Annotated in this window: 197 protein-coding genes, 8 tRNA genes and 2 pseudogenes (2 of these 207 only partly in view); 118 read left to right on the top strand and 89 right to left on the bottom strand. The window is 51.9% G+C overall.

From position 1 onward, the window contains the following. The 3 genes from chiP to nagE form a co-directional block, all read right to left on the bottom strand. Positions 1-700, bottom strand: partial view of a chitoporin ChiP gene (gene chiP / locus OGY06_RS07615; RefSeq protein WP_003831346.1) — the 5' end (the start) only. Its footprint begins 707 nt before the window's first position; 700 of the gene's 1,407 nt are visible here — the first part of the coding sequence; the start codon lies at positions 698-700; the stop codon falls past the left edge of the window. Between the two features lie 436 nt (positions 701-1,136). Further along, positions 1,137-2,804: a glutamine--tRNA ligase gene (glnS, locus tag OGY06_RS07620; protein ID WP_003831344.1), complete on the bottom strand. Its 1,668-nt coding sequence runs from the start codon at positions 2,802-2,804 to the stop codon at positions 1,137-1,139. Between the two features lie 187 nt (positions 2,805-2,991). After that, positions 2,992-4,941 (bottom strand): PTS N-acetyl glucosamine transporter subunit IIABC, encoded by a 1,950-nt coding sequence (gene nagE / locus OGY06_RS07625; RefSeq protein WP_003831342.1) that lies wholly within the window; start codon positions 4,939-4,941, stop codon positions 2,992-2,994. 342 nt (positions 4,942-5,283) lie between these two features. Here nagE and nagB point away from each other — a divergent pair, with 342 nt between their 5' ends. The 12 genes from nagB to OGY06_RS07685 all read left to right on the top strand — a co-directional run bounded on the left by nagB (position 5,284) and on the right by OGY06_RS07685 (position 12,288). Then, positions 5,284-6,084 carry a glucosamine-6-phosphate deaminase gene (nagB, locus tag OGY06_RS07630; RefSeq protein WP_003022803.1) on the top strand — a complete coding sequence of 267 codons (801 nt, stop codon included), beginning with the start codon at positions 5,284-5,286 and terminating at the stop codon, positions 6,082-6,084. Positions 6,085-6,145: 61 nt separating this feature from the next. Next, complete coding sequence (gene nagA, locus OGY06_RS07635; protein WP_286605021.1) at positions 6,146-7,294, top strand: N-acetylglucosamine-6-phosphate deacetylase; 1,149 nt, start codon at positions 6,146-6,148, stop codon at positions 7,292-7,294. Positions 7,295-7,302: 8 nt separating this feature from the next. Further along, positions 7,303-8,523, top strand: a complete 1,221-nt coding sequence (nagC, locus tag OGY06_RS07640) for a DNA-binding transcriptional regulator NagC (RefSeq protein ID WP_003831335.1) — start codon at positions 7,303-7,305, stop codon at positions 8,521-8,523. A gap of 166 nt (positions 8,524-8,689) precedes the next feature. Next, positions 8,690-9,442, top strand: a complete 753-nt coding sequence (gene nagD / locus OGY06_RS07645) for a ribonucleotide monophosphatase NagD (RefSeq protein ID WP_003022792.1) — start codon at positions 8,690-8,692, stop codon at positions 9,440-9,442. 251 nt (positions 9,443-9,693) lie between these two features. After that, positions 9,694-11,358 carry an asparagine synthase B gene (gene asnB / locus OGY06_RS07650; RefSeq protein ID WP_003831332.1) on the top strand — a complete coding sequence of 555 codons (1,665 nt, stop codon included), beginning with the start codon at positions 9,694-9,696 and terminating at the stop codon, positions 11,356-11,358. Positions 11,359-11,581: 223 nt separating this feature from the next. Continuing rightward, a tRNA-Met gene (locus tag OGY06_RS07655) sits at positions 11,582-11,658 on the top strand. Positions 11,659-11,666: 8 nt separating this feature from the next. Beyond that, positions 11,667-11,751, top strand: a tRNA-Leu gene (locus tag OGY06_RS07660). A gap of 23 nt (positions 11,752-11,774) precedes the next feature. Then, positions 11,775-11,849, top strand: a tRNA-Gln gene (locus OGY06_RS07665). A gap of 37 nt (positions 11,850-11,886) precedes the next feature. Next, positions 11,887-11,961, top strand: a tRNA-Gln gene (locus tag OGY06_RS07670). A 21-nt stretch (positions 11,962-11,982) separates the two neighbouring features. Further along, positions 11,983-12,059, top strand: a tRNA-Met gene (locus tag OGY06_RS07675). A 43-nt stretch (positions 12,060-12,102) separates the two neighbouring features. Then, positions 12,103-12,177, top strand: a tRNA-Gln gene (locus OGY06_RS07680). 36 nt (positions 12,178-12,213) lie between these two features. Continuing rightward, positions 12,214-12,288, top strand: a tRNA-Gln gene (locus OGY06_RS07685). 120 nt (positions 12,289-12,408) lie between these two features. On the opposite strand, the gene ubiF is transcribed toward OGY06_RS07685, so the two are convergent. Then, positions 12,409-13,584, bottom strand: a complete 1,176-nt coding sequence (gene ubiF, locus OGY06_RS07690; protein ID WP_200920669.1) for a 3-demethoxyubiquinol 3-hydroxylase — start codon at positions 13,582-13,584, stop codon at positions 12,409-12,411. Positions 13,585-13,729: 145 nt separating this feature from the next. On the opposite strand from ubiF, the gene miaB reads away from it, so the two are divergent. The 10 genes from miaB to rihA all read left to right on the top strand — a co-directional run bounded on the left by miaB (position 13,730) and on the right by rihA (position 24,127). Beyond that, a complete protein-coding gene (gene miaB, locus OGY06_RS07695; RefSeq protein ID WP_003831327.1) occupies positions 13,730-15,160 on the top strand; it encodes a tRNA (N6-isopentenyl adenosine(37)-C2)-methylthiotransferase MiaB in 1,431 nt (476 codons plus the stop codon). 206 nt (positions 15,161-15,366) lie between these two features. Then, positions 15,367-16,413 carry a PhoH family protein gene (locus OGY06_RS07700; RefSeq protein ID WP_003022776.1) on the top strand — a complete coding sequence of 349 codons (1,047 nt, stop codon included), beginning with the start codon at positions 15,367-15,369 and terminating at the stop codon, positions 16,411-16,413. Then, positions 16,410-16,877: an rRNA maturation RNase YbeY gene (gene ybeY / locus OGY06_RS07705; RefSeq protein WP_003831323.1), complete on the top strand. Its 468-nt coding sequence runs from the start codon at positions 16,410-16,412 to the stop codon at positions 16,875-16,877. Before OGY06_RS07700 ends, ybeY begins: the two co-directional genes overlap by 4 nt. 129 nt (positions 16,878-17,006) lie before the next feature. Further along, the gene (corC, locus tag OGY06_RS07710) at positions 17,007-17,885 is read left to right on the top strand and encodes a CNNM family magnesium/cobalt transport protein CorC (protein WP_003022770.1); all 879 of its coding nucleotides are present in this window, start codon (positions 17,007-17,009) and stop codon (positions 17,883-17,885) included. Between the two features lie 24 nt (positions 17,886-17,909). Further along, positions 17,910-19,448 (top strand): apolipoprotein N-acyltransferase, encoded by a 1,539-nt coding sequence (gene lnt / locus OGY06_RS07715; RefSeq protein WP_286605025.1) that lies wholly within the window; start codon positions 17,910-17,912, stop codon positions 19,446-19,448. 419 nt (positions 19,449-19,867) lie between these two features. Continuing rightward, positions 19,868-20,776 (top strand): glutamate/aspartate ABC transporter substrate-binding protein GltI, encoded by a 909-nt coding sequence (gltI, locus tag OGY06_RS07720; RefSeq protein WP_003831318.1) that lies wholly within the window; start codon positions 19,868-19,870, stop codon positions 20,774-20,776. 159 nt (positions 20,777-20,935) lie between these two features. Next, on the top strand, positions 20,936-21,676 hold the full coding sequence (gene gltJ, locus OGY06_RS07725) for a glutamate/aspartate ABC transporter permease GltJ (protein ID WP_003831316.1): 741 nt from the start codon (positions 20,936-20,938) through the stop codon (positions 21,674-21,676). Next, a complete protein-coding gene (gltK, locus tag OGY06_RS07730; protein WP_003831315.1) occupies positions 21,676-22,350 on the top strand; it encodes a glutamate/aspartate ABC transporter permease GltK in 675 nt (224 codons plus the stop codon). Before gltJ ends, gltK begins: the two co-directional genes overlap by 1 nt. Next, the gene (gene gltL, locus OGY06_RS07735) at positions 22,350-23,075 is read left to right on the top strand and encodes a glutamate/aspartate ABC transporter ATP-binding protein GltL (RefSeq protein WP_003022754.1); all 726 of its coding nucleotides are present in this window, start codon (positions 22,350-22,352) and stop codon (positions 23,073-23,075) included. Before gltK ends, gltL begins: the two co-directional genes overlap by 1 nt. A 116-nt stretch (positions 23,076-23,191) precedes the next feature. After that, complete coding sequence (rihA, locus tag OGY06_RS07740) at positions 23,192-24,127, top strand: pyrimidine-specific ribonucleoside hydrolase RihA (RefSeq protein WP_286605026.1); 936 nt, start codon at positions 23,192-23,194, stop codon at positions 24,125-24,127. 95 nt (positions 24,128-24,222) lie between these two features. On the opposite strand, the gene OGY06_RS07745 is transcribed toward rihA, so the two are convergent. Continuing rightward, the gene (locus OGY06_RS07745) at positions 24,223-24,705 is read right to left on the bottom strand and encodes a zinc ribbon-containing protein (protein ID WP_003022748.1); all 483 of its coding nucleotides are present in this window, start codon (positions 24,703-24,705) and stop codon (positions 24,223-24,225) included. Positions 24,706-24,940: 235 nt separating this feature from the next. On the opposite strand from OGY06_RS07745, the gene leuS reads away from it, so the two are divergent. The 4 genes from leuS to nadD are packed head-to-tail and all read left to right on the top strand — an operon-like array spanning position 24,941 to position 29,811. After that, the gene (leuS, locus tag OGY06_RS07750) at positions 24,941-27,523 is read left to right on the top strand and encodes a leucine--tRNA ligase (protein WP_286605028.1); all 2,583 of its coding nucleotides are present in this window, start codon (positions 24,941-24,943) and stop codon (positions 27,521-27,523) included. A gap of 14 nt (positions 27,524-27,537) precedes the next feature. Beyond that, entirely contained in the window at positions 27,538-28,137 is a 600-nt protein-coding gene (gene lptE / locus OGY06_RS07755) for an LPS assembly lipoprotein LptE (RefSeq protein ID WP_063940708.1), read from the top strand. Beyond that, positions 28,137-29,168 carry a DNA polymerase III subunit delta gene (gene holA, locus OGY06_RS07760; RefSeq protein ID WP_193135156.1) on the top strand — a complete coding sequence of 344 codons (1,032 nt, stop codon included), beginning with the start codon at positions 28,137-28,139 and terminating at the stop codon, positions 29,166-29,168. The genes lptE and holA overlap by 1 nt, the downstream gene beginning before the upstream one ends. Position 29,169: 1 nt before the next feature. Continuing rightward, positions 29,170-29,811, top strand: a complete 642-nt coding sequence (nadD, locus tag OGY06_RS07765) for a nicotinate-nucleotide adenylyltransferase (RefSeq protein WP_191221717.1) — start codon at positions 29,170-29,172, stop codon at positions 29,809-29,811. On the opposite strand, the gene cobD is transcribed toward nadD, so the two are convergent. Continuing rightward, positions 29,786-30,880 (bottom strand): threonine-phosphate decarboxylase CobD, encoded by a 1,095-nt coding sequence (gene cobD, locus OGY06_RS07770; RefSeq protein WP_193135155.1) that lies wholly within the window; start codon positions 30,878-30,880, stop codon positions 29,786-29,788. The genes nadD and cobD overlap by 26 nt on opposite strands. A gap of 96 nt (positions 30,881-30,976) precedes the next feature. Here cobD and OGY06_RS07775 point away from each other — a divergent pair, with 96 nt between their 5' ends. The 10 genes from OGY06_RS07775 (at position 30,977) to lipA (ending at position 40,450) form a co-directional block, all read left to right on the top strand. Then, positions 30,977-31,588 carry an adenosylcobalamin/alpha-ribazole phosphatase gene (locus OGY06_RS07775; RefSeq protein WP_286605031.1) on the top strand — a complete coding sequence of 204 codons (612 nt, stop codon included), beginning with the start codon at positions 30,977-30,979 and terminating at the stop codon, positions 31,586-31,588. A gap of 254 nt (positions 31,589-31,842) precedes the next feature. Continuing rightward, on the top strand, positions 31,843-32,160 hold the full coding sequence (gene rsfS / locus OGY06_RS07780; protein ID WP_003022728.1) for a ribosome silencing factor: 318 nt from the start codon (positions 31,843-31,845) through the stop codon (positions 32,158-32,160). 3 nt (positions 32,161-32,163) lie between these two features. Further along, complete coding sequence (gene rlmH / locus OGY06_RS07785) at positions 32,164-32,631, top strand: 23S rRNA (pseudouridine(1915)-N(3))-methyltransferase RlmH (RefSeq protein WP_003022725.1); 468 nt, start codon at positions 32,164-32,166, stop codon at positions 32,629-32,631. A 30-nt stretch (positions 32,632-32,661) separates the two neighbouring features. Continuing rightward, positions 32,662-34,563: a peptidoglycan DD-transpeptidase MrdA gene (mrdA, locus tag OGY06_RS07790; protein ID WP_003831292.1), complete on the top strand. Its 1,902-nt coding sequence runs from the start codon at positions 32,662-32,664 to the stop codon at positions 34,561-34,563. A gap of 2 nt (positions 34,564-34,565) precedes the next feature. Next, positions 34,566-35,678, top strand: a complete 1,113-nt coding sequence (mrdB, locus tag OGY06_RS07795; RefSeq protein ID WP_003022718.1) for a peptidoglycan glycosyltransferase MrdB — start codon at positions 34,566-34,568, stop codon at positions 35,676-35,678. Between the two features lie 10 nt (positions 35,679-35,688). Next, positions 35,689-36,798, top strand: a complete 1,110-nt coding sequence (gene rlpA / locus OGY06_RS07800; RefSeq protein WP_003831289.1) for an endolytic peptidoglycan transglycosylase RlpA — start codon at positions 35,689-35,691, stop codon at positions 36,796-36,798. A 142-nt stretch (positions 36,799-36,940) separates the two neighbouring features. Further along, positions 36,941-38,152, top strand: coding sequence for a D-alanyl-D-alanine carboxypeptidase DacA (gene dacA, locus OGY06_RS07805; protein ID WP_003022711.1), 1,212 nt, complete (start codon positions 36,941-36,943; stop codon positions 38,150-38,152). A gap of 106 nt (positions 38,153-38,258) precedes the next feature. Further along, positions 38,259-38,522: a DUF493 family protein YbeD gene (ybeD, locus tag OGY06_RS07810; protein ID WP_003022706.1), complete on the top strand. Its 264-nt coding sequence runs from the start codon at positions 38,259-38,261 to the stop codon at positions 38,520-38,522. A gap of 114 nt (positions 38,523-38,636) precedes the next feature. Continuing rightward, positions 38,637-39,278 (top strand): lipoyl(octanoyl) transferase LipB, encoded by a 642-nt coding sequence (gene lipB, locus OGY06_RS07815; RefSeq protein ID WP_218667561.1) that lies wholly within the window; start codon positions 38,637-38,639, stop codon positions 39,276-39,278. Between the two features lie 206 nt (positions 39,279-39,484). Then, the gene (gene lipA, locus OGY06_RS07820; protein WP_003022702.1) at positions 39,485-40,450 is read left to right on the top strand and encodes a lipoyl synthase; all 966 of its coding nucleotides are present in this window, start codon (positions 39,485-39,487) and stop codon (positions 40,448-40,450) included. Between the two features lie 99 nt (positions 40,451-40,549). On the opposite strand, the gene tatE is transcribed toward lipA, so the two are convergent. Together tatE and OGY06_RS07830 are read right to left on the bottom strand one after the other, a co-directional pair. Next, positions 40,550-40,753: a twin-arginine translocase subunit TatE gene (gene tatE / locus OGY06_RS07825; protein ID WP_003022699.1), complete on the bottom strand. Its 204-nt coding sequence runs from the start codon at positions 40,751-40,753 to the stop codon at positions 40,550-40,552. A 128-nt stretch (positions 40,754-40,881) separates the two neighbouring features. Then, complete coding sequence (locus OGY06_RS07830; protein ID WP_048214698.1) at positions 40,882-41,670, bottom strand: deaminated glutathione amidase; 789 nt, start codon at positions 41,668-41,670, stop codon at positions 40,882-40,884. A gap of 90 nt (positions 41,671-41,760) precedes the next feature. Here OGY06_RS07830 and crcB point away from each other — a divergent pair, with 90 nt between their 5' ends. Continuing rightward, positions 41,761-42,144 carry a fluoride efflux transporter CrcB gene (gene crcB / locus OGY06_RS07835; RefSeq protein WP_003831281.1) on the top strand — a complete coding sequence of 128 codons (384 nt, stop codon included), beginning with the start codon at positions 41,761-41,763 and terminating at the stop codon, positions 42,142-42,144. 52 nt (positions 42,145-42,196) lie between these two features. Here the strand turns inward: crcB and cspE are convergent, their stop codons facing one another. Together cspE and pagP are read right to left on the bottom strand one after the other, a co-directional pair. After that, positions 42,197-42,406 (bottom strand): transcription antiterminator/RNA stability regulator CspE, encoded by a 210-nt coding sequence (cspE, locus tag OGY06_RS07840; RefSeq protein ID WP_000034825.1) that lies wholly within the window; start codon positions 42,404-42,406, stop codon positions 42,197-42,199. 189 nt (positions 42,407-42,595) lie between these two features. Continuing rightward, on the bottom strand, positions 42,596-43,159 hold the full coding sequence (gene pagP, locus OGY06_RS07845) for a lipid IV(A) palmitoyltransferase PagP (protein WP_003831280.1): 564 nt from the start codon (positions 43,157-43,159) through the stop codon (positions 42,596-42,598). A 462-nt stretch (positions 43,160-43,621) separates the two neighbouring features. Here pagP and dcuC point away from each other — a divergent pair, with 462 nt between their 5' ends. After that, positions 43,622-45,007: an anaerobic C4-dicarboxylate transporter DcuC gene (gene dcuC, locus OGY06_RS07850; protein WP_003022136.1), complete on the top strand. Its 1,386-nt coding sequence runs from the start codon at positions 43,622-43,624 to the stop codon at positions 45,005-45,007. A gap of 116 nt (positions 45,008-45,123) precedes the next feature. Here dcuC and dpiA read toward each other — a convergent pair whose 3' ends face one another. Then, positions 45,124-45,804, bottom strand: coding sequence for a two-component response regulator DpiA (gene dpiA / locus OGY06_RS07855; protein WP_003831279.1), 681 nt, complete (start codon positions 45,802-45,804; stop codon positions 45,124-45,126). Further along, positions 45,773-47,434, bottom strand: a complete 1,662-nt coding sequence (gene dpiB / locus OGY06_RS07860; protein ID WP_003831278.1) for a sensor histidine kinase DpiB — start codon at positions 47,432-47,434, stop codon at positions 45,773-45,775. The genes dpiA and dpiB overlap by 32 nt, the downstream gene beginning before the upstream one ends. Positions 47,435-47,825: 391 nt before the next feature. Between dpiB and citC the strand changes: the two genes are divergently transcribed. From citC to rna, 8 genes are all read left to right on the top strand, one after another. Continuing rightward, positions 47,826-48,902 carry a [citrate (pro-3S)-lyase] ligase gene (gene citC, locus OGY06_RS07865; protein WP_003831277.1) on the top strand — a complete coding sequence of 359 codons (1,077 nt, stop codon included), beginning with the start codon at positions 47,826-47,828 and terminating at the stop codon, positions 48,900-48,902. Continuing rightward, positions 48,899-49,195, top strand: coding sequence for a citrate lyase acyl carrier protein (gene citD, locus OGY06_RS07870; protein ID WP_003831276.1), 297 nt, complete (start codon positions 48,899-48,901; stop codon positions 49,193-49,195). The genes citC and citD overlap by 4 nt, the downstream gene beginning before the upstream one ends. After that, complete coding sequence (locus tag OGY06_RS07875) at positions 49,192-50,100, top strand: aldolase/citrate lyase family protein (protein WP_003831275.1); 909 nt, start codon at positions 49,192-49,194, stop codon at positions 50,098-50,100. The genes citD and OGY06_RS07875 overlap by 4 nt, the downstream gene beginning before the upstream one ends. A gap of 9 nt (positions 50,101-50,109) precedes the next feature. Then, the gene (gene citF / locus OGY06_RS07880) at positions 50,110-51,642 is read left to right on the top strand and encodes a citrate lyase subunit alpha (RefSeq protein WP_063940714.1); all 1,533 of its coding nucleotides are present in this window, start codon (positions 50,110-50,112) and stop codon (positions 51,640-51,642) included. 3 nt (positions 51,643-51,645) lie between these two features. Then, positions 51,646-52,200, top strand: coding sequence for a citrate lyase holo-[acyl-carrier protein] synthase (gene citX, locus OGY06_RS07885; RefSeq protein WP_063940715.1), 555 nt, complete (start codon positions 51,646-51,648; stop codon positions 52,198-52,200). Then, on the top strand, positions 52,169-53,074 hold the full coding sequence (gene citG, locus OGY06_RS07890) for a triphosphoribosyl-dephospho-CoA synthase CitG (RefSeq protein WP_003831272.1): 906 nt from the start codon (positions 52,169-52,171) through the stop codon (positions 53,072-53,074). Before citX ends, citG begins: the two co-directional genes overlap by 32 nt. A 25-nt stretch (positions 53,075-53,099) precedes the next feature. Continuing rightward, the gene (gene citT / locus OGY06_RS07895; protein WP_003831271.1) at positions 53,100-54,563 is read left to right on the top strand and encodes a citrate/succinate antiporter CitT; all 1,464 of its coding nucleotides are present in this window, start codon (positions 53,100-53,102) and stop codon (positions 54,561-54,563) included. Positions 54,564-54,673: 110 nt separating this feature from the next. After that, on the top strand, positions 54,674-55,480 hold the full coding sequence (rna, locus tag OGY06_RS07900; protein WP_063940750.1) for a ribonuclease I: 807 nt from the start codon (positions 54,674-54,676) through the stop codon (positions 55,478-55,480). A gap of 41 nt (positions 55,481-55,521) precedes the next feature. Here the strand turns inward: rna and OGY06_RS07905 are convergent, their stop codons facing one another. Both OGY06_RS07905 and OGY06_RS07910 read right to left on the bottom strand, forming a co-directional pair. Then, positions 55,522-56,145 (bottom strand): flavin reductase family protein, encoded by a 624-nt coding sequence (locus OGY06_RS07905; RefSeq protein ID WP_063940716.1) that lies wholly within the window; start codon positions 56,143-56,145, stop codon positions 55,522-55,524. 96 nt (positions 56,146-56,241) lie between these two features. Then, complete coding sequence (locus tag OGY06_RS07910; RefSeq protein WP_063940717.1) at positions 56,242-57,072, bottom strand: alpha/beta fold hydrolase; 831 nt, start codon at positions 57,070-57,072, stop codon at positions 56,242-56,244. Positions 57,073-57,347: 275 nt separating this feature from the next. On the opposite strand from OGY06_RS07910, the gene rnk reads away from it, so the two are divergent. Both rnk and uspG read left to right on the top strand, forming a co-directional pair. Further along, entirely contained in the window at positions 57,348-57,758 is a 411-nt protein-coding gene (gene rnk, locus OGY06_RS07915; RefSeq protein WP_003831264.1) for a nucleoside diphosphate kinase regulator, read from the top strand. A gap of 183 nt (positions 57,759-57,941) precedes the next feature. Further along, a complete protein-coding gene (gene uspG / locus OGY06_RS07920; protein ID WP_003022101.1) occupies positions 57,942-58,370 on the top strand; it encodes a universal stress protein UspG in 429 nt (142 codons plus the stop codon). Between the two features lie 82 nt (positions 58,371-58,452). On the opposite strand, the gene ahpF is transcribed toward uspG, so the two are convergent. Further along, positions 58,453-60,018, bottom strand: coding sequence for an alkyl hydroperoxide reductase subunit F (gene ahpF, locus OGY06_RS07925; RefSeq protein ID WP_286605035.1), 1,566 nt, complete (start codon positions 60,016-60,018; stop codon positions 58,453-58,455). Between the two features lie 154 nt (positions 60,019-60,172). Continuing rightward, entirely contained in the window at positions 60,173-60,736 is a 564-nt protein-coding gene (gene ahpC, locus OGY06_RS07930; RefSeq protein WP_002894394.1) for an alkyl hydroperoxide reductase subunit C, read from the bottom strand. A 374-nt stretch (positions 60,737-61,110) separates the two neighbouring features. On the opposite strand from ahpC, the gene dsbG reads away from it, so the two are divergent. The 4 genes from dsbG (at position 61,111) to OGY06_RS07950 (ending at position 64,952) form a co-directional block, all read left to right on the top strand. Continuing rightward, complete coding sequence (gene dsbG, locus OGY06_RS07935; RefSeq protein ID WP_003831214.1) at positions 61,111-61,857, top strand: thiol:disulfide interchange protein DsbG; 747 nt, start codon at positions 61,111-61,113, stop codon at positions 61,855-61,857. Positions 61,858-62,060: 203 nt separating this feature from the next. Then, the gene (citR, locus tag OGY06_RS07940) at positions 62,061-62,987 is read left to right on the top strand and encodes a DNA-binding transcriptional repressor CitR (RefSeq protein WP_003831212.1); all 927 of its coding nucleotides are present in this window, start codon (positions 62,061-62,063) and stop codon (positions 62,985-62,987) included. Positions 62,988-63,126: 139 nt separating this feature from the next. Then, complete coding sequence (locus OGY06_RS07945) at positions 63,127-64,350, top strand: phosphoadenosine phosphosulfate reductase (RefSeq protein ID WP_063940720.1); 1,224 nt, start codon at positions 63,127-63,129, stop codon at positions 64,348-64,350. Beyond that, on the top strand, positions 64,335-64,952 hold the full coding sequence (locus tag OGY06_RS07950) for an IbrB-like domain-containing protein (RefSeq protein WP_193135151.1): 618 nt from the start codon (positions 64,335-64,337) through the stop codon (positions 64,950-64,952). Before OGY06_RS07945 ends, OGY06_RS07950 begins: the two co-directional genes overlap by 16 nt. On the opposite strand, the gene OGY06_RS07955 is transcribed toward OGY06_RS07950, so the two are convergent. Then, the gene (locus tag OGY06_RS07955; RefSeq protein ID WP_126955866.1) at positions 64,953-66,113 is read right to left on the bottom strand and encodes a pyridoxal phosphate-dependent aminotransferase; all 1,161 of its coding nucleotides are present in this window, start codon (positions 66,111-66,113) and stop codon (positions 64,953-64,955) included. It lies immediately after the preceding gene. Between the two features lie 132 nt (positions 66,114-66,245). On the opposite strand from OGY06_RS07955, the gene OGY06_RS07960 reads away from it, so the two are divergent. Next, on the top strand, positions 66,246-67,334 hold the full coding sequence (locus tag OGY06_RS07960) for an oxidoreductase (protein WP_003831202.1): 1,089 nt from the start codon (positions 66,246-66,248) through the stop codon (positions 67,332-67,334). A gap of 110 nt (positions 67,335-67,444) precedes the next feature. Here OGY06_RS07960 and OGY06_RS07965 read toward each other — a convergent pair whose 3' ends face one another. Together OGY06_RS07965 and cstA are read right to left on the bottom strand one after the other, a co-directional pair. After that, positions 67,445-67,642 carry a YbdD/YjiX family protein gene (locus OGY06_RS07965; protein ID WP_003022064.1) on the bottom strand — a complete coding sequence of 66 codons (198 nt, stop codon included), beginning with the start codon at positions 67,640-67,642 and terminating at the stop codon, positions 67,445-67,447. Between the two features lie 63 nt (positions 67,643-67,705). Next, on the bottom strand, positions 67,706-69,811 hold the full coding sequence (gene cstA, locus OGY06_RS07970; RefSeq protein ID WP_008784063.1) for a pyruvate/proton symporter CstA: 2,106 nt from the start codon (positions 69,809-69,811) through the stop codon (positions 67,706-67,708). Between the two features lie 499 nt (positions 69,812-70,310). Between cstA and OGY06_RS23210 the strand changes: the two genes are divergently transcribed. Together OGY06_RS23210 and OGY06_RS23215 are read left to right on the top strand one after the other, a co-directional pair. Then, positions 70,311-71,990, top strand: a complete 1,680-nt coding sequence (locus OGY06_RS23210; RefSeq protein WP_353622739.1) for an ESPR-type extended signal peptide-containing protein — start codon at positions 70,311-70,313, stop codon at positions 71,988-71,990. A 720-nt stretch (positions 71,991-72,710) separates the two neighbouring features. Beyond that, positions 72,711-74,582: pseudogene (locus tag OGY06_RS23215) on the top strand (autotransporter outer membrane beta-barrel domain-containing protein); the annotation flags it as partial. 38 nt (positions 74,583-74,620) lie between these two features. Here OGY06_RS23215 and entH read toward each other — a convergent pair. The 5 genes from entH to entC are packed head-to-tail and all read right to left on the bottom strand — an operon-like array spanning position 74,621 to position 79,480. After that, entirely contained in the window at positions 74,621-75,034 is a 414-nt protein-coding gene (gene entH / locus OGY06_RS07980; RefSeq protein WP_003022055.1) for a proofreading thioesterase EntH, read from the bottom strand. A 2-nt stretch (positions 75,035-75,036) separates the two neighbouring features. After that, positions 75,037-75,792, bottom strand: a complete 756-nt coding sequence (entA, locus tag OGY06_RS07985; RefSeq protein ID WP_063940724.1) for a 2,3-dihydro-2,3-dihydroxybenzoate dehydrogenase EntA — start codon at positions 75,790-75,792, stop codon at positions 75,037-75,039. Further along, complete coding sequence (locus tag OGY06_RS07990; protein ID WP_003831197.1) at positions 75,792-76,649, bottom strand: isochorismatase; 858 nt, start codon at positions 76,647-76,649, stop codon at positions 75,792-75,794. The genes entA and OGY06_RS07990 overlap by 1 nt, the downstream gene beginning before the upstream one ends. Before the next feature lie 13 nt (positions 76,650-76,662). Then, positions 76,663-78,273 carry a (2,3-dihydroxybenzoyl)adenylate synthase EntE gene (gene entE, locus OGY06_RS07995; protein ID WP_003831196.1) on the bottom strand — a complete coding sequence of 537 codons (1,611 nt, stop codon included), beginning with the start codon at positions 78,271-78,273 and terminating at the stop codon, positions 76,663-76,665. 31 nt (positions 78,274-78,304) lie between these two features. After that, on the bottom strand, positions 78,305-79,480 hold the full coding sequence (entC, locus tag OGY06_RS08000; protein WP_048235908.1) for an isochorismate synthase EntC: 1,176 nt from the start codon (positions 79,478-79,480) through the stop codon (positions 78,305-78,307). A gap of 187 nt (positions 79,481-79,667) precedes the next feature. Between entC and fepB the strand changes: the two genes are divergently transcribed. Then, on the top strand, positions 79,668-80,624 hold the full coding sequence (gene fepB / locus OGY06_RS08005) for a Fe2+-enterobactin ABC transporter substrate-binding protein (RefSeq protein ID WP_003831194.1): 957 nt from the start codon (positions 79,668-79,670) through the stop codon (positions 80,622-80,624). A gap of 60 nt (positions 80,625-80,684) precedes the next feature. Here fepB and entS read toward each other — a convergent pair whose 3' ends face one another. After that, entirely contained in the window at positions 80,685-81,920 is a 1,236-nt protein-coding gene (gene entS / locus OGY06_RS08010; RefSeq protein ID WP_003831193.1) for an enterobactin transporter EntS, read from the bottom strand. Positions 81,921-82,029: 109 nt separating this feature from the next. Here entS and fepD point away from each other — a divergent pair, with 109 nt between their 5' ends. From fepD to fepC, 3 genes are read left to right on the top strand one after another with little or no spacing between them, the layout of a single operon-like run. Then, positions 82,030-83,037 carry a Fe(3+)-siderophore ABC transporter permease gene (fepD, locus tag OGY06_RS08015; protein ID WP_003831192.1) on the top strand — a complete coding sequence of 336 codons (1,008 nt, stop codon included), beginning with the start codon at positions 82,030-82,032 and terminating at the stop codon, positions 83,035-83,037. Beyond that, positions 83,034-84,026 carry an iron-enterobactin ABC transporter permease gene (fepG, locus tag OGY06_RS08020; protein ID WP_003831191.1) on the top strand — a complete coding sequence of 331 codons (993 nt, stop codon included), beginning with the start codon at positions 83,034-83,036 and terminating at the stop codon, positions 84,024-84,026. Before fepD ends, fepG begins: the two co-directional genes overlap by 4 nt. Next, the gene (gene fepC / locus OGY06_RS08025) at positions 84,023-84,820 is read left to right on the top strand and encodes an iron-enterobactin ABC transporter ATP-binding protein (RefSeq protein WP_003831189.1); all 798 of its coding nucleotides are present in this window, start codon (positions 84,023-84,025) and stop codon (positions 84,818-84,820) included. The genes fepG and fepC overlap by 4 nt, the downstream gene beginning before the upstream one ends. Before the next feature lie 46 nt (positions 84,821-84,866). Here fepC and wzz(fepE) read toward each other — a convergent pair whose 3' ends face one another. The 4 genes from wzz(fepE) to fes all read right to left on the bottom strand — a co-directional run bounded on the left by wzz(fepE) (position 84,867) and on the right by fes (position 91,583). Beyond that, complete coding sequence (wzz(fepE), locus tag OGY06_RS08030; protein WP_048226145.1) at positions 84,867-86,000, bottom strand: LPS O-antigen length regulator Wzz(fepE); 1,134 nt, start codon at positions 85,998-86,000, stop codon at positions 84,867-84,869. A 229-nt stretch (positions 86,001-86,229) separates the two neighbouring features. Continuing rightward, positions 86,230-90,120 (bottom strand): enterobactin non-ribosomal peptide synthetase EntF, encoded by a 3,891-nt coding sequence (gene entF, locus OGY06_RS08035; protein ID WP_286605038.1) that lies wholly within the window; start codon positions 90,118-90,120, stop codon positions 86,230-86,232. Then, positions 90,117-90,335, bottom strand: coding sequence for an MbtH family protein (locus OGY06_RS08040; protein WP_286605040.1), 219 nt, complete (start codon positions 90,333-90,335; stop codon positions 90,117-90,119). Before OGY06_RS08040 ends, entF begins: the two co-directional genes overlap by 4 nt. Before the next feature lie 30 nt (positions 90,336-90,365). Then, positions 90,366-91,583 (bottom strand): enterochelin esterase, encoded by a 1,218-nt coding sequence (gene fes, locus OGY06_RS08045; protein WP_286605042.1) that lies wholly within the window; start codon positions 91,581-91,583, stop codon positions 90,366-90,368. Between the two features lie 253 nt (positions 91,584-91,836). Between fes and OGY06_RS08050 the strand changes: the two genes are divergently transcribed. Both OGY06_RS08050 and entD read left to right on the top strand, forming a co-directional pair. After that, entirely contained in the window at positions 91,837-94,131 is a 2,295-nt protein-coding gene (locus tag OGY06_RS08050) for a TonB-dependent siderophore receptor (protein ID WP_003831180.1), read from the top strand. A gap of 50 nt (positions 94,132-94,181) precedes the next feature. Continuing rightward, entirely contained in the window at positions 94,182-94,805 is a 624-nt protein-coding gene (gene entD, locus OGY06_RS08055; protein WP_286605044.1) for an enterobactin synthase subunit EntD, read from the top strand. 3 nt (positions 94,806-94,808) lie between these two features. Here the strand turns inward: entD and OGY06_RS08060 are convergent, their stop codons facing one another. Next, the gene (locus tag OGY06_RS08060; RefSeq protein ID WP_003831178.1) at positions 94,809-95,744 is read right to left on the bottom strand and encodes a transketolase family protein; all 936 of its coding nucleotides are present in this window, start codon (positions 95,742-95,744) and stop codon (positions 94,809-94,811) included. Then, on the bottom strand, positions 95,737-96,567 hold the full coding sequence (locus tag OGY06_RS08065) for a transketolase (protein ID WP_003831177.1): 831 nt from the start codon (positions 96,565-96,567) through the stop codon (positions 95,737-95,739). The genes OGY06_RS08060 and OGY06_RS08065 overlap by 8 nt, the downstream gene beginning before the upstream one ends. A gap of 361 nt (positions 96,568-96,928) precedes the next feature. Between OGY06_RS08065 and OGY06_RS08070 the strand changes: the two genes are divergently transcribed. From OGY06_RS08070 to OGY06_RS08105, 8 genes are all read left to right on the top strand, one after another. Beyond that, positions 96,929-97,879 (top strand): sugar-binding transcriptional regulator, encoded by a 951-nt coding sequence (locus OGY06_RS08070; protein ID WP_003831176.1) that lies wholly within the window; start codon positions 96,929-96,931, stop codon positions 97,877-97,879. 338 nt (positions 97,880-98,217) lie between these two features. Further along, positions 98,218-99,738 (top strand): FGGY family carbohydrate kinase, encoded by a 1,521-nt coding sequence (locus tag OGY06_RS08075; RefSeq protein WP_003831175.1) that lies wholly within the window; start codon positions 98,218-98,220, stop codon positions 99,736-99,738. A gap of 125 nt (positions 99,739-99,863) precedes the next feature. Then, complete coding sequence (locus OGY06_RS08080) at positions 99,864-100,799, top strand: D-ribose ABC transporter substrate-binding protein (protein WP_286605046.1); 936 nt, start codon at positions 99,864-99,866, stop codon at positions 100,797-100,799. 43 nt (positions 100,800-100,842) lie between these two features. Further along, positions 100,843-101,463 carry a DUF2291 family protein gene (locus OGY06_RS08085; protein ID WP_286605048.1) on the top strand — a complete coding sequence of 207 codons (621 nt, stop codon included), beginning with the start codon at positions 100,843-100,845 and terminating at the stop codon, positions 101,461-101,463. A 1-nt stretch (position 101,464) separates the two neighbouring features. Beyond that, complete coding sequence (locus OGY06_RS08090) at positions 101,465-103,009, top strand: sugar ABC transporter ATP-binding protein (RefSeq protein WP_286605050.1); 1,545 nt, start codon at positions 101,465-101,467, stop codon at positions 103,007-103,009. A 17-nt stretch (positions 103,010-103,026) separates the two neighbouring features. Next, positions 103,027-104,094: an ABC transporter permease gene (locus tag OGY06_RS08095; RefSeq protein WP_286605052.1), complete on the top strand. Its 1,068-nt coding sequence runs from the start codon at positions 103,027-103,029 to the stop codon at positions 104,092-104,094. 53 nt (positions 104,095-104,147) lie between these two features. Further along, the gene (locus tag OGY06_RS08100) at positions 104,148-104,945 is read left to right on the top strand and encodes an SDR family oxidoreductase (RefSeq protein WP_003831170.1); all 798 of its coding nucleotides are present in this window, start codon (positions 104,148-104,150) and stop codon (positions 104,943-104,945) included. A gap of 35 nt (positions 104,946-104,980) precedes the next feature. Continuing rightward, positions 104,981-105,766 carry an SDR family oxidoreductase gene (locus tag OGY06_RS08105; protein WP_003831169.1) on the top strand — a complete coding sequence of 262 codons (786 nt, stop codon included), beginning with the start codon at positions 104,981-104,983 and terminating at the stop codon, positions 105,764-105,766. A gap of 42 nt (positions 105,767-105,808) precedes the next feature. Here the strand turns inward: OGY06_RS08105 and OGY06_RS08110 are convergent, their stop codons facing one another. Then, a complete protein-coding gene (locus tag OGY06_RS08110; RefSeq protein ID WP_003831168.1) occupies positions 105,809-106,513 on the bottom strand; it encodes a GNAT family N-acetyltransferase in 705 nt (234 codons plus the stop codon). Positions 106,514-106,655: 142 nt separating this feature from the next. Between OGY06_RS08110 and OGY06_RS08115 the strand changes: the two genes are divergently transcribed. Beyond that, positions 106,656-107,774 carry a YbdK family carboxylate-amine ligase gene (locus tag OGY06_RS08115; protein ID WP_193135141.1) on the top strand — a complete coding sequence of 373 codons (1,119 nt, stop codon included), beginning with the start codon at positions 106,656-106,658 and terminating at the stop codon, positions 107,772-107,774. Between the two features lie 67 nt (positions 107,775-107,841). Further along, the gene (locus tag OGY06_RS08120; RefSeq protein WP_008784044.1) at positions 107,842-108,090 is read left to right on the top strand and encodes a DUF1158 domain-containing protein; all 249 of its coding nucleotides are present in this window, start codon (positions 107,842-107,844) and stop codon (positions 108,088-108,090) included. A 22-nt stretch (positions 108,091-108,112) separates the two neighbouring features. Here the strand turns inward: OGY06_RS08120 and OGY06_RS08125 are convergent, their stop codons facing one another. Together OGY06_RS08125 and OGY06_RS08130 are read right to left on the bottom strand one after the other, a co-directional pair. Beyond that, positions 108,113-108,454: a RamA family antibiotic efflux transcriptional regulator gene (locus tag OGY06_RS08125; RefSeq protein WP_003021996.1), complete on the bottom strand. Its 342-nt coding sequence runs from the start codon at positions 108,452-108,454 to the stop codon at positions 108,113-108,115. 17 nt (positions 108,455-108,471) lie between these two features. Continuing rightward, a complete protein-coding gene (locus tag OGY06_RS08130) occupies positions 108,472-109,584 on the bottom strand; it encodes an MBL fold metallo-hydrolase (protein ID WP_003831165.1) in 1,113 nt (370 codons plus the stop codon). A gap of 190 nt (positions 109,585-109,774) precedes the next feature. Here OGY06_RS08130 and OGY06_RS08135 point away from each other — a divergent pair, with 190 nt between their 5' ends. The 4 genes from OGY06_RS08135 (at position 109,775) to OGY06_RS08150 (ending at position 112,807) form a co-directional block, all read left to right on the top strand. Continuing rightward, positions 109,775-110,356, top strand: coding sequence for a TetR/AcrR family transcriptional regulator (locus OGY06_RS08135; RefSeq protein WP_267387805.1), 582 nt, complete (start codon positions 109,775-109,777; stop codon positions 110,354-110,356). After that, positions 110,356-110,724, top strand: coding sequence for an MmcQ/YjbR family DNA-binding protein (locus OGY06_RS08140; protein WP_008784040.1), 369 nt, complete (start codon positions 110,356-110,358; stop codon positions 110,722-110,724). Before OGY06_RS08135 ends, OGY06_RS08140 begins: the two co-directional genes overlap by 1 nt. A 119-nt stretch (positions 110,725-110,843) precedes the next feature. Then, positions 110,844-111,497, top strand: a complete 654-nt coding sequence (gene nfsB, locus OGY06_RS08145; RefSeq protein ID WP_003831162.1) for an oxygen-insensitive NAD(P)H nitroreductase — start codon at positions 110,844-110,846, stop codon at positions 111,495-111,497. Positions 111,498-111,562: 65 nt separating this feature from the next. Then, positions 111,563-112,807: a mechanosensitive ion channel family protein gene (locus OGY06_RS08150; protein WP_003831160.1), complete on the top strand. Its 1,245-nt coding sequence runs from the start codon at positions 111,563-111,565 to the stop codon at positions 112,805-112,807. A 3-nt stretch (positions 112,808-112,810) separates the two neighbouring features. On the opposite strand, the gene OGY06_RS08155 is transcribed toward OGY06_RS08150, so the two are convergent. From OGY06_RS08155 to OGY06_RS08185, 7 genes and pseudogenes are all read right to left on the bottom strand, one after another. Further along, complete coding sequence (locus OGY06_RS08155; protein WP_003831159.1) at positions 112,811-113,791, bottom strand: LacI family DNA-binding transcriptional regulator; 981 nt, start codon at positions 113,789-113,791, stop codon at positions 112,811-112,813. Between the two features lie 77 nt (positions 113,792-113,868). Next, positions 113,869-115,020 (bottom strand): Gfo/Idh/MocA family protein, encoded by a 1,152-nt coding sequence (locus tag OGY06_RS08160; protein ID WP_126955876.1) that lies wholly within the window; start codon positions 115,018-115,020, stop codon positions 113,869-113,871. Then, a complete protein-coding gene (locus OGY06_RS08165) occupies positions 115,017-116,045 on the bottom strand; it encodes a sugar phosphate isomerase/epimerase family protein (RefSeq protein ID WP_063940739.1) in 1,029 nt (342 codons plus the stop codon). The genes OGY06_RS08160 and OGY06_RS08165 overlap by 4 nt, the downstream gene beginning before the upstream one ends. Before the next feature lie 15 nt (positions 116,046-116,060). Beyond that, the gene (locus OGY06_RS08170) at positions 116,061-117,302 is read right to left on the bottom strand and encodes an MFS transporter (protein WP_286605055.1); all 1,242 of its coding nucleotides are present in this window, start codon (positions 117,300-117,302) and stop codon (positions 116,061-116,063) included. A 180-nt stretch (positions 117,303-117,482) separates the two neighbouring features. Beyond that, positions 117,483-118,877, bottom strand: a complete 1,395-nt coding sequence (pheP, locus tag OGY06_RS08175) for a phenylalanine transporter (protein WP_008784036.1) — start codon at positions 118,875-118,877, stop codon at positions 117,483-117,485. 128 nt (positions 118,878-119,005) lie between these two features. Next, positions 119,006-121,203: pseudogene (locus OGY06_RS08180) on the bottom strand (TonB-dependent receptor). 58 nt (positions 121,204-121,261) lie between these two features. Then, a complete protein-coding gene (locus OGY06_RS08185) occupies positions 121,262-122,344 on the bottom strand; it encodes a YncE family protein (RefSeq protein ID WP_218667576.1) in 1,083 nt (360 codons plus the stop codon). Positions 122,345-122,643: 299 nt separating this feature from the next. Between OGY06_RS08185 and OGY06_RS08190 the strand changes: the two genes are divergently transcribed. From OGY06_RS08190 to OGY06_RS08200, 3 genes are all read left to right on the top strand, one after another. Next, positions 122,644-123,819: a coiled-coil domain-containing protein gene (locus OGY06_RS08190; RefSeq protein ID WP_063940743.1), complete on the top strand. Its 1,176-nt coding sequence runs from the start codon at positions 122,644-122,646 to the stop codon at positions 123,817-123,819. 617 nt (positions 123,820-124,436) lie between these two features. Then, positions 124,437-125,015 carry a LuxR C-terminal-related transcriptional regulator gene (locus tag OGY06_RS08195; protein ID WP_286605057.1) on the top strand — a complete coding sequence of 193 codons (579 nt, stop codon included), beginning with the start codon at positions 124,437-124,439 and terminating at the stop codon, positions 125,013-125,015. A 196-nt stretch (positions 125,016-125,211) separates the two neighbouring features. Next, entirely contained in the window at positions 125,212-134,532 is a 9,321-nt protein-coding gene (locus OGY06_RS08200; RefSeq protein ID WP_286605058.1) for an autotransporter outer membrane beta-barrel domain-containing protein, read from the top strand. A 145-nt stretch (positions 134,533-134,677) separates the two neighbouring features. Here the strand turns inward: OGY06_RS08200 and OGY06_RS08205 are convergent, their stop codons facing one another. The 6 genes from OGY06_RS08205 to rclA form a co-directional block, all read right to left on the bottom strand. Continuing rightward, on the bottom strand, positions 134,678-135,445 hold the full coding sequence (locus OGY06_RS08205) for a putative bifunctional diguanylate cyclase/phosphodiesterase (RefSeq protein WP_003831149.1): 768 nt from the start codon (positions 135,443-135,445) through the stop codon (positions 134,678-134,680). A 100-nt stretch (positions 135,446-135,545) separates the two neighbouring features. After that, entirely contained in the window at positions 135,546-136,127 is a 582-nt protein-coding gene (locus OGY06_RS08210) for a helix-turn-helix transcriptional regulator (protein WP_185879271.1), read from the bottom strand. Positions 136,128-136,148: 21 nt separating this feature from the next. Next, on the bottom strand, positions 136,149-136,844 hold the full coding sequence (locus OGY06_RS08215) for a flagellar brake protein (protein ID WP_003831147.1): 696 nt from the start codon (positions 136,842-136,844) through the stop codon (positions 136,149-136,151). Between the two features lie 570 nt (positions 136,845-137,414). Then, the gene (gene rclC / locus OGY06_RS08220; RefSeq protein ID WP_003831145.1) at positions 137,415-137,975 is read right to left on the bottom strand and encodes a reactive chlorine resistance membrane protein RclC; all 561 of its coding nucleotides are present in this window, start codon (positions 137,973-137,975) and stop codon (positions 137,415-137,417) included. Positions 137,976-137,986: 11 nt separating this feature from the next. Then, positions 137,987-138,217, bottom strand: a complete 231-nt coding sequence (gene rclB / locus OGY06_RS08225; RefSeq protein ID WP_032934543.1) for a reactive chlorine resistance periplasmic protein RclB — start codon at positions 138,215-138,217, stop codon at positions 137,987-137,989. A gap of 171 nt (positions 138,218-138,388) precedes the next feature. After that, positions 138,389-139,714, bottom strand: a complete 1,326-nt coding sequence (gene rclA, locus OGY06_RS08230; protein ID WP_286605060.1) for a reactive chlorine resistance oxidoreductase RclA — start codon at positions 139,712-139,714, stop codon at positions 138,389-138,391. 238 nt (positions 139,715-139,952) lie between these two features. On the opposite strand from rclA, the gene rclR reads away from it, so the two are divergent. Then, positions 139,953-140,807, top strand: coding sequence for a reactive chlorine-specific transcriptional regulator RclR (gene rclR, locus OGY06_RS08235; protein WP_286605062.1), 855 nt, complete (start codon positions 139,953-139,955; stop codon positions 140,805-140,807). A 51-nt stretch (positions 140,808-140,858) separates the two neighbouring features. Here rclR and OGY06_RS08240 read toward each other — a convergent pair whose 3' ends face one another. The 4 genes from OGY06_RS08240 to OGY06_RS08255 all read right to left on the bottom strand — a co-directional run bounded on the left by OGY06_RS08240 (position 140,859) and on the right by OGY06_RS08255 (position 147,145). Then, positions 140,859-144,002, bottom strand: coding sequence for a CusA/CzcA family heavy metal efflux RND transporter (locus OGY06_RS08240; RefSeq protein ID WP_003831141.1), 3,144 nt, complete (start codon positions 144,000-144,002; stop codon positions 140,859-140,861). 11 nt (positions 144,003-144,013) lie between these two features. Then, entirely contained in the window at positions 144,014-145,306 is a 1,293-nt protein-coding gene (locus OGY06_RS08245; protein ID WP_286605064.1) for an efflux RND transporter periplasmic adaptor subunit, read from the bottom strand. A gap of 76 nt (positions 145,307-145,382) precedes the next feature. Beyond that, positions 145,383-145,730, bottom strand: a complete 348-nt coding sequence (cusF, locus tag OGY06_RS08250; RefSeq protein WP_063941364.1) for a cation efflux system protein CusF — start codon at positions 145,728-145,730, stop codon at positions 145,383-145,385. A gap of 32 nt (positions 145,731-145,762) precedes the next feature. Next, a complete protein-coding gene (locus OGY06_RS08255; protein ID WP_286605066.1) occupies positions 145,763-147,145 on the bottom strand; it encodes an efflux transporter outer membrane subunit in 1,383 nt (460 codons plus the stop codon). Between the two features lie 195 nt (positions 147,146-147,340). On the opposite strand from OGY06_RS08255, the gene cusR reads away from it, so the two are divergent. The 5 genes from cusR (at position 147,341) to OGY06_RS08280 (ending at position 151,681) form a co-directional block, all read left to right on the top strand. Then, on the top strand, positions 147,341-148,024 hold the full coding sequence (cusR, locus tag OGY06_RS08260) for a copper response regulator transcription factor CusR (protein ID WP_286605068.1): 684 nt from the start codon (positions 147,341-147,343) through the stop codon (positions 148,022-148,024). After that, positions 148,014-149,465, top strand: coding sequence for a Cu(+)/Ag(+) sensor histidine kinase (locus OGY06_RS08265; RefSeq protein WP_063941362.1), 1,452 nt, complete (start codon positions 148,014-148,016; stop codon positions 149,463-149,465). Before cusR ends, OGY06_RS08265 begins: the two co-directional genes overlap by 11 nt. Positions 149,466-149,590: 125 nt before the next feature. Then, entirely contained in the window at positions 149,591-149,917 is a 327-nt protein-coding gene (locus tag OGY06_RS08270) for a PcoE/SilE family metal-binding protein (protein WP_020996562.1), read from the top strand. 373 nt (positions 149,918-150,290) lie between these two features. Next, positions 150,291-150,794: a hypothetical protein gene (locus OGY06_RS08275; RefSeq protein WP_003831134.1), complete on the top strand. Its 504-nt coding sequence runs from the start codon at positions 150,291-150,293 to the stop codon at positions 150,792-150,794. Positions 150,795-150,877: 83 nt separating this feature from the next. Further along, entirely contained in the window at positions 150,878-151,681 is an 804-nt protein-coding gene (locus tag OGY06_RS08280; protein ID WP_286605070.1) for an MBL fold metallo-hydrolase, read from the top strand. Positions 151,682-151,750: 69 nt separating this feature from the next. On the opposite strand, the gene OGY06_RS08285 is transcribed toward OGY06_RS08280, so the two are convergent. Together OGY06_RS08285 and OGY06_RS08290 are read right to left on the bottom strand one after the other, a co-directional pair. After that, positions 151,751-154,195: a trimethylamine-N-oxide reductase 2 gene (locus tag OGY06_RS08285; protein ID WP_286605072.1), complete on the bottom strand. Its 2,445-nt coding sequence runs from the start codon at positions 154,193-154,195 to the stop codon at positions 151,751-151,753. 20 nt (positions 154,196-154,215) lie between these two features. Continuing rightward, positions 154,216-155,310, bottom strand: a complete 1,095-nt coding sequence (locus OGY06_RS08290) for a NapC/NirT family cytochrome c (protein ID WP_286605073.1) — start codon at positions 155,308-155,310, stop codon at positions 154,216-154,218. A gap of 529 nt (positions 155,311-155,839) precedes the next feature. On the opposite strand from OGY06_RS08290, the gene uspF reads away from it, so the two are divergent. Continuing rightward, positions 155,840-156,268: a universal stress protein UspF gene (gene uspF / locus OGY06_RS08295; RefSeq protein ID WP_003831130.1), complete on the top strand. Its 429-nt coding sequence runs from the start codon at positions 155,840-155,842 to the stop codon at positions 156,266-156,268. A gap of 55 nt (positions 156,269-156,323) precedes the next feature. Here uspF and torD read toward each other — a convergent pair whose 3' ends face one another. From torD to torC, 3 genes are read right to left on the bottom strand one after another with little or no spacing between them, the layout of a single operon-like run. Further along, positions 156,324-156,938, bottom strand: a complete 615-nt coding sequence (torD, locus tag OGY06_RS08300; protein ID WP_003831129.1) for a molecular chaperone TorD — start codon at positions 156,936-156,938, stop codon at positions 156,324-156,326. After that, on the bottom strand, positions 156,935-159,475 hold the full coding sequence (gene torA / locus OGY06_RS08305) for a trimethylamine-N-oxide reductase TorA (protein ID WP_063941357.1): 2,541 nt from the start codon (positions 159,473-159,475) through the stop codon (positions 156,935-156,937). The genes torD and torA overlap by 4 nt, the downstream gene beginning before the upstream one ends. Then, on the bottom strand, positions 159,465-160,643 hold the full coding sequence (torC, locus tag OGY06_RS08310) for a pentaheme c-type cytochrome TorC (protein ID WP_149335016.1): 1,179 nt from the start codon (positions 160,641-160,643) through the stop codon (positions 159,465-159,467). The genes torA and torC overlap by 11 nt, the downstream gene beginning before the upstream one ends. A 131-nt stretch (positions 160,644-160,774) precedes the next feature. Here torC and torR point away from each other — a divergent pair, with 131 nt between their 5' ends. After that, positions 160,775-161,467, top strand: a complete 693-nt coding sequence (gene torR / locus OGY06_RS08315) for a two-component system response regulator TorR (RefSeq protein WP_020996565.1) — start codon at positions 160,775-160,777, stop codon at positions 161,465-161,467. On the opposite strand, the gene torT is transcribed toward torR, so the two are convergent. Continuing rightward, positions 161,440-162,471, bottom strand: a complete 1,032-nt coding sequence (gene torT / locus OGY06_RS08320) for a TMAO reductase system periplasmic protein TorT (RefSeq protein ID WP_286605076.1) — start codon at positions 162,469-162,471, stop codon at positions 161,440-161,442. The two genes, torR and torT, sit on opposite strands and share 28 nt — an antisense overlap. Positions 162,472-162,553: 82 nt before the next feature. Between torT and torS the strand changes: the two genes are divergently transcribed. Next, positions 162,554-165,319, top strand: coding sequence for a TMAO reductase system sensor histidine kinase/response regulator TorS (gene torS / locus OGY06_RS08325; RefSeq protein WP_286605078.1), 2,766 nt, complete (start codon positions 162,554-162,556; stop codon positions 165,317-165,319). A 37-nt stretch (positions 165,320-165,356) separates the two neighbouring features. On the opposite strand, the gene OGY06_RS08330 is transcribed toward torS, so the two are convergent. Together OGY06_RS08330 and OGY06_RS08335 are read right to left on the bottom strand one after the other, a co-directional pair. Next, a tRNA-Arg gene (locus OGY06_RS08330) sits at positions 165,357-165,433 on the bottom strand. A gap of 39 nt (positions 165,434-165,472) precedes the next feature. Then, positions 165,473-165,652, bottom strand: coding sequence for a hypothetical protein (locus OGY06_RS08335; RefSeq protein ID WP_003831122.1), 180 nt, complete (start codon positions 165,650-165,652; stop codon positions 165,473-165,475). Positions 165,653-165,686: 34 nt separating this feature from the next. On the opposite strand from OGY06_RS08335, the gene fimW reads away from it, so the two are divergent. The 3 genes from fimW (at position 165,687) to fimZ (ending at position 168,608) form a co-directional block, all read left to right on the top strand. Next, positions 165,687-166,280 (top strand): fimbria biosynthesis transcriptional regulator FimW, encoded by a 594-nt coding sequence (fimW, locus tag OGY06_RS08340; RefSeq protein WP_008784010.1) that lies wholly within the window; start codon positions 165,687-165,689, stop codon positions 166,278-166,280. A 386-nt stretch (positions 166,281-166,666) separates the two neighbouring features. Further along, positions 166,667-167,389, top strand: a complete 723-nt coding sequence (gene fimY / locus OGY06_RS08345; RefSeq protein WP_063941355.1) for a fimbria biosynthesis regulator FimY — start codon at positions 166,667-166,669, stop codon at positions 167,387-167,389. 586 nt (positions 167,390-167,975) lie between these two features. Continuing rightward, positions 167,976-168,608, top strand: coding sequence for a fimbria biosynthesis transcriptional regulator FimZ (gene fimZ / locus OGY06_RS08350; RefSeq protein ID WP_003831119.1), 633 nt, complete (start codon positions 167,976-167,978; stop codon positions 168,606-168,608). A 49-nt stretch (positions 168,609-168,657) separates the two neighbouring features. Here the strand turns inward: fimZ and sfmF are convergent, their stop codons facing one another. The 6 genes from sfmF to fimA all read right to left on the bottom strand — a co-directional run bounded on the left by sfmF (position 168,658) and on the right by fimA (position 174,727). Beyond that, entirely contained in the window at positions 168,658-169,152 is a 495-nt protein-coding gene (gene sfmF / locus OGY06_RS08355; RefSeq protein WP_174785122.1) for a fimbria assembly protein, read from the bottom strand. A gap of 34 nt (positions 169,153-169,186) precedes the next feature. After that, the gene (gene fimH / locus OGY06_RS08360; RefSeq protein ID WP_003831117.1) at positions 169,187-170,194 is read right to left on the bottom strand and encodes a type 1 fimbria D-mannose specific adhesin FimH; all 1,008 of its coding nucleotides are present in this window, start codon (positions 170,192-170,194) and stop codon (positions 169,187-169,189) included. Between the two features lie 4 nt (positions 170,195-170,198). Further along, on the bottom strand, positions 170,199-172,820 hold the full coding sequence (locus OGY06_RS08365) for a fimbrial biogenesis usher protein (protein ID WP_286605080.1): 2,622 nt from the start codon (positions 172,818-172,820) through the stop codon (positions 170,199-170,201). A gap of 7 nt (positions 172,821-172,827) precedes the next feature. After that, positions 172,828-173,520: a type 1 fimbria chaperone FimC gene (fimC, locus tag OGY06_RS08370; RefSeq protein ID WP_063941353.1), complete on the bottom strand. Its 693-nt coding sequence runs from the start codon at positions 173,518-173,520 to the stop codon at positions 172,828-172,830. Positions 173,521-173,561: 41 nt separating this feature from the next. Further along, on the bottom strand, positions 173,562-174,095 hold the full coding sequence (gene fimI / locus OGY06_RS08375; RefSeq protein WP_003831114.1) for a type 1 fimbrial protein subunit FimI: 534 nt from the start codon (positions 174,093-174,095) through the stop codon (positions 173,562-173,564). A gap of 77 nt (positions 174,096-174,172) precedes the next feature. Further along, positions 174,173-174,727: a type 1 fimbrial major subunit FimA gene (fimA, locus tag OGY06_RS08380; protein ID WP_032934356.1), complete on the bottom strand. Its 555-nt coding sequence runs from the start codon at positions 174,725-174,727 to the stop codon at positions 174,173-174,175. A gap of 575 nt (positions 174,728-175,302) precedes the next feature. Here fimA and folD point away from each other — a divergent pair. From folD to OGY06_RS08395, 3 genes are all read left to right on the top strand, one after another. Further along, the gene (folD, locus tag OGY06_RS08385; protein WP_003831112.1) at positions 175,303-176,169 is read left to right on the top strand and encodes a bifunctional methylenetetrahydrofolate dehydrogenase/methenyltetrahydrofolate cyclohydrolase FolD; all 867 of its coding nucleotides are present in this window, start codon (positions 175,303-175,305) and stop codon (positions 176,167-176,169) included. A gap of 1 nt (position 176,170) precedes the next feature. Further along, positions 176,171-176,383, top strand: coding sequence for a ribosome-associated protein YbcJ (gene ybcJ, locus OGY06_RS08390; RefSeq protein ID WP_003831111.1), 213 nt, complete (start codon positions 176,171-176,173; stop codon positions 176,381-176,383). A gap of 125 nt (positions 176,384-176,508) precedes the next feature. Beyond that, positions 176,509-177,033 (top strand): metal-dependent hydrolase, encoded by a 525-nt coding sequence (locus tag OGY06_RS08395; RefSeq protein WP_063941352.1) that lies wholly within the window; start codon positions 176,509-176,511, stop codon positions 177,031-177,033. Positions 177,034-177,110: 77 nt separating this feature from the next. Here OGY06_RS08395 and cysS read toward each other — a convergent pair whose 3' ends face one another. Continuing rightward, positions 177,111-178,496 carry a cysteine--tRNA ligase gene (cysS, locus tag OGY06_RS08400; RefSeq protein WP_003831109.1) on the bottom strand — a complete coding sequence of 462 codons (1,386 nt, stop codon included), beginning with the start codon at positions 178,494-178,496 and terminating at the stop codon, positions 177,111-177,113. Between the two features lie 173 nt (positions 178,497-178,669). Between cysS and ppiB the strand changes: the two genes are divergently transcribed. From ppiB to purK, 4 genes are all read left to right on the top strand, one after another. Next, positions 178,670-179,164 (top strand): peptidylprolyl isomerase B, encoded by a 495-nt coding sequence (gene ppiB / locus OGY06_RS08405; RefSeq protein WP_003021875.1) that lies wholly within the window; start codon positions 178,670-178,672, stop codon positions 179,162-179,164. Positions 179,165-179,166: 2 nt separating this feature from the next. Next, positions 179,167-179,889, top strand: coding sequence for a UDP-2,3-diacylglucosamine diphosphatase (gene lpxH, locus OGY06_RS08410; protein WP_003831108.1), 723 nt, complete (start codon positions 179,167-179,169; stop codon positions 179,887-179,889). Between the two features lie 238 nt (positions 179,890-180,127). Beyond that, entirely contained in the window at positions 180,128-180,637 is a 510-nt protein-coding gene (gene purE / locus OGY06_RS08415; RefSeq protein ID WP_003831107.1) for a 5-(carboxyamino)imidazole ribonucleotide mutase, read from the top strand. Beyond that, a complete protein-coding gene (purK, locus tag OGY06_RS08420) occupies positions 180,634-181,701 on the top strand; it encodes a 5-(carboxyamino)imidazole ribonucleotide synthase (RefSeq protein WP_008783999.1) in 1,068 nt (355 codons plus the stop codon). The genes purE and purK overlap by 4 nt, the downstream gene beginning before the upstream one ends. Positions 181,702-181,736: 35 nt before the next feature. On the opposite strand, the gene OGY06_RS08425 is transcribed toward purK, so the two are convergent. Genes OGY06_RS08425 through OGY06_RS08440 form a run of 4 tightly spaced genes read right to left on the bottom strand, consistent with a single transcriptional unit; the run spans position 181,737 to position 186,391 of the window. Next, entirely contained in the window at positions 181,737-182,630 is an 894-nt protein-coding gene (locus tag OGY06_RS08425; RefSeq protein ID WP_063941349.1) for a carbamate kinase, read from the bottom strand. A 3-nt stretch (positions 182,631-182,633) separates the two neighbouring features. Next, entirely contained in the window at positions 182,634-183,443 is an 810-nt protein-coding gene (locus OGY06_RS08430) for an oxamate carbamoyltransferase subunit AllH family protein (RefSeq protein ID WP_032934355.1), read from the bottom strand. 11 nt (positions 183,444-183,454) lie between these two features. Then, on the bottom strand, positions 183,455-184,714 hold the full coding sequence (locus tag OGY06_RS08435) for a YlbE family protein (RefSeq protein ID WP_003831103.1): 1,260 nt from the start codon (positions 184,712-184,714) through the stop codon (positions 183,455-183,457). Positions 184,715-184,723: 9 nt separating this feature from the next. Beyond that, a complete protein-coding gene (locus tag OGY06_RS08440; protein ID WP_286605082.1) occupies positions 184,724-186,391 on the bottom strand; it encodes an acyl-CoA synthetase FdrA in 1,668 nt (555 codons plus the stop codon). Positions 186,392-186,707: 316 nt separating this feature from the next. On the opposite strand from OGY06_RS08440, the gene allD reads away from it, so the two are divergent. The 3 genes from allD to allE are packed head-to-tail and all read left to right on the top strand — an operon-like array spanning position 186,708 to position 189,810. Next, positions 186,708-187,757 (top strand): ureidoglycolate dehydrogenase, encoded by a 1,050-nt coding sequence (gene allD, locus OGY06_RS08445; RefSeq protein ID WP_286605084.1) that lies wholly within the window; start codon positions 186,708-186,710, stop codon positions 187,755-187,757. 21 nt (positions 187,758-187,778) lie between these two features. Beyond that, on the top strand, positions 187,779-189,014 hold the full coding sequence (allC, locus tag OGY06_RS08450) for an allantoate deiminase (protein WP_003831100.1): 1,236 nt from the start codon (positions 187,779-187,781) through the stop codon (positions 189,012-189,014). A 10-nt stretch (positions 189,015-189,024) separates the two neighbouring features. Then, the gene (allE, locus tag OGY06_RS08455; protein ID WP_048226232.1) at positions 189,025-189,810 is read left to right on the top strand and encodes a (S)-ureidoglycine aminohydrolase; all 786 of its coding nucleotides are present in this window, start codon (positions 189,025-189,027) and stop codon (positions 189,808-189,810) included. Positions 189,811-189,889: 79 nt separating this feature from the next. On the opposite strand, the gene glxK is transcribed toward allE, so the two are convergent. The 10 genes from glxK to allA all read right to left on the bottom strand — a co-directional run bounded on the left by glxK (position 189,890) and on the right by allA (position 201,741). Beyond that, on the bottom strand, positions 189,890-191,038 hold the full coding sequence (glxK, locus tag OGY06_RS08460; protein ID WP_063941346.1) for a glycerate 3-kinase: 1,149 nt from the start codon (positions 191,036-191,038) through the stop codon (positions 189,890-189,892). Between the two features lie 20 nt (positions 191,039-191,058). Then, complete coding sequence (locus tag OGY06_RS08465) at positions 191,059-192,357, bottom strand: uracil/xanthine transporter (RefSeq protein WP_126955896.1); 1,299 nt, start codon at positions 192,355-192,357, stop codon at positions 191,059-191,061. 58 nt (positions 192,358-192,415) lie between these two features. Beyond that, a complete protein-coding gene (allB, locus tag OGY06_RS08470) occupies positions 192,416-193,777 on the bottom strand; it encodes an allantoinase AllB (protein WP_286605086.1) in 1,362 nt (453 codons plus the stop codon). 74 nt (positions 193,778-193,851) lie between these two features. Then, positions 193,852-195,312 (bottom strand): allantoin transporter, encoded by a 1,461-nt coding sequence (locus tag OGY06_RS08475; RefSeq protein ID WP_003831095.1) that lies wholly within the window; start codon positions 195,310-195,312, stop codon positions 193,852-193,854. Between the two features lie 97 nt (positions 195,313-195,409). Next, a complete protein-coding gene (locus OGY06_RS08480; RefSeq protein ID WP_164563032.1) occupies positions 195,410-196,660 on the bottom strand; it encodes an MFS transporter in 1,251 nt (416 codons plus the stop codon). A gap of 68 nt (positions 196,661-196,728) precedes the next feature. Then, positions 196,729-197,607, bottom strand: a complete 879-nt coding sequence (gene glxR, locus OGY06_RS08485) for a 2-hydroxy-3-oxopropionate reductase (RefSeq protein ID WP_063941342.1) — start codon at positions 197,605-197,607, stop codon at positions 196,729-196,731. A gap of 99 nt (positions 197,608-197,706) precedes the next feature. Further along, positions 197,707-198,483, bottom strand: coding sequence for a hydroxypyruvate isomerase (hyi, locus tag OGY06_RS08490; protein WP_003831092.1), 777 nt, complete (start codon positions 198,481-198,483; stop codon positions 197,707-197,709). Positions 198,484-198,495: 12 nt separating this feature from the next. Beyond that, complete coding sequence (gcl, locus tag OGY06_RS08495; RefSeq protein ID WP_063941341.1) at positions 198,496-200,277, bottom strand: glyoxylate carboligase; 1,782 nt, start codon at positions 200,275-200,277, stop codon at positions 198,496-198,498. Between the two features lie 84 nt (positions 200,278-200,361). Beyond that, positions 200,362-201,180: an HTH-type transcriptional repressor AllR gene (allR, locus tag OGY06_RS08500; protein ID WP_032934542.1), complete on the bottom strand. Its 819-nt coding sequence runs from the start codon at positions 201,178-201,180 to the stop codon at positions 200,362-200,364. Positions 201,181-201,258: 78 nt separating this feature from the next. Further along, positions 201,259-201,741 carry an ureidoglycolate lyase gene (gene allA / locus OGY06_RS08505; RefSeq protein WP_048226465.1) on the bottom strand — a complete coding sequence of 161 codons (483 nt, stop codon included), beginning with the start codon at positions 201,739-201,741 and terminating at the stop codon, positions 201,259-201,261. Between the two features lie 227 nt (positions 201,742-201,968). Here allA and allS point away from each other — a divergent pair, with 227 nt between their 5' ends. Further along, positions 201,969-202,895, top strand: a complete 927-nt coding sequence (gene allS / locus OGY06_RS08510; RefSeq protein ID WP_063941340.1) for an HTH-type transcriptional activator AllS — start codon at positions 201,969-201,971, stop codon at positions 202,893-202,895. A gap of 69 nt (positions 202,896-202,964) precedes the next feature. Continuing rightward, on the top strand, positions 202,965-204,059 hold the full coding sequence (gene mnmH / locus OGY06_RS08515; protein ID WP_164563033.1) for a tRNA 2-selenouridine(34) synthase MnmH: 1,095 nt from the start codon (positions 202,965-202,967) through the stop codon (positions 204,057-204,059). Here the strand turns inward: mnmH and OGY06_RS08520 are convergent, their stop codons facing one another. The 6 genes from OGY06_RS08520 to ybbA all read right to left on the bottom strand — a co-directional run bounded on the left by OGY06_RS08520 (position 204,060) and on the right by ybbA (position 211,300). Next, the gene (locus OGY06_RS08520; RefSeq protein ID WP_003831085.1) at positions 204,060-204,719 is read right to left on the bottom strand and encodes a methionine ABC transporter permease; all 660 of its coding nucleotides are present in this window, start codon (positions 204,717-204,719) and stop codon (positions 204,060-204,062) included. Further along, positions 204,712-205,728 carry a virulence-associated ABC transporter ATP-binding protein SfbB gene (gene sfbB / locus OGY06_RS08525; RefSeq protein ID WP_003831084.1) on the bottom strand — a complete coding sequence of 339 codons (1,017 nt, stop codon included), beginning with the start codon at positions 205,726-205,728 and terminating at the stop codon, positions 204,712-204,714. Before sfbB ends, OGY06_RS08520 begins: the two co-directional genes overlap by 8 nt. Before the next feature lie 63 nt (positions 205,729-205,791). Beyond that, positions 205,792-206,622 (bottom strand): MetQ/NlpA family ABC transporter substrate-binding protein, encoded by an 831-nt coding sequence (locus tag OGY06_RS08530; protein ID WP_063941337.1) that lies wholly within the window; start codon positions 206,620-206,622, stop codon positions 205,792-205,794. Positions 206,623-206,882: 260 nt separating this feature from the next. Further along, the gene (locus OGY06_RS08535) at positions 206,883-208,016 is read right to left on the bottom strand and encodes a porin (RefSeq protein WP_123268429.1); all 1,134 of its coding nucleotides are present in this window, start codon (positions 208,014-208,016) and stop codon (positions 206,883-206,885) included. 186 nt (positions 208,017-208,202) lie between these two features. Then, the gene (ybbP, locus tag OGY06_RS08540) at positions 208,203-210,617 is read right to left on the bottom strand and encodes a putative ABC transporter permease subunit YbbP (protein WP_164563034.1); all 2,415 of its coding nucleotides are present in this window, start codon (positions 210,615-210,617) and stop codon (positions 208,203-208,205) included. Beyond that, positions 210,614-211,300 carry a putative ABC transporter ATP-binding protein YbbA gene (gene ybbA / locus OGY06_RS08545; protein WP_008783992.1) on the bottom strand — a complete coding sequence of 229 codons (687 nt, stop codon included), beginning with the start codon at positions 211,298-211,300 and terminating at the stop codon, positions 210,614-210,616. The genes ybbP and ybbA overlap by 4 nt, the downstream gene beginning before the upstream one ends. On the opposite strand from ybbA, the gene tesA reads away from it, so the two are divergent. The 3 genes from tesA (at position 211,271) to OGY06_RS08560 (ending at position 213,732) form a co-directional block, all read left to right on the top strand. Beyond that, complete coding sequence (tesA, locus tag OGY06_RS08550; protein WP_032934351.1) at positions 211,271-211,885, top strand: multifunctional acyl-CoA thioesterase I/protease I/lysophospholipase L1; 615 nt, start codon at positions 211,271-211,273, stop codon at positions 211,883-211,885. The two genes, ybbA and tesA, sit on opposite strands and share 30 nt — an antisense overlap. A gap of 163 nt (positions 211,886-212,048) precedes the next feature. Further along, positions 212,049-212,819 carry an SDR family oxidoreductase gene (locus OGY06_RS08555; RefSeq protein ID WP_003831077.1) on the top strand — a complete coding sequence of 257 codons (771 nt, stop codon included), beginning with the start codon at positions 212,049-212,051 and terminating at the stop codon, positions 212,817-212,819. Between the two features lie 58 nt (positions 212,820-212,877). Beyond that, positions 212,878-213,732 (top strand): co-chaperone YbbN, encoded by an 855-nt coding sequence (locus tag OGY06_RS08560; protein ID WP_003831076.1) that lies wholly within the window; start codon positions 212,878-212,880, stop codon positions 213,730-213,732. 80 nt (positions 213,733-213,812) lie between these two features. On the opposite strand, the gene fetB is transcribed toward OGY06_RS08560, so the two are convergent. Both fetB and fetA read right to left on the bottom strand, forming a co-directional pair. After that, positions 213,813-214,592 (bottom strand): iron efflux ABC transporter permease subunit FetB, encoded by a 780-nt coding sequence (fetB, locus tag OGY06_RS08565; RefSeq protein WP_003831075.1) that lies wholly within the window; start codon positions 214,590-214,592, stop codon positions 213,813-213,815. Beyond that, complete coding sequence (gene fetA / locus OGY06_RS08570; protein ID WP_286605092.1) at positions 214,579-215,256, bottom strand: iron efflux ABC transporter ATP-binding subunit FetA; 678 nt, start codon at positions 215,254-215,256, stop codon at positions 214,579-214,581. The genes fetB and fetA overlap by 14 nt, the downstream gene beginning before the upstream one ends. A 333-nt stretch (positions 215,257-215,589) precedes the next feature. Between fetA and OGY06_RS08575 the strand changes: the two genes are divergently transcribed. The 4 genes from OGY06_RS08575 to OGY06_RS08590 are packed head-to-tail and all read left to right on the top strand — an operon-like array spanning position 215,590 to position 219,812. Beyond that, the gene (locus OGY06_RS08575; protein ID WP_003831073.1) at positions 215,590-216,507 is read left to right on the top strand and encodes an SPFH domain-containing protein; all 918 of its coding nucleotides are present in this window, start codon (positions 215,590-215,592) and stop codon (positions 216,505-216,507) included. Next, the gene (locus tag OGY06_RS08580) at positions 216,504-216,962 is read left to right on the top strand and encodes an NfeD family protein (RefSeq protein ID WP_126955905.1); all 459 of its coding nucleotides are present in this window, start codon (positions 216,504-216,506) and stop codon (positions 216,960-216,962) included. Before OGY06_RS08575 ends, OGY06_RS08580 begins: the two co-directional genes overlap by 4 nt. Positions 216,963-216,981: 19 nt before the next feature. Beyond that, positions 216,982-219,126 (top strand): PA5441 family protein, encoded by a 2,145-nt coding sequence (locus OGY06_RS08585; protein WP_191221751.1) that lies wholly within the window; start codon positions 216,982-216,984, stop codon positions 219,124-219,126. Further along, positions 219,096-219,812 carry a DUF3142 domain-containing protein gene (locus OGY06_RS08590; protein WP_164563038.1) on the top strand — a complete coding sequence of 239 codons (717 nt, stop codon included), beginning with the start codon at positions 219,096-219,098 and terminating at the stop codon, positions 219,810-219,812. Before OGY06_RS08585 ends, OGY06_RS08590 begins: the two co-directional genes overlap by 31 nt. Here the strand turns inward: OGY06_RS08590 and cueR are convergent. Then, complete coding sequence (gene cueR / locus OGY06_RS08595; protein ID WP_008783984.1) at positions 219,809-220,219, bottom strand: Cu(I)-responsive transcriptional regulator; 411 nt, start codon at positions 220,217-220,219, stop codon at positions 219,809-219,811. The two genes, OGY06_RS08590 and cueR, sit on opposite strands and share 4 nt — an antisense overlap. A gap of 290 nt (positions 220,220-220,509) precedes the next feature. Between cueR and OGY06_RS08600 the strand changes: the two genes are divergently transcribed. The 9 genes from OGY06_RS08600 to OGY06_RS08640 all read left to right on the top strand — a co-directional run. Further along, positions 220,510-222,654, top strand: coding sequence for a TonB-dependent receptor plug domain-containing protein (locus OGY06_RS08600; protein ID WP_286605095.1), 2,145 nt, complete (start codon positions 220,510-220,512; stop codon positions 222,652-222,654). 2 nt (positions 222,655-222,656) lie between these two features. Further along, positions 222,657-223,481 (top strand): heme/hemin ABC transporter substrate-binding protein, encoded by an 825-nt coding sequence (locus OGY06_RS08605; RefSeq protein WP_164563040.1) that lies wholly within the window; start codon positions 222,657-222,659, stop codon positions 223,479-223,481. Positions 223,482-223,499: 18 nt separating this feature from the next. Continuing rightward, positions 223,500-224,837: a heme anaerobic degradation radical SAM methyltransferase ChuW/HutW gene (gene hutW / locus OGY06_RS08610; protein WP_003831065.1), complete on the top strand. Its 1,338-nt coding sequence runs from the start codon at positions 223,500-223,502 to the stop codon at positions 224,835-224,837. 12 nt (positions 224,838-224,849) lie between these two features. Further along, positions 224,850-225,344 carry a heme utilization cystosolic carrier protein HutX gene (gene hutX, locus OGY06_RS08615; RefSeq protein ID WP_063941329.1) on the top strand — a complete coding sequence of 165 codons (495 nt, stop codon included), beginning with the start codon at positions 224,850-224,852 and terminating at the stop codon, positions 225,342-225,344. Further along, positions 225,344-225,967, top strand: coding sequence for an anaerobilin reductase (gene chuY / locus OGY06_RS08620; RefSeq protein WP_063941328.1), 624 nt, complete (start codon positions 225,344-225,346; stop codon positions 225,965-225,967). The genes hutX and chuY overlap by 1 nt, the downstream gene beginning before the upstream one ends. 51 nt (positions 225,968-226,018) lie before the next feature. After that, positions 226,019-227,011: a FecCD family ABC transporter permease gene (locus tag OGY06_RS08625; protein ID WP_063941327.1), complete on the top strand. Its 993-nt coding sequence runs from the start codon at positions 226,019-226,021 to the stop codon at positions 227,009-227,011. Next, on the top strand, positions 227,008-227,778 hold the full coding sequence (locus OGY06_RS08630) for a heme ABC transporter ATP-binding protein (RefSeq protein WP_063941326.1): 771 nt from the start codon (positions 227,008-227,010) through the stop codon (positions 227,776-227,778). The genes OGY06_RS08625 and OGY06_RS08630 overlap by 4 nt, the downstream gene beginning before the upstream one ends. A 147-nt stretch (positions 227,779-227,925) precedes the next feature. After that, positions 227,926-230,427 (top strand): copper-exporting P-type ATPase CopA, encoded by a 2,502-nt coding sequence (gene copA / locus OGY06_RS08635; RefSeq protein WP_032942557.1) that lies wholly within the window; start codon positions 227,926-227,928, stop codon positions 230,425-230,427. A gap of 153 nt (positions 230,428-230,580) precedes the next feature. After that, positions 230,581-230,686 carry the start of a TraB/GumN family protein gene (locus OGY06_RS08640; protein WP_286605098.1) on the top strand. It continues 689 nt past the right edge of the window, so 106 of the gene's 795 nt are visible here — the first part of the coding sequence; its start codon is at positions 230,581-230,583; its stop codon lies beyond the right edge, outside the window.

A 230,686-nucleotide genomic window follows, 5' to 3' on the forward strand; every position in this document is an offset into this window, starting at 1 on the left:
GGTTATTTTTGAAGTCATATTTCGCGCCAATTGAGTGCAGGTAATCAACGCTGGTCTTTTTATCAGCCTGATAGAATTTATCGACTTCGGTGTGCCACGGTGCTTTATATTCGTTAGCCCACATATAGGAGAAGCTCAGCGCGCCAGCATCACCATAGTCGAAGTTGGCACCGGCTTCAGCACCCTGATAGGTACCTGGCATAAAGCTCCAATGCGGTGCCAGCAGAGTCTGCCCGGTTGGTTGAATGTAACCGGCGCGCGCCCAGGTTGGGCCGTATTTAAATTTGGCTGCTGCTTTATAAAGGCTAATCCCGCTCTTATCTCCGGAGTAATCCTCGTCATAGCCTTTATTTTTGGAAGAGAATGCGATTTCGTTTGGATGGCCGCTTTCGCTACTTTCGTTCATTTCAATAGCGGTAAATGCTGCGATATCAATACCAAACATATCGGCCGCATAACCGGACTGGAAGTCGAGGTTAGCGTTCCAGGTGGAGTGAGAAAGGTTGGTTTTGTATTTGTCATGATCGGTCACATCTTTACGGTCACGCTCACGCTGCCAGTAATAGATGCCGCCGGTTAAGGTTGAGTCATCAATAAATCCTTCGGCGTGTACCTGGGGAGCAACAACAAAACCCGACATTGCTGTGATACCGGCGATAGCCAGCGCCAGCGTACTACGTTTGCCACTAAACGTACGCATATGTTAATCCTCTTTGACGTATAAAATGCTGCCGACAAAAGCGGACAGCGAAAAAACAAAAAATAAAAAAAGTAGCGCTAAGAAAACCTCAGTGACTACAATGAATAGACTATTTTTCGCGACGCGAATTATCAATCTCTTTCTGTAACGAGTATGTAATAGTATGAGCAACCGCACATATTTCATTGCTTTCTGTTACATTTTCATTGGGAGATAAAAAAGCGTTGAAAAATGAAGAAAGCGCTTGTTTTCCATGGAGATGAAATCGGTTTCAGCCCATTTCACATTGAGGTAAGTTATTTAAACGCAAAAACATTCAGCTAAGCCATTATTACAAGCATGTAATTAATTCGCTCCGCAAATGGAGCTCGTTACACGTTTTTTTTGCGAAAAAAAACGCCGCATGAAGCGGCGTTTAGAGAGGATGTGTTGCGGCTTATTCGCCCGCTTTAGCCCACGTATCACGCAGACCAACGGTACGGTTAAACACCAGCTTTTCAGCCGTTGCATAACGGCTGTCCAGGCAGAAGTAACCTTCACGCTCGAACTGGAACGCTTTACCTGCAACCGCTGCCTGCAGCGACGGCTCACCGTAACCCTGCTTAATGACCAGCGATTCAGGGTTAATAACAGACAAGAAGTCTTCCGCCGCACCTGGATTTGGCACGCTAAACAGACGGTCGTACAGACGGATTTCAATCGGTAGCGCATGGGACGCGCTCACCCAGTGAATAACGCCTTTGACTTTACGACCATCGGCCGGGTCTTTGCTCAGGGTGTCGGCATCGTAGGTGCAGAAAATGGTGGTGATATTTCCTTCCGCATCTTTCTCAACACGTTCGGCTTTGATCACATAAGCATTACGCAGGCGTACTTCTTTGCCCATCACCAGACGCTTGTACTGCTTGTTCGCTTCTTCACGGAAGTCTGCGCGATCGATCCAAATTTCACCGCTAAATGGCACTTCACGGCTGCCCATTTCCGGTTTGTTCGGATGGTTAGGCATGGTGACCAATTCGCTTTCGCCCTGCGGATAGTTTTCGATAACCAGTTTAACCGGATCGATAACCGCCATCGCGCGCGGGGCGTTTTCGTTCAGATCTTCGCGGATACAGGATTCCAGAGAAGCGATCTCAATGGTGTTGTCTTGCTTGGTCACGCCAATGCGTTTGCAGAACTCACGGATCGCGGCAGCGGTGTAACCGCGACGACGCAGGCCAGAAATCGTCGGCATACGCGGATCGTCCCAGCCTTCAACGTGCTTGTCGGTCACCAGCAGGTTCAGCTTGCGCTTGGACATCACGGTATATTCCAGATTCAGGCGCGAGAATTCGTACTGACGCGGATGAACCGGAATGGTGATGTTGTCCAGCACCCAGTCGTACAGACGACGGTTATCCTGGAACTCAAGCGTGCACAGGGAATGCGTAATGCCTTCCAGCGCATCGCTGATGCAGTGGGTAAAGTCGTACATCGGGTAGATGCACCAATTGTTGCCGGTCTGGTGGTGTTCGGCGAACTTAATGCGGTACAGCACCGGATCGCGCATCACAATAAACGGCGACGCCATGTCGATTTTCGCACGCAGGCACGCTTTACCTTCTTCAAAACCACCGGCACGCATTTTTTCGAACAGCGCCAGGTTCTCTTCGACGCTACGATCGCGGTACGGGCTGTTTTTGCCTGGCTGAGTCAGCGTGCCGCGGTATTCGCGGATTTCGTCCGCTGACAGTTCGTCAACGTACGCCAGTCCTTTATTAATAAGCTCTACCGCATAGGCGTGAAGCTGATCGAAGTAATCCGAAGAGTAGCGAATATCGCCAGTCCAGTGGAAACCTAACCATTCAACGTCGTTTTTAATCGACTCAACGTACTCGATATCTTCTTTAACCGGGTTCGTATCATCAAAACGCAGGTTGCACTGGCCCTGGTAATCTTGCGCAATGCCAAAGTTCAGACAAATGGATTTCGCGTGGCCAATGTGCAGATAGCCATTTGGCTCCGGCGGAAAACGGGTATGGATAGTGGTGTGCTTACCACTGGCCAGATCTTCATCGATGATCTGACGAATAAAGTTACTCGGGCGGGCTTCAGCCTCACTCATCGTGGATTCCTCAAAGCGTAAACAACGTATAACGGAGTATGATCTTATAAGCGACGTCAGGAGACAACTATTAGTTGCACAAAAAAGGTGTTTCAACAGGATATATGAGGGCATTTGCTGCAAAAAAAAGCGGCGGAGGAATATCCCCCGCCGCTTAAGGCACTTAACTCACTTTACTCAGGAGCAGTTATTTACCTTTAATCTCATATAGTGGTGTTTGACCGGCAACCACATGACCTTCGGCTTTAATAACCAGAGCGCCGAAATCATCGCTGTTGCTGCACACAACCGGGCTTATCATGGAACGTGCGTTAGCGTTCAGGAACTCCAGATCCATTTCCAGAATCGGTTGGCCTGCAGTAACTTCCGCACCTTCTTCGACCAGACGCTTGAAGCCTTTACCTTCCAGCGCTACGGTATCGATGCCCATATGGACCACGATTTCCGCGCCTTTAACCGTTTCCAGGCAGAACGCATGGTTAGTGTTGAAGATTTTCACGATGGTGCCCGCAGCCGGAGCAACCACGATTTTATCCGTTGGTTTCACTGCCACGCCGTCGCCTACAGCTTTACTGGCGAAGGCTTCATCAGGAACCTGTTCCAGCGCAACTACGTCACCAGTAATCGGAGAAACCAGCGCTTCAACGGTGACTGCATTCGCTACAGCCTGCGGTTTTGCTACTGGGGCCGCTGCTGCTGGCGCACTTTCACCAGATGCTGCTGCCACTGGGCCACGCGCGACAACTTTCTTCATTTCGTCGCCGATGGATTCGGCTTTCGCACCCACGATGACCTGGATAGTTTGCTTGTTCAGCTTGACTACTCCAGATGCACCTAAACGCTTACACATCGCATCGTTTACGCGACCGGAGTCGGCAACAGTCAGACGCAGACGAGTGATACAGGCATCAATCGCTTTCAGGTTATCAGTACCGCCAACCGCTGCAATGTAGTTGGTTGCCAGTTGAGCCAAACCTTCTTCAGTGTTGCTGTTGGCTTCTTCAGTAACGATATCGTCTTCTTTATCTTCGCGGCCCGGCGTTTTCAGGTTAAACATACGAATAACCGCGCTGAACAGCACAAAGTAGATAACGAAGAACACCAGCCCCATCACCACCAGCATCCAGACGTTCTGGCTTGCTGCCGGCAGGTTGTACATCAACACGTAGTCGATAGCACCTGCGGAGAAGGAGAAGCCTGCGTGGATCCCCAGCAGTGTTGCAACGAACAGGCTGATACCCGTTAACAGTGCGTGCAGGAGGTACAGCAGTGGAGCCAGGAACATGAACAGGAATTCCAGCGGCTCGGTAACACCGGTCAGGAACGCGGTGATCGCAACGGACAGCAGCATACCGCCAACCATCGGACGACGAGCTTTAGGAGCCGCGAAGTACATCGCCAGCGCCGCACCCGGCAGACCAAACATCATGATTGGGAAGAAGCCAGACATGAACATACCCGCAGTGCCGTCACCCGCGTAGAAGCGGTTGATGTCACCGTGGAATACGGTACCTGCAGCGTTAGTAAATTCGCCAATCTGGAACCATGCGATGGTGTTCAGCACCTGATGCAGACCGGTTGGGATCAGCAGACGGTTGATGAAACCAAAGATACCGGAACCCAGCGCACCAGCGCCCACGATCCACTCACCACCCGCATGGATGGCATTCTGTACCGGCGGCCATACGTAACCGAAGATAGCAGCCAGCACCAGACAGAAGAAACCAGTGGCGATCGGCACAAAGCGTTTGCCGCCAAAGAAGCTCAGGAAGTCAGGCAGTTTGATACCAGACCAGCGGTTATACACGGCACCGCCGACCAGACCGGTGATGATACCAGCCAGCACGCCCATATTGATTGCAGGGTTAATGGTAACCATTGCTTTGGTCAATATGAAATAACCGACCGCACCTGCCAGCGCTGCCGCACCTGCGCTGTCTTTTGACCAGCTGGAAGCAACACCGATCGCAAAAATTAACGCGAGGTTATCAAAGATGGCCCCACCCGCTTGCGCGATGAAGGGTACGTTAAGTAAATCTGGTTGGCCGAATCGCAGCAGCAGTGCCGCGACTGGCAGCACAGCGATGGGGAGCTGTAACGCCCTACCCAGCCGCTGGAAAAAACCTAAAATATTCATTTTATTCCCCCTACGAGACCCCGATTAGGCTTCTTTGAAGCCATATTTTTATTGTGCGACCATTCCTGACAGCAAGATTCTGGAACAACGATATTAACCATTCATCTACATTCAGAGTGTGTGAAAAATTAATTCGTATCGCAAATTAAACGCGTGTTTTTTGTGATTCCAGTCACCAAATATCGTTATTAACCCTCCCTTTCACTGGCTAACTACGAAAACTTATTTTATCATTCAAAAAATCGAAACGGATTGATCCTTACCGATGCAAAACCAGGTTACGCTTATTACTGCACAGAGACTCAATCCGCCAATTGCTTACATTTACTTTTGAGGTGAAGAATGAGACTGATCCCCCTGAATACCGCTGAACAAGTCGGCAAATGGGCTGCTCGCCATATCGTTAACCGTATTAACGCGTTCAAACCAACGGCAGATCGTCCGTTCGTTCTGGGCCTGCCGACTGGCGGTACTCCGCTGACAGCTTATAAAGCATTGGTTGAAATGCACAAAGCGGGCCAGGTGAGCTTCAAGCATGTTGTTACTTTCAACATGGACGAATATGTTGGCCTGCCGAAAGAGCATCCGGAAAGCTACCACAGCTTTATGCACCGCAATTTCTTTGATCACGTTGATATTCCAGCAGAAAACATCAACCTCCTCAATGGTAACGCGCCGGATATTGATGCAGAATGCCGTCAGTATGAAGAAAAAATCCGTTCTTACGGTAAAATCCACCTGTTTATGGGCGGTGTTGGTAACGATGGTCACATCGCGTTCAACGAACCAGCTTCCTCTTTGGCTTCCCGTACCCGCATCAAAACGCTGACTCACGACACACGTGTTGCTAACTCACGCTTCTTTGACGGCGACGTAAGCCAGGTGCCTAAATATGCGCTGACCGTTGGCGTGGGTACCCTGCTGGATGCTGAAGAAGTGATGATCCTGGTTCTGGGCCACCAGAAAGCACAGGCGCTGCAAGCCGCCGTTGAAGGCAACGTTAACCACATGTGGACCATCAGCTGCCTGCAGTTGCATCCAAAAGCCGTTGTGGTCTGCGATGAGCCTTCCACCATGGAACTGAAAGTGAAGACGCTGAAATACTTCAACGAGTTAGAAGCGGAAAATATTAAAGGTCTGTAATTGATGTCTCCGCCCTGTCGATAAGTTGCAGGGCGGCATTTTTTTGAAATCGGGGGTCGGAATGTATGCTTTAACCCAGGGCCGGATCTTTACCGGTCACGAAATTCTTGATGACCATGCGATTGTTGTCGCCAATGGCCTGATCGACAGCGTTTGCCCACTGGCTGAATTACCGTCAGGGATTGAACAGCGCTCACTGAATGGGGCCATTGTTTCCCCCGGTTTTATTGATGTACAGCTGAACGGCTGCGGCGGTGTGCAGTTTAATGATACGGCAGAAGCCGTGACCGTTGAAACGCTGGAAATCATGCAGAAAGCCAATGAAAAATCTGGCTGCACCAACTATCTGCCAACGCTTATCACCACCAGCGATGACCTGATGAAACAGGGTGTTCGCGTGATGCGTGAATACCTGGCGAAACACCCGAATCAGGCATTAGGACTTCATCTTGAAGGACCGTGGCTGAACCTGGTGAAAAAAGGTACCCATAATCCGGGATTTGTCCGTCAGCCGGACGCTGCACTGGTTGATTTCCTGTGCGATAATGCGGATGTGATCACCAAAGTCACACTGGCACCAGAAATGGTCCCGGTAGAAATCATCACCAAACTGGTGAATGCGGGTATCGTGGTTTCTGCGGGTCACTCCAATGCAACGGTAAAAGAAGCAAAAATCGGATTCCGTGCAGGTATTACCTTTGCAACGCACCTGTTCAACGCGATGCCGTACATTACCGGCCGCGAACCCGGTCTGGCGGGCGCTATTTTGGATGAAGCCGATATCTACTGCGGTATCATCGCCGATGGCCTGCACGTTGACTACGTTAACATCCGTAATGCTAAGCGCCTGAAAGGCGACAAGCTGTGCCTGGTCACTGACGCAACCGCGCCAGCAGGTGCAAACATTGAACAGTTCATTTTCGCTGGTAAAACAATATACTACCGCAATGGACTGTGTGTTGATGAGAACGGCACGTTGAGCGGTTCATCATTAACCATGATTGAAGGCGTACGCAATCTGGTCGAGCATGCAAATATCGCCCTCGACGAAGTCTTACGCATGGCAACGCTCTACCCTGCTCGCGCCATCGGCGTCGACAAACAACTCGGCAGCATCGCGCCAGGCAAAGTAGCCAACCTGACTGCGTTCACGCACGACTTTAAAATCATCAAGACCATCGTTAATGGCAACGAGGTCGTTACTGAGTAAGAGAAAGAATGACACCAGGCGGACAAGCTCAAATAGGTAATGTTGATCTCGTAAAACAGCTTAACAGCGCGGCGGTTTATCGCCTGATTGACCAGCATGGGCCAATCTCGCGAATTCAAATTGCCGAGCAAAGCCAGCTTGCCCCCGCCAGCGTAACCAAAATTACGCGTCAGTTGATCGAACGCGGGCTGATCAAAGAAGTCGATCAGCAGGCCTCCACCGGGGGCCGCCGCGCTATCTCTATCGTCACAGAAACCCGCAATTTCCACGCCATCGGCGTACGCCTGGGTCGCCACGACACAACGCTCACGCTCTATGATATGAGCAGTAAAGTGGTTGCTGAAGAGCATTACCCTCTCCCGGAGCGCACCCAGGAAACGCTGGAATATGCGCTGCTCAACACCATTGCCATCTTTATTGAGAACTGCCAGCGGAAAATCCGTGAGCTGATCGCAATTTCTGTCATCTTGCCAGGCCTTGTCGATCCTGAAAGCGGCGTCATCCGCTATATGCCACACATTCAGGTCGAAAACTGGGGACTGGTCGAAGCGCTCGAAAAACGCTTCAAGGTTACCTGCTTTGTCGGTCACGATATCCGCAGTCTGGCGCTGGCTGAGCACTATTTCGGGGCTAGTCAGGATTGCGAAGACTCCATTTTGGTGCGAGTGCACCGCGGAACCGGCGCGGGTATCATCTCCAATGGCCGAATTTTCATCGGTCGCAATGGCAACGTCGGCGAGATTGGTCATATTCAGGTAGAGCCGCTGGGTGAGCGCTGTCACTGCGGTAACTTCGGCTGTCTGGAAACCATTGCCGCCAATGCCTCTATCGAACACCGCGTGCAGAACTTATTGAAACAGGGTTATCCAAGCCGGCTCACGCTGGATGATTGCAGCATCAAAGCTATCTGTAAGGCGGCAAATAAAGGCGATAACCTGGCAGCAGAAGTCATTGAGCACGTTGGTCGCCACCTGGGTAAAACCATCGCCATCGCCATCAACCTGTTTAACCCACAAAAAATCGTCATTGCGGGCGAAATTACCGAGGCTGATAAAGTGCTGCTGCCTGCAATAGAAAGCTGTATCAACACGCAGGCGTTGAAAGCGTTTCGCCACAATTTACCGGTGGTTCGTTCCACGCTGGATCACCGCTCTGCCATTGGCGCCTTTGCGTTGGTGAAGCGCGCGATGCTCAACGGTACACTGCTGCAACGTTTGCTGGAAAACTAATACACGTCATCCTTCGAGCTGCCTCTGCGTTAGCTGCATCTGCTCACCCCGGTCACTTACTTCAGTAAGCTCCAGGGGTTCGCAGACTTGCCGCCTTGATGCAACTCGAATGATGTAGTGTATTTTGTGTATAGTAATGCCTTCTTTTTTTAATGTCGGATTGTCCATGGCCATTAAGAATGTAATTTGTGATATCGACGGCGTGCTGATGCACGACAATGTTGCCGTACCAGGTGCGGCAGAATTTCTGACTGGGATCCTGGAAAAAGGCCTGCCGTTAGTCTTGCTGACTAACTACCCTTCGCAGACCGGGCAAGATCTGGCAAACCGCTTCGCCACCGCGGGTGTGAATGTCCCTGATAGCGTCTTTTATACTTCCGCGATGGCTACCGCTGATTTCCTTCGTCGCCAGGAAGGAAAAAAGGCCTATGTGGTGGGTGAAGGCGCGTTAATTCACGAACTGTACAAAGCTGGATTTACCATTACCGACGTGAACCCCGATTTTGTGATTGTTGGCGAGACACGTTCCTATAACTGGGACATGATGCATAAAGCAGCATATTTTGTCGCCAACGGCGCGCGTTTTATCGCCACTAACCCGGATACCCACGGTCGCGGCTTTTATCCCGCCTGTGGAGCACTCTGTGCCGGTATTGAGAAGATCTCAGGTCGTAAACCGTTTTATGTCGGCAAACCCAGCCCGTGGATTATTCGCGCGGCTCTCAACAAAATGCAGGCGCACTCGGAAGAAACCGTTATCGTTGGTGACAACCTGCGTACCGATATTCTGGCAGGTTTTCAGGCGGGTCTGGAAACTATCCTGGTACTGTCTGGCGTATCCAAGCTTGATGATATTGACAACATGCCGTTCAGACCAAGCTGGATTTACCCGTCCGTTGCTGAAATAGACGTCATTTAATCTCTTTAGCCGGATAACAACATCTGCAAGTTATCCGGCCTGAAAAATACATCCATTCAATAAAATCACCACTTCACTGTTGATTCATCAATAATAGCGTTCATTACATAATCTTTTTTCATCAATCAGCAATGACCATTGCGTTTTTTATTTTCTGACCCGTAATTCTCTTGCGCCCTCTCCAGCTTTGCGGCATTTTCTTTATCAAGCAAACATAAAAAGCATCACGCAACAGGTTAACGGAGAAGGTTATGTGTTCTATTTTTGGCGTATTCGATATTAAAACTGACGCAGTTGAACTGCGTAAAAAAGCCCTGGAACTGTCTCGTCTGATGCGCCACCGCGGCCCGGACTGGTCAGGTATTTACGCCTGTGATAACGCCATTCTGGCGCACGAACGTCTGTCCATCGTCGACGTCAATGCCGGTGCTCAGCCGCTGTACAACATGAAGAAGACACATATCCTGGCGGTTAACGGTGAAATTTATAACCACCAGACACTGCGTGCTGAATACGGCGATCGCTACCAGTTCCAGACCGGTTCCGACTGCGAAGTTATCCTCGCGCTGTATCAGGAAAAAGGACCCGCTTTCCTCGATGACCTGCAAGGGATGTTCGCTTTTGCCCTGTACGACAGCGAGCAGGACGCCTACCTGATCGGTCGTGATCATATCGGGATCATCCCGCTGTATATGGGTTACGACGAGCACGGTAACTTCTACGTTGCGTCTGAAATGAAAGCGCTGGTTCCTGTCTGCCGCACAATCAAAGAATTCCCGGCCGGTAGCTATTTGTGGAGTAAAGACGGTGAAATTCGTCAGTACTACCAGCGCGACTGGTTTGAATACGATGCAGTCAAAGACAACGTTACCGATAAAAACGAGCTGCGCCAGGCGCTGGAAGATGCGGTGAAAAGTCACCTGATGTCAGATGTTCCTTATGGAGTTCTGTTGTCCGGCGGTCTGGATTCATCCGTAATTTCCGCGATAACTAAAAAATACGCGGCACGCCGTGTTGAAGATCAGGAACGTAGCGAAGCCTGGTGGCCACAGCTGCACTCCTTCGCCGTCGGCCTGGAAGGCGCTCCGGATCTGAAAGCTGCGCAAGAGGTGGCGAACCATCTGGGGACCGTGCACCATGAGATCCACTTCACCGTCCAGGAAGGTCTGGATGCGATCCGCGACGTGATTTACCACATCGAAACTTACGATGTCACGACGATTCGCGCCTCGACGCCAATGTACTTAATGTCGCGTAAAATTAAAGCGATGGGCATTAAAATGGTGTTGTCGGGTGAAGGTTCGGACGAAGTGTTTGGCGGCTATCTCTATTTCCACAAAGCGCCAGATGCAAAAGAACTGCACGAAGAAACCGTGCGCAAGCTGCAAGCGCTGCATATGTTCGACTGCGCCCGTGCCAACAAAGCCATGTCGGCCTGGGGTGTAGAAGCTCGCGTGCCCTTCCTGGATAAGAAATTCCTTGATGTGGCGATGCGCATCAACCCGCAGGACAAAATGTGCGGCAACGGCAAAATGGAAAAACACGTTCTGCGCGAATGTTTTGAGTCCTACCTGCCGGCAAGCGTCGCATGGCGTCAGAAAGAACAGTTCTCTGACGGTGTCGGTTACAGCTGGATTGACACTCTGAAAGAGGTGGCTGCAGAACAAGTTTCTGACCAACAACTGGAAACTGCCAGCTTCCGTTTCCCGTACAACACGCCATCGTCAAAAGAAGCGTATTTGTACCGTGAGATTTTCGAAGAGCTGTTCCCGGTAGCAAGCGCTGCCGAATGTGTGCCGGGCGGGCCGTCGGTTGCCTGTTCTTCTGCTAAGGCGATCGAATGGGATGAGGCGTTTAAAACCATGAACGATCCGTCTGGCCGTGCCGTTGGCGTACATCAGTCCGCTTATAAATAAGTTAATCCTTAGATAAGAGCCCTGCGGGGCTCTTTTTTTATGTTTGTTTTCTGTGCAAAAAAACAATTAATAACTAATAATTGCCGAATATTGCGTCATGCTGTTCGCAACCTAACCAAACAGTCACATTCCAGCTATTTTCAATGAAAAAGGGGTTGACGCTTCAAGGCTCAATACGCATAATGCGCCCCGCAACGCCGATAAGGTTACGCGAAAAAAAGATGGCTACGTAGCTCAGCTGGTTAGAGCACATCACTCATAATGATGGGGTCACAGGTTCGAATCCCGTCGTAGCCACCATCTTTTTTGCGGGAGTGGCGAAATTGGTAGACGCACCAGATTTAGGTTCTGGCGCCGCAAGGTGTGCGAGTTCAAGTCTCGCCTCCCGCACCATTCACCCGTAAGCGTTGCACGGATGGGGTATCGCCAAGCGGTAAGGCACCGGTTTTTGATACCGGCATTCCCTGGTTCGAATCCAGGTACCCCAGCCATTTTTTCTTCGATATAGCGGTTCACCGCAACGGTCATTGGGGTATCGCCAAGCGGTAAGGCACCGGTTTTTGATACCGGCATTCCCTGGTTCGAATCCAGGTACCCCAGCCATCGAAGAAAATGTTAGTATTTGGCTACGTAGCTCAGCTGGTTAGAGCACATCACTCATAATGATGGGGTCACAGGTTCGAATCCCGTCGTAGCCACCATATTAAGGACGTATCGACTCGTTCGGTAAATCCAAAAAATTGTTGGGGTATCGCCAAGCGGTAAGGCTCTGGTTTCTGATACCAGCATTCCGAGGTTCGAATCCTCGTACCCCAGCCAATTTCAAAAAGTCGTCCACTCTGTGGGTGCACCCGTTGGGGTATCGCCAAGCGGTAAGGCTCTGGTTTCTGATACCAGCATTCCGAGGTTCGAATCCTCGTACCCCAGCCATATTAAAAAAGCTCGCTTCGGCGAGCTTTTTGCTTTTCTGACGCCGGATGACGGCAAGCTTTACCCGGCCTACATGAGCTGTAGGCCTGATAAACGTAGCGCCATCAGGCATCACTCGAGCTACAACCCTAACGCATACTTCAGTGCCTGACGTTTCAGTACGCCAGCGCGCTCTGCGGCCATGAGCCCGAGATTACGCATGATGCGCAGCGGCTGCAGGTTATTGCTAAATCCAGCATAGAACAGATCCATACCGCTTTGCATGATGAAATTGTCAGTCATACGGCGATTCTGATAGCGCTTGAGCACCGGCTGACTGGCCCAGGATTCACCGTAGCTGCGCGCGTTCACCAGCACATCAATCAACGCATCAACATCACGAAAGCCCAGATTGACGCCCTGCCCCGCCAGCGGATGAATGGTATGCGCGGCATCACCTACCAGCGCCAGCCCCGGTTGCACATATTGCAGCGCATGACGACGCGTAAGCGGGAACGCCCCCGCAGCCACTGGCATCACCTTACCGAGTCGCGATGGAAAATGTTTAGCAATCTCCGTCTGCAATTGCGGCATATTCAGCGCTTGCAATTGGCGGATGCGAGCCGGTGAGTCGTACCACACCAACGAGGCCCAGTTATCAAACAGCGGTAAAAACGCGCGCGGGCCGTCAGGCGTAAATTGCTGCCAGGTGCTGTCTCCCGGTGAATTTTCGCATTGCACGGTTATCAACATACAGGACTGCGCGTACTGCCAGGCATGGATACCAATCCCGGCCATTTTTCGCACCTGAGAGTTGGCACCATCGGCGCCGATAACCAGCTTCGCGCTGATGGTTTCGCCGCCTGCCAGCTCAAGCTCATGTCGATCGTTATGTTGATGCAAAGAAATCAGGGACGCCGGTACGCGCAGCGTGACTTTAGGGTGAGCTTCCAGAGCCTGCCAGAGCGCATGTTGCAGGACCGTGTTTTCCACCATATAGCCCAACAGAGGCAGCTTAAGCTCGGCGGCATCAAACATCACATGGGCATTTTCCCACTCCCACGTTTCCAGTCGACGATAAGGATGGCTGCGCATCCCCTGCACCGTATCCCAGACGCCCAGCCCTTTTAGCAACGACACCGATGCGGAACTTATGGCAGAAATTCTGACATCAGGCTGTCCGTCAGCCACAAACGGCGTGGGAACGGCATGCTCAATGACCGTTACCGTAAATCCATGCTGCGCCAGTCCAAGCGCCAGCGCGCCGCCGACCATCCCCCCGCCGACAATGGCAATTTCCGTTGGTTGATTTGTCATGGTCAATTATCCAGTTACATGTATTGTGTAAGTTTACAGGATTTTTTACCCCTTGAGGCTGACATCCGTCATACTGGTCACAACCGCGCCAAAGCAGTACACTATGCGCCCTGCATTTCAGCCACAATTTCGCAAGAGCAAGTCGATGACCAAAAAACTCCATATTAAAACCTGGGGCTGTCAGATGAACGAATACGATTCATCGAAGATGGCCGATCTGCTGGATGCCACTCATGGGTATCAACTGACTGACGTGGCGGAAGAAGCGGATGTGCTGCTGCTGAATACCTGCTCAATCCGTGAGAAGGCTCAGGAAAAAGTGTTCCATCAACTGGGCCGCTGGAAACTGTTAAAAGAGAAAAATCCCAAGCTCATCATTGGGGTCGGTGGCTGTGTTGCGTCTCAGGAAGGCGATCATATTCGCCAGCGCGCGCATTACGTCGATATTATTTTTGGGCCGCAAACGCTGCACCGCCTGCCTGAAATGATCAACAAAGTGCGTGGAAGCACGACCCGTAGCCCGGTGGTTGATATCAGTTTCCCGGAGATCGAAAAGTTCGACCGCCTGCCGGAACCGCGTGCTGAAGGTCCAAGCGCGTTTGTGTCCATCATGGAAGGTTGTAATAAATATTGTACTTACTGCGTGGTGCCCTACACCCGCGGTGAGGAAGTCAGCCGTCCGGCGGATGATATTCTGTTTGAAATCGCCCAGCTTGCAGCCCAAGGCGTGCGTGAAGTGAACCTGCTGGGGCAAAACGTGAACGCCTGGCGTGGTGAGAACTACGACGGCACGATCGGATCTTTTGCCGATCTGTTACGTCTGGTCGCAGCGATCGACGGTATTGATCGTATCCGCTTCACCACCAGCCATCCGATCGAATTCACCGATGATATCGTTGAAGTTTATCGCGATACGCCAGAGCTGGTGAGCTTCCTGCATCTGCCGGTACAGAGCGGTTCAGACCGCGTACTGAACCTGATGGGGCGTACCCATACCGCGCTGGAATACAAAGCGATCATCCGCAAACTGCGCGCTGCGCGTCCGGATATCCAGATCAGCTCCGACTTCATCGTTGGCTTCCCGGGTGAGACCACGCAGGATTTCGAGCAGACCATGAAGCTGATTGCTGACGTCAATTTTGACATGAGCTACAGCTTTATTTTCTCTGCGCGTCCTGGCACCCCTGCCGCCGATATGGTTGACGACGTACCGGAAGAAGAGAAGAAACAGCGTCTGTACATTCTACAGGAGCGTATCAACCAGCAAGCTATGGCCTGGAGCCGCCGTATGGTCGGCACGACCCAGCGCATTCTGGTTGAAGGCACATCGCGTAAGAGCATCATGGAACTGTCAGGCCGTACCGAAAATAACCGTGTGGTGAACTTTGAAGGCAACCCGGATATGGTCGGTAAGTTCGTGGACGTAGAAATTACCGATGTCTGGACTAACTCCCTGCGCGGTAAAGTGGTGCGTACCGAGGACGAAATGGGCCTGCGCATCGCAGAATCCCCTGAGTCGGTTATTGCGCGTACGCGCAAAGAAAACGATCTGGGCGTCGGTATTTATCAGCCTTAATCCTGCTGAAAAACGTAAACAAGGCCCGATGGCACTATGCTTATCGGGCCAACACTCCCAGGCTCGCTGCTCCAGCGGGCCTTGTAATCTGCCCTATCATCCCCATATTTGCTGCAATGCTTGCGCCTTTCCCCCATGGCGTGAATAATTTCCTTAGATGCCGGTAAATGTTCAGCGTCCGGCGAGACATGCATAAGAGGAACAGTTTGAACATAGACACTCGCGAAATAACCCTTGAACCCGCAGACAACGCCCGCCTGTTGAGCCTTTGCGGCCCATTTGATGACAACATCAAACAGCTGGAACGTCGCCTCGGCATCGAAATTAACCGCCGTGATAACCACTTTAAACTGACCGGTCGTCCAATTTGCGTCACCGCTGCGGCAGATATTTTACGTAGCCTGTACGTCGATACCGCCCCAATGCGCGGTCAGACGCAGGACATCGAGCCTGAACAAATTCATCTGGCGATCAAAGAAGCGCGTGTGCTTGAGCAAAGCGCAGACAGCGTGCCTGAATTTGGCAAAGCGGTGAACATCAAAACCAAGCGTGGAGTAATTAAGCCGCGCACGCCGAACCAGGCACAGTACATTGCGAATATCCTCGACCACGACATTACATTTGGCGTTGGCCCTGCGGGTACGGGTAAAACGTATCTCGCGGTTGCCGCTGCGGTTGATGCGCTTGAGCGTCAGGAGATCCGTCGCATTCTGCTGACCCGTCCGGCAGTGGAAGCGGGCGAAAAACTGGGATTCCTGCCAGGAGATCTCAGCCAGAAAGTCGATCCGTATTTACGACCGCTGTATGACGCGCTTTTCGAAATGCTTGGCTTTGAAAAGGTTGAAAAGCTGATTGAGCGTAACGTCATTGAAGTTGCGCCCCTAGCCTACATGCGCGGTCGTACGTTGAACGATGCGTTCATCATTCTTGATGAAAGCCAGAACACTACCATCGAACAGATGAAAATGTTCCTGACCCGTATCGGCTTTAACTCTAAAGCGGTCATCACAGGTGATATCACCCAGATTGACCTGCCGCGTAGCACCAAATCTGGTCTGCGTCATGCCATTGAAGTACTGGCTGAAGTCGACGAAATTAGTTTTAATTTCTTCCATAGCGAAGACGTGGTGCGCCACCCGGTGGTCGCCCGTATCGTCACGGCGTATGAAGCCTGGGAAGAAGCAGAACAGAAACGCAAAGCCGAGCAGGCTGCAGAACGCAAGCGCGAAGCTCAGGAGCAGGAACAAAAATGAGTCAGGTTATCCTCGATTTACAGCTGGCATGTGAAGACGAATCCGGTTTACCAACAGAAAGTCAGTTTCAGGGCTGGCTGGATGCGGTGATCCCGCAGTTTCAGGAAGAATCAGAGGTGACCATTCGTCTGGTCGATGACGCGGAAAGCCACGACCTGAACCTGACCTATCGCGGGAAAGACAAATCCACCAACGTGCTCTCTTTCCCGTTTGAGGCTCCGCCGGGCATCGAGATGCCGCTGCTGGGCGATTTGATCATCTGCCGTCAGGTGGTTGAGAAAGAAGCGCAGGAGCAAGGCAAACCGCTTGAGGCCCACTGGGCGCACATGGTGGTGCACGGTAGCCTACATTTACTCGGCTACGACCATATTGAAGACGATGAAGCGGAAGAGATGGAATCCCTCGAAACAGAGATTATGCTTGCTCTGGGCTATGAGGATCCGTACATTGCCGAGAAAGAGTAAGCATTTCGACATCTTGTAGGCCTGATAAGGCCTACCTGGTTTGAAGTACAATGAAGAGATATGCCGTCAACAGCTGAGTAAACGCATGACGCGCTTTGTATTAACTAACATGAGAACCCATACGACGCCATGAGCGACGACAATTCACACAGTAGTGACACCTTAAACAGCAAAAAGGGATTTTTTTCCCTGTTACTGAGCCAACTTTTCCACGGTGAACCGAAAAACCGCGACGAACTGTTGGAGCTGATCCGTGATTCCGGGCAAAACGACCTTATCGATGAAGATACGCGCGATATGCTCGAAGGGGTAATGGATATTGCGGACCAACGTGTTCGCGACATCATGATCCCTCGCTCCCAGATGATTACCCTGAAACGCAACCAAACTCTGGACGAATGCCTCGATGTCATTATCGAGTCTGCCCACTCGCGTTTCCCGGTAATTAGCGAAGACAAGGATCACATTGAAGGGATTCTGATGGCCAAAGATCTGCTGCCGTTTATGCGTAGCGATGCCGAAGCCTTCAGCATGGAGAAAGTGTTACGCCAGGCGGTTGTCGTCCCTGAAAGCAAGCGGGTTGACCGCATGCTGAAAGAGTTCCGCTCCCAGCGTTATCATATGGCTATCGTCATCGACGAGTTTGGCGGTGTCTCAGGTCTGGTGACCATTGAGGACATCCTTGAACTGATTGTCGGTGAAATTGAAGACGAGTACGACGAAGAAGACGATATTGATTTCCGTCAGCTCAGTCGCCACACCTGGACTATTCGTGCGCTGGCGCCGATTGAAGACTTCAACGAAGCTTTCGGCACGCATTTCAGCGATGAAGAAGTGGATACCATTGGCGGGTTGGTCATGCAGGCCTTCGGTCATCTGCCCGCGCGTGGAGAGACCATCGACATTGATGGTTACCAGTTCAAAGTGGCAATGGCCGACAGCCGTCGTATTATTCAGGTTCATGTCAGAATTCCGGACGACTCACCCCAGCCCAAACTGGACGAATAAACCCGAAACTGGATCTAAGACTACATGGCATTTGCCCCTTTAATTGAACGCCAGCGCATTCGCCTGCTGCTGGCGTTATTATTCGGTGCCTGCGGGACACTGGCTTTCTCACCGTATGACATCTGGCCCGCTGCGATTGTTTCGCTGATGGGTCTGCAGGCTCTCACCTTCAACCGCCGTCCGCTCCAGTCTGCCGCTATCGGCTACTTCTGGGGACTGGGACTGTTTGGCTCAGGCATCAACTGGGTTTACGTCAGTATCGCGCAGTTTGGCGGTATGCCGGGCCCCGTTAACGTCTTCCTCGTGGTTCTGCTTGCTGCTTACCTTTCCCTCTACACCGGCCTGTTTGCCGGCTTTTTGGCGCGTCTGTGGCCGAAAACTACCTGGACACGCGTAGCGATTGCCGCGCCGGTAGTCTGGCAAATCACTGAATTTCTACGCGGCTGGGTACTGACCGGTTTTCCGTGGCTGCAGTTCGGCTACAGCCAGATCGACGGTCCGTTAAAAGGGCTGGCGCCGGTAATGGGCGTTGAGGCGATTAACTTCCTGCTGATGATGGTTAGTGGCCTGCTGGCACTTGCGCTGGTAACGCGTAACTGGAAGCCGCTGGCTGCCGCCGCAGTTCTTTTCGCTCTGCCCTTTCCGCTACGTTATATTCAGTGGTACACGCTGGAGCCGGAAAAAACCACCCAGGTCTCGATGGTGCAGGGTGACATCCCGCAGTCGCTCAAATGGGATGAAGGCCAGTTACTCAACACCCTGAAGATTTATCTCGACGCCACCCAGCCTGAGATGGGCAAATCACAGCTCATCATCTGGCCAGAATCCGCTATTCCTGACCTGGAAATTAACCAGCAGCGTTTTCTGAGTATGATGGATGACCTGCTGAAATCGAAAAACAGCACGCTGATTACCGGTATTGTAGATGCGCGTCTGAACAAGCAGAATCGTTACGACACTTACAACACCATCATCACACTGGGTAAAGACAGCCCATACAGCTACGACTCCAGCAACCGCTACAACAAAAACCATCTGGTACCGTTTGGTGAGTTTGTCCCGCTGGAATCTATCCTGCGCCCGCTAGCGCCATTCTTTGACCTGCCAATGTCTTCGTTCAGCCGCGGTCCTTATGTACAGCCACAGTTGCATGCACACGGGTTTAAGCTGACCGCTGCCATCTGCTACGAAATCATTCTTGGCGAACAGGTACGGGATAACTTCCGCCCGGATACGGACTACCTGCTGACTATCTCCAACGATGCATGGTTTGGTAAATCTATTGGCCCGTGGCAGCACTTCCAGATGGCGCGTATGCGTTCCCTGGAGCTGGCGCGACCTCTGCTGCGTAGCACCAACAACGGTATTACGGCGGTGATTGGTCCGCAGGGCGAAGTGCAGGCGATGATCCCGCAGTTTACCCGCCAGGTGCTGACCACCAGCGTGACGCCAACGACGGGCTTAACCCCTTATGCCCGTACCGGAAACTGGCCGCTCTGGCTGCTAACCGCGCTGTTTGGCTTTGGCGCAGTGGTAATGAGTCTGCGCCAACGTCGTAAATAAACCAGTACCCCATCAAATGTAGGCCGGATAAGGCGGTACGCCGCCATCCGGCAGTTGTGCCGCATCGTGCCTGATGGCGCTACGCTTATCAGGCCTACTCCCCCCTTCCTCTCTTCCAATGCCCATTCTGGCACGTCTATTGCTTTGTTCTACAAGGCAAACGCTGTTTTGGCTGAATGTGCAACCTGGTCGCACCAAAGTTGAGCGCCGGTAGCACCTGAAAAGTGCAACAAGATATTTTTGCCCCCAAATGGTGCGGCGCACTTCGCAAAAATAAACAATAACACAGCAAATTCTTTACATTCATCCAAACTAAATGTTAACAAACACATACAAGACTGCACGTTTTAGTAGCAAACAATAACAACATCACAATGGGTATCAATGCGTCCCTGGCGCAGACGATAAAGGAGTTGGATATGCAATTACGTAAGCTCGCCACTGCCATGCTGGTCATGGGAATGTCCGCCGGTCTGGCGCACGCAGAAGACGCAGCACCAGCGGCAGGCAGCACGCTGGATAAGATCGCCAAAAATGGCGTGATCGTTGTCGGCCACCGTGAATCATCAGTACCGTTTTCTTACTACGATAATCAGCAAAAAGTGGTCGGTTATTCACAGGATTACTCCAACGCGATCGTTGACGCCGTGAAGAAAAAGCTGAACAAGCCTGATCTGCAGGTGAAACTGATCCCGATTACTTCTCAAAACCGTATCCCGCTGCTGCAAAACGGCACCTTCGATTTTGAATGTGGATCCACCACCAACAACGTCGAGCGCCAAAAACAAGCGGCTTTCTCTGACACCATTTTCGTTGTCGGCACCCGTCTGCTGGCGAAAAAAGGCGGCGACGTCAAAGATTTCGCCGATCTGAAAGGTAAAGCCGTAGTCGTGACTTCGGGTACCACCTCCGAAGTTCTGCTGCACAAGCTGAATGAAGAACAAAAAATGGATATGCGCATCATCAGCGCGAAAGACCACGGTGACTCTTTCCGTACTCTGGAAAGCGGTCGCGCCGTTGCCTTTATGATGGATGACGCCCTGCTGGCTGGCGAGCGCGCGAAAGCGAAGAAACCAGACAACTGGGAGATCGTCGGCAAGCCACAGTCTCAGGAAGCCTACGGCTGTATGTTGCGCAAAGATGATCCTGAGTTCAAAAAGCTGATGGACGACACTATCGCCAAGGCACAAACCTCAGGCGAAGCTGAGAAATGGTTTGATAAGTGGTTTAAAAATCCAATTCCACCGAAGAACCTGAACATGAATTTCGAACTGTCAGACGAGATGAAAGCTCTGTTCAAAGAACCAAATGATAAAGCGCTTAACTAACTAAAATAAATGGGAGGCTTCCCCTCCCTCTCGATTGTTACTCGGCACGGACAGACTATAAGCCTGATGGTCGTTCCCCATCAGGCCTGAAAACCGCAAAACGCCGAATAACAATCTTCGAGGGTAGCGCTGCTACCCTTTTTTTTCTGGAGTAGATTTATGTCTATAGACTGGAACTGGGGTATTTTTTTACAACAAGCCCCGTTCGGCAACACCACCTATCTCGGCTGGCTCTGGAGTGGTTTCCAGGTCACTGTCGCGTTATCCATCACCGCCTGGATTATCGCTTTCCTCATAGGCTCTTTATTCGGCATCTTACGTACCGTTCCAAATCGTTTCCTTTCTGGGATCGGCACACTGTACGTTGAGCTGTTTCGTAACGTTCCGCTCATCGTCCAGTTTTTTACCTGGTATCTGGTTATTCCGGAACTGCTGCCGGAAAACATTGGGATGTGGTTCAAGGCTGAGTTGGATCCCAACATCCAGTTCTTCCTCTCATCGATGCTTTGTCTGGGGCTGTTTACCGCCGCGCGCGTCTGCGAACAGGTTCGCGCCGCAATTCAGTCTCTGCCTCGTGGGCAGAAAAACGCCGCACTGGCGATGGGGCTAACGTTGCCGCAGGCCTACCGCTATGTTCTGTTGCCAAACGCCTACCGCGTGATTGTTCCGCCAATGACCTCAGAGATGATGAACCTGGTGAAGAACTCCGCTATCGCCTCCACCATCGGCCTGGTCGATATGGCGGCACAGGCGGGCAAACTGCTGGATTACTCCGCCCACGCATGGGAATCGTTTACCGCTATCACTCTGGCTTACGTCCTGATTAACGCCGTCATCATGCTGGTGATGAATCTCGTTGAACGTAAAATCCGCCTGCCTGGCAATTTGGGAGGCAAATAATGTACGAATTTGACTGGAGTTCTATCATCCCTTCCCTGCCGTATCTGCTGGATGGGTTAATCATCACGCTGAAAATCACCGTTACGGCGGTAGTCATTGGTATTGTCTGGGGAACCATCCTTGCAGTAATGCGTCTGTCCAGCTTCGCGCCGATTGCCTGGTTTGCGAAAGGCTACGTCAACGTATTTCGTTCTATTCCGCTGGTCATGGTGCTGCTGTGGTTCTACCTGATTGTGCCCGGCTTCCTGCAAAACGTACTGGGTCTGTCGCCAAAAACCGATATTCGCCTGATCTCAGCAATGGTCGCGTTTTCGATGTTTGAAGCCGCGTACTATTCCGAGATTATCCGTGCCGGTATCCAGAGTATTTCTCGTGGGCAATCCAGCGCCGCGCTGGCTCTGGGGATGACCCACTGGCAGTCGATGAAGCTCATTATTCTGCCGCAGGCATTCCGCGCGATGGTACCGCTGCTGCTAACCCAGGGCATCGTACTCTTCCAGGATACCTCGCTGGTCTATGTATTAAGTCTGGCAGACTTCTTCCGTACCGCCTCTACCATTGGCGAGCGTGACGGCACACAGGTTGAAATGATCCTGTTTGCTGGCGCCGTTTATTTTGTATTCAGTCTGAGCGCATCGTTGTTGGTCAGCTATTTGAAGAAAAGGACAGTTTAATGATTACCCTGAAAAATGTTTCTAAATGGTATGGTCACTTTCAGGTGCTGACCGACTGCTCCACGGAAGTGAAAAAAGGTGAAGTGGTGGTGGTCTGCGGCCCGTCAGGTTCAGGTAAATCAACGCTTATCAAAACGGTGAACGGGCTGGAGCCGGTACAGCAGGGCGTCATCACCGTTGATGGTACCGTGGTGAATGATAAAAAAACTGATCTGGCCAAACTGCGCTCTCGCGTTGGTATGGTGTTCCAGCACTTTGAACTGTTCCCTCACCTGTCGATCATTGAGAACCTGACTCTGGCGCAGGTAAAAGTGCTCAAGCGCGATAAAAAGCCGGCCCGCGACAAAGCGCAAAAGTTACTGGAACGCGTTGGTCTGTCAGCACATGCCGAAAAGTTTCCAGCTCAGCTCTCAGGGGGCCAGCAACAGCGTGTCGCTATCGCCCGGGCGCTGTGCATGGATCCTATCGCCATGCTGTTTGACGAGCCGACGTCGGCGCTTGATCCTGAAATGATCAACGAAGTACTGGACGTTATGGTTGAACTGGCCAATGAAGGGATGACCATGATGGTGGTAACCCACGAAATGGGCTTTGCGCGTAAAGTGGCGAACCGGGTGATCTTCATGGATGAAGGGAAAATTGTTGAAGACTCACCGAAAGAAGAGTTCTTCGCTAATCCGAAATCGGACCGCGCCAAAGACTTCCTCGCGAAAATACTGCACTAATCTTGCTGGCGCGCACCTCCATGTGCGCGCCACCTCACGCTTTATATCTTCGCCTCTCGAAACACATACAGCCCAGCGTTAACCTTGTCACAAAGTCCCACTTACAAGGAGCAACAATGGCACTTCCTATCCTGTTTGATTGCGATCCGGGTCATGACGACGCTATCGCAATTGTTCTCGCCCTCGCCTCACCAGAACTGGATGTGAAAGCGATAACCTCATCAGCCGGTAACCAGACACCAGACAAAACACTGCGTAACGTGTTGCGCATGTTAACGTTGCTCAACCGTACGGATATACCAGTAGCTGGTGGCGCAGTGAAACCACTAATGCGCGATCTGATTATCGCCGATAACGTTCACGGCGAGAGTGGGCTGGATGGCCCGGCGCTGCCGGAACCCGCTTTTGCGCCACAAGACTGTACCGCCATGGAACTGATGGCGAAAACCCTGCGTGAAAGCCCGGAACCGATGACGATTGTCTCCACCGGGCCGCAAACTAACGTCGCATTGCTCCTGAATAGCCATCCTGAGCTGCACGCCAAAATCGCCCGTATCGTGATTATGGGTGGTGCGATGGGCCTCGGAAACTGGACGCCCGCAGCCGAGTTCAACATCTTCGTGGATCCCGAAGCCGCCGAAATCGTATTCCAGTCGGGTATTCCGGTGGTAATGGCAGGGCTTGACGTCACGCATAAAGCGCAAATACATCGGGAAGATACCGAACGATTCCGCGCTATCGGCAATCCTATTTCGACGATCGTGGCTGAACTACTCGACTTCTTCTTTGAGTATCACAAAGATGAAAAATGGGGATTCATCGGCGCACCGCTGCATGATCCATGCACCATTGCCTGGCTGCTGAAACCTGAACTGTTTACCACCGTTGAACGCTGGGTCGGCGTGGAAACTCAGGGTAAATATACCCAGGGAATGACCGTGGTGGATTACTATTTCCTGAGCGGCAGGAAGCCAAACGCCACCGTAATGTTAGACGTTGATCGTCAAGGGTTTGTCGATTTGCTGGCAGAACGGCTGAAGTTTTACGCCTAATACACGCCGGATGGCGCTAACGCTTATCCGGCCTACAAAATCGTGCAATTTGTAGGCCGGATAAGACGCTTTGCGTCGCCATCCGGCAAAAGCGATCACGGCTCAAACGGTCGGCGCTGGAACTGATCGTGTCCGCATTTTGGACACAGCGGCAGCACATCCGGGGTGTAAACCGCTAAATGGAAGTGGCACTTCTCGCAGACCAGATTACCTAATCCGACCACCTCACCGCTGTGATAAACCCCGTGATGACTGAGATCCTGGAACACTTCTCGCCATTCGAGCTGCGTTTTATCGGTAATATCGGCCAGTTCCTGCCAGATACTCTCCTTGATAACCCGCATAAAGACGCTGTCTGTCTCCTCATCGAGACTTTCTTCATAGCTCAGAGCAAACTCTTCCAGGTCACGTCTGACGGCCCGGGTGAGCTCTTCCACCTCGGTTCGCGTTAACTCCCCGGTCTGCATAACTCGTTGACGCGCTTGCTCCACCAACGCATCAATATCGCGTTCGCCATTACGCAGACGTTCGCTCAGTGAAGCCACCAGTTCACGGTAATATTGAGCAACCTTGTTCATCGCTTCGCCTCCTGGGTCGTTAACTGTCTATAATAATAGACGTTATTTACGCTACGCTTTGCAAGACTGTCCACAGAGTGTGTAAATTCGTGCAAGAATTATCCTTGCGGGAATTCAACGCTGAATGCGCGAAAGGCTGTTTTGGCGCGGGCGTTTGGGCTATGCTATGCGGATCTGAAACACCACATCTAGAGCTACGTTTGTAGCTGTATTGAAAACAGGACCACTGGCTGCCATGCAAGAGCAATACCGCCCGGAAGAGATAGAATCCAAAGTACAGCTTCACTGGGATGAGAAGCGCACATTTGAAGTTACCGAAGACGAGAGCAAAGAGAAGTATTACTGCCTGTCTATGCTTCCCTATCCTTCTGGTCGACTACACATGGGCCACGTACGTAACTACACCATCGGTGACGTGATCGCCCGCTACCAGCGCATGCTGGGCAAAAACGTACTGCAGCCAATTGGCTGGGATGCGTTCGGTCTGCCTGCAGAAGGCGCTGCGGTTAAAAACAATACCGCGCCAGCACCATGGACGTACGACAACATCGCATACATGAAAAACCAGCTCAAAATGCTGGGTTTCGGTTACGACTGGAGCCGTGAGCTGGCGACCTGCACCCCAGAATACTACCGTTGGGAACAGAAATTTTTCACCGAGCTGTACAAAAAAGGCCTGGTGTATAAGAAAACGTCTGCGGTCAACTGGTGCCCGAACGACCAGACCGTACTGGCGAACGAACAGGTTATCGACGGCTGCTGCTGGCGTTGCGATACCAAAGTCGAGCGTAAAGAGATCCCACAGTGGTTCATCAAAATCACCGCTTACGCTGACGAACTGCTGCGTGACCTGGATAACCTGGATCACTGGCCTGACACCGTGAAAACGATGCAGCGCAACTGGATTGGCCGTTCTGAAGGCGTGGAAATCACCTTCAATGTGAACGGTTACGACAACACGCTAACCGTTTACACCACCCGCCCGGACACCTTTATGGGTGCGACCTATCTGGCCGTTGCCGCAGGTCACCCGCTGGCGCAGAAAGCTGCTGCAAATAATCCAGAACTGGCCGCCTTCATTGACGAATGCCGCAACACCAAGGTTGCTGAAGCCGAAATGGCAACCATGGAGAAGAAAGGCGTCGACACGGGCTTTAAAGCCGTTCACCCGCTGACTGGCGAAGAAATCCCCGTTTGGGCGGCAAACTTCGTCCTGATGGAATACGGTACGGGCGCAGTCATGGCCGTTCCGGGCCACGATCAGCGCGATTACGAGTTTGCGACAAAATATGGCCTGACCATCAAGCCAGTAATTCTGACCGCTGAAGGAGCAGAGCCGGATCTGTCCGAACAAGCTCTGACCGAAAAAGGCGTGCTGTTTAACTCCGGCGAGTTTGACGGCCTCGGCTTCGAAGCTGCCTTCAACGCCATTGCTGACAAGCTGGTAGCGAAAGGCGTGGGTGAACGTAAAGTGAACTACCGTCTGCGTGACTGGGGTGTTTCCCGTCAGCGTTACTGGGGGGCGCCAATTCCGATGGTGACGCTGGAAGACGGTACCGTACTGCCGACGCCAGAAGATCAGTTGCCGGTTATTCTGCCGGAAGACGTGGTTATGGACGGCATCACCAGCCCAATAAAAGCCGATCCGGAGTGGGCAAAAACCACCGTTAACGGCATGCCTGCGCTGCGCGAAACCGACACCTTCGATACCTTTATGGAATCCTCCTGGTACTACGCGCGCTATACCTGCCCGCAGTACAACGAAGGGATGCTGGATCCAGAAGCCGCAAACTACTGGCTGCCAGTTGATATCTACATTGGTGGTATTGAACACGCCATCATGCACCTGCTCTACTTCCGCTTCTTCCACAAGCTGATGCGCGATGCGGGCATGGTCAACTCTGACGAACCGGCCAAACAGCTGCTGTGCCAGGGTATGGTGCTGGCTGATGCGTTCTATTACGTTGGTGCAAACGGCGAGCGTAACTGGGTTTCTCCGGTTGATGCCATCGTTGAGCGCGACGAAAAAGGTCGTATCGTCAAAGCTCAGGACGCAGAAGGCCATGAACTGGTCTATACCGGCATGAGCAAAATGTCCAAGTCGAAAAATAACGGTATCGACCCGCAGGTCATGGTTGAACGTTACGGCGCTGACACGGTACGTCTGTTCATGATGTTCGCTTCTCCGGCTGATATGACGCTGGAATGGCAGGAATCCGGCGTTGAAGGGGCGAACCGCTTCCTGAAACGTGTATGGAAGCTGGTTTACGAACATACTTCCAAAGGCGATGTTGCTGCCCTGAACGTTGATGCGTTGAGCGAAGACCAAAAAGCGCTGCGTCGCGACGTACATAAAACCATTGCTAAAGTTACCGATGATATCGGTCGTCGTCAGACCTTTAACACTGCAATTGCGGCGATTATGGAGCTGATGAACAAGCTGGCGAAAGCACCGCAGGAAGACGAACAAGACAGAGCCCTGATGCAAGAAGCGTTACTGGCCGTCGTTCGCATGCTGAACCCGTTCACCCCACACGTTTGCTTCACGATGTGGGAAGCACTGAAAGGCGAAGGCGATATCGACAACGCACCGTGGCCGGTGGCAGACGAAACCGCAATGGTTGAAGACTCGAAGCTGGTTGTTGTTCAGGTGAACGGTAAAGTCCGTGGCAAAATTACCGTTCCGGTAAATGCGACAGAAGAACAGGTTCGTGAACGTGCTGGCCAGGAGCATCTGGTGGCAAAATATCTTGATGGCGTTACCGTACGTAAAGTGATTTATGTACCGGGTAAACTCCTCAATCTGGTCGTTGGCTAAGCGCGGGAGGAAGCGTGCGACTTCTGACAACATTGTTGTTATCTCTGGCGGTGCTTGTCACCGCCGGATGTGGATGGCATCTGCGTAATACTACGCAGGTCCCACCCTCAATGAAAACCATGATTCTGGACTCTGGGGATCCAAACGGCCCATTAAGCCGCGCGGTTCGTAATCAGCTGCGTCTGAACGGCGTTACGCTGCTAGAGGACGGCTCAATGCGTAAAGATGTGACGTCCTTACGTCTGGGCGCGGTCAGCATATCGCAAGATACGGCGTCGGTATTCCAGAACGGTCAAACGGCTGAATACCAGATGGTGATGTTCGTGAGTGCATCCGTGCTGATCCCAGGTCATGATATTTATCCAATCAGCGCCAAAGTTTATCGTTCGTTCTTTGACAACCCACAGGCTGCACTGGCGAAAGATAACGAGCAGGACATGATCATCAAAGAGATGTATGACAAAGCGGCTGAACAGTTAATTCGTAAGCTGCCAAGCGTACATCTTGCCGATACTCTGTCATCCAATGCTGATGATGATGCTAAGCCAGCGGCGACAAAAGCCGCAGAGCCTGCGTCGTCTCCGGCGCGTGTTTCCACCACGCTGGGTAACTGATGCTCAAGTTGTACCCTGAACAACTCCGCGCACAGCTCAATGAAGGGCTGCGCGCGGCGTATTTGCTCTTAGGTAACGATCCTCTCTTATTGCAGGAAAGCCAGGACGCTATCCGTCAGGCAGCAGCAACGCAAGGATTCGAAGAACACCACGCTTTCACCCTGGACAATAGCACCGACTGGGGAGAGATTTTTTCACTCTGCCAGGCGATGAGCCTGTTTGCCAGCCGTCAAACCCTACTTTTGCAGTTGCCTGAAAATGGCCCCAATGCCGCCATTAACGAACAGCTCGCTTCACTCGTCACACTGTTACATGACGACCTGCTGCTGATTGTTCGCGGCAACAAACTGACTAAAGCGCAGGAAAACGCCGCATGGTATACCGGACTTGCCAATAATGCGGTGCAGGTAAGCTGCCAGACGCCGGAGCAAGCACAGCTTCCTCGTTGGGTCGCTGCCAGGGCGAAGCTTAACAATCTACAACTGGATGACGCAGCCAATCAGCTGTTGTGCTATTGCTATGAAGGTAATCTGTTAGCGCTGGCGCAAGCGCTGGAACGGCTAGCATTGCTTTGGCCTGATGGCAAACTAACGCTGCCTCGCGTGGAGAAAGCCGTTAACGATGCCGCGCACTTTACCCCGTTCCATTGGGTGGATGCGCTGCTGATGGGCAAAAGCAAACGCGCGCTGCACATTCTGCAACAGTTACGTCTGGAAGGCAGTGAGCCGGTTATTTTGCTACGTACGATACAGCGTGAATTACTGCTGTTGGTCAACTTAAAACGGCAGTCAGCCCATACGCCTTTGCGCACGTTGTTTGATAAACACCGGGTGTGGCAAAATCGCCGGGGTATGATGGGAGACGCGCTAAACCGGCTGAGTCCTGCGCAGTTGCGTCAGGCGGTAACGTTGTTAACGCGTACGGAAATTACGCTTAAACAAGACTATGGTCAGTCAGTGTGGGCGGAACTTGAGGGGCTTTCCCTTTTGCTCTGCCATAAATCGCTGGCCGATGTTTTTATTGATGGTTGATATGAAATCATTGCAGGCTCTGTTCGGTGGCACCTTTGATCCGGTGCATTATGGTCATCTTAAACCGGTTGAAATTCTGGCGAATCTGATTGGCCTTTCCCGGGTCATTATCATGCCCAATAACGTGCCGCCGCATCGTGCGCAACCCGAAGCGTCCGGCGAACAACGTCAACGCATGGTTGAACTGGCCATTGCCGATAAGCCGCTGTTCTCCCTTGATAAACGCGAACTGAAACGCGATACCGCCTCCTACACCGCGCAAACGCTCAAAGAGTGGCGCGAGGAGCAAGGACCGGAAGTACCGTTAGCGTTTATTATTGGCCAGGACTCACTGCTTACCTTTCCGTCCTGGCATGACTACGACACGATTCTGGGTAACACCCACCTCATTGTCTGCCGACGTCCGGGCTATCCGCTCGAAATGGCGCAGGAAAAGCACCAGCAGTGGCTGGAGGATCATCTGACCCATTCGCCAGATGACCTGCACAACTTGCCTTGCGGGAAAATTTATCTGGCTGAAACGCCGTGGTTTAACATCTCCGCCACGCTCATCCGTGAGCGTCTGGAAAAAGGCGAGCCGTGCGACGACCTGATGCCAGCTGCAGTGCTTGACTATATCAATCAGCAAGGGTTGTACCGCTAAGCACCTTGCGTAAAGCCGCCAACAGGCGGTTATTCTCTCCCTGGCTGCGAACGGCTACCCGATAATAGCGCGCATCCAGCCCCGGATAATTAGCACAACTGCGAATCAAGACATGTTGTTCCAGCATTGCGCGTTGCAGATCAAAATCCGCCCGCTCGCAGCGCAATAAGCGATAATTTGCCCTGCCAGGATACACCGTCAGGCCGGGCAGTTCTTTCAACTGCCGATCAAACCTCGCGCCCTCTTGCTCCAGCCACTTCCACGTTGCCTGCTGATATGCGCTGTCGTGTAAAATAATCTCGCCTGCCAGTGCAGCAAATGCGTTAATTGACCACGGCATTTGTCGACGGCGCATCTGTGCAACAGCCTGTTCATTACTGTTGACCAGATACCCCAACCGGAGCCCCGGTATCGCATAGAACTTGGTGAGAGAGCGCAGCACCCAAATATGCGGGTTATCACGAAGCAGCGGAATAAACCCCGGCTCCCCGGCAATAAAATCGATAAACGCTTCATCAAGGATCAGATTGATCCCAAGCAACTCACAACGCGCGGCTATTTCGCGCAGCAGGCGGTTATCTGGCAGCAAGCCAGTGGGATTGTTGGGCGTACAGAGAAACAGGCAGTCCAGCTCTGGGGTTAACGCATCGATGATTGCATCAGTAAGCTGCCAACCATCGTCTTCGCGTAGCGCAAACTCATGGATCGTACAGTCTCCCCATTGCAGCGCCCGACGATATTCAGCAAACCCGGGTGTCACGATCATCGCATGGCGTGGTTTAAGATCTTGCACCAAAGTGAAAATCGACTCAGTCTCGCCGTTTCCGGCAAGTATCCATGAGGCAGGAATCTGATGATGCTCCGCCAGCGCCGCATGCAGTTTAGCGTAATCAACATCCGGGTAATGCTCCGCGCAGTCCAGGTTGTCGACGATCGCGCGTTTTAAACTTGCCGGCATACCCAGCGGATTAATATTCGCGCTAAAATCCAACAATTGCTCAGGCGAGATGCCCAACAGTTCGGCGGCTTCTCGGGTATTGCCACCATGCGCGCTCTTCAATAAAGACATCGTGCCGCTCCACGCAAAAAAAGGTATTTTAGTGAAAAATCTCTGCGCAATCAGGGCAAACATCATGTTTTGTGCGAATAACCTCAAGAGGAAAAAATGAGACTCTGGTTAGTACGTCATGGAGAAACTGAAGCCAATGTCGCTGGTTTATACAGCGGCCACGCCCCCACACCGCTAACGGGACGGGGTATCGCTCAGGCGCAAACACTGGGTACGCTGTTACGCCATGTGCCTGTCGACAACGTTCTGTGCAGCGAGTTGGAACGTGCCCGCCATACAACGCAGTTGATCTTAGGCGATCGCGAGGTTCCTGTGCGCAACATGCCTGAGCTCAATGAGATGTTTTTTGGTGACTGGGAAATGCGCCATCATCGCGATCTGGCGCGAGAAGACGCCGAAAACTACGCCGTGTGGTGTAACGACTGGCAGAATGCGACGCCAACCAATGGTGAAGGTTTTCAGGCGTTTTCCCAGCGCGTGGAACGCTTTATTGCTCAGCTCGCTGATTACAAAACGAGCCAAAACCTGCTGGTGGTGAGTCATCAGGGTGTTCTGAGCATGTTGATCGCCCGTCTGCTGTCCATGCCGGCTGCAGCAATGTGGCATTTTCGCGTCGAACAAGGTTGCTGGAGCGCAATTGATTTTTGCGACGATTTTGCGGTTCTTAAAGTGCTCAACAGCCGGGCAGTATGGCACGACGGGGAGTGAACGCACTGTTTTTTCTGCCGAAGGGCTTCTCTCCCATTGACACCCCATGACAGGCTGTTATTCTCCGCAACCTGACTTTTCCCGCCCTTCAGAGCTTTGCAGAAATTGTTTTACAAAAATGGCGATGCATTCTGCGGCGTGGGGTGGGATGATAGCGCACTTCAAAAGCGCTTTCGGAGACATTTGTCCCGATATCGCCTCTGGTTCAGGTATACTAACAGACGTTTTTAACTCTTTTCACCCAGGGGGAACACTTGCAGGGTAAAGCACTTCAGGATTTTGTAATCGACAAAATTGATGACCTGAAAGGTCAAGACATCATCGCCTTAGACGTTCAGGGCAAATCCAGCATCACTGATTGCATGATTATCTGCACCGGCACGTCCAGCCGCCATGTAATGTCTATCGCAGACCACGTTGTTCAGGAGTCCCGCACAGCTGGCCTGCTGCCGCTCGGCGTAGAAGGCGAGAACGTTGCAGACTGGATCGTCGTTGACCTCGGTGATGTGATTGTCCACGTGATGCAGGAAGAAAGCCGTCGCCTGTATGAACTGGAAAAACTCTGGAGTTAATGCGTGAAGCTGCAACTTGTCGCTGTGGGTACGAAAATGCCTGACTGGGTGCAAACCGGGTTTACGGAGTATCTCCGTCGGTTTCCGAAAGATATGCCCTTTGAGCTGATCGAAATCCCGGCAGGAAAACGCGGCAAGAACGCGGATATTAAACGCATTCTCGACAAAGAGGGTGAGCAGATGCTGGCTGCCGCAGGCAAAAATCGCATCGTCACCCTTGATATCCCTGGTAAACCCTGGGACACGCCGCAACTGGCGACTGAACTGGAACGCTGGAAACTGGACGGTCGTGACGTCAGTCTGTTGATTGGCGGGCCGGAAGGTCTCTCTCCTGCCTGTAAGGCGGCAGCGGAACAAAGCTGGTCACTCTCTGCGTTAACCCTTCCTCACCCTCTTGTTCGGGTTCTGGTTGCGGAGAGTCTGTACAGGGCGTGGAGCATCACCACCAACCATCCTTATCACCGTGAGTGATCATTGATTCTTGAGTAGATTAAGCAGCGGATGAAACTACAGAATTCTTTTCGCGACTATTCGGCTGAGTCCGCGCTGTTTGTGCGCCGGGCGCTGGTCGCTTTTTTGGGGATTTTGCTGCTCACCGGCGTGCTGATCGCCAACCTTTATAATCTGCAAATCGTTCGCTTTACTGATTACCAGACCCGCTCGAACGAAAACCGCATCAAACTGGTGCCTATCGCCCCCAGTCGCGGCATCATTTATGACCGTAACGGAATTCCGCTCGCCCTTAACCGCACCATTTATCAGATAGAAATGATGCCGGAAAAGGTCGACAACGTTCAGGATACCCTCGACGCGCTGCGTAACGTCGTAGACCTGACGGACGACGACATTGCCGCCTTTAAAAAAGAGCGCGCCCGTTCACACCGCTTCACCTCCATTCCGGTAAAAACTAACCTGAGTGAAGTGCAGGTGGCACGGTTCGCCGTTAATCAATATCGCTTTCCCGGCGTCGAAGTTAAAGGCTATAAACGCCGCTATTACCCCTACGGCTCTGCGCTGACCCACGTCATTGGCTACGTATCGAAGATCAACGATAAAGACGTGGACCGCCTGGACAAAGACGGCAAGCTGGCCAACTACGCGGCAACGCACGACATCGGTAAGCTGGGTATTGAACGCTATTATGAAGACGTACTTCACGGCCAGACCGGTTATGAAGAAGTTGAAGTGAACAACCGTGGCCGCGTCATTCGCCAGTTGAAAGAAGTGGCGCCGCAGGCCGGGCACGATATCTACCTCACCCTTGACCTGAAACTCCAGCAGTACATTGAAACGCTGCTGGCGGGCAGTCGTGCCGCGGTGGTAGTCACCGACCCGCGTACCGGTGGCGTTCTCGCACTGGTGTCCATGCCGAGCTACGACCCGAACCTGTTTGTCGATGGTATCTCGAGTAAAGATTACTCCGGGTTGCTCAATGACCCGAATACCCCATTGGTTAACCGCGCGACTCAGGGTGTCTACCCTCCTGCTTCGACGGTTAAACCTTACGTCGCGGTTTCTGCATTAAGTGCGGGCGTCATCACCCGCAATACTGGTCTGTTCGATCCGGGTTGGTGGCAATTACCGGGCTCTGAAAAACGTTACCGCGACTGGAAAAAATGGGGGCACGGCCATCTGAACATCACCCGTTCTCTGGAAGAGTCGGCGGATACGTTTTTCTATCAAATCGCCTATGATATGGGGATAGACCGCCTTTCAGAATGGATGAGCAAGTTTGGCTACGGCCAATATACGGGTATCGATCTTGCCGAAGAGCGCGCCGGAAACATGCCAACCCGCGAGTGGAAGCAAAAACGGTTTAAAAAGCCATGGTACCAGGGTGATACCATTCCGGTCGGCATCGGTCAGGGTTACTGGACGGCAACCCCTATCCAGATGAGTAAAGCGCTGATGATCCTTATCAACGACGGTTTGGTAAAAGTCCCGCATCTGCTGATGAGCACAGCAGAAAACGGCAAGCAAGTGCCGTGGATACAGCCACACGAACCACCTGTTGGTGACATTCATTCCGGTTATTGGGAAATCGCAAAAGACGGCATGTACGGTGTAGCCAACCGTCCTAACGGTACTGCACACAAATATTTCGCTGGCGCACCTTACAAAATTGCGGCGAAATCCGGTACTGCACAGGTCTTTGGCCTGAAAGCCAATGAAACCTATAACGCACATAAGATCGCCGAGCGCTTACGTGACCACAAGTTGATGACGGCCTTCGCACCCTATGATAAGCCCCAGGTTGCTGTCGCCATAATCCTTGAAAACGGTGGCGCGGGCCCGGCTGTGGGTACCATTATGCGCCAGATCCTTGACCACATTATGTTGGGCGACAATAACACCAATCTGCCTGCAGAAAACCCCGCGGTTGCAGCAGCGGAGGACCAATAATCGTGACGGATAATCCGAACAAAAAAACATTCTGGGACAAAATCCACATCGATCCCACGATGTTGCTTATTTTGCTGGCGCTGCTGGTTTACAGCTCGCTGGTCATCTGGAGCGCCAGCGGCCAGGATATTGGCATGATGGAGCGCAAGGTCGGTCAGATCGCGATGGGCCTGGTCATCATGGTGGTGATGGCGCAAATCCCGCCCAGGGTTTATGAGGGCTGGGCACCCTATCTCTACATCTTTTGCATCATTCTGTTGGTGGCGGTAGATGCCTTCGGCGCTATCTCCAAAGGCGCGCAGCGCTGGCTGGATTTGGGGATTGTGCGTTTTCAGCCTTCCGAAATCGCCAAGATTGCCGTGCCGCTGATGGTCGCGCGCTTCATCAACCGTGATGTTTGCCCGCCATCGCTAAAAAATACCGCCATTGCGTTAGTGCTGATATTTATGCCCACCCTGCTGGTGGCCGCCCAGCCAGACCTCGGAACTTCAATTCTGGTCGCCCTTTCCGGTCTGTTTGTTCTGTTCCTTTCTGGTTTGAGCTGGCGTTTAATCGGTGTTGCGGTGGTCCTGGTTGCGGCGTTTATCCCGATACTGTGGTTCTTCCTGATGCATGATTATCAACGTCAGCGTGTCATGATGTTACTCGATCCGGAAACTGATCCGCTGGGTGCGGGTTATCACATCATTCAGTCTAAAATTGCTATTGGCTCCGGCGGTCTACGTGGTAAGGGCTGGCTACACGGTACGCAGTCGCAGCTTGAGTTTTTACCCGAACGTCATACAGATTTTATCTTCGCGGTATTAGCGGAAGAACTGGGTCTGGTAGGGATCTTAATTCTGCTGGCGCTGTACATTTTGCTGATTATGCGCGGATTATGGATCGCTGCCCACGCGCAAACCACCTTTGGTCGCGTTATGGCGGGTGGTTTAATGTTGATATTATTCGTTTATGTCTTCGTAAATATTGGTATGGTGAGCGGTATTCTGCCCGTGGTTGGCGTTCCTCTCCCACTGGTCAGTTACGGAGGCTCGGCACTTATCGTGCTGATGGCTGGGTTCGGGATTGTTATGTCGATCCATACCCATAGAAAAATGTTGTCGAAAAGCGTGTAAGGGGTACGCAATGCGTAAGCAGTGGCTTGGTATCTGCATCGCAGCAGGAATGCTCGCGGCGTGTTCGAGTGATGATGGTCAGCAACAGGGTGCTGTCGCGCCGCAGCCTGCGGTGTGTAATGGTCCGATTGTTGAAATCAGCGGGGCCGATCCGCGCTTTGAACCCCTGAACCCAACGGCGAATCAGGACTATCAGCGTGATGGTAAGAGCTACAAAATCGTCCAGGACCCTTCCCGCTTTAGCCAGGCAGGGCTTGCCGCTATCTATGATGCGGAACCCGGAAGCAACTTAACCGCGTCTGGTGAAGCGTTCGACCCGATGCAGTTAACCGCAGCGCATCCGACGCTGCCAGTCCCAAGCTATGCCAGAATAACTAACCTGGCTAATGGCAGGATGATTGTCGTGCGCATTAACGATCGCGGCCCTTATGGCAACGATCGCGTGATTTCACTTTCACGTGCAGCAGCCGACCGTCTGAATACCTCCAACAATACCAAAGTGCGTATCGACCCGATCATCGTCGCCCAGGATGGTTCCTTGTCCGGGCCGGGAATGGCTTGTACCACGGTAGCGAAACAAACCTATGCCCTGCCCGCGCGTCCTGACTTAAGCGGCGGTGGCAATATGGGCAGCATGCCTGCGCCATCGGATGCGGGTCAGCCGCAAGGCGATATTCGTCCGATCAGCAATTCCACGTTGAAAAGCGATGATACAACCGGTGCGCCAGTGAACAGCAGTGGATTCCTCGGTGCGCCGACCACGCTCGCTGCTGGCGTGCTGGAAGGTAGCGAGCCGACTCCGGCTCCGCAACCGACCACCACCGCACCGGTAACACCAACCGCACCAGCAGCAACACCAGCCGCCATCGCTGCACCTGCGCCAGCGGCAGTAGCCAACGGACGCTACGTGGTTCAGGTTGGCGCAGTCAGCGAGCAGTCGCGTGCGCAGCAGTATCAAAAACGTTTAAGCCAGCAATTTGGCGTCCCAGGTCGGGTGGTACAAAACGGCGCAGTCTGGCGTATCCAGATGGGGCCGTTCGCCAGCAAAGCTGAAGCCTCCACATTGCAGCAGCGTCTTCAAGCCGAGGCGCAATTACAGTCCTTCATCACCGGCGTGTAATAACGTAAATCAGGTATCTGAACTGTCAGTTTCTGTAAATGACATTAACAAAGTCACGCGGAAAGTCAGATGCCTGCCCGTTTTGCATTTGCTATAGTAGGGCACTTTTTTTAATTTCATCACGGACGTCGTAGTTCAGACCATGAAGACCACTTTTTCCGCTCGTTTCGTGCAGCGTATGGCGCTCACCGCGGCTCTCTGCGCAGCTTCTCTCTCTGCTGCCCATGCCGATGACCTGAATATTAAAACCATGATCCCGGGTGTTCCGCAGATCGATGCGGAGTCATATATCCTGATTGATTACAATTCAGGCAAAGTTCTGGCAGAACAGAACGCTGACACTCGCCGCGATCCCGCCAGTCTGACCAAAATGATGACCAGCTACGTCATCGGCCAGGCGATGAAAGCCGGGAAATTCAAAGAAACTGATCTGGTCACCGTCGGCAATGACGCCTGGGCTACAGGTAACCCGGTCTTTAAAGGTTCATCATTGATGTTCCTGAAACCTGGCATGCAGGTTCCTGTTTCTCAGCTTATCCGTGGTATCAACCTGCAATCCGGGAATGACGCGTGCGTGGCAATGGCGGACTTCGCAGCCGGTAGCCAGGATGCTTTCGTCGGTCTGATGAACAGCTATGTGAACGCGCTGGGCCTGAAAAACACCCACTTCCAGACCGTTCATGGTCTCGATGCTGACGGTCAGTACAGCTCGGCTCGCGACATGGCGATGATTGGTCAGGCGCTGATTCGCGACGTGCCTAACGAATACTCTATCTATAAAGAAAAAGAGTTCACCTTTAACGGCATCCGTCAGTTAAACCGTAACGGCCTGCTGTGGGATAACAGCCTGAATGTCGACGGTATCAAAACCGGTCATACCGACAAGGCTGGCTATAACCTCGTTGCATCCGCAACCGAAGGTCAGATGCGTCTGATCTCCGCCGTCATGGGTGGCCGCACCTATAAAGGTCGTGAAACCGAAAGTAAAAAACTGCTTACCTGGGGCTTCCGTTTCTTTGAAACCGTGAACCCACTGAAAGTCGGTAAAGAGTTTGCTTCAGAGCCCGCCTGGTTTGGTAATACCGATCGTGCATCGTTAGGCGTAGATAAAGATGTCTACCTGACTATTCCGCGCGGCCGCATGAAAGATCTGAAAGCAAGCTATGTGCTGAACACCACAGAACTGCACGCACCGCTGCAGAAAAACCAGGTTGTCGGCACCATCAACTTCCAGTTGGATGGCAAAACCATTGAGCAGCGCCCGCTGGTAGTCCTGCAGGAAATCCCTGAAGGCAACTTCTTTGGGAAAATCATTGATTACATTAAATTAATGTTCCATCACTGGTTTGGCTAAAAATCGAACACTTGAAAGTGTGATTTACGTCCCCATATACTAGGTATCCAGATAACTCCCACGCGCTGTGGGAGTTATTATTTATTGATGTAACGCCGGAGCTGACATGAAAACCAAACTTAACGAACTGCTTGAATTCCCTACTCCATTTACTTACAAAGTAATGGGGCAGGCGTTGCCTGAGCTGGTTGATCAGGTGGTTGAAGTGGTACAGCGCCATGCGCCAGGTGATTACTCTCCGACGGTAAAACCGAGCAGCAAAGGCAACTACCACTCGGTCTCAATCACTATTACTGCTACACACATTGAGCAGGTTGAAACGCTGTACGAAGAATTAGGCAATATCGATATCGTACGCATGGTACTGTAAAAACCTGTTGGTTACCCGCTGCATCCCCGCTCGGGTAACCCCTCCCCCCTGTGATATACTTTTCCCCCTCTTTTATATTCTCTACTCTATGTGAGTATCTACGGAGATGCCGTTTTGTATCAGGATAAAATTCTTGTCCGCCAGCTCGGTCTTCAACCTTACGAGCCAGTTTCTCTGGCCATGCACGAATTCACCGATACCCGCGATGAAAACAGTTATGACGAAATCTGGCTGGTAGAGCATTATCCTGTTTTTACCCAGGGTCAGGCAGGTAAAGCAGAGCACGTACTGATGCCGGGAGATATTCCGGTGATCCAGAGCGATCGTGGCGGTCAGGTGACTTATCACGGGCCGGGCCAGCAAGTCATGTATGTGCTGTTGAACCTGAAGCGTCGTAAACTTGGCGTTCGCGAACTGGTTACGCTGCTGGAGCAAACCGTTGTGAATACCCTTGCGGAAATCGGTATTGACGCCCACCCGCGAGCCGATGCGCCTGGCGTATACGTTGGAGAGAAGAAAATCTGCTCTTTGGGGTTACGTATTCGTAAAGGTTGTTCATTTCACGGCTTAGCGCTCAATGTGGATATGGACTTGTCGCCTTTCCTGCGTATCAATCCTTGTGGTTATGCCGGAATGGAAATGGCGAAGGTATCGCAGTGGGATAGCACCGCCACGACCGAGAGCATTCGCCCAAGGCTGCTGGCCAACATTCTGGTGCTGTTGGGTAACCCACCGCACGAGTACATCGCGGACTGAAAATACGCGCATACTTTGCCACGGCATATGTTGTGGCAAATGGCACAAAACAACAACTATTTTACATTTTGCCAGCCTGTCAGGCTGCTTTCTGGCCCGTTTCAATGATATACTGCGTATCACTAATTCAAAAATAGTTGATAAATGCAACATTCCCTTGAATTGAAACGCTTTCCTTCGTAATTCGCAACTGGAACACGCAAGCTATGAGTAAACCCATTGTGATGGAACGCGGTGTTAAATACCGCGATGCCGATAAGATGGCTCTTATCCCGGTAAAAAATGTGGCAACAGAGCGTGAAGCCCTGCTGCGTAAACCGGAATGGATGAAAATAAAACTGCCAGCGGACTCCACTCGCATCCAGGGCATCAAAGCGGCAATGCGCAAAAATGGCCTGCACTCTGTCTGCGAAGAAGCTTCCTGCCCTAACCTGGCTGAATGTTTCAATCACGGAACTGCAACCTTTATGATCCTCGGCGCAATCTGTACCCGCCGTTGCCCATTCTGTGACGTTGCCCATGGCCGTCCGGTTGCTCCTGATGCTAACGAGCCGTTAAAACTTGCTCAGACGATTGCTGACATGGCGCTGCGCTATGTCGTCATTACCTCCGTTGACCGCGACGATCTGCGTGACGGCGGTGCTCAGCACTTTGCTGACTGCATCACCGCTATTCGTGAGAAAAGCCCGTCGATTAAAATCGAAACGCTGGTGCCTGACTTCCGTGGTCGTATGGATCGCGCGCTGGATATTCTCACCGCCACTCCGCCGGATGTGTTTAACCACAACCTCGAAAACGTACCACGTATTTATCGCAATGTACGCCCCGGGGCTGACTACAACTGGTCACTGAAGCTTCTGGAACGTTTCAAGGAAGCGCACCCGGAGATTCCGACTAAATCAGGTCTGATGGTCGGTCTGGGCGAAACCAATGCGGAAATCATTGAGGTCATGCGTGACCTGCGCAGTCATGGTGTCACCATGCTGACGCTGGGGCAGTATTTACAGCCAAGCCGCCATCACCTGCCGGTTCAACGCTATGTGAGCCCGGATGAGTTCGATGAGATGAAAGCCGAAGCTATGGCAATGGGCTTTACCCATGCAGCCTGCGGTCCATTCGTTCGCTCTTCTTACCATGCTGACATGCAGGCCAAAGGGCTGGAAGTGAAGTAATCGTGTAATACTCACTTACATATCAGCAATAAAAAAACCGGCAAATTGCCGGTTTTTTTTTCATGCAGAGTATGCAGTATGAGCATCATGCTCCTGACATTACTCTTTATGAGAAAGCTTCTCAGCCTGAACGCTACCATCAGCATCTTTCTTAGCATCGGCATTATCGTCGTTCATTGCTTTCTTGAAGCCCTTGATTGCCGTTCCCAGGTCTCCACCCAGTGTACGTAACTTCTTGGTACCAAACAGCAGAACAACCAGTGCGGCAACCACCAGCAGTTTGGTAATACTAATCTCACCCATAGATACCTTCTTGACTTAAACCAGGCTGCATAAAGCGCCATATTAACCTGAGAATATTAACGGCCTTTCGACGCGCGCACACAATAGCAATCTGTAACAAGGTGAATCAAGCCTTGTTTAAAAAAACGTCATAATAATTGCGGTGGCGCAAAGCGTCGGTTACTTAACACCGGGAGTTGTGCCCTAACCTGCCTCACCCGCTCGGCGGAAACCTCGGCCATAATTAGCGCGGGCGTTTCTGCCGCAGCAGCAATGGTCACACCAAAGGGGTCGATGACCCTGCTTTGGCCGATATTCTTGTTACCGCACTCTCCCGCCGCAATCAGGTAACACGTCGCATCTAACGCTCTTGCCGCCAAAAGCGTAGCCCAGTGATGCTCTTTAAGCGATCCCCGAACCCAGGCTGCGGGTAAGACAAGAATTTCCGCTCCCTGCAATGCGTGCACCAGCGCCAGCTCAGGAAAGCGCAGATCATAACAGGTCATTAACCCTACTTTTAACCCGTCTACGTCCAGCAGCGGCGCTATGGCGTCCCCTGCATCAACATTACGTGACTCCTGAATCGAAAAGGCATCATAGAGATGTAATTTAGCGTAATGGGCCACGACCTGACCTGCCCGTAGCGCCACCAGCATGTTAAACGCCCGGCCTGGCACAGAAGGAACATGAATCGTCAGGATTGTCGTCATCTCGTTTTGCGCGCTTTCTCGCAGCAAGCGCGTCAAAAATCCGCCCTCCAGCAGTTGAGCTGATTTCACTGACAGGTCTGGGTCCAGATCGTCACGGGCCAGAAGCGCCTCCGGTAATACCAGCAGCGACGCCCCCTCTCCTGCAGCCTGTGACATCAATAAGACGCAGGTTTCTGCATTTTTTTCCCATGAAGGTCCCACGGCAAATTGCCCTGCTGCAACGAACATATTCCCTCCAGAAAACGTTGTTAGGCTCGCCAACCACGATTATTCAGAGTTACACTCATCCTATATACAATCAAATAGCAGGATTATGCAGTGTTACAACTCCTTTTAGCGGTTTTTATCGGTGGTGGTACAGGTAGTGTAGCAAGATGGATGTTGAGCATGAGGTTTAACCCGCTACATCAGGCCATCCCATTCGGCACGCTGGCTGCAAACTTACTTGGCGCATTTATCATTGGTATGGGTCTGGCATGGTTTAATCGCATGACAAACATTGATCCAATGTGGAAGGTACTGATTACCACTGGCTTTTGCGGGGGACTGACAACGTTTTCCACTTTCTCAGCTGAGGTGGTGTTTTTGCTACAGGAAGGACGCTTTGGTTGGGCTATGGTGAATGTACTGGTTAATCTGTTGGGATCATTTGCGATGACCGCCCTGGCATTCTGGCTGGTTTCGGCCTCTCCCGCGCACTGAAGCGAAAAAAAACCCGCAATTAAGCGGGTTTTGAATGCTTGCTGTCGTATGCTTACAGAGCGATTACGTTTGCAGCAGAAGGGCCTTTGGCACCGTTAGTGATTTCGAACTCTACACGCTGACCTTCAGCCAGAGTTTTAAAACCATTGGTCTGGATTGCAGAGAAGTGTACGAACACGTCTTTGCTGCCATCTTCCGGAGTAATGAAACCGAATCCTTTGGACTCATTAAACCACTTAACGTTACCTTTAATCTTAGACATCAAAATTACCTTTACATGAAAAATAGACACAAATGCTGTGTCGGGTATCAGTACAACAATTGTGGTGGACTTTGTCCAGTCGAACTTTATCAAAAAGTGATAAATGTCGCGTTATTTTTCAGTTAAAGTTAATATAACACTGTTTTTAAAAGACTTTTTAATAATCCACCTGACAATACAGGTAGCCCATCAAAACTGGAAACGCATCCATGCAAAGTAGACGTTACCGTTGTTGTACGTTCCCGGAATGTAGGTCATCTGGAACGTTGCCGGACCATACCCTATCGATGCCAGCGGTAACAGCACGGGTACCGGAATGTAGTTCCAGTTATCGCGCGCGGTAAAACCAGCGGTAAAACCGAGACCTGTGTGGAAATTTTCATCTGCCAGCGGTCGCCAGGTTTTTTCCCAGCCATAACCACCAATGGGTTCCCATTTATTGTAGGAATCCTTAAAGGCCATTATATAAAGCCCGTGCCAGTTACCTTTATCATCCCAACGAGATTGACCAAAGCCCGCCCCCCATGGGCGTTCATTGTAGCGATCCGTTTTTTCTTTATCATAAGCAAAACGAGCATGCCAGGTAATAGCCGGCACGTACAGATCATAATGTTCTGGCTGCTGCCAGGTTTCACTGACATTGTCTTTAAAAGTAGCGAACCAACCTTTATCTTCAGCAGCGCCCTGGGGAATGAAAGCTAACTGAATAAAAAGAAATGAAAAAATGAGAAAATATCGTTTAGCGACAATCACAACTTAATTACCATCCTGGGATTTATTATTAATTGTAGCAAACCCAACCTTAATGTTAGCTTAACAACAATGCGCAGCTAAAAAATCAGAATAATCCTCAGCCTATAATTTTTAAGATAATTATCCATGAGTTTATTGAGCCATCTAATAGGAACTATTTTCTCTTTATTGCCAATAAATTGTTCTTTCCTCCGAAAAAAGTTAAATATCATCACAATAAATTAACAATTAACAATCAATATCGCCACAAAACACATACATCAGCGCTGCGCTTCACAGTTTCTTATTGTGAGATTCTTTTTTTAACCACGATGCTGAAAAAACGGCTTAGCCATCGCTTGAATCCGTATTTTTATTGATTTTAATCAGCAAGAGTTATCGGTTTATTAGGCACATTCTGTCACCACTTTTTACTTTTTTTAGTTTTTTTACTTTCTGGGCAGCAATGCGACAGGGGAAACGATGTTGACATTTATTGAACTCCTTATTGGGGTTGTGGTTATTGTGGGTGTAGCGCGCTACATCATTAAAGGTTATTCCGCGACAGGCGTACTGTTTGTTGGCGGTCTGGTTTTGCTGATTATCAGTGCGCTGATGGGGCATAAAGTTTTGCCGTCCAGCGCGGCATCGACAGGCTATACGGCAACAGACATTGTTGAATATATTAAAATTTTGCTGATGAGCCGTGGTGGCGATCTCGGCATGATGATCATGATGCTGTGTGGTTTTGCCGCTTATATGACCCATATTGGCGCGAACGATATGGTCGTTAAGCTGGCCTCCAAGCCTCTGCAATACATCAACTCTCCTTACCTGCTAATGATTGCCGCCTATTTTGTCGCCTGCCTGATGTCACTGGCGGTTTCGTCAGCAACCGGTCTGGGCGTATTGCTGATGGCAACACTGTTCCCGGTCATGGTTAACGTAGGGATCAGCCGTGGCGCCGCAGCGGCCATTTGCGCCTCCCCTGCTGCAATTATTCTTTCACCAACATCCGGTGATGTGGTGCTGGCGGCAAAAGCTGCGGAAATGCCGCTGATCGATTTCGCCTTTAAAACCACGCTGCCAATTTCCATTGCCGCCATCATTGCTATGGCGATTGCCCACTTTTTCTGGCAGCGTTTTCTGGATAAAAAAGAGAACATTTCTCATGAAATGTTAGATGTAGCTGAAATCACCACGACTGCCCCGTCATTTTACGCCATTCTGCCGTTTACCCCGATTGTTGGCGTCCTGATTTTTGATGGTAAATGGGGCCCGCAGCTGCATATCATTACGATTCTGGTTCTGTGCATGCTCATCGCAGCTATTCTGGAATTCGTACGTGGGTTCAACACCCAAAAGGTTTTCTCTGGTCTGGAAGTCGCTTACCGTGGCATGGCGGATGCCTTTGCTAACGTGGTGATGTTGTTAGTCGCTGCGGGTGTTTTTGCCCAGGGTCTGAGCACAATCGGCTTTATTCAGAGTCTGATTTCTATCGCCACCTCATTTGGTTCGGCGAGCATTATTCTGATGATGGTGCTGGTGATCCTGACTATGCTGGCGGCAATGACTACGGGTTCCGGTAACGCTCCGTTCTATGCCTTCGTTGAGATGATCCCTAAGCTGGCGCATTCCTCCGGCATTAACCCAGCTTACCTTGTTATCCCGATGCTGCAGGCGTCAAACCTTGGACGCACAATCTCCCCGGTCTCCGGCGTGGTGGTTGCTGTTGCAGGTATGGCGAAGATTTCTCCGTTCGAAGTGGTGAAACGTACTTCGGTTCCGGTTCTGGTTGGGCTGTTGGTTGTGATTATCGCAACTGAAGTGATGGTACCAGGCTCTTCTTCAGCCGTCGTTGGCGGCTGATACTCAGTGAAATGTAGGCCGGATAAGGCATTCACGCCGCATCCGGCATTTCGACTGCAACGTTGCCGGATGTCGATGCTAAAGCATCTTATCCGGCCTACGTCAGAAATTAGCATTTAGCCGCCGTGATAGATACGCTGCGGCCTACCCACCTTACCGTGAATAATCTCCGCAATAATCAAATGACGGCTGGCACAGTACTCCAGGTAGCGTCTGGAAGTCGTTCGGCTGATGGTGAGCGCCTGGGCGATCGTTTCTGCTGTATGGTGTACCGTCGGATCGGCGAATAATTTCAACACTGCATTCAGCGTTAACGCATCAATCCCGGTCGGTAAATCCCCTTTCGGCTCGCCCCGCGCGTAGGCATTAAACATCTCATCTATCTGCTTTTGGCTGGCGCTATCATTACCGGCCAACATGCGTCGACGCTGTTGATAACGCGTCAGGGTCTGCCCCAGCCGCTCGTAGGCAATGGGTTTGACCAGGTAATCAAACGCGCCGCTGCGCACAGCTTCGGAGACTGTTTCCATGTCGCTGGCCGCCGTGGTAAACACCACACCGCCCGGATAACGCGCCTGGGTTAGCTCATGCAATAAGGTAATTCCCTTGCCGTCCGGCAAGTAGTTATCGAGCAGAATCAAACCGGGCTTAAAACGCTCAATCATCATCCTCGCCTGCGCAAGATTACCCGCCAGCCAAATCTGGCTGAAGCCGGGTATATGGCGGATATATTCAGCATGCATTTCCGCCAGTAGCGTTTCATCCTCAACGATCAATAGCGTTAATGGTTCCGTCATTGTTTTTTTTCACTTTCGGAAGAAATAAAGAAAATAAGGTGCCGCAGGGGGAGTTATCTTCGAGCGTAATCACCCCGTCACAGCGCCTCACATAACTTGCAATAAGATACAAACCGATGCCATGTTCACCTGGTTCATCGGTACGGGTGCTCACACCCTGTTCAAATATTTTTTCACGCAATGTTTCCGGCACACCGCATCCCTGATCGGCAACTTCGATGATCACGTCATCCCCTTCATCGCTCAAATAAAGCTCTACGACCTTGTTGCCTTGCTGGGTGCGCAAGCTCGCTTCAAATGCATTATCAAGCAGATTGCCAACAATTGCTGCAAACTCTGTGCTATCCAGCCCCTCGGGGAGTTGATGCAGTTGGCTGCCCGGAACAATAGTCATGGTGAGACCCAGTTCCCGCGCGCGCTGCACCTTGCCAAACAACAGACCGGCTACCTGACGATCGGCAAACGCGCCGCGCAGGCTGTCAATCAGTTGCTGTTGCGCCTGGGATTCTCCCTGCACCATAGCCAGAACCTTGTCATACTCTTTCATTTGCAGCAGACCATTGATGGTCGACATCCAGTTCAGGTGCTCATGACGCAGCGTTCTCAGGCTCTCTACATACTGTTTGATCTGCGTTAACTGCGCATTAAGAGTAGCAATTTCATCTTTACTACGAAAACTGATGATTGCCCCAAGCAGTTCGTCACCGGAGCGAATCGCCTCACGGTTGGCGATAACGCTCAGTCCATTAAAGTTGACCATCGCATCCTGTCGTTTTTCCGCAATCTGTTGGGTGAAAAAGTCCGCTGGCTGAACCACCTCACTCACCGGTTTTCCAAGCCACTTTCTCCCAGGTGAAGACAGCCCCAGCATTTTCCTCGCACTGCGATTTATTGCGGTGATATATCCATCAGGATCCACGGCAATCAATCCTTCATATACCGAGCTAAACAACGCTTCCTGCTGACGTACCACCCGCGCAATTTGTTTCGGTTCCATACCCAACATCTGCCGACGAATATGGGCAGCGAAAAACCAGGAGAGCAGCATAAGTACCAGCAACAGCAGGATAAACACGCCGGCCATCGGAAGTAAGAAGTCCGATCGCCAGCTATCGATTTTGCTGATCAGATAACCAATTGAGACTACGCCAATGATTTTGCCATCGTCATCAAAGATGGGCGTTTTAGCGCGCATTGCCATCCCGATGGACCCTTTACCGGTAATAAAGTAGCTCTCCCCTTTTTCCAGCGCGCCGGGTTTGGTGAACTGCATCGGATAGCCAATCTTTTCCGGGTTCGGATGATATAGACGAATGGAGTTGGTATCCCCGATAACCACATAGTCGAAGTCAGTTCCGCTCTGCAGTTTGTCGGCAATCGTCGCCAGCCGCTTGTAATCACGATGCTTAACCGCCGTGATGATACTGTCGTTAGAGGCGATGATTTTGGCCTGATTCATTGCCATATCGCGGACATGCGTTGCCAGATAATCTTCAAAGCTGGCGGTAAAGTATTGTGCCAGGGCGGCAATGATAAAAACAGAAACGACCAGAATAAGCAGAAAGATACGTAAAGGAAACGCCAGACTGCGGAAAAAAGGAAACCGTGTTTTATTTTTCTGTTCTGTCATCACATTTTTCCTCACCGACGTTAACTAAAACTAATTTCTCATTGTAGTTGTAATTAAAATGTTCTATTTACACGTTATGGTATAAAACATGATCGTTGCAGATTCCCCACCTTAAATCAATTAAACAAATTAAAACCACACCTTATTTTAGGGTTAAATTAATTAAAAAACTTAAAACCATAAAACACATTAAAACCTTCTAACTTATTGTGAAATAAATCAAAAATTACCTCCAAAATACCCCTTACGATGTATGCAGCAGGGAAAAAAAGAAATACTCCGTAATAAAAAACCATTCCCTTCAATTGCAAACAAAACGTTATCAGGTTGCTAAACAGAGCAACAAAAACAGAAACCCAGTAACAAATATAGCATCGGGGCTCTATTCACTATGTTCGGTAATAATATATTCACGCAAGTTAAACGCTCAGAAAATAAAAAGATGGCGGCTATCGCGCAATTTCTGAAAGAGAATGATTTGAGCGTAGATACGACCGTCGAAGTATTTATCACCGTCACCCGTGACGACCGTCTGATTGCCTGCGGTGGTATCGCTGGGAATATTATTAAGTGTGTCGCAATCTGTGAATCTGTCCGCGGCGAGGGTTTAGCGCTAACGCTGGCGACCGAGTTAATCAACCTTGCCTATGAACGCCATTGTACGCACCTCTTCATCTATACCAAAACCGAGTACGAATCGCTGTTTAAACAGTGCGGTTTTTCTACGCTCACCAGCGTTCCCGGCATTATGGTATTGATGGAAAACAGCACCACACGTCTGAAACGCTACGCCGAATCACTGGCAAAACAGCGTCATGATGGGAAAAAAATTGGCTGTATCGTCATGAACGCCAACCCCTTCACCAACGGACACCGTTTTCTGATCCAACAGGCAGCCGCGCAATGTGACTGGCTGCATCTGTTTTTGGTGAAAGAAGATACCTCACGTTTTCCGTATGAAGACCGCCTGGATCTGGTGCTTAAAGGAACAAAAGACATTCCACGTTTAACCGTGCATCGCGGTTCGGAGTACATCATTTCCCGCGCCACGTTCCCGTGTTACTTCATCAAAGAGCAGAGCGTTATTAACCACTGCTACACCGAAATAGACCTGAAAATCTTCCGCCAGTATCTGGCTCCGGCTCTCGGCGTCACGCACCGCTTCGTCGGTACTGAGCCGTATTGCACTGTCACCTCCCAGTATAACAACGATATGCGTTACTGGCTGGAGACCCCAACGCTTCCCGCCCCGCCGATTGAACTGGTGGAAATTGAGCGGCTGTGTTTCCAGGAGATGCCGATTTCCGCCTCCTGGGTGCGCAAGCTGCTGGTTAAAAAAGATCTCACGGCTATCGCATCCCTGGTCCCTGACGCCACGCTGCAGTATCTGCAAAGCATGGTTGAACGAGCCTCATCGGGTGCGGCAGTCCGCCAAAATACCCCCGCATTAGCAACAGGTGAAAAATGAAAATAAACCAGGCAGCCGTCGCAGGCACACTCGAGTCCGGTGATGTGATGATTCGCATCGCCCCACTCGATTCGCAGGATATTGACCTGCAGGTTAACAGTAGCGTCGAAAAGCAGTTCGGTGATGCCATACGGGCTACCATTCTGGACGTTCTGTCCCGCTACAACGTACGCGGCGTGCAATTGAATGTTGATGATAAAGGCGCACTGGACTGCATTTTACGTGCGCGACTGGAAGCACTACTGGCCCGCGCTGGCGGTATTCCGGCACTGCCATGGGAGGATTGCCAGTGATTTCCGAATCTTTGCAGCAACGTAAAACCCGTACTCGCCGCAGCATGTTGTTCGTACCGGGCGCCAATGCCGCCATGGTCAGCAACTCGTTCATCTACCCGGCAGATGCACTAATGTTCGACCTGGAAGACTCCGTCGCGTTGCGTGAAAAAGATACCGCTCGCCGCATGGTGTACCACGCGCTGCAACATCCGCTGTATCACGACGTTGAAACCATCGTGCGTGTAAACGCACTCGACTCCGAATGGGGAATCAACGACCTTGAAGCTGTGGTACGCGGCGGTGCTGACATCGTACGTTTACCGAAGACCGATACCGCGCAGGATGTCATCGACATCGAAAGCGAAATTCTACGTATCGAAAATGCCTGTGGCCGTGAGCCAGGCAGCACCGGTCTGTTGGCTGCCATCGAATCGCCGTTAGGCATTACCCGCGCGGTAGAAATTGCCCATGCTTCCGAACGTCTGATCGGTATTGCCCTGGGTGCGGAAGACTATGTACGTAACCTGCGCACTGAGCGCTCACCGGAAGGTACTGAACTGCTGTTTGCCCGCTGCTCTATTTTGCAGGCTGCACGTTCTGCCGGTATTCAGGCGTTCGACACCGTGTATTCCGATGCCAACAACGAAGCGGGTTTCCTGCACGAAGCCGCACACATCAAGCAACTGGGTTTTGACGGCAAATCGCTCATCAACCCGCGCCAGATCGAACTCCTGCATAACCTGTACGCCCCAACGCGCAAAGAGCTGGCTCACGCCCGTCTGGTTGTGGAAGCCGCTGAAGCCGCTGCTCGCGAAGGTCGTGGTGTAGTTTCCCTGAACGGCAAAATGGTCGACAGCCCGGTTATCGAGCGCGCCCTTCTGGTTATCTCCCGTGCAGAACTTTCCGGCATTCGCGAAGAATAAGGCAAAAAAATGACGCAGAAAATCGAACAGTCTCAACGCCAGGATCGCGTGGCGACCTGGAGCCGTCATGCAGAAAGTGAGCTTTCCGCTTACCAGAGCACCGCAAAAGTAGAATTGCAGGCGCAAAAACCGCGCGACAAAAAGCTGTGCGCTAACCTGGAAGACGCTATTCGTCGTTCAGGTTTACAGGATGGTATGACCATCTCTTTCCACCACGCTTTTCGTGGTGGCGATCTGACGATTAACCTGGTGATGGACACCATCGCCAATATGGGCTTTAAAAATCTTACGCTGGCCTCCAGCTCTCTGAGCGACTGCCATGCTCCACTGGTTGAGCACATCCGTCAGGGCGTGGTTAGCCGCATTTATACCTCCGGTCTGCGTGGTCCGCTGGCGGAAGAAATCTCACGTGGCCTGTTGGCCGAACCGGTACAAATTCACTCCCACGGTGGCCGTGTGCACCTGGTGCAAAGTGGCGAGCTCAGCATTGATGTGGCGTTCCTCGGCGTGCCGTCCTGCGACCAGTTTGGCAACGCCAACGGTTATACCGGTAAAGCGTGCTGCGGCTCACTGGGCTATGCCCGCGTAGACGCCGAAAACGCGAAACAGGTTGTCCTGCTGACTGAACAGCTGCTGACCTATCCGCATAACCCGGCCAGCATTACGCAGGATCAGGTAGATCTGATCGTGCAGATCGATCAGGTTGGCGATGCTGACAAAATTGGTGCCGATGCGACCCGCATGACCACCAACCCGCGTGAACTGTTAATCGCCCGTAGCGCGGCTGAGGTAATTGCTAATTCCGGCTACTTCAACGAAGGCTTCTCACTGCAGACAGGAACCGGCGGCGCCTCTCTGGCCGTTACGCGTTTCCTGGAAGACAAAATGCGCAGCCGCGATATCCGTGCCGACTTCGCGCTGGGCGGCATTACCGCTACCATCGTTGACCTGCACGAAAAAGGCCTGATTCGCAAACTGCTGGACGTTCAGAGCTTTGACCGTAACGCCGCGGAATCGCTGGCCCGCAATCCAAACCATATCGAAATCAGTGCCAACCAGTATGCCAACTGGGGGTCAAAAGGCGCATCCGTCGATCGTCTGGACGTTGTGGTGCTCAGCGCGCTGGAAGTTGATACCAGCTTCAACGTGAACGTACTGACCGGTTCTGACGGCGTACTGCGCGGCGCATCCGGTGGTCACTGTGATACTGCGGTTGCCGCTGCGCTGTCTATCATCGTCGCGCCGCTGGTTCGCGGACGCATCCCGACCCTGGTTGATAACGTGCTGACCTGCGTAACCCCAGGCTCCAGCGTTGACATTCTGGTCACCGACCACGGCATCGCCGTCAACCCTGCACGTCCGGAACTGGCAGAACGTCTGAAAGAAGCCGGTATGAAAGTGGTGTCCATTGAATGGCTGCGCGAACGTGCACAGCAGCTCACCGGTCAGCCACGCGCTATCGAATTCACTGACCGCGTGATTGCCGTTGTGCGTTACCGTGATGGTTCAGTGATTGACGTTGTGCATCAGGTGAAGGAATAAACCATGCACCTGCTCCCTGAATACGCCACCCGACACGCGGTTTCCATTCCCGAGCTGCTCGCCAGCCGCGATGAGAGACAGGCAAGGCAACAGGAGTGGCTGACACGCCACTCTGCGCCGCTGGTCTCGTTTACCGTCGTCGCACCGGGACCGATTAAAGACAGCGAATTAACCCGTCGTATCTTTAATCACGGCGTAACCGCCTTGCTCGCGTTAGCGGAACAATCCACCTGGATTGTCAGGGAGCAAACAGCGCTGGTTTCTGCCAGCGGTCCAGAAGGTCTTTTGTCTATTGAGGCTTCAGCCCACGACCTCAAGCTCGCCACAATTGAACTTGAGCATTCACACCCGCTGGGACGGCTATGGGACATCGATGTCCTGACCCCTGAAGGGGAAATTCTGTCCCGGCGTCATTTCGCACTCCCTGCCCGCCGCTGTCTGCTGTGCGAGCAAAGTGCTGCCGACTGTGCGCGGGGTAAAACCCACGCGCTTTCCGACTTACTCACTCAGATGGAGGCACTGCTGCATGATGCCGATTCCCGCAACATCAACCAATAACGCAGTCCTCCCTCTGGATCTGCCTGATGCTTACGCAACGCTTGCGTGGCGCGCCATGTTGACTGAAGTCAACCTGTCGCCCAAACCCGGTCTGGTAGATCGTATTAACAACGGCGCGCATAAAGATATGGCGCTGGAAGATTTTCATCGCAGCGCTGAAGCGATTCAGTCATGGCTACCACGTTTTATTGAATATGGGGCGTTTAGCGCACAGCTGTCGCCTGAAGATGTATTGAAAGGACTGCGCCCGCTGGGCATGGCCTGCGAAGCCGATATGTTCCGCGCCACCGCCGGGGTGAACACCCATAAAGGGAGCATCTTTTCACTGGGACTGCTGTGCGCCGCCATTGGCCGCCTGCACCAGCTCCAACTCACTGTTACCGCTGAAACCATTTGCTCTACGGCAGCAACATTTTGCCGTGGCCTGACCGAGCGCGAACTGCGCCAGAACAATCAACAACTCACGGCTGGCCAACGTCTTTATCAGCAACTGGGATTAACCGGCGCACGGGGCGAAGCCGAAGCGGGATATCCGCTAGTCATCCAGCATGCCCTGCCGCACTACCGCGCACTGCTGACTCAGGGCCGCGACCCTGAACTGGCGTTACTCGACACATTATTGCTGCTGATGTCTATCAACGGCGACACCAACGTGGCTTCACGTGGCGGCGCAGAAGGTCTGCGTTGGCTACAGCAGCAGGCCACCGCCCTGATGCAGCAAGGGGGGATTCGTACCCCTGCCGATCTCGAATATCTACACCAGTTCGACCAACAGTGCATTGAACGCAACCTCAGTCCCGGAGGCTGCGCCGATCTGCTGATCGTCACCTGGTTTTTAGCTCAGATTTCACAAGTTCATCATTATCACAATTAAAGATCCTTTCCGGAGAATCACACACATGTCTTTAGCAAAAGATAAAATATGGAAGTTACTGGCCCCATTGGTCGTCATGGGTGTCATGTTTCTTATCCCCGTCCCTGATGGAATGCCTCCACAGGCCTGGCACTACTTTGCCGTATTCGTGGCAATGATTGTCGGTATGATCCTTGAGCCAATCCCGGCAACAGCGATCAGCTTTATCGCCGTAACGATCTGCGTTATCGGCAGCAACTATCTGCTGTTTGATGCTTCAGAACTGGCCGACCCGGCGTTTAAAGCGGGCAAGCAAGCGCTGAAATGGGGTCTGGCTGGCTTCTCCAGCACCACCGTGTGGTTGGTGTTTGGTGCGTTTATCTTCGCACTGGGTTATGAAGTCACCGGTCTGGGCCGTCGTATCGCGCTGTTCCTGGTGAAATTCATGGGTAAACGTACCCTGACGCTTGGCTATGCGATTGTTATCATCGACATTCTGCTGGCACCGTTTACTCCATCTAACACCGCGCGTACCGGTGGCACCGTATTCCCGGTAATCAAAAACCTGCCGCCGTTGTTTAAATCATTCCCGAACGATCCTTCCGCGCGCCGTATCGGTGGATATTTGATGTGGATGATGGTCATCAGTACCAGCCTGAGCTCCTCGATGTTCGTGACCGGCGCTGCACCTAACGTACTGGGTCTGGAATTCGTCAACAAAATTGCCGGTATTCAAATCAGCTGGTTGCAGTGGTTCCTTAGCTTCCTGCCGGTCGGTATTATTTTGCTGATCGTTGCTCCGTGGCTGTCATACGTTCTGTACAAACCAGAAGTTACTCACAGTGCTGAAGTTGCCGCTTGGGCCGGTGATGAACTGAAAGGCATGGGTAAACTGACCCGTAAAGAGATAACGCTGATCGGTCTGGTATTGCTCAGTCTGGGTCTGTGGGTCTTCGGTGGTAAACTGATTGATGCAACCGCAGTGGGCCTGCTGGCTGTTTCCCTGATGCTGGCGCTGCACGTTGTACCGTGGAAAGACATTACCCGTTATAACAGCGCATGGAACACTCTGGTTAACCTCGCCACGCTGGTCGTTATGGCGAATGGTTTAACCCGTTCAGGCTTCATCGACTGGTTCGCCAACACTATGAGCACGCACCTGGAAGGCTTCTCGCCTAACGCGACCGTGATCGTTCTGGTACTGGTGTTCTACTTTGCTCACTACCTGTTTGCCAGCCTTTCCGCTCACACCGCCACCATGCTGCCGGTTATTCTGGCCGTCGGTAAAGGTATCCCGGGCGTCCCGATGGAACACCTGTGTATCCTGCTGGTACTGTCCATCGGTATCATGGGCTGTCTGACTCCATATGCAACAGGCCCTGGCGTTATCATCTACGGCTGTGGTTATGTGAAGTCAAAAGACTACTGGCGTCTGGGTGCTATCTTCGGCGTTATCTACATCGCTATGCTTCTGCTGGTCGGCTGGCCGATTCTGGCAATGTGGAGCTAATCATCCCGGTTCACGCCTGATGAAAATGATGCCAGTCAGCTAAACCTGACTGGCATTTTTTATGATTAAATAGATGATATTCAGAATTTATATAAGTGTCCGAAATCATCATGACATCAACATGGCGTTATTCTTCGTTGCTGGCAGCACTCCTGCTGCCAGTTTCTGCAACTCAGGCCGATGAACTTCAGGCAAAACAGTACGCTGATTTTGACAGCTACGTGCTGGCTCTCTCCTGGCAAACCGGATTTTGTCAGAGCCAACACGAGCGTAATCGTCAGGAGCCTGACGAATGTCGTTTGCAAAAAGAGAGCGCAGACAAAGCTGATTTCCTGACCGTTCACGGTTTATGGCCCAGCCTGCCTAAATCCATTGCTGCCCGTGGAGTAGACAATCGCCGTTGGATGCGTTTTGGCTGCGCGACTCGCCCTATTCCCAACCTGCCTGAAGCCCGCGCCAGCCGTAAATGCGCGGCCCCCGAAACCGGGCTGTCGCTGGAAAGCGCGGCAAAACTCAGCGCCGTAATGCCCGGAGCTGGAGGAAGATCCTGTCTGGAACGTTACGAGTATGCCAAACATGGCGCGTGTTTCGGTTTTGATCCCGACGCGTACTTCGGCACGATGGTGCGGCTGAATAATGAGGTAAAGAACAGCGAGGTGGGCAAATTCCTGGCGGAAAACTACGGCAAAACCGTCAGCCGTAACGCATTTGACGCCGCCGTTGCCAAAAGCTGGGGCAAAGAAAACGTCAAAGCTGTGAAGCTAAGCTGCCACGGCAATCCAGCGTATCTCACTGAGATCCAGTTATCCCTGAAAGCCGACAACATCAACCAGACGTTATCTGCCCAGTCATTCTTACCGCAACCGCATCCGGGTAACTGCGGTAAACAGTTTATTATCGACAAAGTGGGATACTGAAACTTGCGACCGACGCTGCGAGCTGGCGTCGGTCCGTAAACTTAGCGTTTTGCACGGGCATCCGGGCGAACTAAATCAAAACGGTGTGTTTCACTGATCGAATAATACGCCGTTGGCCCACCTGCACGCAGCACCGGCTTCGCTTTCGCCGTCTGATAGATGCCGTCTTCCAGGAGCGTTTCATCTATGTGAATGCCTACCACTTCCCCCAACACCAGCCAGGTATCAACCGGTGAGCCATCAGCAGTAGTTAGTTGCAGAGTTTGCGATAAACGACACTCAAAATTGACCGGGCTTTGCGCCACGCGCGGCACGTTGACTATCCGGCTATCTGCCTTGCTAAGCCCGGCGGCAAAAAACTCGTCCTCACCGTGCGGCAAGCTGGCTGACGTTTCGTTCATCGCAGTGGCCAGCTCAAGAGTCGTCAGGTTCCAGACAAATTCACCGGTTTCGATAATATTCTGCACGCTGTCTTTCCAGCCGCTGCTGGCGAAACCGATAATCGGCGGGTGATAGTTGAAACAGTTAAAGAAACTGTATGGTGCCAGATTGTGCCGACCGTTGCTGTCACGCGACGCAATCCAGCCAATCGGGCGCGGTCCAATGATGGCATTTAGCGGATCATGCGGTAAGCCGTGTCCCTGTGACGGTTGATAGAAATACATAGCGTTCCCTGTTGAAGTTAACGTCAGCGCAGCACAAATTATGCTTCGCTCATCCCCCTGGAAAAAGAAGATCAGCGTAGAACAATCTGCCAACGATTACGACTGAATAAAGTTGAGCAGGTCACCGTTGATCTGTTGCTTATGGGTGGTGCAAATGCCATGCGAGCCGCCGACATATACCTTCGATTGCGAGTCCGGCAGTATTTCCGCCGCGACCTTTCCGCAGGTTTCAAACGGGACAATCTGATCGTCATCACCGTGGATCACCAGCGTCGGGATGGTCATCTTTTTGAGGTCTTCACGCAGATCTGTTTCCGAAAACGCGTGTATACAGTCGTACAATGCTTTGATGGAACCTTGTAAACCTTGTTCAACAAAGCTTTCGCGAACGGCTTTCGACTCTTTTGCGCCAGGACGATTGTAGCCATAGAATGCAGCGGTCAGCTCATAGAAAAAGGCGGCGCGATCGTTCACAACCCCCTCACGGATGCCATCGAATACCTCTTTCGGCACGCCATTTGGGTTAAAGTCAGTCTTGATCATGATGGGCGTCACTGCGCCAATTAACACCGCTTTTGCCACCCGCTGCGTCCCATGCCGGCCAATATAACGAGCCACTTCCCCACCGCCGGTAGAGTGTCCAACATGTACGGCATCTTTAAGATTGAGATGCGCGGTAAGTTCAGCCAGGTCATCAGCATACTGATCCATATGATGACCATCCCAGGGTTGGGCCGAACGCCCATGTCCACGCCTGTCATGGGCGATCACACGAAATCCTTTCGATCCAAGGAACAGCATCTGATCTTCAAACGCGTCTGCCGTCAGCGGCCAACCGTGACTGAACACAATAGGTTGTCCACTTCCCCAGTCTTTAAAATGCAAATAGCTGCCGTCTTTCAAGGTAAGTTTGTCGTACTGGCTCATGAGATCTCCTGTCGCGGAACACTGAGTTGTTTGACGCGCCCGCAGCGAGCGCTTAAAAAGCATAATGCAAATTGGAGAACGGTCACGTTTTTCGGCTAAAATCACACCATATACGACAATATTGATGATTTACCTGAATGTGAACTAAATCACTTCAAACATGGGGTAAGTCTCAGTATCATCATAAAAGCTAAACCCTTGCCGCCTGACGGTGAGGGTTTTCTTTTGGGATTATTTACCTGCGCACCCGCAGTATCGACGACATGGAGTAATAAATGTCCAGACCAACTATCATCATTAACGACCTCGATGCGGAACGCATTGACCGCCTGTTGGAGCAACCTGCGTTTGCTGGTTTACCGATTGCCGACGCCCTTAACGCCGAGCTGGATCGTGCCCAAATGTGTTCTCCAGAAACCATGCCGCACGACGTCGTGACCATGAACAGCCGCGTGAAATTCCGCAATCTGAGTGATGGCGAAGTCCGTGTGCGTACCCTGGTGTATCCGGCCACTATGACTGACAGCAACACACAGCTTTCGGTAATGGCACCTGTCGGCGCTGCACTTCTGGGGCTGCGCGTTGGAGATACCATTCACTGGGAACTGCCAGGCGGGACCTCAACGCACCTCGAAGTTATCGAGCTTGAGTACCAGCCTGAAGCTGCAGGCGACTACCTGCGCTAACTCTGTCTTATCAAAGCCACTCGCTTTATCTTACAGGGGATGCATCCGCATCCTCTTTCCGGTTAGATCTCCCTGCTCCTCGCTTTCTTTCCTGTTCGCAAAACATAAATCTGTGTCGTGACTGACAGAATCATTTTTAATACTATGCTGTTATGTGTTCATGTAATGACAAGGAGAATGTTTATGTACAACACAATCATAATGCCTGTTGATGTATTCGAAATGGAACTGAGCGACAAGGCTATTCGCCATGCAGAATTTCTGGCTCAGGATAAAGGGGTTATCCATCTGCTGCATGTGCTGCCAGGCTCAGCGAGCTTAAGCCTGCACCGCTTTGCAGCCGATGTCCGTCGTTTTGAAGAACATCTGCAACACGAAGCGGAAACCCGTCTGCAAACGATGGTCGGTCACTTCAGCATCGATCCTTCCCGTATTAAACAACATGTCCGCTTTGGCAGCGTACGTGACGTGGTCAACGAGTTGGGTGAAGAGTTGAATGCGGATGTCGTTGTCATTGGATCGCGTAACCCATCAATCAGCACCCATCTACTCGGCTCAAACGCTTCCAGCGTTGTCCGTCACGCGACTTTGCCAGTGCTGGTTGTTCGTTAACAGCCACTGATTTGATAAAGAAAACCCCTGCCAGGTTAACGCCTGACAGGGGTTTTTATAGTGCAGGTGAGTCTTACTTTTTTTATGCTACTGTCGTGCGAATCAGATAATCAAACGAACTTAACGAGGCCTTCGCACCTTCACCTGTCGCGATGATAATCTGCTTATACGGTACGGTTGTGCAGTCGCCGGCAGCGAAAACGCCTTTCACGCTGGTTTCGCACTTGGCATCGATGATGATTTCACCCATACGGTTACGTTCAACGGCACCTTCCAGCCAGTTGGTGTTCGGCAGCAGACCAATCTGAACAAAGATACCTGCCAGTTCCACATTGTGAACATCGCCGCTCACACGGTCACGATACTCCAGGCCAGTAACTTTGCTGCCATCGCCTTTCACTTCTGTCGTTTGCGCATTCAGAATGATGTCGACGTTTTTCAGACTGCGAAGCTTATTTTGCAGCACCTGGTCGGCCTTCATTTCAGGAGCAAATTCCAGCAGCGTCACATGTTCAACAATACCTGCCAGGTCGATAGCCGCTTCAACGCCGGAGTTACCGCCGCCAATCACCGCAACACGCTTGCCTTTAAACAGCGGACCATCACAGTGCGGGCAGTAGGTTACGCCTTTGGTGCGATACTGATCTTCGCCCGGAACGTTCATGTTGCGCCATTTCGCGCCGGTGGCGATGATAATGCTGCGTGCTTTCAGCACCGCGCCGGAGGCTGTTTCAATCTGATGTAGACCGCCTTCCTGCGCTGCCGGGACCAGTTTGCTTGCGCTCTGGCTGTCGATCACATCAACATCATAATCATCAACGTGTGCTTTCAGCGCGCCTGCCAGTTTCTGACCTTCGGTTTTCGGCACCGAGATGTAGTTTTCAATATCTACAGTATCAAGAACCTGACCGCCAAAACGCTCGCCCATCAGACCGGTGCGAATGCCTTTACGTGCAGAGTACACCGCTGCCGCCGCACCTGCAGGACCAGAGCCGACAATCAACACGTCATAAGCATCGCGCTTATTCAGCTCTTCAGCCGCACGTTTTTCTGCGCCAGTATCCACTTTCGCCACGATCTCAGTCAGCGTCATACGTCCCTGACCGAACTCTTTGCCGTTCATAAATACCGCCGGAACGCCCATCACGTTACGATCGGTGATTTCGTTCTGGAATGTACCGCCGTCAATCGCCGTATGCTTGATACGTGGGTTCAGCACCGCCATCAGGTTCAGCGCCTGCACCACGTCCGGGCAGTTATGGCAGGAAAGCGAATAATAGGTTTCAAATTCAAAATCACCGTCGAGATCGCGGATCTGCTCAAGCAACGTCTGCGCCTCTTTTGAGGGATGGCCGCCAGTCCACAACAGCGCCAGCACCAAAGAAGTAAACTCATGACCCAGCGGAGAACCGGCAAAACGCGGTCCCTGGTGAGAACCGGGATTGGTAATAAGGAACGATGGCTTACGCACCACCAGAGTATTGTCTTCTTTGAAGGTGACTTTTTCTGACAGTTCAGCAATTTCAGTCAGCAGTTCCTTAATTTCTGCCGATTTAGCGCTGTCATCCAGCGTCGCAATCAGCTCAACAGGTTTGGTCAGTTTCTCAAGGTAAGCCCTGAGCTGGGTTTTCATATTTGTGTCGAGCATTCTTCTTCCCTCTCTGAAAACATCATCATGCAAGCCGATTTTGCGGGACTGCATTAATGCAACTTGCGTCATGGTGCTGGAATGAAACAGGCGCAAATTTGCGCCTGTGGAATGCCGGATGCACTACGTTTATCCGGCCTACAAACTATGCGACTTAGATTTTACCAACCAGGTCCAGAGATGGCGCTAAGGTTGCTTCACCTTCTTTCCATTTCGCCGGGCAAACTTCACCTGGGTGGGAAGCGACGTACTGTGCGGCTTTGATTTTACGCAGCAGGTCAGACGCATCACGGCCGATACCTTCAGCAGTAACTTCGATTGCCTGGATGATACCCTGCGGGTCAACAACGAAGGTTGCGCGGTCAGCCAGACCTTCATCTTCACGCATGTTGTCGAAGTTACGGGTCAGGGCGCCAGTCGGGTCGCCGATCATCGCGTATTTGATTTTTGCGATGGTTTCAGAGCTGCTGTGCCATGCTTTGTGGGTGAAGTGGGTGTCGGTAGAAACGGAATACACATCTACGCCCAGTTTCTGCAGTTCTTCGTAATGGTCTGCAACGTCACCCAGCTCGGTCGGGCATACGAAAGTAAAGTCAGCCGGGTAGAAGAAGAAGACGCTCCAGCGACCTTCGGTATCTTTCTCGGTTACTTCGATGAACTCACCGTTTTTGAACGCCTGGTTTTTGAAAGGTTTAATTTTGGTATTAATCAAAGACATCTGTACTTCCTCCGTGTTTTCGTTGAGAGATAAGTTAACGAAAATCTCTTCGCAGGGCTAATGCGTTTCCTTTATCAAATCAATAAGCGTTAACTAACAACCCACTCAAACTCATGTTGTGAACCTAAAGATAAAAGTAAAAAAGGCCCCCTTTGCAGGGAGCCTCATTACCCGAGCTACCCGCAGGTAACGTCAGTGCCAGCAGAGCTGGCTATGTGTTGCGCTCTACATTACCTTAACAAAGGTCGTAACAGCGATGGGGATTACATCACCCAACTAAAGAAAGGGCAATCGACAGACCGTCGATCTTACCTATGGCTGTGATAGGTTTTGCAATTAAGCCCACTTTCCTGCTGATTTTATAAGGAAAATCAATGTTTAAACGCACCTTACTCTTAACTCTTCTCCCCGCTATCGTGCACGCAGAGGAGCTCCCTGCCCCTGTTAAAGCCATTGAGAAACAGGGAATTACCATCCTGAAGCCCTTCGATGCACCGGGTGGAATGAAAGGCTATCTGGGAAAATACCAGGACATGGGGGTCACTATCTATGTCACGCCTGACGGTAAACATGCCATCTCCGGCTACATGTATAATGAAAAAGGCGAAAACCTCAGTAATGCGCTCATAGAAAAAGAGATCTATGCCCCTGCCGGACGTGAGATGTGGCAGCGAATGGAAAAAGCGTCGTGGATTCTGGACGGGAAAAAAGAGGCCCCGGTCATCGTCTACGTGTTTGCCGATCCCTTCTGTCCTTATTGCAAACAGTTCTGGCAGCAGGCGCGCCCATGGGTAGATTCCGGTAAAGTTCAGTTGCGTACATTACTGGTTGGCGTCATAAAACCCGAAAGCCCGGCCACCGCTGCGGCAATTCTGGCAACCAAAGATCCGGCTAAAACCTGGCATGACTATGAAGCCTCCGGTGGGAAAATGAAGCTGGAAATCCCGACTTCGGTCCATCCTGAACAGATGAAGGTACTGAATATCAACCAAAAACTCATGGATGATTTAGGTGCTAATGTGACGCCCGCGATCTACTACATGAGCAAAGACGATACGTTACAACAGGAAGTGGGATTACCCGATAAGGAAAAATTAAATATTATTATGGGGAATAAATAAAGGTTACAGAATGAGTGATTGTTATCGTTCTCATTTCAATCACTCTTTAAAATGTATTTTTATCGTAACCATCAAGCAATCTGTGTTATTTTAGTTTAAGTTAATTATTCATTAAGCCATAAACATAAATTCTAAGAATGATTAGAATTTAAATTATTCAACAATTGAATTATCCTATACATTACCATCACAGGAAGGTATGCATGGCTAACCTCTATGACCTCAAAAAATTCGATCTTAACCTGTTGGTAATTTTTGAATGTATTTATCAACATTTGAGCATCAGTAAAGCTGCGGCAACACTGTATATCACGCCTTCAGCCGTCAGCCAGTCATTACAGCGACTGCGTACGCAATTTAACGACCCTCTGTTTATTCGCTCAGGTAAAGGCATCACGCCTACCGTAACCGGGATCAACCTTCATCATCACCTTGAGCAGAATCTGAATACGCTGGAACAAACCATTAATATTATGCACGGTTCCAGCCTGAAGAAGAAATTTGTCATTTACAGTCCGCAAATTACTATTAACTTAGGGGTAATTGAGTTAATCAATACGCTAAGGCAAAATTCAAATGTCGAAGTTGAACATCACGACATAATAATGACTGCCGATACTGCAGAGAACATCCTCGCATACAGGAAAGCAGATTTAATCATCACTACCGCTCCCGTATATAACAGGTCTATTGTATGTACGCTATTTAAAACTATTGAGTGTGTTTTAACATGTAGCAGTAATCACCCCAGAATGAATGAATCTGCTACCCTTACACAAATATTGGAGGAACAATTTACTTTGTATCTTACAGAGGAAGAGGGTATTAAAGAGTATCAAGCACAAGCCAACGCCTTACTAACTAATCGTAAAACTGGCTTTAGTAGCGACTCTATGACGTCAATTATTAATGTAATTTCCAGTACAGATATTATTGGTATAATCCCAAAACTTAGTTATGAATTCCATGCTGCCAGACTTAATTTAAAAGAAATCAATATAGATTTCAAAATCCCATCAATCAGATTATACTTAATGTACAACCGTGCCTCACTTAGTAATAAAAAATTCGCAGAATATATCAATACAATAACATCTGAAAATCAACAACCCACATCATCAACAGTATGACAAATCCATTTTTGGAATATAAAACGCAAACACATTTACATTACAAATATTTCTTTAGGCGTTGCTTATTTTAAAGATTGGCATACTTTATTGCAGGCATTTATTTTAGTATAAAATAAAACTCGGATATGGATGTGATATGTCTGTTTATAAAATACCGTTAAACCAGAATGTTCTTGAAGCTGCTCAGGAACGCATTACCTGGACGCTTGAGAATCTACCGCGTGTCTGCGTTTCTTTCTCTGGAGGTAAAGATTCGGGGTTGATGTTACATCTGACCGCTGCCATTGCCCGCCAGTTACAGAAAAAAATAAACGTCTTATTTATCGACTGGGAGGCTCAGTTTTCCTGCACTATCGACTATGTCCAGGCGCTACGTGAGAATTATTCCGATATCATCGAAGAATTTTATTGGGTTGCATTGCCGCTGACGACGCAAAATTCACTGTCACAATTTCAGCCTGAATGGCAATGCTGGGAACCAGGCACTCAATGGGTGCGCCAACCGCCCGCAGATGCCATAACCGATCCCGAATATTTCTCTTTCTACCAACCCGGTATGACTTTCGAGCAATTTGTTCGTGAGTTCGCTGACTGGTTTTCGCAGAAACGACCGGCAGCCATGATGGTCGGGATCCGCGCCGACGAGTCATATAATCGCTTCGTCGCCATTGCGAACTCGAAAAAACAGCGTTTTGCCGATGATAAACCCTGGACCACCAGCGCCCCCGGCGGGCATACCTGGTATATTTATCCCATTTATGACTGGAAAACCGCCGACATCTGGACGTGGTTTGCGAAATCAAGACTCCCTTGTAATCCCCTGTACAACCTGATGTATCAGGCGGGGGTTCCCACTCGATACATGCGTATCTGCGAACCGTTTGGGCCAGAACAACGCCAGGGGCTGTGGCTTTACCATGTTATTGAGCCTGAACGCTGGGCAATGATGTGCTCCCGCGTCAGCGGGGTAAAAAGTGGCGGGATATATGCTGGTCAGGACAACCATTTTTACGGTCACCGCAAAATATTAAAACCCGAACATTTAAGCTGGCAGGAATACGCCATGCTGTTATTGAAGAGTATGCCGGAAACGACCGCTGAACATTACCGCAATAAAATCGCCGTCTATTTACAGTGGTATAAGAAAAAAGGCATGGAGAATATCCCACAAACCCAGGAAAGAGATATTGGTTCAGTGGATATTCCGTCGTGGCGGCGTATCTGCAAGGTCCTGCTGAATAACGACTATTGGTGCCGGGCTCTCTCATTTAGTCCAACGAAACCCAAAAACTATCAACGTTACAATGAGCGCATGAAAACAAAACGCCAGGAATGGGGACTCTTATGCAACAACGATTAACTCAGGAACTCCTCGACTTTCTTTCTGGTTTATCAGAACCAGAGAGAATTGAAGCCATAAATGAATTCAGAAAGGCAATACACAGCGTCAGTCCCTTCCGCGAGGAGCCCGTAGATTGCGTACTTTGGGTTAAAAATGATCATATTTCACCCAATGACTATAACCCCAATAACGTTGCGCCACCGGAGAAAAAGCTGCTGCTGAAGTCCCTCGAGGCTGACGGGTTTACGCAGCCCATTGTAGTGGTTCACTCAACGGCTGAAGAATACGAAATTGTCGACGGTTTCCACCGCCACGAGTTAGGTAAAGCCAAAGCCTCACTAAGGCCCAGGCTGAAAGGATATCTGCCGGTTGCCTGTTTAGAACGCGAACGCCATGAGCGAATGGCGGCAACCATTCGCCACAACCGCGCTCGCGGGCGTCATCAAATCCACGCCATGTCCGAGATTGTCCGCGAGCTATCGCAACTGGGATGGAGTGAAGAAAGAATTGGCAAGGATCTTGGTATGGACAGCGACGAGGTGTTACGCCTGAAGCAAATCAACGGCCTGCAAGCGTTGTTTGCCGACCGTCGATTCTCCAAAGCCTGGACCGTGAAATAGCTACAGCGAAACCAGACGCTCGGCTGCCGCTAACAGCGTCGATTCTTGCTTGGCAAAACAGAGGCGAATCAGTTTATGCGGGAAAGGATCGGCGCAGAACACCGACAGCGGGATTGCCGCAACGCCCACTTCAGTGGTCAGCCACTGGCAAAACTCCACGTCGTTAAGCGAGGAAACGGCGCTGTAATCGACCAGTAAAAAGTACGTGCCTTCACACGGCAGAATTTCCAGTCGGCTGTCACGCAACGCGTTCACCAACACGTCGCGTTTTTTCTGATAAAACGCGGGCAGTTCGCGATAGTGTGCCGGATCGTCTCGTAGCATATCCGCCAGTGCGAGCTGAGCCGGCGTGTTAACGGAAAACGTCAGATACTGGTGCACTTTTCGTAGCTCAGCGCTAATGGCGGCTGGCGCAACGCAGTATCCGACCTTCCAGCCGGTCATGTGGTAGGTCTTACCAAACGATGAAACAGCAATAGCGCGTTCCCGCAGCTCTGAATGTGCCAGCACGCTGGCATGCCCCTGTTTGGCGAAACAGATATGCTCATAAACTTCGTCGCTGATGACAAAGATCTCGCGTTCTTTAATCGCCTGCCATAGCGCGTCGAAATCGGCGTGATGCCACACAGTGGCAGAAGGGTTATGCGGCGTGTTCAGGATAACCAATCGGGTACGGTCGCTGAGTAAGGCACCAAACGCCTGCCAGTCGACGCGAAAAGACGGTGGTTGCAGGGCGATACGTTTAACCACACCGCCGGATAATTCAACCGCAGGCGCATAGCTGTCGTAGCTCGGGTCAAAACAAATCACCTCATCACCAGGGCGCACCAGCGCAGTGATCGCGGCATACAATGCTTCTGTGGCTCCCGCCGTGATGGTCACTTCACTATTCGCGTCAGGTTTATAGCCGTACAGGTCTGCCGTTTTATCCGCGATAGCTTCGCGCAGCGGCTGCACGCCCGTCATCGGCGCATACTGGTTTGCGCCATGCGCGACGTGATACGCCAGACGCTCTTGCAAAAAGAGTGGACCGTCAAAATCAGGAAACCCCTGCGAGAGGTTAATGGCCTGATGCTGCTGCGCCAGCGCACTCATTTGCGTGAAGATAGTAGTGCCCAGATTAGGCAGTTTGCTTTGCGGAATCAGCGGGTTATTACTCATTATTGTTATCCCAGCGTGTGATGTTGTGGTTGAAGCCACTATAGCACGATGCTAGTATTTGGCAATCAAGACGTTCAGACGTCTATATAATAATAACCTGCCTGGACAGGACAGCCAAAAGGACAACACAACATGAGTAATACCGAAATTCGCGTCGTCACCGGCCCGGCCAACTATTTTTCCCATCCCGGCAGCCTGTTAAGACTCAACGATTTTTTCTCTGCCGACCAACTTTCACGCGCCGTGTGGGTTTATGGTGAACGCGCCATCGATGCAGCCCGCCCTTACCTGCCAGAGGCTTTTCATCTTGCCGAGGCTAAACGCCTGCTGTTTACGGGACATTGCAGCGAAACCGATGTTGCTCAACTGGCAAAAGAGTCGGGAGAGGATCGCAGTGTGGTGATTGGCGTGGGAGGCGGTACATTGCTCGACACCGCTAAAGCGTTGGCCCGTCGTCTGGATCTGCCGTTTGTCGGTATTCCTACTATCGCGGCGACCTGCGCTGCCTGGACGCCACTCTCCGTCTGGTATAACGATGCGGGCCAGGCTCTACATTTCGAAATTTTCGCTGACGCGAATTTCCTCGTGCTGGTCGAACCCGAGATCGTTCTCAATGCGCCAGAAGAATACTTACTGGCGGGGATCGGCGACACGCTGGCAAAGTGGTATGAAGCCGTCGTGCTCGCACCTCAGCCGGAAACACTGCCATTGACAGTACGTCTGGGTATTCAAGCCGCGCAAACCATCCGCGATGTCCTGCTGGAAAGCAGCGAGCAGGCGCTGGCAGACAAACAACAAGGCACGCTAAGCCGCACGTTTTGCGATGTGGTGGATGCGATTATTGCCGGAGGCGGCATGGTTGGTGGTCTGGGCGAGCGCTACACCCGCGTGGCGGCGGCGCATTCTGTTCACAATGGCCTGACCGTCCTTCCACAAACTGAGAAGTTTTTACACGGCACCAAAGTGGCGTACGGCATCCTGGTGCAGAGCGCGCTGCTGGGACAAGATGATGTGCTGGCGCAGTTAATTACTGCTTATCAGCGATTCAACCTGCCAACCCGATTAGCTCAACTGGAAGTGGACATCAATAACCGCGCCGAAATCGACAAAGTGATTGCGCACACTCTGCGCCCGGTGGAGTCCATTCACGCCCTGCCGGTAACGTTAACGCCGGAGACACTGCGCGCAGCATTCGAAAAGGTAGAGTCGTTTACGGTGTGATTATGGTGCGGGTTGCCTGATGACGGCTTCGCCTTATCAGGCCTACGACGACAAATTACGCCAATACGATGTTGTAGGCCGGATAAGCGTCAGCGCCATCCGGCAAAAAATCAACAGCACTTCGCGCCACCTTTCCCGCCATATCGTGCATCCTGGCGCTCACGGAAAAATTCTTCGTAGGTCATTGGCGTCTGGTCCGGATGCGTGACGCGCATATGTTCAACATAGTTGTCGTAATCCGGCACACCTATCATTAATCGGGCGGTTTGACCTAAATACTTCCCGGCTTTGGCGAGTGTTTCAAACATAGTGTTTCCCTGTCGTACAAACGCCCTCCCCGTTCAGGAGAGGGCTCGTTGGTCAAGAGAATATTAGTGCGCACCTTTCGCCTGCGCCACGATCTCTTCGACATTCTCAGGCATCGGCTCGTACGGTGTCTCTTTCGAAGTTGGTTTGTCCTCTTTCAATGCTGCCAGCGCAGTTTTGATGGAGAACAGACCCAACACCACAACGACGACCATGAAGAAGATGGTGAGACCCGCATCCAGGCGGTTGTTAAACACCAGTTGCGTCAACTGCGACTGGGTGTACTGCGCCGGAATGTTACCGCTGTCGATCATCGCCTGGAACTTGTTGGCGATAGCCAGGAAGCCGATTTTCGCATCCGGGCTAAACGCTTTCTGCCAGCCAGCGGTCAGGGTACAAATCAGCAGCCAGGCCGTTGGCACCAGCGCCACCCATGCGTAGCGCTGGCGTTTCATCTTGAACAGCACCACAGCACAGAGCATCAACGCCATACCGGCCAGCATCTGGTTAGCGATACCAAACAGCGGCCACAGGGTATTGATACCTCCCAGAGGATCCACCACGCCCTGGTGTAAGAAGTAACCCCAGGCCAGCACACACAGCGCTGTAGCCAGCAGGTTTGCAGGCAGCGAATCGGTACGTTTCAGGCTCGGTGATACCACGCCCAGCAAGTCCTGCAGCATAAAGCGCGCGGCGCGTGTACCGGCATCTACCGCCGTCAGAATAAACAACGCTTCAAACAGAATGGCGAAGTGATACCAGAACGCCACATCCATCATGCCGCCCAGCGCGCCGTGCAGAATGTACGCCATCCCGACGGCCAGCGTAGGCGCACCACCTGCGCGAGAGATGATGGATTGCTCACCCACTTCATTGGCGATTTGATGCAGGGTGTCTGGCGTAATGGCAAAGCCCCAACTGCTGACTACCTGTGCCGCAGAAGCCACTACGTCCACCGTCCCCGCAGGAGCCAGCACCGCCATCGGGCTGTTCATCGCAAAGTACACGCCCGGATCGATGATGCACGCGGAAACCAGCGCCATAATGGCGACAAAGGATTCCATCAGCATTCCGCCGTAGCCGATAAAGCAGGCCTGCCCTTCATTCGCCAGCATCTTCGGCGTGGTACCGGAGGAGATCAGCGCATGGAAGCCAGATACCGCACCACAGGCAATGGTAATAAACAGGAACGGGAACAAGTTACCGGTCCAGACCGGGCCAGTACCGTCAACAAACTTGGTCAGCGCAGGCATGGTCAGCGTCGGACGCATGATCAAAATCCCTACCGCCAGACCAACAATGGTGCCGATTTTCAGAAAGGTAGAGAGGTAATCACGCGGGGCCAGCAGCAGCCACACCGGCAGGACGGCGGCAACAAAACCGTAGCCCACCAGCATCCACGTCAGCTGTACGCCGGTAAAGTCAAAGTACGGTGCCCAGGTCGGGCTTTCAGCCACCCAGCCGCCGGAAATAATGGCAAACACCAGGAACACCAGACCGATGACCGACACTTCGCCAATGCGGCCCGGGCGCAGATAGCGCAGATAAATCCCCATGAAGATCGCCAGCGGGATGGTGAACGCCACGGTGTAGGTTCCCCACGGACTGTGGGTCAGCGCTTTCACGACGATCATCGCCAGTACCGCGAGAATAATCACCATGATCATAAAACAGGCCACCAGCGCAATAACGCCCGCCGTTGGGCCCATCTCTTCTTTCACCAGTTCGCCAAGGGAACGACCATCGCGACGGGTAGAAACAAACAGCACCATGAAGTCCTGCACCGCACCCGCCAGTACCACCCCGGCGAGCAGCCAGATCATCCCCGGCAGATAGCCCATTTGCGCCGCCAGCACCGGTCCAACTAACGGACCCGCTCCGGCAATTGCCGCAAAATGGTGACCAAACAGCACTTTTTTATCGGTGGGAACATAATCCAGACCGTCGTTATGGCGCACGGCTGGCGTCATACGCGTCGGGTCAAGCGCCAGTACATTTTTCGCGATGTACAGGCCGTAGAAACGATAAGCGATAAGGTAGACACAGACCGACGCCACGACTATCCACAACGCGTTGATCTGTTCACCACGATTTAATGCGATATAGCCGAGGGCAAATGCTCCCATAACGGAGAGCACTGTCCAGACGAGGTACTTCCCTGATTTGTTCATAGTTGTTATCCGTTGTCCGATCCAGAGAGATGTTACATTTTGTTTCTATAACATCTTTTCTGAATTTAACAACCTGACAACCATGCAAACCCGAACTTTCACTGAGTATTTACATTGTATTGTTAACTTGATCACTTTCAACGCAGCGACAACTGAAACAATTGCGCGCTACGTGCCAACCTCTCTATGTTTTGTTCAGATCCCCCCGGCATGATGCCGATCTTGTCGCTTAATATTCTTTATTATTAATAATAATGGAATTTACTAAAAATATACCTCTGACTTTCTCAGCTAATACAGTTATTAAACTTAGGACTTCAGATTATCCTGACTTTTTATGCAGTTAGTGCTTTATTTTATTTTAATCACAAAGTTCAAAGTAAAGAATATATCCACACCTCCAGTTTTAATGACAAAATCCCCACATAAAAACGAAATTAATTCAGCAGAAATTTATCAGCGCCAGATTGTTCAGGATGGCCATATATGGAAATAAATTATGAATAAATGCTATCGCATCGTCTGGAATGTCGCCAAAAATATGTTTGTAGTGACTTCCGAACTCTCACAGGGCGATCATCGGGTTCGCGCAACCGTTGCGGGCCTGGTGTTATCGGCTATTGGACTAACAGCAAACTGCGTACATGCCAGTGATTACGGCCCGCTTAGCGGTGAAACCATCAACTTAAATGATGGCGATACAGTGACGTCTGTCGATGGCACCACCGGTATCGAAAGCCTGTCCTCAGGTGGGCAAGGCGTACAGATTAATGGTAAAGCCACCATTCACGTTACCGGTGATAGCGGTTCTATTGGCGTGAAGCTTGATAACAGCGCCAGTAATAATTTAGGTAACGGTACACAGATTAACGTTACGGATACAGGAACTGCAAAATCAGCATCAACCGCGGGTCTATATATTAACAACACCAGTCCAGATACAAATATAAACGCAGAGAATATATCAATTAACACCATCAGTAAAAAAGATGCTTACGGAATTAACGTTCATACAAAAAATGCCACTCTGAACTTCGGCAGCAATAGTAACATCATTACCGATTCCCAGAATGGTAATGCGACTGGTGTCTATTTTTATGATGACAATAATACGTTAACCATGGATGGTGGATTAGTTAACGTCATCAGCGGCGCCACAGGTAAAGCTATTGGTATCGACACATACTGGACAAGCGGTACAACGCTCAATTTGGGTGATGACACCCGCATTGAATTAGTAAGCGGAACAGCTGGTGGAAGTGCGCTCTATCTCGGGGAAAACACCTTACTCAACGCGAACGGGCTAAACGTTGATTTCACCGCCTCAGAGGCAGGAACAGGTACCATTATTTATGGTATTCAGACGGGACAAAACAGCCAGATTAACCTGGGCGAGAATAGCGCAATTTCACTCTCATCCTCTGGAGGTACGGTATATGGGCTCCTTTCTGGTGCACAAAGTCATTTTACGGCAGATAGCCTTGATATCACCCTTACCACAACCTCTACCGAGCGCGCAAAAGGGACGGGCGCGGACATCAGCGGCAATGTGGATTTTGGCAATGATTCCACCATTACCGTGCACGGTTTCTCCGAAGGGTACGGGATGGTTGTTGAGGATTATTCGGCAACCACCAAAGATGATGCCATCGGAACAGTGAAGGCCAACAATCTCACCATTGACGTCACAGGCCAGAAGACGGAAGGGCTTCGAATAGAAGGTGGTGTGGTTGATTTAGGATCAGACAGCTCCATCAGCGCAAACGGGACTGCATCAACAATTTACCTGACCGGCCGAGGATACGGTGAATTCAATGCCAATAATCTGACCGTCACGACCGCGCAGTCCACTGCCCTTACACTAATCAGCAGCATGCATGCCACCGTCGCCAATATTGGCGAAGGCAGCACCATTGATGGAAGAAATACTACAAGCCACACGACCAACGGTATTGTGGCCAACACGCCCCACAACGCCCCGACAACCATAAATGTCAACGGTTCCGCAGAGCAGCGTAACACTATCTACGCGGTGAACGGCTACGGAGCTTCAGCCCAGTATAGCGGCGCGACCATCAATCTATCCAATACCGATATCATCATGAGCGGTAGTAATCCCTACGGCCTTTGGGCTATTGGCAGCGGAGATTTCACTCACGCCGGCATAATCAATGCTTAAAATCTGACGATTGATATGAGCGGCGCTAACGGCAGTGGTTACGGTGTGGTAGTGCAACAAGGCGGAATTGTGAATCTGACGGGCGATACCACCATCATCGCCAACGGCGGCGTTGCCATCTGGAATCCGAAAGTCACCTCGGGCGGGTATGTTCTACCTGGCGGGACGGTAAATGGCTCAGGGAAAATGACAATTACCGGCGACATCATTAACAGCGGTTGGGGATATATCAACCTCAGCATGGACGCGGGTTCTTATTTCGCCGGGGCAACCTCGGTTAATGAAAGCTTCAACGATCAGGGTATTGATTCCATCCTCAATCTTAACCTTGCGGACCAGAGCCAGTGGCGGGTAACAGATGACTCCACCCTCACGACACTGACCAACGCCGGAACCCTTGAGCTGGCGGCAGACCACACAGCCGGAACTTACAGCACCTTGCATGCTGACGAGGTCACGCTGAAAGAAAGCAGTATTCTCAGCGTCGATTTAAGCGCCGCGGCGCTGGCCAGTCGGTCCGCTAACCCGCTAATTACCGGCGGACAGGTTAATCCTGGCGGCGATCTACATGTTAGCAATTCGGGTAATACGCTGGATCTCAACGCGCTGACCTCAGACAATCAACTGGCAGACATCGACAAGGTTACGCTAATTGATGCCGACTCCGCAATCGTGAGCGATTTCGCTTCGATCTCAACCGATCCGGATACCCTGCCCGACTATATCGCGATTTCTGGTCAGGTTAACGCCCTTGATAATACCCAATATGAATTGGGCGTGGGGCTCAGTTGGTACGCCGGAGACTCCGCCGCGGCTTCTACGCCTGCACACGGTACGTTCACCCTGGACGCGGGCCAGACATTTACCGTCAATAGGTTACTGGAAGATACCTCATCCAACGCTACCACAGGATGGGACGGTAAAAGTTTGACCAAAAAAGGAGATGGTACGCTCACCCTTACCGCAAAGAATACCTGGAGCGGAACCACAGACATTCAGCAGGGAACGCTGTGGTTAACTGAATCGGGCGTTATCGGCGCTGAAGGCAGCAAGCAGAGCGTCAATGTCAAAGCCGGAGCCACCCTCGGCGGCAACGGGGTAATCAACGGCGCGGTGAACAACATCGGCCTGCTAAGTTTTGGTGATAGCACAACGCCAGACAGCCAGTTTATCGTTAATGGTAACGTAACCAATCAAGGTGTAATCCGCAGCAGTAGCACGACTCCCGGGAATGCATTAATCATCAACGGCGACTACACGGGTAACGGCGGTCAGCTCTCACTTAACGCCAGTTTAGGCGATGATAATTCACCAACCGACCAGCTCATTGTCTCGGGTAATGTTAACGGCAGCACCACGCTCTACATCAATAATGTGGATGGCGTGGGTGCATATACCGATCAAGGTATCGAGATTGTTGACGTCGGTGGGGTGTCATCAGATAACGCGTTTTATCTTGGCAATCAGATTCAAATCGGGCTGTATGAGTATCGTCTGTATGAAGATAACGAAAGCTGGTATTTGCGTTCCAAAGCAGAAACGCCTGACAACCCGGATGATGACGTTACACCAGTCGATCCTGACGACGGCGGCAGCGACGTGACGCCAGTTGATCCTGATGACGGCAGTAGCGACGTTACCCCATCAAATCCACAATATCGCGCCGATATAGGCGCTTATCTGGGCAACCAGTGGCTGGCGCGTAGCCTGCAGATGCAAACGCTGTTCGATCGTGAAGGGAGCCAGTACCGCTCGGCCGAAGGAAGCGTCTGGGCGCGAATGAAAGGCGGAAAAACGGACACATCTGCGGTAAACGGCAATATCGGCATGGACAGCGATTACACCCAGTTTCAGCTTGGCAGCGACATTGCGACCTGGCGCGATGATCAGCAAAGCATCACGTTTGGCCTGATGGTCAGTTACCTTGACGGCAGTACCGACAGCACCGGAAATCGCGGCGCGGATGGCAGTCAGTTTACAGCCACAGGCGATATCGACGGTTACAATCTTGGCGCGTATGCCACCTGGTTCTCTGATGCCCGGCAACATCGCGGCTGGTATGTTGATACGTGGTATCAGTATGGTTTCTACAATAACAGCGTCGAGAATGGCAATGTCGGTTCAACGCATTACGACTCCCTGGCTCACGCGATTTCGCTGGAAAGCGGTTATCGCTACGACATTAATATGAGCAGCGCTAACACAGTAAGCCTCACGCCTCAGGCGCAGGTTATCTGGCAACGCTACCAGGCAGATAGCGTTGAGACAAACGGTACACACATAGATGGGCAAAACGGTGATAGTTGGACCACACGTCTTGGTCTGCGGATTGATAGCCAGCTTTCGTTCGATGATGCTACCGTCCGACCATTCGCTGAGATTAACTGGCTGCACACCTCTGACAATCTGGCCGTATCATTTGATAACGCAACGGTAAAACAGGATCTACCAGCGGATCGCAGCGAACTAAAAGTAGGGATTCAGGCTAATCTCAATAGTCAATGGAGTATCAGCGCCCAGGCCGCAGGTCAGATAGGGAACAATGATTATCAGGACCTCAATGGTAGTCTTAATCTGCGCTATAGCTGGTAAGTGAGTAACGAAGCGCGCCTGAACGGCGCGCTTAACTTTCACCCCATCACCGCAGTGCCTAAGCGGCAGGTGCAACAGCGTCGCCCCTGCTCATCAAAGATAACAATTTCCCAGCTTTGATTTTGACGCCCAAGGTGCAGCGGCTGACAAACGCCGCGCACTTTCCCCTGCGATACCGCCCGATGATGCGTGGCGTTGAGTTCCGTCCCCACCACGCACTGCCCGTCGCGGGTCATCAGATAACCTGCCATCGAACCCAGCGTTTCCGCCAGGGCCGCGGATGCGCCGCCGTGCAGCAGGCCAAATGGCTGATGCGTGCGGCTATCCACCGGCATTTCGGCTTCCAGCACATCATCCCCCAGACGGGTGTAGACCATGCCTAAATGCGCCACCATCGTGTTCTGACTGGTGGCATTGAGTTCATCCAGCGTTAAATGACGCTTCCAGATCATCGTCATGCCCCCAGCGTGGAACCGCCGTCCACCACGATATCCTGTAACGTAATGTGGCTGGCCAGATCGGAGGCGAGGAATAAAATAGTGTTGGTGATCTCTTGCGGCCGGGCGATTTTCCCCAGCGGAATCCCGAGCTTAAACTGCTCGCCAAATCCACGAATACGCTGTTGCTCCGCGTCATCGCTAACCCACAGCGTGCGCTGCATATCGGTGTCGGTCGAGCCTGGCGACACCACATTACAGCGCACACCGCTACCCGCCAATTCAAGTCCGACGGTCAGCGCCAGACTTTTCAACGCGGCCTTTGACGCACCGTAAGCACTCATGCCGATACGCGGCGTGTGCGCCGCATCCGACGCGACGGTCACGATCGCCCCGCCCTGCTGGCGACGAAACTGCGCCATCGTCTGCTGAAACAGATTGAACGCCCCACCAACGTTAACCGCAAACGTCTGCTGCCACTCCTCAACGCTCAACGCATCGGTGGCCCCCATACGCAAAATACCTGCGGCATTGACCAACACATCCAAACGCTCGCGCGCTTTGAGGACGCGCTGGCACACTTCAGCTACCTGTCCGGCATTCGCCACATCCAGCACTTCGGTCGCAAACGGGTAGTTATCCTGAGGAAATTCGCGATCGAATCCTGTCACCTCAGCGCCAGCATTCGCAAACGCCAGCGCCGTGGTGTAGCCAATCCCTTTACCCGCGCCGGTTACCCAGACGGTTTTCCCGGCAAAATCAAATCCAGCCATTACTTCACCTCGCGGGAGAGCAGCGCCCACCATGCGTCAATGGTCGGTTTTTTCGCCAGCATCACGAAATCAATGTCACCATGAACCTTACGCCAGCGCGCCGCCAGCGCCATCATGCGCACGGAATCCAGCCCGTAGTCGATCAGGTTTTCGTCATCCATCGGCTCTTCAGACTCATCCAGCAACGGCAGAATAACGCTGCGCAACGCATCTTTACTGGTCGGGACCGGTGTCGGCAATAATTCCTGGGTCATTACCACACGCCCGGAACGTCCCGCCACGTATTTCAGCGACATCAGGTGTTCGTCACGGCTAAAGTCCGCCAGCGCATCGGCAACCATAAACGGCTTGATGTCACGCATGAAGGCGTCCGTTGCGGTGGTCATACAGCCGATATGCGCATACACCCCGGTAATGATCAGTTGATTACGCCCGGTTTCCTTGAGCATCTGTTCCAGCGGGGAACGATGAAATGCGCTATAACGCCATTTCACCAGAATGGTATCCGCTTCATCCGGCGCCAGCGCCTCAACGATCTTTTGTTGTTCCGGGGAACGCGTCAGGCCCGGTCCCCACATATCATTGAGCAGAGCGCGGTCTTCATCACTCTGTTCTTTCGGCTGAGCGGTGTAATACACCGGAATGTTATGCTCTTTGCAGTACTGGCGCAGCGCGGCGATGTTCGCGACGACCTGCTCCATCATCGGGCAGTTATCGCCCCAAAAGCCGATAAAATAATCCTGCATGTCGTGGATCAGCAGCGCGGCGCGTTCAGGGTCAAATGCCCAGTCGACTTTGTTCACCGGAACATCGAGCGCCGTTGGTAGCGCATAAGCCTGCAGTTTAGGAATTGCCATTTCTATTTCTCCTTCAGGCCAGTGAACGTGATGCCAGCCACTGACGTAATTGTTTTTTATCTACCTTCCCCACTGGAGTCAGCGGTAATGACTCAACGCACTCAACACGATCGGGTAATTTGAATTCCGCTATGCCCTGTTCGCGTAGAAAACGGCGCACCTGCACCGCGCGCAGCGGCTCTTTCACCACCAGCCAGGCACAGCTTTTCTCGCCCATCAGTTCGTCATCCATACTGACCAGCGCGGCATGGATCACCATTGGATGGCGCAGTAGCAGGTTTTCAATCTCTTCAGCGGCGATCTTCTCCCCGCCGCGATTGATCTGATCCTTTTCACGCCCCTGAACGGTGATGTAACCATCCGGATCGATAGCGATCAGATCGCCGGAACAGTAAAAGCCGTTGGCGTCAAAGGCGCTGGCATTATGCTCAGGACTTTTGAAATAACCGCGGAAGGTGTACGGACCACGCGTCATCAGGCGTCCGGTCTCTCCCTGGGCTAAGGGGTTGCCGTCAGCGTCTGCTACCCAGACTTCATCATCGGGACACATCGGGCGACCCTGGGTATTGATGATGCGCTCAGGACTGTCGTCCAGACGGGTGTAGTTCACCAGCCCTTCCGCCATGCCGAAGACCTGCTGCAACTGGCAGCCAATCTCGGCTGGAATACGTGCCGCAAGCGTGGCGGAAAGTCTCGCGCCACCGACCTGAAGCAGTTTCAGCGAAGCCAGTTGCGCATTGCTGCCCCACTCCGCAATCGCCTGCAACCACAGGCTCACCGCAGGTGGCACCAGCGCCGTGACGTTAACCTGATGCTGTTCAATCAGCGGGAAACACAGAGTGGCACTCGGGTCAGCCGCCAGCACTACAGTGCCACCGGCCAGGAATACGCCCAGCGCGCCTGGCGAACTCATGGCGTAGTTATGCGCCGCCGGGATTGCGCATAAATAACGCGTTTCCCCGGTGAAGCGGCAAATCTCATTGCTGCGACGCACGCTGTAGTAGTAATCGTTATGAGTGCGAGGAATCAGCTTTGGCGTCCCGGTCGTCCCCCCAGAAAGCTGGAAGTACGCCACCTCATCAGCAGGCGATGGCGTAGCAGTAAAATCTGTCGCAGGCTGGTTTATCGCCGTTTGCAGATTATGTTCACCTTCATCGTTGCGCAGTTGCACCACGCGCACTGAATTGTGTTCGGCCACAAAAGCGTTAAGAAAATCGTCGCCGCTAAACAGCGTATGCTGGCGATCGGCAATCAGCAGTGCCGGCTCAATCTGTTTGGCATAGGCGTTAAGTTCGTTACGCTGATGGCTGAACAGCGCCAGCACCGGAGCTACGCCCAGCTTGAGCAGCGCAAAGAAGGTGATATACAGCTCAGCCACATTGCCCAGTTGTACTAGCGCGGTTTCGCCGGGTTTGATCCCCTGGCGACGCAAACTGCAGGCAAGATTGTCAGCAGCCTGATTCAGTTGGCGATAGCTCAGATGGCGTTCACCATCAATTACCGCCGTATGCTCGCTGTCGGCGTGACGGGTCAGAATGTCGGTCAGCGGCAAATCCTGCCAGTAACCTTTTTCACGATAGCGGCGGGCAAACTCTTCCGGCCAGCGGGTGAAAGGAATACTCATTATTGCTCCTTAAAACCAGTCCACAAGGCTCTTAGTGCAGTCCAAAAACATTCAACATCGTGGAGAGCTTAGCCCCCGTTTCGCGCCATTCCGCAACCGGGGAAGAGGCTGGAACAATTCCTGCTCCGGCAAAGAAACGTACCTGATTGCGCAGCAGCTTCGCACAGCGGATCGTCACTACCCACTCACCGTTACCTTCGGCATCACACCAGCCAACAATGCCACCGAACAATTCGCGATCGAACGGCTCCAGCTCGGCGATAAGCTTGCGCGCAACCTGATGTGGGAAGCCGCTCAGCGCAGGCGTCGGATGCAGTAGGCACGCCAGCGTCAGGGCGTTTTCCTGCGGGTTAGCTTTACCTTCAAACGGCGTGCCGAGGTGCCAGAGCGTCGGCGTGGTAACCAGCTGCGGAGAAGAAGGCAGTTGCAGTTCACGGCTGCGATCGCGCAATACCGTTTTCATCGCTTGCGTCACCAGTTCGTGCTCGTGGCGGTCCTTCTCAGACGCCAGCAGGCGGATCCCTGCTTCGCGATCCAGCACATCATCAGGCTGACGACGTGCAGAGCCCGCCAGCGGCAGAGAACTGAAACGATCGCCTTCTTTGCGCAGTAACAGTTCCGGGCTGGCACCAATCAATACGCCGCCGTCTTCAATCGGTACATGGAAGTTGTAGCTCGCCGGGTTTTGCGCCACCAGACGCTCCAGCAGCGCACCGCTGTCAATGTTGGCATCGGCGGTGATATCGATCAGGCGTGACAACACCACTTTGTCGACTTCCGGAGTGGACGTCAGCGCAGCCGCCCGGGCGACCATATCTTCAAAAAAGTCCTGTTCCGGGATCGATTTACGTTCAACGACGTTCAGCGACTGATGCGCGGTAAAGTAACGTGATGATTGCTGCTTCGCCGTACGAGAGAAGCTCTGCCATGATTGGGGAATAAACAGCGATGATGGCTGGCGGGTATCAAAGGGAATCGCCCCGACCATGACAGGGTTCGCGATGCCTTGCGATTTGGCATCAGCAAACAGTGCGTTCATTTTTTGTTGGAAAGGGCTGTCTGGCGAATCGCCATCAATTGCCGGTTCCGCATAGCGGGCGAAGCATCCTGACGTCGTAAAACTACGGTACGGCGACATAAAGAAAAAACTGTCGGGAGCGAGCGTCGGCATAGTCTGCGTTTTTTCCTCGGCCAGTGACGTATCCATATCATCCTCCAAAAATGATAAAGGCTCTAATAATGATTATCATTTATATTTTCGGTCGCTAACCTAAAAGTAAAGCGGCGGTATGTCAACTCTTGTGGTAGCACAATGTGCGACTTTGGCTTGCATCCTTGCTCGCTAACAATGAAAATGAGAAGCATTACTTATACTGATAACAGGAAGCCGATTCGTGAGTCTCCCCTCTTTTTGCCGCACCGTGCTCTTACTGGCAGGTTTATCTCTTTCAGGAATTTCTTCAGGTCACGCCGCCGACTGGCCGCGTCAGGTTACTGACAGCCGCGGCACGCATACGCTTGAGCATAAGCCGCAGCGAATTGTATCCACCAGCGTGACCCTCACCGGCTCGCTGCTGGCGATTGATGCCCCGGTCATTGCCAGCGGTGCCACTACTCCGAACAATCGCATCGGCGATGCGCAGGGCTTTTTACGCCAGTGGAGCGAAGTGGCAAAAGAACGCAAACTGAGCCGCCTGTATATCGGCGAACCGAGCGCCGAAGCCGTCGCAGCTCAAATGCCGGATCTGATTCTCGTAAGCGCCACTGGGGGAGATTCTGCCCTCGCGCTATACGATCAGCTGTCCACCATTGCGCCAACGCTCATCATTAATTACGACGATAAAAGCTGGCAGTCGCTGCTGACCCAGTTAGGTGAAATTACCGGTCAGGAGCAACAGGCAGTTGCGCGAATTGCCGAGTTTGATAAGCAACTTCAGGCGGTTAAGCAACATATTACCCTGCCACCACAGCCGGTCAGCGCGCTGGTATATACCGCAGCGGCGCACAGCGCCAACCTGTGGACGCCTGAGTCAGCGCAAGGCAAGCTGATGGAGCAGTTAGGGTTCACGCTGGCAACGCTGCCTGCCAACTTGCACACCAGCCAGAGTCAGGGCAAACGCCACGATATCATCCAGCTTGGCGGTGAGAACCTGGCGGCAGGCCTGAACGGCGAAGCGCTGTTCCTGTTTGCTGGCGACAGCAAAGATGCCGACGCTATTTACGCCAATCCGCTTCTGGCGCATCTGCCAGCCGTGCAGAATAAACGCGTTTACGCCCTGGGTACGGAAACCTTCCGTCTCGACTACTACAGCGCCACGCTGCTGCTGCAACGTCTGTCAGCTCTCTTTTAATGGTCAGCGCCGGATGCGGCTCACGCCTTATCCGGCCTACAACCTTAGAGCACAACACGATCAGACATTCACGGGGACCTGCCGGAATCGGCGTACTTCTCCCAACAACAGCAGCAGTAGCAGACCGACAATCACCAGCCCGAATCCACTCACGCTTGCCGAAGCAACCGGCGTCATCATCGCGCCCAGACCACCTAACAACGCCGCGCCAATCGCATCGCCGGTGACGTTTTGCGCCGTCCACAAACCGTTAATTCGTCCGAGCATCGCTTCCGGCGTCTGCGTTTGTAACAGGGTGTACTGCAACAAAGAGCTGACCGCGCTCAACCAGCCAAACAGCGCCAGACAAACCACACCAAGCTGCCAGACGGGCATCAAACCAAACAAGCCGATAGCCAGAAATGAAGCCACGGTCGATGCCAGCATAATCAATCCCGGGCGAACGCTGTGCGCCAGTTGTCCGCTAGTCAATGCGCCCACGGCTGCCCCTAGCGGAATAGCCGCATACAACAGGCCAATTTGCGCACTCGACATGTGCCAGTTAATCGCCAACGCCGGATACAGCACACGCACGGCGCTCGCCATGGTTAACAGACCACCGAGCAGCGCAATGCCGCCAATCAGCGGGCTGGCAAGCAGAAAGCGGAATGCCGCCAGCAGCGATTTCAGCGGATGCTCGCGCGGCTGCGGCGGAGGCGGCAACGCAGGAAGGCTCAGCAACGGTAGTAAGGTAATGAAGGTTCCCGCCGCCGCCAGTCCGTAGTTCCAGGCCACGCCGCCAGTCGCGAGCAGCACCCCGCCAAGCATCGGTGAAATTACCGATCCCAGACGCACCGTCAGCATGGTAATCGCCCCAGCCTGCATCAAATTCTCGCGCCCAACCAGCGCTGGCGTCGCAGCCAGCAATGCGGTCACGCCCAGAGAGGCAAAGAAACCGTCCCATAAGCCAAGCAGATAAATCGCCAGCAACGACGGTTCGGGCAGCAGCGCATTCAGACACAGGCCAATAAAGCCAATACCACAGGTTCCACGCGCCAGCAGGATCACTTTTTTACGCTCATAGCGGTCGGCCAGCACTCCGCCCACCATCAGGCCAATAAACATTGCGCTACCGGTCAACGTCACCGACAACCCCACCTGCCAGGTCGACTGGGTCATCATCTGGATCTGTACCGGAACCGCCACGCCGAGTAGCCCCAGAGAGACAATGGAAATAAAACGGGCGAGGAAGACAGCGCGAAATGCTGGGTGGGTCTTTAACAGGCTGAGATTGAGCAGCCAGGATTGTCGATTCATTACAGAGCCTTACCAGGTACTTTTTCAATATCCATTCGATGGCTGCACATGCTAACATATACAAATAAGATCGATAACGATAATTACTATCATTATCAGGGAAGTTGATATGTCATGCTCTGTTTCCGCGACACGTGCCTTCGCCGTGCCCGGACTATTGTTATTACTTGTTCTCACCACGGTATTAAGTCTGGTTATTGGCGCCAAGTCGCTACCTGCCTCCGTGGTGCTGGATGCGCTCACCGGCAGTTGTCAAAGTGCTGATTGCACCATCGTGCTGGACGCGCGCCTGCCGCGCACGCTGGCGGGGCTGCTCGCCGGTGGCGCGCTGGGCCTGGCTGGCGCACTTATGCAAACGCTCACGCGTAACCCTCTCGCCGATCCCGGCATTCTGGGTGTCAACTCCGGCGCCAGCTTCGCTATTGTGCTGGGGGCAGCGCTGTTCGGCTTTTCCTCTGCGCAAGAGCAGCTGCTGATGGCCTTTTGCGGTGCGCTGGCTGCGTCGCTGATCGTAGCTTTTACCGGCAGTCAGGGCGGCGGGCAGTTAAGCCCGGTGCGTCTGACGCTGGCGGGCGTTGCGCTGGGCGCGGTGCTGGAAGGATTATCCACCGGCATCGCCCTGCTCAACCCGGACGTTTACGATCAGCTGCGTTTCTGGCAGGCCGGTTCACTGGATATCCGCAGCCTGCAAACGCTGAAGGTTGTGCTGGTACCGGTACTGATTGCCGCGGCTGTCGCACTGTTCCTCAGTCGCGCCCTGAATAGCCTGAGCCTCGGCAGCGACACCGCTACCGCGCTTGGCAGTAAAGTCGCTCGCACGCAGTTTATTGGCCTGCTGGTTATTACCGTACTGTGCGGCAGTGCGACCGCGATTGTCGGTCCTATCGCCTTTATCGGCCTGATGATGCCGCACATGGCACGCTGGCTGGTGGGGGCGGATCACCGCTGGTCACTGCCCGTAACCCTACTGGCAACGCCTTCTCTGTTACTGATTGCCGATATAATCGGTCGCCTGATTGTCCCCGGCGAGCTGCGCGTGTCGGTAGTCAGTGCGTTTATCGGTGCACCGGTGCTTATCTTTCTGGTACGCCGTAAATCGCGCGGAGGTGGCGCATGATGCACCTCTCCCGCCGCCTGATAATCAGCAGCCTGCTGCTGATTGCAGGTTGTCTCGTCATGGGTTTGTGGAGCCTGCGTAGCGGCGTTGTTACGCTGGAAACCCAGCAAATTATTGCCGCCCTGCTCGGCGATGCGCCGCGCAGTATTACGCTGGTGGTGACCGAATGGCGTTTGCCACGCGTGCTCATGGCGCTATTGATTGGCGCAGCGCTCGGCGTGAGCGGCGCAATATTCCAGTCGCTGATGCGCAACCCGCTGGGCAGCCCGGATGTGATGGGTTTCAACACCGGGGCCTGGAGCGGTGTGCTGGTGGCAATGGTGCTGTTCGGACAGCATCTCACCGCTATCGCGCTGGCAGCCATGCTGGGTGGGATCCTGACTTCTCTGGTGGTCTGGGCGCTCGCCTGGCGCAATGGTATCGACACCTTCCGGCTGATTATTATCGGTATCGGCATTCGCGCCATGCTGGTGGCGTTCAACACCTGGCTGCTGCTGAAAGCATCATTAGAAACCGCGCTGACGGCTGGGCTGTGGAACGCCGGATCGCTCAATGGCCTGACCTGGGCCAAAACCTGGCCGTCTGCCCCGCTGATTATCATCATGCTGGTATGCGCCGCGCTGCTGGTACGCCGGATGCGCTTACTGGAAATGGGTGATGACAGCGCCTGTGCGCTTGGCGTCAGCGTTGAGCGTTCACGTCTAATGATGATGCTGGTTGCGGTGGTACTAACCGCTGCCGCCACCGCGCTGGCCGGTCCTATCTCGTTTATTGCTCTTGTCGCGCCGCATATCGCGCGACGTATAAGCGGTACATCGCGCTGGGGATTAACCCTGTCGGCGCTGTGCGGCGCGTTGCTGTTGCTGATGGCGGATTTATGCGCCCAACAGCTGTTTATGCCTTATCAGCTTCCGGTGGGCGTTGTTACCGTAAGCCTCGGCGGTATTTATCTTATCGTCTTGTTAATTCAGGAGTCCCGCAAAAAATGATCGAATCAGTAGCCCGTTTGCGTGGCGACCAGTTAACGCTGGGTTATGGCAAATTTACCGTGGCGGAAAACCTCAATGTGTCGATTCCCAACGGCCATTTCACCGCGATTATCGGGCCAAACGGCTGCGGAAAATCAACATTACTGCGCACGCTGAGTCGTCTGATGACGCCCGCGCACGGCAAGGTCTGGCTCGACGGCGAGCATATTCAGCACTATGCCAGCAAAGAAGTCGCCCGTAGAATAGGTTTGCTGGCGCAAAACGCCACCACGCCGGGGGATATTACGGTACAGGAGCTGGTTGCCCGCGGACGCTACCCGCACCAGCCGCTGTTTACCCGCTGGCGGCAAGAGGATGAAATTGCGGTCTCAAACGCCATGCAGGCGACGGGTATCACCCACCTGGCATCACAAAGTGTGGATACCCTTTCCGGCGGACAACGTCAGCGTGCATGGATTGCAATGGTGCTGGCGCAGGAAACGTCGATTATGCTGCTCGATGAACCCACCACCTGGCTGGATATCAGCCATCAGATCGATCTGCTGGAACTGCTGAGTGAGCTAAATCGGGAAAAAGGCTACACGCTGGCCGCCGTTTTGCACGACCTGAATCAGGCCTGTCGCTATGCAACACATCTGATCGCGCTGCGTGACGGAAAAATTATTGCCGAGGGTGCACCGAAGGAGATCGTCACCGCGCAGCTTATTGAAAAAATCTATGGACTGCGCTGTATGATTATCGACGATCCGGTTGCCGGAACACCGTTGGTGGTGCCGCTTGGACGCAACAAATAACACGCGTTACAGTATGGCGGCCAGCTTGCCGCCATACGACAATTCATCACACCAGTTGCTGATCAATAAACGTCATTTTTTGCTTACGCGACACCATGGCATAGTTCAGCAGAACGCCACCACACGCCACTATTCCCCCCAGTAATGCGGCCAGAATAACGATCATTGATTTAGCCGGACCGTCTTTTTTAACCGGCAGCGAAGGTGAGAGTTGATATTTAAACGGCGTAAATGTTACGTCACCCACATTCATCGCTAACAGTTGCTCAACGTGATACTGGCGATTACGTAATTCACCGTTAATTTCAGCAACATCCGTTACTGATTTTTCTATTTCTAATTTACGTTCGATGCCGTCAGCACCCAGTGAAATAGAGAAATCGGGGTCATCCTTCACGGCCTGGCCATTACTGTAGACCGGCTTTTTAATCCCGGCGGCATTGGCGATCTCCAGCGAGTAGTTCAGTCGCTGGATATTTGCTTCCAGCTGGTTTTTGAGCCTGACGCGATCCATCTCCAGTCTCTCTTTTTCATAACTGGTTTTGATGGACAATTTATTGCGAATATCTTCCAGCGTTTCTTTCACCACAAGGGCAGAAATATACTGGATATATCCCTTCAGCACTGACTGGGCTTCTTCGGCCTGAGGTGCGGTAAAACTCAGTGTCCATGCGGTATACAGCGAAGTTTCGTTCTTCTTACCCAGGTTAGTATCAACCGCTTTCATTTTCTCACTGAGCCTGACAATTGCCTGATGCAACTCCATTTCGTCGATATCAGCACCTTTCAATTGATCCATTACGTAAGGCGAAGAGCGCAGATACTCTTCTAACAATGAAGGCGACTGGAATTTTTTGATAAACAGGTTAAACACATCACCACGGCTAACGCTAATATCCATATCCAGCACGCGCAATTTGGTCAGCGTATTCTCGAGTCCCTGCCATTGAACCGCTTCCGCCGGCGTCACGATGGCCTGACTGGTCCATTTTTGTGGCAGCAGAAAAGAGACCAGAATACCCACACAGGCAAAGGCGAAAACGGTCGCTATAATTTTCGTTCTTGCACGCCATAAGATTTCGATTAGATTCACTAAATCGATTTCATTTGCGTTTGCCGTTGGCTGAGGATACCCAGTAAATTCCGAAACGTTATCTTGCTTTATATTTAATGATGACATGTTGCGTGACCTGAAAACTTTCCTAAAAGAAAAACATTCCTGTGGGAGAAGTCTACCAGCTAGTCAGAATTATCCGAAACATTCTTTGTGCTTGTCGCCCTACCAAAAATTATATTCGGAATTTATTCACCCCTTTCATCACCTTGCACCGCACAAAGAAGAACAATTCCATAACATATTTTTTACATTATGGAATTGTTCGATCACCGCGATAGCAATATTCGTCTTGTTACACAGATTTATTAATCAGTGTATTTATTACAGGTCCTATCACCTCAAATGCGGTGGGGGAAATAATATCAACATGCGCGCAATCCTGGCGGTAAACATCCAGACTGGATATCCACGGCGACCAACTGCGCTCAGGACTCACACCCGGTACTAACGTGCGCTCAGCGACGAAAAGCGTGGCGTGACCTGCAAACGGCACGCTGTGCGCCGTGGTAAGCAGGCGAACCGCATCGGCGTAGTTGCCTTCGATTGCGTTAAATAAAGCCTCTGACGCATTCCCCTGCTGCGCCGCCAGAAACGCTTCGCGTTCACGCTCGATCTCCGCCAGTACCGCTGGATCCAACCCATTAGCCTCTTTTTCTTGCCAGTTTTGCGTTTCCGGCGGCCAGGTATCCAACAGCCCGAGGAATGCAACCGTCTCTCCTCTGGCATGTAAGCGCGCGGCGATCCCCTGTGCCAGCGTGCCGCCCAGCGAATAACCTAATAAATAGTAAGGTCCGTGAGGCTGTTGACTGAGCAACGTTGCCAGATGATGTTCGCATACCGCGTCGAGGTTTTCCGCCGTCTGCATAGGCCCATCCGGTCGTGGCGACTGAATACCTATAATCGACCACTGCGGGCTGAGATATCGCGACAGCACGCTAAACTGCCAGGCAAAACCCGACGCCGGATGGAAACAGAACAGCGTTGGGCCGTGACTTTCACGCAGCGGCAGCAGTGCCTCAAATCCCAGACGCTGTGACTGTTCATCATCAGTGCTCTCCAACAGAGCGCTCAGTTGTTCAACGGTAGAGGCCACCATAATCTGCCCCGGCGTCACCTGACGCTCAAAAACCCGGCTCAACTGTGCTGCCAACTTCATCGCCAGCAGCGAATGTCCGCCAAGCGCAAAGAAGTCTGCCGCCACGTCATTCACCTCGCAATTCAGCAAAGCCGCAAAAGACTGCGCGATGATGGTTTCAGTCCCTGCTCGCAGTGCGCGCCCGGAAACACGCGACGTCAACTGAGGCATCGGCAGCGCTTTACGATCCAGTTTACCGTTCGCGCTAAGCGGCAGCTCCGCCAGTTGCAACAATACTGTCGGCACCATATGCGCAGGCAGTTTTTCACGCAGCTTTTCCCGCAACGCTGACGTATCCAGCGGTAAACCCGATTGTGACACCAGATACCCCACCAGTTGACGCGCATCGCCGCCTGTCGCTGCCGCCTGGTTGAATACGCAGGCATGGGCAACGACATGCTCGACATCAGGCAACTGCTGCATCACCCGGTCAATCTCACCGAGCTCAATGCGCTGTCCACGAATTTTTAGCTGGTCATCGCTGCGCCCGAGGTATTCCACCGCGCCATTTTCCAGCCAGCGCGCCACATCTCCGGTACGATACATACGTTCACCAACGTTAAACGGATCGGCGATAAAGCGGCTTGCGGTCAGATCCGGACGGCCCAGATAACCTTGCGCCAGTTGGATCCCCGTCAGGTATAAGTCACCAGCCACGCCGAAAGGCACCGGGCGCATCATGGCATCCAGGATACGTAAACCGGTATTCCATACCGGATAGCCAATCGGTACGCTGTTGCCAGTTATGGCAGCGAGGTCTTCTCCCCAGGCCGGATACCAGCTCACATCGACCGCAGCTTCCGTTGGTCCGTACAAATTGTGCAGTGGCGCATGAGTTAACTGTTCCCACTCGCGGCATAAATCTGCTGGCAAGGCTTCGCCGCTGCAAAATACCCGTTTCAGCGAGGCACAACTCTCCCGCGCGGTTTCCGGCGTCAGTGAAGCGACAAAAGCAGCCAACATAGAGGGAACAAAGTGCGTGGTCGTCACCCCATATTGGGCAAAGAACTGCTGCATCGCCAGCGGGTCGCGGTGCGCCTCAGGCTCTGCCATTACCAGCTTTGCTCCGGCAATAAATGGCCAGAAAAACTCCCATACCGAGACGTCAAAGCTGCACGGCGTTTTTTGCGCCACCACATCATCGGCGGTCAGCGGATAGTGATTTTGCATCCACAGCAGACGGTTAACGATGGCGGTTTGCCCAACCATCACCCCTTTTGGTCTACCGGTAGAACCGGAAGTAAAAATGATATAGGCCGTATGATTGGGTTGAGATAGCGCCAACGGAGCAACATCTTCTGCTGGCAGCGGCGAGTCATAGCACAGACTTTCCAGCCCAGAGATATCGCTAAAGCGCGCCAGTTGCTCATCGGTTGCGATCAACAGTTTTGGCTTCGCGTCTTCGAGCATCATCCGCAGGCGATCGTCCGGGTATCCGGTATCCAACGGCAGCCAGGCAGCTCCGGCTTCCACAATACCGTGCAGCGCCAGCGTCAGGAACACGGAACGCGGCAATGCCACGGCAACACTGTCACCAGGCTTGACGCCGCGTTCGCGCAGAAAGCTCGCCAGCGCCACGACCTGCTGGCGCATTTCGCGATAGCTAAACTGATAACGGGCATCGGCCAGCGCCGGGGCATCCGGCGTTTTATCGGCCTGCTGTGCCACCAGCGCACTCAGCGTAGTGGACGGGATCTCCACGGTCGTGTCGTTAATTTTCGCCAGCCGCTCATGTTCTGTTGGCAACAGCATCCCGGCGTCACCGCAGCATAGCGCCGGATTGTCGGCAAACTGCTCGATAAGCCCGATTAAACGCGAGGCATGCTGCGCCAGCATTTCTGCATCGTAGCGCTGTTTATTGGCCAGAATTTCAATACTCAGCCCACCGTTTTCATCCGGGAATAACGCCAGCTCAAGATCGTTCACCGGCCCTGTCGCCAGCGTGTGGGTTTGTGCCTGAACGCCGGGAATATTCAGCTGATAGTCGAATATTTTCACGTTCAGCACCGGGCCAAACAGCGGCTCGGCACCGGCTGCACGCCCGCTGTCGCGAACGATTTGTTCGGCATCATAACGTTGATGCCGACGCATTTTCTTCAACTGTCCGGCCAGTCGTTGTGCAAGTGCAGGCAAGCTTTCTGCCGCATCCAGCCTCACACCAAATGGCAGTACGTTTAAAACCGGTCCAGTGGAGGTCAACGCCGCCGACCCCATACGCCGCATAAAGATAAACCCGGCGGCATAATCCATTCGGCTGCATAAACGTCCCAGCCACAATGCCACCAGCGCGAGGGCCAGATCCGCACGCTGAACGTCAGGCATACGTGCCGCAAGCCGACGAAACGCCCCTTCAGGCGCGGTTAACTTCATACGAATAATATCCGCGCTGGCCGATCGTCCCGGCAACGGATTGTTCGACAGCGAGACAGGAGGCGGGAGTTGCTTTCGCTGCTCGCTCCAGAAAGCGCCGTCGCGTTGCCAGGCATCGCTTTGACGGTACTGTTGATACTCTTCCACCACCTCGGCGAACGGCGTAAAAGGCGAGTCAGGCGTAGGCTCGCTGTGTAGCCATGCGCGATAAATTGCGGCTATCTGGCGGGTAATGGCTGGAAAACTGAAGCCATCGACCAGCAAATGATGGTAACGCTGATACCAATACCAACGCTTTTCTCCCACCTGTATAAGCAGGTGAAAAACCAGCGGCTTATTGCCATCAGCACGTATGTCCTGCTGCAGGTCTGCCTGCATCAACGCACGCGCCGCCTCATGTGGATTGGCTTTTTCGCGCAGGTCGATAATTTCAGGTTGCGCAAAGGCGAGCGCAGAATCCACCCATTGCCAGATCTCACCGTTATCTTCGCTAAACCGCATCCGCAGAGTATCGGCCTGCTCCAGGCCAGCCACAACTGCTTTCGCCAGCAACGACGCGTCCAGTTCGCCAGTTAATTCTACGTAGTGCGCCACGCTCCACGCCGAGGGCAATGTGGAGAGTTTTTCCGCCATCCAGATCCCCGGCTGAGCCGCCACTAACGGTAAACGCTGAGTCATGGAGCCTCCTGCACATCGACGTAGTTCGCGGTCGTCAGCGTGGTCCAGTTTGCATCCAGCCATTGCTGGCAGGCTTCCTGGGATTGAGGTTCGCAAGCAATTTGCCAGCCAGCAGGAAGCGAGCACTGCTGCGGCCAAAGGCTAAACTGACGTTGGGGATTTTGCAGAATGTAAAACTGGCCCTGCGGATTATCGAAGGGGTTACTGAATTCCATACTCAACTCCTGTCGTGGAACATCGTCCGGTTAAATCGTGTCGGTAAGCGGTTGCCAGAGCGTCATTAGCCCTTGCATCAGACCGCCGCGCCAGCAAAGCGCATCGTGTCCGCCATCAACCTGACGCCAGAAAATAGACTGTGGTGCAGAAGGTAACTGGGCATATAACGCCTGATTAGCGCGATAAATAATGGGCTCGCGGATCCCCGCTTCCAGGACAATACGCAGCCCCTGAGCGCTGACGGTCCCGGTCTTCAGTTGCTCGACGATCGCCCCGTCCTGATAACCACCACGATGCGGCCACCAGTAAGAGCCCGACTGGCTAAGCACACAGCCAAAGCGCGCGGGCCAGTTCAGCCCGGCATACAGCGATGACAACCCGCCAAAACTTTGCCCAGCCACCACGGTGCGCTGCGGATCGTCACTAAACGCGGTCGTTGTCTTCACCAGTGGTAATAGCTCCTCCTGCACCGCCAACCAAAAATCCGCATTACACGGTAGCTCATGGCTGCGGTGAGCCGTATCAATGGCATCAATCAGAATATAAACGGCAGAAGGAAGGTGTCCGCGATGCGTGAGTGAAGTCAACGCAGGCCAGACCGGCATACTCTGTGCCCAAAACTGCCCATCCAGCAGGATAGCCAACGGACGCGTTTCGGGTTGAGCATCACCGGTGGTAAACACCCATACGCGACGCGTATTGCCGAGCCTGGCGCTATGCCATTGCAGGCAAACTGTGGGTGAATCTGGGTTTTCAGGTCGATCCCATCCTGGCTGTACGGGTGCCTCCGGCATTTCCAGCGCAGACACCGCGTGGCCACGACCGCCCCGCCAGCTCTGCGGATTAAGGGGATCGGCAATGGCCTGCGGCAGCAATTGCCGCCAGCCTTCACGCAGGATGCTTCGGTCAGGCGCAGCGTCCGCCGCCAGCGAGGAGAAGATATCGTTTCGTGCTGTTGGGATAAAACAGTAGCTGCCACGCCAGTTGGCGCTGAGGGAAACACTCCAGCACCAAACATTTGTTCCATCAATGCGTCGCATCGACTGAGGGATGGCATTTTGATGGTGGTCGGTGACGCCGGTGATATAAACCCAAACGCGATGAATGGCTGACTCTTTTTCCGTTCCCCGTGGGTCACGCCACCAGAAGGTTACCCGATAATTTCCGTTGTCTTCACGCTCCCACTCCGGGCCTTTTTTCGACTGCCACCACGCCTCGCTTCCCATCTTTAACGTCGCCACAGCCATAACCCCATGTTTATTGTGAAATTTTATGATCTAGCGTGAAATATATTGATAATATTATTGATAACTATTTGCATTTGCAATAGCGTATTGTCGCGCTGTGGGAAGCGCGTACAGTTTTTCACCACTTATAAACCGACCTGGCGCTGCGTACTTTTTCTGGAATGGATAGTTTACGCAGATGCGGGCGACATCAGGCCAAATGCCGCACCACGGCACATTGGTACTCGTGGCTAAAAGAACAGCAGGACATACAATGAACAACAAGATTCATTCACTGGCCTTATTGGTCAATTTAGGGATTTACGGGGTAGCCCTGCCAGCAATGGCAGAAGATCAAACCGATAGCGTCGCTGTCTCTCATGAAGACACCATCGTCGTTACCGCCGCCCAGCAGAACCTGCAGGCGCCGGGTGTTTCAACCATTACCGCTGATGAAATTCGTAAGAACCCTCCCGCTCGCGATGTGTCGGAAATCATCCGTACCATGCCTGGCGTTAACCTGACCGGCAACTCAACCAGCGGTCAGCGCGGCAACAACCGCCAGATCGATATTCGCGGCATGGGGCCAGAAAACACCCTGATTTTGATTGACGGTAAACCGGTTACCAGCCGTAACTCCGTACGCCAGGGCTGGCGCGGCGAGCGTGATACCCGCGGCGATACCGCCTGGGTTGCTCCGGAAATGATTGAACGTATTGAAGTGCTGCGCGGTCCTGCCGCAGCACGCTATGGCAATGGCGCAGCTGGCGGTGTGGTGAATATCATCACCAAGAAAGGCGGCGATGAGTGGCATGGTTCCTGGAATACCTATTTCAACGCCCCGGAACACAAAGAGGAAGGTTCAACCAAGCGTACCAACTTTAGTCTGAATGGACCGCTGGGCGGAGATTTCAGCTTCCGCCTGAACGGTAACCTCGACAAAACCCAGGCCGATGCCTGGGACATTAACGACGGTCACCAGTCAGCACGTACAGGGTCATATGCCGATACGATGCCTGCGGGTCGTGAAGGGGTAAAAAACAAAGATATCAACGGCCTGCTGCGTTGGGATTTTGCCCCAATGCAATCGCTGGAGTTTGAAGCTGGCTACAGCCGTCAGGGCAACCTGTATGCGGGTGACACTCAAAACACCAACAACGATAACAAAACTAACGGGCTGGTAAAAAAATACTACGGTAAAGAAACCAACCGTATGTACCGCCAGAACTATGCGCTGACGTGGAACGGCGGCTGGGACAACGGCATTACCACCAGCAACTGGGCGCAATACGAACACACCCGTAACTCCCGTTTGGGTGAAGGTCTGGCAGGTGGCCTTGAAGGGTTATTTAACAGTAATCAATTTACCGACACTGACCTGGCGGATGTCACCCTGCACAGCGAAATTAGCATTCCATTCGACCTGTTAGTTAACCAGAACCTGACGCTCGGTACCGAATGGAACCAGCAGCGTATGAAAGACATGAGTTCCAATACCCAGACCTTTATGGGCGGGAACATACCTGGTGCCAGCAGCACCGATCGTAGCCCATATTCACAGGCTGAAATTTTCTCCCTGTTTGCTGAAAATAACATGGAGCTGACCGACAGCACCATGTTGACGCCGGGTCTGCGCTTCGACCACCACAGCGTCGTTGGCGACAACTGGAGCCCGTCCCTGAACCTGTCCCAAGGTCTGGGCGACGACTTTACGCTGAAAATGGGTATCGCACGGGCCTATAAAGCACCTAGCCTGTACCAGACTAACCCGAACTATATTCTGTACAGCAAAGGCCAGGGCTGCTATGCCACCGGATCTGCGACGGGCATTGGTTGCTACATGATGGGCAACGATGACCTGAAGGCCGAAACCAGTATCAACAAAGAGATTGGTCTGGAGTTCAAACGTGACGGTTGGCTGGCCGGCGTCACCTGGTTCCGCAACGATTACCGTAACAAGATCGAAGCGGGGACTGTACCGCTAAGCAGAACGTCAATTACCCAGAAAAACCCGACTACGGGTAAAGAAACAACAACCTACACCGATATCTATCAGTGGGAAAACGTACCTAAAGCGGTGGTGGAAGGCCTGGAAGGGACGTTGAACGTACCGGTTAGCGAAACCGTTACCTGGACCAACAACATCACTTACATGCTGCAAAGTAAGAATAAAGAGACCGGCGAACGCTTGTCGATTATTCCTGAATACACGCTGAACTCAACGCTGAGCTGGCAGGCGCGTGAGGATTTGTCACTGCAATCCACCTTTACCTGGTACGGCAAACAGCAGCCGAAGAAATATGATTACCAGGGTAAGCCAGTGACCGGCAGTTCAGCCCAGGAAGTGAGTCCGTACAGCATCGTCGGCCTGAGCGCGACCTGGGATGTGACGAAAAACGTCAGCCTGACCGGCGGCGTGGATAACGTCTTCGACAAACGTCTGTGGCGTGAAGGTAATGCCCAAACAACCAGTGATATCAAAACTGGCGACTATATGGCGGGCGCTGGCGCGTACACCTATAACGAACCGGGCCGTACGTGGTATATGAGCGTTAACACCCACTTCTGATAGCGTTGTTCCCTCTCCTCGCGACGGGGAGAGGGAAACGATACACAACCATGCGTACAACACACACATCGCTTCCCTTCGCCGACCACGCGCTGCATTTTGTCGAGTTTGATCCCGCCAGCTGCCATGACCACGATCTGCTCTGGCTCCCCCACCACTCTCAGCTTCAATCCTGTGGACGTAAGCGTAAAGCTGAACACTTAGCAGGGCGGATCGCCGCAGTACACGCTTTGCGCGAATTTGGCCTTAAAACGGTACCCGGCATCGGCGGGCAGCGACAACCGCTGTGGCCACAAAAGTTGTTTGGCAGCATCAGCCACAGTGCATCAACTGCGCTGGCGGTAGTATCAAGACAGCCGGTGGGTATTGACATAGAAGCCATTTTTACGCCACAAACGGCAACCGAACTGGCAAGTAGCATTGTCACTCATGCTGAGAAAGAATTGTTGGCAAACAGCGGCTTGTCTATTGAACAGGCGCTCACCCTGGCGTTTTCCGCCAAAGAGAGCGCTTTTAAAGCAACCCGGACATCAAGACAAGCAGACGCCGGGTTTACGCAATATCAAATCGTGGTGTTACAGCATAACCAGATGATCCTCCGCGCGCACCACCAAACGTATCGTGTGCAATGGCGTTTTTCGGACAACGCTGTAATCACACTGGCAACAGTATAGAATTCAAAGCAGTTCGCGGGCCAGAGCCGCGATGGCTGCGGCGTCAAAGCCATGGTGCTGGCGTAACCAGCCTCGATCCGCCGCCGCCGCGTACTCCCCATCCGGGATGCCTAAACGCTTCAAAATTGCCCCCATTCCGGCCTCTGCCAGCACTTCGGCCACCAGGCTTCCCAACCCGCCATTAATATTATGCTCTTCCACGGTAATCACCGCTTTACAGCCTTGTAACGCAGATAACAGGGCTTTGGTATCGCAGGGGCGAATTGAAGGCACACTGACCACCTTCGCCTGAATTCCCGCGTCAGCCAACAGCGCGGCGGCATCAACAATTTCATGAACTGTCGAGCCCGTTGCCACCAGCGCCACATGCTCCCCCTCACGCAGCGTCAACACCGCCCCCGGAACAAAACGGTAACTCTCGTCATGAAGTTCCGGCAGAGCTTTTCCATCAAGACGAATATATACCGGTCCCTGATAGCCAATCGCATAATCGATAATCTGTCGGCACTCTCGTGGCGAAGATGGGGCGAAAATCTGGATATTGCCGAAGCCTCGCATAATGGCAATATCATCGATCGAATGGTGAGTGCTCGCCAGCGGGCCATAGCTGGCACCAGCATTAAGACCGAATAGCTTCACATTGGTATTGTTGTAGCAAACATCGACTTTAATTTGCTCATTGGCACGGGAGATAAGAAATGGCGCAGCGTTACAGGTGACGGCGACCTTACCGCCAAGTGCAAGTCCTGCCGCCGTTCCAACCATGCTTTGTTCGGCAATACCTACGTTGACCAGGCGACCGGGAAACTGCTTTATAAAAGGAGCAATTTTCGCGGTTGATGTCGAGTCTGCTACGACCGGCACCAGGTCAACACCTTGTTCCACTGCATCAATGAACGCCTGAACCATGACGTTCGCGAGGTGTTCTGCATTACTCATCTTTTAATTCCTCCAGAGCCAGTTCGATCTCTTCACCTTTTGGCACCCGATGGTGCCATTCAGGGCGCCCCTGGATAAAAGATATACCCGCGCCTTTCGTGGTATTGGCAATGATGACGTTAGGTTTGCCATCCTGCTTAAGTCCTTCCAGCGTGGCGACAACCGACGCCATATCATTCCCCTGACACTCAGTCACCGTCATACCAAATGCCTGCCATTTTGCGGCAAGCGGATCGGTATTCATGATTTCGCGAGTCGGTCCTGCTAATTGAAGATTGTTCTTGTCATTAATAATGATCAGGTTATCGAGGCCATAATGAGCAGCAGCCAGCGCCGCTTCCCAGTTACTTCCTTCGGCCAGTTCGCCATCGCCTGTGATTAAAAAGATGCGGCGTGAACTGTTACTTTTCTTCGCAGCCAGAGCCAGTCCCACCGCAACAGGTAAACCGTGGCCCAGAGCACCGGTATTCAGCTCAATACCCGGCGTTTTCTGGCGCACCGGGTGTCCGGGAAGATGGGAATTGGCATGTTGATAGGTTTCCAGCCAGTCAACGGGAAAAAAACCCGCCTCCGCCAGAACGCAGTAGTAACAGCCTACCGCGTGACCTTTAGACTGGATGTAGATATCCCGAGCCTCATCAGCGATACGCTCCGGAGCGACATTGAGTATACGAAAATAGAGTGCCGTCAACAGCTCAACTTGAGACAAGTCCGCACCAGTATGCCCACCCGCAGGGCTGTTAGCATTTAATCTAACAATGTGACGGCGAACCGCCCGCGCTTTGCGCTCAAGAGTCTGGATATCATAGTTCCAGGGATTCATTTAGCACCTCTGAATTTATTTTCAATATGGAATATTTATTCCGAATGGGACTAAAAAAACCAGAATTTCCCATACGTCACATCTTCAGGCTTACGCCGTTGTATCATACTCAGGAACATTCTGCCTCCTTACCGCGACCACACTGACGCTGGTAATAATAAGTTGACCTGTAACCACCATGAATATATATTCACAAATGATTCTTTATTCAATTATGCAACCTAATTTTCGTATTTGTCCATAGCTGTTTTGGAGGATTGGTTAAAGTTAGAGCTTTATCACACTTACCTGTCTTCAATTTTCGCGTATGATAAAACGCATTAAGATAATGGCGGTACGTAAATGATTTTCGAGGAAATATATGGCTAAGCAGGACGAACAACGGCTATTGGTTAAAATCGCTACCCTTTACTATCTTGAAGGACGCAAACAGTCCGATATTGCTCAACTTCTCTCGCTTTCTCAGTCGTTTATCTCCCGCGCCATCACCCGCTGTCAGAAAGAAGGGGTGGTGAAAATCAGCGTTGTCCAGCCCTCAAATATCTTCCTGAATCTTGAAAAAGGGATCGAGGAACGTTACGGCATTAAGCAGGCCATTGTGGTTGATACCGAAGAGGATGCCAGCGACCACACCATCAAACGCGCCATTGGTTCTGCCGCAGCCCACTATCTGGAAACCAGGCTGCGCCCCAAAGATCTGGTGGGCGTTTCCTCATGGAGTTCGACTATCCGAGCGATGGTGGATGAAGTCCATACGCAGAACCTGAAGGCCGGCGGCGTAATTCAATTGTTGGGCGGCGTGGGTCCCAACGGCAACGTACAGGCCACAATTCTGACGCAGACGCTGGCACAACATCTGAATTGTGAAGCCTGGCTGCTTCCTTCGCAGAGTATCGAAGGCTCGGTTGAAGAGAAAAACCGTCTCGTTGCCAGCAAAGATGTCGCCGATGTGATTTCACGCTTTGATAATGTAGACATCGCCATTGTTGGCGTCGGGATCCTCGAACCGTCCCAATTGCTGAAAACATCAGGCAACTACTACCACGAAGATATGTTGCAGGTACTGGCAGATCGCGGCGCGGTCGGAGACATTTGCCTGCATTACTACGACAACAAGGGCCAGCCGGTATTGCAAGATGACGAAGATCCAGTGATTGGCATGGCCCTGGACAAGGTAAAAAAATGCCCGAATGTCGTGGCGCTTGCTGGCGGTACAGACAAAGTCGCGGCAATTAAAGGGGCGTTGAACGGAGGTTATATCGACGTGCTCATTACCGACTATCCTACGGCCCGCATGCTGGTCACCTCCTGATCCTCAATTCGCTGATAGCCTTTGCACGAAAGATAAAAAGCAAAGGCTGTGACTAAAATCCATATATTTCAATAGACTGAATGGTTTCACCTCGCCTTAATTTACTCTTCTTTCTGTTATTGTCCCGTCTGTGTAAGTGTGATTCTCAGCACAATTGATGATTTTTTCTGTAGCCCAACGGAAAGATTGTGGCTAAGGTATTAAATAAATAATCACTATCGAATATATATTCAATAATTGAAAAACGATGTCACAGCCAGGCCTGATGTAGTAATGACGCGACAATGAGGGGGCTTTATCCTCCAAACCGGGACGCAATGTGACTCAGGAGATAATCTATGTGTGCAGCGAAGAAAGAGTTCATCATTGCGCTGGATGAAGGCACAACTAACGCCAAAGCGGTTGCGCTTGATGCACAGGGCAATGTGGTGGCAAAGTTTTCTCAGCCACTGGCGATTCAGACCCCTCGGGATGGCTGGGTTGAACAATCTGGCGAGGTGTTGATTGATGCTTCTATTGGTGTCATTGCCAAAGCTGTGAATCATGTTGGTGCTGAAAACGTAGCAGCACTGGCTATCAGTAATCAGCGTGAAACCGCCATAGGCTGGTATCGCCAGACTGGCAGACCGCTAAATTCCGCAATCACCTGGCAATGTACGCGCAGTGCGGCTTACTGCGAGGAACTGCGGCATGAAAATAAAGAACAACTAATAAAATCAACCACTGGTCTGCCAATCGCACCACTTTTCTCCGCATCAAAAATGCGCTGGCTACTGGAATCCGTGACCGATGGCCCACAGCTGGCTGCGCAGGGACAAATTTGCCTGGGAACGATCGACAGTTGGTTGCTATGGAATTTAACCGCTGGTGAAGCCTTCTGCTGTGACTATTCCAATGCCGCCCGCACACAGTTGCTAAACCTGCACTCTGGAGAGTGGGATGAAGCCATGCTGGCACTCTTCCACATTCCGCGCGCCGCCTTACCGGAAATAAAACCCTCCAGTGGATTATTTGGTCATACTCGTGGACTCAATGGCATCCCAGACGGCATTCCTGTGATGTCGATGGTGGGTGACTCACATGCCGCTCTGTTTGGCCATGCTCTTGGCGAAATGGGATGCGTTAAAGCAACTTACGGTACCGGGTCATCGGTGATGGCGCCGGTCAAATCAGCCCAATGTGATATTGACGCACTGGCTACCACCATCGCCTGGCACGATGGAAACAGCATCATATACGGACTGGAAGGCAATATCCCGCACACGGGTGATGCGGTGGCATGGATGGCAGACAGTACGGGTCTGAGCGAACTTTCGGATGCCGAACTGACCTACGAACTCAACACCCTTCCCGCCTCCGTTGATTCAACCCTCGGCGTTTATTTTGTGCCAGCACTGACCGGGCTTGGCGCACCGTGGTGGGATGATAGTGCCCGTGGAGTCATCTGCGGACTCAGTCGGGGAGTTAAACGAGCACATCTCATTCGTGCCGCACTTGAGTCGATTACCTATCAAATCGCCGATGTTGTAGTTGCCATGCAGCAGCACGATGATTTCAAGTTAACTGCATTAATGGTTGACGGTGGCCCCACCAAAAACGACTGGCTAATGCAATACCAGGCAGACTTGCTTGGTTATCCGGTTATGCGTAGCGATGTGCCAGAACTTTCCGCCATTGGCGCGGCATTACTGGCGCGTAAAGCGCTTTACCCTGGCTCACTGACTGATTTAAAAGCTTTTTTAACCGTACATAGCACATTTCAACCCGACATGGATCGCCATCATCGGTTGCAAAAAAGATGGCAGGAATGGCGCCATGCGGTAAACAGAACATTATGGAAACCGGCCCCGTCCGCCTGATGCCTCACCTGGGAAAACGCGCGACGTTATTTACCACATATACAGGAGGACACCGGACCATAAGAAATTCAAGCTTTACGTTGTTTCACCGTACCCGACAATAACAACACAGAGAGAACATTGTCATGAAATTACGTTTAACGCTGTTAACTGCTGCAACCCTGACTGCTTTGTCTTTTACTGCTCATGCAGCGGAAAAAGGGACAATCATGATTATGGTGAATTCACTGGATAACCCGTATTACGCCTCAGAAGCAAAAGGTGCCAGTGAAAAAGCCAAGGAACTGGGCTACAAAACCACAATTTTGTCGCACAGTGAAGATGTGAAAAAACAGAATGAATTGATTGATACGGCAATCGGCAAAAAAGTCCAGGGTATCGTTCTGGATAATGCAGATTCAACGGCCAGCGTCGCGGCAATTGAAAAAGCGAAAAAAGCTGGAATTCCCGTCATATTAATCAACCGTGAAATTCCCGTTGATGATATTGCACTGGTGCAAATTACCCACAATAACTTCCAGGCGGGTTCCGAAGTTGCAAATATTTTCGTCGAGAAGATGGGCGAAAAAGGTAAATATGCTGAACTGACGTGTAACCTTGCGGATAATAATTGTGTTACGCGCTCCAAATCCTTCCACCAGGTTATTGATCAGTTCCCGGATATGGTTAGTGTCGCCAGACAGGATGCCAAAGGTACGCTTATCGACGGTAAACGTATTATGGACAGCATCCTACAGGCCCACCCGGACGTGAAAGGTATCATCTGCGGTAACGGTCCTGTTGCACTGGGCGCTATTGCTGCATTAAAAGCGGCGAACCGCAGCGACGTGGTAGTGGTCGGTATCGACGGCAGCAACGACGAACGTGATGCGGTGAAAGCAGGCACTCTACAGGCAACCGTCATGCTCCAGGCTCAGGCTATCGCAGCACAAGGGGTTACCGATCTGGATAACTACCTGCAAAAAGGCATAAAACCCGAAAAGCAACGCGTCATGTTCCGCGGAATTCTTATCACTAAAGAAAACGCAGATAAAGTGCAGGATTTCAATATCAAGTCCTGATCCCGGGTTGTTGCGCCTCTCAGGAGGCGCAGAGGAGAACATTATGTCTAAAAAAGCCTGGCTTGCGCTGGCCTTGTTGACCGTGGGCGGATGCCGCATCGTCTCGCAGCAGGAACTTGCGGACCTCAAGTCGCCACCGAATCCACACATGGCCAATATTGATCAAACGTGGCAAAACAAAATTGTTCCGCAAATTGTCGGGCAGGCTCGTCCGGCGGCCGATTTATTAATGGCCTTGCATGCTGAAAAAGATTTTGATAGCGCCTGTAAAAATCTCGGCTACCGTTCTCAGGAAGAGAATCCCTGCATCTTTTACGTACAAGTAGAAGGAAAAATTAGCAATCTTGATACCGCCTCTCGTAGTGGAAAAATGACTATCGCCGATAAAAGCGGCAACAGCATTATTGTGCAGATTGGTCCGACGCTGCGCGGCACACAATTACGCGATGCCTTTAAAGGCACAAGTTATAGTGATTTCAATGACCAGGTATTATTTGGTGAATATGGTCGAGGAATTAACGAACAAGCAATAAAGATGATCCAATCTGCGCAGCTTAAAACCGGAGAATCAGTACACGTTTATGGTGTTTTTTCTGAGTGGGAGATACCAAAATCCATCCCGGTTATTACACCAGCGAAAATTGAATCTGTAGGAGGACAATAACATGCAGCAGCAAGATATCGTCACTCCTCATTCCGTCGAATCTGAAGTTATTGTCGAAACACACGATTTATCGCGTGTTTACCCTGGGGTAGTGGCATTAGATAGCGTCAACTACCGGGTATATCGGAATAAAGTAAACGTGCTGATCGGAGAAAATGGTGCGGGTAAGTCCACCATGATGAAAATGCTTGCTGGTGTCGAAAGTCCCTCTTCCGGACAAATTATTATGGATGGCATACCCGTCACATTAAATTCGACCCATCAGGCCGAAAAACTGGGTATCAGCATTATTTTTCAGGAGTTGAATTTATTCCCAAACATGAATGTCATGGATAATATTTTCATGGCTAACGAGTTCTTTCAAAAAGGGAAAATCAACGAAAAATACCAATACGCACTAGCAAAATCCTTACTGGAAAGACTCGAGCTGGATGTTGATCCGTATACACCTCTGGAGGAACTAGGGATCGGTCATCAGCAACTGGTCGAAATTGCTCGTGCGCTCTCCAAAGATACCCGCGTTTTAATCATGGATGAACCAACCTCCGCACTCAGCCAGTCTGAGGTGAAAGTGTTGTTTAACGTCATTGAGCAACTTAAACGGCGCGGTGTCACCATCATCTATATATCTCACCGTCTGGAAGAGTTGATGGAAATTGGTGATTACATCACGATTTTCCGCGACGGTCGTTTTATCAGCGAACGCCCAGTCAATGATGCCAGTATTCCGTGGATCATTGAACAAATGGTGGGTGACAAGAAAAAACATTTTGATTATCAACCCGCACCAAAAGGTGAAACGGTTCTATCCGTACAGGGTCTCACAGCCCTTCATCCGAGCGGCGGCTATAAGCTTAATGACGTGACGTTTAGCCTCAGTAAAGGCGAAGTCATCGGAATCTATGGTCTGCTGGGCGCTGGACGCACGGAACTGTTCAAAGGTCTGGTGGGACTTATGCCCTGCCAGAGTGGGAGCGTGCAGCTTAACGGCGAATGCATTGATAAAGCCCATTTTCAGTCACGTCTTAAAAAGGGGCTGGCGTTGGTGCCTGAAGACCGTCAGGGCGAAGGCGTTGTTCAGATGATGTCGATTCAGTCCAACATGACGCTGTCTGACTTCAGCCTGCAAGGCTTTCGCCGTGCCTGGAAATGGCTGAACCCGCACAAAGAGCAGTCCAGTGTGAAGGCAATGATCCAGCAACTGGCTATCAAAGTGAGCGATCCCGAACTGCCTATCACCTCATTAAGCGGCGGTAATCAGCAAAAAGTGGTGCTGGGTAAGGCATTGATGACGCAACCGCAGGTGGTTTTCCTTGATGAGCCCACCCGAGGCATTGATGTGGGTGCGAAAACCGACGTGTATCACCTTATTGGCAAAATGGCGCAGCAAGGGCTGGCGGTGATGTTCTCTTCATCAGAGCTGGACGAAGTGATGGCGCTGGCGGACCGCATTCTGGTGATGGCCGATGGCCGAATCACCGCTGATGTCCCCCGTCATGCGGTTACCCGCGAGACATTAATCGCGGCTTCTACACCTCAAGATTAATCAGGCTGGAATCCATCATGAACCAGAAATATATGATTTATATGTACCTCCTGAAGGCCAGAACGTTTATCGCACTGCTGCTGGTTATCGCATTCTTTAGCGTGATGGTACCTAATTTCCTGACCACCTCTAACCTGTTGATCATGACCCAGCACGTCGCCATCACGGGCTTACTGGCAATAGGTATGACGCTGGTGATACTCACTGGCGGTATCGATCTGTCCGTCGGGGCGGTAGCGGGTATTTGCGGCATGGTTGCAGGCGCCTTGCTTACCAACGGTCTGCCCATCTGGGGTGGCAACATCATCTTCTTCAACGTACCAGAGGTCATAATCTGTGTTGCCCTCTTCGGCGTTGTCGTTGGTTTTGTCAACGGTGCCGTCATCACGCGTTTCGGCGTTGCGCCGTTTATCTGTACGCTCGGCATGATGTACGTTGCCAGAGGATCTGCTCTTCTGTTTAACGACGGCAGCACTTACCCAAATCTTAACGGCATGGACGCGCTGGGCAATACCGGTTTTGCCACGCTGGGTTCAGGTACTTTGTTGGGGATTTATCTCCCTATCTGGCTGATGATTGCCTTCCTGCTGCTGGGCTACTGGGTAACCACCAAAACCCCACTTGGCCGCTATATCTACGCGATTGGAGGGAACGAGTCCGCCGCACGTCTGGCGGGTGTCCCTATCGTAAAAGCGAAGATCTTTGTGTACTCCTTTTCCGGCCTGTGTGCCGCTTTTGTTGGGCTGATTGTGGCTTCACAACTGCAAACCGCACATCCGATGACCGGCAATATGTTTGAGATGGATGCCATTGGCGCAACTGTGCTGGGCGGAACTGCGCTCGCGGGAGGACGCGGACGCGTCTCCGGCTCCATTATCGGTGCCTTCGTAATTGTCTTCCTCGCCGATGGCATGGTGATGATGGGCGTCAGCGACTTCTGGCAGATGGTTATCAAAGGTGTGGTTATCGTCACCGCCGTTGTTGTCGATCAGTTCCAGCAAAAACTGCAGAACAAAGTCATTCTTATGCGTCGCCATGAAGAAAAGTTGGCGGCAGCACCTTCAGTAAATACCGTATCCAGTTAAGCAGCAACATTCTGCCGGGCATCTTTTGCCCGGCCTATACAGGGGATAAAAATATGCAACGTGATTTTCATGGTAAGACAATTGTCATCACTGGTGCTTGTCGAGGGATTGGCGCAGGTATCGCCGAACGTTTTGCCCGCGACGGCGCAAACCTGGTGATGGTATCTAATGCAGAGCGCGTCCACGAAACAGCGGAACAGCTTCGTCAGCGCTATCAGGCAGATATTTTATCTTTGCAGGTGGATGTCACCAATGAGGCGCAGGTGCAATCTCTGTACGAGCAGGCCGCAGCGCGCTTCGGCACCATTGATGTCTCGATTCAAAACGCGGGTGTTATCACCATCGACTATTTCGACCGCATGCCGAAAGCCGATTTCGAAAAAGTCCTCGCCGTAAATACCACTGGCGTATGGCTCTGCTGTCGGGAAGCAGCAAAATATATGGTTAAGCAAAACCAGGGCTGTCTGATTAATACCTCTTCCGGTCAGGGACGCCAGGGTTTCATCTATACCCCACACTACGCCGCCAGCAAGATGGGCGTAATTGGTATTACGCAAAGCCTGGCGCATGAGTTGGCACCGTGGAATATCACCGTCAACGCCTTTTGCCCAGGGATAATCGAAAGCGAAATGTGGGATTACAACGATCGTGTCTGGGGCGAAATTCTCAGCACAGATGAAAAACGCTATGGCAAAGGTGAACTGATGGCGGAATGGGTTAAAGGCATCCCCATGAAACGCGCGGGCAAACCTGAGGATGTCGCCGGACTGGTCGCTTTTCTCGCCTCTGACGATGCGCGTTATCTCACCGGACAAACCATCAACATCGATGGCGGCCTGATTATGTCTTAATGCCCACCAGGGTATCTGTTAAGAGAGTCATCACTATGATTACAAAAGATTTTGCTCAACAACTGTTTAATCTTGAGGGGCGCGTCGCTTTCGTTACTGGCGCAGGTAGCGGCATCGGTCAGACTATCGCCTGCGCACTTGCCAGCGCGGGCGCGCACGTGATCTGTTTTGATTTGCGCGAAGACGGCGGGCTGAACGCGACCGTTGATGCTATCACCGCTATTGGCGCCCAGGCTGCGCTCTATACGGGCGATGTCCGCCAGCTTAGCGACCTTCGCGCCGCGGTAGCCCTGGCGAAGGAACGCTTTGGTCGTCTGGATATTGCGGTCAATGCCGCAGGCATTGCCAACGCCAACCCTGCGCTGGAAATGGAAAGCGAGCAGTGGCAGCGCGTTATCGACATTAACCTCACTGGCGTGTGGAATTCCTGTAAAGCCGAAGCCGAGCTGATGCTGGAATCCGGTGGTGGCTCGATTATTAACATCGCATCCATGTCCGGGATTATTGTTAACCGAGGCCTTGAACAAGCCCATTACAATAGCGCTAAGGCGGGGGTGATTCATCTGTCGAAAAGCCTGGCGATGGAGTGGATTGGAAAAGGAATACGCGTGAACTCCATCAGCCCGGGATATACCGCCACGCCGATGAATACTCGACCGGAAATGGTTCATCAGACGCGGGAGTTTGAAAGCCAGACGCCAATTCAGCGCATGGCAAAAGTGGAAGAGATGGCGGGCCCGGCACTCTTTCTGGCCAGCGATGCCGCTTCATTTTGCACCGGTGTAGACCTGGTTGTAGATGGCGGATTTATCTGTTGGTAAACAGCAATACGCCCGCAGCCATTGTTAGCTGCGGGCGTTAATTTATTCGCGGCTACAGGCAGCCAGCGTTTTTCGTTGCCGCCCGTGTTCATCAAAGTTCTCTGCGGCCAACCAGCGCTGTAACACGGCGTCACACTGGGGCCATTCGCTATCAATCATTGATAACCAGTCGCTATCGCGATTACGCCCCTTGCGCACAATCTTCTGGCGAAAGCGACCTTCGAAGATAAACCCAAGGCGTTCCGCTGCCCGTCGAGAAGCGGTGTTCAGAGAATCGCATTTCCACTCCACGCGACGATAGCCCAACGCAAATGCCTGGCGCAGCAGCAGCCAGATGCTTTCGGTGCCAAGAACCGTATTTTTCATACGCGGTGACCAGGTCACATGACCAATTTCGACCGAACCGTGCTCTCGTTCAATCGCCATAAAACACACCAGTCCGACAGCTCGTCCTGAACGCTGTTCAATGACGGCATAGGGAACCAGAGATGCATCAGTAACTTTCCCCTGCACCCAGCAAGCTGCGGCCTCAACGCTTGTGGGGCGAGAGCTTGCAAGCCAGGTCCAGTCGCGATCGTCCAGCGCCTGCGCGTAGGCATCAAACAGATCGGCGGCATGGCTGTCGGCATCCAGGGGAACCAGTCGACAATATTGCCCTATCAGCGTTTCCCGTGGCAGTACGGCAGCGCCATTCCAGTCCGGCACGACATCGCCGACGGTCTGCCCATAAAGATTTATTTCCGGCACGATTCAACCCCAGTAGCGAAGTAAAAAATAGTTATAACACCGGCCATTACACCTTCAAAGCGTCGCAAGGGTGATTTTGACGACGAACAGAAAATCAGCAGTCCTTCTATACTGATTAAAAATCAACGCGGAAGAGAGCCTTATGCCACTACCCGATTTTCATGTTTCCGACCCTTTTACGTTAGGCATTGAACTGGAAATGCAGGTGGTCAATCCGCCAGGTTACGACCTGAGTCAGGACTCCTCCCGGCTGATTGATGCCGTCAAACCGCAGCTCTCCACCGGAGAAGTGAAGCACGATATCACCGAAAGTATGCTGGAGATGGCGACCGGAGTTTGCCGAAATATCGACCATGCTGATGCTGAATTGTCCGCTATGCAGCAGATAATTATGCGAGTTGCTGCAGAGCATCACCTCGCCATTTGTGGCGGTGGCACACATCCATTTCAAAAATGGCAACGTCAGGAAGTCTGCGATGACGAACGCTATCGGCGCAACCTGGAAAATTTTGGCTATCTTATCCAGCAAGCGACGGTATTCGGCCAACATGTGCATATCGGCTGCGCAAACGGCGATGATGCCATTTACCTGCTACACGGCCTGTCGCGATTTGTCCCCCATTTTATTGCGCTCTCGGCCGCCTCACCTTATATGCAGACGTCCGACACGCGGTTTGCCTGCGCGCGCCTGAATATTTTCTCCGGATTTCCCGATAATGGCCCGATGCCATGGGTGAATAACTGGCAGGAATTCGAGGGGCTATTCCGTCGACTGGCTTACACCAGCATGATTGATAGCATTAAAGATTTACACTGGGATATCCGCCCCAGCCCGCACTTTGGCACGGTAGAGGTTCGGGTAATGGATACGCCGCTGACCCTTGATCATGCGGTCAATATGGCGGGACTTATTCAGGCTACCGCCCACTGGTTACTCACCAAACGCCCGTTCAAACACCATGAGCGTGATTACCTGTTGTATAAATTCAATCGTTTTCAGGCCTGTCGCTTTGGTATGGCGGGAATCGTCACCGACGTCAATACCGGCGACGGCTGCCGCCTGTCAGAAGACACATTGCGATTACTGGAGAATATCGCTACCTCTGCGGGTAAAGTGGGCGCAACCAGCGCGATTGAAGCTATACATCTGCAGGTTAAAAATGGTCATGATGAAGCACAAAACATGCGTGACTTTGTCGCCGAAGGCGGGTCACTGAGTGGCCTGGTGAAAAAGCATTGTGAGATTTGGGCGGGGTTGTAAGCGTGGGTATTTGCGTTGCCCGCTGAGATCCCGGACAATAGCTTTTTAACTCAAGTTTAACAATGTCATGAAACACCCGCTTGAATCACTGATGACTGTCGCAGGGATCCTGCTACTGGCTTTTTTGTCTTGCCTGCTGCTGCCCGCCCCCTCGCTTGGCCTGGTGCTGGCGCAAAAACTCGTCGCCATTTTTCATCTGATGGATCTCAATCAGTTTTATACTTTGCTGTTTTGCCTGTGGTTTTTACTGCTAGGCGTGATTGAATATTTGGTGCTGCGCTTCATCTGGCGGCGCTGGTTCTCGCTGGCGGATTAGGCCCGCGAGAACCCCTCTGCTGTTAATGCGTTCGGCTATGATTTTCTTTGCGATAAGCTCCCGGCGGCTGGCTGAACGTACGGGTGAAAATACGCGTAAAGGTCTGCTGCGAATCGAATCCGTATTTCAAACAGATGTCGTACACTTTCTGGTCGGTATCGCGTAGATCGCGCGCCGCCAGCAGCAGCTTGCGCTCGCGGATGTAACGCCCAAGACTTTCGCCTTTGTACTGCATAAAAAGACGCTGCAGGTGCCATTTGGAATATCCCGCATGGCGTGCAATATCATCAATGCGCAATGGCTGATTCAAATTATCATCAATCCATTCAACAATCGTATCAATTACCTGAGCAGAAATCGTCATCATGCTCTCCCCTGTATTCATTGAGTCACCTGTTGCCACCAGGCCGTAAACGGTTGGTCCGGTTCGGACAGTATTACCGGTTCACCCAGCATTGGCGTCAGCAGTCGGTAATCCTGATGACGGCTGGCAAGCGCCAGTCGTTTGTATGGATCATCCCAGGTATGTTTCGCCAGAACGAAACGGCCGGCATGCCCTGGCAACACAGCCTTCGCATGTAGATCTGCCGCAGCCTGCGCCGTCTCTTCCGGCATCATGTGAATAAACTTCCAGTCCTGGTCATACTGACCGTTCTCCATAATCGCCAAATCGACAGAGCCAAACTGCTCGCCGATGGCTTTAAAATGCGGTCCATAGCCGGAATCGCCGCTGTAATAAACGTTCTGCTCCGGCGTTTCGAACATGAAGCTCGCCCATAGCGTTTGGTTGCGTTTGATACCGCGTCCCGAGAAATGACGAGCAGGCAGCACATGAACGATCAGCGAATCCGTCACTCTGACGGACTGATTCCAGTCCCGTTCTTCGATTATCTCGCTGCGCATCCCCCAATAACGCAGATGCGATCCCACGCCAAGCGGCGTAATCACCCGCTTAATTTTCGGCATTAACGCCTTAAGGGTGGCAAGATCCAGATGGTCATAGTGATCGTGCGAGATAATGAGCAGGTCTATCTCCGGCATCGTCTGTGCGGTCCACGGATAATCACCGGCAAAGGCCTTGTTCAGGAACGAGAACGGTGCGGCATAATTGCTGAACACCGGATCAATCAGGATTCGTTGACCTGCCAGCTGTAAATACCACGAAGAATGGCCCAGCCAGACCAGGGTATCCTGCTGCGGCGAAAGCCCGGCGAGATCGGTCGCGACCATAGGTAACGGTTGTGCTGGTCGTGCATTTTCACGCTTAGCGACCAGAAACTCCCACCAGGCCGCCAGCATGCCTTTGTTGCCGGTATAGCCCGGTGTCGGCACCTGGTTATGAAACTGTCCATCACGATAGTGAGGTGACTGTTCAACCTGACTCAGTTGTGCCCCTTGCGGTGCCTGACCAAACCCGGCATTGAGTACAAACGGTAAACTTGCAGCTGCGGCAATAAGCATAATAACAACCACACAAACTGTGAGACGCTTCATATCCTGACCTTAAACGCGCCCCCTTTCCGCTGGTTTGCGCGACTGACTCTTGATTATGAGTGAGTAAGCACTCATTATAGAAATCGAAAGTTCTCCGTCAAGATGATTTTCAATCTTTGACATTCGCCGTTGCGGCGCAGCAGACGCCGTGATTCAATCATGTTTTTTACAGAATTAAGGGTAAAGTGTAGTGGCTCGTCCGAAGAGTGAAGACAAAAAACTGGCATTACTGGAAGCTGCAACCACAGCATTTGCACAATCAGGTGTTGCGGCTTCGACCGCCGTGATAGCCCGTAATGCAGGGGTTGCGGAGGGAACGTTGTTTCGCTATTTCGCGACCAAAGATGATTTGATCAACGAGCTTTACCTCTTTTTGAAGCAAGACCTTTGTCAGTCGATGATGGCAAATCTCGATCGCTCAGTGACCGATGCCAAAACCATGACTCACTACATCTGGAACAGCTACATTAGCTGGGGCCTGAACCACACCTGCGGGCATCGCACGATTCGTCAGTTGGCGGTCAGCGAGAAAATAAGTAAAGAAACCGAACAACAGGCTGACGATATGTTCCCGGAACTGCGCGATCTTTGTCATCGTTCCGTACGACCCGAGTTTATGTCTGACGAATATCGCGCCTTTGGCGACGCATTGTTTCTTTCTCTGGCGGAAACCACCATGGAGTTCGCCGCCCGCGATACTGCCCGCGCAAATGACTATATTTCGATGGGATTTGAAGCCATGTGGCGCGCACTGACCCGCGAGGAACAATAATGGACGGCCAGACCCTACCTGCCTGTGCGAAACGCCTTGCGCTTGAACTGCCTTTTACCGAACACTGCTGGCCGTTTGGCCCGGAATACGATGTCTTCAAGGTTGGCGGTAAAATTTTTATGCTGGTCACGGAGCTTCGCGGACGGCCGCTTATTAACCTGAAATCCGATCCGCAAAAATCACTGTTAAACCAGCAGATCTATCCCAGCATTAAGCCCGGCTATCACATGAATAAAAAGCACTGGATCTCGGTCTATCCTGGTGACGATATTACCGAGTCATTACTGGCAGAGCTGGTGAATGATTCCTGGCACCGCGTCGTCGACGGCTTGCCGAAGCGGGATCAAAAACGCCTGCGTCCAGGTTGATTTATCGCTAACCCCGATAAGTGTTTTTGTATTTTCCTGTCTTATCTTTTTCCTGCTAACCCTGTACCCTGCTGAAACAAAACGCACCCGCAGGGTATGGAAAATCACCAGGAGTAGTTATGGATATTGTTTCTGTCGCCTTAAAACGTTACTCCACTAAGGCATTCGATCCGAATAAAAAACTGACCGCTGAGCAGGCCGAAAAATTAAAAACGCTGCTGCAGTTTAGCCCGTCCAGCACCAACTCTCAGCCATGGCACTTTATTGTCGCCAGCACTGACGAAGGTAAGGCGCGTGTGGCTAAATCCGCAGCCGGCGGCTTTGTATTCAACGAACGTAAAATGCTGGATGCTTCCCACGTCGTGGTGTTCTGCGCCAAAACGGCGATGGACGATGCGTGGCTGGAACGCGTGGTGGATCAAGAAGAAAGCGATGGTCGTTTCGCCACACCTGAAGCGAAAGCCGCAAACCACAAAGGCCGCACTTTCTTTGCCGACATGCATCGCAAAGAACTGAAAGATGACAACCACTGGATGGCAAAACAGGTGTACCTGAACGTCGGTAACTTCCTGCTGGGCGTTGCGGCGATGGGTCTGGATGCTGTGCCGATCGAAGGCTTTGATTCAGCAGTCATGGATGCAGAATTTGGCCTGAAAGAAAAAGGTTTCACCAGCGTAGTGGTGGTTCCTGTGGGTCATCACAGCGTAGAAGATTTCAACGCCGCGCTGCCGAAATCTCGTCTGCCGCTGGAAACGACGCTGACGGAAGTCTAATCCTCCGCATTTGCATAAGCTCCGCACAGCGGTCATCATAGACCGCTGTTTATTAAGGAGACATTATGCAGGAATTGATATCTCAGGTAGAAGAACTCGGCATTGAAATAAATCACACCACCTCGCTGGTGATGATTTTTGGCATTATTTTTATCACCGCCATTATTGTTCACGTTATTTTGCACTGGGTGGTACTACGCGCATTTGAAAAGCGCGCCAACGCCAGCTCCCGCCTGTGGCTACAAATCATCACGCAGAACAAGTTATTTCACCGGCTGGCATTCACCCTGCAGGGTATCATTGTCAATATACAGGCCGCACTCTGGCTACAGAAAGGCAGCGAAGCCGCAGAAATATTAGTAACCTGCGCACAGCTGTGGATCATGATGTACGCCCTGCTGTCACTGTTTTCTCTGCTGGACGTTATTCTCAATCTGTCACAAAAACTCCCTGCTGCGTCGCAACTGCCGCTAAAAGGCATATTCCAGGGCATCAAGCTAATCAGCGCAATCCTCGTCGGAATATTGATGATTTCCCTGCTGATTGGCCAGTCACCGGCAATACTGATAAGCGGTTTGGGTGCAATGGCCGCCGTGTTAATGCTGGTGTTTAAAGACCCTATTCTCGGTCTGGTGGCCGGAATACAGCTCTCCGCCAACGATATGTTAAAGCTTGGCGACTGGCTGGAAATGCCGAAATACGGCGCAGACGGTGCTGTTATCGATATTGGCTTAACCACCGTCAAAGTGCGCAACTGGGATAACACCATCACCACGATCCCAACCTGGTCGCTGGTATCAGACTCTTTTAAAAACTGGAGCGGAATGTCGGCTTCGGGTGGTCGGCGAATTAAACGCAGCATCAGCATTGATGCCACCAGTATCCATTTTCTTGATGAGGATGAGCGTCAGCGGTTGCATAAAGCCCACCTGCTGAAACCGTATTTAACCACACGTCACCAGGAAATCAGCGAGTGGAATCAGCAATTAGATGCGCCTGAATCGGTATTGAATCACCGCAGGATGACGAACATTGGCACCTTTCGCGCTTATCTGAACGAGTATTTGCGTCATCATCCGCGTATTCGCAAAGATATGACATTAATGGTGCGCCAGCTTGCGCCAGACGATCATGGTTTACCGATTGAAATTTATGCCTTTACCAATACGGTGGTCTGGCTGGAATATGAAAGTATTCAGGCTGATATCTTCGACCATATATTTGCCGTAGTCGAAGAGTTTGGCTTGCGCATTCATCAGTCGCCTACCGGAAACGATATTCGTGCGCTGTCTGGCGCGTTTCAGCGATAAAGCTCAGGTACTGGCGCGTGAAATATAGCGCCAGTCCATCATCACCCTTTCCGTCTGCGCGTCAGGATTTTCTATTTTATTCAGCAACAATCCTACCGCTTTGCGGCCTATATCCCGTGAGGGCTGCTCAATGGTCGAAAGCTGTGGAGAAACCATTTCTGCCAGTTCCGTACCGTCGAAACCAACAACGGCGATATCCTGCGGGATCTGTAATCCGGCATCGAAAATAGCGCGCATCGCACCAGCGGCTAGCGTGTCCGATACGGCAAACACCGCGTCGGGTTTCACCTCTGCGGCAAGTAGTGTTTTCATCGCCGCAATTCCTGCACTGGAACTTAATTCACTGGCATATTCCACAGCCTGATATTCAAGCGACAATGCATGCAGCGCCGCTTTATAGCCGCGTTCGCGCAAACGAGCATATTTATAACTCAGGTCATGATTGATTAAGGCAATTCGTCGGTAGCCCTTATCCACCAGGTGAGATATCACCGACTGTGCGGCGTCAACATCGTTAATCCCCACGCAGGAAACCGCGCCTTTGTCAGCATATTCCGCGCACTGAACCCAGGGCGCATCGCCAATCAGCGTAGTCAGTTCCGGTAATTTTGAGAATGCATCCATGGTGATAATGCCATCGACGATTTTCCCCGACAGGAGCTTCAACGCCGATTTTGAGCGGGCTGTATCCGAGCCGGAATTACACAGCAAAATGCGATAGCCATTCTTCTCCGCCTCCTCTTCAATGCCTTTAACAACCTCTGCACAAAAAGGGTTGGCAATGTTGGAAACCATCACCAAAATCATCGAACTACGTGCCGTACGCAGCTGACGCGCCAGCAGGTTGGGCTGATAATTGCTTTCTTTAATAGCCTGTAGCACGCGCTCGCGATTTTTGGCTTTGACGGTATCACTGTGATTCAGCACACGCGATACCGTCGCCACCGACACACCGGCAAGCTGGGCGATTTTTTGAATAGACATAACGACGACACATCCTGCGGTTTACGCTTTGCGTTGAGGCTACCATAAAATCGCCGACTGGCGAACCGGATGCGTGTTTAGCGCTGTACTGATATCCAACGCTGCTGCTGATGGCTTTTTATAATTGCATCAATGATATACATCACATCCGCACCATCAGAAAAAGACGCAAATCGACGCTCTGCCGTCGCGGGCATTTTGCCTGCCAACACAGCCTGATAAAACTGCTGCATCATATTCTTGAACGCATCCGGCCAGCCCTCAATATGCCCGCCCGGAAAGTGCGCACTGGCAGCTACATCAGCATTCATCAATCCAGGGTCGTCCGTCAGGATCTGGTTCGCCTGCTGACGGTGCCCGACCCAAAGCTGTTGCGGCGTTTCCTGATCCCAGTGCAGTGAACAGTGGCTACCGTTAATTTCAAAGCTCAGGTGATTCTTGCGCCCTGCACTCACCTGCGAAACGCTAAAGCAGCCTTTGCTGCCATCATCAAAACGTACTAGCACCGATCCACGATCTTCCGTCGTAACCGCTTTATCCTCAAATTGCACATCAGCCGTTTGCTGGCCAAACGTAGCGTTACTGGCAATGCTGGCTTTACGTACCGGCCAGACGATAGCCAAATCGGCCATCACCTCGACAATACGTTTTCCAGTCACGAATTGCACCGTATCACACCAGTGCGAACCGATATCCGCTACCGCCCGCGAATCCCCACCCTGTGCGGCATCGACCCGCCAGTTGTAGTCAGTCTCCAGCAGCATCCAGTCCTGCAAATAGCTCCCCTGAACGGCAAACAGACGGCCCACGCTGCCGCTTCTGACCATACTGGCCGCCTGCTGCACCATTGCAAACTGGCGATAGACAAAGCTCACGCCGTGCACCACTCCCGCCTGCTGTGCCAGCGTTTCCAGTTCACGAGCCTCATCCGGCGTCATACACAGCGGCTTTTCTGAAAACACGTGCAGGCCCGCGCGTAAAATCTGCCGATTGATGTCGGCATGCAGATGATTCGGCGTACAGTTATGCACTACCCGCAGTCCGGGATGCGCCAGCAGCGCCTCAACGCTGCCGTACGCATGAGGAATATGAAGAGCATCTGCGCGTTCCTGGGCAACCGCCAGCGAGCTATCACAGAGCGCCACCACGTTCACACCGCCGAGTCGACGCAATGCCTCAATATGTGCAGGCCCAATAAATCCGCTGCCAATAATGCCAACCTGTATCATTTGCGTACCTCATCGCCAGCGGCGAAATCATCAAATGCGCGTGCAGAAACCGGAATAATATGGCGGCGTATAAAATCGCTCCCTTCACTCGCCCCGGTTTGCGCGTCTTTCAGGCAACACTCCCATTCCAGCACCGCCCAGCCAGGGAAATCATATTGTGTGAGCTTGCTGAAGATCGTTTTAAAATCAACCTGCCCGTCCCCAAGGGAACGGAAACGCCCGGCGCGATCGAGCCACGGCTGATAACCGCCATAGACACCGCTGCGGCTACTGGCGTGGTACTCAGCGTCCTTGACGTGGAAAGCTTTAATACGCGAGTGGTAGACATCGATAAACCCAAGGTAATCCATCTGCTGCAATAACAGATGGCTCGGGTCATAGAGAATGTTGCAGCGAGGATGATTATCAACCAGTGCCAGAAAACGCTCGAACGTCACGCCATCGTGCAGATCTTCGCCGGGATGGATCTCGAAGCAAACATCCACTCCATGATGATCAAAGCGATCGAGAATCGGTCTCCAGCGACGCGCCAGCTCCAGAAAAGCCTCTTCAAAGCGCTGACGATTATGCGGTGGCCACGGGTAAAAGAAAGGCCATGCGAGCGAACCTGAAAACGTGGCATGTGCCGTCAGCCCCAGTCTTTGTGAAGCCGCAGCGGCCTGGTGTAAGGTTTCGATGGCCCACGCCTGTCTGGCCTGCGGATTAGCGCGTACAGACGGCGGAGCAAATCCGTCAAAAGCGTCATCATAAGCCGGATGGACGGCAACCAGTTGACCTTCAAGATGGGTAGATAATTCGCTAATCACTAACCCATGCCCGGCCAGCATTCCGCGAATATCATCACAATAGGCCTGACTTACAGCAGCTTGTTCGACATCAAACAGCGACTTGTGATTACACGGGATTTGTAATGCCTTATAGCCCAGCTCCGCCGCCCATTTTGCCACGCCCTCCAGGGTGTTAAATGGCGAGCGATCCCCGATAAATTGCGCCAGAAAAATGCCAGGTCCCTTGATGGTTTTCATAACCCCTCCTGAAAATTACGCCTGCTCTTTGTCGTCATACTTGAAAGAGAAAAGGAAAATCACGGCAATCACTGCGGCAGCTACTGCCGGGATCCACCAGAATGTGGTCCACGCCTGAGGCACGGTTTGCCCCGCCACCAGCCGGTTGTAAAGTGCGCCTGAAATTTGCGAGCCAAGCAGCATACCGATCCCATAGGTAAACATGACGATCATGCTTTGCGCCTGACCTTTTACTTTTTCCCCGGCGATACGATCGGTGTAAATAAAGCCGACCACGAAGAAGAAGTCGTAGCACACGCCGTGCAGCAGAATGCCGAGATACAGCAGGAATCGGCCCTCTTCGCTGATGCCGAGGGCAAAGAAGGCATAACGCACGAACCAGGCGCACATCCCGATTAACAGCATGTATTTCACGCCCAAACGTCTGAACAGGAACGGGATCACCAGCATGAAGAATATTTCAGACATCTGACCAAACGACATCGCCGTACTGACGTCGCCGACGCCCGCATCAGCAAGAAACGACGCGGTATACGCGTAATAGGTTCCCAACGGTACAGAGATAAGCGTCGCGCAGAGCGAGAAGACAAAAAAGTGACGGACCTTGAGTAAGGCAAAAGCATCCGCACAAAACAGATCACGAACTTTCACCGGCAGTCCTTTCGCCGGTGCAGGCGTGTTGGGCAGCGTCAGGCTGTAGAGCGCCAGAATCACAGAGATAATCGCCGCCAGCGTAAAGATGTCGGTGGTGTCCGAAATTCCGGTTACACCGATAAAGATCCCCGCGACAATCCAGCCAATGGTGCCAAACACCCGTACCACAGGGAAGGTTTTGTCCTTATCCGACAGGCTATGAAAAGCAATATTGTTGGTAAGCGCCAGCGTTGGCATGTAGCACAACGTGTAGCCAAACAGCAGACCAATCAACAGTGCACCGTTTTGCGCCATCAATGCCTGCGGAACAAACCACAGGATTGCCGCGCCAGCAAGGTGCATCACCGCCATCACCTTTTGCGAGGCAAAAAAGCGGTCTACCAGCATCCCTAAGACGAATGGCGACAGAATAGAGGCAATGGGCCCGGCTGAAAACGCATCGCCAATCAACAGCGACATGTTGTGCTGGCTCATCACCAGCCCCAGCGTGACGGACCAACTTCCCCAGATAAAGAACTGTAAGAACATCATTAGCGACAGCCGGGGCACCAGCAGCCGGTACTGTACGCTCTGTTTTCCACTACTTTCGGTTGTTGACACCATTTTTTGCCCCACCCTTAAAAAGTAATCGATTACAAAATAGATTCAATAGAAAAGTAATCGATTACAAAATAAAGATCCTGTCAGCAGCAACAAAATTGCGAGAACGGTCACGATAAACGTTGAGTGAGGATCCGATCCCATCCTGACGATGGGATCGGTAATAACAAGATCGGTAGAAACTTAGCGGGACTTACGACGCAGCAGTTTGAAGGCAACAAACAGGAACAGGATCCACACTGGCAGCAGGATAGCTGACAGGCGCATCTCATCCATCGTACACATCAGCACCAGAATCATGCCAAGGAAAGCAATACACAGGTAGTTCCCTGCCGGATATAGCAGCGCTTTAAACTGCGTGTCACGTCCCTTACGACGCATCGCCGCGCGGAATCGCAGATGTGCCAGGCAGATCATAATCCAGTTCAGCAGCAGCGTCGCCACCACCAGCGCCATCAGTAGGCTAAAGGCCTTTTGCGGCAGCACATAGTTGATGAGTACCACCAGCGACGTAATCGCACCGGAAAGGATCAGTGAGTTCACCGGTACGCCGCGACGGCTGACGCGGGTTAAGAACTTCGGCGCGTTCCCCTGAACCGAGAGACCAAATAGCATACGGCTGTTAGAGTAGACGCCACTGTTATACACCGACAGCGAAGCCACCAGGATGACAAAGTTCAACGCAGAAGCCACCACGTTGCTGTCAAGATTATGGAAAATCATCACGAACGGGCTGCTATTGGATTTCACTTCCACCCACGGGTACAGCGCCAACAGCACCACCAGAGAACCGATGTAAAACAGCAGAATACGGTACACCACCTGGTTTACCGCTTTCGGAATGCTTTTTTGCGGATCCTGCGCTTCTGCGGCAGTAATTCCGATAAGCTCCAGCCCGCCAAAGGAGAACATAATCACCGCCAGCGACAGAATTAATCCGTTCCAGCCGGTAGCAAAAAAGCCGTTGTAACGCCACAGGTTATCGATGCTTGCATGTTCCCCGCCGTTACCGGAAAACAGCATCCACACACCAAAACCAATCATGCCGATAATAGCCAGCACTTTAATCAGCGCGAACCAGAATTCCGTTTCGCCATACAGGCGTACGTTGACCAAATTGACGGCGTTGATGATCACGAAGAATGCCGCGGCCCAAATCCAGGTCGGGACATCGGGCAGCCAGTACTGCATATAGATCCCGGCCGCTGTCAGTTCCGCCATGCCGACCAGCACAAACATCACCCAGTAGTTCCAGCCGGAGAGAAAACCCGCGAACGGTCCCCAGTATTTATAGGCAAAATGGGCAAAGGATCCGGAAACGGGTTCTTCCACTACCATTTCGCCCAGTTGACGCATAATCAAAAAAGCGATGATCCCGGCAACACCGTAACCCAGTAACACCGCAGGTCCCGCCATCTGAATCGCCGGGCCAATGCCCAAAAACAGGCCGGTACCAATTGCACCGCCCAGTGCAATTAACTGAATATGGCGGTTTTGCAACCCCCGCTGAAGCGTCGGCTCATTCGTTGACGCGGCATCAGACACGCTGGTGTCAGATGCAGTTGACGCGTTTTTCACGCCCTTCCCCTGTGTCGTTTTTATTGAAGGGGCTTCTTTTAACATTTCAACCAGGTTGTCGCAAGGCGCAATAATCGATTGGATGCGCCGGGCTTCCTTGCCCAACGCACCGAGGCTCGGGAGAAAAATCAGAAGTCGTAACTGACGGAAACCTTCAGCGTGCGCGGCTCACCCTGGAACAGATAAGTCCCGGTATCATCAATACCTGACCAATAATTCTCGTTGGTGATGTTATCGACCCCTGCGCGCAAAATCATCTGATTCTGGTTTTGATTGAGTGACATACGGTAACGCACACCTAAATCCAGTGTGGTAAAACTGTCGAGTTTCTTGGTATTTGCCGCGTTGGCATATTGAGCACCAGAATGGTTCAGCCGCGCCGTCGCGGTGAGTCCTTCAACAGGTTTAATATCATATTCAGCACCCAGCACCGCATAGAAGTCCGGTACGCCGATTGCCGTCTTACCGTCGTTGACACCGTTTTGATTTTTACTGAGCGTCGCATCCAGCCACGTTGCACTGGCATTCAGCCGCAGTCCTAACATCGGCTCACCAAAAACATTCAGCTCCACACCACGGTTACGCTGCTCGCCGTTGATTGCGTAATACCGGGTCTGGCTATCCAACTGGGCGACCGGCATTTTGATTTCAAACAGCGCCAGTGAACCGCCTACACGTCCAAAGTCTGTTTTGACCCCAACCTCATTCTGTTTTGCATGGATGATTCCGGTGCTTTGACCGTAGTTCACTGCACTGCTTGGCGCGGTGCTGCCTGGCTGTAACGATTCGGTATGGTTCGCGTATAGGGAGAGTTCCTGCCACGGCTTGTATACAACACCGTACGTCGGCATCCAGCGGCTGTCGTCAAAACTGTTCTTAACGTTTTCAGCGCCAGTTTCTTTGTTGTAATCACGCACCACGACCTTTTGGTGGCGCGCGCCGACGGTAAACAGAAGCTGATCATCAAGCACACCCAACGTATCGCTGAGTAGCCACCCCTGACTACGCGTACGCCCGCTGGTTAGCGGATCGCTATAGTTGCCTCCCGTCGCCGTCACCGCCGGTTTTGGTACATTCTGCGTATCGTAGATATTGACGTCCGGGCGCGCGGCACGTGACCCCATGCGCCAGGCGATTTTGTCTTCTTTAGTGACGGCGGAATAACCTACATTAACCTTATGCGACACAAAACCCGTATCAAAATTCCCGCGCAGTCCTGCCATCCCGCTGAACGCATCAATAATACGATTGGTATCTAAGCGTCCGGCTTTCGCATCACCGGCCTGGTTGTATATTTCCGGAGCGCTGTACAAGCCAATCTCATGCGCGTGCTGCGCACCTAAACCGGCATAAGCGGTCCAGTTCTCGGTCAGATCATATTCCGTGCGCGCCATACCGAACTCATTTTCAATATCGCTATAACCCCATCTCTGGCTATAGTTGTGCGTATTTTTCGGCAGATCGGGGACAAATGGCACATAGTAGACATTGATCCCCATGTTGCCACCGTGAAACGTCTTTTTCTGGTACCCGACGTCTAATGAACTGCGGAAACGGTCGCCACGGTAATCCAGTCCCAGTGATGCCAGCGTGGTACGACGTTTATCGTCGTCAACCGCCCCCACCCCTTCACGATGCAACAGGTTCACACGGGCACCGAACTGGTTATTGTCACCAAAACGGCGTCCGGCATCGAGCGACGTTCCCACCTGTGAGTCACTGGTGTAATCCATACCGAGGCGTGCGATCGGCGTATCGTCTGCATGCTTGGGTTCAAGATTAATCATTCCGCCAACGCCGCTACCGGCAGCGCCATTGAGTAATCCATTCGCGCCTTTAAAGATTTCAACACGATCGATCATCTGCGTATCCACCACCTGACGCGGCAGCACACCAGATAATCCACCAAAGGTCATATCATCGCCGTCAAGTTTCAGACCGCGAATACGGTATGTCTCTGCATAGTTACCGTAGCCTTGTACCGCCTGCACGCTCGCGTCATTGGCGACAACATCGGCAACGGTCTTAGCTTGCTGATCTTCGACCAGTTTTGAGGTGTAGCTTATAACGTTAAATGGTACATCCATGGCATTTTGCTGACCAAGCATCCCCAGCCTGCCGCCATTAGCAACCTGACCGTCGAGAAAAGCGGGCAGTAACGTATCTCCACCGGGTTTAAAATCACTTCTCTCTGCGGCCTGCACCACAATGGTCTCTTCTGCTTCCGTGGGGTCTCAGCAGCATTCACCGTGCCGGAAAGCGCGCCAATAGTTGCGGCCAGCACAGTTTTTCTCATTAAGAGTGCGTATGTTTTAGTGTTGTCCATAGCCATGCCATTAAAAGTCTGACGACGTTGCCGGAGAGCCCCCGGCAACATGTTGTTATTATTTATTCAGATCGATACGCACCACGTTATCTGGCGCAGAGGTGGAGTGGTCTTTATTAAATCTCTGTTTCACGGTAACAAACAGGGTTTGCCCATCCGCCGAGAGCAGCAGGCTGTTAGGGTTAGGCGGTAAGTCCCAGCTTTTCTTCACGCTGTAATCGGTCGCATTCAGGCTGAGTAATTTCCCTGAATCACGCTGGGTAATATAGATTTCGTTGCGTTTTGCGTTGAATTTCACCGCCAGCGAATCACCCACATCCAATTTTTTCAGCAGCTTACCGGTATGGATATCCAGCACCAGGGTGGTCTTCGCTTTCGAGTTGTCGGTGACAAACAGGCGGCCAGTTTGTGCGTCCTCTGCCATATTCAGCAACAGCGCAGGTTGTTCCCCCAGCGGTTGCCAGCGTTTTTCTACGCGCTGATTACGCGGGTTGATAACAAGAATTTCACCGCCGCCGTTAGCTGCATAAATTCGCTGCGTCACCTCGGAATAATGCAGTCCGGTCATCCATTTGCCTGTATTTTTAATGCGGGTTTTTAGCTTCAGGGTTTCAGCGTCAACCACCCAAATCACCGCCGGATCCGCCACGGCACCAATATAGAGCAAACCGTTATGCAGCAGCACCTGGCGCGCACCATACGGGAAACCTTCTGGGTTACGTTCCGGGAACAGTACGCGATTTTTCACTTTGCCGTCAGCGGTATTCAGCGCGCTCAGGCCACCATCCAGTGAGTTGGTGACATACACTGTTTTACCGTCAGGCGAGATAGCCATACCAAAGTTTTTCATATCGGTATGACTCAAGCCGAGCGTTTTAAGCGTTTTTGGATCCAGCTTGTAAACCACGCCGCCCTGCACATCTTTAAATCCTTCGGCGCTGGCAACGTACAACGCATCCCCTGCCGGGCTAAGCGCCATTTCATATAACCCATCCGCCAGCGCGCGTTGTTGCACATCACTGACGGCAGGTTGCGCTGTTTTTTCCGTAACGCTGGCGTTGCTGGCTGGCGTTGTATGCGCCGCACAACCGCTTAACGCCGCAGCAATCAGCAATGCCAGCGCGGATGTTGTTTTTTTCATTGTCGGGATCCTTACCAGAAGTAATACAGGGAGTTAATAATAAAAGAGAATGAGAACTATACGCATTATCTTTACTGAATCAAGAATTATTACCCGAGAGTAAAAAACATGAAACAGAGGTTTGAATATGCAGACAGGTGCGCGCGACTTCCGGTTTTTCATAATTACAGTGAATTATTCTGGACGAAAAGGCATCGCAGGCCACAGAATGCGCTTTACTGTTTTTCTAACATTTTCAAACGGGTGAACCTGTTGTACTTCAGCCACTCGTTTTTTAGCCAGGCCAGGCAATGACTGTCATGAATAAGATCATCAAACGACTGGAAATCGTCAAAAGCGCTATTGAACTGGAAGATGAGGAGATTATTTTCCAGCAGGTGGCGCATCTTAAAAATGAGCCTTTGTCAGTCGTACCTGGCACCATTGTGCAGGCGATCGAAGAACGACGCTTTAGTGATGCCCTGCGTGAAATATCGGCCTGGCTGCAATCTCAACGAGCAGTCTCTACGTGGCAGGATCCAGCCATTGCCGCCAGTAAGCTGGAACTCAAAGCGCTCGAAACACAGCTGCGTGACCTGATCGATAAGCGCAACACGCGCATTCAAATCCTCGATGATTTCAACGATCTGTATCACCTTCGTCTTGGACCGCTGATGAGCCGCATTCTCGAACTGCGTAAACAGCTCGCCGCCAGCGCCCAGCGCAAACAGGAAGCAGAGCGAAAACGCCGGGAAAAAGACTATCAATCCTGTCAGCACTATATTTCCCAGGCTGTTGATCAACTGGCCAGGCTCAAGCAGCACTGGATGAACCAGAATTCAGATTCGCGCGAATCGGTGGAAACACGCCAACGTATTCAGCAGCAAACTGAACTGATTACCGCCCTGCTGGCGGAGATTCGTGAGCTGGAAAACGACTTTTCTCGCCAGGACGACAGCGCAACCCGTCGGGCACAGGAAGAGGCCAGCCATGAATATGATGAATATCAGGAGCAGCAGCAGGATGCACAGCATCGTTTTAGCCGTGACCAGCGGCTTTCCTCTGATGAACGTAATGAGTTAAAACGCCTGTGGCGTCAGGCCAGCCGTCTTTGCCACCCGGACGTGGTAGCCGATGATCTGAAAGAGAAGGCGCATCAGATGATGGTGCAGCTTAACCTGGCGCGCCAAAATGCCGATCTTGCCACCGTCCGGGCGCTACTGACTCAATTGCAAAGCGGCCTCGAACCGATGATGGCGAGTGACCGATTGAACGATTTGCAGCATTTACGCAGCAAAATACAGCAGCTCAGAGAACAAATTAACGCGCTGCTCAAAGAGATTACCGAACTGGAAGCCGAGAACGCCTGGCGGCTTGCCACCTCCGTGACAGATAAAGAAGCCTACTTCTCCGATCAACAACGGGCGCTTACGGAAATCCGCAATACGCTGGAACAGCAGGTGCATCAGGTAGAACAGGAACTGTTGGCGGGCTAAGCCCTATCAGCAATAGCAATCAGAAAAAATAACCTCTTCAAGTGAGCTTTTAAAATTAAGCACAAAAAGACAAAAATAGGATAATTCCCTAAAAAAATCACAACACTAAGAATTATCAACCTGAATACTCGAGTTTCAGGTCGATAACTGCAAATTTAGCGATACTTCTCTCTTCCCCTCGACGCCCCTTCTCTTTGTCCTGGTCTTGATTAAGAATTCTCCTACTCACCAGTCATCCCATTAAGAAAAACGGGTATCCATCTGAAATATAATGTTTTTCATGTAAATCCCCACCCCAATGGATAGGAATACCCTGCCTTTATAGAAATCACTCAATCATTATTCACGCGATTCATAAGCGAAATCTATCAATCATTTACGCAGAGCTGAAATAAACGATTTATCTTAAATTTTAACAAAGTGTAATATCTACTTTAAGAATAGTTAATGATTCTAATAAATACAGAAAATATCTGTTTTATCTGGAATTAATAAGGATACGTTCACAGCACAGAACGTTATACGAGATTTAATTAACATTTCACGCGTCGCAAGAAACTCTTTTTTAACCTACAAAAAGAGGCGGCTGCTTGCACCAAAATTTCAAGGAGATCGTTATGTCAAAGGCTATTTTTTTGGGTGACTCAATTTACCCTTGGCTAGGCATGCGAGAAATCCTACGTGGCTCATCATTATATATTGATATCCCGTATTACTCCTCCCAGACGCTCTCTGCTGTCAAAATGCTTCCTTATGAAACGGATTGCATCATCATTAATCCTGACAAATCAGATTTTTTAAAATATGCCAGGATTATCCGCAACATGGCTTTACGACCTGTCACCAAAATTATTGTTTTGGCAGATGAAGCTACTTTTACTCTTTTTCAAACCGTTTGTGGGAAGAACATGCTGTTTCTTGATCAAGATACCAGTCTTGATCGGCTACACCATACCGTTACACGTATCACAAAGAACAATAACCAACACAATATCAAAGCATTACAAAATAAGATCACAGCAAACGAATTCAACGTAATGATGATGCTTGCCCGAGGATGGTCACTGACACAAATCGCCGGGGCATCACAAAAAAGTGAAAAAACCATCGGGGCGTACAAAAGCAATATTGCCAGAAAACTCGGCAAAAATAACACCCGGCTCAAGTACACCATTTCCCACTATAGCCAGCCGTAACTGACTTATTTAAGGACAATTATCACGGTTATTATTTAAAAAGGTTTTCTTTCGACTCGCTTTTTAATTCCGCATCGCACGGAAGGAAACCCTATTCCCAAAAATCTATTACCGGGTAGCACATCCGCGTGCCAACCATAGCCAACAACTCAATGTATTAACACATGCATAACAGGAATGTAGACGAGGGTTATATATGAACAAAGTTTACAGCATTATTTGGAACGCGGCGCTCGGTATCTGGGTAGTCGTTTCTGAATTAACCAAAGGAAAGAAAAAAAGCAGCTCGCGTAAAACGGTTGCAGTATTGGCAGCAACGGCATTACTCAGCACCTCTCCGCTTGTTATGGCGGATAATACTGGCGATCATGATATTTCCGTTGATTATAACAATATTGTTATTCAACCGGGCACGAAGGACAACATCCACAATGATGGCTTCCTCTACCAGAACACCACTAACGGTGCAGTGTTAAACGTCACTGGCGCATTGCCGCAAATTGAACAAGGCCAAACCGGACTGGTCGAATCAGCGACTATTGAGCAGTTGCTAGATCAAAAGAAGATTACGCTCACAGCGAACATTGGGGGCGTTAGCACCCCGATTACCGAAGTTGAAGATCTGAAAAAGTATTACTTCAACCAGCCAACAACGACACCTACGCAAGATAAAGAAATTCCCATTATCGATCCTGCATTAGAAACCCCGGCGGCTATGCAGGTCTACAACACCGATGAACTGGTTCGTTATCTGACCGAAACTCCGTTAGATGGCATAACGTTAAATACCTATGACTCAACCCTTTCTAAAATCTACAACAACTTTGGCATTGCGCAGGCCAGCAACGGTTCGACGGCCAATCTGAACATTGGTAACGATCAGAAAAATGCCCGCGATGCAGAAAACACCATCAAACTCCTTGCCAAAAATAGCGCCTTGCTTGAAGCCAGCGGTACAGGCAGCAAGGTTAACTGGATTTCCGATAACTACATCTCTTTTGGCGCCGCCCCCGTCGTCCCGAACGAAACCTTTAACGGTTCTCAGACAATGGACCAGTTCGGCAAAGTATTGACTATCGATACCTACGGATTCGATAGCAACGGTGATGCAGTGAAAACCGGCACTCAGGAGTTTGATATCACCAATACTCAGGAACTGGGCGATCTTAACGACTGGCTGCTGGGCGAAAGTGATGCAACGGTTTTAAATTCGCAGGGGCAAAAGGTCAGTCAACTTCAGCTGATGCTGGATGCCAATCGCGGCACGATGTCGCTCAAAGACGTTGAAGATTGGTATGCGGATCTGATTAGCAGCGTTTTGCAATCCGATACCGTAACCGGCTCGGTTGATTGGCAATACCAGGTCTGGAAGGATGGTAAAAGCCATACCAATAACGCCACGATCGGTAATACCGAGCTGCACGCCGTTTACGCGCATGGCGCGGGTGCGACCGGCACTGTGACCAAAGATTCTGTGCTGGCGGTAGATGGCAGCATTAATGGCGTGATGAAAGGCGCAGATGGCGCTGTCATTACGAACCAGGGTTCCCTCAACGCACTGCGTACTTCCACAGGCCACAGTCTGGCGATTGGTATGCTGGCGGAAAACGCTACGGCAACCAACACCGGCACCATCAACTCCGGTTTGTTCATCGATAAAGATGGACGACAGTCTGTAAATAGCTACGGCGCTATCGGTATGCAGGGCAAAGGGACCAGTACTGTCACCAACGATGGCATCATAAACCAGGCTGTCACAACAGGTAACTATGGTACCGCCTCTGCGGCCAACCCCTGGGATACCAATACCACGGTAACAACGCCAATTACGCTGGCCATTGGGATGCTGTTGTCAGGAGACTCAACCGGGGTTAACAACAAAACGATCAATGTGGTGGACGGTAACGCCAACGGCGCCTCCTTCGGGAAAGGTACCGCTTATGGCGTTGAAGTGGCTGAAAATGCCAATTTCACTAACAGTACTGACGCCACGATTTATCTCGGTCGTGATGGTTCTAACACCGCACAGGATGTCGAATTGACTGGCGGCGCTAACCTCAGCGCAGGTATCCATGTGCGCGGCGCAGGGACTGTGACTAACGAAGGGAAAATTACCCTCGGAACCGGCGTACGTAACGCAGCCGGCTTACTGGTCGCTGGTGCGAGCGGGAATGTTATCAACTCCGGCGAAATCTCAGTTAATGGTGCGACATCCGGACTGTCAAACTACGGGATGTCGGTGCATAACAGCGGCGCAAATGCTGGTCAAACTATTCGTAATGACGGCCAGATTAATGTTAACGGCAAAAGTAATATTGGCATTCATGTTCGTGCAGACAGCTCGGATGCCAAAGTCACCACCAGCCAGGCCGGTCAAATTACAGTGAACGGTGAAGGTAGTACCAACGAGCGTAACTACGCTATTTGGGTTGAAGGCTCCGCTGGAAAGCAGGCGATTGCGGATATCTCTTCCGGTATTACGCTGAAGGGCACCGGGGACATCGGGGTGCACGTTCGTGGCAGTGCGACGGCGAATATCAATAACGACAGTAGCCCTGTATTTAACAGCACCGACCAGATAGGCTACTTTTTATACGGCTCCAATGCTGTCGCTAACATTGGCAAGACGGAGATGAATGATAATGGTCAGGTTAATACCACTATCTTCCGTGTTGCTGAGGGTGCCAAATTTGCCGGTAACAGTAAGGACCCCGTGAGCGGAGCTTACTCCGATCTAAAACTATCACTCAGCGGTAACAACTCTGTTGGTGTACTGGGTACAGGGAAAGGTACTGACGTTGTCACCGGTGAAGCGACATTCAACATTGGGGGGATGGGCGCAACTGCCATTGTGATTGAAGGCGGTGCAAGCGGTAATATTAGCGATAAAACCATCATCAATTTGACCGGTGTAGGAACCACTGCCGGGATTGTTGACGGCAAGGGGCATAATTTAAACGGCTCCGAACAGGGTAAAACGGTGGAGACAACCCTCACCTCTGATGCCAGCATTACCTCTGAAACCAGCGGCAACAAGGTTATCGCCTATGTGGCGAGGAATCTGGGTAACCTGATCCTCAACACCAAATCGGTTATCGATCTGGACAGCGTAAACAGCATCGGCGTTGATGTGCAAGAAGGCGGGAGCTTAACTAACAACTCTTCCAGAGCCCTGCATGTCAGCAACGGTATTGGCGTACTGGCTTCAGGTGCCAGCGCCCAGATAAAAAGACTGGGCCAGGTAGCCGTTGATGATGGAACCGCAGGGGTTCTGCTGACCAATGATGCAAGCCTGAGTATTACCGGTACTACCGGCGATGCCATCACGACCAATGGTACGGCCGATGGTATTCGTCTCGATACGGGAGCCGGTAAGCTGTCTGCAAAAGGTGTGACTATCAGCGCGAAAGGGACTGGTGCTGGCATTCAAAACGATGCCAACAACACCGATATCACGCTCAACGACGTGACCATCAATGCCAACGATGGCCCAGGGATCCGCACCAGCGTGGCGCTGAATATGAAAGATGGGCTGAACAATATCCTCAACGTCAACGGGAAAGGTACCGGCTTTGCTTTTGAGCAACGCGATGGCGGTTCGGTGACGGGCGATCTGACCATCGGCAAAGGCTATACCATTGAGGTACTAAACAGCGAAGGCAGCGGTATCCGCGCAAATACCAGCGGTCGTATCACCACCAATGCCGACATCAACGTGCATAGCAGCGCAGGCGGTTCGGCGATCATCGCGAAGAACGTCAGCGCGGTCACCAACACCGGCAAGATTATCTCTGCCAGCACCACCTCGCCGGTGATTGACGCCAGCGGCGACCGCAGTAAAACCGTTACCAACAGGGGAACCCTGCAGGCTACCAACGACACGGCCGTAGCCATTCAGTCCGGTAAAGGCAATGACACCATTGATATTAGCGGCGGTGTGACCAGCGGCGTAATCAATACCGGCGAAGGCCGGGACACCTTTATCTGGAGTAGCGGCACCTATGCTGGCGAAGTGAATTTCGCCGGTACTGGCGGTAACAATAAAGCTAACATCGGCAATGTGACGCTGGATAAAACACGCCATATCACTACTGAAGCAGGTAGCGGCAACGCCCTCACCTTCACAGATACGAAAGGTGCGAAGATTGGTACGCTGGTGAGCGACAATCTGACCACTGGTACCAACATCGGCACCGGTTGGGATTCGCTGACCATCAGCGGCTCAAACGCAGATGTCCGGGTCGTAGAAAACCTGACGCTGGCAAGCAAAACCATTGCCGTAAACAATGGCGCAACCCTGAGCACCGGCGACCACGTCGAGCCGACCAGTACTGCCGCAAGCATTGGCGATTACAATGTTACGACCCAGGGCACAGGTAGCCGGGTTATCTTCGATACCCAGGGTGATGCTTCAGCGGCGCAAATTTATCGCGGTATCATCAGCGGTGACGGGAAGTTCGAACGTGCGGCGGGCGGTACCACGATCTTCACCGCTAACAATACCTACACCGGCTCTACCACTATCGCTCAAACCGGTACGCTGCAGTTGGGCGACGGCGGAAATACAGGCGAAGTCAGCGCCGTGTCAGACATTATCGACAACGGTATATTGGCGATTAATCGCGCCAACACCGTGCTGCTCAACGGCGTGATCTCCGGTATCGGCGCGCTACAGCAAATCGGCGGCGGCATTACCCGTCTGAACGGTAACAACATCTACACCGGCGACACCACCGTTACCAACGGCACGCTGCTGGTGAATGGCGATCAAAGTGCGGCGCGCGGTGCCACCACCGTTAGCGGCACGTCCACACTTGGCGGTAATGGCACTATCGGCGGCAACGTGCTGATGAACGATGCCACGACCCTCAGCGCCGGTGACAGTGGTGCGGGTACGTTATCCATTAACGGTAATCTGCAGCTTGGTAGCAAAACGACTTCCGCTTTCGAACTGGGTCAGGCCTATACGCCAGGCGGCGCGCTAAACGATCTGATTAACGTCGCAGGCGATCTGCAACTGGACGGGACTCTGGATGTCACCACTTCACAGGGCGGTAACTTCGGACCGGGTGTGTACCGTATCTATAACTACGGCGGCATGCTGGATAACCAGACGCTGGAATTAGGCGCAATACCGGACAGCCAGGATAAGAGCAATATTTTTGTCCAGACCTCCATCGACAAACAGGTCAACCTGGTGAACGCCAACGGCGTTACCCTGCAGTTCTGGGACGGCGCAACCGTCAATCAGAGCCACGGCGCGTCGGGTATTGAAGGCGACAGCAAAATTGACGGTGGCGATGGCAAATGGATGGCAATCGGCAGCCAGGGTGATAACAACTGGACCACCGCAACCGGTGAAGGTAACGCCCCTTGGGCACAGAAGTCCTTCGCCGTCTTCACCACCAAAGGCGGTACAGTTACCGTGGACAACGCCGCGGGAGAAGTTAACTTCTCCGGGGCACAGTTTGATGCCGATGGCTATGTCGTTAAAGGCGATGCGCTTAACGCGTATGCCACCACTGAAAACGCGACCCACGCAGGCCAGACGCCGGGAACAGGCGAACTGCTGCTGCGCGTTGGCGCCGGTGGCGCGGGGCAAAACTATACCGCGACCATTGAGTCTGTTATCCGCGAAGCCAGTACTGCTGACAAGCTGACGCTGGTGAAAACCGACCTTGGCCGTCTGATCCTCAGCGGCGATAACGAGTATCGCGGCGGCACGCGTATTGATGGCGGCACGTTGCAGATCTCCTCCGACAGCAATCTCGGCCAGAGCGGAACTGACCTGGCAATCAATAACGGTTCAACGCTGCAACTGGGCGCGGACCTGACCAGCAATCGCACCATCGAGCTGGGAGCGAATGAGAACGCAGCGGTGCTCGATCTCAATTCGCACCACTTCACGCCAACCGGTGAGATTACTGGCGACGGTAAACTGAAAGTCACCAGCAGCTCTAGCGATGCGGGCAGCACCTTGTCGCTCGACCGCGCAAACAGCTACAAAGGCGACACAGAAATTGCCGGTACCGGAAACGCCAACAATGTGACGGTCAACGTCAGCAAAACCGGAGCCTTTGGCAGTAACGAAAGCAGCACCGTGAACGTCAATAAGGGCGCGACGCTCAATGTCAGCGGGACAGATACCAGCCTGAAATCCCTGACTATGAACATCGCCGACAGCCTGTTAACGCTGGCAGATAACGTCACCGCAGCGAGCGCAATGCTGAACCTGACGGGTACGGCGAAAGCGGTGTTAACCAACAACTCCACCGCGGGCAACGCGACGGTTAACGTGTCAAAAGACAGTACTCTGGCGCTGGAAGAAGACGCCAGCGGCGGCAATGCCACCGTGAACAACAGCGGACTGATGACCTTCGCTGACCAGGCGATGGCAGAAAATACCGTCGTTAAAAACCTGGCGGGCGGTAAGGTCGATATCAGCGCAGTCGACAGCGCAACATCGATCGGCTCGTTGTCCGGCGCAGGTAATGTCGAACTGGGCAATAAAGAGCTGTCGCTGGGTAATCTGCATCTTGATGACACCATCAGCGGCATTATCAGCGGCAACGACGGTAGTCTGGTGAAAATCGGTGACGGTACGTTAACGCTGACCGGCGACAATACTTACACCGGCACCACGGACGTCAATGAGGGCGTGCTGCTGGTCAACGGTAATCAGTCTGCGGCTACCGGCCAGGTGACAGTGAAATCCGGGGCAACGCTCGGCGGTAACGGGATTATTGGCGGCGCGGTTGATGTGCTGGACGACGCGCATATTACTGCGGGTGCAGCTATCAACAGCGTGGGTAAACTGACTACCGGTTCGCTGACGCTCAGTGATAACGCACAGCTGGATTATCAGTTTGGTCAGGCTTACACCCCGGGCGGTGCTTTCAACGACTTGATTGACGTAAATGGCGATCTGACGCTCGACGGTAAGCTCAACATTGAAACCTCACCGGGCGGCAGCTTTGATGTCGGCGTCTATCGCGTCATCAACTACACCGGCACATTGACCAACAATGTGATGGATATTGCTAACGCGCCGGAAGCGGCTGACAGCCTGTACGTGCAGACATCGGTGAAAAATCAGGTCAACCTGGTCAACCACGCCGGACTGACGCTGCGCTTCTGGGACGGCACCGGTGGTGAGAATGGCGAGCTGAAAAACAACGGCGTCATCAACGGCGGCGACGGTATCTGGCAATCCAGCCAGGGTAACGACAACTGGACTACCGATGAATCGACGCCGGAAGGCGCGCTGAACGCACCGTTTACCGATGCCGCGTTTGCCGTCTTCCAGGGTGAAGCAGGCAACGTGACCGTCGATAACAGCAAAGGCGACGTCATCATCAGCGGCGCGCAGTTCGCCACCGATGGTTATCGCGTGGGCGGCGAAGCCATTACCACCGATACGGCCAACACCCTGATTCGCGTTGGCGATGGCACAGTAGACGGCGCCAACTACACCGCGACTATCGACAGCGTTATCCGTGGTACCGGTGGCCTGAATAAAGGCGATCTCGGTACCCTCATCCTCACGGGCGACAACACCTACAGCGGCGGAACGACCATCACCTCCGGGACGCTGCAGGTAGCGGGCGATACCAACCTGGGTGCGGCAGATACGGGAATTACCTTTAATGGCGGTACGCTGAAGTATGGCGAAGCGTTTGATACTGCCCGTCAGGTGACGCTGGAATCCGGAGGCGGGACATTCGACACCAACGGGCATGACGTTTCTCTGCTGACTGAAGTCGAGGGTAACGGTCAACTGACCAAAACCGGTAAAGGCTCCCTCACCCTGACGCTGGATAACACCTACACCGGTGGCACCACCATCGAACAAGGTGTTTTACAGCTGGGTAACGGCGGTGATATCGGCAGCATTCAGGGGGATGTCGTTGATAACGGCGTACTCAACGTCAATCGTGGCGATACCCTGGCGCTGACCGGCAATATCAGTGGTAAAGGCCAGTTGCATCAGACCGGTAGCGGCATTACCGAGCTGCAAGGTGAAAACAGCTACAGCGGCGCGACGTTGATCGCCAACGGCGTGTTGCAAGCGGGTAATGCCAACACCCTGAGTAGCGCATCGCACCACTATGTGGTCGCAGACACCACGTTGAACACTCAGGGTTACAACCAAACGGTAGCAGGCCTGAGCAACGGTGGCGATGTCTCGCTCATCGGTCAGCAGACTGGCACAACCTTAACCGTCAAAGGGGATTACACCGGCGAAAAAGGGACTATCAACATGGCGGCTATCCAGAATGGTAGCGGCGCAGGCATTGCCGACCGTCTGATTATCGATGGCGGTAAAGCCAGCGGTAGCACGCTGCTGGATGTCGATGGTTCTGGTCTCGGCGCGCCGACCATTGGGGATGGTATCGAAGTGGTGACAGCGCTCAATGGCGCAACCACCACCGCACAAACGTCGCGGGATGCCTTCCATCTTGCCGCCGATCGTATGGCTGCAGGTGCGTTTGAGTACCAACTGCATGCGGGTAATGCTCAGGGCCAGGGTGAGAACTGGTATCTGAGAAGTGAATACCGTCCAGAAACCATGCTGTACTCTGGCCTCGCCAGCGTCGTACGTCAGGGTGATATTAGCCTGTTGGGTAACATGCACCAACGTATGGGTGACGAGGTTAAACCGGGCATTGATGAAGACAATCGCGCGTGGGCAAGAATGATTGGCTACTCCGGCAAAACCAAACTGGATGACGCGGCCGGTACGCAAACCAGCTCCCATACCATGGGCATTCAGGTCGGCATTGATATGTATGCTAACGAAAGCTGGAAAGCCGGGATGTATACCAGCATCCTTGATATCGACAGCAACGTAAAAGGCACGAAGACAGGCAGCGATGGCAAAGGCGGTAACATCGACGACAACGCATTTTACGTCGGCGGCTATGCTACCTGGTTCTCGGGTGACGGTATGTATGTTGATAACGTCCTGCAGTACGGTAACCATAAATCCCGCCTGGAAGCGACCGGTAACAACGGCTCGTATACGGTCAGAGGCAACACGCTGACGGCGTCGACAGAGGTAGGTAAATCGTTCCGTTTAGGTGCCAGCGCATGGAGTCTGGAACCTCAGGCTCAGTTGATCTACCAGTACAGCGACTTTGATAACAGCACGCTGGATGGTGTGACCCCAACGAAAGTGAAAATGGATACTGCGGATTCCTTTACCGCGCGTCTGGGCGTGCGTCTGGTCGCTGACTATGACACCAACCATGGCAAATTCCAGCCGTACGGCAGGGTAAACATCTGGCAGGGTCTGGGCTCAAAAGACAAAACACACTTTAGCAATGCGGTAGCCACCACCACGCTGGAATCTTCACAGCAGTACTCCAGCACTGAAGTTGCAGCCGGCCTGTCATGGTCCATCGACAGAAACCTGCAGGTCTACGGTGAGCTGGGTACGCAATTCAGCAACGGCGGCAGTAAATCGCAGGTAGAAGCGCCGGTCAATGCCTCTATCGGCTTTAAGAAATCGTTCTAAGCTGACATAAACTCACCAGCCCCCTGTTCTGCAGGGGGCTTTTTTTTGCCGTTCAGGGCCGCCTGATGCGCTACGCTTATCAGGCCTGCAGACTTAACAGCAACGCGGAACAACCAAGGGGGTTGGGAAACGTGAAAAGGAGGGATTAACGATTATATTGTGCTAAGAGTGAAGGGATCTCTTCTGCCAGCACCGGGGGAGAAATGAAAAAGCCTTGAATTTTGTCACAACCAATCTGCATCAACCGCTCCAGTTGGGACTGGGTTTCCACCCCTTCGGCAAGAACTTCAATGCCAAAATTATGCGCCAGGGAAATAATACCCTCAACAATCTTTGTTGATCGGGTGTCGGGCTCAATACCGGTGACAAATTCCTTATCAATTTTTAAGGTATCAAAAGGATATTTCAACAGGTAATTAAGATTAGCATGACCGGTTCCAAAATCATCAAGCGCAAGCTTGACCCCTATCGCCTTTAATTCCGTCATATTTTTAGCCGCAATCTGGCTGTCACACAGCGGTGACGTTTCCGTGACCTCTATTTGGCATCGATGGACCGGCAATCCGGAAGTGGCAAGATTTTGTCTGACGCGTTGGGGTAACAGAGGATCGCAGAATTCAAGCGCGGAAATATTGACGGATAATACAATGGGGTCAGGCCAGGAAGTTGCAACATCCCACGGAGAGTGAGTAACCATATCTTCAATGGAAATAATATTGCCGCTATCTTCCAGTAAGGTAATAAAAACATCGGGAGAGATCATACCCATCTGAGGACTATTCCAACGCATTAATGCTTCAAATCCGCTTATACGCTGGGCATGCAAATTGAAAATAGGCTGATAAACCATATAAAGTTGACTGGTATTCAAAGCCTTTTCAAGCGCAGTTAGCACCTCATTGGAATTAAACATTCCCCTCTCCCTCTACAAATCATAAAATTAAAAACCAGTCAAAATCACTCCCAAATTGTATCTACTATTAGGTGTATTACATCAGAAAAGAATGGTCAGGTTAGGGTAAAAAAGACATACGATGGGTAAATCTGACAATTAACTTATTTAAATCAGAGGTATTGGTCAGGCCAAGCTTGGCGACGACTCTCATCTTATGTGCCTGAATCGTTTTATAGTTCAGGCTAACTAACTCAGAAATTTCTTTGGCTGTATAACCACTTACCAGTAAGTTCAGGATCTGCTGTTCTCTTTCGGTTAATCTCTTTTGCGAACGATACAGTCGGGGGTTCCATTTCCCGACTGATAATGTTGCCAATTGACCAAAATCACGCAGTGAAGATTTTTCAGTCAAAACTATTGTTTTTTCGACATATAATAACTCTACGCATAATTTCGCCACCAAACTATCAGCAACAATCACCACGACGTTATTATAAAATTTGAATCGGTTTTTATTCAAAAACTGAACAATGTCTGAACACGCTTGTTCATTATCAATGATATTAAAAACCATGGTTTGATGCTGGCATAATGATGACTGATGCAACATATCCTCAAACTGGAATGTTTGTATCGGTACATGTTTGCTGGTCAGGTAGGCAAACATACCATTGCCCACAAAATTATCACTGCCACACATCAACATCCTGTTCACCGTTCCTTATAAGCTTCTAATCTTGTTACTCATTAAAAATTTAATAATGATTTTCTCGACTTCAGTCTCTTCACGACGATTTTTAAAGTCGAACTCACATGAAATCTGATGACAGGAATACAACTGATTATCCTCATCAAATTCATTGATCGGGACGACATCGATCACTTTTAAGTCCAGTTGTAAACTTCCAAAGGTATCGAAATCCAGAGATGCACTTTTAATCACCGCATCTTTATAAAGAAAACGGGCGTTTACATCTTTAACGATTAACGCACAACCACCCTGCGAGATATTTTTAATCTTGAGAGAGTAGTTTTCTCCATTTTTGTAACGACCAAAACAGAAAAAGTCATAACCCTTCAGGAATGAAAAACGCTGATTTTGTCTCTGCTGGGCAAAGAAAATCATATCCGGGATGAAGTAGGATAATCCTGCTTCCGCACCTGCTGACGAGGTTTGTTCGAACCTGGCACTAAATTTTACAATCCCGCTTTCACTGTGCAGGATAAAGTATTGGACCTTTTCAGGAACAATGTCTCCGTGTCCGGAGATGACAAACCGTTCGAAATCAATCTTCTCTAACTGCGTGATAACGCTACTGTCTCCACACAGGATTTCCAGTTTCGTTTTCTTATGAAGCTCTTCACGAAGGATAGCGATGATTTCAAACTTGTCTTCCTTTGCTAAGCCAAAGCTCATTCTAAAACCCTTATTTCCATATTTAAGATATGTCCCGCCTTTGGTTACTCACAAAACGCGAGATCAGCATCCACCCCTGGTGCTTAATTACCATAGTGGATTCCATGTCAAACAGTTGGTTAAAAATTAAGTTTTTAACTATCTTTAGTCAGTTATTGATACGTAAAAACATTTAATCAGGATTAATTCTAGCTCAAGCCAGGCCTAAAACCACGCGAACTTGCGTACTGGCTATAACAAAAGCGAATAACAAAATTTTTAAAATGAGGTTTTGAGATAACAAATAGCAAGAATTGTACAGAAAAAAAATAAAGCAATCATGATGGAGGGGCTACGCAACATGCGGGTTGGCGTGCTATCGCGGGGGATAAGAGAAGATGTTTACTGCACTCTATCATTAACTAAAATATAGCCCTGACTCGTTATGCTTCTAAATTGAATAATTGCAATTTATATATGCTTAATAAATTTACCTTAAGGCAGAAAAAAAGCCAGCATCCTGCTGGCCCGGTAAGTACCGAATCGAACTATAGTGGCTTACTATCTTACAGAGGGCACAACGTTAAAAATTCAATACTGCTGCTTAATTATTGATCGGGATGAATCTGCGATGATCATCACTGCTCCCGCCAACATTAACGTGTCTTTCAACACCAACCGTCCGGCGCCTGACAAGTACGGAAATCCGTGGTGTAAATCACCCAGTGGCATTACCCATGCCTCTGGAGTGGTTATTAAAAATGATAAGGTAACAATTGGTGTGGCAAATGCCAGAACGCCGCCAATTAATCCCAACCAACGGCTAACAGGATTAGCCAGCACCAGCAAAGCGATAAGAACTTCGACTACGCCCAGGCCATTTGAGAACGTATACGTGTTATTCGCCGTCTGCCATTCACGAGCCTGCGGTTTGAATTCACCTTCGTGGGTTAAATGTTGTTTGTATTCTTCTGGATGCTCATAAAAAAATGACATTACCGGACTATTGGCGACAAACGGCGTAATGCTGTCGGCTTCGTAAGGTACAAATTTTAATAAACCAATCCAGATAAAAACAATCGCGATACTCAGGCGAATCAAGGTTAATCCAACCCTATCGCCTTTGCCCAATATACGAAGATACTTTTCCATCCCGGCTCTCCTCACTTGTACAAAATTGCCGTTGCGTGAGTGCTGCTATCAATGCGCATTGAGGTAATTTTCCAGGAAGTCGCATTCTTTTCCTGCGCCAGTTTCGCAATGGCATCTTCCACCACGGAAGGAGAGCCAGACACGGCTGATACGCTAATGTGGGCAACCTCTGTTTGCGCTAACGCGGAAAATGTCACCGGAGCAGTCAGTAACGCAGTCATTAGTAACGTAGTTTTAAGCATGTTCATTTCTATTTCCATTAACGAGTTATTTCAGTGGGAATATAATAAGACATGCCACCTTATTTTATTTCATCCGTAACGCCAGAATAACTGTCAATTAGTATCAGGAATATAAAAAACAAATAAAAAAAGCCCCACACGGGTGGGGCAAATATGCAGACTACGCTATTATTATTTTATGAGAGAAAAGAGATCGTTTAATGATTCGCTCATACTTGGATGGGTAAATATTTGGTCACGCAATGTGGTATAAGGTAACCCTGCATCCATAACCGTCTTGATGATATTAATCATTTCATGAGAATCCACACACAACAGCGATACGCCTAATATTTGTTTCGTTTCACTATCCACCACCGCTTTAAGAACACCACGCGTATCATTCATCACCCGCGCTCGCGGGATAGCCGCTACCGGCAACGTCACGACTTGAACCGCCGCACCGCTGGCGCGAGCCTGTTCTTCAGTCATTCCGACGCGGGAAAGCGGCGGCGTCATAAAGACGGAATACGGTACATTTTGGCGATCGCCCGTGTTACGTAACCCCTCGCCTAGCAGGTTGTCACGCACAATACGGAAGTCATCCAGCGAGATATAGGTAAATTGTAATCCACCAGTGACATCGCCCATTGCCCAAATGTTATCTGCCGATGTACGCAAATATTTATTCACAACAATGGCACCACGATCGTTTACATCCACACCCGCTTTCTGCAATTGCAGGTTTTCTGTCGCCGGTTTGCGACCTGATGCTACCAACAGCGCATCCACCGTCTGGGCCCCCTCCGGCATGTGCAGCTGTACTGCACCATCATGAGAGGAGACCGACTGCACGTTGGCATTGAGGATCAGCTCGACGCCTTTGTCGCGTAAAATGTTGGTGATAGCGTCAGCAATATCCCGGTCTTCACGAGGCAAAAACTGCGGAGCTGCTTCATAAATAGTGACTTTGCTACCAAAGTTGGCAAACATTGATGCGAATTCAACGCCGATATACCCACCGCCCAAAATGCCCAGACGCTCTGGACGTTGCGTCAAATTCAACAGCCCGGTGCTGTCAAATACTCCAGGTGTCGTGGTTAAACCCTCAACGTTTGGAATCGTTGACTGGGCGCCAGTATTAATAAAGATTTTCTCGCCGCTCAGCTCAATCTCGCCTGTTGACTGCACGACTCGCACAGTATGGTTATCAACGAATTCAGCACGACCTTCAATCACATCCACGTTTTCCAGATCGGCAAGATTATGGAAATTTTTATCGCGCAGAAAACTGACAACAGAGGCCTTGCGTTGCATTGCTTCGGTAAAGTCATGCTGAAGTTCAGCATCATGTACCAGGGTTTTGGTTGGGATACAGCCGATGTTGATGCATGTCCCGCCATACATGGTGTTTGACTGTTCAATAATCGCTACCCGCCAACCCGTTTTGGCCAGTGTTGCCGCTAGCGTTTTACCCGCTTTGCCAAATCCAATAATAATCGCCTGATACTGATTCATGCTGTCTCTCCGCCAAGTCACTGTTCGTTTGATGAACTGAAATATAGCTCTAACTCTGCCTGAACAATGTATCCACAACTCGCCGATAACTGTCAGATCGTCTAAAGTAGCCTTAAAGATGACTAACATTTCGAGAATGAATCATTACACTAACACTTTGAAGGTATTAATATAATAATGAAATAAAGAGATAATAGCGTTTCAATAAACGACAACAAAAAAATGTTCAGGAGTCTCCATGGATGCCCTTAGCCGATTACTGATGCTTAACGACCCACAAGGCTCAATTGACCAAAACTGCCTACTGAGCAGGGACTGGCAACTGCCGCACGCAGCAGGTGAATTGTCCATTATCCGCTGGCATACGGTCACACAAGGTGCAGCCCAACTGGACATGCCCGATGGGACATCTTTTACTCTGCGGCCCGGTACTATCGTGATCCTGCCGCAAAACTCCGCACATCGGCTCTGCCAGTCTGGCGATGAACAAACACACATTGTTTGTGGCAGCCTTCGATTGCACGCTTCCTCACGCTATTTTTTAACTGCGTTACCGGAAGTATTGGTTCTGGCACCTGATGAAAATAGCCCTGTCAGCCATTGGGTCAAGGCCATGATTGCTTTGATGCAACAGGAATCCATGAGTACTCTGCCAGGTTCCAGTGTAGTCTGCAGTCAACAATGCGCCACACTGTTCGCCTTAGCCGTTCGCGAATGGTTAACCAAGGCAACCCCCGTTCAAAACGTGTTGAATCTACTGCTTCATCCCAAACTAGGGGCTGTCGTCTTCATGATGCTGGAGTCCCCGGCGTTTGCCTGGACCGTCGAAGAACTGGCGAAACGTGCGCATATGTCGCGGGCCAGCTTCGCGCAGCTATTTCGTGAAGTCTCAAACTCCACGCCGCTCGCAGTATTAACCACTTTACGCCTGCAATTCGCTGCCCAGATGCTGTCACGTGGGTCGCAGCCATTGGTTGTGGTGGCCGAGTCGGTGGGCTACGCCAGCGAATCGTCATTCCATAAAGTCTTTTTACGAGAATTTGGCTGTACGCCGGGTGAGTACCGCAAACGCGTGAAGGCACTGGAGGTATAACGCAGCGCCTGCTTCGGCGACCAAACCGACGCAGGCGAGCGTTTCAAAGCATTACTTTTGGCTACGGTGTCTGTGCAGCCACATCAGCTTATACGCAGCCGGAATAATGAATAGCGACAGCAATGGCGCGGTGATCATGCCGCCAATCATCGGCGCGGCGATGCGGCTCATGACTTCTGAGCCTGCTCCCGTCCCCCACAAGATAGGTAACAGACCCGCGATAATCACCGCCACGGTCATCGCTTTTGGCCGCACGCGCAGCACGGCACCGTGATATAACGCTTCATCCAGCTTATCGGCCGTAAAGGTTTGCGGATTTTCCAGCGCGGGTTCGGCTTCAATAGCGTGGCGCAAGTACATCAGCATCACCACGCCAAACTCCGCAGCAACACCTGCCAGGGCGATAAATCCGGTCCCTGTTGCGACCGACATATGGAAACCCATCCAGTAAAGGAACCAGATGCCGCCCACTAGCGCAAAAGGCACACTGGTGATAATCAGCAGCGCTTCGCCAAAGCGACGGAAGGCCAGATAAAGCAAGACGAAGATAATCATCAGCGTCATTGGCACCATCAACTTGAGCTTATGGCTGGCGCGCTCAAGCAGCTCGAATTGCCCCGAAAACGCCACGCTGGTCCCCGGCTTTAACTGGACCTTTTCAGCAATAGCCTTTTTCAGATCGTTCACCACTGAGACCATGTCACGATCTCGGGCGTCGATGTAAATCCAACTGGTTGGTCGCGCATCTTCGGTTTTCAGCATCGAAGGCCCCGAAACCACCGTCACATCGGCGACATCCGCCAGCGTAATTTGCTGTTTCATGGGCGTCAGAATCGGCAGATTACGCAATGCTTCCGGGCTATCACGATAGCTCTGCGCATAGCGCAGGTTGATAGGATAGCGTGCAATCCCTTCCACCGTTTCGCCCACCATTGCCCCTCCTACCGCTGAAGTGACAAACAGCTGCACTGCACCTACGGTCATGCCGTACCGGGCCGCTTTTTCACGATTGATATCTACGTTGAGATAGCGTCCGCCCACCAGACGCTCGGCCAGCGCCGAAGAGACACCCGGCACGGTTCTGGCCACCTCTTCAATTTGCTCCGCCGTGGCGTCGATATCTGCCAGAACATTACCCGACACCTTAATGCCAATTGGGCTTTTGATCCCCGTAGAGAGCATGTCGATACGGTTACGAATCGGCGGAACCCACAGATTCGCCAACCCCGGCAAGCGTACGGTTTTGTCCAGCTCGGCGATGATTTTGTCCATCGTCATCCCCGGACGCCACTGGTCCTGCGGCTTCAGTTGGATCGTCGTTTCAACCATTTCCAGCGGCGCGGAGTCTGTTGCGGTTTCTGCCTTACCGGTTTTACCAAACACGCGTGCCACTTCAGGAACGGTCATGATCAGCTTGTCGGTTTTTTGCAGCATGTCCGCTGCCTGCGCCGCTGAGATCCCCGGCAATGTCGAAGGCATATACAGCAGATCACCTTCGTTAATCTGCGGCAGGAATTCACCACCGACTTTATTCAGCGGGTAGACAACCGTCAGTATTGAAAGCACCGCCACCAGAATGGTGGTCTTGGGCCAGTGCAACACCTTCAGCAACAACGGATGGTAAATACGGATCAGAAAACGGTTAAGCGGGTTGCTGCTTTCGGCCGGTATTTTTCCACGGATCCAGAATCCCATCAGGATCGGAATAACCACAATCGCCAGAAATGCCGCGCCTGCCATGGCATACGTTTTGGTGAACGCCAGCGGGCCAAACAGTCGCCCTTCTTGCCCCTCAAGCGTGAAAATGGGGATAAACGACAACGTGATGATCAACAGGCTGATGAACAATGCCGGGCCGACTTCTACCGAGGCGTCAGTAATAACCTTCCAGCGCGTTGCGTTATCGAGCTTTTCATTCGGATGATGATGCCCCCACTCTTCCAGCCGCTTATGGGCGTTTTCAATCATCACGATTGCGGCATCAACCATCGCCCCGACGGCAATGGCAATTCCCCCTAGCGACATGATGTTGGCGTTCAACCCCTGGAAATGCATCACGATAAACGCGATACACAGCCCCAGCGGCAGGGAAATAATCGCCACCAGCGCCGAACGCAGATGCCACAGGAACAACGCACACACCAGCGCCACGACGATAAACTCTTCCAGCAGCTTGTAGCTGAGGTTATCAATCGCGCGATCGATGAGCTGACTGCGATCGTATGTTGTAACTACCTCTACGCCTTCCGGCAGGCTGCTTTTCAGCGTATCAAGCTTGGCTTTAACGGCAGAGATCACCTCACGTGCATTTTTACCGGAACGCAGGATAACCACCCCGCCCGCGACTTCGCCTTCGCCATTCAGTTCGGCGATCCCACGGCGCATTTCCGGCCCAATCTGTACGCGCGCCACATCGCGCAGGTAAACAGGTACACCGTCGGCCCCTGTTTTCAGGACGATGTTATTAAAATCATCGAGCGTTTGCAGATATCCACTGGCGCGGACCATATATTCCGCTTCAGCCATCTCAACAGATGAGCCGCCCGCTTCCTGATTCGACGTATCCAGCGCCGATTTCACGTCCGCCAGGCTGATGCCATATTGCGTCAGCTTCATCGGATCGATAACGACCTGATACTGTTTAACCACGCCGCCTACCGAAGCTACTTCCGCCACGTTAGGAATCGTTTTTAACTCATACTTTAAAAACCAGTCCTGAAGAGAGCGTAATTCCGCCAGATCATGTTTCCCACTGCGATCCACCAGCGCGTACTCAAATATCCAGCCGACGCCCGTGGCGTCCGGTCCCATTTCCGCGCTAACGCCAGCCGGTAATTTTCCCTGAACCTGGTTGAGATACTCCAGTACGCGCGAGCGCGCCCAGTAAGGATCGGTACCATCTTCGAAAATGACGTACACGTAGGAATCACCAAACTGCGAGAAACCGCGCACGGTTTTCGCGCCGGGTACCGACAGCATGGTGGTGGTCAGCGGGTAGGTCACCTGATTTTCAACAATTTGCGGCGCCTGCCCCGGATAGCTGGTTTTGACGATCACCTGAACATCAGAGAGATCGGGCAGCGCATCAACCGGCGTATTGATGATGGTCCAGGTTCCCCAGACGCTAAGAAACAGCGCCCCCATCATCACCAGAAAACGGTTTGCCACCGAACGACGGATAATCCATTCAATCATTTATCATGTCCTCAGTGTGAATGGGTCGCCTGGGCTGGCATGGCGGCTGCGTCTTGCGCCTTACTGTTCTGGGCGCGCATACGGTCCAGTGCGCCAGAGATATTCGCTTCAGAATCAATCAGGAACAGGCCACTGGACACCACTTTTTCGCCTTCGGTCAGGCCGGAGCGGATAGCCGTCAGCCCCTGGGATTCATGGAATACCGCAACCTGTTTCGGCACAAATCGGCCTTCGTTATCAACGGTGATGACCCGCTGCTCGGTACCCGTATCAATCAGTGCTTTAGACGGGATCAGCAGCATTGGCTCGCTTTGTGTTTTCAGTTGCAGGTAAGCATTCATCCCGGGCTTGAGCGCCTCGTCGGGGTTATCGACCTGTAAACGGAGCTGGAGCGTACGCGTGGTAGCATCAACGCTTGGTAAGATACTCCACTTGCTGATGGTGAAAGGCTTATCCGGCCAGGCGGGCACGGTGATGGTAAATTGCGAGGCATCTTTAATCAGCCAAGCGATAGATTCCGGGACCGACGCGCTAACCCATACCGGGTCCATACCCTGAATTTTCGCGACCACATTGTCTTTAGAAATGTTCATACCGGTACGCAAATCGAATGCGGTGATCACCCCATCGATAGGGGCTTTCAGGGTAAAGCGGGTCTGAATTTTACGCGTCGATTTTAAGCGCTGAATATCCGCTTCAGGCATTCCAGCCAGACGTAATCTCTCCAGAATCCCTTCCACCTGCGTCGCGCTACCTCCCGTTTCCCGCAGCAATAAATGTTCACTCTGCGCCTCAACCCAATCAGGAATAGTCAGGTCGATCAGCGGCGAACCCTTCTTAATTTTGTCCCCTACGGTCAGCGGGTAAACCTTCTCGATAAAGCCCGCAGAGCGTGCCTGGACAATAACAAACTGGTATTCGTTATAACTAACGTTGGCCGGGAAAGTTTGCGCGTAGTGCAGTGGTCCACGACGCACTGGCTCTGTTTTCAGCCCCAGGTTCTGGGTCTGTGTAGGATCGATGCGCACGCCTGGTGATGACGCGTTCGCGGTCTCTTCATCGGCATATTTCGGGATCAGATCCATATCCATAAACGGCGATTTACCCGGTTTATCGAAGCGCGTGTTCGGATACATGGGGTCATACCAGAACAACACTTTTCTGGCTTCTTTTTGCTGAACTGGCCCGGCTACAGACGATATTTTTGCCGATGAATAATAAGTATAAACACCGACAGAAATAATCCCGCCGGCAATCATGCTACCGAGAATAAGCGCGGTATTTTTAATATTTAAAGACGCCATAGTGATTTCCATTGCGCGATAGTCTCGCCCGCGTTCGCAAAAACCCGGGCAAGAATAAAAGAGACCAGCGAGAACGTTATTTACTGATGTGAATATCGCGTAACACAGAGAGATTTTCCTGCTGAACAAACGTAAACGCGACCTTATCGCCAGGCTTAATATCATCAGCCTTCGTATCAGCAACCAGCGTAAAGCGCATCGTCATGGCCGGCCAGTTCACCGCTGGAATAGGGTCATGTTTGATCGTGATTTTTTTACTCTCCATATCAACAGCTTCAATCACCCCGGTAGCACTAATGAGTTGTTCCTGTTGAGCCGCTGGCTGCATATTCATCATCTCGCCATGCTGATTTTCATTGGCCTGGGCGTTAAACATAACCATAGAGAAAAGGCTAAACAGCACGGCTTTGGCGGTAGTATTCATACATCATGCTCCTGAAAAGTTAATATTAAGGATTACTCCACCCAACCGCCGCCTAAGGCAGCAAACAGCTTAATTTCATTAACCTGTTGGGCGTAATTAAGATCGAGCAGCGATTGCTGCGTAGCGAATAAAGAACGTTCTGCATCTAATACTTCGATATAGCTAACTGCACCATTCTGATAAAGCGCTCTGGCGCGCTGTAGTGTGATTTGCAATGAATCCAGGTAACGCTGCTGCCCGTTAATTTGATCGGCAATGCTTTGGCGCAACACCAGTGCATCCGCCACTTCTTTAAACGCGTTCTGAATTTTTTGTTCGTAATTCACTACTGACTGTTGCTGGCGAATTTCTGCCAGGTCGAGATTGGACTGATTACGTCCGGCGTTGAAGATTGGAAGCTCTATTTTGGGGACAAAATTCCACATGCCGCTGGAGGCATTAAATAAATTGGAAAGATCGCTACTGCTACTGGACACGGAACTGGTCAACGTTATCGACGGAAAAAATGCCGCCCGCGCAGCACCGATATTGGCATTTTCCGCCAATAATCCGTGCTCAGCTTCCATAATATCCGGGCGCTGCAACAGTATTTGCGATGAAAGCGATGGCGGCAGCGTTACCGGTTTAAGATCCCCACGGCTGCGCGCCTGGTCATCGGGTAATTTCCCGTATGTACCCAGCAACAGTTGCAGCGCGTTATTGGCCTGTGCCAACTCACCTTTACGCTTGGCAATTTCGCTACGCGTACTTTCAATCACACCGCGCGCTTGTTCCAACGCCAGTACGTTGGTGCTACCGGTTATCAGTTGCTTCTCTACAAAAGCGTAAGAGTGCTGATAGTTTTGCAGCGTTTCTTCGGCAACTTGCAACTGCGCGTAAGCCAGGCGCTGGTTGAAATAACTTTGTGACACGTTGGAAATTAATAAGATATGCACCGCCCGACGCGCCTCTTCGCTGGCGAAGAAGTTCTGCCGTTCGGCTTCACTCATATTTTTAAGCCGCCCAAAGAAATCCAGGTCGAAACTGAGATTGAGTCCAGCTTCGAATTCACGATCGGTGCTGCTATCACCTTTTAATTTACCGCTGTAGGTACCGCTGGAGCCTGCCGTGATTTGCGGATAACGGTCAGCGTCCGTGACGCCATACTGCGCTCGCGCTTCCTGAACCTTCAGCGTCGCCATGCGTAAATCGCGGTTATTGATCAGCGCCTCACCAATCAACGCCTTCACCTGGTCGTCAACAAAAAAGGTTCGCCACCCCGTGTCCTGGTATTCACCAGGAACCGACACCAGGGAATTCTGGCTTAAAGAAAATTGCTGTGGTACCGGCAAAGCCGGGCGCTGATAGTCCGGCGCCAATGAACAACCAGCGAGCACGAATATAGCGCTGAGAGTAAGAAGCTTAAATTTGCTCATAGTTCTTCTCGTCCTGACCGGACTGATGTCCCTAAAATAAGTAGGAATTTATAGTCTTGTACTTTAACGAAGTGACTCTGTTTAACCGGTGACAGGAAAATGACAAAACTGTCATTTTCCTAATAACAGATTGCTATCCGATCCCGCTTCCCTAGAATTGAAAGTCCGCACAACCAGTGCGAGAAGGAGAATGCGATGAAGGTTTTGATAGTCGAAGATGAGAAAAAAACCGGTGAATACCTGACAAAAGGCCTGACGGAAGCGGGTTTTGTCGTGGATTTAGCGGATAACGGCCTGAACGGGTATCACCTGGCGATGACCGGCGATTACGACCTGCTCATACTCGACATCATGCTGCCGGATGTAAACGGCTGGAATATCGTGCGGATGCTGCGTTCCGCCAACAAAGGAATGCCCATTCTTCTCCTCACCGCACTGGGTACCATTGAGCATCGGGTTAAAGGTCTGGAATTGGGTGCTGATGATTACCTGGTTAAACCGTTTGCCTTCGCCGAACTGCTGGCACGGGTCAGAACGCTGCTGCGCCGGGGCGCTGCGGTGATTGTCGAAAGCCAATTTCAGGTCGCGGATTTAATGGTCGATCTGGTCAGCAGGAAAGTCACCCGCAGCGGTACGCGCATCACCCTGACCAGCAAAGAGTTTACGCTGCTTGAGTTTTTCCTGCGCCATCAGGGGGAAGTTTTACCCCGCTCACTGATCGCCTCCCAGGTCTGGGATATGAATTTTGACAGCGATACTAATGCTATCGACGTCGCTGTTAAGCGTCTGCGCGCCAAAATTGATAACGATTTTGAGCCGAAACTGATTCAGACCGTGCGCGGTGTGGGATATATGCTTGAGGTTCCTGATGACCAGTAAACGATGGCGGCGCCCTTTTTCACTGGCGACACGACTGACCTTTTTTATCAGCCTGGCGACAATTGCTTCATTTTTCGCCTTTGCATGGATAATGATCCACTCCGTGAAAGTCCACTTCGCCGAGCAGGACATCAACGATTTACAAGAGATTAGCGCCACGCTGGAGAGGATTATTAACCAACCCAACGAGCCAGAATCACGCCGCCTGGAAACGCTAAAAAATGTGGTGGCGGGTTATTCGAACGTCATTATTTCTCTGGAAGATAGCAACCAGAAGGCCATTTTCCATTCGCCCAATGCGCCGGATCTTCGGCAGTTTATCGCCAGTGCAAGGCCCGATAAAAATGCTCATGCCAGCGATGTTTTTATTATCTCAGGCCCCACACTGCAAACCTCCAAACATATCCACGGACAGAAAACATCGTCTAACTGGCGAATGATTCGCCTGCCGGTAGGACAACTTGCTGATGGAAAACCAGCGTATACGCTGTATCTGGCATTATCGATCGACTTTCATCTGCACTATATTAACGATCTGAAAAACAAGCTGATTATGACAGCATCGCTGATTAGCATGATGATTGTTTTTATCGTGTTGTTCGCCGTATACAAAGGTCATGAACCGATTCGTAACGTCAGTCGTCGCATCCAAAATATCACCTCGAAAGATCTCGATGTACGCCTCGATCCGCAAGCTGTTCCTATTGAACTGGAACAACTGGTGAGTTCGTTTAATCATATGATCGAACGCATCGAAGACGTATTTAAACGCCAGTCGAACTTCTCAGCGGATATTGCCCATGAGATCCGCACGCCAATAACTAACCTCGTCACCCAAACGGAGATTGCGCTCAGCCAGACCCGCAGCCAAAAAGAGCTGGAAGATGTGCTGTATTCCAATCTCGAAGAGTTTGGCCGTATGTCGAAGATGGTGAGTGATATGCTGTTTCTGGCGCAGGCGGATAACAATCAGCTGATCCCAGAAAAAAAAGCGCTCAATCTGGCTGATGAGGTCGGTAAAGTGTTCGACTTTTTCGAAGCCTGGGCTGAAGAGCGTGAGGTTGGTTTACGGTTTGAAGGACGCGCATGCTGGGTTTCAGGCGACCCATTAATGTTACGCCGGGCAATGAGTAATCTGCTGTCAAATGCCATGCGCTATACGCCAAAAGGCGAGTCGGTAACCGTGCGGGTGAAAGAGGCGGATGGCCAGGTGCAGATAGTCGTTGAGAATCCCGGAAACCCCATTCCCCCGCAACATCTTCCGCGACTCTTTGACCGCTTTTATCGAGTGGACCCTTCACGACAACGTAAGGGTGAAGGCAGCGGCATTGGTCTGGCGATTGTGAAATCGATTGTGACTGCCCATCAAGGAAAAGTCTCGGTGACTTCCGACCCTCATGCCACTCGCTTTATTCTGACGCTGCCCAAGCACGCGATGTAATTTATGGTGATGACGCTTATACCCGTCATCACCTGTTGTCTGACACAACCGTCATAATCCTGTCACGCCACTGACAGCCCCTATTAATTATACTTTCTTCCGTAAACCCAAACAGGAGAAATATGATGAATAAGATGTCCTCTTTTTTAGCTATCGCGTTTTTTATTTCAGCTGGCGTTAATGCGGCAGAAACACCCAAAATGCATCAGCAGGCCGCAATGGCTCATGAAATGATGAATAACAGCGACGCTCCTGCACATCAACAAATGGCGCAAGCACACGCCGCGCAGGCAAATAATTCATCGTCAACATCAACCAATGCGCAATCATTTTCACAAATGAATGAACATGAAAAAGCGATGGTTGTTCACCAATCGGTAAACAACGGCCATTCATTTGCTCATGAGGTACAGGCCGAGCAGCACCGCGCGCAGATCTCCACTCAGGGGTAAAGACGAACTATATTGACAACGACATCCATAAATACGCGAAGTTTGAATATTGTGGACTACTCTCCCCACGCGGGCCTGTTTATATACAAGCCCGCGTCCCACTTCATCGTTAATGTCAATATTAATAATTCATTAAATCCTTCTTCTAAAAGTAAATACATCTTAGCTCTCTACCCGGATTGTATAAAATAAGTAAATAAACAGCTTATTATGTTGCGTATTACAGCATTGATCACCCCACCCTAATTATAAATTAGGATTCCCCCTGGTATGCTTCATTAATATTTAATGGGAGACTGCCGTCGTCGTAAACATGACAATCCAAAAGTTCGCATTCCTATAAATAAATTTAATGATGATAGTGAGTAAAAAAATGAATAAACGTCTGTTAACCCTCCTGGTCCTTGGTCTGACAACTGCCACAACAGCATGTGCAATTACCCCGGCAATGCAGAAAAAGTATGAACGTTCAGGTTGTACGCAGATGAGTGAACTCAATGGCTGCGATGTGAATAAATCCTATCAGTGGAACCGCGATCATGGCTTTATTGAGAACAGCAACGGCCAGCAGAATCGTCATCATCATGGTGAAAAACAGCAAAATACCGCAGACCGGGATAACCACGATAATGCCGGTATTGATGGCAAATTCAGCGGAAATTACGTAGCCAAATTTGCCAATGGTCAACGCAGCGTTGATATTCACGTCGAAGATTCCGGCGTTTACGTCAATGGTAATGAAGTGCGTGACGTAAATACCTATAAGGATACGATGACCTTCCGTGTCGGCTATGCCACTTACACGATTAAAACAAATGGTCACGGTAGCTGGAATGACAGCGATGCAGGAAACGCTGGCAAAATTGTGCGTGAATAACAGATACCGCTAAAGAGCGCTGCGATCACAGCGCTCTCAAAAGCGATGCATTACAGTATGCCGTTTTAATACGGGAGTCAGGCATGGCTTTAACCCTCACGGTGCTGCTTGAAAACCGACGCGCTGCTGGCGCTGGAAAATCATTACTGGCCAAGCCTGGATTAAGTCTGTTAGTTCAGGATGAAACAACCACAATATTGTTTGATACCGGGCCGGATGGCAGCTTCATGCATAACGCTACGCAAATGGGCGTAGACCTGACCCAATTAACCGCCGTAGTACTTTCGCACGGTCATTATGATCACTGCGGCGGCGTGCCGTGGCTTGCGGATAACAGCCGTATCATTTGCCATCCTCAACTGGCCTGCGAGCGTTACGCATCGATAACGGTTGCGGGAACACCACGAAAAATTAAAAAACTCTCGCGTGATAACAACTACTCTCGATTCATCATGGAATACACCCGCGAGCCGCTGGCTATCAGCGATCGCTTTTTGTGGTCCGGAGAAATTAGCGTCCGCACACCACAGTCCTATGGCGTGATTAGCGAGAAAACACTCCAGCCAGATTACATCAGTGACGAAGGTGTATTGATCTATAAATCTGCACGCGGGTTAGTCATCATTACTGGTTGCGGGCATCGGGGAATAGAGAACATCGTACGCCATTGCCAGAAAATCACCGGGGTTAACAAAATTTATGCCCTCGTCGGTGGGTTTCATTTACGTGCAGCCTCCCCCGCTAAGCTATGGCGGACCCGACAATTTATTCAGCAACAACACCCCGAAAAACTGCTCGGCTGTCATTGTACCGGTTCGTGGGGGCGATTGTGGCTACCGCGAACTGACGCCCCGGCAACGGGAGATGTGATAGTGCTGGCTGAGTAACAACAGTAAAACGTTGCCCAAACAGCATAAAAAAACGGGAGCCTTACGGCCCCCGTTTATCAGTCATCATTACATGGTGACAATTGCTGGTTCATCAAAGACGGTGAGTTTTGGCGCTTCACCGGTGTATTTTTCTGCGTATACCAGGCTGGTATTCCCGGCACAACCATTCGCCAGTCTTGAAGTCGGGATATCCGCCGTCAGCACGTTCGCGCCGCCATTTTTACAGATACCGTTTTCAATATCCGGCCATGCGCCTTCATGAATACAGATGATGCCCGGTTTGATGCCGTCGCTGACATGCGCCCCAACCAGAACCTGTCCGCGAGCATTCCATACGCGGACCAGATCGCCCTCGGCAATCCCTCTGGCTTTTGCGTCATCCGGATGAATCGTCACCGGTTCACGATTGGCAATCGCGTATTCTTTACGCAGCGACGCGTAGTTCAGCTGGCTATGCAGACGATGTGCCGGGTGCGCCGTCAGTAGCTGCAGCTGATCTTTATCCGCAGTTCCTTTCCATTCATCCGGTTCAATCCAGGACGCATGCGGCGGACAGTCTTTATACTGATAGCCTTCAATCGTTTTCGAGTAGATTTCTATCTTGCCGCTCGGCGTTCCGAGTGCGTTCATCACCGGATCGCTGCGGAAATCCGCGTAGCGCACATATTTGTTATTCTTTTCATTCTCACGCATTTCGATCAGTTTATTCTGCTGCCAGAACGCGTTGAACTGAGGCATGGCGACACGCTGGGCGCGGGCGGCTTTTTGCGCGACGTCATAGAACTGCTTCAGCCACGCCATTTCGTCTTTGCCTTCGGTGTAGACAGCTTTCCCCCCCGGCTTGAGCATCTCAGCCAGATCGGCAAAGACGTCAAAATCACTACGCGCTTCAAACTGCGGCGCGATGACCTGCTTCATCGGCACCAGGTGTTGGTTACTGTAATCACCGGTCATGGTCAGATCGTTACGCTCAAACGAGGTGGTGATTGGCAGAACAATATCGGCGTGTTTGGCCGCAGCGGTCCAGTAGCATTCAGAGATGACAACCAGTTCAGGCTTCTGCCAGGCTTTGATTAAGCGGTTGGTATCCTGATGATGGGTAAAGTTAGCGCCGCCCGCCCACCAGATCATTTTGATATCCGGGAAGGTTTGCTCTTTACCGTTATGTTGATATTTGCCGCCTGGGTTTTCCAGCGCCTCGACAATTCGCGCTACCGGCAGGCTGGTCACCGCATCGGAAACCGCCCAGTCATTACCTGCCGATGACCCACCCTCAATTTTGGCGGAGATCGCCGGTAAAACCCCACCGATGCGCGTTGGGTTACCGCCATTGGAATAGTGATAAGAGAACCCGAAGCCGCCGCCTTCGGTACCAATTTGCCCCAGCATTGCCGCCAGAGTCACCAGCATCCAGTGTTTTTGCTCACCGTATTGCTGGCGCTGAATCCCCCAACCTGCCATGAGCATGGTTTTGTTGCTGGAGAAAATTACCGCCAGCTTTTCCAGTTGCTCAGCAGGCACGCCACACACGCCAGATGCCCACTCGGCGGTTTTCTCTACTTTATCGCTCTTGCCGAGCAGGTACTCTTCAAACTGCGGATATCCGGTGGTGTATTTTTCCAGGAAGGCTTTGTCGTGAAGGTTTTTCTTCACCAGCGTATGGGCGATCCCTAACATCATTGCCACATCGGTCCCCATATGTGGCGCAATCCAGGTCGCGTTATCACCAAAGAACTCAATGGTTTCAGAACGCATCGGATCGATGGCGATGACGCTTTTCCCTGATTTCTTCAGCAGATTAAAGTATTCAATCCCTTGTTCATCCGTGCTGCTCCAGGCAATCTTAAGGGTGTTGAGCGGATTCATCCCCCACAGCACCACGACCTGACTGTGCTCAAGCACCATCGGCCAGGTGGTTTGCTGCTCATAAACCTCAACCGATCCCACAACGTATGGCATGATCACCTGCGCGGCACCGGTTGAATAATCTCCGGTATGCCCGGCGTAGCCACCGGCCATGCTCATATAGCGTTGCAGTAAGGTTTGCGCCTTATGCAGAACGCCGCTGGATCGCCAGCCATAAGAACCGGCAAATATCGAAGCGGGACCATAGCTGCTGCGGATCCGGCTGTGCTGTTCATGAATGAGCTTCAGCGCTTGCTCCCAGCTAACCCGCACGAAAGGATCGTTACCGCGTTTGCCATCCGCTTTACCCGGGTTTTCCAGATAGCTTTTGCGCACCATCGGATACTTAACGCGGATATTGGTATGAACCTGATCTGGCGCGGTTTGCTGTAATGAGTTCGGCACCGTTTTCGGCAACGCACCTTTTGAGGAAACCACTTTTCCGTCTTTTACTTCCACGTATACCGCACCCCAACGTGCTGCCGTCAGGATTGCCCCGCCATTCTGGCCTTCGGCCCAGGCTGGCATTGGGATCACCGAAGAAATCGCCATTGTCCCGGTTGCCACGCCAGCCGTCTTAATAAAGTCACGTCTTGTGAGTTTCATGATTTCTCCTGATTGATCGCTTATTTATTCATGTCTTTAGCGTTGTACTGGAAGTAACGGCTCAGGATATCCAGTTCGGTTTCACTGATATTGGTGCGAGCCCCCATCCCTTTGGCTACTGAAGGCCAGGCGTTGAGCGCGAAATGATTCGCCGGAATTGGCGCATGACAGCCTGCGCAGTACACATTGTCGAGTTTGCGCGCGTAATCCCACATAGGTTCACGGCTGGCGAGAGCGGAACCACTCCATTCCCCTTGCAACACGACATCTCGCCACGCATTGCCGTAATCATCCTTTTTCCAGTCGGAGAGGATCTTCAGCGACTGTTGACCTTTTTCACTCAGGCTGGCAAGAATCAAACGCTGCCCTGCTGCGTAGTAAATAACCTGTTCACTTCCTTGCATCTGGCTACCGCGAATCTCGACCAATCGCGCGTTGTCCGTTGTTTTCAGGACCTGCATTTTGGTTGCCGGGTAAACGGTTCCCAGATCGCCCAACGCGGTGTTGCTCACAGCATAAAGTTCAGTTACTGAAGCTGGGGTGGAGGCTGACTGCGCTTCAAGCCCTTTAAGCGCGCTGTCATCCATTTTTATTTCAGGTGGGAAATGGGCGACGCCTTTATGGCAATCAATACAGGTTTGCTTTTCCGCGATGCCCATTTTGTGCATCTTCTGAGCATCCGCGCTTTGTGCGGCAAGATCCATGGCGTCCATACTGTGGCAGCTACGGCAGGTCGCAGAATCATTAGCCTTGAGCTGTGCCCAAACGGTTTGCGCCATCTCCAGACGGTGTTCTTCAAATTTTTCCGGAGTATCGATTTTTTTGGTTATGAACTGATGATAAACATCTTTTGAGGCCCGCAGCTTAGCCACCAGAAAATCCAGACCGCCCTCCGGGATATGACAGTCCGCGCACTCTGCGCGAATGCCTTTCTGATTCTGGAAGTGAACCGAGCCTGTATATTCTTCGTAGGGCGCCTGCATCGTATGGCAAGACAAACAGAATTCTGTACTCGAGGTTTTATGTAATGTCCATTGCCCCGCCAAAACAATAACTGCACCAAGAACAATGCACAGCAGCATCGTCCATAGGATAGCTTTATTTATTTTTCTCATCTTTTATTTCCATCAGACGAATACCCTTTTAGAGGTAGACAATAAATATCCTAAAGCAGCTATTTATTGATATTCATCAAGCAAAGAGAGAAATAAGAATCAGCCAACGGGTAAGTTTGAAGGGGCTCGCATAATTAGTGAGAATGAAATGTAAATATCAAATTTCGTTTAAAATTAGAGTTTTATTCTACATGCAAGGTTTGATTATCCATTAACCACACAAACTTCAGAATAAAAATTTTATAAACAGTAAAAGTCGCTGAAATTAATCACATGCCAATACTCGTTATATAATTAAATATACAATGAAAGCATGTAAAAAAGAACCCTTTTCTATTTTGCGATTACACGTATTAATGAAGATACCTATCTTACTGTTTCGCTCACATATACATTACGGCCAGTCATACGACACACACATTTCATTGACGCGCACTGATGCACACATCCTTGATCTGGTCACTTATTATACAGAAACAAATTTCGCTACACTCTGGGATAGAGGTAAAACAAACAGGAGGTAGTGAATATGTATCGCTCAATTCTGGTGCCCATTGATATCTCTGAAGCCGATCTTACTCGTCATGTTGTGCCGCAGGTCCAGGCGCATGCCAAAACCGCGAAGGTCCACTTTTTAGCCGTTATTCCTACCGTTCCGTTCTATGCCTCTCTGGGGCTGGCCTACTCTACCGAATTTCCGGACAGAAGTGGTCTGCAGGCCAAGGCCAGCGAAAAACTCGAAGAGATTATTAAGCAGTTCAATATTCCTGCCGGCAGGACTCAGACCCACGTAGTTTACGGCCCACCGAAGGATCAGATCCTCAAGCTGGCGGAGGCGGTGGACGCCGAGCTTATTGTGATTGCCTCACATAAGCCCGGTTTTAGCACGTATTTGCTGGGGTCAACGGCGGCAGCCGTAGTCCGCCACGCGAAATGCCCGGTGCTGGTTGTGCGGTGATAGGGTTAAAACGGGAGCGAATGTGCTCCCGTTTTTCTGTGGCTCAGGCCATCACTCAGTTCTGATGATCCAGCCTGACAAATGCCAGCAGCAGCTGGCTCAACGCACCGTAGAAACCAAAGTCATCATATCTGCGGCATTTAGTGGTGAACTCCGGTAACCAGCGTAACAGCCCCGCCAGCGTTTCTCTGCGCAACGCATCAATACGCTGACGGCTAACCCCTGGCTCACCAAGAGAAAAATGCAGATGGCTCAGCAGTTCGATAAAAATCGCCAGATGATCGGCTGATTCGCTAAACGTATCGCTTACCTGCATGCCCGCATCAGATAACAGTTGTTTAATGATCCCGTAGTTTGGCCCTTCTTCAAGATGAGCCGACGCATAGGGTAACGCGGCGTGTTTATCCGACATCAGGAACAGGCCGCAAAAATCAGCCGCCAGTTCCAGGGTAGCGTCTTCACGTACCTTGAGTGCGGCAATTTTCGCTTCCAGCAAAAGAACATCCGCCTCAAGCAACGGTTCACCTTTGAGCACGGTAAACCACTCAGCCATTTCGCTGGACTGCAATTGCGCTAATCCCTCACCGTCGCGCTCCCGGGAAAACATTTGCGCCAACCATGCATAAACACAGGCCATCTGTTCAGTAGTCAGGGAGGTGTGTTTCATCATGACGTCACCTTCTCCACCGGGACATATTCACACTGCGCCACCATTTTTATCGGGCCGCTGAACGCCGTCACGTTATCCACCTTACCGGCATATTTCTCAATCTCCACCAGCGTAGTATGCGCACTGGTCGCCTGCGCCAGCTGAGACGTGCCGATATCCAGGGTTAACACGTTCGGATTGCCATATTTACACAGCGCTCCGATTTCTCCACCGTTATCAGGATCGTACCAGGCACCTTCATGGATGCGCGCCACGCCCGGCGAGTAGAGATCGGAGACAACCGCGCCGGCCAGCACTTGTCCACGCGCGTTAAATACACGAACTATATCGCCGTTGCGGATCCCCCTGGCGCTGGCATCCTGCGGATTAATAAACACCGGCTCTTTGCCACCTACCGCGTAATGCTTACGCAGCGCTTCGGACTCGCAGAGCTGTGAATGCAAACGGAAATCCGGGTGGACGGATTGCAGATGCAGCGGCCAACGTTGCGATCCAGGCCCACCGTGTGAACGTTCGATTTTCTCAAACCACATTGGATGCCCCTGGCAATCGTCATATTGCATATCGGCAATAGTTTTCGAATAGATCTCGATCAAACCGCTCGGCGTCCCCAGAGGTTCAAGGTCAGGATCTTCGCGGAAGGCCTGATGGCGGACAAACATCTGCGGATGTTCGAATTCAACGTACTCTTGCTGATTCCAGAAAACGTCGAAAGCCGGAAGATGAACACCGCGTCCCTTCCCTTGCTGGCTTCCTTCCTGCCAGATGCGCTTCAACCAGCCCATCTCATCCAGCCCTTCTGTGAACGCTTCTTCACGGTTAAAGCGGCGGCAAAGATCGCGGAAAATATCGAAATCATTACGCGCTTCAAACTGCGGCTGCACCAGCTGCTTCATAGCGATAATGCCGCGGTTGGAGTGGTTGCCATACTGGTCAAGATCGTTACGTTCAAACTGGGTCGTCGCCGGCAATACGATATCGGCGAATCGACAGGTCGACGTCCACTGATTGTCGATGGCGATAACGGTTTCCAGCTTACGCCAGCCCTCAATAATACGGTTGATCTGCTGGTGACGATGGAACGGGTTGGTCCCGGCAAAAACGCACATCTTCAACGGTGGCAGTTTGACGGTTTTACCGTTCCAGTTAATGCTCTTGCCCGGCTCCAGAATCGCATCGATAAAACGCGCGATCGGGATGGTACTGCTGTAGCCCTTATAATCGGTGCTGTCATGTACCGGTGGAACGGTGGTGGAACCAGAAAATCCGCTCAGGATAACGCCTTTACGCCCTGGGGTGCCCGCGCCGTTGTAGTGCCAGCCAAAGCCAAATCCCCCCCCGGGTAAGCCAATTTGCCCGAGCATTGAGGCCAGCACCACGATCATCCACGCCCACTGTTCCCCGTGCTGCATACGCTGCACGCACCAGCCGGCAATAATTTGCGTTCTGCCGCCCGCCATCTGCCGTGCCAGTTCACGGATTGTCTCAGCATCAATCCCGCAGATTTTTTCCGCCCACTGGGCATCTTTAGGCTGTCCGTCACTTTCTCCCAGCAGATAAGGCAGAAATTGCTCAAACCCAACGCAGTAGTTCTCGAGGAAATGCTTATCGTAGAGCTTCTCGGTATACAGCGTGTGTGCCAGCGCCAGCTGTAGCGGTACATCAGCCTGCGGATTCACGGCGATGTGCTTAACCTTGTCACGGCCCAGGTAGTCATGAGTCGAGGTGACGACCGGGTCAACGCTGATGACCGAAATCTCGCCCCGTGCCACTTTTTCCTTCAGTTGCTCGTAGTATTCGTAGACATCATGATCCGGACACCACCAGTTCGCCTGCTGGTTTTTGATGAGATCAGAACCCCACAGCACAATGGTTTTGCTGTTTTCGAGTACCAGTGGCCAGGAGGTCTGCTGCTCATAGACCTCCATTGATCCCACCACACGCGGCAGAATGACCTGAGCAGCACCGGTGGAATAGTCGCCCCCCGTACTCACGCTGTTGCCATGCAGCGCAATGGCACGCGCCAGCATCCCGGAAGCATTGTGGAACATCCCGGTCGATTGCCAGCCGCTGGCCGTTAGCAGCGCGCTCGGACCATAAGTCTTCTGAATGCGCTCCAGCTCCTGATAGAAGAAATCCAGCGCTTCATCCCACGAAACGCGCACAAAGCGGTTATCTCCACGTTGCGAGGTATCGCTCTGATGGCGTTTACGCAACCAGTCCACGCGGACCATCGGGTAGCGAATACGCGCTCCACCGTGTACGTGATCCGGGAGTCCGGCGATCATTTTTGACGGGTATTTATCGCGCTCGAACGGCCTGGCTTCAATGAAACGACCGTCAACCACGGTGGCACGAATGGCACCCCAGTGAGAACCGGTCAGAATCCCCTCTTTGACGCCTGCCCCCTGCACCTCTGCGGCATTAGCGCTACGCGGCGTGAGCAGCGAAGGCCCTAACATACCTGCTACGGTCAAGCCGCCCAGTTGCAGCAAAAAACGTCGGCGCGATGCCTGAAAGAGATCGTTATTTTTCATTGCTTTCTCCCTTATCGCCATGCGGCTTATCCGTAGTGTCAGAGGCATTCATTTGCAGATATTTCAGCAAGGTACGTTCTTCACGTTTATCCAGACTGGTAAATCCAATCATGCCGTTCAACGTGCCAATCCAACCGTTAGCATCAAAGTGTTCTTTCTCTGGTGCGCCGTGGCATTGGTTACAGGTTCCGTTATAGAGTGAGTCGGCATAAGCCCAGATCGGTTTGATGTCGTTGACCATATCGCCCTTCTGCATCCAGGCAGTGGCCTGCAATTTACTCCATGGCGTATTCGTTTCCGCAACGGTGGTTTGCTCCAGCGTCTTCACGTGCTGCTGGATGTCGCCACGAATGGAAGCCACAAAAATGCGCTTGCCCGGCAGTTGCGCCAACACGCGCTGACGCCCATTACTCTCGGTCCAGCCGACAATTTCAATTTGCAGCCAGTCACCATCACGCTTTAACACTTTCACTTCAGAAGCGGGCAGCAGTGAGCCTGCAGGTTCTTTATCACCTTTGGCGGCATAAATAGGTTTGATGTCCAGAGAGTAGAGCGTCTCGCCATCGTCGTTCGCCCTGGCGCGTAACTCATCAAACTGCTTGCGGAAACCGCTGCTCATATCGGGAAGCTGGTGTGCAATACCTTTATGGCAGTCGATACAGGATTGGTTGTCCTTGGCCGCAATCTTCATCTGGCGCGCAGCTTCAGGATGTTGTTTAGCGTGGTCCATCGCATCATAGTCATGACAAGAACGACAGGTCGCGGAGTTGTTCTCCTTCATTCGCGCCCATTCGCGCTCCGCCAGCTCAGCGCGTTTGGCTTCGAATTTCTCTGGAGTATCAATAGAATGGGCAACAAAGGTTTGGTAAATATCGTTGCTGGCCTCCAGCTTACGTTTCACCATGCCTGGAATATCGGATGGAATGTGGCAGTCATGACATTCTGCGCGTACCCCGGAGGCATTCTGAAAATGTGCAGACTGTTTATATTCTTCGTAAACCGGCTGCATACTGTGGCAGCTCACGCAAAACTCGGTAGAACTGGTTAATTTAATACCAACGTGCGGCAAGACGATCAGCGCAATACCGACCACAATCCCGATAACGACCAGCGCCAACACTGACCAACGTGCGCTCGGTCTGAGCAGCACCCTCCATAGTTTCCGCATAATAGCCCCTGTAATCTTATGGTTTAGTTACAAAGGATCTTATTTCTCAAATGTGAACAGCAACACTGGTCAGGATGAATGGCTTACGGCACAATGTGAACAAATATGAACAGAAAGAGAACGCCATCAGGATGCCGCATCACATTGTCATTGTTGAAGATGAACCCGTCACCCAGGCACGGTTACAGGCTTATTTTGAACAGGAAGGTTATCATGTCTCTGTCACCGCCAGCGGAGCTGGTCTGCGTGAAATCATGTCACAACATCCTGTCGATCTCATTCTGTTGGATATCAACCTCCCGGACGAAAATGGCTTAATGCTGACCCGCGCCCTGCGCGAACGCTCAACGGTGGGGATAATTCTGGTGACAGGTCGTAGCGATCAAATTGACCGGATCGTTGGCCTGGAAATGGGCGCTGATGATTATGTCACCAAGCCGCTGGAGCTACGTGAACTGGTGGTTCGGGTTAAAAATTTGCTCTGGCGTATCGATCTTGCCCGCCAGGCACAGCCGGAGACCAAAGATAACTGCTATCAGTTTGCCGGATACTGTCTGAATGTCTCCCGGCATACCCTGGAGCTGGGCGATGAGACGATCAAACTCACCCGCGCCGAGTATGAAATGCTGGTCGCCTTTGTCACCAATCCGGGGGAAATTCTCAGCCGCGAACGTTTACTGCGTATGCTTTCGGCACGACGGGTAGACAATCCAGACTTACGCACCGTGGATGTATTGATCCGCCGTTTGCGCCACAAGCTACGGGCTGATTTACTGGTGACACAGCACGGCGAAGGTTATTTTTTAGCGGCCGACGTGTACTGATACAGATAAATCGGACGGAACCCGCCAGGAGACAGCGAGCGTTGAACATGCTGGCTGTCGGCATTTTTCGGGGTGAGCACCAGGATCGGCGGACTGATATTTTCCGGTACCGGTTGCCCTTGTAGCACCCTGATCGCCTGTTGAATCGCCAGTTCACCTTGCCAGACCATCTGATCGCTAGCAGCCATAATGATTCTTTCGCGTTTAAGTCCGCGATATACCTGATGCGACAGGTAAAAAGAGACCACGGTTAGCGGCGTCCCCGGATTCCGCTTCTCTCCCATCGCTGCTTCCGCAGCAATTGCCGTACCGGCAACCACATCGACCTCCGGGTGACGCTCAAGCATCTCCTGCAACAGGTTGCGCTGAACTTCAATATCATTATCCCCCAACGCCACATCCACGATGTTCACCTGACTACCGGCAATCGCCTGACGGAATCCTGCCACCATTTCGCGGCTGCCTCCGGCGTCATCAGGTCCTGGCAATAGCAGAACCTTTAACGGTTTGCCACCGCTCCACTTGACCAGATAGCGACCCGGCTGATACCCCATCTGGAACCACGGAACGCCGACCCGTGCTTTCACCGTCGGATCGTGTATCGCATTCACTACCTCAATGACCGGCAACGCGCCTACCTGCGCGGAAAGATCCGGGAAGGTCGTCGTGCTACTACCCAGCAATATGGCATCTGCTCCCCATTGCTGGCACTGGGCGATTTGTGTTTTTTGCGTGGAGAACTGACGATACCCTCCCGCCTCTAACACCTTCAGACTTACTCCGTATTTTCTCGCCGCCTCAAGCATGCCGTAATTCACTGAAAGCCAATAGGAGTCTTTCAGGCTGGGATACAGCGCGCACAGTTTCCAGACTTTGTTTGCAGTAACGTCCGATTGCAGTTCCGGGACTGCCTGCTGCATATCCTGCCAGCGCAGCAATGCGGCTCCAGCCGCATGACTCAAACCGGGAAAAATCGTGATTAACAGGAAAACCAATACGCGCATGATAGCCTCAACATTGATAAGGCTTTATCCTAGTTGCTTTCCTCTTTTGGACTCAACCTTTTTAAACTGTGGCGACCAGACAGTGAATTTATCTCTGACTAAACGACTGTGGATAGGCTTTGCGCTGATGGCGGCACTGGCTCTCATCAGTACGCTGACAGGCTGGTATAACCTGCGTTTTGTCAGCAAGGTTGAGCAGGCCAATACCCAGGCGCTAATTCCAACCATGGATATGGCGCGCCAGCTCAGCGAAGCCAGCGCCTGGGAACTGTTTTCCGCACAAAATCTGACCACCGCAGACAATGAAAATATGTGGCTGGCTCAGGGGAGAATGTTAACCGCCCAGAGCCTGAAAATAACCACATTACTCAAAACCCTTCGTGAACAGGGCTTTGATACTTCTGCTATTGAACAGCAGGAGAAAGAAATCGCCCGATCGTTAAGCCACCAGGGGGAGATGGTTGGCGAACGCCTGAAATTACGCGCTCAACAGCAACAACTCAGCCAGCAAATTATTGAGGCCACCGCTGACGTTGCCGAAATGGCACGCGGACAGGCCAGTAATGCCGCCACGTCGGCAGGTGCGACACAGGCCAGCATTTACGATTTGATTGAGAGCCATCAGGGGCAGGCCGCTGAACACGCGCTGGACAGGCTCATCGATATCGATCTGGAATATTATAACCAGATGAATGAACTGCGCCTGAGTGCGCTACGCGTGCAGCAAATGGTCATGAACCTGGGGAATAACCAGGCGCAGAATAACCTGGCTGCGCTGGAAAACCAGCTGAATGCCGCCGTCAGAGTACTTCAGCGCCGACAAATACGTATTGAAGATCCCGTGGTGCGCACTCAGGTGGCCAACACCGTCAATACGATTAGCCGTTATGTTGAGCTGCTGTCCCTGTATCGCCAGGATAATGACATCACGACCCAATTGCAGATCTTATCGCAGAATAATATCGAGCAATTTACCCGTTTCAGTAGCGAAGTCAGCCAGTTGGTGGAAACCATCGGCCAGCGTAATCAAAGTGGACTGGCGCATCTCAAACAGACCAGCCAGCGTGGGCAACACTTGCTGCTGCTGTTAGGTGGCGTGTCATTATGTTTGCTGATTCTTATACTTTGGCGTGTGGTTTATCGCTCAGTCACTCGACCACTGGCACAGCAAACCCAGGCGTTACAGCGTCTGCTGGAGGGGGATATTGACTCCCCATTCCCGGAAACCGCAGGCGTTCGTGAACTGGATACTATCGGGCGGTTGATGGATGCCTTTCGCGGCAGCGTTCACGCCCTCAATAGCCATCGCGAACATCTGGCCGCACAGGTTAAAGCTCGCACCGCCGAGCTGCGTTCTATGGTATCTGAACACCGACAGGCCCGTGCAGAAGCTGAAAAAGCTAACCAGGCAAAATCGGCGTTTCTTGCCGCCATGAGCCATGAAATACGCACCCCGCTGTATGGTATCCTCGGCACTGCGCAGTTGCTCTCAGACAATCCCGTCCTGGCACAACATCGGGAAAATCTACGCGCAATCACCGACTCGGGCGAGTCTTTGCTGACCATCCTCAACGATATCCTGGACTATTCCGCCATCGAAGCCGGTGGAAAAAATGTGGCAATAGGCGATGAGCCTTTTGAACCCAAACCCTTGCTGGAAAGTACGATTCAACTCATGAACAGCCGCGTTGCTGGTCGCCCGGTCGTGCTGGTTGCGGATTTTGCCGATGACGTTCCCGCTTCCCTGCGTGGCGATCCGCGCCGCATCCGGCAAATCATTACTAATTTATTAAACAACGCACTACGCTTTACCGATCGGGGACACATCATCCTGCATAGCCGATGTGAGGGCAAAAACTGGTACATCGAGGTTGAAGATACGGGATGTGGAATTGACCCTGCCCGCCAGCACGATATTTTTCAGCCGTTTGTTCAGGTAAGCAGTAAACGAGGTGGAACCGGACTCGGACTAACCATCAGCGCCAGTCTCGCCCAGGCAATGCAGGGAGAGCTGAGCGTCACCAGCACGCCCGGCATCGGGAGCTGTTTCCAACTGCGTCTGCCATTGCGGGCAACCACGATGCCCATCATGAAACCCGCACAACGTTCCATATCGTTACAGGGCTTACGCTTATTGCTTATCGAGGATAATCCTCTTACACAACGTATCAGTACTGAAATGCTCATCCTCAATGGCGCACAGGTTACTGCTGCCAGCAGTGCCGCTGAGGCGCTAAAAATATTGCAGGAAGATACACGCTACGATGCTGCTCTGGTTGATTTCGATCTTCCTGATATCGACGGGATCACGCTGGCACAGCAGTTAGCCCACGACTATCCGGCACTTAGCCTGATCGGCTTTAGCGCGCACGTCATCGACGAAACGCTAAGCCAAAGAACCAGCACCCTGTTCCTTGGCATTATTCAAAAACCAGTCCCCCGGGATGAACTCAGTCGACTTATTACGCATTATCTGCATGGTAGTGCGACTCCCCCGCTTGCATCAGAAAATGACAACAAACGGTTAGATTTTCAGCAGTTGGCTGGAGATATCCAGGTTATGGGATGGCAAAAGGTGCACGAATGGTTAGCGCTCTTTAAGCAACACACTCTTCCTGTATTAGATGAGATTGACGCTGCCCGCGCAGCACATGACGACGAGCGGATAAAACGTCTGACGCATCAGCTAAAAAGCAGCTGCGCCAGCATGGGAATGCGCTCAGCCAGCACGATGTGTGCAGCACTTGAACAGCAGCCGTTGGGTGATTTTTCACTCAGAGAGGAGATCCAACAAAGTCTTTATGAGGTAGAACGTTGGCTGGAAAAAGAAAAATTGTCCCGCGCGTAACGGTACGTTGAAGCTGAGCATAGGGACTGATTTTGAATGGTACGCCCTGTAGGATTCGAACCTACGACCTACGGCTTAGAAGGCCGTTGCTCTATCCAACTGAGCTAAGGGCGCATTGCGAAGTGATTACTTCATGCAGATGAAACGCGTGAATTATACGGTCAGCGCCTGCTGAGTCAATGCCTTTTGTTTCAGTTGCTGGCGAAGTGAACGAATGTTGATTTTTTCTGCTTGTTCAAGGGTATCCAGGAAATCGCCTGGTAACAACTCAGCCCACGAAACGCCAGATTTAGGGATACATGTATTTAGAATATTTATGATTTTGCTTAACATTCCCTTACCCCTCCAGCGGTTCAGGAACTCTTTAATGTTAAGTATCGCCATCAAGGAAGAAAACAGTCACTTCGAACATGGACTAAAAATTATCATCTCCCATTTGGCAAATCAGTGGCATCAGGAGATTTGCTTTTTGCCCGTCGAGGATATCGATCGCGCTGACATCGCGTTTATTTCCCTGGATGAAGATTGGCTCAGCGCCGATTGCTATCAGATTCCGGTCCATACCCGCCGCCAACACCGGGTTGTCATCTGCAACAGAAACGATAAAGATAAGCTGATGTTCCGGCCCTGCCTGTACATGTTGCCACTGATCTATCGGGAAGATGACGTTGAGGAAATGACTAAAAAATTAGTCCTCATCCTGCAAAAACGTGCGCTGCGCAACAACGTGCCCGCAACTATCTGCCATTACTGCACCACTCGCAACTTTTCTATCGAAGAACGTCAGTTCTTAATGTTTCTCGCCAGCGGCTATACCTTAGCCGAAACGGCTCACCTGCTCTCGGTAAGCGAAATTCAGGCCAAAGCCACTCGTCGCAGCATTATGAAAAAGCTGCATGTGAAAAACGATCAGCAATTCTTAAGATACATCCGGGCGCATCTGAACTTTCTACAAAATTAGGTGGCATCTCTCTGCCTGATTTTTTATTGAGAAAAATCTCATCACCAATTAAGTATCGACACCTACTGTACCTGGCTTCAGGCTGCCAGAATAATCCTGGCTTACTATTTCCGGGGTAACAGAAAGACACACCCGGTAATATTTTATCTAATCCCATAGAGAGGTTGAACTGGATAAAACGACTTTTTGGGCATTGAGTAAGACATCAGAAAACTTCCGGCAGATTATTCTGATGGGATACGCAATTGCCAGTCTGATGATTGCTGAAGCATTGAAACCCAACAGCACAAGGAAACTCGCCTTTACGCTGGAGAAAATTTGGGTCAGGGATGTTTATAGTCGGCAATTTATCCAGACCTGCCGCAACAGAAATGGAATGGAAAAGGATGCACAGCGCAAAACGCCGGGATCGACATCGCCGTATACGAAACACTAACTGTACCTGGCAATATCCTCACTACACATCACAGGTATTTGACCAACTTGAGTATCTGACGCAAAAACTCGAATACACATTACCGAGTGACACTATATCTCAGGCGATTATTACGACAGATTACTATCTGGCCTATGCGCTGGGTCGACATTTATTTTCAGGAGCACGTACCGCGATCTTCCAGACCATTGAATCGGCCAAAGTCAGCCTGCGAGAGTCGGTAATTAGTCAGTTAGTGGTTGATATGGAAGGTTTAACAATCTCTTATTTTGATGTTCTGGAGTATCTGCGCCAGCTAATTAAACCGCGGAATAACATCCAAATCTTCATATTGCTTTCCCGCCACGATGAAGACCTAATCCCTTTTATTTCTCTGTCCGGTCCATTTTATATCTTGTCACGTAGCCTGCGCCTCCCGGAGATGCGCCGCGCTTTCTTGTCGCCAGTCCTTAACTATATTCACTCCAGGCACATAAACCAGCTCGATTGGGAGATGGTGGAATTACTTTTACAAGGTAACTCCTTAAAAGAGATTGCTTTGTTACAAGCTCGCCCCTACCACCGTATCATCTATCGCCTGAACCAGCTGATTGCGCGTCTGGGCTTAGCAAACCGGCAGCATTTTTTGCACCTGATACATCGCCTCAGCGTTACCTCTGCTCATTTAATTTAACACCCTAACCCTATGTGCTATAAGATTTTTTAGGAAATTACTTATTTTTATATGAGATAAAAGATCTAAATTTCACAACTATTTAATATTTACAACTATTCCTGGTATTATGCTAACTTCCACCACCCCAGTAAACCATACTGATTCTGTACATATCCGCACAAATATCGTCATTCCCACCTTAACAAATCCTAAACAATTAGTTTATTGTATTGTTTTTACCATTTAAAAATTTTTTTCAGTCTGCCATAATTCAAACAGCAGTAAAATAATGCCAATAGTCATTAACACATCTGGATCTTTTAGAACATCCTAACTGACATTAACAACCTGAATGTTGTAAGCCTTTTCCGAAAGAACAGAGCAGGTATAATCCCCATAGTTTTCTGATTAATTGTTAGTTTTCCCAGTGTGAAATGGATTTTCCACAAATTCATTGTTCTGTAGAAGAGCAACCGAATAAACAAGGATGAAATAATATTTATTCGACTCTCCCTCAGAACAACCCTTGGCTATTTGACAATATTATAACGCCTGATGTTTTATAAAATTATCAAGATACGCATACAGTTTGAGGCATACAACAATGAAACCAGCATCCGTTATCATTATGGACGAACACCCTATTGTCAGAATGTCGATAGAAGTACTACTTGAAAAAAACAGTAATATCCAGGTTGTGTTGAAGACCGATGACAGCCGTACGGCAATAGAGCACCTGCGCACTTACCCTGTCGATCTTGTCATTCTGGATATTGAACTACCTGGTTCAGATGGATTTACATTACTCAAGAGAATAAAGTCTCTGCAGGAGAATACTCGGGTGCTGTTTCTCTCCTCCAAATCGGAGTCCTTTTATGCCGGGCGTGCTATCCGGGCCGGTGCAAATGGTTTTGTCAGTAAACGAAAGGATTTGAATGATATCTACAATGCGGTAAAAATGATTTTATCGGGATATTCTTTTTTCCCTTCAGACACCCTAAACTTCATTAACAATATAAATATGAAAAAAGGTGTATTGAATGACATGCCTCTCTCTAATCGCGAAGTTACGGTTTTGCGTTATCTGGCAAATGGCCTCTCTAATAAGGAAATTGCTGAGCAGCTGTTACTCAGCAATAAAACGATTAGTGCTCACAAAGCTAACATCTACGCCAAACTCGGCTTACATACTATAGTTGAGCTGATCGATTACGCAAAAATGCATGAATTAATGTAATAGCACTCCCGGCGAGACTTCGTTCGGGAGCATTTTATCCGCGCATTGATTAGTTATAGTTAATCATAAATGTGGCATCGGCCCTGGCGAGGCCTGGCTGAACCCCGTCTGCTAACGCGATATAGTTGGCGAAAAAGGTCAGCGTGGCATTGCCGTTCTCATCAATCCCCACGGTTTGGCTGGCCTGCTCGAGCGGTAATCGCGTACGGTCGCTGTCATGCAGTTCGATCGCCACCTTTTGCGCCATCACTGCGTCATCAAGCGCCAACAACGTCGTACCGGGGGCCGGAGTACCAGAAAACGTTATTGACGCGGATCCCGGCGGGCAGCCTTCCAGCTTCAGCGTAAACGCGACTGGTTGGGTAGTATCCCCGCTGGTCTGTAACTGCTTTGTTGGCCAGGTGCCCAATTCAACCGACTTATTGCTGTCACTGGCAATCACCGCACAGGTAAAGTCCACCACGTTTCCGCGCAGTTCAATATTGATTTCGCCCAGCGATGAGGCCGCATGGCACAACGAGCTGAATATCAGTATGGGCAGCATCACCAAAAGCGCCCATGAAGTTGGCGTTTGCTTGTTAGTCATAATCTACTCGCAGATAGCCACGGGCAGTAAAAGGCCCTTCGGTAGGTTTATTCCCTGTCACGCTGACCGGCCATGTCCGAATACTCACGTTTGCCACGGCGTTATCATCCAGTTGAAATGGGATCGTGCTGGACAGATTATTGGGCGTCAGCGGTCTACCGGTTTTGTCGGCGACAATGAACCCTAAGTCAGGATTGTCCGATACCATCATTTGCCCGGAGGCTTTCTCGGCCTCTACCCGCATGGTTAAGTAGGCTTGTGCAGCGACGTTGGTGCATTTTATCGCCACCGTTTTGGTCTGCGGATTAATGCCTTCGGGACGGTTTCCTGCCCCCGCCTTGCTGAACAACGATGCGCCAATATCGCCAAAATCAAACTCGACAATCTGCCCTGCGTTCACCTCACAGTTTTGTGGAACCTCCACCTTACCGCTGTAGCTGATGGTATAAACCGGCGTGCTTAGCGCATCTCCAGTACTGGTCGTGACATAGACTCTGAACATGGTCTGGCGCGGGATCGGCACCATGTTAATAAACGAGCGAATCACTTTGAGTTTAAACACCAGCTTTGAATCCATTACGCCAAAAGGCTGCTGCTTAGGTACGTTGGGATGAGTTCCCATACGGATATAATTACGCGGGGGATAAAACAACCCAGCAGAGCTATCGGTGATGCTCATAGCCCCCAGCAGGTAGTCATTGAGTTTCAGGTACTGAAAACCATTTTCTGTACTTTGCACAGGGAGTTCCGTAACGTAGCTTCGATAGGTGTAATTCACCGTCGTCCCGGCCGGACAGGTAGCATTAACGCCAATCCAGCCCGATTTTTCCGGTAACGTCACCACCTGTCCCGGCCGGTTATTGCTGCTGTTAAAGACGTTCGACAGATCGTAAAAAACATCCGTTGGTGTGCCATTCGAGTTTTGGCAGACTGTCGCCCATGACGAATGGGCCATCAGCAGTAAAGCGCATCCCAGTAACAAACCCGTTTGTCGTTTCATCGTATTATTCCTGTCGTGCTGTTGGAGATTCGCACGTCACGTTCGTGAGCGTCACCGCCTGTTTCAGACTCTCCTCAGGCAAGGCATAGTGCGCCACGCAGCGAGCGTTAGCGCTTTCCCCCCATTGGATCAGTAATTCACCTTTTAGCGGCAAGCCGCTCAGGTAGATTTGCCCGTCTTCGCCCACCATACTGGTCACGCCGCTGGTGTTTTCACGCACAACGGAGCCAAATGGCACAGGTTTACCTGCATATTTCGCGGTTATCAGCGCCCGCACACCGATACGTGTATCAAACGCCGCTCGCACTAATGCCCCTTGCGTTGGCACGACGCTGCTAACGTTATTTTCCACATCGGTATTGTTGTTCATTGAATTGGTATCTAATGCGACGCGGTTATAGCGATAAACGGTGGCATACGGCATCACCGCGTATCCACGCCAGTCGGTTTGCACGCCGGTCTGGTTTTCTACTCGTACGCCCTGCGCGCCAGGCGCTTTAACCAGCACGTTGGTGTCCCCCAGCGGCTGACTGAGCGTAATACCGTCCGCATGCCCCACCACGCCGCCGGAGAGCTGCCAGTTGTAGTCATGCTGATCGCGATCGTAGTTGTATCCCACGCCCAGCGTGCCATAGGCCGCCTGCCAGTTGGCGCTGGCGTTTCCGCTGTAGCCGTTGGTGCTGCTGTGCCCCTGATTCACGCTGTAGCTCAGGTTGCGCCCATCCAGTAACGTCCCGCCGATCCCGCTCTGCCAGCTGTTTTGTCCGTTGCTGTTGCGGTTGGCATTAAAGGTGGCGTAGGTGCGATCGAGCGCGTTATCACGCGAGTAGCGCCGTCCGCTTAGCAGGCTGAACGGCACTGACATATTGAATGCCAGAATACGGTCGGTGTCGGAGATGCCTACCGATTCATTCCACGACCAGGAGAGTGAATAGCTAATCCCCTGCCAGCCGCTGGCATAGCCCACCTGATACCAGGTATTGGTGTCTGAGGTATTCCAGTACGTTTGCTGACTCCCCGAAACATACAGCGAGCCGTAGTCTCCCAGGTTCTGCGAAATGTTAATCTGAAAGCGGCCCTTTTTGCTGTAACTCAGATTGTGATAGCTCTTCACATCGGGCACGTCGTGGCGATTACCTTCGCTGTCGTATTCATACTCATAGCCTTCCATGCTGCGATACGCGACGTCATCAAGGGTATAGAAGCCGCGCGTTGAGTAGCGATATCCCAACAGCTGGAAGTTTGTGCCAAAGTTGTTCAGCGATTTTGCATACAGAAAACGCAAAGACTGCCCCTGATGCGTACTGTCATCCGCCAGCTGACTGCGCGCATGGGTTAAATCCACAGAAACCGCCCCCCAGTCCCCCAGGTTTCGGCCAGTGCCTAAAACTACCGCGGTGTAACGTGAGGCCAGCTGCGTACCGCCATAAGCGGTGTAGCCTTCTGGTAACCCGGCAATTAATGTTCCCTGGAAAAAGAACGGTGAAGATTGCTGGCTATTGCCGCTGCGAAAATCCCCGGCAACCACGTCGTATTTGAAACGCCCTTCTCGTTGTAACAAGGGAACCGTGGAGTACGGCACCGTATAGTGCTGCTGGCTGCCGTCCTTTTCGTCCACTGTCACCTCAAGGTCACCGCTGGATGACGTCGGGTTGAGATCGGTTATCGAAAAAGCGCCCGGTGAAACATAGCTTTGATAAATCACATAGCCATTCTGACGAATGGTCAGTTTCGCTGCGGTACGCGCAATGCCGCGAACGGTAGGCGCGTAGCCCTGTAAGCTGTCGGGATACATACTGTCTGAGGAATAGAGCCGCGCCCCGCGAAACCCGACGCTGTCAAAAACGTCGTTGCCGGTGTTGCTGTCGCCCATCACCAGTTCACCCTTCAGCGGGATAATCGCGCGCTGAAGCCATGTACCGATATTTTTCCAGCTTTGTGAGTGGTATCCGTCACCTTTGGAATAGCTCCATGCGCCGTTATTTCTCAAGCGCCAGGGGCCATAGTTCAGGCCACTGAGCATACTTAAGAAGTAGCTGTCAGTGTCACTGCCGCGGCTGCCGGTAAAGCTGTAGTTGACCAGCGCAGCCGGGATCCCTTCATCCCACTCTTCCGGCGGAATATAGCCACGCGCGCTGTTTAACATTGACGCCTGAGGCAGGCTGACGTTTAAGCGCAGGGTAGAAAAATCAAATGCAATCTCGCTGCCTGGAATCGCCTCAGGTAGATTGATACAGGTATCGTTCGCATCCTTACTGAGTGCCGGAAATGCGGTGATATTGACACCAAGGCGCTTCACCCAGTCGAGTCCAAAACATGGCATCAGCCCACCGGACTTCTCCCCGGCTTTTCCCGCGCTGGTCGTAAAACGTATATCCTGAGTGGCAACAAACTCATCGTTGCGCCAGATATCCACACGATAAACACCTTCAGGCTGATGATTGCCTTTTTCAAAACGTGATAAATCCGCCACGGTTGCCGTATCCGCAGATAAAAAGGCCGGATTAAAATAGCTTTCCCCATGGCTTAAAGAGGGAAAGAGCGCCGCCATCGTGGACAACGCCACCCCCGCCAGCGGTGGCGTAACCCCCGGTAACAGGCCAGGAAAATACGTTGTCTTATTCATCGTTATCTCAACGCACGCTAACCGTTTGGGCCGGGGTCACGGCGCCATAATCATTGACCGTCTGGAACGTGACGTTGCCCTGAACGCCCGTTGGTAGCAGGACCTGCACATCACTTTTCGGCGCGACCATCACGTTATCAACCTTCGTTTTCCCCACGTTGAGATTGACCAAGGTGACGTAATACGCTGAAGGATTGTTGATTTTCAGGTGGTTGCCGGTACGGGAGAATTTCAGCATCCCGGGCGCATCTTCCGGAATTTGCTGCAGATTATTCGGACGTACAAAAAGCTTGATGCGGGACAGAATCGCCAGTTGCAGAACGTTTTTACCCTCGAGGCTGTTTTTATTGACTGACGGAATGGCTTTCACGTTCATCCAGAACAGCGACTCACGATCTTTAGGCAGCGGAACACCTGCATAGATGATACGCAGCGTGTTTTCGCTTTTGGGCTCGCTGACAAACAACGGAGGCGTAACTACGAACGATTTTTCTTTAACGCCTGCGCTATTCTCGATCCATGAATTGACCAGGTAACGTTCTTTGGTATCACTATTGCTAATAGACAGGGACGTTTGTTTGGCATCGGCTGGATAAATAACGCGAGTAGCGCCTAATGCAATACCGCCTGCAGCCTGAACACTGGCAGCAGAAAATAAGGCCAGTAAAAGGATAAAACCTGATTTTAGATAATTAAACATAGCTACAAATACCTTTGATGCGATTATCGTTGGAAAATAAATCAGGGATAAACCAACGTAAACCACACGTCTGAACGAAGCGCTCCCGGCGTTATATTTTCCGAGACAGCCCGATAGCGGGCAGTGAAATGAAACGTCATCTCTTGCGTTATAATCGGCGCATAATGAAGCGGCAGCGCATTCGGAATAATTTGCCGTTGGCGCTCATCAAATAACGCCAGACCGATCCCTGAAGCCGCAGACGCATCGCCACTGGCAAGAAAAACCTGCGGATCTTCCGCTGGCGTCACACCTGCAAACGCAATCCCAACATGGTCATAAACATCGGAGCTGCATGACGTTAAGCGCAGTGAAAACGGCACGCTGGTAGAGGCAAAGCTTCCCGTCCCGGAGAAAGCATTGGTGCGATACTGCCCCATTTGCACCCGCAAATTTTGGCTGTCGGTAGCGACCGTACAGGCACCATTGACGAGCTGCCCTCGTAAGTGAAGGCGGCCACTTTCCAGTATTACCGTATGTGCAAACACAGGCAGTACGCACAGCATTCCCGCCAGCGCCACGCCTTTCCCTATCATCTGCCGCATCCTTCATCATCCCCGGAAATTGCCTCATCCAGTGAGGCGAACGTCATCCTTGCGCAAATCAGAACGGCTTATTCGTACTTCATGATGAACGTCGCGTCGGCATTTGCCTGACCCGGCGTAGCGCTGGTGGCTGTGGCTTTGTAACGCGCAGAGAAACGCAGGGTGTTGGTCCCTTCTACCAGCGCCTGAGCGGTAGAGAAGGTGGCTCCATCCGGCTTCAGCGCGGTGGACGTATTGTCCAGAATTTCAATCCCGACACCGCTGGCAGTGGTACCGTTGTCTGCAGAAGTGACGGCCAGCAGGTTGTTGTTGGTGATGTCGGATTGACCAGAGAAAGCCACGGCTGCGGTTGCGGCAACTTTCGGATCACAGTCGTTCAGCACGATTGAGAACGGAATTTGCGCCGTTGTATCGCCAACTGCGGTAAAACTGGCGGTACGATACTGGCCTAAGGTGACAACCTGATCGGATGACTGAGTACTGACTGCACAGGCTGCATTGACCAGTTCACCTTCAAAATGCACAGTACCGCCGCTAACGCTTACCGGATCGGCTGCAACCGCTGCACCTGCAACTAACATCAGGCTGGCAATAACAGAAGAGGTCATTAATTTACGTTTCATGGATTTCCCTTGAATTACACACATCCGGCTCCGGCGTCCTGCGGGATCCGTTTGAATCATTATCGACATTAAATGTCAGGCTAATTATCTCTGCATCCTGTAAAGATATATATCGCAAGAGAATTAGCTAACCTTTTACCCCAACTCTCCTGAGTATTTGATTCACTAATTAATCTTCGCGAATATGACTATTCGTCACAGGGTTAAATTAAACATTTCAATTAATGAAAAATACCTGCAAATCCTTTTATTGACCCTGGCCAATTCTTATTGGGACCTAAGAAAAATCTGGGTGAATATTACTTAAATCCTTCCATAAAGGTACGTAACAGACTGGTTTATGGCGCATTACCCCTGAAAACACCAGGGTGATGAATTGTTTCATTCACGTTAATTTTAATTCGCATGCTCATTAATTATCCGGGGGACTTCAGCCTCTGAACTGACCCCGTACGCGGACCGCGGTGATCCCTATCGCACGTAAAAACGCAAACGAAAACTGACAGCACGCCCCGCTTCTGACAAAATAGTGGCATCCCCTTCGGTTTAACGTAACAGACGGAATTCTCTCTCTGATGGCAGCAAAGATTATTGACGGTAAAACGATTGCGCAGCAGGTGCGCTCTGAGGTTGCTCAAAAAGTTCAGGCGCGTTTAGCGGCTGGATTACGCGCCCCAGGCCTGGCTGTTGTGCTGGTAGGTAGCAACCCGGCTTCGCAGATTTATGTTGCGAGTAAACGCAAAGCCTGTGACGAAGTGGGGTTTGTCTCCCGCTCCTATGACCTGCCTGAAACCACCAGCGAGGCGGAGCTTCTTGAGCTGATCGATACGCTCAATGCAGATACCACCATCGACGGTATCCTGGTACAGCTGCCGTTGCCGGCGGGTATCGACAACGTGAAAGTGCTGGAACGTATTGCACCAGATAAAGACGTTGACGGTTTCCACCCGTATAACGTCGGTCGTCTGTGCCAGCGCGCGCCGCGCCTGCGCCCATGTACTCCGCGCGGTATTGTTACCCTGCTTGAGCGTTACAACATCGATACCTACGGTCTGAATGCCGTGGTCATTGGCGCCTCGAATATTGTCGGTCGCCCAATGAGTATGGAGCTACTGCTGGCTGGCTGCACCACCACCGTCACCCACCGATTCACCAAAGATCTGCGCCGCCACGTAGAAAATGCTGACCTGCTGATTGTTGCCGTCGGTAAACCGGGCTTTATTCCTGGTGAGTGGATCAAAGAAGGTGCGATTGTGATTGATGTCGGCATCAACCGTCTGGAGAATGGTAAGGTTGTTGGCGATGTGGTCTTTGACGATGCGGCCGCACGAGCGTCATATATCACGCCGGTCCCCGGCGGCGTAGGCCCAATGACGGTCGCCACACTTATCGAAAACACGCTGCAGGCGTGTGTTGAATATCATGATGTAAAGGACGTTTAAGATGGCCACATTTTCACTGGGTAAACACCCACACGTTGAACTCTGCGATTTGCTGAAGCTGGAAGGCTGGAGCGAAAGCGGCGCCCAGGCAAAAATTGCTATTGGCGAAGGGTTAGTGAAGGTCGATGGCGTTGTTGAAACGCGTAAACGCTGCAAAATCGTTGCCGGACAGACAGTCAGCTTTGAAGGCCACAGCATTAACGTCGTGGCGTGACCCTAAGTGCCGGATGAGGTTAACACCGTATCCGGCCACTTCCCCCTCTCGTTTTCAGATAATGACTTCATCCCCGCTTCACAGTGAACTGTTAGCATGTTGTTTTTCAACACGAAGCGATCATCATGCCCACTATCGTTACTCACGCGGCCGTTCCGCTCTGTTTAGGCTTAGGTCTCGGACTTAAAGTCATCCCCCCACGATTACTGTTTGCTGGCGTCGTTCTGGCCATGCTGCCAGATGCCGACGTGTTGTCATTTAAGTTCGGCGTCGCCTACGGCAATGTGTTTGGCCACCGGGGATTTACCCACTCACTGCTGTTCGCCTTCGTGGTACCGCTGCTCTGCGTCATGATTGGCCGACGATGGTTTAAGGCGGGATTGATTCGCTGCTGGCTATTCCTGACAGTTTCACTGCTGTCCCACAGTCTGCTGGATTCTGTCACCACCGGCGGCAAAGGCGTCGGCTGGCTGTGGCCGTGGTCGGATGAACGCTTCTTCGCGCCATGGCAGGTGATTAAAGTCGCCCCGTTTGCGTTATCACGCTACGCCACGCCGTACGGGCACCAGGTGATCATGTCGGAGTTGATGTGGGTATGGCTGCCGGGAATCGTAATGATGGGTGTGCTGTGGTGGTATCGGAAACATTAATCTGCCGGATGCGACGCGATGCGTCTTATCCGGCCTACACGGCCCGGTAAGCGTAAGCGCCACCGGGCATTACAGAGTTACTTACGACGCCAGGTGGTACCCTGCGGGCCGTCTTCCAGCACGATGCCCATCTCGTTGAGACGGTCACGCGCGGCGTCAGCTGCCGCCCAGTCTTTCGCCTTACGTGCATCCAGACGCTGTTGGATTAACGCTTCAATTTCAGCAACTTCACCATCATCCGCCTGAGCACCGCTTTGCAGGAATGCCTCTGGATCCTGTTCCAGCAGGCCCAGTACGCTGGAAAGCTTACGCAGATGCGCAGCCATGCCGTTAGCCGCCGCCATATCTTCACCCTTCAGACGGTTAACCTCACGCGCCATATCAAACAGCACGGAGTAGGCTTCCGGGGTGTTGAAGTCATCGTCCATCGCTTCAATAAAGCGCGCTTCAAAGGCTTCGCCACCGGCTGGCGCAACGGATTTGTCGGTGCCACGCAGCGCGGTATACAGACGCTCCAGCGCAGAACGCGCCTGCTTGAGGTTCTCTTCGCTGTAGTTTAACTGACTACGGTAATGACCGGACATCAGGAAGTAACGGATGGTTTCGGCATCGTAGTATTTCAGCACATCGCGAACGGTAAAGAAGTTGCCCAGCGATTTGGACATTTTCTCGCGGTCAACCATCACCATCCCTGAGTGCATCCAGTAATTAACGTACTCACCGTCATGTGCACAGGTGGACTGAGCGATTTCGTTTTCATGGTGCGGGAACATCAGGTCCGAACCGCCGCCGTGAATATCGAAATGGTTGCCCAACTGTTTGCAGTTCATCGCCGAACATTCGATGTGCCAGCCCGGACGGCCCGCTCCCCACGGAGACGGCCAGCTCGGCTCGCCTTCTTTGGACATTTTCCACAGCACGAAGTCCATCGGGTTGCGCTTCACATCAACCACGTCAACGCGTGCGCCTGCCTGCAGCTGATCCAGATCCTGGCGCGACAGCTGGCCGTAGTTCGGGTCAGTCGGCACGTCGAACATCACGTCGCCGTTATCAGCAACGTAAGCGTGACCTTTGGCAATCAGCTGTTCAGTGATTTCGATAATTTCAGCAATATGGTGCGTAGCACGCGGCTCCAGATCCGGGCGCAGAATATTCAGCGCATCGAAATCGCTGTGCATTTCCGCGATCATTCTGTCGACCAACGCCACAAAGCTTTCGCCGTTTTCATTCGCGCGCTTGATGATTTTGTCATCGATATCGGTAATGTTGCGCACATACTTCAGCTTATAGCCGAGGAAGCGCAGATAACGCGCAACGACGTCGAAAGAAACGAAGGTACGTCCGTGGCCAATATGACAGAGATCGTAAACGGTAATACCACACACGTACATGCCGACTTCCCCGGCATGAATAGGTTTGAATTCCTCTTTTTGGCGCGTCAGTGTATTAAAGATTTTTAACATCGAAGATTCCGTGTAGACGTGTGTGGATAGTAAAGTCTGTATAATACCCATAATTTAGACCGGAAGCAGCACACTTTGCGAGGTGATCGCAGCTTGCGGTTATGCTATAACACACCCCTAACTCTGACCCTTGACGGGGTCGAAGCACCAATCTATCGGAACAGGATGCAAAAATGGTTACTTTCCACACTAATCACGGCGATATCGTAATCAAAACGTTTGATGATAAAGCGCCTGAAACAGTTAAAAACTTCCTGGACTACTGCCGCGAAGGTTTTTACAACAACACCATTTTCCACCGTGTTATTAACGGTTTCATGATCCAGGGCGGCGGTTTCGAGCCAGGCATGAAGCAAAAAGCCACGAAAGAAGCGATCAAAAACGAAGCGAACAACGGTCTGAAAAACACCCGTGGTACGCTGGCGATGGCGCGTACTCAGGCTCCGCACTCCGCAACCGCACAGTTCTTCATCAACGTTGCAGACAACGACTTCCTGAACTTCTCCGGCGAAAGCATGCAGGGTTGGGGTTACTGCGTGTTCGCTGAAGTTGTTGAAGGCATGGACGTGGTTGATAAAATCAAAGGCGTTTCCACTGGTCGCAGCGGTATGCATCAGGATGTGCCAAAAGAAGACGTTATCATCGAAAACGTGACCGTCAGCGAGTAATCGTGGCGACACTGTTTATTGCAGATCTTCACCTCTGCACAGAAGAACCGGCGATTACCGCCGGTTTTCTGCGTTTTTTAGCCGGTGATGCGCGAAAGGCCGATGCGCTATACATTCTTGGCGACCTGTTTGAAGCCTGGATTGGCGACGACGATCCTAATCCGCTGCATCGTGAAATGGCCGCGGCGATAAAATCACTGACTGATTCCGGCGTTCCCTGCTTTTTTATTCACGGCAACCGTGATTTTCTGCTCGGTAAACGTTTTGCCCGTGCGAGCGGCATGACCTTGCTTCCCGAAGAAAAAGTGCTCGACCTGTATGGCCGCAAGGTGCTGATCATGCATGGCGACACCTTATGCACCGACGACGCAGGCTATCAGGCATTTCGCGCCAAAGTGCATCAACCCTGGTTACAGAAGCTGTTCCTCGCTCTGCCGCTGTTCGTTCGCCAGCGAATCGCTGCGAAAATGCGTGCCAACAGCAAAGCAGCCAACGACACCAAATCGCTGGAAATCATGGATGTGAATCAGCAGGCCGTGATTAGCGAGATGGAAAAACATCAGGTTCAGTGGTTAATTCACGGCCATACCCACCGCCCTGCCGTCCACGAGCTTACGGCCAATGAGCAACCCGCTTTCCGCGTGGTTTTAGGCGCATGGCACACCGAAGGTTCGATGATCAAAGTCACCCCTGACGACGTTGAACTGATCGCATTTCCGTTTTAATTCTGCAGATACCCAGTTCCTCTTTACACAAAACTATTCGAGTTGCATCGAGGCGGCAAATCTGTGAGTCCCCTGAAGCTTACAAAAGTAAGTGACTGGGGTGAGCAGATGTAGCCAACAAAGAGGCCGCTTGAAGAGTGAAGTGCAAAGTGCGCAATCGTTTTCCTTGGCGGTGAATTATGCTATTCTCTGTGGCCTCAAAAGTCGAGTGTAGTGCACCACAGGAGTTTTCAGACGCATGTCTTCCCGCAATAATCCGGCGCGTGTCGCCATCGTGATGGGGTCCAAAAGCGACTGGGCTACCATGCAGTTCGCCGCCGAAATCTTCGAAATCCTGGACGTTCCGCATCATGTTGAAGTCGTCTCCGCCCACCGCACCCCAGACAAACTGTTTAGCTTCGCCGAAAGCGCTGAAGAGAACGGTTATCAGGTGATTATTGCCGGGGCCGGTGGCGCAGCGCATTTGCCTGGCATGATTGCGGCGAAAACGCTGGTGCCTGTCCTCGGTGTTCCGGTGCAAAGCGCAGCGCTGAGCGGCGTAGATAGCCTCTACTCTATCGTTCAAATGCCGCGCGGTATTCCGGTCGGCACGCTGGCGATCGGCAAAGCGGGTGCGGCAAATGCGGCCCTGCTGGCAGCACAAATTCTGGCAACACACGACAAAGCCTTACACCAGCGTCTGAACGACTGGCGCAAAGCGCAAACCGATGAGGTGCTGGAGAACCCGGACCCGCGAGGTGTCGCATGAAGCAGGTCTGCGTACTTGGCAACGGACAGCTAGGGCGCATGCTGCGCCAGGCCGGTGAGCCACTGGGCATAGCCGTCTGGCCCGTCGGGCTGGACGCTGAACCGGCTGCGGTCCCTTTTCAGCAAAGCGTGATCACCGCTGAGATTGAGCGCTGGCCGGAAACGGCACTCACCCGCGAACTGGCACGCCACCCGGCGTTTGTTAACCGCGACGTCTTCCCGATTATTGCCGACCGTCTGACGCAAAAGCAGCTTTTTGACAAACTCGGTCTGGCGACCGCGCCGTGGCAACTGCTGGCAGATAAAAGCGAATGGTCTGCTGTATTCGACAAACTTGGCGAGCTGGCGATCGTGAAACGTCGCGTCGGCGGCTACGACGGACGTGGACAGTGGCGCTTGCGCGCAAATGAAACCGAGCAACTGCCGGACGACTGCTACGGCGAGTGCATCGTCGAGCGGGGAATCAACTTCTCCGGTGAAGTCTCACTGGTTGGCGCTCGTGCGCACGACGGCAGCACCGTTTTCTATCCGCTGACCCATAACCTGCATCAGGATGGCATTCTGCGCACCAGCGTGGTGTTCCCGCAGGCTAACGCCAGACAGCAGGAACAGGCTGAAGCAATGCTCTCTGCCATCATGCAGGAGCTGGGCTATGTCGGCGTGATGGCGATGGAGTGTTTCATCACCCCGGAAGGTCTGCTGATTAACGAACTGGCTCCGCGCGTGCACAACAGTGGCCACTGGACGCAAAACGGCGCCAGCATCAGCCAGTTTGAATTGCATCTACGTGCCATTACCAACCTGCCATTACCGACGCCGGTGGTGAACCACCCTTCGGTGATGGTAAACCTGATTGGTAGCGACCTGAACTACGACTGGCTGAAGCTGCCGCTGGTGCATCTGCACTGGTATGACAAAGAGGTGCGTGAAGGGCGTAAGGTGGGTCATCTGAACCTGAGCGACAGCGATACCGCGCGCCTTAGCGCAACGCTGGAAGCGCTTATCCCCCTGCTGCCGCCGGAATATGCCAGCGGTATTATCTGGGCGCAGTCAAAACTGAAATAAGAAGACATGGGGCGTGCATACACACGCCCCTTTTTTTACAGACGGATACAGGTTCCGGCTTTGCCTGCCAGCGTATCTTCAATGCGTGACAGCGCGCCAATCCATGCTGGTTTTCCCCGTCGTTTCACGTATCCGCTTACGGCTGTGACCTTAGGCCCCATCGAACCATCAGCTTTAGCAAACGGCGCCAGTTCATCAGGAGAGGCCTGACGGATCGCGCGTTGCTCCGGCGTCCCCCAGTTTTCATAGACCGCATCGGCATCGGTCAGAATGACCAGACCATCGGCATCGATCTGTTCAGCCAGCAGCGCCGCCGACAGGTCCTTATCAATGACCGCTTCAGACCCTAATCCTTCGCCAGTCACGGGCACGCCACCGCCCCCGCTACAAATCACCACATGCCCTTCTTTGAGTAAGAGCTTAATAGCATCGCTTTCTATGATCTGGCGAGGTTCTGGCGAAGCGACAACGCGCCGCAGGTATTTGCCGTCACGCTTCATATGCCAGCCGTAAGTCGCTTCCAGTTGCGTTTGTTCTTCGGGCGAATACACCGGGCCGATAAATTTTTCCGGTGCCATAAATGCAGGATCGTCCTCGGATACCACAATCCGCGTTAACACCGTGGTCACCGGCGGCATTTCCGGTTCTGCGGTCAGGCTCTGCGCCAACATATAACCGATCATGCCCTGCGTCTCGGCCACCAGCACATCTAATGGATAAGGCTCGACCTCCTTCCAGGCAAGGTTCTGTAACGACAGCAGGCCAACCTGCGGTCCGTTACCATGTACGATTGCCAGGCGATACGAACGCGCCAGACGCGCCAGGGCGGGTACGGCGCTGGCAATATTACGATATTGATTTTCTGCCGTTAGCGCCTCGCCGCGCTGCAATAATGCGTTGCCACCAAGAGCAACAACCAGCGTTTTCATTCCCTATCCTTCTATGATTTGTTGTCCAAGCCAGAACCCCAACAAGGTGTCTGCGCCGGAGGTATGCCCAAGCGCAAGCAGCGAATTTATCGCCGCATCCAGCCTTTCCTGGCGATGCAGAGCATGGGTGAAGTGGAGTAAAGGTGAAGCGAAGTACCCTAGCGCCGCGTAGCGCAAGTAGCTCACGCTAACCACGGTCGTCGCTTGTTCAAGGTTGCCGGAATAATCAAAGAAACGGTGACCGGAGTCCTTATTCAGCGCACCAAAATACCAGGCGGCCAACAGCATGCCAGTCAACGTGTCATCATGGCTGGGCGTTAAACCTGGTCCCTTGCCCAACCACTGCCGCCAGTCTGTCGACAAACCGGCAAGTGCCGAGAAGAAGCAGTGGCGGAACTGACGCAGCTCGGGGCACAAAGGCAGGCTTGTGGCCAGCATTAACGGTCCGAATAATCCCGTTTCCTCGCCGCGCTCCATCCAGCCAGGAGCAAGGCGCGCGGCATGAGGGCGATAGGTTATTTGCAATGAACAGCAGCGCTGAGGTTGACGTAAAAGATACTGTCCCAACACAATCCCCTCGGGGACAGCCAGAGGGGTTTCACTACCACTTAACGATGTACGCAGCGCATCAAAGTCATGTGCGCGGATCACCCATCCTCCTGGGCTAAAGCCGCTTCCCTGGCGGTGCAGCGTTAACAGTGCGCCCCCTTCGGCTACAAGGTTAATCGAGCGTCGCCAGACACCAGACAATTGCCATGACTGGCGAAAATCCGCAGACTGCTGGCTGCCCATCAGAGGATGGATGATCATCATGCGCACCTCAGTTAGCTAATGCCCATGCTTTCAGCCAGCGCTTCCAGTGCCAGCTCAAAGCAAGCGAGCGGCGCACGGACTGTACCTGCACCGATCTGGCCAATACCGGCCTCTTTATGGGCAATACCAGTATTGATCAGCGGTGTGATCCCCGTTTCGACCACGCGACGGATATCGAGTCCCAGACAGGCCCCCTGGAAATCCCAGCCGGGGATCTGTAGCTGCATATTGCGCTCCAGATAGATTTCCGCCATCTCTTCGGAGACGGATTTTGCGGCTTCCATTCCTCCGGCACCGACAAAACGCGTTACGCCAGGCGCGGCAATCATCGCCGCACCGCCAATACCAAAGGTTTCAGTGATGGCGCTATCACCCATATCCGGGTTAGCCTGTTCCTGCGAAAAACCGGTAAAGAACAGTCCCTGCGGCGTGTTAACAGGTGCGGTAAACCAGCGATCGCCAAGTCCGCTCACGCGAATACCGAACATGTCGCCATTACGGGTCATTGCCGTCACAATACTGCCAGAACGCACCTGCGCCCCGGCGTCCATTGCCGCTTTGCAGTAAGCCATCGCCAGGTTGAGGAAGAACTGGTCGGTTACACTCAGGAAATCCATCACCTCAGCAATCTGCTGCTTATCATGTTCCAGACGGGCAATTTGTGGTGCCAGCGTACGCATCAACAGAGCTGAAGAGGCAATATTGCGCTGATGGAACTCATCGCCCATCGTAATGCCCTGTGCCATCATGGCGGTCAGGTCAATACCCTGCTCCAGTGTGCCCAGCGCTGCGCTTAAGACCGGCATCAGAACATCACGCATCCAACGTAAACGCTGCTGGACATCCTCACCGTACGCGCCAAAGCGCATCACTTTGCCGATGCCTTCGTTGAGATTGCAGTAAGCCCTGTTCCCTTCGGTGATATTTTCCACCACCAGCATCGGCATGCTGGCAGAGGTAATTCCACCCATTGGCCCCACGGCATTAACATGATGGCAAGGTACAAAGTTGACTTTCCCCTGCTCCAGTAATGCCAGCGCACTTATCTCATCATCAGCCCACCCTTCAAACAGGCATGCACCAATGCAGGCCCCTTTCATCGGGCCGGTCATCTCTTGCCAACGCATTGGCGGTCCTGCATGAAGCAGTGTTTTCCCCTCATTGAGTTCGCTGATTAACGAGGACGCGGGTTGCACATCCAGCCAGTGTGGACGCGCACGACGAATTTGTTCGATTACTGCAGCATTGGCTTGCGCCACTGATGTAAACATTGGAACCCCTTATTGCAAACGTTCTAATAAACGAGCCAGTTTTTTATTACCGCCAGCGACAGGCGCCCACTGGTAATGCACCACAGGTTTTTCTGCCGCCTGTAAATCCAGTGCAAAACTGCGTAACCCGGCATTAATGACCGCCACTTTTTCCAGTAGCGCAGGTGCGGATTGATGAGATAACGGTTGAACTGGTCGAATCAGTTCAGCGGCAAGTAGTGTTGCCTCAGGCAGTGAATTCACCACGGCGATACCGGCATCTTCCAGCGTGGCAATTTGCAGTGAACGGCACTGCGGATCGCGCTCGGTGCCGGTGACCGTCGCAATGGCAAACAGCGGTTGATCGCTATCTCGAGCAGCACACGCTTTCTGCCAGGCCTGAGCCAGTGATGCAGCCGGGTCGGCTGTCGCACCGTAGCCAATCACAACATCCACCAGCAGCACCCTAACCTGCGGCTGCGAACCCAGATCCGTAATAAGCTGATTACGTAATGCGGGATCGATCATCGGATGCGGACGCCCGACAGTGTAAAAATCATCACCCAGATCGATAATCTGATGCCCGGCGGCATCCAGCATCATCCCGTGGTGGTGTTCTGCATCCGCCGGGACATTCAGGTGACCGGCCAGCAGCCCCGCCGCTTCAGCAGCCAGCGTACCTCCGGTATACAGCACCCTGATTACGCCATCTCCTGTAGCGAAAAGCGCACTGCGTCGCGCAGTCACTCGCGCCAGTAAACAGGCAAGACGGGCTGCATCATCCAGCGTCGCTGCAAACCAGACGTTCTCGTCTCTGGCAACCGCAGAGACATAACCTAAAAACAGGGCGACAACAGGTTTGCCCGTGGCTTTCATCGCCGTAACCATACGCTGGCGAACAGCCTCCGCTGGTGGTTTAGAGACAAATGCCAACACCTGGCTTTTATCATCTGCACCGAGCATTTCCAGTGCGGTAAGTGCGCTAATTCCGCCCACCTCGGCACTTAGGTCTCGTCCCCCCAGACCAATGGCGTGAGTAATACCTTCACCAGCCAGTGCTATCTGTGAACAGAGCTCCTGAATCCCTGTACCGGATGCACCTATCACACCGATGTTGCCTTCCGGCATCACGTTGGCAAAAGCCAGCGGCGTACCGGCGATCATGGCGGTTCCGCAGTCCGGTCCCATCACCAGCAGACCTTTATCTTGTGCGCGACGCTTCAGTTTAATTTCATCTTCCAGCGTGACGTTGTCGGAGAACATCATGACGTTCAGGTTGCGATCCAGTGCCTGGTTCGCCAGTTCCGCCGCATATTCGCCAGCAACAGAAATTAATGTCATATTCGCTTCAGGCAGTTTCTGACACGCGCTTTCCCAGCGTCTGACCTGCAGGAGCGCTTGACTCCCCCCGGTGGCCTGCGCCAACTGCTGCAACGACTCATCCAGTTGCTGCAAAATAGCCTGCGTAATACTTTCATCAGCCGTTTCAGTACGAATAGCCACGCAAATATCATTCGGCGTTGCCTGATTAAAATCGTCATGCCAAAACCCGGTCGTTTCCAGCAACGATTTATTCGCCGGCGTACCCATCATGACCGATACATCGTCTACATTTTCGGACTCACTCAGCTTGCGTGAAATAATCATTAAACTGACAGAGTCCTGAAAACACCCTTTTTTAATAAAGGCGTAAATCATAACAACCCCTTAATAATTGCACCCATGGCAATTGCACGAGTAGTGTTAATGTGGAACTCAAGGTATATATCCGGCATCACAAATAGAGTGACTGATATCACATACAATTTATTAGCAAAAGAATTTTAATAACCACCAGAGGATTACATGTTATTTTCTAACGGCATTATTTATTTAAAAAGAAATGGCAAATCAGCGCTGATTATCAAATAAATTCTAACTATATTTTTTTGTGTGTCTGGATCACATAATCTGTTTATATTCCCGGTATGTTAACGACAGTCATGCTTCACACCGTCGTTAAAAAGGAAGACAGATGAAAATCAGTCGGGAAACACTCCACCAGCTTATCGAGAATAAGCTTTGCAAGGCCGGACTAAAACGTGAGCACGCAGCAACGGTTGCCGAGGTATTGGTTTATGCCGATGCCAGAGGCATTCACTCTCATGGTGCCGTACGCGTTGAATACTATGCCGAGCGCATTTCAAAAGGCGGCACCAACCGCGAACCCACATTTCGTTTTGAAGATACCGGTCCCTGTACAGCGATTTTGCACGCCGATAATGCCGCCGGGCAAGTCGCAGCAAAGATGGGCATGGAGCATGCAATTGAAATTGCTAAAAAAAATGGTGTCGCCGTTGTCGGAATTAGCCGAATGGGACACAGCGGAGCCATTTCTTACTTTGTGCAGCAAGCTGCCCGGGCAGGCCTGATTGGCCTCTCCATTTGCCAGTCCGACCCGATGGTTGTACCTTTCGGCGGCGCTGATATTTACTACGGAACCAACCCATTAGCCTTCGCGGCACCTGGAGAAGGTGACGATGTCATAACCTTTGATATGGCCACAACGGTGCAAGCCTGGGGTAAAGTTCTCGATGCCCGCTCGCGTAACGAACCGATTCCCGATACCTGGGCTGTCGATAAAAATGGTGCACCTACCACCGACCCTTTTGCAGTCAATGCGTTATTACCCGCAGCTGGGCCAAAAGGCTATGGTCTGATGATGATGATCGATGTGCTATCTGGCATTCTGCTGGGATTACCATTTGGTCGTCAGGTCAGTTCCATGTATGAAGATTTGCATGCGGGGCGTAATTTAGGCCAACTGCATATAGTGATTAATCCCGATTTTTTCTCCTCCAGCCAATTATTCCGTCAGCATCTCAGCCAAACCATGCAAGAGTTAAATGCCGTTACGCCTGCACCTGGTTTTAAACAAGTTTATTACCCTGGACAAGATCAAGATATTAATCAACGTAATGTCGCGGTCCATGGCGTCGACATTGTTGACGATATTTATCAATACCTGATTTCCGATGCTTTCTATATCAAGTCATACGAAACAAAGAATCCCTTTGCACAATAATTATTGAAACAGGAATTTCATATGATCAACCATTTTCGTCACGCAATAGAAGAAACCCTTCCCTGGCTCTCTTCCTTTGGCGCAGATCCTACTGGTGGGATGACGCGCTTGCTGTATTCGCCAGAATGGCTTGAAACACAACAGCAATTCAAAAAGCGTATGGATGCCAGTGGCCTGGAAACGCGCTTCGATGAAGTGGGCAATTTGTACGGTCGCCTGCGCGGAAGCGCATCACCGGAACAGGTAATTTTGAGCGGATCGCATATTGATACCGTCGTCAACGGCGGCAATCTTGACGGCCAGTTTGGCGCACTGGCGGCGTGGCTAGCGATTGACTGGCTTAAGACCACCTACGGCGCGCCGCTGAAAACGGTCGAAGTAGTTTCTATGGCAGAAGAAGAAGGCAGTCGATTCCCATATGTATTCTGGGGCAGTAAGAACATCTTTGGGCTGGCAAATCCCGATGACGTTCGCAACATCCAGGATGCCAAAGGCACACGTTTTGTTGATGCGATGAACGCCTGCGGCTTTACCCTTCCTGCTAAGCCGCTTCACGCTCGCAGTGACATCAACGCCTTTGTTGAATTACACATCGAGCAAGGGTGCGTGCTTGAAAGCAATGGTCAGTCCATCGGTGTCGTCAGCGCGATTGTCGGGCAGCGCCGCTATACGGTAACGCTGAACGGCGAATCCAACCATGCGGGGACAACGCCGCTGAGCTACCGTCGCGACACCGTTTACGCCTTCAGCCGTATCTGTAGCCAGTCGATTGAGAAAGCCAAAAAACATGGCGATCCTCTGGTACTAACCTTTGGCAAAGTTGAGCCGCAGCCAAACACCGTCAACGTGGTGCCAGGAAAAACGACTTTCACGATCGATTGCCGTCATACCGACGCCGAAGTGCTGCGTGATTTTACTCAGCAACTGGAAAATGACATGCGCGCCATCTGTGATGAAATGGACATTGGCATTGATATCGATTTGTGGATGGACGAAACGCCGGTCCCGATGGACACAAAACTGGTCGCCACCCTCACCGAACTGTGTGAAAAGGAACAGCTGAACTACAGGGTGATGCACAGTGGTGCGGGCCACGATGCGCAGATTTTCGCTCCCCGTGTGCCGACCTGCATGATTTTCATGCCCAGCATTAACGGTATCAGCCACAACCCCGCTGAACGCACAAATATTAACGACCTTGCCGAAGGGGTCAAAACTCTGGCATTAATGCTTCATCAACTTGCCTGGCAGAAATAAGGAGTCAACAATGGGATATCTGAATAACGTCACGGGTTACCGCGATGATTTACTGGCTAACCGCGCAATTGTAAAACACGGTAACTTCGCCCTCTTAACCCCCGATGGACTGGTTAAAAATATCATTCCGGGTTTTGAAAACTGTGACGTCACCATCCTGTCAACGCCAAAACTGGGCGCATCGTTTGTTGATTATCTGGTGACGCTGCACCAGAACGGTGGCAACCAGAGTGGTTTCGGCGGTGAAGGCATTGAAACGTTCGTTTATGTTATTTCCGGAAAAATTGAGGCAAAAGCAGAGGGTAAAACGTTCGCTTTAACTCAGGGTGGATACCTTTATTGCCCGCCTGGCGAGCTGCTCACCTTTAGCAATGCCCAGACAGAAGACAGCCAGCTGTTTTTATACAAACGTCGTTATACGCCAGTAGCAGGTCATTCGCCGTGGCTGGTTTCCGGTAACGCCAACCAGTTAGAACGTATTCATTATGAAGGCATGGATGACGTGATCCTGCTGGATTTCCTTCCTAAAGAATTGGGCTTCGATATGAATATGCACATTCTGTCGTTCGAGCCGGGCGCCAGCCACGGTTATATAGAAACGCACGTACAGGAACACGGTGCCTATATTCTCTCAGGCCAGGGGGTTTATAACCTCGATAATCAGTGGATACCTGTGAAAAAAGGCGACTACATCTTTATGGGCGCTTATTCCCTGCAGGCCGGATACGGCGTGGGTCGTGGTGAAGCATTCAGCTATATCTATTCCAAAGATTGCAACCGGGATGTTGAGATCTAACGGCGTACAGCCCGCCTGATAATTTTTTATTTAGCTATGTTGGGTTTTGCCACGGTTAATACCGTGGCTTTTTTTATGCTTAACGCTGATTCACAACCTGGCCCAGTTTCATCGCGCATGCAATATTACGCGCGCAGTGATAGAGATTGGTTTCGCCGCTCGCCAGTACTTCTGCTAACGGTGCGAGGCGCGGCAAAATACTGAATACCGCATCAATACCGTGCTCGTGAACCACCTCCACGCCTTCCCCCAGCACCCCTGCAATGCCAATTACGGGAACATGATGCTGCATGGCCACCGACGCTACACCAATGGGCGCTTTACCGCCGACCGTTTGTGAATCAATACGCCCTTCGCCGGTGATAACCAGCGCCGCGTCTTTGATGGATTGCTCCAGCTGTACTGCCTGCAACACAATCTCAATACCTGGCTTCATGCTGGCCTGCAGGAAGATAACCGCTGCAATCCCCATTCCTCCGGCCGCCCCACCGCCCGCAACCTGAGCAACATTCTCACCGGTCAGTGTTTGCAGCACACGGGCATAGTTGAGTAACCCTTCTTCCAGTATCTCAACCATCTCAGGCGTTGCCCCTTTCTGCGGGCCGAATACCCTTGCGGCGCCGCGCGGGCCAACCAACGGGTTATCCACGTCACAGGCAACGTCAATGCGACATGCTTTCAGTCGCGGATCGCACTGTTGCAGGTCGATGCTCGCCAGACGAGACAAGCTACCGCCTCCTGCATTTAATGACACACCCTGCGCATCAAGAAAACGCACGCCAAGCGCCTGAACCATCCCCATACCGCCATCAACCGTGGCACTCCCGCCAATACCAAGAATAATATGACGAATACCTGCATCCAGCGCATGCCGAATCAGCTCACCGGTACCGTAACTTGAGGCCAGGAGAGGATTACGCGCCTGCAGTTCGACCAACATCAGCCCACTCGCCGCCGCCATTTCAATAATTGCGGTCTTTCCGTCACCGGTCAGGCCATAAAACCCCATGACCTTTTCCCCCATCGGCCCGCAGACTTCCACAGAGATAACTTTTCCCCCTGTTGCCGCCACCATTGCATCCACGGTTCCCTCTCCACCGTCAGCAACCGGCAAACAAATATATTCTGCATCAGGGAATATGGCTGAAAATCCGGCTTTAATTGCCTGGCAGCATTGGTCGGCGCTTAAGCTCTCTTTAAATGAATCTGGCGCAATTACAATTTTCATCATCAATCCTTTTCATCATGTTATTTAATGCGTTCCCATGGAATGAGATTTTCCATAAGCACTGCCAGTAAAATCCCCACCAGCAAGCCATTGCTCAGTAATGGCCGAATAGTCAGCGGAAGATCTTGTAAATAAACCGGAGGCAGCCCCATCAAAAAAATGCCGACAAACAGCGGGAGCGCCAGTCGATAAATATTTCGCGCGGTAAATGTGATTTGCTGGCTAAATACCAGACCGGAATAAAGCAACGGAAGATAAGAAACCAGCATCACAGCGCTGCTGATCGCCAGCGGAATCGCGCAAAATAAGCGGGTTAGCGGCGTCACTATCGCCACGAATAAACATAATACGCTGCCGCAAATAAATGATTTTCGCGAGCTGTCGCCAGTCTGTGTTAACAGGCCGATAGAAGAGACAAAAGGTGAAAATGGAATCACGGCAAAAGGTACTGTCACCAGCGTTATAAAGCCGGAAATGATAAAACTGCGACGATAACGCGAGCTGCTGGAGCCTTGCTGCGCATAAAAAACATCGGTGCCACGCACCGCTCCATAGGTATTACTGATATTCACCAGACCGGTGATAACCGCAGTCAGAATAATGCCCGGTAACAGTCTGCCATGGCTGCCTAACGGGAACCACTGCCAGATTAATTCGCTGGACGGCAGGGATGTCGATGGAAAGCACAATCGCCAAAGCCCCCACCCTACGACTGCGCCCACCAACAGGGCATAGCGTGAGATCCGCTGCGGTAAAAAGATGATCATCGCAAGGATGAAGCACATCACGGCAACTGCCAGGCTAAAGGGAGCCAGTTGAATTTTGACGCTGGTATCAGCAATGCCAAAGGGTAAACCCAGCATGCCCTTAAAAAAGATGGTGGTCAGCTGCGCGCCAAGCAGCAGCATAAAAAAAACCATAACCGTTGGGGTAAAAAGCCGTGCTAATCGATGCCCTAAGCCACTAAAGCCGATAATCATCGTCAGAACAGCGGAAATCACAATCCCAACGGACAGACTGGTGGCGATATCATTGAGCGGTGTTCCTCGTGACGCCTCAGCCAGAGTAATCGTCAGAATGGTTCCCCACCATAAACCGGTTGGCCCTTCCATAATGGCACGGCGATGGCCACAAATTACCTGAGCAAGACAGGCCAGCGACGTCGTTAAAAAAGCGTACTGCGTAAGCATTAGCAGATGGTTCGCGGGGAGATGAAAAGCAGAAACCAGCGTTGGTGGGACCACGACCGTATTACAAAAAATAAAGAAAAACCACTGAAAGCCGGATAACAAACTTTCACGGTTAATAACAGGAAGCATATTCATACCTTAAAATAGAGAATGCCCGCCAGCATGACGGGCATTAATTCACATCACATTATTGTTGATGTTTAAGGATAAATTGACCTTTTGGCGATACCGGGAAACCCTGCTCGATGTCATAAATAACATCACCACGCAGAATGGTTTTCGTAATGCGCGCGCCAATTGTACGGCCAACATACGGGCTGACTTTATGGCGATATTCCAGATCTTCATTTTTCAGAATGTATTTGCTGTCCGGCTGAATAAAGACGAAGTCAGCATCTTTACCGGGTGCGATACGCCCTTTCTGCTTCAGACCAAAAATATCTGCAGCATTGGTTGCTATCAATTTTGCAAACAGCGGCAGTGACATACCGCGTTTTTGCACTGCTTCATCAAACATAACGTCCATGCAGCTTTGCAGTCCGGCAATACCGCCCCACGCCTGCATGATATTTCCGGCCTTCATTTCTGGAGGACATGGAGAGTGGTCGGATACCAGGCAGTCAATCTCACCGTTAAACAATTTTTCCCACATACCCTGCTGGTTCTGCTGATCGCGGATCGGCGGAGAGCATTTTGCCAGGGTACCAATCTCTTCAAACTGATCGGTATCCAGCACGAAATAATGTGGACAAGATTCGCAGGTCACATCCTGACCTCCCTGACGAGCGCGGGTCACTTCTTCCACACCTTCTGGGCTGCTGATATGGCAGACGTGCAAGCGACAACCGGCGACTTTTGCCAGATACAATACGCGACGAATAGCTTCCACCTCGGTAAATACCGGACGTGAGGCCACATAATCATGCGCCGTCACACGGCCTTCGCGTTTAGCTTCCTCGCCAAGCTCATCGCAGATGAGCGCGTTTTCGCAATGCACCAGTACCGTTTGGCCCATTTCTGCCAACTTCTGCGCGCCTTTGTAGAACTGCCAGTCGTTAACATCACGGAAATCATTATCGATACCGCGGTCACCGCAGGTGGCAACAAAGCATTTGAAGCCGACAACACCGACCTCATCCAGCTCGTGCAGGCGATCGAGGTTATAAGAGACCAGACCGCCAAGCTGTGCAGCATCGATAGTCAACTTGCCTTTAGCCGCATCAAATTTCAGTTCGATGGTTTCACGATCCACCGTCGCTGGCAGCTGGTTGAGAGGCATTTCGATCATCGTGGTGATACCGCCTTTTGCCGCGGCGCGCGTTCCGGTCTCATAGCCTTCCCAATGCGTACGGCCCGGCTCAGAGATATGGGTATGCGCATCAACCATGCCAGGTGAAACCACCAGACCCGTCGCATCCATGACCTGTTTTGCCTCACCCAGGTTCTCGCCAATGGCGGCGATTTTTCCTGCCTGGACGGCAATATCAACAATACGAGCTTCATTTTCTAAAATAACAGTACCGTTCTTAATAATTAAATCAAAAGACATAACGAACTCCTTGTATGGATACAGATAGTTTTTATAAATAACGCACTTTTAATAAAATGCGCGTACTGATTTCATCACATCTGACCTGTAACTTTTTGTACGCCGGCTGACTGCACACCCGTTCTTTTTTTCAGTAAGGCATATGCCACGAAAGCGACAATAACCCCAACAAACCACGACACTCGCGATAAAGGCTCAAGGAATGGAATAAACTTGCCACCCAGTGAAAGAATTACGGCAACTAACGTTACGGAGAATGCAGTCAGGTTAAACCCATTATCATAATATTGGTAATCACCGCTCGCGGTATATAATTCATCAAGATTGATTTGGCCACGCATAACCACAAAGTAGTGAGCTAACATAACTCCAATAACAGGGCCAAGCATCCCACCAATGATATCCAGAAACAGATAAATACTGTTCTGATTTTCCATTAACTTCCACGGGCAAATCAGCAAACTAATAATACTTGCGATCAATACACCGTTTTTATACGTTAATTTAGTCGGTGCAATAGCGGCAATCTGATAACCGGCCGGGATAATATTACCCGTAGCGTTTGTTGAGATAGTTGTCATCAGAATAACCAGTACCGCAAAGAACGAGGCAAACAGACTGTCCCAACGCTGAACGATATCCAGCACATTCCACGTATCCATTCCGTAATGAATACTGGCACCGGCGATAATGCACACGCTGGCAATGGCAAATAGCACGTATGCGACAATAAGCCCCAGCGTCTGACCCAATGCCTGTTCACGGAATGAGTGGGCATTTTGCGTGAAGTCGGATGCGCTCACCGCCGGTGCGGCCCATACCGCGACAACCGCGTTGATAACAACCAGGAACAGGAATCCGCTGTTACCCGCTTTTTGCACACCGCCAGGAATGTAGTCCAAAATCGGTCCAATTCCTACCAGGGATATTGCCCAAATAGCCATCCCACCGAATACGATATAAATACAGGGGTTGAGGATAGCAGTAAATTTATTTAATACCTTACCACCGCCAAAACCAATACCGACGTTGATGAGCCAAAAAATAAGAAATGTAATTAATCCCGGCAGAGATAGCCCTAATAACGTAAAGTCACCGCCCAGCGTTAAAAAACCTGGCCATATCTTGCCAATGAGAATAAGAAATGCCAGCGATCCGGCATAACATTGCAGACCGAACCACATAATTGCTGCAATCCCCCCTCTCAATAGTCCCGGAAAGAGTGCTCCACGTACGCCATACGAGCCACGCAGAATCATTGCAAAAGGTACACCGTATTTACTTCCAGCGGCACCATTCATTACCATGACTAACGCAATAAACAATGCACTGATAATAATAGCCAGCATGATGCTAAATGTGGAAAGTCCAAGTATAAAGAACCCTCCGACCATAACGTAATTAGGTACGTTATGCACAGAACCCATCCATAATGTAAAATAATTGAATGTTTTCCAGTTTCGTTGTTCGGCCGTTTTTGGTAATAAGTCGTCACTATAACCACGTTGTTGGTATAGATCTCTTTGATGTTCCATAAATCCCTCTTGTCACGTATCGGATAACGTTGTAATGGGTTTAGCTATGCGGAACAAAAACAATAAAGAAAATAATGCAAATAATTTTTATAATATTTTATGCAGCAGTAATAATATGTGTTGCTTTCTTTTTATATAACGTAACACCAGCAAAAATCAGCGTTCCGGTTACCACCAGACAAGCTGAGATGACAAAGCTTATTTCTTTTGACCCAGTTAAATCAGAAATAAATCCGGTTAATGTTGGCGCAATAACCGCTGAACTCATGCCAAAGAAGTTAAACAGGCTGAATGCTCTGCCCAGCGTTTTTGACGACGCCTGTTCAGAGACAAAGGAGATCAGAATCGGATCCACCGCCATTTTGCCGAGTAAACCGTACAGAGTCAGGCTGACCATCAGCATCGTGGTATTTGGTGATAACACTGTAAATACCAGCATGGCTGCGGCCATAATTTCCAGACCAAGAATGACTTTGACTTTGCTGTTGCGAAACTTATCGGACAGATGGCTAAAGAACAATGCGCCAGGGACACCCACTACGGCAACCAGCGCCGAAGCCACTCCAATTGCACCGCCGTCAAATCCCCTCTCAGTCTGCAGATAAGACGGAAGCCAGGTCACAATCAGGTAATAACCATAACAGGTACAGAAGTAGAGGAAGTAGACGCTGCACAACAGACCCGAAAACAACGGCGGATTCTTCTCTTTTGTCGTCGTAGCCGTCTGTGCTTTCTGGTCTGACGCAGGCGTTTCGCTTTTTGCCTTGCCACGGATTACCAATGTAAATACACACAGCATCACAACCAGCACAGCGGCAACAAGGAACAGAACGTTTTGCCAGGCCATACTCATGTTTTTTACCAGCACGCTGGAACCAATCAAACCAATCCCCATCCCAATTGCTGAACCGCTATTAATAATAGCGTTTGCCAGTGCTCGACGAGCCTGCGGGACATTTGCCGAAGAGAGTGAATACGCTGAACTAAAGAAAGAGGCACAGCCCGCTCCCGCCATTAGCGAACCAGCATAGATCATCACCAGTCCCGTGGCTTTTGCAATACTGAGCGTACCAATAATAAAAAGCGTAAACCCACACATCAGCATAATTTTCTGGCCAAGTTTATCGACCAAAATTCCGCAGGGAATTTGCATACTGCAATAGGCGAAGAAATAAAAACTGGCAATGGCGCCAATTTCAGCATTGCTGACATTCCCCAACGATGCCTGAATCTCAGGATAAATAGGAGTCAATACGGTGCGATAAATCCATATCGCCACCCAACCCAGACTCATTACAACGACGATCTTCTTCCAGTATTCAATACCGGATTTGTTCTTTTCACTCATGACATGCACCTTTCCAAAGTGTGTCTGATTAAAATGTATCGCTGCAAAGAGTGCAGCGATACCTACGATCATGACAATTTATGATTTGCCATTAATTCCAGTGCCTGAATCATTGCCGAGTGATCCAACTGGCTACCGCCATTCGCGGCACAGGTATTAAATAATTCCTGACAAGTTGCCGTATTAGGCAAATTCAATGAGAGCGCCTTTGCACTTTGTAATGCAAGATTGAGATCTTTTTGATGCAATGCAATTTTGAAACCGGGATCAAAGGTGCGTTTGATCATGCGTTCACCATGAACTTCCAGAATACGAGAAGAGGCAAACCCGCCCATAAGGGCCTGGCGCACGCGAACCGGATCTGCCCCCGCTTTTGAGGCAAATACCAGCGCTTCAGAAACAGCTTCAATATTTAAGGCAACGATAATTTGGTTAGCCACTTTGCAGGTTTGGCCATCACCATTACCACCTACCAGAGTGATATTCTTACCCAGAATATCAAACAGCGGTTTGACCCGTTCAAATACCTCTGGCTCACCGCCAACCATAATAGACAAGGTACCTTCGCGAGCGCCAATTTCCCCACCAGAGACTGGCGCATCCAGATAGTCACCGCCCAGCTCATTAACCTGCTTAGCAAAACGTTTGGTTTCGATAGGAGAAATAGAACTCATATCGACAATTGTTTTTCCCTGCAATGAGGTTTTAGCGCAGCCGTGCTCGCCAAAAAGCACTTCTTCAACCTGCGGCGTATCCGGAACCATTATGAAGATAATATCTGCAAAATCAGTTACCTGACGTGCGGTTTCAACATTTACTGCGCCTAATGACAGCAGTTCTTCCGCTACCGGACCAATGGTCGTCACATGCAGCTGATGTCCGGCGCGAGCCAGATTAATCGCCATTGGCGATCCCATAATACCCAGGCCAATAAATCCCAGTTTCATTTTTAACCTCTTATATATCTGCCGGTTTTCCCGAATTCAGGCAACACAAACCCCTTCCAACAAAGTGGAAAAAATAGCGATGCCTGAAATCCTTACAAATTATCGATATTGATTAATCCACGTTAATCCCGCTTCGGTGGTGGTTAACGGTTTATATTCACAACCAACCCAGCCGTCATAACCTGATTTATCGATAAACTTAAAAATAAAGTCATAATTAATTTCCCCGGTCCCTGGTTCTCCGCGACGAGGATTATCTGCAATTTGCAAATGACCTATTTTATTTGCCCATGTGGTCATGGTTTGGGTTAACTCTCCCTCCATGCGCTGCATGTGATAAATGTCATACTGAATCTTGATATTATTGCAGCCGACGCTGTCAATTAGCGCCAGAGCCTGATGAGTTCCGGTGAGATGAAAACCCGGTATATCAAAATGGTTGATCGGCTCAATCAGCAATAAAATATCTTCTTTTGCTAACATATTTGCCGCATAGCGCAGGTTTTCCACCAGCGTCTGTTGGATCTGTTCGGCAGAAAACCCCGTAGGCGTTTTACCCACCAGGCAATTGATCTTCTTATTGCCAAGCCCCTTTGCATAACGAATAGCCGCTGCCACACCGTCACGAAACTCTTCTTCGCGGCCCGGAATACAGGCGATACCACGTTCACCCGCAGCCCAGTCTCCGGCAGGAAGATTATGCAGTGTATGTTCCAGTTGGTTGTTTTGCAGCTTTTCTTTTAATACATCAATGTCGTAATCGTAGGGAAACATAAACTCTACGCCACGAAAGCCCGATTGTGCCGCTTTATCAAAGCGCTCAAGGAAACTGTATTCCAGAAACAGCATGGAAAGATTGGCTGAGAAACGTAACATTTGTCACTCCCTCTATTCGTATTTCATAAAACAGGTTTCGGTTGGCGCATCGGTAGCACCGTCTGCAATCTCTTCAAACTCGGTAACATTATCCAGTTCGCTACCCATAGAGATATTCGTCACACGTTCAAGGATCACTTCGACAACAACCGGAACGCGATACTGCGCCATCAGAGCTTTGGCTTGTTCAAACGCCGGAGCAAGCTCTTCAGGTTTAAATACGCGAATGGCTTTACAGCCTAACCCCTCAGCCACTTTGACGTGATCGACACCGTAGCCGTTTACTTCGCTGGAGTTGATGTTTTCGAACGCCAGTTGCACGCAGTAATCCATATCAAACGCGCGCTGCGACTGGCGAATCAACCCCAGGTAGGCGTTGTTGACCAGCACATGGATGTAAGGAATGTTGAATTGCGCACCCACTGCCAGTTCTTCAATCAGGAATTGGAAGTCAAAATCCCCTGAAATCCCGACGACATTGCGCGAAGGATCAGCCACACAAACCCCTAATGCCGCCGGTAGCGTCCAGCCAAGAGGGCCAGCCTGACCGCAGTTGATCCAGTGACGGTCTTTAAATACATGCAGCATTTGCGCAGCGGCAATTTGCGATAACCCGATGGTGGTGACGTAGCAAACATCACGACCAAAGGCTTTATTCATCTCTTCATACACACGCTGCGGTTTAACCGGAACATTGTCGAAGTGGGTTTTACGCAGTAGCGTCCGCTTACGCTGCTGGCATTCATCAACCCAGCTATTCCGGCAAGGCAAACGTCCGGCTTTCTGCATCTCCTGAGCAACGTCAATCAGCAAAGTCAGCGCGGCTTTGGCGTCGGAAACGATACCTAAATCCGGGCAAAGAACGCGGCCAATTTGCGTCGGCTCAATATCGATATGAATGATTTTGCGCCCTTCAGTATATTTCGTGACGGAGCCGGTGTGTCGGTTAGCAAAGCGGTTACCAATACCGAACACCATATCGGAAGCCAGCAACGTGGCGTTTCCGTAACGATGCGCCGTTTGTAATCCCACCATTCCGGCCATTAACTCATGATCGTCCGGGATACATCCCCAGCCCATCAGCGTAGGAATTACCGGTACGTGGGTTAGTTCAGCAAAGCGTTGCAGCAGTTCGCAAGCATCCGCATTAATCACCCCACCTCCAGCTACGATGACCGGACGCTCAGACTGAATCAGCATTTCCAGCGCTTTCTCAATCTGTTTGCGGCTGGCAGCAGGTTTGTACACCGGTAGAGGCTCATACATTTCTGGATCGAATTCGATTTCTTCAACCTGAATATCAAAAGGTAAATCGATCAACACCGGGCCAGGACGACCAGAGCGCATAACATGGAATGCCTGCTGTAAAACCCGAGGAAGCAGCGCCGCTTCACGCACCGTTACCGCCATTTTGCTAACCGGTTTGGCAATAGACTCAATATCAACAGCCTGAAAATCTTCCTTATGCAGGCGGGCGCGAGGCGCCTGGCCTGTGATGCATAAAATAGGAATAGAATCGGCAGAAGCGGAATACAGCGCGGTGATCATGTCAGTACCTGCCGGGCCGGAAGTGCCAAGGCAGACACCAATGTTTCCTGCCGTTGCACGCGTATAGCCTTCCGCCATATGGGAAGCACCTTCAACGTGACGAGCCAGAATATGACGGATACCTCCGTGCTTACGCATCGCGGAGTAGAACGGGTTAATTGCCGCTCCAGGAACCCCAAATGCGGTGGTGATGCCTTCTTTTTCCAGCACATACATTGCCGCGTCAACGGCTCTCATTTTTGCCATTTTCTTTCTACCTCTATTTATTGGAAAAATTTTCCAACTTTGAAAAGATCCAAAAAAGTCCCGCTCCTCTGAGCGGGCTGCGACTTACGCTACGGGTGCTTTTAAACCAAGCGCCGTACTGATATCTCGTGCAGTATCCCGTACCAGCTCCCCCTGACTGATAAAACGATCTTCCGTCAGTCTGGATGCGGGCCCCGAAATAGAGATGGCAGCGACGACACTGCCTGCATCGTCATAGATAGCAGAAGCGATGCAATTCAATCCAATAACATGCTCTTCGTGATCGACGATATAGCCATTCTCACGCGCCAATTCCAGATTGCGCAGCAGAGTCGGAAAGTCTACCAACGTGGTCGGCGTAAATTGCTGCAAACCCGTTTTCACGACGATGTCCATTAGCTCTTCTTCCATCAACGGATAAAGCAGTGCTTTTCCCGCACCAGAAGCATGTAGCGGCATACGACTGCCCAAAGGTGCGCACATTCTGACCATCGATTTGCACTCCTTCTGACCAATCAACACCGCTTCGGTGCCATTGCGAATCGCGACATTAACCGTTTCGCCCGACAGCAGCATTAATCGGTGCATAAACGGTCCGGCTACTGACAGAACATCGCGATTATGAATATACGCGGAGCCTACGTTGAATACGCCTAACCCGATGTGCCACCAGCCTAATTGGCTGTCCTGATAAACAAAATCAGCAGCCTGTAAAACCTTTAACAGGCGAAAAGTCGTGGAGAGCGGTAAATCCAGACTGCCGGAAATATCGCTCACTGACGAACTGCCTCCACTTCTTTCGAGATACTGCAAAATTGCAATGCCTCTCTCAAGCGCCTGAGCGCCCTTTTGCGCGACCGGCTCCGCCTGTCCTGGCCTGCCACGCCGTCTTACTTCCGTCACCACTGCATTTACTCCGGCCCAAAATATGAGCATAAACAATGAACAATATGCTCATATTAAGCAAGAAGGCCGATAGCGTCACGCAAAACAGAGTTCATGTGCCGGGATACTTTCAACATCGCAATTATCGCTACCACCGCGATCAACAGTCAGAAAATTAGTCACGGTTTGCCAGGCAAACAACGGGTGATGCCAGACGTTTCGGTGGTAATTCACACCCTGTTGACCATTGGTGATAAAAGCTTTTAAGGTGGAAAGATCGGGTTTGTCCTCGCCGAGCGCGACAATCACCACAAACGCTTCGCCATTCATAGGCATAAATGCCTGGGTGCCTAGCGGGTGGCGCTCCAGTTCATGCACAACAATCGGCATAGCCGCCGGTTGCGCGCGGTTAATACTGATGAGCGTACGATCCTGTTCAAGGACTTCCACATTAGCCAGGTCGTGATAACGCTCAACGAGCCCATCATTGATATGAAAAAAATCACGTTTATCAGTTTCTATGACATCGCCATAGGCGCTGAACGTGTGCTGGTTTAACGGTAATACCTCAAGTTTCATCATCATTTCCTTGTAACTGAATTCCGCTGAACCGCAGTCAGAACACGTGGCGGTTTCAATACCATGCAATCTAAAACCTTCGTGATTTAACATCAACACAAAAATTGGAAAATTTTTCCAAAACTAGATTTAGACCACAATTTAAACAAGGCCATTATGCAAAAATACTTATAAATCAGAGAACAAGAAATCAGGCTTGTAGAAGATCATTAAGGGAGTAGCTGACGATGTTTGACCCGGAAACACTGCGTACCTTTATCGGCGTCGCCGAAACGGGAAGTTTCTCCAGGGCGGCGGATCGCTTGTGTAAAACCACGGCCACCATCAGCTACCGCATTAAACTTCTGGAAGAAAATACCGGCGTCGCGTTGTTCTTTCGTACTACCCGAAGCGTGACGTTAACCGCCGCCGGTTCTCATCTCCTTTCTCAGGCAAAAGACTGGCTCGCCTGGCTGGACAGCATGCCCAGCGAGTTGCAACAGGTGAACGACGGCGTAGAGCGCCAGGTGAATATTGTGGTCAACAACCTGCTGTACAGCCCTGAAGCCGTCGCTCGCCTGTTATCCTGGCTTAACGCACGCTACCCCTTTACTCAGTTTCACTTTTCCCGGCAGATTTATATGGGCGTGTGGGATTCTCTGCTATACGAAGGATTTTCACTGGCTATCGGCGTCACCGGCACTGAACCAATGGCAAACACCTTTACCCTCGATCCTTTGGGTTCTGTTCAGTGGCGATTTGTCATGTCGGCAGATCATCCGCTGGCAAACGTCAGCGGTCCATTAACGGAAGCGCAACTGCGCCGTTTTCCGGCAATTAACATTGAGGATAGCGCGCGGACCCTGACCAAACGGGTCGCATGGCGTCTTCCAGGTCAAAAAGAGATAATCGTCCCCGACATGGAAACCAAGCTTGCGGCGCATCTTGCAGGGGTGGGTATCGGCTTCGTTCCGCAGCCGCTCTGCCAGCCGCTGCTGGATAGCGGGCAACTGGTTAGTAGCATCATCCCGACCATGCGTCCCCCCTCTCCCTTAAGCCTCGCATGGCATAAGTTTGGCGCAGGTAAAGCAGTTGACGATATTGTGACGCTGTTTACCCAGCGAAAACCGGAAATTGCCGGATTTTTGGCAATTTTCAACAATGCACGCGATTGAAAATCAAGTCATCCTCTCATTTGGCGCGTAAAATAGTACGCAGGATGATTTGAGGTTTCGTTTTTTACTATGCAAGACACACAAACAACACAAGACTACCGCGCAATTTTGCTCGCCGGTACGCCTTTAATCGATGTACGCGCCCCCGTGGAATTTCAGCAGGGCGCAATGCCGGGCGCAATCAACCTTCCCTTAATGAACGATGACGAACGTGCCGCCGTTGGGACCTGTTATAAACGTCAGGGACCCGAAGCCGCCCTCGCGCTCGGCCATCAACTGGTCTCGGGTGAAACCCGCCAACAGCGTATGCATGCCTGGCTGGATGCCTGTCGTCAAAATCCTGCGGGCTATTTATGCTGCGCGCGTGGCGGTCAGCGTTCGCATATTGTGCAGCAGTGGCTGCACGAGTCCGGCATTGACTATCCGCTGATTAAAGGCGGTTACAAAGCCCTGCGCCAGGCAGTGATACAGCTGACTGAAGAATTAGTGCAAAAGCCGATCGTCTTAATTGGCGGCTGTACCGGGAACGGCAAAACCCAACTGGTGCAACAGCAGCCAAACGGTGTGGATCTCGAAGGTCTGGCGCACCATCGCGGCTCCTCGTTTGGTCGCACCGTTGAACCTCAATTGAGTCAGGCGAGTTTTGAAAACCTGCTGGCGGTTGAAATGCTCAAAACCGATAGCCGTCAGGATTTACGTCTGTGGGTACTGGAAGATGAAGGCCGCATGATCGGGGCTAATCATCTGCCCGAATGCCTGCGCGAGCGCATGACCCAGGCATCAATTGCGGTGGTGAACGATCCTTTTGAGCGTCGTCTGGAGCGACTGCGCGAAGAGTATTTCGTGAAGATGCACCACGATTTTACCCGCGCTTATGGCGAGAGCCAGGGCTGGCAGGAGTACAGCGAGTACCTGCACCACGGCCTGTTTGCTATCCGCCGCCGTCTGGGTTTACAACGTTTTGCCGAGCTGACCACCCTGCTCGACGAGGCCCTGCGCGAACAGCAGGTAACGGGCAGCACCGACGCCCATATGGGCTGGCTGGTACCGTTGCTCAACGAGTATTACGACCCGATGTATCGTTATCAGCTGGAAAAGAAAGCCGCGAAAATCGTCTTTCGCGGCACATGGCAGGACGTTGCCGACTGGCTTAACGCACAGTGATCAGTGTCTGTCGCGCTTATCTGCGCGTTTTGCCAGCCAGTCACCCAGCACCTGAACGACCTGCACCAGAATAATCAGCGCCACCACGGTGACGATCATGACCTGGGTTTCGTAGCGGTAATAACCAAAGCGAATCGCCAGGTCACCGACTCCACCGCCGCCAACGATCCCGGCCATCGCGGAGTAACCGATCAGACTCACCAGCGTTATCGTCAACCCACGCAGCAGACCCGCGCTCGCTTCAGGTAACAGAACGGTGCAGATGATGCGCATCGGGCTGGCACCAAACGCTTCCGCCGCTTCAATAATCCCTTTATCGACTTCACGTAGCGCGCTATCAACCAGACGGGCATAGAAAGCGATTGCCGCTACTGAGAGCGGGACCGACGCCGCAATCGGGCCAATGGTATTCCCGAGCAAAAACTGGGTTAGCGGCAACAGCAGAACCAGCAGGATCACAAACGGCACCGAACGAATGATATTCACCAGCACGGAGCTGAGCAGATACACAAAACGGTTTTGCCAGAATAAATGCCGATCGGTGACGAAAATAAGAAAACCGAGCGGCAGTCCGCCAATAATTGCCAGCACCGTAGAGATGCTCAGCATCTGGAAAGTTTCATTAAACGCCAGCGTCAAATCCGGCAATAAATCATCCACGAATCACCTCCACCTGTGCAGTACGTTGACGAATATGTTCCACGGCGACATCCACCGCAGAAGGGTTATGCGGCGCGGTCAGTTGCACCACCAGAATCCCCAGCGCACGTTCACCGATATACTCAATTTTGCCGTGCAGAATGTTCACCGCCACGCCAAATTTAACCGCCACTTCTGACAACACCGGCTGTTCCGCCGAATCGCCGATGAACAGAATTTTTAGCAACTGGCCAGGCAGATGCTGGCGCAGACGCTCGGGCAGCGTCAAATTGAGGGTATGTGACACCAGCTGCTGTGTGAACGCATGCTGCGGGTGAGCAAAAACGTCAAACACCTCACCGGACTCCACCACCTTGCCGCCGGACATCACCGCCACGCGATCGCAAATCGATTTGATCACGTTCATCTCGTGAGTGATCAGCACGATCGTGATCCCCAACTGTTGGTTGATCTGCTTAAGCAGCGCCAGAATCGTGGCCGAGGTTTCGAGGTCCAGCGCCGAGGTAGGTTCATCACACAACAGCACATCCGGGTGATTGGCAATCGCGCGGGCAATACCCACACGCTGCTTTTGCCCACCGCTTAGCTGAACCGGAAAGCGGTTCGCCTTGTCTGACAGCCCCACCAGCGCCAGGATTTCGCTCACGCGCGGGCCAATTTTACTGCGCTCCCATCCGGCAGCCTTCAGGCTAAAGGCGACGTTTTGCGCCACGGTACGGGTATGCATCAGGTTAAAATGTTGAAAAATCATCCCGATACGCTGACGGGCTTTACGTAGATGCCCCCCTTCAAGCGCAGAAATTTCTACGCCGTTCACCTTCACGCTTCCCTGGCTCGGACGCGTTAAGGCGTTCAGGGTACGCAGCAGCGTACTTTTCCCCGCGCCGCTGGTCCCGACAATGCCAAATATCTCACCTGCGCCGATGCGCAAGCTGACGTCATCAACCGCCCGGGTTGATGGTCCACGGCCTGCGCTAAAATCCACGCAAACTTTCTCTATCTCAATCATAGCCACCTCAGAAATGCGAAAAGGGCAGTCGTCGCTGCCCCTGTTAACCCTTGTGCGCAGCGATTATTGGGCTGCCGACATCCATTCCGGTTTCTGGAAGGCGCTGTAGATATTTTGCGGATCGTCGATCACCGCGCGATACGCCGGAGATTTCACCGCCTCAACAATATCTTTGGCGAACGGTTTATCCGCATCTTCAGTGCGTACCGCGATGATATTTTTTAGATTTTCATCCAGGTGTTCCTGCTTGATGGCGCTGGCGAGATCCATTTTTGCCGCCACGGCAAAGTTACCGTTGACCAGCGCACCGGTCACACCGTCCAGCGTACGCGGCAGCTGTGCCGCTTCCAGCGGTTTAAACACCAGCCCTTTCGGATTGCTGGCGATATCGCGCTCGGAGGCTTTAGTTGGATCAATATTGTCTTTGATGGTGATAAGGCCAATAGACTGCAGGAAACGCAGACCGCGAGCCAGGTTAGTGGGATCGTTGGAGAGCGTGATCACATCTCCTTTTTTCAACTCATCCAGGCTTTTGATTTTATGTGAGTAAAACCCCATCCCTGCCGTCGGGACCACAATCAGCTTGCTCAGCTTCAGGCCTTTATCTGCGGTGAATTTGTCAAAATAGAGCGAATGCTGGAACAGGTTAGCATCAATGCTGCCGTTGGAGAGCGCCATGTTTGGCTGCACGTAATCGCTGAATTCGCGCACCACTACCTTATAGCCTTTCTCTTTCAGCGTGGGGGCAATGGCCTGTTTCACCATATCACCGTATGGCCCAGGCGCGACGCCAAACACGATTGTGTGCGGGTCACTGTTCGCATGAGCAAACTGTAATCCACAGGCCAGTAACAGCGCCCCGGTCGCGACGCGTAAACTCTGACGCAATCCCATATTCTCTCCATTTTAACGTTGTGGTGTCATGTCTCACGCCGTTCTTGCGGCGTTGTTCTTGTTGGCCTGTTAACAGGCTGATTGTTAACATGACACAGATCACAACCTGCTGTCCTTGAAATTATTTCATGATGTTGCAGAGTATGTTTTTAAATGAAAGAAGGTATGAAAAAGCCGGATGTCGGCACAAGTGCCTTATCCGGCCTACAACAGCTTTCTTAGGCCCGATAAGCGCAAGCGCATCGGGCGGCAGGCGTCGATTAGAAGTCGTAACGCAGACGAACCAGGTTCATGTCACCCAGATTGTCGGTGCTGGAGGTAAAGACGTGTTCGTAGTCAACACGGAAACCGTAATCCAGCTGGAAGCTGATCCCCACGCCGTTGTCGGTACGCAGGTAGTTACGGCCATTCACGTACTCAATACGGTCGCCCATAAAGTAAGGCTGAACGGATTTCAGCGCATACTGACCAACCGGGAAGGTGTATCCCGCGAAGTATTCCAGACCCCAGGCATCACCGGCAAAGTAGTCGTTAACAGAGACTTTTTTGGTGGTCATGAAGTTTTGATACCAACCGCCGCCCAGCGAGAAGGTCCAGTTGTCCGGTTTCCAGCTCAGCGCAGTACCGACGATGTTTTGATCGTAGGTTTTGCTGGTGTTGCCACGCATTTCCGCGCGAGTGTAGTTCCACGCCGTACCCCAGGTCAGGTCATCGGTAATGTGATAATCCACACCCAGCGAGCCGCCGCCTTTACGCTTGTAGCGCAGACCGTTGTTCGGGTTGTAATCATCACTGAACAGATAAGAGGCGTAGAGATCCACATCACCAACGGTATTCTTATACTTCAGAGATTTGCGCGTACGATAGGAACCATCATAGTCGCCATTAATACCGTTACCTGGCGCCTGACCGATCATGTCATAGTCCCAGATATCCGTTTTCGCACCGACTACATCATAGTAAATGCTGTTCTGTTGACCGAAGGTCAGCGTACCCCAGGTTGCACTCTTCAGACCGGTGTACAACATACGACGCGTGGTATCGTTGGCACCGTCAGCGTAGTGGTTATCCCAGTTGAACATCGCCGGGAAGTTAACGCCCAGCTCGTAGTAGCTCACCCAACTGATATCATCAAACAGATAGTAGTCAGCGGCGAAGCGGAAACGTGTACCGCCATCGAAGCCATTACGTTTGTAGCCATTCTTACCATCGTCACCGGCCATATTCTGGAACTGCGGACGAATACTGCCGCCGACGGTGAAGTTAAGACGGCTCAGCGGGTTGCCCGCCTGCGGATCTTGTTTCAGGACCGTGATTTCCGCCTGTGAAGCGAAAGTCGTTAATGCCACTGCTGCGCCGATCGATACCGCCAGCGCTGTTTTTTTTATAGTCATTATTTATACCTTGATAGATAGCCTGCCAATTATTCAGCACACAAATATTAACGTTTATTAATACTCTCGTGTTGTTGGGTTTTTATTGTTCTGTGCTGTTAAATATCAAGGAGTTATCATTTTGTGCTACATAGAAAAAAAGACGCACCGATTTAAAAACCGGTGCGTAATCATCACGAATATGAATTAACTACTGAACTGACGGAATAGCGCTTTACCTTTTAGCAGACGTGAACCGAGCCATCCGCCGCATAAAGAGAGCAGCAATGCTCCACTAAATGGTAATACTACCCACAGTCGCCAGTCTGGTTCCCACGGGAAATCAAACACTCTGGTTTGCAGCACCGCAAGCGCCGTTTCTGCGCCGATGGCTGCCACCAGTCCGGCAACCATCCCGAGCATGGCGAACTCGCACCACAGCGTGGTACGCAGCAGCTTCTTACCCGCGCCCAGCGTGCGCCAGACCACCAACTCCTGATGACGCTGACGCATCCCGACCTGGACCTGCGCCAATAGCAGCAGCATGCCACAGGCGGTGACCAGTACCACCATCACCTCCAGTGCGCGGCTCACCTGATCCAGCACCTGGCTCACCTGTTTGAGGATGGCGCCAATATCCAGCAGGCTGATGGTCGGGAATTCGCGGTTAAGCTGCGTTAGCATGCCGTTGCCGTTCTCCCAGCGAAAGCTGGTTAACCAGCTTTGCGGCTGAGCATCCAGCGCGCCGGAGGGGAAGATAAAGAAGAAGTTGGGCCGCAGGCTTTCCCAGTCCACTTTGCGCAGACTGCTGACCGTGGCGCTGAAATCCTGGGTGTCACCCATAAAGGTCACTCGATCGCCGAGTTTGACGTTCAGCCGTTTCGCTAACCCCTCTTCCATCGACACTTCGCCCGCTTTTGGCGGCCAGCTTCCGGCGGTTATCGGGTTATGATCCGGTCGGGTATCCTGCCAGGTAAGATTAAGCTCGCGGTTCAGCGCCTCATCCTGATTGCCTTCGGTCGGCTTCTCATTGATCGCCGTCAGACGCGCCCGCACAATCGGATAGAACGATTCCGGGATCACCTGATGCTCGGACAGGAAAGCCTTCAGCGGAACCACCTGCTCGGTGGCAATGTTGATCAGAAAATAGTTCGGACTTTCCGGCGGCATTTGCTGCTGCCAGCGGTCGAGCAGATCGCCGCGCAGCACCAGTAACAACGCCAGCAGCATAAAGGAAAGCGAAAATGCCGATAGCTGGCTGAGCGTTGACCACGGCTGGCGTAACAGTCGACTGACCGCCAAACGCAGCGGCAGTGAGGAGAGCGTCAGACCACGCAGAACGTTGAGCAGCATCCAGCCGAGCACCCCGCACAACAGCGCCAGTACCACCGCACCAGCCAGTACCGCCCACAGCAGCGGACTTCCGCCCATCAGTCCAGCAAGCAGTGCAATCACGACTATCACGACCACCGGCAAATAAAACTTCAGCGGCCAGACGTTTGCCACCACGTCACGGCGTAGCACCCGCAGTGGCTGCGTCGCCAGCAGTAGACGGTACGGGCGTAACCCCACCAAGAGCGAAATCACCGTCATGGTGCCTAGTGCCCATAGCCACGGCCAGGGGCTGGCAGGCGGTAGTTCTCCGGGCAGAACCGGCTTGAGCAGCAGCACCAGCACGCGCTCAAATAACAGCCCGAATAGTCCGCCGGTCACGCCAGACAGCGCCAGCACCATCAACCATTGACCAACAATCAGCCTGCGCAACTGCGCTCTGCCCGCGCCGAGGGTTTTCAGAATAGCCACCAGATCGTAACGGCTGCGGCAATAATGGCTCATCGCCACGGCAACCGCGGCGACTGCCAGCAACAGCGTTAACAGCGCCGAAAGCAGCAAGAACTGTTGCGAACGCTCAAGTGATTTCCCCAGCGCCCCTTCATCCTGCTCCAGCCCATACCAGCGCTGTTCAGGCTTTAACTGTGGCAGCAGCCACTTTTCATAGGCTTCCAGTTGCGACGGCGTCCCGCCAAATTTATAGCGCCAGGTCACGCGACTTCCCGGCTGGACCGCCGCCGTTTTTTCGACATCCGCCATGTTCATCATCAGACGCGGTGCTATCTGGAACGGATTAAAACCAGAGTCAGGCTCCTGCACCACCTCCCCGGCAATACGCAGCGTGGCATCGCCAACGTCGATGGAATCACCGACTTTTAAGTTGAGTAGCGCCATCAGACGTGGGGCCAGCAGCACCGAGCCCGGCTGCGGTTTCAGTCCCGGCGGGTTAGTTTGCAGCGTGCCGTACATCGGATACACATCATCCACCGCTTTAACGTTCGCCAGTTGCGGCGTATCGCGGGCAAAAGTCATGGTAGCAAAGGTCAGCTGTTCTCCCACCTTCAGACCACGCTGTCGCGCCTCGTCAATCCACGCTTTCGGCACGGTACGCGAACTTTGTAGCGACCGATCGCCCGCCATAAACTCACGGCTTTGCTGGCTCAGCCCTTTTTCCATACGATCGCTGATATTGCCCAGCGCCAGCACACAAGCTACCGCCAGGCTCAGCGCCAGCCAGACAATCAGTAATGAAGGCGAGCGCCATTCGCGCCAGAACCAGCGTGCAATCATGCCTCCTCCTGCAACTGTCCGTTCACCAGGCGTAAACGCCGATCGCAACGCGCCGCCAGCTGCGGGTCATGGGTCACCAGAATCAGGGTGGTACCGTGTTCCCGGTTCAGAGAAAACAGCAGGTCGGCGATTTTGTCTCCGGTCTGGCGGTCCAGATTGCCCGTTGGTTCATCGGCAAACAGCACGTCAGGGCGACCGTTAAAGGCCCGCGCCAACGCCACGCGCTGCTGCTCCCCGCCGGAAAGCTGGGCCGGAAGATGATCAAGACGTTTTCCCAACCCCAGTTGCTCCAGCAGCGTTTTTGCCCCGTCACGACTTTTTCCGCTGTTTTCGCCGCGCAATAGCGCTGGCAGTTCGACGTTTTCCAGCGCGTTGAGGGTCGGAATTAACATGAATGACTGGAAGACAAAACCCACGTGCCGCGCCCGCAGCTGCGCCCGGGCTTCTTCGTCCATGGTGTGCAGCGCCTGCCCCACCAGGCTGACTTCACCGCTGGTGCCATCGTCCAGCCCGGCGAGAATCGCCAGCAGCGTGGATTTCCCCGATCCCGACTCGCCAATCAACGCAATGGTCTCGGCGCGTTTGACAACCAGTTCAACTCCGGTAAGGATGGATAGCTCATGATCACCCTGACCGACGGATTTCTTAAGATGATGAACTTCAACAATGTTTTCCGCTGGCATTGGCCTTTCCTGTTCCTGGTCCTGTTAACTTTCCGCGCCGCCGCTGCGGACACGTTATTAATTCTGGGTGACAGCCTGAGCGCCGGATACCGTATGTCCGCCAGCGCCGCGTGGCCTGCGCTACTTAATGATAAATGGCAAACCAAAACGCCGGTGGTGAACGCCAGCATTAGCGGCGACACTTCGCAGCAAGGTCTGGCCCGTCTGCCTGCATTGCTCAAGCAGCACCAGCCGCGCTGGGTGCTGGTCGAACTTGGCGGCAACGACGGCCTGCGCGGCTTTGCGCCTGCGCAAACCGAACAAACCCTGCGAACAATTTTGCAGGACGTGAAAGCGGCAAATGCCGAACCACTGCTGATGCAAATTCGTCTGCCGGCAAACTACGGTCGCCGTTATAATGAAACCTTTAGCGCGATTTATCCAAAGCTCGCCAAAGAGTTTGATGTTCCTCTGCTGCCATTTTTCATGGAAGAGGTTTATCTGAAACCCCAGTGGATGCAGGATGATGGTATTCATCCTAACCGTGATGCCCAGCCGTTTATCGCCGACTGGATGGCGCAACATCTCACACCTTTTCTATCCTAAATAATTCGAGTTGTATGAAGGCGGCAAGTGAGAGAGTTCCCAGGAGCATAGATAACTATGTGACTGGGGGGAGCGAGCGTAGCCAACGCACAGACAACTTGAAGTATGACGGATATAGTAAATCACGACTCATAAAACAACGGAGATCCTGACAGGTAAAGTTATGCAAAAATCGGTCTTAATAACAGGATGTTCCAGCGGAATCGGCCTGGAAAGTGCGCTTGAGCTAAAGCGCCAGGGTTTTCAAATTCTGGCAGGCTGTCGCAAACCTGACGATGTCGCGCGTATGAACAGCATGGGATTCACTGGCGTGTTGCTGGATCTGGATTCACCCGAAAGCGTGGATCGTGCCGCCGATGAAGTGATCGCCCTGACCGATAATCGTTTATATGGGATCTTTAACAACGCCGGATACGGTGTCTATGGTCCACTGCCCACCATCAGCCGTGAACAGATGGAACAGCAGTTTTCCGCCAACTTTTTTGGCGCACATCAGCTTACTATGCGCCTGTTACCTGCCATGTTACCCCACGGCGAAGGGCGCATTGTGATGACCTCATCGGTGATGGGATTGATCTCAACGCCGGGACGCGGCGCCTATGCCGCCAGCAAATATGCACTGGAAGCCTGGTCCGACGCACTGCGTATGGAACTGCGCCATAGCGGGATTAAGGTCAGCCTGATTGAACCCGGCCCCATCCATACCCGCTTTACCGAAAACGTCAACCAGACCCAGAGCGATGCTCCCGTTGAAAATCCCGGCATTGCCGCGCGTTTTACGCTTGGACCAGAAGCGGTTGTCGCCAAAGTGCGTCATGCGTTTGAGAGCGATAAACCAAAGCTACGTTATCCGGTTACGCTGGTGACCTGGGCAGTGATGCTGCTTAAACGCCTGTTACCAGGCCGCATAATGGACAAAATTTTACAGGGTTGAGTTGAAGCTCGCGCGTCAGCCCCCATGTAACAAGAAATCGACAAAAGAGAGTAACTCCATGTCCACACAGAATATTGTTAACATTAACGAATCGAACCTACAGCAGACCCTCGAACAGTCGATGACCACGCCGGTCCTGTTCTATTTTTGGTCTGAGCGCAGCCAGCATTGTCTGCAATTAACGCCGGTACTGGAGAGCCTTGCCGCCCAGTATAACGGTCAGTTTATTCTCGCTAAGCTGGACTGCGATGCCGAGCAGATGATCGCCTCCCAGTTTGGTCTGCGCGCGATCCCTACGGTTTATCTGTTCCAGAACGGCCAGCCGGTAGATGGATTCCAGGGCCCGCAGCCGGAAGAGGTTATTCGCGCGCTGCTGGAGAAAGTGCTGCCGAGCGAAGAAGAGCTGAAAGCACGCCAGGCTATCGAATTCATCGAAGCCGGTAATCACGCGGATGCACTGCCGTTGCTGAAAGAAGCCTGGCAGATCTCCAACCAGAGCAGCGAAATTGGTCTGCTGCTGGCGGAAACACAAATCGCCCTGAACCGTTCTGATGAAGCCGAAGCGGTACTGAAAACCATTCCGTTGCAGGATCAGGACACCCGCTATCAGGGGCTGATCGCGCAGATTGAACTGCTGAAACAGGCAGCTGATACGCCGGAAATCCAACAGTTGCAGCAGCAGGTCGCCAACAATCCGCAGGATGCGGCACTGGCAACGCAGTTGGCTATTCAGTTACACCAGGTCGGACGTAACGAAGAATCACTGGAATTACTGTTCAGCCACCTGAAGAAAGATCTTACGGCTGCCGATGGTCAGGCACGTAAGACCTTCCAGGAGATCCTTGCCGCACTGGGTACGGGCGATGCGCTGGCCTCGAAGTACCGCCGCCAGCTGTACGCGCTGCTGTACTAATCCATTTGATTTAGCCCGATAGCGCCTGCGCGCTTATCGGGCCTGTAAATTCGACAAATACCGATCCCTCCGGCATCACATCACGTCTTCTTCAAATGCGTTACCACTAATTGGTGGCGCGAATTATAGAATTTTCGATAGGTTAAGTAGCAGGCGATAATGGTTGACAGGCTGGCGGTTGATAGCAGCATAAACGTCACCATAATCTGATACTTAATCGCTTTTACCGGGTCAATACCTGCAAAGATCAATCCTGACATCATTCCCGGTAAACTCACCAGCCCCACGGTCTTCGCTGAATCAATCGTCGGGATAAGCGAGGCGCGAATGCTGTCGCGAATAAGCGGTGCAGAAGCCACCTTCGGCGTTGCGCCGAGGCTGAGTTTTTCCTGAATTTGCTGCTGCTCGCTGTTAAACCGCTGCCCCAAATTGTTGTAACACAGCCCCACGGCCACCATCGCATTACCTGCAATCATGCCGGAGATCGGGATGACCTGCATCGGCGTGAACTCGATAGAGCCTGAAAGAACCAGCACCGAAAGCGTTAGCCCCGCTCCCACCGTAATAGCAATAAACGACGAGAGAAAAGCTTTATCAATATATTTACTGCGTTTTTGCGCGTTATAGGCCGCGTTAAAGCAGATAAACAGCACCATCAATAAGGTCAGAATGCTATGGTTGACGCCGAAAATATATTTCAGCACGTAGCCCACGATAATAAGCTGAACCACTGCCCGGCAAACGCTCCAGAGAATATCTTTTTCCAGCGCCAGCTTTTCTTTATTGCTGATCAGTATCGCGACCACCACCAGCATCATCGCTAACGCCAGGGATTCATTGGTAATATTATGCTCGTTCATTGCTTACTTCCTGCATTTCACCGGCGTGCGGTTGAAGGGTTATGACGTTATCCGCATGTTCAATTTCATCTTTGTCATGCGTCACCCACAGCACAGCAATATTCTTATCGCGAACATAGTGGTGAATTAATTCGTTCACATTACGCTTGTTGGCTTCATCCAGCGCGCTGGTGATTTCATCAAGCAGCAGAATTTTCGGCAGAAACTGCAAATTACGAATTAACGAGACGCGCTGCTTTTCGCCGCCGGATAGCTCATTGATATTTTTTTTGAGGATCGTCTCGGGTAACTCAAAGCGGGCCAGATCGGCCAGAAACACATCTGGATCCGGACTTTTGTTGCGGATTTGCCAGGGGAAAATGAGATTGTCGTAAACGGTGTCACCAAACAAAGCGGGCGTTTGCGCGCAATAAGAGACCTGCTGGCGATAAGCTTCAGGCTTAAGCGTTGATATCTCCTTACCCTCAAAAAGGATTTCACCAGAACTCGGGCTAATTAACGACGCGACTATCTTGAGTAACGTACTTTTACCACAGCCGGACTGGCCGGTAATCAGCTTAAATTCTCCGGCGCGGAGATCAAAACAGATGTTATTAAGAACCTGCGTCGCCCCTGCCTGCCACGCGACATTTTTTAACTGAAGCAGAATGCTGCTTTCTTCCATTACCAATCCCTTTTTACATCTTTCGTGCAGACAGTGTATACCCAAAATAATTCGAGTTGCATGACGGCGGCAAGTGAGTGAACCTCCGGGAGCATAGTTAACTATGTGACTGGGGTGAGCGACAAATCTGCCGGGAGCAAATTTGAGCGCTGCTTACAGCGACCCCGCAGGGGCGAGGCCCAGGGATGGGCCGAGTAACGCAGCTAACGCACATGCAACTTGAAGTATGACGGGTATATCCCTGTAATTTATTATAGGGGAGCTCACCTTGATAAATCGGGTATAATTTGACTAATGAGGCAGTAAAGGACAGCACAACAGGAGGTTTCATCAATGCTGATTTTTATTCCTATTCTTATTTTTGTCGCGCTGGTGATCGTCGGCGCAGGCGTCAAAATCGTCCCGCAGGGATATCAGTGGACGGTAGAGCGTTTTGGCCGTTACACCAAAACCCTGCAACCGGGTTTAAGCCTTGTTGTACCGTTCATGGACCGCATTGGTCGTAAGATCAATATGATGGAACAGGTGCTTGATATCCCCTCTCAGGAAGTCATCTCCAAAGATAACGCCAACGTCTCGATTGATGCTGTGTGCTTTATTCAGGTGATCGATGCGCCGAAAGCCGCGTATGAAGTCAGCAACCTGGAACTGGCGATCATCAACCTGACCATGACCAACATTCGTACTGTTCTCGGCTCGATGGAGCTCGATGAAATGCTCTCCCAGCGCGACAATATCAACACGCGCCTGCTGCATATCGTTGATGAGGCCACCAATCCCTGGGGAATAAAAATCACCCGTATTGAGATCCGCGACGTGCGTCCTCCTGCAGAACTTATCGACGCCATGAACGCGCAAATGAAAGCCGAACGTACCAAGCGCGCCTACATTCTTGAAGCCGAAGGGATCCGTCAGGCAGAAATCGTTAAGGCCGAAGGTGAGAAGCAGTCGAAAATCCTCATTGCGGAAGGTGAACGTCAGTCCGCATTTTTACAGGCTGAAGCGCGTGAACGTTCCGCAGAAGCAGAAGCCCGCGCCACGCAGATGGTGTCTGAGGCCATTGCCGCCGGGGATATTCAGGCCGTGAACTACTTCGTGGCGCAGAAATACACCGAAGCGCTGCAGCATATCGGTTCGTCGAATAACAGCAAAGTGGTGATGATGCCGCTGGATGCCAGTAGCCTGATGGGCTCCATTGCCGGGATCGCCGAACTGGTTAAGGACAGCGCCAGCGAGCGGAAAAAATCATGATAGCGATGATTCTGGTGCACCCGCACATCTTCTGGCTCAGCCTCGGCGGTTTGCTACTCGCCGCCGAGATGCTGGGCGGCAACGGCTATCTGCTGTGGAGCGGCGTGGCTGCGGTGATTACCGGTCTTGTCGTCTGGCTCGTTCCGCTAGACTGGGCGTGGCAGGGGGCAATGTTCGCTGTCCTCACTCTGCTGGCGGCCTGGCTGTGGTGGAAGTGGCTGGCAAGGCGCGTTCAGGAGCAAAAGCCAGCCGACAGCCATCTTAACCAGCGCGGACAACAGCTGGTTGGCCGTCGATTTATTCTGGAAACCACCCTGGTCAATGGTCGCGGACATATGCGCGTCGGCGACAGCTCCTGGCCCGTTAGCGCCCGTGACGATTTGAGCGCCGGAACGCAGGTTGAAGTCATTGCCGTTGAGGGAATCACCCTGATTATAAAAGCGGTATCACACTAAAGAGACAGGAAATAAGACTATGGTCAGGAAGACACCCCTTGCCTTTGCCCTTTGCATATTGCTGACCGCCGCCCCGCAGGCATTCGCTTCGTTCGATATGGAAGACTGCAAATGGAGCGACGACAGCTGTCTACTAAAGGGAACGCCGACCTTTAACCCTGAAAACGACAGCCGTGACAACCTGCTGCGGCTGCTGAGCCAGGAAAAATCATTTGCTCTGCCGGTGCAATCAATGCCCGCAGACATCACCCGCTCCCGTGATTTCTATTTTGCCTATCACCCGCAGTGGGATGAGGCTGCCCCGCAGCCAGCCGCTGCTCCGGCATCCGCCGCAGACAGCCCTCTCTCCCAACAGATGGCCGAGCTGAACATTAGCGCCGACGAAATAAACATCAACGACGCTGAGCTTGAGAACCGCCATGTTTCGAATAACACCGAGAGCGTCAGCGCGTTTTTTGCCGCGCTGTTGGCCGATTCCACGTTAACGGCGGAACAGCGTCAGGCCTTAGCCCAGGCGCGTACAGGACTGCTTTCCGGAGCAACCCGCGAGCAAATTGAGTCTTCTCTTGCTACCTTCCCGGCAGATTCTCCTGCTCTGCCCTATAAAAGCTATCTGGCAGCAGCCGCCAGTTTCTATGCCGGTGATTATGCCAGTGCCGAACGGGATTTCGCTCAGCTTGCCAAAAGCGATCGTCCGTGGCTGGCAGAGACCGCGCAATACATGCTGATGCGCACGGCGTTGAACAAGAGCAGTCAGAACAGCGTGGGCGAGTACGGCGATTTTGATATTGCGAAAATTAACCGCGAGGATGCCACTCAGGCTCAAGAGTTGGCGCAGGCCTATCTGCAGCGTTTTCCCCAAGGACTCTACGCTGACTCTTCACGAGGCATGTTGCGTCGTATCAACTGGTATTTACAGTCATGGCCGCAGCTGGCCGGGTTGTATGAACAGACTTTGCAGCAGTCGGCAGACGCACGGCAACTGCGCGAAAATGTCATCGAATACGATAATGTCTATGGCATGGCGTTCTACGACCAGTCCGTCGTTGAAGCCTTCCCCAACGCGCCGCGAGTCAGCTATATCGAACTGCTACGCGCGCTGCGCCTGGATAACAATAACAAACCCACGCTGACGCAGGCACAGCTCGACGCCAGCAAACCGGTGTTTGAACAGAGCCAAAAACTGCCGCTATGGCGCGATCTGCAACTCAATCTGTGGCTGGCAACGGGCAACTACGCGGCAATTATTCAGGCAGTTACGCCAGCGCAGAAACTTGCCGCTCACGATACCCTCGCCTTCAGCGAACAGGTGCTGTACGGCGAAGCGTTGATGGGCCAGAAGAAATGGGCCGAGGCGCGCGATTTCTGGCAGCAGTTGTTAAAACTCAGCCAGGATAACGAACAGCAGCAATATGTGCAGGCTAAGCTTGCCGCCACGCTGGTGTATAGCGGCGACGTGGCAGCAATCTTCGCACCGAATAGCACTGTGACCAACCTGCGCTTTCGCGCGCAGGTGCTGAAAACACAGGCCACGCCAGAACTGCTACGCCAGCAGGCCGTCCACGGTCCTAATAACGAAGAGCGTACCATTGCGCTGCATACGCTGCTGGTGCGAGATCTTACAGAGAATCGTTTTGGCGATTGGCTTACTGACAGAAAACTGGCCAGCGCGATTACGCCTCCGGTCATTGGCGAAGCGTTTGCTGACGTTAACCTGAGCATATTCGACTGGAATGGCGACACGGCGCAGGCGGGCTATACGTGCCGCAGCCTCAATGAAACGGTAACGGTATTGAGCAAAAAAGCGGATGATGCTCACGCGCTGAACTGCCTTGGCGAATTCTTCCGCACCACGCAAACACATGTTGATCTGTGGAAAAACAGCGCTGGCAACGACGTGCTTGAATCAGCTATCTCGCGCAAGAAACCTTTCGGCCAGTTCGACAGGCAAAGCTACTATCAGCAGGTAATCACCTCACCCACCGCGGAAGTCGAAGATAAGAGCTTCGCGCTGTATCGCGCCATCATGTGCTATGCGCCATCAGGCGCTAACGAATGCGGCGGTGAAGACGTGGATAAAATGCAGCGTAAGGGCTGGTTCACCCAACTGAAAACGCAGTATCCGGGAAGCCCGTGGGCGCAAAAACTCAAATATTACTGGTAACCGCGCTGCTGATAGGTCAGGCACAGGCGGCGAATATCGTCGCCGCCCGTGAACATTCGGCCTTCTGGCTGTGGTCTGGGGTGAAGGCCAGTGACGAGCTGAAAGACGCGCAAACGGTTTATCTGCACCAGGGCGAGGTACTGGTTCGTTCCGGTAACGTGGTGTTCCAGCGCCTCGGACTGCCAGTCAGTCGTCTGTCTTTTCCCTCAATCTGGCTGACCGTACGCTTTACAACCCTCGACGTACCGGAAGAGATCCCGGCGCGTATAATACGGTTGATGCAGCGCTGGCAGACCGCCGGGAATCACGTCATCGGCCTGCAGGTTGATTTTGACGCAGCGACCCATCAACTGACCGACTACGCCCGCTTTCTGCAGCAACTGCGCCAACAGCTCCCGGCCGAGTTTGCGCTAGGCGTAACCGGACTACTGGATTGGGCAAAAACGGGCGACGTCGCTACGCTGAACGCGTTGGCGGTCGATGAACTGGTGGTGCAAAGCTATCAGGGGCGTCACACGGTGACGAATTATCAGGCGTATTTGCCCGCGCTCAGCCGCCTGCGCATTCCATTTAAGCTGGGACTGGTGCAAAACGGTAACCGTGATCCACAGGCTGAAGCGCAGCTTGAGAAATCCCCGTGGTACCGCGGCACGGTGGTGTTTATGCTTAATCCCTCTCGCCGTTAAGCCTTCGCTTTGTGATGGCAGCAGCCGGAGAGATTATCCATAATCGGACATTCAGCGCTGTCATCACCCGGGCAACTGTCCGCCAGCGCCAGTAAATGCAAGCGCATGGCCTGCAGCTCACTGATATGCCGCTCAATATCCGCCACCTTTTCCAGGGTGCGCTTTTTCACATCCGCGCTGTGACGCGCCGGATCGTTAAACAGGTTTACCAGCTCGCCGCACTCTTCCAGGTTAAAACCAACCTGGCGCGCCTGGCGCAGCAGAGTCAGTTCATTCAGATGCTGTTGGTTGTAAGTGCGATAGCCATTGTCACTACGCAGCGGCGGCGTCACCAGTCCTTTCTCTTCATAAAAGCGAATGGCTTTGCTGGTTAAACCGGTTTTTTTCGCAACATCACTAATATTCACATTTCCCCCGCGGTGCTTGTTGGTGCTGAGCCACATTATAGCCCAGATTGCCGTAATCGTTTACCCGAGAACCCGGCACATTTCCCACCAACACCGCAATGCACAAGTCCTTTTAATTCACATTGTTATATCCGGTTCAGATCACATTTCTGCATTTATTGACCGCACAAAATTGACTCAAATCAAAAGGTGTATTGGTTCTGCACCTTTCGTCTTGAACAAAAGGAAACAATTTTATATATAAACGCGAATGATAATTATGATCATTTACATTCAATAAAGGTTCTCTTATGTTGCCACGGATTAACCAAAGGCCATTTATTCTTTCAGCCCTGACATTATGCATGTCCGGCGCTGCTTCTGCAGCTACCTCTACAACACACGCTTCAACGCCCGACGATGATACGGTGATCGTCACGGCTAACCGCTCTGAAAGTAGTCTCTGGGATAGCCCGGCAACTATTCAGGTTATCGATCACCAGACGCTGCAAAACTCCACCAGCGTTTCTATTGCTGATGATTTACAAGATATTCCCGGCGTCGAAGTCACCGATAACGCCCTCGCTGGCCGGAAACAAATTCGTATCCGTGGCGAAGCCTCTTCGCGGGTGCTGATTTTGATCGACGGCCAGGTCGTCAGCTACCAGCGCGCCGGACAAAACTACGGGGCCGGTTTGCTGATTGACGAATCCGCACTGGAACGAATTGAAGTGGTCAAAGGCCCCTACTCTGTCCTCTATGGTTCTCAGGCGATTGGCGGCGTCGTGAATTTTATTACGAAAAAAGGCGGCGATAAGCCTCTCGGCGGCAGCATTAAGGCCGTTTATAACTCCGCAACGGCAGGATGGGAAGAATCAGCGGCAGCCTGGGGCAGCATCGGAAACTTTGACTACCGCATCAATGGCAGCTACTCCGACCAGGGGGACCGCGATACGCCTGACGGAAGATTGCCTGACACCAACTTCCGTAATAACGGCCAGGGCGTGTGGCTGGGCTACAACTTCGATCGCCATAAAATCGGACTCTCGCTCGATCGTTACAAACTGTCTACTCAAACCTGGTTTGACGATCCAGAGGGCCAGTTCGACGACTTTAGCGTCAAAATACCTAAGCTGGAACGCGAGAAAATCGGTCTTTTCTACGACTATGCGGCTGACGGGGATTACCTGAAGAAAATCCATGTTGACGCATACAGCCAGACAATAGAGCGCAAATTTGAAAACCGGGTCAAAACGACTCAGGTAATTCCCAGCCCGGCGATTAAAGCGCTGACGATAAACAATCAAACCAATACCAACGACAAACAGTATACCCAGGGGGTAACGCTGCAGGGCAATTTCTCCCTTCCCGCGAACAACGAGCTGGTGATTGGCACTCAATATCAGCATGACAAAATCAAACAGGACACGGACGGCAGTACACGCCAGACCGCGGCTACCGACTTCTTCGATACGCAAACCCGCACCCTGTCATACAACGAAGCGGAGCAAAGCAATACCTCATTATTCGCGCAAAACGACTGGCGCTTTGCCGATGACTGGACCTGGACCATAGGCGCACGCCAGTACTGGCTGTCTTCGAAACTCAATCGCAACGATACGCAAACCCTGCAAAGCAGCGGCAGTACCTGGCAATCCACCGGAGGAAATTCAGTACACGATGATGAACTAGTGACCTCAACCAGCCTGCGCTATTCCGGTTTTAAAGATCTTGAACTCCGGGCAGCGTATGCCCAAGGCTATGTTTTCCCCACGCTGACTCAGCTGTTTATGCAGACGTCCGCAGGCGGAAGCGTGACCTACGGCAACCCAAACCTGAAGGCGGAACACTCGAATAACTATGAGCTGGGCGCACGGTATAAAGGGAATATGTGGCTGATTGACGGCGCCATTTATTACTCCGAAGCCAAAGACTATATCGCCAGCCTGGCCTGTTCAGGCCAACCCGTTTGCAGCGGTAATACCACCTCTTCACGGGGTGGCTATTACTACTACGAAAACATCGATCGGGCCAAAACCTGGGGCATGGAACTCACCGCAGAATACAACGGCTGGGCGGTTTCACCTTACCTGAGCGGTAATCTCATTCGCCGTCAGTACGAAGGCAATACCCTAAAAACCTGGGATACCGGCGAGCCCACGCTGACCGGGCGCGTCGGCCTGAAACATACCTGGTTGATGAATGTCGCTAACGTGACGTCTGATGCCTTTATCCGCGCGGCGTCCAGCGCTAAAGATAATACCGGCACCACGGAAATCAACTACCCTGGCTGGGCCACACTTAACCTCGCATTCAACACCGAGTTCGGTCCGCAGGACCAGTATCAGGTCAACCTCGCGCTCAACAACCTAACCGATAAGCGTTACAGAACCGCACATGAATCTATTCCAGATGCTGGTTTCAATGCCGCCGTTGGCTTTGCGTGGAATTTCTGACGATGAAAAAACTCATGATTGGCTTACTGAGCCTCGCCTGCGTTTTCAGTGCCCAGTCCGCCGACCGCCTGGTGGTGGCGGGCGGCTCGCTTAGCGAACTGGTATACGCCATGGGCGTCGGCAACCGGGTGGTCGGCGTTGATGAAACCACCTCATATCCGCCCGAAACTGCCGCACTCCCGCATATCGGCTACTGGAAGCAGTTAAGCAGCGAGGGCATTTTGTCGCTCCATCCGGACAGCTTTATCACCTGGCAGGATGCAGGACCCCAAATCGTGTTGGATCAGTTGCGGGCGCAAAAGGTTAACGTCGTGACGTTGCCGCGCGTACCGGCCACCGTAGAACAGATGTACGCCAACATTCGAGAACTGGCTACAACACTGCACATTCCTGACCAAGGTGAGGCGTTAGTCAATCGCCTGCAGCAACGTCTGGAGCGTATTAAGCACAGCGTGGCGGCGAAAAACGCGCCGGTCAAAGCAATGTTCATTCTCTCTGCTGGCGGCAGCGCACCTCAGATCGCCGGAAAAGGCAGCGTTGCCGATGCCATTATGACCCTCGCAGGCGCACAAAATGTCGCCACCCATGCGCAGTATAAAAGCTACAGCGCGGAGTCACTGATCGCCGCCAACCCGGAGGTGATCGTGGTGACGTCGCAAATGGTCGATGGCGGTCTGGCTCGCCTGAGCGCGATTGCCGGTATTACCCACACTGCGGCCTGGAAAAATCAGCGCATTGTGGCAGTAGACCAGGCGCTGATTCTGGGGATGGGACCTCGCGTCACCGATGCGGTTGAAGCCCTGCACCAGCAATTCTGGCCTCACTAACTGGATTTATTAAGAAGAATGAAAACTGAACACTCGCTGGATCTCACCGCGCATTTTGCGCTCGAGGGAAGTCAGCCATTTAAGGATCGCCGCGCCACGATGCCCTGGCGTGGGGCGATCCCGGTTGCCAAAGAGCTTTTGTCACAAACCTGGCAGGAGGTCATCAGCCAGCCAACCCCGCCACGTAAACGGCTGGTGTACTTGCATATCCCTTTTTGTGCAACACATTGTACTTTCTGCGGTTTTTATCAAAACCGGTTTGAAGAAGACAACTGCGCCCGCTACACCAACGCGCTGTTGCGCGAAATAGAGATGGAAGCTGATAGCGCATTACACCAGTCAGCCCCCATTCACGCCGTCTATTTTGGCGGCGGTACGCCTTCTGCGTTGTCTGCACAGGACCTGGCCAGAATCATCACCGCGCTGCGTGACAAGCTACCGCTGGCGCCGGACTGCGAAATCACCATTGAGGGGCGAGTGCTCAATTTTGACGATGCGCGAATCGATGCCTGCCTTGACGCTGGCGCCAATCGATTTTCGATCGGTATTCAGTCTTTTAACAGCCGGATCCGCAAGAAAATGGCGCGTACTTCGGACGGCCCGACCGCAACGGCCTTTATGCAGGGACTGGTAAAACGGGATCGTGCCGCCGTGGTGTGCGATCTGCTATTTGGTCTGCCAGGACAAGACGCAAAACTGTGGGGCGAGGATCTGGCGATTGCCCGCGACATTGGCCTCGACGGCGTAGATCTTTATGCGCTGAATCTGATCCCTAATACACCGCTTGGCAAAGCAGTTGAAACCGGGCGCACAACCGTTCCCTCTCCCGCCGAACGCCGCGATCTCTATCTTCAGGGCTGCGATTTCATGGACAGCGCGGGCTGGCGCTGCATCAGCAACAGCCACTGGGCGCGTACCACACGGGAACGCAATCTGTACAACCTGCTGATTAAACAGGGTGCAGACTGTCTGGCATTCGGCTCTGGCGCAGGAGGGTCAGTCAATGGCTATTCCTGGATGGTCGAGCGCAACCTGAATACATGGCATGAATCTATCGCCGCCGGAAAAAAACCGCTAATGATGATAATGCGCACAGCCGAGCGTGGTTTCCAGTGGCGACACACTCTCCAGGCCGGTATTGAGACGGCCCGCGTCCCGTTGGATGAACTGACGCCTCATGCACAAAAACTGGCCCCGCTACTGACCCAATGGCATCACGCAGGACTGACGCGAGATGCCAGCACCTGTGTACGCCTGACCAATGAAGGGCGTTTTTGGGCGAGCAATATTTTGCAGTCTCTTGATGAACTGATTCAGGCACTTAACGCGCCGCGCATTGCGGTAGAGCAACCATAAAAGGAGTGAATAATGAGCCATGTCTCTTTACAGGATTTTTTGAAAACTGAGCCGGACGGTACGCTGGAAGCTATCGCAGCCCAGTACAACACTACATTGCTGGAGGTGGTGAAAAACCTCCCTTCCCCAACGCTGGTTTCCGGCAGTCAATTTGATACCGTCTGGGAAACCGTCTGCGAATGGGGCAAAGTCACCACCCTGGTCCATACTGCTGATGTCATTCTGGAATTCACCGGTGAATTACCTTCCGGATTCCACCGCCACGGTTACTTCAACCTGCGCGGCAAAAAAGGCATGACCGGTCATATCAAGGCAGAAAACTGCACGCATATTGCCCTGATTGAACGCAAATTTATGAGAATGGACACTGCGTCCATTCTCTTCTTCAACCAGGCGGGTAGCGCTATGTTCAAAATTTTCCTCGGTCGCGATGAGCATCGACAGCTACTGGCCGAACAGGTCAGCGCCTTTCACGCGTTGTCTTCATCTTTAAAGGAACATGCCTGATGGCTCCATGGCTTATTTTTGGTGCAGGTGGAAGCGGCGTCGGCGCGAAAACGCTGGAGCTAGCACTGGCGGAGCATCGTCCGGTGATTGCTGTCGTTCGCAATCCCCAGGTTGCTGCCGGGCTGCAGGAAAAAGGTGTGCAGGTCTTTATTGGCGACGCCTGCGACAGCCAGGTCACCGCCTGCGCCTGTCGCGCAGCGGGTCAGCATGCCACGGTGATCTCCTCCATGGGCGGTGCCCAGGATTATCTGGCGCACAGAACCGTCATTGATGAAGCAGAAAAAGCTGAGATCAAACGCATGATTCTGGTTACCTCTCTGGGCTGTGGCGACAGTTGGCCCTTTTTGTCCCCACGCGCCAGGACCGCATTTGGCCAGGCCGTACGGGAAAAATCGTTGGCTGAAAGCTGGCTACAAACCAGTCAACTGGACTACGCCATTCTCCGCCCCGGCGGTTTGCTGAACGGTGAAGCCACAGGCCTGGCGCAACGAATACAGGCCGAGGAGTGTCATGGCTTTGTGATGCGCGCAGATGTTGCCAGGCACATTCACGAACTGGCCACGGCACCGGCACTCAAAAACCAGATTTACAGTTTGGTTGAGCCGGGACTGAAACCCGCGTAAACCCCTCGCGGCGCGGAAACTTCGCGCCGCAAAGACGTTATGGAGCGTTGCGTGCTTAAGGACTCGCTTTCTTCCGTCAGCATTCTGACGGGCCTTTCTCTCTTGCTGGTCGCTCTGATGCTGTTCGGTGCCAGCCAGGGGGCGTTGAACATTAGCTTCAGCGCCCTGTTCAACGACGAATACCGAGATATCTGGTTGAACATTCGCCTGCCCCGCGTGCTGCTGGCCGTTTTGGTCGGTGCTGCGCTGGCTACGGCAGGGGTCATTATGCAGGGACTTTTTCGCAATCCGATGGCCGATCCCGGCCTGCTTGGCGTCAGCAGCGGCTCCGCGCTGATGGTTGGCATCGCGATAGTTATCCCATTTTCATTCCCCGTGGTGCTGGTGCTGTATGAGCAGATGATTTTTGCCGTCGCGGGCAGCATGGTGGTCTGCACGATTATTTTCCTGATAAGCCAGCGTCATAACCACGGTGGAATGATGCAACTGCTGTTAGCAGGTATCGCCATCAATGCTCTGTGCGGTTCGGCTATTGGCGTGCTGAGCTATGTGGGCGACGAACAGCAGCTACGCCAACTTACGCTGTGGATGATGGGGAATCTCGGCCAGGCCCAGTGGCCAACGCTGCTGGTTGCCAGCACGTTTGTTCTTCCAGCCATTGCTGTCACCGTCTGTCTGGCGGGAACGCTTAATTTGCTGCAGTTGGGTGATGAAGAGGCGCATTACCTCGGCGTAAACGTCAAACGTAAGCGCCAGCAATTACTGTTGCTCAGCTCGCTCCTGGTTGGCGCTTCCGTTTCCGTCAGCGGCGTGATTGGCTTTATTGGCCTTGTGATCCCGCATCTGATCAGAATGACTACCGGCGCCGATCATCGCTGGTTGATTCCTTGCTCTACGTTGGCCGGTGCCTGTTTACTTCTGATTGCCGACACGCTGGCCCGCACACTTGTTCAACCTGCCGAAATGCCCGTTGGCCTGTTAACCAGCCTGATCGGTGGACCGTATTTCCTGTGGTTAATACTGCGTAGCCGGAGGATGTCATGATCGTCGTTGAAAATCTGGTCTACCAAATTCAGGGCAGACGACTGACCGATGACGTTTCCCTGACGCTACCTGATGGAGAAATCATCGCGATTCTTGGCCCGAATGGGGCCGGAAAATCGACGCTGCTTCGCCAGCTTACGGGCTATCTGCAGCCCCACAGCGGGCGTTGTAGCTTGTTTGGCAAGCCGCTGAACGAGTGGTCAATCACCGAGCTGGCAAAAACCCGTGCCGTGATGCGCCAGAACAGTCATATGGCCTTCCCGTTTAGCGTGCAGGAGGTCATCCGCATGGGCAGGCATCCGTATCGTACGCGCAATACGGGCGATGAAACGGAGCACATCATGACGTTGTGTGACTGCCAGGCGCTGGCCGCGCGCGATTACCGGCACCTGTCGGGAGGAGAACAACAGCGGGTACAGCTGGCGCGTCTGCTGGTTCAACTTTGGGAGCCCGAACCCAGGCCAAAATGGTTGTTTCTCGATGAACCCACCTCAGCCCTGGATATTCACCACCAACAGCATCTTTTTCGTCTGCTGCGTCGTCTGGTAGGTGAACGACAGTTCAGCGTCTGCTGCGTCCTGCACGATCTCAACCTTGCGGCGCGCTATGCTGACCGCGTTGTATTGATGGAACGCGGCAGGATAGTTGATAACGGTCGTCCGCAGGATGTTCTGCAGCAATCGTCACTAAATGCACTGTACGGCGCCGATCTCACGGTGATGAATGAACCGGAGCATCGAACGCCGCTTATTGTTCTCAATCAATAATTGACCGGGAGCGTCCTGTTCTGACGTTCCCGTTTTTCTTCCTTTTCGCCCTTTTTGCACCTTTTCAAAAAACTCCCTTGACCTTCCCCTAGATGGAAGGTTTAACCTTTATCACAGTCAGTTAATCCTGCAATAAAGGAGTTGGTTATGTCTCAAACAATCGATCTAACCCTGGACGGCTTGTCCTGTGGTCACTGTGTAAAACGCGTTAAAGAGAGTCTGGAGCAACGCCCGGACGTTGAGCAAGCGGATGTCACTGTGACTGAAGCGCACATCACCGGGAGCGCCAGTGCTGAAGCGCTGATTGAAACCATCAAACAAGCCGGTTACGGCGCGGAGTTAAGCCACCCAAAGGCTAAACCGCTGACGGAGTCATCAATCCCGTCGGAAGCACTGGCAGCGGTCCCTTCCGAGCTTCCGGCAGCTACGGCTGATGATGACAGCCAACAGTTGCTGTTAAACGGCATGAGCTGCGCCAGCTGTGTTATCCGCGTACAAGATGCTCTGCAAAGCGTACCGGGTGTCACGCAGGCACGGGTAAACCTGGCGGAACGTACTGCGCTGGTAATGGGCAGTGCGTCCGCCGACCAGTTAGTGAAAGCGGTGGAAAAAGCGGGCTACGGCGCAGAAGCCATTGAAGATGATGTTAAGCGCCGCGAGCGTCAGCAAGAAACCGCCGTGGCAACCATGAAACGTTTTCGCTGGCAGGCGGCCGTCGCGCTGCTGTTGGGTATCCCTGTCATGGTATGGGGAATGATTGGCGAAAACATGATGGTCACTGCCGACAACCGTAGCCTATGGCTGACGATTGGTCTGGCAACGCTTGCCGTGATGGTTTTCGCGGGCGGTCATTTTTACCGCAACGCGTGGAAAAGCCTGATGAACGGCACCGCGACCATGGATACGCTGGTGGCGCTGGGTACGGGGGTGGCATGGCTTTATTCCATGAGTGTCAACCTCTGGCCGCAATGGTTCCCGATGGAAGCACGACATCTCTATTATGAAGCCAGTGCGATGATTATCGGTCTGATTAACCTCGGGCACATGTTGGAAGCGCGGGCTCGTCAGCGCTCGTCCAAAGCACTGGAAAAATTACTCGATCTGACACCGCCGACCGCGCGTGTTGTTACCGACGAAGGTGAAAAGAACGTGCCGCTGGCAGACGTTCAGGCGGGAATGTTACTGCGCCTGACCACCGGTGACCGCGTTCCGGTAGATGGCGAAATCACTCAGGGCGAAGCCTGGCTGGATGAAGCCATGCTGACCGGAGAGCCTATTCCGCAACAAAAAGGCGAAGGTGATAGCGTCCACGCCGGTACGGTCGTACAAGACGGCAGCGTGCTGTTTCGCGCCAGCGCCGTTGGCAGCCACACCACGCTGTCACGTATTATTCGTATGGTGCGCCAGGCGCAAAGCAGTAAACCGGAGATTGGCAAACTGGCTGACCGTATCTCCTCAGTGTTCGTTCCGGTCGTCGTAGTCATTGCGCTGGTAAGTGCAGCAATCTGGTATTTCTTCGGGCCGGCACCACAAATTGTTTATACGCTGGTGATTGCCACTACCGTACTGATTATTGCCTGCCCTTGTGCGCTGGGCCTGGCAACACCAATGTCGATTATTTCCGGTGTGGGTCGTGCCGCTGAGTTTGGGGTTCTGGTACGTGATGCCGATGCGCTGCAGCGCGCCAGTACGCTTGATACCGTCGTATTTGATAAAACCGGGACATTGACTGAAGGTAAACCGCAGGTTGTCGCCATCAAAACGTTTGGCAACACCGATGAAGCACTGGCAATTCGTCTGGCAGCAGCCCTTGAACAGGGGTCCAGCCACCCGCTGGCCAGAGCGATACTGGACAAAGCCGGTGATGTTACGCTGCCACAGGTCAATGGTTTCCGTACGCTGCGCGGTTTAGGCGTCAGTGGTGAAACGGAAGGTCATACGCTGCTGCTGGGCAACCAGGCGCTGCTTAATGAACAGCAGGTAGATACCACTGAAATGGAAGCTGAAATCACTGCTCAGGCATCCCAGGGTTCAACCCCGGTCCTGTTGGCGATTGATGGTAAAGCGGCGGCGCTGTTAGCGGTGCGTGATCCACTGCGTAGCGACAGCGTGGCAGCACTTCAGCGTCTGCACCGCAACGGGTATCGTCTGGTGATGCTTACCGGTGACAACCCGACCACGGCTAACGCTATTGCCAAAGAAGCCGGTATTGATGAGGTGATTGCCGGTGTTCTGCCGGACGGTAAAGCCGAGGCGATTAAACGTCTGCAAAGCCAGGGGCGTCAGGTTGCCATGGTGGGTGACGGTATCAACGATGCACCTGCGCTGGCTCAGGCCGATGTAGGGATTGCTATGGGTGGCGGCAGCGATGTGGCGATTGAAACCGCCGCGATTACGCTGATGCGTCATAGCTTGATGGGCGTTGCGGATGCACTGTCTATCTCCCGGGCAACGTTGCGTAATATGAAGCAGAACCTGGTCGGCGCGTTTATTTATAACAGCATCGGTATTCCCGTTGCCGCGGGGATCCTGTGGCCGTTCACCGGAACACTGCTGAATCCGGTCGTTGCCGGGGCGGCGATGGCGCTCTCCTCCATTACTGTGGTGAGCAACGCTAACCGACTGCTGCGCTTCAAACCGAAAGAGTAACCCTCTGCCGCATGGCGCACACGCTTATCCGGCCTACAAAGTGCAGGTAACATTGTGGGCCGGATAAGACGATTTCGCGTCGCCATCCGGCGATTCTCGCATTGCACCTTCCTGGACCACGCGCTAGCATGAAAGTCTACTTAGGGAGGTCGTATGGATCTGTTATACCGGGTAAAAACATTTTTCACCGCGCTACGCGGCAACCACTATACCTGGCCTGCCATCGACATTTCATTGCCCGGCAACCGCCATTTTCATC

This window comes from Citrobacter sp. Cpo147, from assembly GCF_030332405.1.
Classification (GTDB): Bacteria; Pseudomonadota; Gammaproteobacteria; order Enterobacterales; family Enterobacteriaceae; genus Citrobacter; species Citrobacter portucalensis.

What these genes read in the sequence shown, in the direction of transcription:
- OGY06_RS07965 (WP_003022064.1), bottom strand. Translation starts at nt 67,642, where the DNA reads ATGTTTGAAACACTCGCCAAAGCCGGGAAGTATTTAGGTCAAACCGCC.
- torA (WP_063941357.1), bottom strand. Translation starts at nt 159,475, where the DNA reads ATGAAAAATAACGATCTCTTTCAGGCATCGCGCCGACGTTTTTTGCTG.
- fepD (WP_003831192.1), top strand. Translation starts at nt 82,030, where the DNA reads ATGTCATGCTCTGTTTCCGCGACACGTGCCTTCGCCGTGCCCGGACTA.
- fimW (WP_008784010.1), top strand. Translation starts at nt 165,687, where the DNA reads ATGTTAAGTATCGCCATCAAGGAAGAAAACAGTCACTTCGAACATGGA.
- OGY06_RS08060 (WP_003831178.1), bottom strand. Translation starts at nt 95,744, where the DNA reads ATGAGTAATGCAGAACACCTCGCGAACGTCATGGTTCAGGCGTTCATT.
- allA (WP_048226465.1), bottom strand. Translation starts at nt 201,741, where the DNA reads ATGAAACTTGAGGTATTACCGTTAAACCAGCACACGTTCAGCGCCTAT.
- OGY06_RS08280 (WP_286605070.1), top strand. Translation starts at nt 150,878, where the DNA reads ATGGCTTTAACCCTCACGGTGCTGCTTGAAAACCGACGCGCTGCTGGC.
- OGY06_RS08190 (WP_063940743.1), top strand. Translation starts at nt 122,644, where the DNA reads ATGAATAAGATCATCAAACGACTGGAAATCGTCAAAAGCGCTATTGAA.
- OGY06_RS08215 (WP_003831147.1), bottom strand. Translation starts at nt 136,844, where the DNA reads ATGAGCTTTGGCTTAGCAAAGGAAGACAAGTTTGAAATCATCGCTATC.
- ubiF (WP_200920669.1), bottom strand. Translation starts at nt 13,584, where the DNA reads ATGACAAATCAACCAACGGAAATTGCCATTGTCGGCGGGGGGATGGTC.
- nfsB (WP_003831162.1), top strand. Translation starts at nt 110,844, where the DNA reads ATGGATATTGTTTCTGTCGCCTTAAAACGTTACTCCACTAAGGCATTC.
- holA (WP_193135156.1), top strand. Translation starts at nt 28,137, where the DNA reads ATGCTCAAGTTGTACCCTGAACAACTCCGCGCACAGCTCAATGAAGGG.
- OGY06_RS08090 (WP_286605050.1), top strand. Translation starts at nt 101,465, where the DNA reads ATGCAGCAGCAAGATATCGTCACTCCTCATTCCGTCGAATCTGAAGTT.
- OGY06_RS07990 (WP_003831197.1), bottom strand. Translation starts at nt 76,649, where the DNA reads ATGGCAATTCCTAAACTGCAGGCTTATGCGCTACCAACGGCGCTCGAT.
- fimI (WP_003831114.1), bottom strand. Translation starts at nt 174,095, where the DNA reads ATGATAGGGAAAGGCGTGGCGCTGGCGGGAATGCTGTGCGTACTGCCT.
- torD (WP_003831129.1), bottom strand. Translation starts at nt 156,938, where the DNA reads ATGATGAAACACACCTCCCTGACTACTGAACAGATGGCCTGTGTTTAT.
- OGY06_RS08530 (WP_063941337.1), bottom strand. Translation starts at nt 206,622, where the DNA reads ATGGGATTGCGTCAGAGTTTACGCGTCGCGACCGGGGCGCTGTTACTG.
- cspE (WP_000034825.1), bottom strand. Translation starts at nt 42,406, where the DNA reads ATGTCTAAGATTAAAGGTAACGTTAAGTGGTTTAATGAGTCCAAAGGA.
- OGY06_RS08475 (WP_003831095.1), bottom strand. Translation starts at nt 195,312, where the DNA reads ATGGAACATCAAAGAGATCTATACCAACAACGTGGTTATAGTGACGAC.
- fimZ (WP_003831119.1), top strand. Translation starts at nt 167,976, where the DNA reads ATGAAACCAGCATCCGTTATCATTATGGACGAACACCCTATTGTCAGA.
- leuS (WP_286605028.1), top strand. Translation starts at nt 24,941, where the DNA reads ATGCAAGAGCAATACCGCCCGGAAGAGATAGAATCCAAAGTACAGCTT.
- fimA (WP_032934356.1), bottom strand. Translation starts at nt 174,727, where the DNA reads ATGAAACGTAAATTAATGACCTCTTCTGTTATTGCCAGCCTGATGTTA.
- citX (WP_063940715.1), top strand. Translation starts at nt 51,646, where the DNA reads ATGCACCTGCTCCCTGAATACGCCACCCGACACGCGGTTTCCATTCCC.
- OGY06_RS08195 (WP_286605057.1), top strand. Translation starts at nt 124,437, where the DNA reads ATGTCAAAGGCTATTTTTTTGGGTGACTCAATTTACCCTTGGCTAGGC.
- nadD (WP_191221717.1), top strand. Translation starts at nt 29,170, where the DNA reads ATGAAATCATTGCAGGCTCTGTTCGGTGGCACCTTTGATCCGGTGCAT.
- OGY06_RS08150 (WP_003831160.1), top strand. Translation starts at nt 111,563, where the DNA reads ATGCAGGAATTGATATCTCAGGTAGAAGAACTCGGCATTGAAATAAAT.
- OGY06_RS08335 (WP_003831122.1), bottom strand. Translation starts at nt 165,652, where the DNA reads ATGTTAAGCAAAATCATAAATATTCTAAATACATGTATCCCTAAATCT.
- ahpC (WP_002894394.1), bottom strand. Translation starts at nt 60,736, where the DNA reads ATGTCTTTGATTAATACCAAAATTAAACCTTTCAAAAACCAGGCGTTC.
- OGY06_RS08125 (WP_003021996.1), bottom strand. Translation starts at nt 108,454, where the DNA reads ATGACGATTTCTGCTCAGGTAATTGATACGATTGTTGAATGGATTGAT.
- ybeD (WP_003022706.1), top strand. Translation starts at nt 38,259, where the DNA reads ATGAAAACCAAACTTAACGAACTGCTTGAATTCCCTACTCCATTTACT.
- entS (WP_003831193.1), bottom strand. Translation starts at nt 81,920, where the DNA reads ATGAATCGACAATCCTGGCTGCTCAATCTCAGCCTGTTAAAGACCCAC.
- OGY06_RS08365 (WP_286605080.1), bottom strand. Translation starts at nt 172,820, where the DNA reads ATGAATAAGACAACGTATTTTCCTGGCCTGTTACCGGGGGTTACGCCA.
- OGY06_RS07945 (WP_063940720.1), top strand. Translation starts at nt 63,127, where the DNA reads ATGTCTGTTTATAAAATACCGTTAAACCAGAATGTTCTTGAAGCTGCT.
- dpiB (WP_003831278.1), bottom strand. Translation starts at nt 47,434, where the DNA reads ATGACAGAACAGAAAAATAAAACACGGTTTCCTTTTTTCCGCAGTCTG.
- rclA (WP_286605060.1), bottom strand. Translation starts at nt 139,714, where the DNA reads ATGAATCAGTATCAGGCGATTATTATTGGATTTGGCAAAGCGGGTAAA.
- fetA (WP_286605092.1), bottom strand. Translation starts at nt 215,256, where the DNA reads ATGGAAGAAAGCAGCATTCTGCTTCAGTTAAAAAATGTCGCGTGGCAG.
- citD (WP_003831276.1), top strand. Translation starts at nt 48,899, where the DNA reads ATGAAAATAAACCAGGCAGCCGTCGCAGGCACACTCGAGTCCGGTGAT.
- OGY06_RS08240 (WP_003831141.1), bottom strand. Translation starts at nt 144,002, where the DNA reads ATGATTGAATGGATTATCCGTCGTTCGGTGGCAAACCGTTTTCTGGTG.
- OGY06_RS08205 (WP_003831149.1), bottom strand. Translation starts at nt 135,445, where the DNA reads ATGTTTAATTCCAATGAGGTGCTAACTGCGCTTGAAAAGGCTTTGAAT.
- tatE (WP_003022699.1), bottom strand. Translation starts at nt 40,753, where the DNA reads ATGGGTGAGATTAGTATTACCAAACTGCTGGTGGTTGCCGCACTGGTT.
- miaB (WP_003831327.1), top strand. Translation starts at nt 13,730, where the DNA reads ATGACCAAAAAACTCCATATTAAAACCTGGGGCTGTCAGATGAACGAA.
- OGY06_RS08245 (WP_286605064.1), bottom strand. Translation starts at nt 145,306, where the DNA reads ATGGCGTCTTTAAATATTAAAAATACCGCGCTTATTCTCGGTAGCATG.
- OGY06_RS08085 (WP_286605048.1), top strand. Translation starts at nt 100,843, where the DNA reads ATGTCTAAAAAAGCCTGGCTTGCGCTGGCCTTGTTGACCGTGGGCGGA.
- OGY06_RS08075 (WP_003831175.1), top strand. Translation starts at nt 98,218, where the DNA reads ATGTGTGCAGCGAAGAAAGAGTTCATCATTGCGCTGGATGAAGGCACA.
- mnmH (WP_164563033.1), top strand. Translation starts at nt 202,965, where the DNA reads ATGCAAGACACACAAACAACACAAGACTACCGCGCAATTTTGCTCGCC.
- rnk (WP_003831264.1), top strand. Translation starts at nt 57,348, where the DNA reads ATGTCCAGACCAACTATCATCATTAACGACCTCGATGCGGAACGCATT.
- cstA (WP_008784063.1), bottom strand. Translation starts at nt 69,811, where the DNA reads ATGAACAAATCAGGGAAGTACCTCGTCTGGACAGTGCTCTCCGTTATG.
- purE (WP_003831107.1), top strand. Translation starts at nt 180,128, where the DNA reads ATGTCTTCCCGCAATAATCCGGCGCGTGTCGCCATCGTGATGGGGTCC.
- glxR (WP_063941342.1), bottom strand. Translation starts at nt 197,607, where the DNA reads ATGAAACTGGGATTTATTGGCCTGGGTATTATGGGATCGCCAATGGCG.
- lnt (WP_286605025.1), top strand. Translation starts at nt 17,910, where the DNA reads ATGGCATTTGCCCCTTTAATTGAACGCCAGCGCATTCGCCTGCTGCTG.
- cusF (WP_063941364.1), bottom strand. Translation starts at nt 145,730, where the DNA reads ATGAATACTACCGCCAAAGCCGTGCTGTTTAGCCTTTTCTCTATGGTT.
- citT (WP_003831271.1), top strand. Translation starts at nt 53,100, where the DNA reads ATGTCTTTAGCAAAAGATAAAATATGGAAGTTACTGGCCCCATTGGTC.
- fetB (WP_003831075.1), bottom strand. Translation starts at nt 214,592, where the DNA reads ATGAACGAGCATAATATTACCAATGAATCCCTGGCGTTAGCGATGATG.
- ybcJ (WP_003831111.1), top strand. Translation starts at nt 176,171, where the DNA reads ATGGCCACATTTTCACTGGGTAAACACCCACACGTTGAACTCTGCGAT.
- OGY06_RS08440 (WP_286605082.1), bottom strand. Translation starts at nt 186,391, where the DNA reads ATGATTTACGCCTTTATTAAAAAAGGGTGTTTTCAGGACTCTGTCAGT.
- tesA (WP_032934351.1), top strand. Translation starts at nt 211,271, where the DNA reads ATGAACTTCAACAATGTTTTCCGCTGGCATTGGCCTTTCCTGTTCCTG.
- allD (WP_286605084.1), top strand. Translation starts at nt 186,708, where the DNA reads ATGAAAATCAGTCGGGAAACACTCCACCAGCTTATCGAGAATAAGCTT.
- OGY06_RS08480 (WP_164563032.1), bottom strand. Translation starts at nt 196,660, where the DNA reads ATGAGTGAAAAGAACAAATCCGGTATTGAATACTGGAAGAAGATCGTC.
- sfbB (WP_003831084.1), bottom strand. Translation starts at nt 205,728, where the DNA reads ATGATTGAGATAGAGAAAGTTTGCGTGGATTTTAGCGCAGGCCGTGGA.
- OGY06_RS08065 (WP_003831177.1), bottom strand. Translation starts at nt 96,567, where the DNA reads ATGAATCCCTGGAACTATGATATCCAGACTCTTGAGCGCAAAGCGCGG.
- OGY06_RS08095 (WP_286605052.1), top strand. Translation starts at nt 103,027, where the DNA reads ATGAACCAGAAATATATGATTTATATGTACCTCCTGAAGGCCAGAACG.
- ybeY (WP_003831323.1), top strand. Translation starts at nt 16,410, where the DNA reads ATGAGTCAGGTTATCCTCGATTTACAGCTGGCATGTGAAGACGAATCC.
- OGY06_RS07955 (WP_126955866.1), bottom strand. Translation starts at nt 66,113, where the DNA reads ATGAGTAATAACCCGCTGATTCCGCAAAGCAAACTGCCTAATCTGGGC.
- OGY06_RS08165 (WP_063940739.1), bottom strand. Translation starts at nt 116,045, where the DNA reads ATGAAAACCATCAAGGGACCTGGCATTTTTCTGGCGCAATTTATCGGG.
- OGY06_RS08185 (WP_218667576.1), bottom strand. Translation starts at nt 122,344, where the DNA reads ATGAAAAAAACAACATCCGCGCTGGCATTGCTGATTGCTGCGGCGTTA.
- glxK (WP_063941346.1), bottom strand. Translation starts at nt 191,038, where the DNA reads ATGAAAATTGTAATTGCGCCAGATTCATTTAAAGAGAGCTTAAGCGCC.
- OGY06_RS08170 (WP_286605055.1), bottom strand. Translation starts at nt 117,302, where the DNA reads ATGGTGTCAACAACCGAAAGTAGTGGAAAACAGAGCGTACAGTACCGG.
- ahpF (WP_286605035.1), bottom strand. Translation starts at nt 60,018, where the DNA reads ATGCTCGACACAAATATGAAAACCCAGCTCAGGGCTTACCTTGAGAAA.
- OGY06_RS08155 (WP_003831159.1), bottom strand. Translation starts at nt 113,791, where the DNA reads ATGTCTATTCAAAAAATCGCCCAGCTTGCCGGTGTGTCGGTGGCGACG.
- copA (WP_032942557.1), top strand. Translation starts at nt 227,926, where the DNA reads ATGTCTCAAACAATCGATCTAACCCTGGACGGCTTGTCCTGTGGTCAC.
- cobD (WP_193135155.1), bottom strand. Translation starts at nt 30,880, where the DNA reads ATGTCTTTATTGAAGAGCGCGCATGGTGGCAATACCCGAGAAGCCGCC.
- entH (WP_003022055.1), bottom strand. Translation starts at nt 75,034, where the DNA reads ATGATCTGGAAGCGTCATTTAACGCTGGATGAACTCAATGCCACCAGT.
- cusR (WP_286605068.1), top strand. Translation starts at nt 147,341, where the DNA reads ATGAAGGTTTTGATAGTCGAAGATGAGAAAAAAACCGGTGAATACCTG.
- hutW (WP_003831065.1), top strand. Translation starts at nt 223,500, where the DNA reads ATGAAAACTGAACACTCGCTGGATCTCACCGCGCATTTTGCGCTCGAG.
- OGY06_RS08435 (WP_003831103.1), bottom strand. Translation starts at nt 184,714, where the DNA reads ATGTTTACATCAGTGGCGCAAGCCAATGCTGCAGTAATCGAACAAATT.
- fimY (WP_063941355.1), top strand. Translation starts at nt 166,667, where the DNA reads ATGCACAGCGCAAAACGCCGGGATCGACATCGCCGTATACGAAACACT.
- allE (WP_048226232.1), top strand. Translation starts at nt 189,025, where the DNA reads ATGGGATATCTGAATAACGTCACGGGTTACCGCGATGATTTACTGGCT.
- lipA (WP_003022702.1), top strand. Translation starts at nt 39,485, where the DNA reads ATGAGTAAACCCATTGTGATGGAACGCGGTGTTAAATACCGCGATGCC.
- gltJ (WP_003831316.1), top strand. Translation starts at nt 20,936, where the DNA reads ATGTCTATAGACTGGAACTGGGGTATTTTTTTACAACAAGCCCCGTTC.
- OGY06_RS08210 (WP_185879271.1), bottom strand. Translation starts at nt 136,127, where the DNA reads ATGTGTGGCAGTGATAATTTTGTGGGCAATGGTATGTTTGCCTACCTG.
- dpiA (WP_003831279.1), bottom strand. Translation starts at nt 45,804, where the DNA reads ATGACGGAACCATTAACGCTATTGATCGTTGAGGATGAAACGCTACTG.
- hyi (WP_003831092.1), bottom strand. Translation starts at nt 198,483, where the DNA reads ATGTTACGTTTCTCAGCCAATCTTTCCATGCTGTTTCTGGAATACAGT.
- OGY06_RS08100 (WP_003831170.1), top strand. Translation starts at nt 104,148, where the DNA reads ATGCAACGTGATTTTCATGGTAAGACAATTGTCATCACTGGTGCTTGT.
- dcuC (WP_003022136.1), top strand. Translation starts at nt 43,622, where the DNA reads ATGTTGACATTTATTGAACTCCTTATTGGGGTTGTGGTTATTGTGGGT.
- OGY06_RS08425 (WP_063941349.1), bottom strand. Translation starts at nt 182,630, where the DNA reads ATGAAAACGCTGGTTGTTGCTCTTGGTGGCAACGCATTATTGCAGCGC.
- OGY06_RS08115 (WP_193135141.1), top strand. Translation starts at nt 106,656, where the DNA reads ATGCCACTACCCGATTTTCATGTTTCCGACCCTTTTACGTTAGGCATT.
- citG (WP_003831272.1), top strand. Translation starts at nt 52,169, where the DNA reads ATGATGCCGATTCCCGCAACATCAACCAATAACGCAGTCCTCCCTCTG.
- gltK (WP_003831315.1), top strand. Translation starts at nt 21,676, where the DNA reads ATGTACGAATTTGACTGGAGTTCTATCATCCCTTCCCTGCCGTATCTG.
- purK (WP_008783999.1), top strand. Translation starts at nt 180,634, where the DNA reads ATGAAGCAGGTCTGCGTACTTGGCAACGGACAGCTAGGGCGCATGCTG.
- OGY06_RS08575 (WP_003831073.1), top strand. Translation starts at nt 215,590, where the DNA reads ATGCTGATTTTTATTCCTATTCTTATTTTTGTCGCGCTGGTGATCGTC.
- ybbP (WP_164563034.1), bottom strand. Translation starts at nt 210,617, where the DNA reads ATGATTGCACGCTGGTTCTGGCGCGAATGGCGCTCGCCTTCATTACTG.
- gltL (WP_003022754.1), top strand. Translation starts at nt 22,350, where the DNA reads ATGATTACCCTGAAAAATGTTTCTAAATGGTATGGTCACTTTCAGGTG.
- OGY06_RS07905 (WP_063940716.1), bottom strand. Translation starts at nt 56,145, where the DNA reads ATGTATTTCTATCAACCGTCACAGGGACACGGCTTACCGCATGATCCG.
- OGY06_RS08105 (WP_003831169.1), top strand. Translation starts at nt 104,981, where the DNA reads ATGATTACAAAAGATTTTGCTCAACAACTGTTTAATCTTGAGGGGCGC.
- fes (WP_286605042.1), bottom strand. Translation starts at nt 91,583, where the DNA reads ATGGCTGTGGCGACGTTAAAGATGGGAAGCGAGGCGTGGTGGCAGTCG.
- OGY06_RS07960 (WP_003831202.1), top strand. Translation starts at nt 66,246, where the DNA reads ATGAGTAATACCGAAATTCGCGTCGTCACCGGCCCGGCCAACTATTTT.
- rclC (WP_003831145.1), bottom strand. Translation starts at nt 137,975, where the DNA reads ATGGAAAAGTATCTTCGTATATTGGGCAAAGGCGATAGGGTTGGATTA.
- chuY (WP_063941328.1), top strand. Translation starts at nt 225,344, where the DNA reads ATGGCTCCATGGCTTATTTTTGGTGCAGGTGGAAGCGGCGTCGGCGCG.
- OGY06_RS08265 (WP_063941362.1), top strand. Translation starts at nt 148,014, where the DNA reads ATGACCAGTAAACGATGGCGGCGCCCTTTTTCACTGGCGACACGACTG.
- hutX (WP_063941329.1), top strand. Translation starts at nt 224,850, where the DNA reads ATGAGCCATGTCTCTTTACAGGATTTTTTGAAAACTGAGCCGGACGGT.
- OGY06_RS23210 (WP_353622739.1), top strand. Translation starts at nt 70,311, where the DNA reads ATGAATAAATGCTATCGCATCGTCTGGAATGTCGCCAAAAATATGTTT.
- cysS (WP_003831109.1), bottom strand. Translation starts at nt 178,496, where the DNA reads ATGTTAAAAATCTTTAATACACTGACGCGCCAAAAAGAGGAATTCAAA.
- citF (WP_063940714.1), top strand. Translation starts at nt 50,110, where the DNA reads ATGACGCAGAAAATCGAACAGTCTCAACGCCAGGATCGCGTGGCGACC.
- OGY06_RS07745 (WP_003022748.1), bottom strand. Translation starts at nt 24,705, where the DNA reads ATGAACAAGGTTGCTCAATATTACCGTGAACTGGTGGCTTCACTGAGC.
- rlpA (WP_003831289.1), top strand. Translation starts at nt 35,689, where the DNA reads ATGCGTAAGCAGTGGCTTGGTATCTGCATCGCAGCAGGAATGCTCGCG.
- OGY06_RS08605 (WP_164563040.1), top strand. Translation starts at nt 222,657, where the DNA reads ATGAAAAAACTCATGATTGGCTTACTGAGCCTCGCCTGCGTTTTCAGT.
- allB (WP_286605086.1), bottom strand. Translation starts at nt 193,777, where the DNA reads ATGTCTTTTGATTTAATTATTAAGAACGGTACTGTTATTTTAGAAAAT.
- gcl (WP_063941341.1), bottom strand. Translation starts at nt 200,277, where the DNA reads ATGGCAAAAATGAGAGCCGTTGACGCGGCAATGTATGTGCTGGAAAAA.
- uspF (WP_003831130.1), top strand. Translation starts at nt 155,840, where the DNA reads ATGTATCGCTCAATTCTGGTGCCCATTGATATCTCTGAAGCCGATCTT.
- OGY06_RS08290 (WP_286605073.1), bottom strand. Translation starts at nt 155,310, where the DNA reads ATGAGAAAAATAAATAAAGCTATCCTATGGACGATGCTGCTGTGCATT.
- nagE (WP_003831342.1), bottom strand. Translation starts at nt 4,941, where the DNA reads ATGAATATTTTAGGTTTTTTCCAGCGGCTGGGTAGGGCGTTACAGCTC.
- OGY06_RS08050 (WP_003831180.1), top strand. Translation starts at nt 91,837, where the DNA reads ATGAACAACAAGATTCATTCACTGGCCTTATTGGTCAATTTAGGGATT.
- OGY06_RS07910 (WP_063940717.1), bottom strand. Translation starts at nt 57,072, where the DNA reads ATGAGCCAGTACGACAAACTTACCTTGAAAGACGGCAGCTATTTGCAT.
- allS (WP_063941340.1), top strand. Translation starts at nt 201,969, where the DNA reads ATGTTTGACCCGGAAACACTGCGTACCTTTATCGGCGTCGCCGAAACG.
- rna (WP_063940750.1), top strand. Translation starts at nt 54,674, where the DNA reads ATGACATCAACATGGCGTTATTCTTCGTTGCTGGCAGCACTCCTGCTG.
- nagB (WP_003022803.1), top strand. Translation starts at nt 5,284, where the DNA reads ATGAGACTGATCCCCCTGAATACCGCTGAACAAGTCGGCAAATGGGCT.
- OGY06_RS08080 (WP_286605046.1), top strand. Translation starts at nt 99,864, where the DNA reads ATGAAATTACGTTTAACGCTGTTAACTGCTGCAACCCTGACTGCTTTG.
- OGY06_RS08275 (WP_003831134.1), top strand. Translation starts at nt 150,291, where the DNA reads ATGAATAAACGTCTGTTAACCCTCCTGGTCCTTGGTCTGACAACTGCC.
- OGY06_RS08120 (WP_008784044.1), top strand. Translation starts at nt 107,842, where the DNA reads ATGAAACACCCGCTTGAATCACTGATGACTGTCGCAGGGATCCTGCTA.
- OGY06_RS08255 (WP_286605066.1), bottom strand. Translation starts at nt 147,145, where the DNA reads ATGAGCAAATTTAAGCTTCTTACTCTCAGCGCTATATTCGTGCTCGCT.
- citR (WP_003831212.1), top strand. Translation starts at nt 62,061, where the DNA reads ATGGCTAACCTCTATGACCTCAAAAAATTCGATCTTAACCTGTTGGTA.
- gltI (WP_003831318.1), top strand. Translation starts at nt 19,868, where the DNA reads ATGCAATTACGTAAGCTCGCCACTGCCATGCTGGTCATGGGAATGTCC.
- OGY06_RS08270 (WP_020996562.1), top strand. Translation starts at nt 149,591, where the DNA reads ATGAATAAGATGTCCTCTTTTTTAGCTATCGCGTTTTTTATTTCAGCT.
- OGY06_RS07775 (WP_286605031.1), top strand. Translation starts at nt 30,977, where the DNA reads ATGAGACTCTGGTTAGTACGTCATGGAGAAACTGAAGCCAATGTCGCT.
- fepC (WP_003831189.1), top strand. Translation starts at nt 84,023, where the DNA reads ATGATCGAATCAGTAGCCCGTTTGCGTGGCGACCAGTTAACGCTGGGT.
- glnS (WP_003831344.1), bottom strand. Translation starts at nt 2,804, where the DNA reads ATGAGTGAGGCTGAAGCCCGCCCGAGTAACTTTATTCGTCAGATCATC.
- OGY06_RS07950 (WP_193135151.1), top strand. Translation starts at nt 64,335, where the DNA reads ATGCAACAACGATTAACTCAGGAACTCCTCGACTTTCTTTCTGGTTTA.
- ybbA (WP_008783992.1), bottom strand. Translation starts at nt 211,300, where the DNA reads ATGCCAGCGGAAAACATTGTTGAAGTTCATCATCTTAAGAAATCCGTC.
- torC (WP_149335016.1), bottom strand. Translation starts at nt 160,643, where the DNA reads ATGCGGAAACTATGGAGGGTGCTGCTCAGACCGAGCGCACGTTGGTCA.
- dsbG (WP_003831214.1), top strand. Translation starts at nt 61,111, where the DNA reads ATGTTTAAACGCACCTTACTCTTAACTCTTCTCCCCGCTATCGTGCAC.
- allC (WP_003831100.1), top strand. Translation starts at nt 187,779, where the DNA reads ATGATCAACCATTTTCGTCACGCAATAGAAGAAACCCTTCCCTGGCTC.
- rclR (WP_286605062.1), top strand. Translation starts at nt 139,953, where the DNA reads ATGGATGCCCTTAGCCGATTACTGATGCTTAACGACCCACAAGGCTCA.
- entD (WP_286605044.1), top strand. Translation starts at nt 94,182, where the DNA reads ATGCGTACAACACACACATCGCTTCCCTTCGCCGACCACGCGCTGCAT.
- OGY06_RS07830 (WP_048214698.1), bottom strand. Translation starts at nt 41,670, where the DNA reads ATGTTCGTTGCAGCAGGGCAATTTGCCGTGGGACCTTCATGGGAAAAA.
- OGY06_RS08285 (WP_286605072.1), bottom strand. Translation starts at nt 154,195, where the DNA reads ATGAAACTCACAAGACGTGACTTTATTAAGACGGCTGGCGTGGCAACC.
- ppiB (WP_003021875.1), top strand. Translation starts at nt 178,670, where the DNA reads ATGGTTACTTTCCACACTAATCACGGCGATATCGTAATCAAAACGTTT.
- OGY06_RS08585 (WP_191221751.1), top strand. Translation starts at nt 216,982, where the DNA reads ATGGTCAGGAAGACACCCCTTGCCTTTGCCCTTTGCATATTGCTGACC.
- uspG (WP_003022101.1), top strand. Translation starts at nt 57,942, where the DNA reads ATGTACAACACAATCATAATGCCTGTTGATGTATTCGAAATGGAACTG.
- OGY06_RS08200 (WP_286605058.1), top strand. Translation starts at nt 125,212, where the DNA reads ATGAACAAAGTTTACAGCATTATTTGGAACGCGGCGCTCGGTATCTGG.
- asnB (WP_003831332.1), top strand. Translation starts at nt 9,694, where the DNA reads ATGTGTTCTATTTTTGGCGTATTCGATATTAAAACTGACGCAGTTGAA.
- torR (WP_020996565.1), top strand. Translation starts at nt 160,775, where the DNA reads ATGCCGCATCACATTGTCATTGTTGAAGATGAACCCGTCACCCAGGCA.
- OGY06_RS08630 (WP_063941326.1), top strand. Translation starts at nt 227,008, where the DNA reads ATGATCGTCGTTGAAAATCTGGTCTACCAAATTCAGGGCAGACGACTG.
- nagA (WP_286605021.1), top strand. Translation starts at nt 6,146, where the DNA reads ATGTATGCTTTAACCCAGGGCCGGATCTTTACCGGTCACGAAATTCTT.
- entF (WP_286605038.1), bottom strand. Translation starts at nt 90,120, where the DNA reads ATGACTCAGCGTTTACCGTTAGTGGCGGCTCAGCCGGGGATCTGGATG.
- nagD (WP_003022792.1), top strand. Translation starts at nt 8,690, where the DNA reads ATGGCCATTAAGAATGTAATTTGTGATATCGACGGCGTGCTGATGCAC.
- sfmF (WP_174785122.1), bottom strand. Translation starts at nt 169,152, where the DNA reads ATGCTGCCCATACTGATATTCAGCTCGTTGTGCCATGCGGCCTCATCG.
- OGY06_RS08555 (WP_003831077.1), top strand. Translation starts at nt 212,049, where the DNA reads ATGCAAAAATCGGTCTTAATAACAGGATGTTCCAGCGGAATCGGCCTG.
- OGY06_RS08395 (WP_063941352.1), top strand. Translation starts at nt 176,509, where the DNA reads ATGCCCACTATCGTTACTCACGCGGCCGTTCCGCTCTGTTTAGGCTTA.
- entE (WP_003831196.1), bottom strand. Translation starts at nt 78,273, where the DNA reads ATGAGTATTCCTTTCACCCGCTGGCCGGAAGAGTTTGCCCGCCGCTAT.
- fepG (WP_003831191.1), top strand. Translation starts at nt 83,034, where the DNA reads ATGATGCACCTCTCCCGCCGCCTGATAATCAGCAGCCTGCTGCTGATT.
- OGY06_RS08070 (WP_003831176.1), top strand. Translation starts at nt 96,929, where the DNA reads ATGGCTAAGCAGGACGAACAACGGCTATTGGTTAAAATCGCTACCCTT.
- OGY06_RS08130 (WP_003831165.1), bottom strand. Translation starts at nt 109,584, where the DNA reads ATGAAGCGTCTCACAGTTTGTGTGGTTGTTATTATGCTTATTGCCGCA.
- OGY06_RS08140 (WP_008784040.1), top strand. Translation starts at nt 110,356, where the DNA reads ATGGACGGCCAGACCCTACCTGCCTGTGCGAAACGCCTTGCGCTTGAA.
- rclB (WP_032934543.1), bottom strand. Translation starts at nt 138,217, where the DNA reads ATGCTTAAAACTACGTTACTAATGACTGCGTTACTGACTGCTCCGGTG.
- corC (WP_003022770.1), top strand. Translation starts at nt 17,007, where the DNA reads ATGAGCGACGACAATTCACACAGTAGTGACACCTTAAACAGCAAAAAG.
- fimC (WP_063941353.1), bottom strand. Translation starts at nt 173,520, where the DNA reads ATGTTTAATTATCTAAAATCAGGTTTTATCCTTTTACTGGCCTTATTT.
- torT (WP_286605076.1), bottom strand. Translation starts at nt 162,471, where the DNA reads ATGCGCGTATTGGTTTTCCTGTTAATCACGATTTTTCCCGGTTTGAGT.
- OGY06_RS08535 (WP_123268429.1), bottom strand. Translation starts at nt 208,016, where the DNA reads ATGACTATAAAAAAAACAGCGCTGGCGGTATCGATCGGCGCAGCAGTG.
- OGY06_RS08160 (WP_126955876.1), bottom strand. Translation starts at nt 115,020, where the DNA reads ATGATACAGGTTGGCATTATTGGCAGCGGATTTATTGGGCCTGCACAT.
- dacA (WP_003022711.1), top strand. Translation starts at nt 36,941, where the DNA reads ATGAAGACCACTTTTTCCGCTCGTTTCGTGCAGCGTATGGCGCTCACC.
- fimH (WP_003831117.1), bottom strand. Translation starts at nt 170,194, where the DNA reads ATGAAACGACAAACGGGTTTGTTACTGGGATGCGCTTTACTGCTGATG.
- OGY06_RS08600 (WP_286605095.1), top strand. Translation starts at nt 220,510, where the DNA reads ATGTTGCCACGGATTAACCAAAGGCCATTTATTCTTTCAGCCCTGACA.
- folD (WP_003831112.1), top strand. Translation starts at nt 175,303, where the DNA reads ATGGCAGCAAAGATTATTGACGGTAAAACGATTGCGCAGCAGGTGCGC.
- OGY06_RS08040 (WP_286605040.1), bottom strand. Translation starts at nt 90,335, where the DNA reads ATGGAATTCAGTAACCCCTTCGATAATCCGCAGGGCCAGTTTTACATT.
- rihA (WP_286605026.1), top strand. Translation starts at nt 23,192, where the DNA reads ATGGCACTTCCTATCCTGTTTGATTGCGATCCGGGTCATGACGACGCT.
- OGY06_RS08580 (WP_126955905.1), top strand. Translation starts at nt 216,504, where the DNA reads ATGATAGCGATGATTCTGGTGCACCCGCACATCTTCTGGCTCAGCCTC.
- mrdA (WP_003831292.1), top strand. Translation starts at nt 32,662, where the DNA reads ATGAAACTACAGAATTCTTTTCGCGACTATTCGGCTGAGTCCGCGCTG.
- citC (WP_003831277.1), top strand. Translation starts at nt 47,826, where the DNA reads ATGTTCGGTAATAATATATTCACGCAAGTTAAACGCTCAGAAAATAAA.
- OGY06_RS08430 (WP_032934355.1), bottom strand. Translation starts at nt 183,443, where the DNA reads ATGATGATCATCCATCCTCTGATGGGCAGCCAGCAGTCTGCGGATTTT.
- OGY06_RS08465 (WP_126955896.1), bottom strand. Translation starts at nt 192,357, where the DNA reads ATGCTTCCTGTTATTAACCGTGAAAGTTTGTTATCCGGCTTTCAGTGG.
- entA (WP_063940724.1), bottom strand. Translation starts at nt 75,792, where the DNA reads ATGGCTGGATTTGATTTTGCCGGGAAAACCGTCTGGGTAACCGGCGCG.
- nagC (WP_003831335.1), top strand. Translation starts at nt 7,303, where the DNA reads ATGACACCAGGCGGACAAGCTCAAATAGGTAATGTTGATCTCGTAAAA.
- entC (WP_048235908.1), bottom strand. Translation starts at nt 79,480, where the DNA reads ATGGATACGTCACTGGCCGAGGAAAAAACGCAGACTATGCCGACGCTC.
- OGY06_RS08560 (WP_003831076.1), top strand. Translation starts at nt 212,878, where the DNA reads ATGTCCACACAGAATATTGTTAACATTAACGAATCGAACCTACAGCAG.